Source organism: Ectopseudomonas toyotomiensis (assembly GCF_900115695.1).
In the GTDB taxonomy this organism is placed as follows: Bacteria; Pseudomonadota; Gammaproteobacteria; order Pseudomonadales; family Pseudomonadaceae; genus Aquipseudomonas; species Aquipseudomonas toyotomiensis.
Window position 1 is genome coordinate 1 of the sequence record NZ_FOXK01000012.1, and the last position, 187,232, is coordinate 187,232.

Here is a 187,232-nt window from a genome sequence, read left to right on the forward strand (position 1 = left end):
GATGTAGCCCATAAACGACAATGCCCCCATCGAATGATGGAGGCATTGTCTTCAGCTTGCTCTCCGACTGCTAGGTTTTCACACAGTCTGAATCGGCGGGCTTCTTTGTTTCAGGCTGAGCCTTAGAACCTGTTCACGATCTGCTGCGCGTCGGCGCTACTGCGTTAAAAACAAGCTCGGAATGCTCATTTACCACTTGTAAACTCCGCTTCCTCGCTTGTTTTTGCCTTGTATCGCTCTAGCTCGCTAGATCGTGAATAGGTTCTTAGTTGGCATAGACCGGGAACTTCGCGCACAGCGCCTTGACCTGCTCACGCACGCGGCCTTCGACTTCATCATTGCCGATGTTGGCCAGTACGTCGCAGATCCAGCCTGCCAGTTGACGGCACTCGTCTTCCTTGAAGCCGCGAGTGGTGACGGCAGGGGTGCCGATACGCAGGCCGGAGGTGACGAACGGCGAACGCGGATCGTTCGGTACGCTGTTCTTGTTGACGGTGATGAAGGCGCGGCCCAGGGCAGCGTCAGCATCCTTGCCGGTAATGTCCTGCTTGATCAGCGAGAGCAGGAACAGGTGGTTCTCGGTGCCGCCGGAGACCACGTCGTAACCGTTGTCGATGAACACCTGGGCCATGGTCTGGGCGTTCTTGATCACCTGCGCCTGGTAAGCCTTGAACTCAGGCTGCAGCGCTTCCTTGAAGCACACCGCCTTGGCGGCGATAACGTGCTCCAGCGGGCCGCCCTGGCCGCCCGGGAATACCGCGGAGTTGAATTTCTTCTCCAGCTCTTCGTTCTTGCGCGCCAGGATCAGGCCACCGCGCGGGCCGCGCAGGGTCTTGTGCGTGGTGGTGGTAACCACGTCGGCGAACGGCACCGGATTCGGGTACAGACCCGCAGCGACCAGACCGGCCACGTGGGCCATATCGACGAACAGGTAGGCACCGACCTTGTCGGCGATGGCGCGGAAGCGCGGGAAGTCCAGTACCTGCGAGTAGGCGCTGAAGCCGGCGATGATCATCTTCGGTTTATGTTCAACGGCCAGGCGCTCGACTTCGTCGTAGTCGATCAGGCCCTGGTCGTTGATGCCGTACTGCACGGCGTTGTAGATCTTGCCGGAGAAGCTGACGCTGGCGCCGTGGGTCAGGTGGCCGCCGTGGGCCAGGCTCATGCCCAGCACGGTGTCGCCGGCGTTGAGCAGGGCCATGTACACGGCGCTGTTGGCCTGGCTGCCGGAGTGCGGCTGGACGTTGGCGTAGTCGGCGCCGAACAGTTCCTTGGCGCGGTCGATGGCGAGTTGCTCGACCACGTCGACGTACTCACAACCACCGTAGTAACGCTTGCCCGGATAGCCTTCGGCGTACTTGTTGGTCAGCACGCTACCCTGGGCTTCCATCACCGCCGGGCTGGTGTAGTTTTCCGAGGCGATCAGCTCGATGTGCTCTTCCTGGCGCTGGGCTTCCTGCTCCATTGCGGCAAAGAGTTCGGCGTCATAACGAGCGAGGGTCAAATCACGGCTGAACATGGCGGTCCCCTGAAATCAGCTGGGCGGTAGAAAGAGGGGGCGGATTCTACCGCAAAGGTCGCATTCAGGCATATGAAGGTCGGTCATGAGCCTGACAAATGGCCTTCATGCTGAGTTGGACCTAGGGCTCGCTCGTCAATTGAGGATGAACAGCGCTGCGCCGCTGAACTGGGCAGTGAGCTGACGTGCAGGCATGGGCCTGCCCAGCAGGAAGCCCTGTACTTCGTCGCAGTCGTGTTCACGAAGGAAGTCCAGTTGGGCCTGGCTCTCCACACCCTCGGCGATCACCATCATGTTCAGGCTGTGCGCCATGGCGATGATGGCGCGGGCGATCTGTGCATCTTGCTCACCATCGGGTAGGCCGTCGACGAAGCTGCGGTCGATCTTCAAAACGTCGATGGGGAACTGCTTGAGGTAGTTCAGCGACGAGTAGCCGGTGCCGAAATCATCCACGGCAATGCACAGGCCCAAACGCTTGAGGTTGCCGAGGGTCTGCATCGCGCTGGCGACGTCACGCATCAGTATGCTTTCGGTCAGCTCCAGCTCCAGGCAGGCCGGGGCTACTCCGGTTCTGGCCAGAATGGCGGCGATGCGTGCGCTCAGATCGCCTTCGGCGAACTGCCGGGCCGACAGATTGACCGAAATCTTGGGGATGCGGATCTTTTCCTCGTGCCAGGCCTTGAGCTGCCGGCAGGCTTCCTCCAGCACCCATTCACCGACCTGCACCACCAGGCCGAGCTCCTCCAGCACCGGGATGAACTCATCCGGTGGCACCAGGCCGCGTGTCGGGTGACTCCAGCGCAACAGCGCCTCGACCCCGGTCAGGCGATTGCCGTCGCCGGAGAACTGCGGCTGATAATGCAGGACGAACTGGCCCTGCTCCTGAGCGTGGCGCAGATCGCTTTCCAGCTCCAGGCGCTCCAGGGCACTGGCGTTCATGTCGGCCTGGTAGAACTGGAAGTTGTTCTTGCCGCGTTCCTTGGCGTGATACATCGCGGTGTCGGCGTTCTTCATCAGTTGGCTCAGCTCGCTACCGTCCTGCGGGGCGAGGGCGATACCGATACTGGCGGTGACGAAGAATTCGCGGCCTTCGAGGACGAAAGGGCGCGCCAGGCTGGAGAGAATCTGCTCGGCGACATGAATGGCGCGATTCAATGCGCCCTCACGGGTGGCGCGCGGCTGCAGCAGCAGGGTGAATTCGTCGCCGCCCATGCGCGCCACGGTGTCGTCGCCGTCGACACAGGCCGACAGGCGCACGGCCACGTCCTTGAGCATGCGGTCGCCGGCGGCGTGGCCGAGCGAATCGTTGATCGGTTTGAAACGGTCGAGGTCGAGGAACATCAGCACCACCCATTCGTCATGTCGATCCGCATGCTGCAGGGCACTGTGCAGGCGATCCTGGAACAGAGTGCGGTTGGGCAGGTGGGTCAGGGCGTCGTAGTAGGCCAGACGATGGATGCGCTGTTCGCTGGCCTTGCGCTCGCTGATGTCGCTGAAGAAGCACACGTAGCTGACCAGGTCGCCTTCCTCGTCATGCACCGCGGTAATGCCGACCCAGGCCGGGAAATTCTCCCCACCCTTGCGCTTTAGCCACACTTCGCCTTCCCAACTGCCGCGCTGGTTGAGTTGGCCGAGGATGTACTGCAGGTGCGCCGCCTGCTGGCGGTCGGCGGTGAGCATGCCGGGGAGCTGGTCGAGCACCTGGCCGGCGGAATAACCACTGACGCGGCTGAAGGCCTTGTTGACCTGAACGATGTAACCGGCCGGGTCGGTCACCAGAATCGCCGCGGTGGAATGCTCGAATACCGTGGCGGCCATGCGCAGGTCTTTTTCCGCGCGGCGTTGCTGGCTGATGTCGCGGCCAACGCCGAGGATGCCTTCGAAGCGACCGTTCTCGTCCCACATCAGCACCAGGCGCAGTTCCACCGGTATCTTGTGGCCGTCGGCGCGCAGGCAGTCGAAGACGAACAGCTGATCCGGCAGCTCCTCGCGCAGACGCTCGAGGCGGTCACGCTCGCCGAGCGAATCGCGAATCCGCTCGAGCAGCAGGTACAGGCTGGCGAGCTGCTGCGGGTTGGCCGCCAGGCCTTGCAGGCCGTTGGCCGTCACCCATTCGGCGTTGTAGCCGAGCATGGCTTCCACCGACGGGCTGACGTAGTTCAGGGCCAGGCTGTCATCGGTGGAGACGATCACGTCGCTGATGCTTTCCGCCAGCAGGCGGTAGCGTTGCTCGCTGTCGCGCAACGACTGGTTGCGCTCGATCTGCTCGGTGATGTCCTTGGCCACGCCGATCAGCCGGCTGACGCGACCGCGCTCATCACGCGCCAGAGCCTGCTCACGGATGCTGAACCAGTGCCATTGGCCACTGCGGTGACGCCAGCGCAGCACCGATTCGAGCAGCAGGCCGTTGCCGACTACTTTCTGCAGGTTGCGAATGCGCCAGTAGTAGTCGCTGTCGTCCGGGTGCAGTACCTGCTCCCAGAAGTCTCCGGCCATCGCCTTGAGCTCGCTGACGCTATAGCCCAGCTGCAATCCGAGGCTGTGGTTGCTGAACAGCACCTGCCGGTTCTGCATGTCATGCACGTAGAGCAGGTCGGGGACCGAGCGAACCACTTCGGACCAGAAGCGCTCACGCTCGATCAGCGACAGTTCGATGCGCTTGCGGCTGGTGATGTCGCTGATGCTCAAGGTGACGGCCTGATAGTCCTGGAGCATTTCCGGCAGGCGCAGCACCAGCCAGACGTGACGCTGCAAGCCTTGCGCGGTGACCAGCTGGGTTTCCAGCTCCATCAGGTTGGGGCCCTCGAGCACGGCCACAGCCAGGCGGTAACACAGATCGTCGGGCTGTACCGGACCGTTGTCGATCAGTTGCTGCCAGGCCTGTTCGGTGGACTTCACCCCGAGCAGGTTGAGCGCCACCTGGTTGGCCTCGGTAATGCGCAGTTGCTCGACCAGCAGTTGCTGATGCTCGGCATCGGCTTGCAACCAGCGCTGCAGACCCGCCGCATCGCGCAACTTGTGCTGCAGCAACAGGCTGCGCAGGCCGGAAAGGTCGAGCACGCACAGGGCAACACCGGTGCCGTCGAAGATGTCCTGATAGCGCCTGCGGGTTTCCTGCAGTACGCGCATGGCCTGCTGCTCATCGGTCACATCGCGCAGCACCCAGACGTAACCGGCATGACGCCCGACTTCGCTGATATCGCTCCGGGTCACGGCGAACAGTCGCTCGCGCCCCTCGCTTTCGACTCTGATGAGCTCCGGTCCCAGATCGCTGCTCAGTTGTGGGCTGTTGAGCAGCAGCGGGTCGAGGTCGGGCAGCAGATCAAGCAGATGGAGTTCTCCGGCCACGTCGCTGGGAACCCCGAACAGCGCTTCGGCCTGCGGGTTCAGGTAGCGCACCTTGCCATCGGCCTGGGTCACCAGAATGCGTTCTTCGACGGCGCCGAGTGCACTGGCGGCCTGGCGCAGCGAGCGGCGTGTTTCGGTATTCAGGCGCTGCAGGCTGCGCTGCTCGCGTTGCAGGCCGTACAGGGCCAGCAGGGTAAGCAGGCTGCACAGCGCGAACAGCAGGAACTTGCCGGCCAGGGTCGGCATCAGCTCGTTGCCGGCGCGTTCTGCATCGAACAGGGCGCGCAGTTGCCAGTCGCTGCCGGGCAGGGTGATCAGTTCCAGGCTTTGTGCCTGTTCTGCCGCAGTAACCGGAGCGATGATGCCGCCAGTCTGTTGCAGGTCATCGGCACGCGCTATCACGCGGTGACTGAGCAGATCTTCGAGCAACCAGTTGTGCTCGCTCTGGTGCTGCTCGCGCAGCCAGCCGCGCAACGCACTGATGCGCATGCGCAATACTCGGTGACTGTCGTCAGGCTGACGCAGCAGCAGGTAGAGCGCGCCGCCGTCCAGTGCGCTGAAAGCGAAGTGATAGGGCGCCGCGCCGCTGCGTTGCTGCTGGCTGCGAATGAAGCTGAGGTCGCGCGACTCGCTGGCGCTGTCGGCCAGCAACTGCCCGTTGGCATCGAGCCAGGCCACGCTGTTGACGGTTGGGAAAATGCTGCGCAATGCCGTAACCAATTCGCTGCCGTCGCCAGCGCGCGCTGGGCTGCTTTGCAGCATTGCCTGGCCCGCCTGCGCCTTGAGGCGCATGTTCAGACTCAGGTGCTTGGCCAGTTGGGCGCTGTAACCCTGGCTCAGTTGCTTCTGACTATCGAGCAACTGGCGGTATTCCTGAGTCAGCTGCCAGGCCAGCAATCCCAGCATCGCCAGCACCAGCACCACCAGTGCACGGCGCAATGCTGCGCGCGACTCGCCCGGGGAGGAGGAAGGCAGGGATGAGGGAGTCGACACGTTCTGTGAACCTGCAGCCAGTGCTGGGCTATTTTAAGCGTTGAGACGCGCGGGCATGCCTGCGCTCGCGCGGGCCGGCTAGAATGCCTGCAAACGTGGCCAAGTGCCAGCTGCGCCGACGAACGTAGGTTTGCCCTGCCACGCACATTCCGGTAGTTTTGCGCCGCGCGCGTGAACTGTCCGCGCGGTACTTGGCGTTCGCTCCGGCAGCGGCTAAGGTCTCTGCAAACGCCCCGCTGCAGGCTTGGTGAAAACTGCCTGCAGCCGGTAATACGGCGGCCAGGCCGGCACGCAGCAGATGGTCAGACTGTCGGCGTTGCCGGTTTCGTCACTCGCAACGTTATCGCAGTGTCTGCAAGGCCCGCCATTCTCAGCCCCATTCTCACCAGTCAGGTTCTCCATGGCTCAGTACGTCTACAGCATGCATCGGGTCAGCAAGGTTGTCCCGCCGAAGCGTGAAATTCTCAAGGACATCTCCCTGTCATTCTTCCCTGGCGCCAAGATCGGCGTTCTGGGCCTCAACGGTGCCGGTAAGTCCACGCTGCTGCGCATCATGGCCGGCGTCGATACCGAGATCGACGGCGAAGCCCGTCCGATGCCGGGGATCAAGGTCGGCTACCTGCCGCAGGAGCCGCAGCTCGACCCGAGCAAGACGGTGCGCGACATCGTCGAAGAGGCAGTAGGCGAGATCAAGCAGGCCCAGGCCCGTCTTGACGAGGTCTACGCCGCATACGCCGAGCCGGACGCCGACTTTGACGCCCTGGCTGCCGAGCAGGCCAAGCTCGAGGCCATTCTGCAGGCTTCCGATGGCCACAACCTGGAGCGCCAGCTGGAAGTCGCCGCCGACGCCCTGCGTCTGCCGGCTTGGGACGCCAAGATCGAGCACCTGTCCGGTGGTGAGAAACGCCGTGTGGCGCTGTGTCGCCTGCTGCTGTCGGCACCTGACATGCTGCTGCTCGACGAGCCGACCAACCACCTGGACGCCGACTCGGTCGCCTGGCTGGAGCGCTTCCTGCACGATTTCCCCGGCACAGTGGTAGCGATTACTCACGACCGTTACTTCCTCGACAACGTCGCCGGCTGGATTCTCGAACTCGACCGCGGCCACGGTATTCCCTACGAGGGCAACTACTCCGGCTGGTTGGAATCGAAGGCCAACCGTCTGGCTCAGGAAGCCAAGGCCGAGGCGTCGCACGCCAAGGCGATGAAGGCCGAACTGGAGTGGGTACGCCAGGGCGCCAAGGCACGCCAGTCCAAGTCCAAGGCACGTCTGCAGCGCTTCGAGGAAATGCAGTCGCAGGAATTCCAGAAGCGCAGCGAGACTAACGAGATCTACATCCCGGCTGGCCCGCGTCTGGGCGACAAGGTCATCGATTTCCACAATGTATCGAAGTCCTTCGGCGACCGCGTGCTGATCGATGACCTGTCCTTCAGCATCCCCAAAGGCGCCATTGTCGGCGTGATCGGTGGTAACGGCGCTGGTAAGTCGACCCTGCTGCGCATGATCACCGGCAAGGAGCAGCCGGACTCCGGCACCATCGAGATCGGTGAAACCGTACAGATCGCCAGCGTCGAGCAGAGCCGCGAGATGCTCGAGGGCAACAAGACCGTGTGGGAGCAGATTTCCGACGGCTTCGACATGATCAAGGTGGGCAACTACGAGGTGCCGTCGCGCGGTTACGTCGGCCGCTTCAACTTCAAGGGCGCCGACCAGCAGAAGTTCGTCAAGGACCTTTCCGGTGGTGAGCGCGGTCGCCTGCACATGGCGCTGACCCTCAAGCAGGGCGGCAACGTGCTGCTGCTCGACGAACCGTCCAACGACCTCGACGTGGAAACCCTGCGTGCGCTGGAAGAGGCGCTGCTGGACTTCCCGGGCGCCGCCGTGGTGATTTCCCACGATCGCTGGTTCCTCGACCGTATCGCCACGCACATCCTCTCCTATGAGGACGACGGCAAGGTCAACTTCTTCGAAGGCAACTACACCGAGTTCGAAGCCGACCGTAAGAAACGCCTGGGCGATGCCGCCGCGCAGCCGCACCGTGTGCGTTACAAGAAGCTGGCGCAGTAAGTGTTCGCCAGATGAAAAAACGGAGCCTTCGGGCTCCGTTTTTCGTTGAGGCATGTGGGCTGCGTCAGCCAGCGGACTCCGTTTCGTAGGGTGCGCTGGAATATCGGTGCACACAACGCACTCTACCTGCTCAGAGTCTGGCCAGCAGACTCTCCAGTGCCTTGGCCTGATCCTCGGCCAGATCAATGATATGAAAGCCGGCCCAACAATGCTGGCCGTCGGCGCCGGGGCGGCTCCACAGGCAATCGGCGCCCAGGCGCACTTCCTGTACCGCATCGCTACCTGAGGTGCACACCAGGCGGCATTCCAGCACCGCGTCGGCGGTGTGGGGGGTGTCACTGAACAGCATGAAACCATCGGCAGACAGGTCGACTATCCGGCCCAGGCGCTGACCGCTGTTCAGGTCGAAGACCTCCAGCTGCATTTCGGTGCCATGGCGGCTGTGTTGACGACGCTCTTCCATGGAAATTCCTCAGCGGGGTTCGGCCGTGCGCCCGGTGAAGCGCTGCAGCACACGGTAAATGGCAGTCAGCGCGCGATCCACCAGGGGCGCCGCGCGTTCGGGTGTCACGATTCGGGCCAGGCCCTTTTCCATCTCGCTGGCCAGCAGGGTCAGCGGCTTGATCGCAACGCGCTGGCCACTGTGGTCGACGAACATGTAGTTGTGCGTAGTTGGGCTGAACCAGGAAAGCTTGAGCACGCGGCTCTTGCCGCCCTCGACGAACTCGAACCAGGTGCCGAACTCGACGCTGGCCAATTCCTTGGCCAGGGCTTGTGCGCGTGCCGAGAGCTTACTGCGCAAAGGTGCCTGGCGAGCCAGATCGGCATCCTCTCCGAGCATGGCGCCCAGGGGGCTTTCTGGCAGGGTAGGCTTGAGCTGGGCGGCCAACTGCGGCTGCTTGGCCTGGACTGCATGTTGGCAGGCCACCAGGTCTTGCAGCAGGCGGCGGATGCCGTCCTCATGGTAGCCGCCGAGCAATTCCAGGCCCTTGCGCAGGTCGCTGAGCATCGGCACGCGCTGTTCCTGCAGCTGCAGCACCTCGGCCTCGCCCAGCGGCGTGCCGCTCCAGGCCAGCTGTTCGGCCACTTCGCAGGAGCGCTTCCACTCCGCGCTCTGTTCGCCATGGCGCAGCAGGACGAACACCAGGACGTCGGCCCAGGTCAGTTCGAGGAAGTTGCGGATGATGGTTGGTAGGTCGCGCTTTCCGACGCATCGCTGAACCACCTCAAGCGCCTGCTCGCGAGCCCCCAGCAGACGATCACGCCCCTTGGCCGCCTCGACCGCGCGGCGCTCGCGCAGTTCGACCTTGTGGCGCAGGGTCTCGACATACTCGTTGAACTCATCGATCAGGCTGTCGAACAGTCCCAGATCACCGCTGAAACCGTGAATCACCCGTTCGACCACCCATTGCATCTTGGCCAGAAGGCTGCGTTCGTCACCTTCGCTGCCATAGAGCACGCCGGCCTGGGCCATGGTGTTGAGCAGGCGTCGCGCCGGATGGTGGTGCTGGGTGAACAGCGCCTTGTCCTGCAGCGCGATTTTCAGATAGGGCGTATGCAGGTGCGAAAGTGCGGTCTTGCAGGCGTCCGGCAGGTTCTCGTCATCGAGGATGAAGTCGAACAGCATGCCAACCAGGTCGATCACGTCGGCTTCCTGATCGGACACCTTGCTGTCGCCCGGCAGGCTGCTGTGCGATTCCAGTTGCTGCTGCAGGTCGGCCTTGAGGCCTTCAACGGCTTGCGGTTGGTGCAGGCGTTGGGCCAGTTCATGGGCCGACTGCTGTTGCATGCGATTGAGCGCGGCAAGCAGTTCGCTGGCGCTGTAGGTACGGCTGGCCTGGCGCGGTGAGAAGCTGACGATGCTCCGTGTGCCGCCCAGCAGCGGGGCGTCCGGGTGGCTCTGGCGGTGTTCGCCGAGCAGGCTGGACAGGCCGCTGAACAGCGCGCCCGGATCGCTCGGCGGCGGTGCGCTGAGATCCAGATCGAACAGCGCCGGCTCTACGGGCGCTGGCGTCGTACCCGGTCTGCCCGCTGTTTGTTGGGGCGCCGGGGCTTCTGGCGCAGGCGCGTCGGGGCGGCTGACGCTTTGATTGATCTGCGCGCTGTACTTGAGGTTGGGCAGCACGCCGGCATCGATCAGGCGCTGGTTGAGTGCGCCATAGAGTGAATCGAGGCTCTGCATCACATGGCGATCGAAGAGCATGTAGAGGATGGTCTTGATCTGCAGTGGGAAGGGGCAGGGCGCCAGCGCATCGCGAAACGCCTGGGCAATGGCCTGTGGACCGAAGGGGTTGCTGTCCTCGCCGAGCTTCTGGCCGTTGTTGAGCAGCGCCAGGCGCTGCTCCAGAGCGAATAGCGGCTGGGTGCAGCGTGCCTTGACCCGGCTGACCATATTGGTGACTTGCAGGGTTTCTTCGTAATCCTCGTTCTGCACCAGGGCCAACTGCTCGGGGTCCACTTCGGCCGGCGTCTGATCCTGCAGCTTGCCGTCGAGGAAGTCGGAAAAATTGTTGGCGATGGTCTGGTGGTAGCTGCGCTCGATCTGTGGACGCTGGCGGCGGATCTCGCGCATGTTGTCGAAGAACAACGTCTGTACCTTGTTGTTCTCGGCTTTCTCGGCGCATTCGAACAGGGTGTCATCGACTTGGCCGAATACACCGCTCAGATGCTCCGCCAGTCGATTCATCACCAGTTTGCGGCAGGCTTGTACCAGATCGCTGAAGCGCGGCTGTATACCGCGGCTGGCGAGGCTAACCACCTTGGGATGAATGGGGGGCTTGTCCTGGTTGCTCATGGACTGTCCTGGCTGGCGTCGTCGGCTGGCGCGTCCTGCGTCGTGCCGCAGTTCGATGAAACATATAGTAGTCCATGGCTTGCCTGCAAAGCATTGTCGTAAAAGCAGTTTGCAGGGGTTGACAGGGAAATTTTGCTACGTAAAATGGCGCGCCTCTGAAGCGGTAAAGCGAAAGCCAAAGCGCAGCAGAGCTGGAAGACCGAAGTTCCGCGATAGCTCAGTCGGTAGAGCAAATGACTGTTAATCATTGGGTCCCTGGTTCGAGTCCAGGTCGCGGAGCCAACTTCCTATCGGGGTATAGCGCAGTCCGGTAGCGCGCTTGCTTTGGGAGCAAGATGTCGGGAGTTCGAATCCCCCTACCCCGACCATATTTGGGTCGTTAGCTCAGTTGGTAGAGCAGTTGGCTTTTAACCAATTGGTCGTAGGTTCGAATCCTACACGACCCACCACTACTAACGAAAAAGCCCGCCTAGTGCGGGCTTTTTCGTTTCTGCGCCTTACGCGGTGCTTGGCCGTCTCGCATTTCAGGCACGGCTCGGTGCTGCGCCCGATGCGATCACTGAGCATCGGCCCGTAGGGTGGGCTTTAGCCCACCAGCGTTGGTCGACGTGGGCTGAGGCCCACCCTACAAGACTAGAATCGCGCTGCGTGCTTGTCTCCCCTCTCCCGCTTGCGGGAGAGGGGCTGGGGGAGAGGGGCAATGTGTTGCAGAGTCGCTTGATGCCCCTCTCCCATTCATGGGAGAGGGGCATCAGAAGGCCGCATGGCGGCCGCTATCAATGCAGCTTCAGGCGCGGCTCGGTGCTGCGCCCGATGCGATCGCTGAGCATCAGCAGCAGGGTGCGTGGTACGCCATACAGGGCCATCTGATGCATGCGATACAGCGACACGTAGAACACCCGTGCGAGCCAGCCTTCGAGCATGACGCTGCCGGTCAGGTTGCCCATCAGGTTACCGACCGCGGAGAAGCTCGACAGCGAAATCAGCGAGCCGTAATCGCGATAGCGGTATTCCGGCAGCGGCTGGGCGCTGATCTTCAAGCGTAGCGACTTGGCCAGCAGCGATGCCTGCTGATGCGCTGCCTGGGCGCGTGGCGGCACGTTGCGGCCCTCAGTGCCCGGCTGCGGACAGGCTGCGCAGTCGCCGAAGGCGAACACGTCGTCATCGAGCGTCGTTTGCAGGGTCGGACGAACCTGCAGCTGATTGATACGGTTGTTCTCCAGGCCGTCGAGATCCTTGAGAAAGCCGGGTGCGCGAATGCCGGCAGCCCAGACTTTCAGGCTGGCCGGGATGAAGTTGCCGTCGGCGGTTTTCAGGCCGTCGGCAGTCACTTCGCTGACGGCCGCACCGGTTAGTACGGTGACGCCGAGCTTCTCCAGGGTCTGATGCACCGGCCGCGCGATGCGCTCGGGCAGGGCTGGCAGTACACGCGGCCCGGCCTCGATCAGGGTGATACGCATGTCTTCGGGGCGAATGCGATTGAGGCCATAGGCAGCCAGCTGCTTGGCGGCGTGGTGCAGCTCTGCTGCCAGCTCAACCCCGGTGGCGCCGGCGCCGACGATGGCGATATCGATCTTCGAGCCGTCTTCGCTCTCGTTGGCATGTGCACGCAGGTAGTGGCTGAGCATGCGGCGATGGAATCGCTCGGCCTGCGCGCGGGTGTCGAGGAAAATGCAGTGCTCGGCGGCACCAGGCGTGCCGAAGTCATTGGTGGTGCTGCCGACGGCAATGACCAGGCTGTCGTAGGTGATGCGGCGTTCAGGCATCAGTACCTGGCCATCGTCATCCAGCGTCGGTGCCAGAGTGATGCTCTTGCTGGCACGGTCGAGGCCGGACATGCGCCCGAGCTGGAATTCGAAATGGTTCCACTTGGCCTGGGCCACGTAGTTCAGTTCGTCTTCCGAGGAGTTCAGCGAGCCGGCGGCCACTTCGTGCAGCAGGGGCTTCCAGATATGGGTGAGGTTGGTGTCGACCAGAATGATTCGGGCCGCGCCACTCTTGCCCAGTTTTCTACCCAGACGGGTGGCCAGCTCCAAACCGCCGGCGCCGCCGCCGACAATCACGATGCGATGGGACATGGATATTGCTCACAAGGCTTTGAAAAAGACGGTGTGAGTGCGAGAGGGCGAGCGCAAGGCAGCTCATAGCACCAGTCGACTCAGCAAGCGGCTCAGCAGGCCCAGGCCAATGGTCACGACCACGACCACCGCCAGCAGACGCCAAACGCGAAACGGCTGACGTTCAACCTGATGCTGCGGTGCGCTCAGGTATTGGTCGACTTTCTGTTGGTCTTCGGGGCTCAGGCGACTGGTCATGGGTGGGCCTCTGCTTGAATGCAGCTATTCTAGGCGTGCCCGCCAGCCTTGGCGAGCGTCGTTGTCCTGCGGGTCAGATATCGTTTCGAGGGGTTCCACGCTTACCGTGTCCTCCAGGCGGATGATGCCGCCCTCGATCACGCGAGCGGTAATGCCGCCATGGCCACGCATGGCCTGGAAGGTGCCACGACCGAGGCGTTCCTCCAGGCGGGCGCAGGGTTGACACCAGCCGGTGGTTTCCAGCAGCGCTTGGCCAATGCGAAAGCGCCGGCCCTTGAGGCTGAACAGATTGATGCCGGCGACCGCGATATTGCGGCGCAGCTCGCTGGGCGGCATGGGCGCATCTCGGCCGAGCAAGGCGGCAACGACAGCCAGGTGTTCCCACTGGATCAGCGTGACCTGCCGCGCATTGCGTGGCCCGGGGCGGCTGTGATCGCCGGTCAGGCCGGCTTCACGCCGCGCTTCCACGGCCTCGACTTCGAGCATCGCCTCGCGCGCCCTGGGGCGCACGCCTATCCAGCGCACCTGGCCGACTTGTGGCACGTCGGCGAGCAATTCCTGCAAGGGGCTCACAGGCCGATACCGATGTCGAACAGCAGGCTACGGCCGAGGTTCTGCCGCAGAAAATCCGGCGCGTCCGGGTGAGCGAACAGTACTCGGGCGAAGCGCGGGCCAACCAGCGACAGCGAGCGCCAGCCTTGGCGCAGGTATTCGGTAGGGGGCGGGAAGTGGCTGTTGCAGTCGAGCACGGCGCGCTTGAGGCTGACGAAGGCGACCAGGTCGAGTTCGCTGAGGTCGATGCCACGCTCGCGGTAGTTATGCGCCTTCTTGCGCAGGGTCGGCGCCAGCCTCGTCTGCATCTCGCTGGCTGGAATACGTTTGGGGCGCGCTTCGCGGCGTACCAGCTGGCTCAGGGAAAAGGCGCTGCGTCGCCGCTCCAGTTCGGCGCGCCACTCGTCATTGAGTCGCCGGCCTTCATCGAGTACGAAAAACACTTCGAAGTTGGCATCGCGAAACAGTACGTCCGGCGGCTCCTGGCCGCTGGGCGTGAAGTCATCGCTATGGTGACGCACGTTCAGCGCTTGCAGCAGGCGTTGACAGACCCAACGCTCACGCTCCCATTTTTTGGCGTTGGAGAGGAAGGCATTGGCTTGTTCGGCCTGGTGCGTAAGTAAGCGCAGATAGTCGGAATCGTCCATGTCTGAAGCTTAGCCGCAGCGCTCACCCGCATGCCAGTGCCTGCAACTCCAGCCGTTCCAGTGAGCGTGGAAATCCAGCTGGGCTTTTTGGGCTGTTGTCGATCAATGGCAGGGTAGTCGCCATTGCAGTTGCTCTGCCGGCAAAATCAAATCCGAGTGCCGGTGTAGACTGCTTGGCATGGCGATGAATGAGGGAGAGGGTGTGCGCGCATGATCGCTTCCAACTTGCTGGCGTTCTCCACCTTGCTGGGCGGCTGGCTGGTCTACGGGCTGGCGCTGCTCTGGGCGATAACACGAACGCCCTGGGTCGAACTGTTCAGTGACCTGCGCCGCCAGCATCTGCTGTTCGGCACCATGCTCGCGCTGTTTCTACTCTGGCTGGTGCGCCGCGATTTCGACTCTGGGCTTTCCTATCACTTCATCGGTATGACCGCCGTAACCCTGTTGCTTGATTGGCCACTTGCCGTCCTGGCTGGCCTGGCGGCGCAGCTTGGTCTGCTGGCTATCGGTCGCATGGACCTGGCCTCGCTCGGCATCAACGGCGTACTGCTGGTGCTGATTCCGGTGCTGGTCACCGAGCTGTGCGCAATCCGTGTCGAGCGCGCGCAGCCACGTAACCTGTTCGTCTACATCTTCTTCTGCGGTTTCTTTCCAGCGGCGTTGGCGACGTTGATGACGCTGCTCGGCGGCCTTGCCTTGTTGTGGATGGACGGGCTGTTCCCCATGCCGCCCTGGCTGGACGACTTTGCCGGCTATCTGTGGCTGGTGGCGTTCCCTGAGGCCTTTATCAACGGCACCATCGTCACCGCGTTGGTGGTGTTCTACCCGGACTGGCTGGAAACCTTCAACCGCAGCCGCTATCTGCAGGCGCCCTGGAAGGAGGGTGATCGCGGCGAGTGAATGGCTTTGTATTGGCCGATTGAATGGCGCGGCCGAGATTGATCTTCGTCAATGATCAGAGCGGGCCTGCCGCTATGCTGTGAAAAACGCCTGCGAGGGGCTTGAACATGAGTATTCACAGTTGGGCCAGAAGCGCCCTGCACGATGATTTGCGCGACGGCGAGGCCCAGGGTTTCGAGCGTCTGATGGTGTTGCGTGCGCTGCTGGCGGAAATCGTGCAGCAGAACAAGGCGCTGCGTGATACTCAGGAACTGGCCAGCGAACTGCAGTTTCTCGCCGACAACCTCGACGATGATCGCGATTACGCTTTCATGCGTCCCTGAGTGCCGTAGGGTGCGCCGTGCGCACCGCCTGCGCGGATGATGCTGATGGTGTTCCGTAGGCGCTACCGTAGGAGCGGCTTCAGCCGCGATTGCTCGTTAATGCGGCCTTGTCGGCAGGTCGCCGCTGAACATCTCGTCTTCCAGGTCATTGCCGGGAATCGCATGCTCTTCGGCGGCCCAGGCGCCCAGATCGATCAGCTTGCAGCGCTCGCAGCAGAAGGGGCGGTAGGTGTTTTCGGCTTTCCACTCGACGGGCGCGCTACAGGTTGGGCATTGAACGGTAATAGTCATGGCTGGCCTCCACGCAGGGTCAGATAGAAGTTGTGCAGGCGCTCGACCTCCGCGTCCAGCCAGGCCATATCACGATCATTGATTAGCACGTCGTGAGCATGGCGCAGGCGCTCTTCGCGGCTGGCCTGGGCCTGCATGATGGCGCGAACCTGTTCTTCCGAACTCTGGTCGCGCGCGATGGTGCGTTGCACCTGTAGCTCGGCAGGCGTGTCGACGACCAATATGCGTTGGGTCATCTGCCGCTGGCCGGACTCGACCAGTAGTGGCGACACCAGAATGGCATAGGGCGATTCTGCGCGCGCCAGCACCTGAACGATCTCCTGACCGATCAGCGGATGCAGCAGGCTTTCCAGCCAGCGACGTTGCTCGGGGGCGGCAAATATCAGTTTGCGCAGTGCGGCGCGGTCCAGCTCGCCATTGGCTTGCAATACGCCCGCGCCGAAATGCTCGACGATCCTGGCCAGCGCCGGGCGCCCCGGCTCCACCACCCAGCGCGCCGCATGATCGGCGTCCACCACGTGCACGCCGCGTTCGATAAAGCCTTGCGCCACCGCGCTCTTGCCGCTGCCAATGCCGCCAGTCAGGCCGAGTATCCAGGGTTTCATAACGCCAATGCGGTCTCGTTACTGCTCAAGGCCGCGATTGTAGGGGGGATTGCGTGATGATGCTAACCGCGTGTGCCGCGATCCGTCATCCCCGCGAAGGCGGGGGCCCAGCTTGTGGAGTCAGGATAGCTCTGGGCTCCCGCCTTCGCGGGAGTGACGAGTATTTCTGGGTTAGCTCAAAACCCAGCGAACTTCAGATAACTGCCGGTAATCACATCGCCCCAGAGCAAGGCGATCCACCCGGCAATCGCCAGATAAGGGCCGAAGGGAATCGGCGTGCCGGAATCACTGCCACGCATACGCAGCATAATGACCCCCAGCACCGCCCCAACCAGCGACGACAGCAGAATGGTCAGCGGCAGAATCTGCCAGCCACCCCAGGCGCCGAGCATGGCCAGCAGCTTGAAGTCACCATAACCCATGCCTTCCTTGCCGGTGATCAGCTTGAACAGCCAGTACACCGACCACAAGCTCAGGTAGCCGGCAATCGCCCCCCACAGAGCATCTTCCAGGCTGGTGAACAGCCCGAAGTAATTGACGATCAAGCCCAGCCACAGCAACGGCAGCACCAGCACGTCGGGCAGAATCTGGTGATCAGCATCGATCAGACTCATCACCAGCAGCCCCCAGGCCAGCACCAGCATTGCCCCGGCCTGCCAGGTGAAACCGAAATGCCAGGCGACGTAAGCGGAAAGCAGCCCGCAGGCCAGTTCAACGATGGGGTAACGCTTGCTGATCGGGGTCTTGCAGTTCGAGCACTTGCCGCGCAGGAACAGATAGCTGATGACCGGGATGTTCTCCCAGGGGCGAATCTCATGGCCGCATTGCGGGCAGGAGGAGTTGGGCAGGATCAGGTTGAAGGTCTGAGTGGATGGTGCCGGCGGTAGCTCCAATACCTCGCGCGCCTGGCTCTGCCAATCGCGCTGTAGCATCACGGGTAGGCGATAGATCACTACATTGAGGAAGCTGCCGATCAGCAGACCCAGTAGCAGAGCACACAAAACAAAGGCCAGCACATGGCTGGCCAGGAAGTCGATTACGAGCATTTAGACGACAGCACCCAGCTGGAAGATTGGCAGGTACATCGCAATGATCAGGCCGCCGACCAGAACGCCGAGAACAGACATGATCAGAGGCTCCATCAGGCTGGTAAGACCGTCGACCATATTGTCCACTTCGTCTTCATAAAATGTAGCGACCTTACCGAGCATTTCATCCAGCGCTCCTGATTCTTCTCCGATAGCAGTCATCTGCACCGCCATAGCCGGAAAGGTGCCTGTGGTGCGCATGGAAAAGTTCAATTGCATGCCGGTCGAGACGTCCGCTTTGATCTTGTTTGTCGCTGTCTTGAATACCACATTGCCTGTGGCTCCCGCCACCGAGTCCAGTGCATCGACTAGTGGCACACCTGCGGCAAAGGTAGTTGAAAGGGTTCGTGCAAAACGCGCAACTGCTGACTTGTAGAGGATATCGCCCACTATGGGGAGCTTGAGTACGCCGCGGTCAACCGAGTCGCGCAGTTTTTGTGAGCGTTTCATAGCTTCTTTAAAAGCAAAGGCGATAGCAAAGATTACTATCAGGAAAATGAACCACCATTCTTGGAGCACTTCGGAAATATTGATCACCATTTGAGTAAACGCTGGTAGCTCTGCACCAAAGCCTGCAAACACGTCTTGGAATTGTGGGACAACTTTGATCAAAAGAATCGCCGAAACGATGACTGCCACCACGATGACGGCAATTGGATAGTTCATCGCCTTCTTGATTTTGGCTTTCAGTGCCTCGGTTTTTTCTTTGTAGGTGGCGATACGATCCAGCAGGTTTTCCAGGGCACCGGCCTGCTCACCGGACTCCACCAAGTTGCAATACAGTTCATCGAAGTATTCAGGCTTCTTGCGCAGTGAGGTGGCGAAACTATTACCGGCAGCTACCTCCTGCTTCACGTCGTCGATCAGCTTGCGCATATTGGGGTTATCGAAGCCCTCGCCGATGATGTCGAAGGACTGCAGCAACGGTACCCCGGCCTTCATCATGGTGGCCATCTGCCGGGTAAACAGGGCGATGTCCATGGGTTTGATCTTCTTGCCCGTGCCAAAGGACAGCGAAGACTGCTTGCGCACCTTGGTCGGGTTGATGCCCTGCTTGCGCAGTTGTGCCTTGATCAAGGCGGGGTTTTGCCCATTGATCACGCCGGAGACGACCGCGCCGCGTCTGTCTTTGCCTTCCCATTTGAATGCGCTGGTTTTTAGAGCTTTTTCGGCCATGGTTAATCCTTGGTCACGCGGTTGACTTCCTCAAGGCTGGTAACCCCTTGCATGGCCTTGAGCAAAGCGGAGGTGCGTAGGTCATTAAAGCCGTCTTTACGCATCTGCGCGGCAATATCGATGGAGTTGCCTTCTTCCATGATAATCCGCTGCAGGTTGGGCGTGTTTTTAACCACTTCATAAATACCGACGCGGCCCTTGTAACCGCCCTTGCAGTTTTCGCAGCCAACCGGGCCATAGATCTTGAAGGTGCCGATCTTGTCTTCGGGGAAGCCTTCGGCCAAAAGGGTTTCACGCGGTACGTTGACTTCCTTCTTGCAGTTGTTGCACAGCTTGCGCGCCAGGCGCTGGGCGATAATCAGGTTAACCGAGGTGGCGATGTTGAAGGATGGCACGCCCATATTGCGCAGGCGGGTCAGGGTTTCCGCAGCGCTGTTGGTATGCAGGGTGGACATCACCATATGCCCGGTTTGCGCGGCCTTGACTGCAATGGAGGCTGTGTCCAGATCGCGGATCTCACCGACCATGATGATATCCGGGTCTTGACGCAGGAACGCGCGAAGCGCCTGGGTAAAGTCCATGCCCTGCTTGGGGTTGACGTTGACCTGGTTGATGCCCTCCAGGTTGATCTCCACCGGGTCTTCTGCGGTGGAGATATTCACATCAGGTGTATTGAGGATGTTCAAGCCGGTATAGAGCGATACGGTTTTGCCCGAGCCGGTAGGGCCGGTAACCAGAATCATGCCCTGGGGCTGCTTGAGGGCAGACATATACAGCTCTTTCTGCTCTTCCTCATAGCCCAGTGCGTCGATGCCCATTTGCGCGCTGGTAGGGTCGAGAATTCGCATCACGATCTTCTCGCCCCACAGAGTGGGTAGGGTGTTGACGCGAAAATCGATGGCCTTGGTCTTGGATATCTTCATCTTGATGCGGCCGTCCTGCGGCTTGCGCCGTTCGGAAATATCCAGTGCAGCCATGACCTTGAGGCGAGCGGAAATTCTTGGGGCGAGCTGAATGGGGGGGCGCGCCGCCTCATGCAGAATGCCGTCGGTACGAAAACGGACGCGATAGTTCTTTTCGTAAGGTTCGAAGTGCAAGTCTGATGAGCCGCCTTTGATGGCGTCCAGCAACATCTTGTTGACGAAACGCACTACCGGGGCATCATCGGCGTCAGCACCGCCATCACCGACAGGTTTGTCGTCATCGACTGCCTGTACATCCAGGCCCTCTAAGTCGACATCGGCCAGATCTTCCATGACGCTGTTGGCTGACTCGAAGAACTTTTCGATGGCATCGCCGAGTTTGTCGTCCTCGACCAATATGGCTTCGGTATTAAGTCCGGTGCTGAACTGTACGTCAGTAACGGCTTGGTGGTTGGAAGGGTCGGAGAGGCCCACGAACAGCTTGTTGCCACGACGCCACAGCGGTAGCACGCGGTGCTGACGTACCAGTTTCTCGCTGACAAGTTCTCTGGGCTGCCCCTCTTTATCGATCGCATTGAGGTCAAAGAAAGCCACGCCGAATTGTTCGGCGGCCAGTTCGGCCAGGGCGCGGCTCTTTACCAGCTTGTTCTGCACCAGGTAAGTAACCAGCGACAGCTTGTTGCGCTGGGCCTGTAGCTGCGCCTGTTGAGCTGCTTTTTCGTCCAGCAGCTCGGCCAGTACCATCTGCTTGGCCAGGCCGGAAAGGGATACGCTTTCGTTCATTGGGGGCTCCACACACAATGCCTGCCTTATAGCTTAGTTGCTGGCGCCTGCCAAACCACGCGTTGCCAGGTGACGAAAAAGGTCAGTTAGTGTCCGTCGGCGGTGTTGCAATGTGCGACGGCCTGGTCGAATAGCCCCATTTGGCATGCTTGCTGAAGTTGGCACGCCGGCTGCATTGTCGTGCTCAGGTCGCTGGACCTGTCCATTTCTAGGAGAGTTAACGAATGAAAGCTCAAATGCAGAAGGGTTTTACCCTGATCGAACTGATGATCGTGGTTGCGATCATCGGTATTCTGGCCGCCATCGCTCTGCCGGCTTACCAGGATTATGTGGCCAAATCCCAGGTAACTGCTGGTCTGGCTGATATTCGTGGTGGTGTGACTGCATATGAAGAAGGTATTCAGTCTGGCAGCACTGGCGGTACCCTGGATGCAGCTCGTATCGGTCTCCAAGACGCCACAGCCCGTTGCAGTGCAATCACTGTTGGCGACTGGACCGCAACAGGCGCCGAAATTGAATGTACTCTGACAGGCAACCCGAAAGTTCAAGGCCAAACTGTAACGCTTAACCGTAACGCCTCCGGCTCTTGGGTTTGCAATACCAGCACCGGTATTGAAGACAAGTACAAGCCAGTTGGTTGCAACTAATCGCTTCAGCGGTTAATCGGCTACAGGCAAACCCCGCTGCGGCGGGGTTTGTTTTGCCTGAGCTACTCCGTAGGAACCAGTCATAACAATCCTATACAGGTATCTGCGATGAAACACGCACGTGGTTTCACTCTGATCGAGCTGATGATTGTGGTGGCCATCATCGGTATTCTGGCGGCCATTGCCTTGCCGGCCTATCAAAATTACGTAGCCAAGTCCCAGTTGGCTGCTGGCCTGTCGGATATTGCCGGTGGCCGTACCTCTTACGAGTCGTTAGTGGTTACCGACAACATCGCCAGTTTTAACCTGAGCGACATTGGCTTGGCCGCCGATACGCCGCGCTGCGCCATCAGCATGACCTATAACAGCGCCGACGGCACCGGCGACATCACTTGCCAGGTCAAAGGCAATCCGGTGGTGAACAGCAAAACGATTCAGCTGGTGCGGTCCAGTTCCGGCGCTTGGACATGCCAGGTGGATGCAACTATCCCCGCGCTGTACCACCCCAGCGGCTGCGCTCATTAAATATGAGGCTATGTCTGTTGAGTGGTGCACCTTCTTAGCTGTCCGCTGCGGTGCGAAGCGATAGTGGCAATACTGTAATATAGACGTTGCCCACTCCACTGCCCACAAGGGCACGATGCCTACAAGTGCATCAACAGCTAACGCAGACAGAGCCAGAAATTAAGGATTACCCATGTTCACCCCTCGCCCTGTCCCCAGATTTTTTCTGCCGCTGGCGCTGTTTATCGTGGCGCTGGCTGCATTCTGGCCGGGGGTATACGGCGGTTTTCTGTTTGACGATTATCACAACATCGTCACCAACGCCTTTGTACAAATAAAGGAACTCAGCGCTACCAGTTTGTGGAAAGCCTCCAAAGGTTACTCCGATAACACGCGCCAGTTGGCCATGGTCAGCTTTGCACTGAATGCTTATTGGGCTGGCATTCACCCTTGGGCCTATAAAGTCACTGGCCTGTTGGTGCATGCTGTCAATGCGGTATTGGTGTATTGGCTGGCGCTGCGTCTGCTGGCTTTTAGCTCACGTATTCAAGCCGGGCACCGGCCAATGGCAGCGTTGGCGTTGGCGATGGTCTGGGCACTGCACCCGATTCAGGTGTCCTCGGCCTTGTATGTAGTGCAGCGTATGGAAACCCTGTGCTTCACCTTTTTGTTTATTGCCCTGTTGCTGTATTTGCGCATACGCAATCAACAAATCACTGGCGAGCCAGTCAATCAATGGCTTTGGTCGGGGCTGGTGCTCAGTTTTGTGCTGGCGGCTCTGTTCAAGGAGAGCGCGGTTTTACTGCCCTTGTTCTGTCTGGCGCTGGAAGCAACAGTGCTGGGCTTTGCCGGAAGTAGCGGCCAGCGCCGCTTCTGGCGTATCAGCTATGGTGCAGGCTCTGCTTTGGCGCTGTTGGCTTTTGTTTTTTGGGCAGTACCGCATTACTCCAGTCTGGAGCCCTACGGCGGGCGTGACTTTAATACTGTTGAGCGTCTGCTGACTCAAGGTCGCGTACTTTGGCTGTACATGCAGCAAATGCTGCTGCCACTGCCGAAAAGCATTTACTTCTACTACGACGATATGGCCGTGTCTCGTGGTTGGTTGCAACCGCTGACTACCCTGCCAGCTATTGTGGGCCTGGTATTGCTATTTGCTCTGGCTGTTTACTGGCGTAAGCGTTTTACGCTCGCAGCACTGGGCATTCTCTGGTTTTTTGCCGCGCACTTTATTACCAGCAACGTAATCGGGCTGGAAATGGTGTTTGAGCACCGCAACTACTTTGCTCTGCTGGGCATTTTGCTGTTGGTGGCTGAACTGGTTAGTCGCTTGCCGGTGCGTGATGGCCCAGCCATTAAATATGTGGGTGTGGCAGTGCTGGTGCTAGGTGTGGGTTTTTTGGGCGCAGTGCGTGCTGCCACCTGGGGCAATCCTATTTTGCTAGCCACCGATATGACCTCGAAAAACCCCAATTCGGCAAGGGCGGCAATGGATATGGGGGTAGCTTATTTTGAGCTATCTGATGGTGATGCAAATTCACCTTTCTACCACTTCGCGGCTCGACAATTTGAAAGGGCTTCGGCATTACAAGGTGCTAGCACCTTGCCGGATGTAAATCTGATCCTGATGAACGGCGCTGCCGGGTTTCCCGATGATCTTGTAGATATTGAGGCCGTCTGGCAGCGCTATTTGCAGCGTTTGCGGGCTCTCCACCTGAGTGTTGAAACCCGTGATTCGGTCTGGTCTTTGCTGCAGCAGCGGCTTAATGCGCGTGATATTGACGATGACAGGCTGCAACAGGCCATGGCAATTATTATTGAGCGCCAAGAGCAGCCGGACTACCGCCACGCCATGATGGCTGATTACTTGCTCATGCACCTGGGGCAGCAAGAGCAGGCCGAAGCGCATTACCGTTTGGCTATTAGCAAGGCGCGAGAAGGTGGCAACCAACAACTGATTGAACGCATCGCCGCTGAACTGGCTGCATCCGGCTATCCCAAACTGGCTAGCGAACTCACCGGACTAACCATGGCGCCCGAAAATATTTTTCTCAATAGATTGAAACCGGACAGCACGCTGTTGCAACAACTCAATCAGGGGGGCAACTGATGCAGGGTATATCCATCATCCTACCCGCCAAAAATGAATCCGCTGCCATCGGCGCAACCGTCAGCAGTATTCGCCAGCACTATCCGGATGCTGAATTGATCGTAGTCAATGATGGCTCCACTGATAACACTGCAGCGGTCGCCGAAGAGGCGGGAGCCAGAGTGATTCATCACCCTTACAGCAAAGGTAATGGCGCGGCGATCAAAAGTGGCGCTAGGGCGGCGCGGGGTGAGATTCTGGTGTTCATGGACGCCGACGGCCAGCATGATCCTGCGGACATTTCCCGGCTGCTTTCAAAGCTTGAGCAGGGGCATGATATGGTGGTGGGCGCCCGTCAGAAAGGTTCGCAAGCCAGTATGGGGCGCGGACTTGCCAATGGCTTGTATAACCGTCTGGCCAGTTGGATGACGGGGCATAGAGTGGAGGATCTAACCTCGGGTTTTCGCGCTGTCCGGGCGGATAAATTCCGCGAATTTCTCTATTTGTTACCTAACGGCTTCTCTTATCCCACCACCAGTACCATGGCGTTCTTCCGGGCCGGTTATTCCGTGGCTTATGTGCCGATTCATGCGGCCAAACGTATCGGTAAAAGCCACATCCGCCTGCTGCACGATGGTGCGCGCTTTTTATTGATCATCTTCAAGATTGGTACATTGTTTTCGCCTCTGAAGATATTTGCGCCGGTGGCCTTGATCATGTTTATGCTGGCTTCCGGTTGGTATGGCTATACGCTGTACAGTTTTGGCCGCTTCACCAACATGAGCACCTTGCTTTATAGCGGGGCGGTAATGGTGTTCTTGATGGGGCTGATTTCTGAGCAGATCACAGCGTTGATGTACAAGGATACGAAGTGATGTGGGCAGATGTCCGGCTTTAAGATGTCCTCGTGTTTTAATGGGGGGCGTATTTCCTTGGCGCCCCCTGCATATTCTTGTTCCTGATAGTAAATTAGAAGCGGCACATTTTCTGGTGAGACTTTTATGCGCTGTGCTTCGATTACTGTGACGTTCAACCCAGACCCCACTCTTATTATGAGTCAATTACGGGCACTGCCAGATGATTGGCTCCGTCTAGTGGTCGACAATGGCTCTTCAGATGAGGATTGGAAAATTATTGAGCTGGCGGTCGCCTGCCTTCCAGAGGTCGAGGTGTTGCGCCTTGGCACGAACCTGGGATTAGCGGCTGCGCAAAATCGAGGCATGGAGTACTTAGCTGCCCGAGGCGACTGCACTCATGTATTGCTGTTGGATCAGGATAGCGAGCCGCTACAAGGCTCCGCTAGCGCTTTGGCTGATGCCTACTCCGATCTGGTTGAAAGCGGGCATCCCGTAGGAGCCGTTGGGCCAACGCTACGCGACCCCGTATCAGGTGTGCAGCACGGCTTTCATCAGATTGTAGGTTGGCGTTGGGCGCGTGTTAATCCCATTCATGGGGGGCCAATACCTTGTGAATGCCTCAACGGGAGTGGCACTTTCATGGCCCTGAATCTTGCGTTGTCTTTAGGAGGTATGGACGAGGGTCTGTTTATCGACCATGTTGATACTGATTGGTCGTTCAGACTGCTTGCTTCCGGTCATCGGCTGTTCGGAGTGCCGCAAGCTTCTTTTCTGCACCGCATGGGGGACCGGACTACGCGGTTGTGGCTGTTCGGTTGGCGGGTTTGGCCGGTGCGCTCACCACAACGGCATCGTTACCTATTTCGAAATGCAGTGCTACTGCTCCAACGCTCTCACGTTCCGCCTATCTGGAAGGTGTGGGCGATAGTAAAGCTCGGTTTGACGATGGCGGTTTTTGCACTCGCCGGGCCGCAGCGTTTGGCGCAGGTAGGCAATATGATGGCCGGTGCTTGGGATGGTTTGCTCGGTCGGTCGGGGGCTCTGTGAGCCGGATGTTCAGGCTCGTTGCTCTTGCGAAAGATACGCTATCAGGCGGGGCGTGGATGGCCGTGCGAGTCGTAGCCTTGGCCTTGTGGGTATGGTTGCTAGTGCAGCAACTCCCTGCCGAAGACTTTGGTTGGCTCGCCTCGGTGCTTGCAGTGTCGGCAGTTTGCTCATTAGTAGCACCCTTCGGTATTCCCTACCTTTTCTTTGCTGATGCGCACTCGTCGAATAAGAATAGAGAGCGTTGGTGTGAGGCACTTGGCGCTCTAATCGTCATTGGCCCTGCGTTGGCTATCATTGGTGCTTTTTTCCTCGATTGGTGGCTGGAGGGAGTCGTCTCTCTACGGGTGGTAATTTTTTTTGTTGTTATCGAAGTGCTTATTGCTTCACTTGTCCAGTCGGCGGGGTTGTGGGGCCACTCAGTTGGCCGCATTGATATTGCCGCCGGCTTGCCAGCAGCGCTGACAATTTCACGATCGATAGCGGCGGGGCTATGCCTGACTCAGGTGGGCAGCGAAGATTCGATGCTAGAGGCCTATTTGCTCATCCATGTCGTGGTCGGGGCTTTGACGGCTTTAGTCATGCTCACCTGGGTTACTCGGGCTACTGCGTTGAGATGGCGGCCTACTTTTCCTGCCATGACTACATTCGTAGCGGCATGGCGGTACGCAGCAATGGGAGGCGCCGCTCTAGCTTCAAGTGAGCTCGATAAGCCCTTGGTGGTTCGTGTTATGGGGCTTCAGCAGGCGGGGCACTACGCAATGGCTTACCGCGTGTGTTCGGCATTGGCGATGCCTGCTACGGCATTAGCTGCCGCAATGCTGCCACGCTGGGTTGCAGCAGTCGCACAGAATGATGCAGCTCGGTTGAGGTACTCATTTATCGCAGTCTTGCTCGCTGTCGCTACGATGGGTTCGATGCTAATGGCGCTGCTTTATTTATGTTTGGCAGCATACCCTCCCGGAAGTTTCGGGCTCTATCCGGAAGCTTGGCCGTGGATGCAGGGTTTGGCGGGCTTGGTTGTGGTCTTAGGGCTTCGCCAAGTAACTGCTGCGGCATTAATTGCTGTCGGACTCCCTTTGGTAAGGGCCCTTTTAGATATGGCCAGTCTTGCGATTCTGGCAGCGGTAGCGTTTCTGGCGTACCCGGTACTGGGCATCGGAGGAGTGATGCTTGGCTGTATTCTTACTGAAGCCTGCGCTGCGATTGCCATGGCAGTATATTTTTTTCTCGCTCTGAACGAGTTGAGGTTAGTTGGAATCTCCAGTGATGAATGAGAGTCAAGCAAGTGGCGACAAAGGTTATGCCGAATGGAGCAAAGCAGATCTTGAGCAAGTCACGGTCTGTTTTGCGTGCGGTGGTGAGCGATTTGTGGTTCGCCATGAGGGGCTTGAGGACCTTTTGGGAGGAGTACCGGGGCGCTGGGGTTTCCTAGCCTGTGCAGCGTGTGGTTCGCTCCACTTGACCCCGCGACCTACTCTGGCAGCTATTGCTCGAGTCTATCCGGATGACTATGTGACCCATGAGAGTGGTGGGGATGCAAACTCGCGTGACAATGGCTCTTCATGGGTATGGCGATTGGCCAATGGTTATTTAAATGCGCGTTTTGGCACCAGGCGATATCCGGCGACTCGAACAGGCCGCTTGCTTGTCCCGCTGTTATGGCCGCTTTGTCAGCAGCTTGACTACTTCTTCCGCCATTTGCCGGCCAAGCCTGGTCGTGTGCTGGATGTCGGTTGCGGCAATGGTGCTTTCCTCCTGCGGGCCCGATCTGCTGGTTGGGTGGTGCAGGGTATTGAGCCTGATCCGGTAGCTGCAGCCGGCGCACGGCAAGAGGGGCTTGAAGTGGCGAACTGTGCGATCGAAGAGTTCCTACCGGAGGTGTTGTTCGATCAGATTACTCTTTCGCATGTTTTTGAGCATTTGCATGCGCCTGATGAAGCGCTGCGTCGCATGTATCTTTGGCTACGCCCTGGCGGTACGTTGTGGATGAGCCTGCCCAATCCCTCAGGGCTCGGCCACCGGGTGTTCGGGCGCAACTGGTTTTCTCTGGATCCGCCACGCCACTTGTTCTTACCACAGCCTCACCAGGTTGTTGCCATGCTCCAGGCTGCCGGCTATCAAGATATACGCTTGATGCGCCGTGGGAGAGGTGCGCGTAGCTCAATTCTGCCGTCAGTGGATTATGCACGCCGCCGTAATGGAGTCCATGTAATTTGGGGGGGGCTTCTTGCGCTTGCAATCGATGTGTTGGGCTCGTGGTTCCCAACTCTATCCGAAGAGACAGTTGTCATCGCCAGGCGGGGAAGTTAGTGCTGTGTGGACAGATGAGGATCTAGAGCGAGTTACGGTATGTCCTGTCTGTGGTGACGAGCGCTTGCTGAGTGCCTACACCGATTTGACGGATCTCGAAGAGGGTGTGCCGGGACTGTGGTCAATGGCGGGCTGTGTAGGCTGTGGCAGTTTGTTACTGGATCCGCGTCCAACTCCTGCGGCGCTACCCAAGGCGTATGGTTCTTACTATACGCACCAGCCTCCCATTGCGGAGAATGGTGTGCTTGAGGGGCGAGGCCTGCTCAAGAAGATTGCTCGTGCGTATATTGCACGCCGTTATGGTATCGGTATGCCAGGGCCTGCATGGATGGTACCGCTGGCTTTTTTTGCGTGGCCGCTTCGGCAGCAGCTTGATTATCACCTGCGTCATTTACCACCCGGAGGCGGACGTTTGCTGGATTTGGGTTGTGGAAGTGGTGGTTTTCTGAAGCGTGCTGGTGACGCTGGGTGGGACGCAGTGGGTGTCGAGCCAGATCCGGCAGCGGCAGGAGCCGCGCGTCAGTCTTCTCAGGTCGATGTGTATGAATCACTCGATGATGTATCAGGGTTATTCGACGTGATTACCATGGCTCACGTTGTGGAGCATGTTCATGACCCTCGGAGTTTACTTGCGGATTGTCATAGCCGGCTCCGCCCGGGGGGGCATCTGTGGCTTGCTACTCCGAATATTTCGGGTGTGGGGCACCGTTTATATGGTGACGCCTGGCAACCTCTCGAAACGCCAAGACATTTGGTAATGCCCTCTCCATTGGCACTCGCATCTCTCTTGCGTGACGTGGGGTTTGATGAGGTGCATTTCTTGAGGCGTGGCCGGGGCTCTGCCAAGCGACTGCGTGCAAGCAGTATGCGGGCTGCTGCTCTTGGCCGCCGCATTTGGACGGTCGAACCCTTGGCGTTGTTGGTCGACCTGGCTGCAAGCTTGTCACCTTACGCTGCAGAAGAGTTGGTGGTGGTTGCAACGCGGGGTGCACGATGAGCGTGCGGTTACAGGCGCTGGTGGTTGAGTACCGCTCCCCGAGTCGCACGGTCGCGTGTGTCAGAGCTTTACTCGAGCAGGGTGTTCCGGTCGTGCAAGTGGTCGACAACAGCGCGGACGATGGTGTCACCCATGCGCTGCTTGTACGAGCGTTCATTGATGATGAGAGGGTGCGGATTTTAGATGCTGGTGCCAACCTTGGTTTTGCAGCGGGAATTAATCTCGGACTTCGCCACCGGGTGTCTGATCGGGTGCTGCTGATAAATAATGATGCGGTACCGAATGCTGGGGCGATCTCTGCATTGGAGGTGGCGCTGGATACCACGCAGGATGTTTGCATTGCTTTCCCCTCACTCATGCATGCCGGGCGGCCACTGGGGCGAGTCCATTATCACCGCTGGTTTGCAGTACTGACGAGTCGCCGGTGGCTCGGATCTTTTGAAGTGCCACGGGGTTGTTGCATGCTTGTTGCGCTTGATCGCATACCTGTTACCCCGCTGTTTGATGAGCAATTTTTTATGTATGGGGAAGAAATTGCTTTAGGCTGGCACTTGTATAAGCGAGGGGCACGTATTTGCCATGTTGGTGCCGTCTGGGTGGAGCATGAGGGGTCGGCGACAGCTATGCACGGGTCACCGTTCTATGAGGAGCGTACGGCACTGGCTCATTTGCTACTGAGCAATGTGCTTGGGAAAGAATTGAGCGAGCAGCGGGCGTTGGCAATGGTGCGAGTTCCTGTGCTCGTGTTGCGTGCGCTGGCTCGGTCACTTCGGCAGCGTAGCCTTCTTCCGTTACATGCACTGGGACGGGCATGGAAGATCGCTCGAGGTGCCAGCAGTGGCTCACCGCCGCCAAGTTAGTCCTTCAATGGGGGCGGTTTGCTTGGTCATGCCCGATAAATACCCAGTGCATCTTTAAGGTTTTCTCCGAACTTTTTCCATGCAAACTTTGCCGCAAAGTCTCTGCATGAGTGAGGGGCGGGTATGTTTGTGTGCAGTACTTTTATGGTCTGTTCCGAAAGTGCTGTGTAGTTCTCGGAGGGTAGAAGTGTACCAGATAGATTTTCCGATACCGCATCCACTACCCCGCCGGTAGCAAACGCAACTGTCGGCAACCCATGCGCGGCAGCTTCGATGGCTACCATCCCAAAGCCTTCCGGGTCGTCGGGTATATGACGTATGGGAAACACATGCACATCGGCAGCCTCGTAAGCCGTGGCCAAGAGTACCTTGTCGGTGATGACGCCTAGAAACCGGATGTGATCGACTACACCGCAGTGCTCTGCCTGAGCCTGGATACTTTCGATAGTCTGGATGCTCGCACCTAGGGAGTTCTTCGGGGCTTCGCCAATAACGACCAGCACGGCATCAGGCTCAGCCTTTACGATGTTAGGCAAGGCTTGCTCTACAAATTCACGCAATCCCTTGCGGGTTGTCAGACGGCCTACGGATAGTAGGATCTTTTTGCCGGTTAGTCCGTGCTGTTCTTTAAACGCAGCGATGCTTTTTGCCGATTGCGATGCTTCTGGCAAGCTAACGCCGGGGTAAACAATGCTGATGTTGTTTTGGCTGACGCCAGCGGCGATAGCCAGGTTTTGTGTGGGTGTGCTGTTGACGATGATCTGATCCAGTTTCTTGAATGTAGGCCGCCAGAGCCAGCGATACAGATTGTGATTAACGGTGATGTCGAAACCGTGCAGATAGGCTGCCGAACGGGCACCGCACAATCGGCTCAACAGCCAGGCAATGGGGGCCGTGAGGCCGCTACCCGCCAAGATTACATCCGGCTTCCAGCGCAGCGTAATCCATAGTCCCTTAATAAAAGTAAGTAGCAGAAATAGTGGTAAGGGCTTGAGCGGCGCTTCGCTTAGGGTTGATGCCTCAGGTTTCAGCGCTGCAGCCCCAGAGGGGCCGATGATATGAACGTTGGCTTGTTTGCTTAGCTCCTCAGCCATGTGCCAGTTTAGGCGCTCCATTCCGCCGACCAAGGGGGGCAGATTGCGGGTGATTAGGAGGATGCGCGGCATCATTGGTTGGCCTTTTCGTAGTGCTGGATCTGCTCAAGGAAATACGGCGCGGCCGTGGCAACGAAGCTTGCAGTCAGATGCTGAGAGTCTCTGTATATCACCGTTCCGTCACGCATGGCTTGGCATTGCCCGCCTGGACAGACGAATTCGCTGGTTGGCAGCCAGTGTGTCTTGGGCTGGCTCTCGGCTACTTTCTTGAGTAGTTCAGCTACGTGTGTGTACTGCGCTGGACCGGCAGGATTCTGGCACTTGGCTTGATGGTTGATACCGTGCTGCATCAGGCATTTAGGGCCATTGACGCTCAGCGTCGGGTTGGCTTCCAGTAGGTAAATGGCTTTTGCACTACTTGCCAGTCTGTCGAGTATTCGGCGCGTACCCTCTTGCCATTGCTGATCAGTGAATGCATTGGAGGCTGTGCTGCCAAGGAACACGCGATCGATGGGCTGCTGCTGTAGCCAAGTGATAGCTTTCTCTCTCCATTCGGCACACTCGCTGTATTCTCTGCGGATGCGCTCATAGAAGTAGACTTCGTCTACCATCGGGCAGGACGATTTGGTTAGAACAATCAATCGCCAATGATTGGTATCCAGCATATCTGTCAACGCAGAGAACCACTGAGCTCCAATGCTGTCGCCAAGTAAAACGGCTGTCTTGGAGGCGTCTGTTTGCCCATAGATGCAGGGTCTGAGCTCGGCGTCTTGATACCAAGTATCACACCCATGTTGATAGATGATAGGAATGTCAGCCATAGCGCTTGTAAAGGCGTTACTGTCTTTTGCTAACTGTTTCTGCGTGTTGGTCTGCCAGCCAAGAAACTGTGAGTTGAGAAGAGTCATTACAAACAGCGCCATGATGATCTGCCACTTTGGTTGGGCGCGGGCTGTGGTACCGAAGCGAATAGGTTTTTCGATCAGTATATGGGTCAGTATTGCTGCAAGTAGCGTGATGAGTAGAACGAGCGCGGTGTTGCCTGCATGGCCTCTGATGGTGGCTAGTTGCTCACTGATAATGAGTGCAGGCCAGTGCCAGAGGTACCAGCTGTATGAGAGGCGCCCCAGTATTTGCATTGGCGGCAGGGCAAGAAAAGCACCAATTGCGGTTTGCTTGCTGGTTTTGCCGGCCCATAACAGCAGGCAGGTGGCTAGTGTTGGCAGTAGTGCCAAGGGGCCCGGATAGACTGCGTCTGGGCGAATTGCGAAGATCGCGGCCACTAACAAGAGTGTTCCGCTAGCTCCTATGGTGAGAGCCTTTGGCTCCGATATTTTTTGCTCGCAAGTAATTAACCAGACCAGTGCGCCAGCCGAAAATTGCCAGGCGCGGGTCGGCATCATGTAGAAGGCAAACTGCGGGTTCCAGGTCGAATAGGCTAGGCAGGCGATTAATGACACAACCGTGATAACGGAGAATAGTATGACTACCGCTGTGCGCCTATTCCGACCTCTATAAGTACGCGCTATGAACAGAATGAGCAGTGGCCAGAGGAGGTAGAACTGTTCCTCTACCCCTAATGACCAAGTATGCAGCATGGCGTTGCTGGTGCTTTCCTCGGCGAAATAGTCGACGTCAGAAAAAGTGAAATAGATATTGCTGAGCCAGACTGCGGCCATGGCTGAAGCAGTACCTTGTTCTCGATACTGGCTTTCATGTAACAAGTGGTTGGCTAGTAGGCTGCTTCCTATAAGCATCGTGGCCAGGGCGGGCAACAGGCGGCGGAGGCGATTGGCGTAGAAACGCCAAAGCGCAATGGTGTCCGTACCGTTCATTTCCCTGAACAGGATGCCGGTTATCAGGTAGCCGGAAATGACGAAAAATATGTCGACACCGATGAACCCGCCAGCGAAGCCCGGAATAGCAAAGTGCGCAGCGATGACCAGAAGAACTGCGATAGCGCGTAGGCCCTCGATGTCAGACCGGAAGTGTTGTGGCATATGGTGGTACTTGTTATTGGGTTGGCGGGTAGAGGTCACTACTCAACGTAGTCCGCTGTATCAAGGCAGGCATTCGCTATCGTCTGACTTAGGCTGGAACTACATTGCTCTGCTTTTGCAGGCGACCCCGCGTATCCACGATTAGGTGTGCTTGGTTCTGCAGCATGTCATAGTCGAAGTCGTCGTGATCCGTGGCGAGGATCAGGCAATCATAGCTAGCGATGTTTTGAGCTGTCAGAGCGACGGACTTTAGGTCGAAGTTATAGTCACGTTTCTTGGGGAAGGTCGGAATATGTGGATCGGTGTAGTCGACAATGGCGCCTTTATGCAGCAGCAGTTCCATGATTTCCACTGCAGGTGACTCGCGGCTGTCGTCGATATTTTTTTTGTATGCAAGGCCCAGCACCAGAATACGACTGCCTTTGACCGACTTGCCATGATCATTGAGGGCGTCGGCGGTTTTTTGCACGACCCAGTGCGGCATGTAATGGTTGATCTCGCCGGCCAGTTCGATGAAGCGGGTATTGATACCGTATTCCTTGGCCTTCCAGGTCAGGTAGAACGGATCGATTGGAATGCAGTGCCCACCCAGTCCTGGGCCTGGGCTGTAAGGCGTGAAGCCGAAAGGTTTGGTTGCTGCGGCGCGAATGACTTCGTGAATGTCTATGCCCATTTTGTCGGCGACAATCTTCATTTCGTTGACCAAGCCGATATTTACCGCGCGGTGGATGTTCTCCAGCAGTTTGGTCATTTCAGCTGTGCGTGTGCTGCTGACAGGCACTAGTGTGCGGATGGCATGCTGGTAGAGTGCCTGCCCCAGCTCGAGGCAGATTGGTGTCATGCCGCCGATTACCTTGGGGATGTCATGGGTGCCATAGTCTGGGTTGCCCGGATCTTCCCGCTCTGGGGAGAACACCAATGCGCAGTTTTGTCCCGGCGTGAATCCCTTCGCCTCCAATCGGGGGGCGAGTTCCTCATCTGTCGTTCCGGGCCAAGTGGTGCTTTCCAGGCTGAGCAATTGGCCTGCTCGAAAGTGTGGGAGTATCGTCTCTATGGTATTTATAACGAAGCTGAGATCGGGCTCGCGGTGTGCGTTGAGTGGTGTGGGAACGCAGATGATCAGTGCATCGACTTCACTGCTGCGGGAGAAATCGTTGGTAGCTTCCAGCCCTTGAGCTAAAGCATGCTTGATGTGCTGAGGCGTCAATCGCTCGATGTAGCTTTGCCCTGCATTGAGAGTGTCGACCTTGTAATCATCGATGTCGAAACCGATGACCTTGATGCCAACTTCGCAAAAGCGCAACGCGAGGGGAAGGCCGACATAGCCCAGACCGTAAATGCCGACAGTCGCGGTCCTTGAGGTAATTTTTTCTCGCAGAAGAGCTAGCGCTTCGTTCACGGTAGGGCTCGTGTTTAATGTGGGCTTCGTCGCTGCATGATGCCAGACCTTTCAGGCTGAGGCCGCGTGTTTAATCACGCTTGTGAAGTGCTGGCTCGGTATCTTGTTTTTTAAGAGGGTTGCTCTTGTTGAGGGCGGCTTGTCAGGCTTTGGTTGTCGCGTGATTGAGATATACTTCCAGGCGTAGAATACGGAGGCGGGCTATGGAGGTGGCTCTGGTCGAGCTACTGTGATCGCGCCTGGATGGTGTGCTGGCTGTCTATGCCTTTGGTAATCGTATCCAGAGCACGGCAGACGAGCGCAGCGATCTGGACTGGCGGTGCTGGTGCAAGGCTATGCTGACCCGCTGACGCTTTGGAATCTCGCCGGTGAAGCTGCCGATGTTGCAGGTTGTCCGGTCGATTTGCTGGATTTGCGCAGGGCCTCTACCGTGATGCAGCAGCAGGTGCTGACTAAAGGTGAGCGCTGGTGGGCTGTGCCAGGAGATGAGGCTGGTTTGTTCGAGTGCGCTGTGTTGAGCGAGAAGCTTGAACTGGATTGGGTCAGGGCGCCTCTGTTGCGTGATATCGAGCGAGAGGGGCGGGTGTATGGCCGATGATGTGTTGTTGAACAAGGCCGCAAGCATCGAGCGTTGCGTCAGGCGCGCGCGTGATTGGAGTATGAGCGCGACCCGGCGAGTTTTGCTGAGGACCTTTCCCGCCAAGATGCAGCCATTCTGAATATTCAGCGTGCTTGCGAGGCGGCTCTGGATATGGGGCAGCATTTGATCGGTGCGAGCGTCTCGGTATTCCACAGAGCGCACGTGATGTGTTTGCACTGCTCGCCGTAGGCGGCTGGGTCGACAATAGCCTGGCCGAAGCGCTGAAGCGAATGGTGGGCTATCGCAATATTGCCGTTCATGAGTACCAAGCGCTGCAGCTACCGATTACCGTGGCGGTTATTACCCGGCACCTAGATGAATTTCTCGATTATTCCAAGAACATTCTGTTGAAGGATGCTCAGCAAGATTAAAGGGCGGTTTGACCTGTAGGAACCCCGCCCCGGGGCGAATTGTTTGTAGTCCAGTGCGATTTTGGTGAGGCTGCGATTCGCCGCGAGGCGCGGCTCCTGCAGTGGGGCGGTGGCTTACAAGGCCAGCCGCATCGACAGATCCACCGCGTTCACATCCTTGGTCAGCGTCCCTAGCGAGATGTAGTCAACTCCGGTCTCTGCGATCACGCGTAACGTGCTGTCATTGATCCCGCCCGAGGCTTCCAGCTTGGCGCGGCCGGCGGTGAGTCTTACGGCTTCGCGCATGTCTTCCAGTGACAGTTCGTCGAGCATAACGATATCGGCTCCCGCCTCCAGCGCTTCGCGCAGTTCTTCCAGGCTTTCCACTTCCACCTCCACCGGCTTGCCCGGGGCGATCTGGTGGGCGGTGTTGATGGCCTGGGCGATGCCGCCGCAGGCGGCGATGTGGTTTTCCTTTATAAGGAAGGCATCGTACAGGCCGATGCGGTGGTTGTGGCAGCCACCGCAGGTCACTGCGTATTTCTGCGCCAGGCGCAGGCCCGGTAGGGTCTTGCGGGTATCCAGTAGCTTTACCTGGGTGCCTACTACCAGGTCTGCATAGTGGCGGCAGCGGGTGGCGACGGCAGACAGGGTCTGCAGGAAGTTCAGTGCGCTGCGCTCACCGCTGAGCAGGGCGCGGGCCGGGCCTTCGAGGCGGAACAGGGTCTGGTCGGCGCTGACCTTGTCACCATCCTGCACCTGCCAATGCACCGCGACGCGCGGGTCGAGCTGACGAAATACCGCATCGACCCACGCTGTGCCGCAAATTACCGCCTCTTCACGCGTGATCACGCGGGCGCTGGCCAGACGCTCGGCCGGAATCAGCTGGGCCGTGATGTCGCCGCTGCCAATGTCTTCGGCCAAGGCGCGGCGGACGTTGGCTTCGATTTCACTGCTGAGGTCGGCGAGGGTCAGGTTGGGCATGATCGGCTCCGCTGTAGACGAGCGGCGATTATAGAGGCAGGCAGGAGTAGGGCAATGGGCTGGAGTGTGCTCGCAGGCATCGAAGGGCAAAGGATTTCGCTGCGGCGCGCCGCGTTAGAAGAGGCATGTGCGGCCCGACCAGCGGGGCAGCGTCACAGGGCTGTCAGCGTTAGGCTGTAGAGATACGGCTGTCGCGTATTGGCTACCGTCCGGAGGTGGCGTGTAGCTATCTGTGATCTGGGTCATGTCTGTAGGAAAAATTGGCTTGGTATGGCGCGCAGCCTCCCTATAATGGCTTTACTTTTTTCATTATTGACGCCAGGCCTTTGACGTTACGGACGACGCTCGGTTGACGCTGTGCAGACCAGGAAGCTCGAGTTCGGGCAGTCTGCGGGAGACTAGAATGAAGACCGACGCGAATGTGGTGCACCTGAACAAGGCCACCGCAGAGCAATCGCCAACTTCGCCGGTAGGAAGACTGCCCGTGGCGCTGATTCAGGTGCGTGACAAAGCGGCGCAACAGCTCAAGCAGAACCTGCAGAGCCTGTTCGACAATGCTGACGATACCCTCTTCGAGATGGCGGATCGGGCGACCAGCAATGCCGAGCAGAATGCTTTCTTCGAAGCCATGCGCGACCTGCGTCTGAAGCGCAAGAACATCGAACGTGGTTTTCTGCAGAAAGTGTTCGAGTCCTTCGCCAATCTCAATCAGTACGAAATCGGCAAACCACAGCCCGCGCTGGATGCCGTGTCGTTCGATAGCCTGAGCCTGGTACAGAACGACGAGCTGGAAGAAACCGTGGCGCTGGACGCCATGGTAGCCAAGGTGATGAGCCGAGACGCTGTTGCGTTAGGTCATCTCACCACGCGCCTCAATGCGGTGATCAGCAAGAAGCTGGACGACAAGAGCAACCCGCTCGGCCCGACCCTGCTCAGTGAATACTTCCTCGACGCCTGCAGTAGCCTGGGTGTGGAGATCAAGGTCAAGCTGATCATCCTCAAGCTGTTCGAAAAGTACGTGCTCGGCAGCTGCGACATGCTGTATGCCGAGGCCAATCAGGCGCTGGTCAGCGCGGGCGTGTTGCCTGAGCTGAAGTCCGCACCGCCGCGCCGTCAGCAGCGCCCGGCAGCTTCCGCTTATGTCCAGTCGTCCGGCGAGGAAGGTATTCCCTTGCTCGAAGGCGCCGATCAGGGCGTGCAGGAAGTGTTCGGTGCGTTGCAGGATCTGCTCTCGCAAGTGCGCGGCACGGCGATGCCACGCCGGGCTCAGACAGCCGATGCAATGCCGATCACCAGCAGCGACCTGATGCGCCTGCTATCGCACATGCAGCAGCGTGCCCCGGCGCAGGTCAACGTCGAAGATTTCGATCTTCGCGACCAGCTCGAACGATTGCTCGAGCGCGCCAGCGCCAAGAGTGGCAAGGCGCGGGTGGTTGGCGAGGTTGATGAAGATGTGATCAATCTGGTGTCGATGCTGTTCGAGTTCATTCTCGATGACCGCACCCTGCCGGATTCGCTCAAGGCACTGATCGGCCGTCTGCAGATCCCGATGCTCAAGGTTGCAGTGCTGGACAAGACCTTCTTCAGTCGTGGCAGCCATCCGGCGCGCCGCTTGCTCAATGAAATCGCCTCTGCTGCGCTGGGTTGGGTCGATCAGGACGATGCGCAGCGTGACAGCCTTTATCAGAAGATCGAACAGGTGGTGCAGCGTCTGCTGAACGACTTCGTCGATGATCCGGCGATCTTCTCCGAACTGTTGGCCGAGTTCATGGCGTTCACTGGCGATGAGCGTCGTCGCAGTGAGTTGCTCGAACAGCGTACCCGCGATGCCGAGGAAGGCAGCGCCAAGGCCGAACTGGCCCGCCGTCAGGTCGAACATGCCCTGAACGAGAGGCTACTGGGCAAGACCCTGCCGGAAGTGGTGGTGCGGTTGCTGCAGGAAGCCTGGAGCAAGGTGCTGATGCTCACCTGTCTCAAGCATGGCGTGGAGTCGGACGAATGGCAGGCTGCGCTGCAGACCATGGATGACCTGGTCTGGAGTGTCGCCCCGCACGAAGATCCCGAGGCGCGTCTGCATTTGCTGGAGCTGGTGCCGGGCTTGCTCAAGGCGCTGCGCGAAGGCATGGCCAGTGCGGCGTTCGATCCGTTCTCTACCAGCGAATTCTTCAGCCAATTGGAAGTGCTGCATGTGCAGGCCTTCCAGCGCTTCAAACGCGCGGCCCCGGAAGCCGAGACGGTCGTTGCCGAGGATGCTGCACACACCGATCCGAGCGAAGCCGGCATCGAGCTGCCACTGCTGGAACTGCCGGCGGCCGAAGAGGTCGAGGACGCTCCGGCGATGGTCGAGGTGGTCGAAGAGATCATTCTGCTCGCGCCGGGCCAGACCCGTCCGCAGGAGCCAGACGTTGTGCTCCCGGACGACGACGAGGCGCTGCTGCAGGTGGACAGCCTGCGTGTGGGTAGCTGGGTGGAAATCCAGGAAGATGAAGAGCACAAGCTGCGCTGCAAGCTGGCGGCCATCATCAAACCCACCGGCAAGTACGTGTTCGTCAATCGCACCGGCATGAAGGTACTGGAGAAGACGCGTAACGCGCTGGCAGTGGAGTTCCGTCGCAACGCCGTGCGCCTGCTTGACGATGCGCTGCTGTTCGACCGCGCCCTGGAGTCGGTCATCGGCAATCTGCGCAAGCTCAAGCACAGCTGATCGTTGCCAGGGAGCACTTCGCTCCTGGCAACGGCCTGGTCTGTAGGTTCCCCGCCCCGGTTTAAATCCTCCGGCGTGCTCGATATCGATTCGCCGCGAGACGCGGCTGATACATGTCGTGATCCTCGATTTTTCCTCCTTTGCACATCCTGTTGCGGCCTCGCGCTTGGCCGCCGTAGCCACCTGCTCTAGAGTGGTGACACGTTCAGGAGTGCCACATGCAGCTCGACCCTTCCACTGGCTGGTTTCAGGGCATCCCTCACTGCCCATCGCCGAATTTCAACGCTCGCCCCGGTGGCGAAATCTCCCTGCTGGTTGTGCACAACATCAGCCTGCCGCCAGGGCAGTTCGGTACCGGCAAGGTGCAGGCGTTCTTTCAGAACCGCTTGCCCGTGCACGAGCACCCTTTCTTCGCCGAGATCGCGTCCCTGCAGGTTTCTGCGCATTTCTTCATCGAGCGTGATGGCGGGCTGACGCAGTTCGTCTCCTGCCTCGATCGTGCCTGGCATGCCGGGGTTTCCTGGTTCGAGGGGCGCGATAACTGCAATGATTTTTCGCTAGGAGTGGAGCTGGAAGGGACGGATGATCAGCCCTACACCGACGCTCAGTACGCCAGGTTGGTCGAGCTGGCGCGACAGTTGCTGGACGCCTACCCGGCGCTGTCGACGCAGCGTATCCGTGGCCACAGCGATATCGCGCCAGGGCGCAAGACCGACCCGGGGGCAGCGTTCGACTGGTCGCGTCTGCACGCCGAATTGAAGGAGAGGTAGCAATGAGTTTTCTGGTGATTCTGCTGGTGCTGTGGGTCGAGAAGTTTTCTGCCTGGCGTCTGCGCATCCAGCAGGACGGCCCCTGGTTGGCGCAACTGCAGCGCCTGCAACAAGGCGGCCTACAGCAGGCCCCGTGGCTGTGCCTGGCCATTCTGGTGCTGTTGCCGGTGTTGGCGCTGGGTCTGCTGTTGCTGATCCTCAAACCGCTGGCATATGGCTGGCTGGCATTTCCGGTGCATTTGCTGGTGCTGATCTACAGCCTGGGGCGTGGTGATCTGCTTGCGGCGTTGGGGCCGTTTCGCGACGCCTGGCGGCGCGGTGACGGTCAGGCGGCTTACCACGTCGCCGAGCGAGATCTGGCACTGCAGCCGGAAGAGGGGACCGAACTGCTGCAGCAGGTTCAGGGGCATCTGTTGTGGCAGGCCTATCAAAGCTTTTTCGCCGTTATCTTCTGGTATCTGCTGCTCGGCCCCATGGCGGCGCTCGCTTATCGCCTGTTGGCCTTGAGCGCCGAACATGCGCAGCAAGTCGCCCTGCGTGAGCGCGCCGTGCAACTGCGCCACGCCTTCGATTGGCTGCCGGCGCGGGTACTGGCTTCCAGTTTCGCGCTGGTCGGTAATTTCGTCGCCGTCAGTCGCGCCTTGCTGCATGAGTTGCTGAGCTGGGACATTTCTGCCGCGCAACTGGTGATCAAGGCCGGACGTGCGGCCGGTGAGATGCCGCCGCCGGTGATGGGCGAGGAGGGCGTCACTACCCTGGATCAGCTGTGGCAACTGCTGATTCGTGCTGCGGTGGTCTGGTACGCCGGTTACGCGGTCTGGGTGTTATTCATCTAGCAGTGCCCGTCGAGAGCCTGAGCCTCTCTGTTTCGTCGTGCTGGATTCGCTGGGCGTGCGTTTAACCTTAAGTTACAGAGACGCGTGTCGATAAGGGGTATAAGGAGGCGGTAGCCGACCCTGTTTGGTGATTTTCGTCACATTTATCTGCCTGTATTCGCCGCGTAGATTCACGCGCCACAGGTCGGGCTGCGCAGGACGCCGTTGTCAGCCCGTGAGAGGCTCTGCGGCCGTTCGAGCTATACCAATAACAATAATGGCAACTGGAGACGTCTAGTGAAGACCGTGTTGTATCCGGCCATCGCGCTGATGAATCGCCTCAGCTTCGGCATGAAGTTCAGCCTGATCAGCGTTTTATTCTTCCTGCCCATGCTCGTCACCAACTTCTATCTGGTGCGCGACTCCTATCGTCAGTTCGTCGGCACCCAGACTGCCCTGGAAAGCCTCGAACTACTCGGCAGCAGCCTGCAATTGCGCCGTGATCTTGAGAGCCTCAACGATCTGGTGCAGATCAACTCGATGATCGGTCAGTCCGGTCAGGCGGGGGATCTGGAGGGGCGTATAGATCAACTGCAGCAGTCGCTCAATGTCGGCCTGCAAGGGCTGCAGCCGGTGACCAGCGATACCGAGCAGGCTGCGGAGTTCGTCGCCAAGCGCGACGAACTGCTGGCCGAGCTGAAAAGTGCAGAGGCCGAGACCTCGTTGCAGAGCAAGACCGTCATCGTCGAGAAGCTGCTGGGCTCCTCCCAGGTTTTCATCAAGCTGGTGGCCGGCCAGGCAGGGTTGAGCCAGGACCCGCAACGCCAGGTGCGGCAGATCACCGAGCTGATCACTAACGTCACCCCGCAGATCACCGATGTGCTCAGCCAAGGCCGTGCCATCGGCGCTTATTCCCTGGGGCAGGGTTTTCTCAATTCTGCGGCCAGTACCAAGTTCGACGACCTGCTGCTGCAGTTGGAGAAGTTGCACGCCGAGTACGGCCTGAATCTGCAGGAGGCATTGGCCGGTAACGTCGCGGCGCAGAATGGGCTGGGCAGCCTGGCCGAAGCCAGTCGCCAGAGTCTGAAGGACAGCGGCGTACTGTTCGAGGATCAGGTGATCATCGCCGACAGCCTGGATACGCCCTGGGCGCAGTTCTACGATCAGGTCAGCCAGGAAATGGCCAAGACCTACGCCTTCAACGACGGCCTGCTGGCATTTCTCGATAGCCAGTTGAGCGAGCGGCTGACCGAGAACCGTGCGCAGATGGTGTTGCTGGTGGTGGCGTTGGTGGTGGTGTTCCTGTTGATCGTCTACCTCTACAGCGGCTTCTACGTTTCCACCCGCTCTACCCTGAAAAACCTGGGCAAGGTGATGGACAGGGTTGCCGCAGGCGATATGACGGCCAACTTCCAGGCACAGAGCCGAGACGAGCTGGGCGAGCTGGGGCAGGTGTTCAACCAGACCGTGGTGCGTATCCATGACCTGATCGAGCGCGTCGGGCATACGGTGGGCGAGGTCGGTGGCCAGGCGGATCGTGTCGAACTGGTTTCAGGCGAGAGCAACCAGGCGGTCGCTGGTCAGCGTGCACAGATCGAGCAGGTGGCCACGGCGATGAACCAGATGTCCGCCACTGCCCAGGAGGTGGCGCGTAGCGCTGCCGCAGCGGTAGGCAGTGCGCAGAGCGTGAATCAGGAAACGGTCAGTGGCCGCGCATTGGTCGAGCAGCAGGTTGGTGCGATCCAGCGTCTTGCCGGTGAAATCGACCAGTCAGTGGCGGTGATCAACCAGCTGGCCAGTGATAGTGCGGCGATCAGCCAGGTACTCGATGTGATCAAGGGTATCGCCGAGCAGACCAATCTGCTGGCGCTCAATGCTGCCATCGAGGCGGCGCGGGCTGGTGAACAGGGTCGCGGTTTCGCCGTGGTGGCTGACGAGGTGCGCAACCTGGCCAAGCGCACCCAGCAGTCCACCGAAGAGATCGAAGCGATGATCGCCAAGCTGCAGGGCGGTGTCGGGGCGGCGGTGAAGGCGATGAACGCCAGCCACCAGATGGCGGATGGCACGGTCAGCCAGTCGGCCAAAGTGCAGCAGGCCCTGGAGAACATCCTCGGCGCGGTGGGCATGATCCTCGACCAGAACCAGCAGATCGCCGCGGCGGCCGAGCAGCAGACGGCGGTGGCGCACGATATCGACCAGAACATCGTCGAGATCAACCACGCGGGTGAGCGCACCGCTGCCGGTGCCAGCCAGACCGAGCAGGCCAGCCGCGAGCTGAGCGAGCTGGTTACGCGTCTCAAGCAGTTGATCGGCGCGTTTCGGGTCTGATCGCCGCGTGGGAGGCGCTTTAGCAGCGATGCTTTTGTAGTCATCGCGGCTGAAGCCCCTCCCACAGCATTCCCGTGGCCGTTGCTCTGACCCTGTAGTAGCGGCTCCCCACCGCGAATATGGGCGGCTCGATCTGGAAACATTCACCCCGATGCGGGGCTCCTACGGACGGTCGTGTAGGGCGATTTGCCTGACCATCTGCGCGGTCTATGCCCAGCCGAACAACTCATCCGCATTACGGCTGCTGGCCGTAGCCAGCTCTTCGGCGGTAACGCCACGTAGCGCGGCCAGCTCGGCACAGATTTCCGCTAGGTACTCCGGGCTGTTGCGCTGGTTCGGGTGCATGGCCGGGGCCATGTCCGGCGAGTCGGTTTCCAGCACGATGGCCTCCAACGGCAGTTGCGCCACCACCTTGCGCAGACGATTGGCCTGCGGCCAGGTGGCGGCGCCGCCGAGACCGAGGCGAAAGCCCAGCTTGATGTACTCACGGGCTTCTTCATAGCTACCGGCGAAGGCGTGGATGATGCCGCCGCGTGCCAGGCGAAAACGCTTGAGTGTGGCAATGGTCGCGGCATGGGCACGGCGCACGTGCAGCAGCACCGGTAACTCGAACTCGGCGGCCAGTTGCAGCTGCGCTTCGAACAGCGCTTGCTGGCGCTGCCGATCCAGGTGTTCCAGGTAATAATCCAGACCGAACTCACCGACGGCGCACAGCTTGTGGTGCCCGGCCAGTTTGCCCAGCCAATCGCGCAGCTCAAGGAGATGCTGCGGGTGGTGGTCTTCCAGGTAGACCGGATGCAGACCGAAGGCTGCGTACAGGCCTTCATCCTCTTCGACCAGTTGCCACAATCGCTGCCAGTTGGCCTGGTAGACGCCAAGCACCACCATGCGCTGCACGCCCAGCGTATGGCTGCGCGCGAGTACTTCGTCGCGATCAGCGTCGAAGTCGGGGAAGTCCAGATGGGTGTGGGTGTCGATCAGGCGCATTGGTCTGCTCACCAGCGGGCGTTCAGAATCGGCTATTTTCCCCTTTCACGCCAGGACAAGGGAGCGTTGGCGAATCTTTTCAGTCGTATGGACATGGACGCGTTTCACTCGGGCAGTGAAATAAGGAGGTCGCTGGGTGCGCCATTTACGCAAGTTTGTAGGCGCATTGTTCGCCGTTTTCCTGCTGTTGCTGGCGGCGTTGATACTGTTTCTGGTGCTGTTCGATTGGAATAGGGCGCGGCCGCTGATCAATGAACAGGTTTCTGCGGCCCTGAATCGGCCGTTCGCCATCGAGGGCGATCTGCGCGTGGTCTGGCAGCGTGAAGCTGGCCAGCAGGGTTTGAGCGCCTGGCTACCCTGGCCGCATTTTGCTGCCGAGCAGTTGCGCCTGGGCAACCCGGACTGGGCGCAGGGCGATACCTTCGTCAGTCTCGACAGCGTGCGTTTACGCCTGTCGCCCCTGCCGCTGCTGTGGAAGACGGTGAGCATCCCCAGTATCGAACTCGGCGCGCCGGTCGCCGATCTGCAGCGCCTGGCCGATGGCCGGGCGAACTGGGTGTTCGATCTGGGCAAGGAGGCGGCGGACGACAGCAAGCAGCCCAGCCCCTGGACGCTGGATATCGGCACCATTGGCTTCGACAAGGGGCAGGTGAAGGTCGACGACAAGGTCAGCAACACCCGCCTGGAGGCAATTATCCAGCCGCTGGGCGAGCCGATCCCATTCGCCGATATCGTCGGCAAGAGCGCGGCCGAGCGCCTGACCGAGAGCAATGTCAGCGCCCAGGATTACGCTTTCGCCTGGCAGACCAAGGGCAGCTTCCGTGGCCAGCCGTTGACCGGCAACGGCAAGGTCGGTGGCCTGCTGGCGCTGCATGACGCGTCGCAGCCGTTCCCGTTGCAGGCCGATCTGCGCATTGGCGCGACCCGTATCGTGCTGGCTGGCAGCCTGACCGATCCGCAGAATCTGGGGGCTCTGGATCTGCGCTTGCGTCTGTCCGGCACCAGCCTCAGTCAGCTGTATCCGCTAACCGGCGTGACCTTGCCTGACACCCCGCCATACAGCACCGACGGTCGCTTGCAGGCCAGCCTGCACGATGCTGACGGGGCGATCTTTCGCTACCTCGGTTTCAATGGTCAGATCGGTGACAGCGATATCCATGGCGACCTGACGTTCGTGGCCCGCGAGCCACGGCCGAAACTGTCGGGGAGGCTGACCTCCAACCAACTGCTGTTCAGTGACCTGGCGCCGCTGATCGGCGCCGACTCCAGCGCGGACAAGCGCGAGCGTGGCGAACGGGACGTGCAGCCGGCGAACAAGGCGCTACCCGTTTCCGAGTTTCGCACCGACCGCTGGCGCGCGATGGACGCCGATGTGCGCTTTGTCGGCAAGCGCATCGTGCACAGTGAGCAGTTACCGATCACCGATCTCGACACCCATGTGGTGCTCAATGCCGGCATGCTGAGTCTGGAACCACTGCGTTTCGGCATGGCCGGCGGTGTGCTCGACTCGCAAATCCGGCTCAATGGTGCGACCACACCGCTGCAGGGGCAGATGCGTCTGCGCGCGCGTGACCTCAAGCTCAAGCAGCTGTTTCCCACCTTCGCGCCGATGCAGACCAGCCTCGGTGAGCTCAACGGCGATGCACGCATCAGCGGCCGTGGCAACTCGGTGGCCGCTTTGCTCGGCAGCGCCGATGGCGAGTTGAAGATGCTGATCAACGATGGCGCGGTGAGTCGCGGGCTGATGGAAATCGCCGGGCTGAACGTCGGCAACTACCTGGTCGGCAGGCTGTTCGGCGACGAGGATGTGAAGATCCACTGCGCGGCAGCGGATCTTGGCATCAAGCAGGGGCTGATGAGCACGCGGCTGTTCGTCATCGACACCGACAATGCGGTGATCAAGGTCGACGGCAGTGCCAACTTCGCCAACGAGCGGCTGAACTTCACCATCACGCCCGCGACCAAGGGCTTTCGTATCTTTTCCCTGCGCTCGCCGCTGTATGTGCGCGGGACGTTCAAGGAGCCGTCACCAGGCGTCCAGGCCACGCCGCTGGCGCTGCGTGGTGTTGGCCTGGTAGCGCTGGGCGTTGCGGTGGCGCCGGCGGCTGGGCTACTGGCGCTGGTGGCACCCAGCGCTGGCGACGAGCCGAGCCAGTGCGAGCCACTGCTGCAGAAGATTCAGGGTGGTTAGCAGGATGCATCAAAGCTAGATGTAGGGTGCGCCGCGCGCACCGGCCTGTTCCGACAGTCGGTGCGCATGGCGCATCCTACTCTCAGGTTCGGTCCTTGAAGCTGCGGCCGATGGCCTCGATGCCGGGCTGATAGTCGTTGTGTTCCACCGCCCGCAGTGTCCAGGCCAGCACGCGCTCGGCGATGCGTTCGTGCTGCTGGCTCATGGCATTGACCCGCAACGGTAGGAAATCCAGCAACTGGGTATCGCCGAAGGTGGCCAGGCGCACTGAAGGCCATTGCTCGCTGCTCTGTTCGCGTAGCGCATCGAACACCCCTTCGAGCAGCACGTAGGCGGTGGTCAGCAGCGCATCCGGCGAGCCGACTTCCTCCAGCAGCGTTTGCATCTGTCGGTAGCCGCAGGCGCGGCTGAACAACTCGCCGTGGTAGACGCTGACGCGCCCGTCGAAACCTTTCAGTGCCGAACGGAAGCCGCGTTCGCGCGCCTGGCTGATGACCAGCTCCGCACGGGCGCCGAGCAGGGCGACATGCTGGGGTTTGGGCGTCAGCAGGCTTTCGGTCAGGGTGCGCCCGGCCTGTTCGTCGTCGCTGACCACCGAGCGGATGTGGGTGGGCGACAGCGCGCGATCCACGGCCACCACCGGCAGGCCGGCGGCGACGATGGCCGGATACAGCGGATCGTCCGCTGACAGACAGCTGGCGACGATCAGCGCCTCGCAGCGGCGTGAGCGGAACAGCTCGAGCAGCTGCCGCTCGCTGTTCGGGTCATCGTCGGAGCTGGCGATCAGCAACTGATAGCCGGCGGCACGCGCCTTCTGTTCGAGCAGCTTGGCCAGGCGCGCATAACTGGGGTTTTCCAGGTCCGGCAGGATGAAACCCAGGCAGCGGCTTTGCCCGCGGCGCAGGCTGGCGGCCTGCAGGTCCGGGAGATAGCCATGCTCCTCGACCACGGTCAGCACCTTGGCCACGGTCGCAGGGCTGATGCGCCGACGTTCGGCCTGACCGTTGATCACGTAGCTGGCGGTGGTCACCGAGACCTGTGCCAGGCGGGCGATGTCGCTGAGTTTCACGGGCGCAGCACCATGCAGGGAAAGGATTTCGAGCGTGAAAACGCGGCGAGTCTACACCGACTCGACGACGACTGGGCTTCAAGGATTACCCATTATCGGATAAGGTGCCAGCGTTTGATGAAACGTTTCAGCAATGCGGTTCATCAGCTAGTCTTGAGGGTGTTTGGGGGCATAAGTGAGCGTCGAACCCGTGAACACCCTTCTCAATCAGAACAAGAATCCAAGCCGGAGGCACCCATGCTCGAACTCGATGCCAGCCAAATCCAGATGGGCCGGGCGGCGGCGAACAAGGGCGAAGCCCTGGCCATGCTCGGCGACGCGCTGGCCAGTGCCGGCCTGGCCACTGCGGCTTACCTCCAAGGCCTGCAGGCGCGCGAGGCCCAGGGGTCGACCTTTCTCGGCCAGGGCATCGCCATCCCCCATGGCACGCCGCAGACCCGCGATCAGGTGCTGCGCACCGGCGTCAGCCTGATCCAGTTCCCCGCGGGCGTGGACTGGGGCAACGGCCAGCAGGTCTACCTGGCCATCGCCATTGCCGCCCAATCCGATGAGCACCTGCATCTGTTGCAACTGCTGACCCGCGCTCTGGGCGAGGGCGATCTGAGCCAGGCGCTGCGCGAGGCCCGCGAGCCGGCGCAGATACTCGAGTTGCTGCAGGGCGCGCCGCAGGCACTGGCACTGGACGGCCAACTGGTGGCGCTGGCGCAGCCGGCCGAAGACTTCGACGAATTGCTCTGGCAAGGCGCGCGCCTGTTGCGTCAAGCCGGCTGTGCCCGCAGTGGCTTCGCCCTCGGGCTGGCCCGTGGCGAGCCGCTGCCGCTGGGCGATGGCCTGTGGTGGCTGCACAGCGAGGCCAGTGTCGAGCGGCCCGGCCTGGCTTTCATCACCCCGGCGCAGCCGCTGAGTTTTCGCGGTGAGGCGTTGCGCGGCCTGTTCTGCCTGGCCAGCCAGGGCGAGGCGCACCGTCAGGCGCTGGAACGCCTGTGCGATGTGCTGATCGGTGGTCGCGCGGCCGCCTTCAGTGAAGCCAGCGATAGCCGCCAGGTGATCGAGGCGCTGGGTGGCGAGGTAGCGCCGGACTGGCCCAGCCTCAGCGTGCCGCTGCTCAATGCCCATGGTCTGCATGCGCGCCCGGCCAAGGCACTGAGCGAACTGGCGCAGGGCTTCGCGGGCGACATACGCGTGCGCCTGCTTGGCGATACGGGCGCCGGGGTCTCGGCCAAGAGCCTCAGCCGCCTGCTGGCGCTGGGCGCACGGCGTGGTCAGATGCTCGAATTCAGCGCCGAACCGGCGATTGCCGACGTTGCGCTGCCGGCCATTCGCGCCGCGCTGGAGAGTGGCCTGGGCGAAACGGTCGAGCCGCTGAGCGAAGCGCTGCCCGAGGTCGCGGCGCAGCTGGAACCGGTCGAAGCGGTCGCCCCTATTGCCGGTAGCCGTCTGCAGGCTGTCGGTGCCTCACCCGGCATCGCCATCGGCCCGGCGCTGGTGCGCACGCCGTCGGTGTTTGATTTCTCTGAGCAAGGCCTGGGTGTCGAGCAGGAACGCGCGCGTCTGGATGCAGCCCTGGCCGCTGTCGCCGCGCAGATCCAGCGTCTGGTCGATGGCGCCGGTGTGGCGAGCATTCGGGAAATCTTCAGTGCCCACCTGGCCATGCTCGCCGATCCGGCGCTGCGCGAAGACGTCGATGCTCGTCTGGCCAAGGGCGTGAGCGCCGAAGCGGCCTGGCAGGTCGAGGTCGAGGCCGCGGCCAAGCGTCAGGAAGCGCTGCACGACCCACTGCTGGCCGAGCGCGCAGCGGACCTGCGTGATATTGGCAACCGTGTGCTGGCGCATCTGTGTGGCGTCGAGCTGCCCAGCGAACCGAACGAGCCGTACATCCTGGTGATGGCTGAAGTCGTGCCGTCGGACGTCGCTGGCCTCGACCGTCAGCGGGTGGCCGGCATCCTGACCGCACAGGGTGGCGCCACCGCGCATAGCGCGATCATTGCCCGGGCCTTGGGGATTCCCGCTGTGGTCGGTGCCGGTGATGGCGTGCTGGCGTTGGCGCAAGGCACGCCACTGCTGCTCGATGGCGACAGCGGCCTGCTGCGCATCGCCCCGGATACCGCTGAGCGCGACCAGGCGCTGCATGATCGTGAGACGGCGCAGCAGCGGCGCGAGCAGGCGCATGCCGCGCGCTTCAACGATGCGCAGACGCGCGACGGCGTGCGTGTGGAAGTGGCGGCCAATATCGGTGCCAGCGGCGAAACCGCCGACGCGGTGGAGCTGGGCGCGGAAGCGGTGGGCCTGCTGCGCACCGAACTGGTATTCATGGAGCATGCCCAGGCGCCGGATCACGCCGCGCAGGAGCGTGAGTATCGTCGTGTGCTCGATGCGCTGGCCGGACGCCCGCTGGTGGTGCGCACGCTGGATGTTGGCGGCGACAAACCCCTGCCGTACTGGCCGATGCCGGCCGAAGAAAATCCTTTCCTTGGCGTGCGTGGCATTCGCCTGAGCCTGCAACGTCCGGAGATTCTGGAAACCCAGCTGCGCGCCTTGCTCGCCTCGGCCGATGGCCGGCCGCTGCGGATCATGTTCCCCATGGTCGGTTCGGTGGAGGAGTGGCGTGCGGCGCGTGACATGGTGCAGCGGCTGCGCGAAGAGATCGAAGTACGCGACCTGCAGGTCGGCATCATGATCGAAGTGCCCTCGGCGGCGTTATTGGCGCCGGTGCTGGCGCGTGAGGTCGACTTCTTCAGTATCGGCACCAACGACCTGACCCAGTACTGCCTGGCCATCGACCGCGGCCATCCGCAGCTGTCGGCACAGGCCGATGGTCTGCATCCGGCCGTGCTGCGCCTGATCGAGATGACCGTGACCGCTGCCCATGCCCAGGGCAAGTGGGTCGGCATCTGCGGCGAGCTGGCCAGCGACCGTCTGGCCGTGCCGCTGTTGGTCGGCCTGGGCGTGGACGAGTTGAGCGTCACACCGCGCTCGATTGCCCTGGTCAAGGCGCGCGTGCGTGAGCTGGACAGCCGCCAGGCGCGAACCCTGGCTGACCGCGCCCTGACCCTCGACAGTGCCAGCGCCGTGCGCGCGCTGGTGGCGGAGATGCACTGATGGCCCGAATCCTGACCCTGACCCTGAATCCGGCGCTGGACCTGACCCTGCGTCTCGACCGTCTGCAGCCCGGCGCGATCAACCGCTGCCATGAGCTGCGCAGCCACGCCGCCGGCAAGGGCCTGAACGTCGCCCAGGTGCTGGCCGATCTTGGTCATACCTTGAGTGTCGGCGGCTTTCTCGGCCGCACCAATGCCGCACCGTTCGAGAGCCTGATGCACAAGCGCGGCTTTCACGACCTGTTCGTCCGCGTGCCGGGCGAGACGCGCAGCAATATCAAGCTGGCCGAAGCCGACGGCTGTATCACCGACCTCAACGGCCCCGGCCCGCAGGTCGAGACCGAGCACCTTCAACGTTTGCAGGATGAGCTGGAGCCGCTCTTGGCTGGGCATGACGCCGTGGTGGTGGCCGGCAGCCTGCCGCGTGGTGTGACGCCTGAGTGGTTCGCTGGCCTGCTGCGGCGGATCAAGGCCTGCGGCGTGCCGCTCGCGGTCGATAGCAGTGGTGCGGCCCTGCAGGCGGCCCTGGGCGTCGCGCCCTGGCTGATCAAACCCAACGAGGAAGAACTGGCCGAGGTCTGCGGCAGCGATCTGTCCGCCGCCGTGCAGGGCCTGCGCGTACAGGGCATCGAGCATGTGCTGCTGTCGCGCGGCGCGGCCGGTGTCGACTGGCATGGCCCGGACATCGCCCTGCGCGCCGTACCGCCGTGGGTCGAGGTGGCCAGCACGGTCGGTGCCGGCGACTCGCTGCTGGCGGCCAGCCTGCATGGTCTGCTCGAAGGCTGGCCCGCCGAACGCACCCTGCGCCTGGCCACGGCGGTGGCCGCGCAGGCGGTCACCCAGATCGGTTTCGGCATCCACGATCGCGAGCAGCTGGCCCGTCTCGAGGCGGCCGTACAACTGCACCCCATAGAAGAATAAGAGGCACTGACATGAACCTGCTGATCGTTACCGCCTGCCCCAATGGGCAGGTCACCAGCGTGCTCTGCTCGCGTCTGTTGCAGGCGGCAGCCGAGCGCCTGGGCTGGCAAACCCGTGTCGAGGTGCACGACGCCCGCGCCATCGGAGCGCCCTTGAGCGAGGCGGATATTGCCGTTGCCGATCTGGTGGTGGTGGTCAAGACTGGCGAGCTGGCGCTCGGTCGTTTTGTCGGCAAACCCCTGCTGCAGGCCACACCAGCCGAGGCGCTGGCCGACCCGCAACGCTTTCTGCGCGAAGCCCCCGAGCGGGCCCGGCCCTATGCCGAGGATGCCGCCGCGCCGAGCGGGCGCAAGCGGCTGGTGGCAGTCACTGCCTGTCCCACTGGCGTGGCGCACACCTTCATGGCCGCCGAGGCGCTGCAGCAGGCGGCCACGCGTATGGGCATCGAGTTGCAGGTGGAAACCCGCGGTTCGGTCGGCGCGCGTAACTTGCTCGACGATGCCGCCATCGCAGCGGCCGATGCCGTGCTGCTGGCCACCGATATCGAGGTGGACACCAGCCGTTTCGCTGGCAAGAAGGTCTACCGCTGCGGCACCGGGGTGGCCCTGAAACTGCCGCAACAGACGTTGGAGCGGGCCTTGAACGAGGCGCGAGCGCTGAGCGAAGCCACGCCAGCCGAGGGCAAGGCCGTCGCCAGTAGTGGCGAGAAAACCGGCCCCTACAAGCACCTGCTCACCGGCGTGTCCTACATGCTGCCGATGGTGGTGGCCGGCGGCCTGCTGATCGCCCTGTCGTTCATCTTCGGCATCGAGGCGTTCAAGGAAGAGGGCACCCTGGCTGCCGCGCTGATGAAGATTGGCGGCGATAGCGCCTTTCAACTGATGGTGCCGCTGCTGGCCGGCTATATCGCCTATTCCATCGCCGATCGTCCTGGCCTGGCGCCGGGGATGATCGGCGGGTTGTTGGCCAGTTCGCTGGGGGCCGGCTTCATCGGCGGCATCATCGCCGGTTTTCTCGCCGGCTATTCGGCCAAGGCCATCGCCCATTGGGTGCGTCTGCCAGCCAGCGTCGAGGCGCTCAAGCCGATTCTGATCATCCCGCTGGTGGCCAGCCTGTTCACCGGGCTGGTGATGATCTATCTGGTTGGCAGTCCGGTAGCAGGCATGCTCGCAGGGCTTACTGCTTTTCTCGATGGCATGGGCAGTACCAATGCAATCCTGCTCGGCATGCTGCTCGGCGGCATGATGTGCGTCGATCTCGGCGGGCCGATCAACAAGGCGGCCTATGCCTTCTCCGTCGGCCTGCTGGCCTCGAGCAGTTATGCGCCGATGGCCGCGACCATGGCGGCCGGCATGGTGCCACCCATCGGCATGGCCATCGCCACCGTGCTGGCGCGGCGCAAGTTCGCCCAGAGCGAGCGCCAGGCCGGCAAGGCAGCCGGGGTGCTGGGGCTGTGCTTCATCTCCGAAGGGGCGATTCCCTTCGCCGCCAAGGACCCGCTGCGGGTGATCCCGGCCAGCATTGCCGGTGGTGCGCTGACCGGCGCGCTGTCGATGTACTTCGGCTGCAAGCTGATGGCGCCGCACGGCGGTCTGTTCGTGCTGCTGATTCCCAACGCCATCAATCACGCGCTGCTGTACCTGCTCGCCATCGTCGCCGGCAGCCTGGTCACTGGCTTGCTCTATGCGCTGATCAAGCAGCCCGAGGCGCAGCCGCTGGCGGTTGGGGCGCAATAAGCGCAGGGTTCGTTGCCTCGGTTACACTGAGCTGAACAGCGCCGGGCAAGTCGGAGTCTGTTGAAGGGGGCGGTGCGCCGCTGCGCTGCGACGGCCCCCGGTTGGCTTCGTGGCGCAGTCGCCCTCACAAAGAAAGGACCTTCTGTAGATGACTCAAGCTCTCGCGCATCGCTGGCGCTTCTTCCGTGCCGGCGGCTTCGATCAGGTGCAACTGGAAACGCCCGCCGACCTCGCCGCCTTGCGTGGCCTGGATCAGAAACTCTGGGCCAGCCTGGCCTGCCCGGTGAACAACCTGGAGCTGGATCGGCGCATGCTGCAGTACATCGACCTGAACAATGACGGTCGTATTCGCGCGCCGGAAATTCTCGATGTGGTCGATTGGACGTTGGCGCGTCTGGCCGACCCTGCCGTGCTGTTCCATGACGGCCCGCTGCAGCTGTCCTCGCTCACCGAAGATGCTGTGGGCGCGCGCCTGCGTCTGGCCGCGCAACGCCTGTTGGGGGTGCTTGGGCGGCCCGATGCCGAGAGCCTGACGCCGGCCGATACCGCCGATCTGGCGAAGCTGTTCCCGCCGCACCAATCCAATGGTGATGGTCTGGTGCCGGCGACGCTGACCGATGATGCCGAACTCAAGGCCGCCATCGCCGATATCATCGCCTGCCTGGGCGCACAGACCGACCGCAGTGGTGAGCCGGCCATCGGTGCCGAGCAGATCACCGCCTTCTTCGATCAGGCGCGTCAGCTGCATGCCTGGCATGCGCGTGCCGCCGAGCAGGGGCTGGATGCTTTCGGCGAGGGTACGGTGGCCGCTGTGGAGGCGCTGAGCGCGGTGCGCGCCAAGATCGACGACTATTTCACGCGCGTGGCCATGGCCGAGTTCGACCCGCGTGCTGCCGCCCTGATGAATGCCAAGGAAGAAGAGCTGGTGCGTCTGGCCGCGCTGTCCCTAGCCGATGCCAGCGAGGTGGCCGACCTGCCGCTGGCGGTGGTGCAGCATGGCGATGAGCTGCCGCTGGACAAGGGGCTCAACCCGGCCTGGCAGCGTGCCATCGATGAGTTTCGCCAGCGTGTGGTGGTGCCGGTGTATGGCGAGCAGGACAGCCTGTCGCGCGAGCAGTGGCAGCACCTGGTTGCGCTGTGCAGCAACTACCTGGCCTGGCGCGCCGAGACGCCGAAAGTGGCGATTGCCGAAATGCTGGAGCGCGGACGTATTCTCGAACTGGTGGAGCAGGGCGCCGAGGCCCGTTTGCTGGCGCTGGTCGAAGAGGACAAGACCGTGGCCGAGGCGGCGGACGGGCTGGTCGAACTGGACAAGCTGATTCGCCTGCGTCATGGCCTGGTTACGCTGCTGCGCAACTTCGTGTCCTTCCAGGCGTTCTATTCGCGTCACGAGAAGGCCGTGTTCCAGGCCGGGGTTCTGTATATCGACGGCAAGAGCTGCGAGTTGGTGGTGGAGGTCGACAACGTCGAGGCTCACGCCAAGGTGGCGGCGGCCAGCGATTGCTTCCTGCTCTATTGCACGTGCACGCGTCGCGGCGAGCCGGTGCGGGGTAAGGAGGCGCTGAATATCGTGGTGGCGGTGACCGCTGGCAGCGAAGGTGATCTGCAGGCGGGCCGCCATGGCCTGTTCTACGACCGCGACGGCAACGACTGGGATGCCACCGTGGTCAAGGTGGTGCAGCACGCCATCAGCATTCGCGAGGCGTTCTGGTCGCCGTATCGACGCGTTTCCAAGCTGGTGTCCGATCAGGTGCAGAAGCTTGCCGCCAGTCGCGACGCCGACATGGTCAGCAAGACCGCAGCCAAGGTCGGCGAAACCGGTGCGGCTCCAGCCGCCACGCCTACCCCGGCCTTCGATATCGCCAAGTTCGCCGGTATCTTCGCGGCCATCGGCCTGGCGGTCGGTGCCCTGGGCACGGCACTGGCGGCGGTGGTCACGGGGATTCTGTCGCTGGTCTGGTGGCAGGTTCCGCTGCTGCTGCTCGGCGTGCTGCTGGCCATCTCCGGGCCGTCGATGCTGCTGGCCTGGTTCAAGCTGCGCCGGCGCAGCCTGGGGCCGATCCTCGATGGCAATGGCTGGGCGGTGAATGCCCAGGCGCGTATCAGCATTCCCTTCGGCACCGCGCTCACGCAGATGGCGGAACTACCCAAGGGCAGCGATCGCGCTTTGCGCGATCCCTATGCCAACAAACCGGTGGTGTGGCCCTGGATACTGGCGTTGCTGCTGGCGCTGGGCCTGGGTTACTACGCCTGGAGCAATGGCGTGTTCAGCCCGGCGCCGGAGGTGCCGGCCGAAGCGGCGGCGCCCGTTCAGGACGCCGGGTAGGGCGTACCGGGACGCCGGCCGCTCGGAAGCAGTACGCCGCTGGATGTGTGGGGTGCTGCAAAACAGCGGGCTGTTCGCTGCGCTCCTGAGTTTGTCCTACAGCTGTTCTTGGCTTCAGCCCGCCAATAGCTCCGCTACCCAGCGCGGCAGCTGTTCGGTGGCCGGGCCATAGCGTTTCTCGGCGAACAGCGAATGGCCCAGGCTCGGTTCCAAATTGATCTCCAAAGTATGCGCGCCGGCTCGGTGCGCCTGCTCGACGAACCCCGCCGCCGGGTAGACATGGCCCGAGGTGCCGATGCTGACGAACAGCTCGCATTGCTCCAGCGCGTCATAGATGCGCTCCATGTGATAGGGCATCTCGCCGAACCAGACGATATCCGGGCGCAGCGTACCGACCAGCCCGCAGCAGGCGCACGCCTGGCTGACCGGCATGTCATCCTGTAGCGGAAAGCGTTGCTGGCTGTTGCTGCAGAGCATCGACTGCAACTCACCGTGCATATGCAGCAAGCGTCTGGTGCCGGCGCGTTCGTGCAGGTTGTCGACGTTCTGCGTGACCAGCAGAAACTCGCCCTGCCAGGCGGCCTCCAGCTCGGCCAAGGCCAGATGCCCGGCATTCGGTGCGATGGCCGGATCGCGCAGCTGGGCGCGACGCATGTCGTAGAAACGCTGCACCAGCGCCGGATCGCGGGCGAAGCCTTCGGGTGTGGCCACCTCTTCGATGCGGTGGTCTTCCCAGAGTCCGTCAGCGGCGCGGAAGGTGCGGATGCCGCTCTCGGCGGAGATACCGGCACCGGTGAGAATGACGATATTGGGATGGGGCATGTTGGCTCCGAAGCAAGCGCGTTGCTGCAACTCTAAGCCAATTACCAGTCCGTAGGGTGTGCCGCGCGCACCAGCATCTTTGCTCAGGTGCGCATGGCGCACCCTACATGAGGATCAGAACCGTAGCCTGGATCTCGTCCGGGCTACGCGGTTGCCGACCCAGGAGCAAGACGACACATGCTGGTTCTTGGGTCATCCCCGTTCGCTCATTGCCGCCAACGCTACCGAGGCGGCGGCGGTGCGGGTTTCCACGCCGAGCTTCACGTAGACGTGTTCCAGGTGCTTGTTCACCGTGCGCGGGCTGAGGCCGAGGATGTCGCCGATATCGCGGTTGGTCTTGCCGCAGGCTACCCAGCGCAGTACCTGCACTTCGCGCTCGGTGAGCTGGAAGCGCGCCGATAGCCTGGCATAGGCGGGGGCATCGTCGAGGCTGAGGCTGACCGGCTTCGATGCAGCACGCGCGGCCTGGAGTATGCGCGCCGTGCGCAGGTGCGAGGCGACGCGGGCGAGCACTTCCTCGGGGTTGATCGGCTTGGTCACGTAGTCGATGCCGCCGGCCTCGAAGCCCTGTACCACGTGCTCGCTATCGGTCAGGGCGGTCATGAACAGCACGGGGATATCGGCGCTGCTCGGCTCAGCCTTGATTCGCCGGCAGGTCTCGAAACCATCCAGCCCCGGCATCATCGCGTCGAGCAGGATCAGGTCGGGCCTACGCCGCTGGATGCGGCCTAAAGCGCTTACACCGTCCAGCGCGACCAGCACCATGTAGCCGGCGTCGTCGAGGGCGTCGGAGAGCAGGGCGAGGTTGTCCGGTGTGTCGTCGACGATAAGGATGATGCCGCGCTCGGCCGACAGGCTGGCGGGCGAGCACGACTCAGGCTGGTGGAGCGGCGCATTCATGTTCGGCCTCCTTCAGTTGGCGGTTGAATTCATCGAGCTGGAAGTTCTTCACCAGCAGACGCAAGGCGGCAGTGAAGCCCGCGCAGGCCGGGTGGCGCTGGTCGATATCGTCCAGGCGTTGCTGGATGCCGCGTACGTAACCCAGAGCGCCCAGTTCGCGCAGCGCCTGCAGGTCGTCGCTGCCGGGTAACGTGATGGCTTCTGGCGGCGGCAACTGCCCCTGAGTGCGGCGCAGCCATGTCAGACCGAGCTGGTGCTGGATGCGTTCGAGCAACTGCGGGGTGTACACCGGTTTGGCCAGGTAGTCGTCGCAGTCAGCAGCGACGCTGCGTTCGCGGTCGTCGGTGAAGGCATTGGCGGAGATCACGATGATCGGCGCCTGGCAGCGTGTGTTACGGCGAATCAGGCGACTGGTTTCCCAGCCGTCCATTTGCGGCATGGACAGGTCCATCAGGATCAACGCCGGGCTGTGCAGCGCCACCTGGCGAATCGCCTCCTGGCCACTGGCGGCCTGGATCACCTCGAAGCCCAGCGGCTCGAGCATACCGGCGAGCACGCGGCGATGTTCGAGATGATCGTCCACCAGCAGAATCAGGCGGCGTTCCCCCTGGTAGCCAGTGATGTCGTGCTCGACGTGTACCACCGCCTGCGGCACCCGTACTTCGGAGAGGAACAGGCGAACCTGGAAGCGTGTGCCCTGCTCGGGTTCGCTGTGTACTGACAATTCGCCGCCCATCAGTGAGGTGAGCATGCGGGTGATGGTCAGGCCGAGGCCGACACCGTTGTCCTGGCGCATCAGGTCGCCGCGTTCGAAGGGCTGGAAGATGCGCTCGATCTGTTCCGGGGCGATGCCGATACCTGTGTCGATGATCTCGAAGGTGGCGGTCTCGCGCATATAGCCCACGCGCAGACGCACCTCGCCGCGCTCGGTAAAGCGCACGGCGTTGCCCAGCAGGTTGATCAGGATCTGTCGCACGCGTTTCTCGTCGCCACGCACCACTGCCGGCATGCGGCCGATGCATTCGAGGCGAAAGCGCAGGCCTTTCTCGGCGGCCTGAGGGGTGAACATGCGTTCGATCTGGTCGATGAACTCCGGGAAGGGAATTTCCGCCAGTTCCAGGTGCAGTTTGCCGGCTTCGATCTTGGCCACGTCGAGCAGGCCGTCGATCAGTGACAGCAGGTGCGAGCCGCTACGCAGGATGGTGGCCAGGGCGTCCTGGTGCCGGCTCGGCATGGCCGCGTCACGCTGCAGGATCTGGGTATAGCCAAGGATGCTGTTGAGCGGTGTGCGCAACTCGTGCGACAACCCGGTGACGTAGCGACTTTTCGCCGCGTTGGCGGACTCAGCCGCTTCCTTGGCCTGCTGCAGGGCTTCGTCGGTCTTGCGGTGAGCTTCGATCTCCTGCATCAGCAGCAGGGTTTGCCGATCCGACTCCTCCTGCGCCACGCGGCGACTTTCGCGGGTCAGTACCAGCCACCAGGCGAGCATGGCAGCGAACAACGAGAGGGTCAGAAAGGCCTTGAGGAAAGCCTGGAACAGGGTCTGGCGGACTGCCGGTTCCTGCGTCAGCAGGCTCAGCGATACCTGGCTGTAGATCAGCGCGAGTGCGCCGAACAGCATCAGCACCAGCAGGCTCAGCAGGCCCAGGTACTGCGCCAGGCGGCTGTGCAGACGCGGGATGGAAACGCGCGGGAACAGCCAGCCGATGAAGTCGTCGAGCTGATCGCTCAGGCGTGCTCTGGGTTTGCAGCGATCCTCGCAGCGTGCGTCGAGCGAGCAACACAGCGAACAGATCGGCGCACCGTAGGCGGGGCAGTGTGCGGTGTCCGGTTCTTCGAAACGGTTGTTGCACAGACCGCACTGCACCTGGCCGGCTTCGGTATGGGGATAGAGCAGGTGTGGCTGGCGTTCGCGGGCGATGTAGTAGCGCCCGCCAGTGAGCCAGGCCAGCAGCGGCGCCAGCAGGAATGCCGAGCCCAGCGCCACGGCTGGCGAGGCCGCCTGCGCCAGGGCGCCGAAAAGGCCGCCGTGGGCGAGCACCGAGAGCAGGGAGGCGATCAGCATGGCGCCGACACCCACCGGGTTGATGTCGTAGAGGTGCGCGCGCTTGAACTCGATGTATTTCGGCGACAGCCCCAGCGGCTTGTTGATCACCAGGTCGGCCACCAGCGCGCCGATCCAGGCAATGGCGATATTGGCGTAGAGGCCGAGCACTTCCTCGATCGCCTCGAACACGCCCAGCTCCATCAGTATCAGGGCGATGGCCACGTTGAACACCAGCCACACCACACGGCCAGGGTGGCTATGGGTGATGCGCGCGAAGAAATTCGACCAGGCCAGCGAGCCGGCATAGGCGTTGGTGACGTTGATTTTTACCTGACTGACGATGACGAACAGGACCATGGCCGCCAGCGCCCATTGCGGCGAAGCGAACACGTAGTTGAAGGCCACCAGGTACATCTGCGTCGGCTCGGCAGCGCGTTCCATGGGGATTTCATGCTGAAGGGCGAGAAAGGCGAGGAAGGCGCCGGCGAGCATCTTCAGCGCACCGGGGATGATCCAGCCGGGGCCGGCCAGCAGCAGCGCCGTCCACCAGCGCACGCGGTTGGCGCGGGTTTTCTCCGGCAGGAAGCGCAGGTAGTCGACCTGCTCGCCGATCTGCGTGATCAGGGCCAGGGCGACGGTGCAGGCGGCGCCGAAATGCAGCAGGTTGAAGCTGCCGGGTTCGCCCTCGCGGCCGGCGAAGCTGGTCCAGTCCGATAGCGCCTCGGGGTTCTTGGCGATGACGAAGACATAGGGCAGCACCAGCAGAAACAGCCACACGGGCTGCGTCCACATCTGCAGGCGATTGATCAGGGTGATGCCGTAGGCCACCAGCGGAATGATGATGATCGAGCAGATCACATAAGCCAGGGCCAACGGGATGTTGAAGTACAGCTCCAGGGCCAGCGCCATGATCGCCGCTTCGAGGGCGAAGAACAGAAAAGTGAAGCTGGCGTAGATCAGCGAGGTGATGGTCGAGCCGATGTAGCCGAAGCCGGCGCCACGGGTCAGCAGGTCCATGTCCAGGCCGGAGCGGGCGGCGTAGTAGCTGATTGGCAGGCCAGTGAGGAAGATCACCAGGCTGACCGCGAGGATCGCCCACAGGGTGTTGGTGAAGCCGTAAGACAGCGCCAGGGCGCCGCCGATGGCTTCCAGGGCGAGGAACGACACGGCGCCGAGCGCGGTGTTGGCGATGCGCAGCTCCGACCACTTGCGGAACGACCTGGGCGTGAAGCGCAGGGCGTAATCCTCCATGGTCTCGTCGGCGACCCAGGCGTTGTAGTCGCGGCGAATCTTGATGATGCGCTGGGTGCCGGTTGGTTGCACGGGCGAAGTCCTGATCGTGGGCGGATTGTAGGAGCGGCTTCAGCCGCGAAGCGTTTTCACAGCAGTAGCGCCATACCGCTCAGCCGCTCCCACAGGATGAGCATCAGCAACTTCCATGCCCCGGCTCAGCGAGGCCTCTGCCGCGCGCGCGGGCTTCTGTCTGCCTGGTTTTTCTGCGCCCAGCTTGCACCAGGCTGGAGCAGGCCGCTGTACGTCAGATGACGTATGCCCTTACGTCATGCTGCGTATACCCCGCTCGGTGGGGGCAAACGCATCCTAGCTGCGAAGCCGGCGTGGTTCGGCACGAATAACCAGCACAGGAGCACGACCATGGACTCTCAACCGATTCGACTTCTTCCCCGCCGGCTGGCGGTGGGGGCGGCAGCGCTCTCGCTGCTGGCCGCCAGCCTGTTCAGCCATGTGGCCAGCGCCGAGGTGAACACCACCGGCCTGGCGGTGACCGACAGCGAGGTCACGGTCGGCATTCTGCATTCGGCCACCGGCACCATGGCCATTTCCGAAACCGGTTCGATCCAGGCCGAACGTCTGGCTATCGAGCAGATCAACGCCAGTGGCGGTGTGCTCGGCCGGCAGATCAAGGTCATTCAGGAAGATGGGGCTTCCGACTGGCCGACCTTCGCCGAGAAGGCGCGCAAACTGCTAGTCGGTGACAAGGTCGCCACCGTATTCGGCTGCTGGACCTCGGCCTCGCGCAAGGCAGTGCTGCCGGTGTTCGAGAAGGAAAACGGCCTGCTCTACTACCCGACCTTCTACGAAGGCCTGGAGCAGTCGAAGAACGTCATCTACACCGGCCAGGAAGCTACCCAGCAAATCCTCGCGGGCCTGGACTGGGTGGCCAAGGAGAAGGGCGCCAAGACCTTCTACCTGCTCGGCTCTGACTACATCTGGCCGCGTACCTCGATGAAAATCGCGCGCAAGCACATCGAGAACGTGCTCGGCGGCAAGGTTGTCGGCGAAGAGTACTACCCGCTGGGCAACACCCAGTTCGGCTCGCTGATCAACAAGATCAAGCTGCGCAAGCCTGACGTGGTCTTCGCTGCCGTGGTCGGTGGCTCCAACGTCGCCTTCTACAAGCAGATGAAAGCCGCCGGCGTCACCGCCGACAAACAGACCCTGCTGACCCTGTCGGTCACCGAAGACGAGCTGCTGGGCATCGGCGGCGAGAACATGGCCGGCTTCTACGCCTCGATGAAGTACTTCCAGAGCCTGGACAACCCGAACAACAGCGCCTTCGTCGAAGCCTTCAAGGCCAAGTACGGCAAGGACGCAGTGATCGGTGACGTGACCCAGGCCGCCTACCTCGGCCCATGGCTGTGGAAAGCCGCCGTGGAGAAAGCCGGCAGCTTCGACATCGACAAGGTGGTCGCCGCTTCCCCGGGCATCGAGCTGGACACCGCGCCGGAAGGCTACGTCAAGGTGCACGACAACCATCACCTGTGGAGCAAGACCCGCATCGGTGAAGTGCAGAAAGACGGCCAGTTCAAGGTGGTGTTCGAGTCCGATCTGATCGAGCCGAACCCCTTCCCGGAAGGCTACCAGTAAGCAACACCCTCTCGTAGGAGCCGGCTTGCTGGCGATCAGTGAATCGCCGACAAGCCGGCTCCTACCGGCTTTTCTCTTTTCTTCTGGAGACCATCGACATGGAATGGCTATCGGAATTCGGCGCCATCGCAGCCATGCAGGGGTTCAACGGCTTGTCCGTGTTCTGCGTGCTGCTGCTGATGGCTCTGGGGCTGGCGATCATCTTCGGGCAGATGGGCGTGATCAACATGGCCCATGGCGAGTTTCTCACCATCGGCGCCTACACCACCTTCGTGGTGTCCTCGCTGACGTCCAGCTACGCACCGGCCTTCGGGCCTTACTACTTCTTTCTCGCGATCATCCTCTCGTTCTTCATCGCCGGCGCCATTGGCTGGCTGGTGGAATGGGCGATGATCAGCAAGCTCTACCAGCGTCCGCTGGACACCTTGTTGGCTACCTGGGGGCTGTCCCTGGTGATGCAGCAGGGCTTTCGTTCGATCTTCGGCGCGCGTGAAGTCAGCGCCACGCTGCCGGACTGGCTGATGGGTTCCTGGAACCCGACCGAGGCCATCGACATTCCGCGCAACGGCCTGTTCGTCATGGGCCTGACTCTGCTGCTCACCGCGCTGCTGTTTCTGATGATCTATCGCTCGCGCTGGGGCCTGCAGGTGCGCGCCACCATGCAGAATCGGGTGATGGCACGCTCCGTGGGTATCAACACCAAGCGCGTCGACCGTATGACCTTCGCCCTCGGCTGCGGCGTTGCCGGCGTGGCTGGCGCGGCCTTCACCACCATCGGTTCGACCGGGCCGACCGCAGGCTCCCTGTACATCGTCGATACCTTCCTGGTGGTGGTGTTCGGCGGTGCCTCCAGCCTGCTCGGCACCATCGCCTCGGCCTTCAGCATCGCCCAGGCGCAATCGCTGCTGGAGTTCTTCACCAGCGGTTCGATGGCCAAGGTGCTGACCCTGTCCGCCGTGGTGCTGATCCTGATGCTACGTCCGCAGGGGCTGTTCTCGGCCAAGGTGCGCAAATGAAAAGTAGGAGCCCGCTTGCGGGCGATTGCAAACCTGTTCATCGCCCGCAAGCGGGCTCCTACGGGATTGTTGAATTGAGGGCATGGGCATGAATCCGACACTCGACAAACTGCTCGGCGGCAAGCAAGGCGCCATCGGCCTGGCGCTGCTCGCCACGCTGATTCTGGTGGTGTTCCCACTGGCGCTGGATGCCTTCCGCCTGAACATGGTAGGCAAGTACCTGACCTACGCCTTCGTCGCCGTCGGCCTTGTGTTGTGCTGGGGCTATGGCGGCATCCTGAGCCTTGGCCAGGGCATCTTCTTTGGCCTGGGCGGTTACTGCATGGCGATGTTCCTCAAGCTCGAGGCGTCCGACCCGGAAAGCACCAAGATCCAGTCCACACCCGGCATCCCGGACTTCATGGACTGGAACCAGATCACCGAACTGCCGCTGTTCTGGGAACCCTTCCACAGCCTGAGCTTCACCCTGATCGCGGTGGTGGCGGTGCCGGTGTTGTTGGCCTTGGTGATCGGTATCGCGATGTTCAAGCGCCGCGTCGGTGACGTGTATTTCTCCATCGTCACCCAGGCCATTGCGCTGATCCTCACCGTGCTGATCATCGGCCAGCAGGGTTTGACCGGCGGGGTCAACGGCATTACCGACCTGCGCACGCTCAAAGGCTGGGACATCCGTAGCGACGAGGCCAAGCTGATCCTCTACTTCGTCAGTGCGGTGCTGCTGATCGGCTGCATTCTCATCGCCCGTTTCATCATCGCCTCCAAGCTCGGTCGCCTGCTGTTGGCGATGCGCGACAAGGAAGAGCGGGTGCGCTTCTCCGGTTACGACGTGGCCAGCTTCAAGATCTTCGTGTTCTGCGTCGGCGCAGCGTTCGCCGGTATCGGTGGGGCGATGTTCACCTTGCAGGTGGGCTTCATGTCGCCGAGCTTCGTCGGCATCGTGCCATCGATCGAAATGGTCATCTTCGCCGCGGTCGGCGGGCGCCTGTCGCTGCTCGGTGCGGTGTACGGCGCGCTACTGGTCAACTTCGGCAAGACCTATTTCTCCGAGAGCTTCCCCGAGCTGTGGCTGTACCTGATGGGCGGCCTGTTCATCGTCGTGGTCATGTATTTCCCCAATGGTCTGGCCGGCCTGTGGGACAGCCACGGTAAGCGCTGGCTGGCGCGATTGCGGCGCAAACCACAGGCGGTCGCTACGCCGGCTCCCGTGGTCGTTGCCAGCAGCAAGCGTCCCACCCCTGATCTGGAGACCACGCCATGAACAGCCCAGCAGGCTTTCAGGCCGCCAAGCCGGTACTGGCCATCGAGGGGCTGACCGTGTCCTTCGACGGCTTCAAGGCGGTCAACGACCTTAACCTCTACGTCGACCGCAACGAGGTGCATGTGGTGATCGGCCCCAACGGGGCCGGCAAGACCACGGTGCTCGACCTTATCTGCGGCAAGACCCGCGCCACCGCCGGCAGCATCGATTTCGACGGCCGTGAGCTGACCAGGATGCGCGAGTTCGACATCGTCCGTGCGGGCGTCGGGCGCAAGTTCCAGAACCCATCGATCTACGAAAACCTGACGGTGTTCGAGAACCTGGAGATGTCCTACCCGGCCGGGCGCAAGGTGTTCGGCGCGTTGTTCTTCAAGCGCACGCAAGAGGTGATCGAGCGGGTCGAACAGGTGGCGCAGGAAATCATGCTCGGCGATCACCTGCACCGTCAGGCCGACCTGCTTTCGCATGGGCAGAAACAGTGGCTGGAGATCGGTATGCTGCTGATGCAGGACCCGCAACTGCTGATGCTCGACGAGCCGGTGGCCGGCATGAGCGTGAGCGAGCGAGTGGCCACGGCCGATCTGCTCAACCGCATCAGCCAAGGCCGCTCGGTGCTGGTCATCGAGCACGACATGGAGTTCGTGAAAAGCATCGCCCACCGCGTCACCGTGCTGCACCAGGGCAAGGTGCTGGCCGAGGGCAGCATGGAGGCGGTGCAGAGTAATCCCAAGGTGATCGAGGTGTACCTGGGGCATTGATGGCCATGGCTACGCAACGGTGCGCGCGGCGCACCCTACACCCGGGTATCAGACCGTAGGGTGCGCGGTGCGCACCGTCTATGTTGGAGTGACAAACATGTTCCAGATCAGCAACCTCGCTTCCGGCTACGGCCAGAGCCAGATCCTCCACGAGCTCAACCTCGACGTGGCGAAGAAGGAAATCGTCGCGGTGATGGGCCGTAACGGCATGGGCAAGACCACCTTGTTCAAGAGCCTGATGGGCATCCTGCCGCAGTGGGGCGGGCAGATCCGCGTGGACGGCAAGGATGTGTCGAAACTGGAGACCCATCAGCGTGTGGAAAGCGGCGTCGCCTACGTGCCGCAGGGGCGGATGATCTTCCCCAGTATGACCGTGCTGGAAAACATCCAGACCGGTTTGCCGGCCTCCGCTGGCGGCAAGGTGCCGGACGATCTCTATGCATTGTTCCCGGTGCTGCTTGAGATGCGCCACCGCAAGGGCGGCAACCTCTCCGGTGGCCAGCAGCAACAGCTGGCCATCGCCCGCGCGCTGGCCACCAACCCCAAGGTGCTGCTGCTCGATGAGCCGACCGAGGGCATCCAGCCGTCGATCATCAAGGACATCGCCCGCAGCCTGAAGGAGATCCGCAACATGCGCGATCTGACCATCGTGGTGTCCGAGCAGGTGTTGTCGTTCACCATGGAAATCGCCGACCGCTTCCTGGTCATCGAGAAGGGCAAGTTCGTCGTTGAGGAAACCCGCGACAAGGTCGATGAGGCGAGCATCAGCCGTTATCTGTCGGTGTGATGGCCCGTTCTTGTAGCCCGGATGCAATCCGGGGCGGAGTTTCGGTCTGTCCCCGGAATTCATCCGGGCTACACAATTGACTCCCGCTTTACGGCCGGCGTGTTCTCCATGCGCCGGCCGCTTTTTCGTGTCCGCGAAAAAGGCCGTAGGCCCCGTGGAATCTGGTGTCTGGGCATACGTCATCCAACGTATTGGCCGATTTCACCGCGCGTTCGAGACTGGCTGCGTACCCCGGCACAGGCCGGCATTCCTCACAGGTCTTATGGAGCTCAGTCATGACCGATACCCTGATCAAGGTCGACCTCAACCAGGCTGCTACCGATAACGAACAGGTGCACAACCGCTGGCACCCGGACATTCCCATGGCCTGCTGGGTCAACCCGGGCGATGACTTCATCCTCGAGACCTATGACTGGACCGGCGGTGCGATCAAGAACGATGACGACGCCAGCGACGTGCGCGACGTCGACCTGTCTACCGTGCATTACCTGTCCGGCCCGGTGGGCGTGAAAGGCGCTCAGCCGGGCGACCTGCTGATCGTCGAACTGCTCGATATCGGCGCCAAGCAGGACATGCTCTGGGGCTTCAACGGCTTCTTCTCGAAGAACAATGGCGGTGGTTTTCTCACCGACCACTTCCCCTCTGCACAGAAGTCGATCTGGGACTTCGAGGGCATGTTCACCAAGAGCCGGCACATTCCCGGCGTACGTTTCGCCGGACTGATCCATCCGGGGCTGATCGGCTGCCTGCCGGATCACAAGATGCTCGCCGAGTGGAACAAGCGCGAGCAGGCGCTGATCGATACCAACCCGACCCGCGTACCGCCGCTGGCCAACCCGCCGTTCGCCAGCACCGCGCACATGGGCAAGATGAAGGGCGAGGCTCGCGACCTGGCGGCCGCGACAGGCGCGCGCACCGTGCCGCCGCGTGAGCACGGCGGCAACTGCGACATCAAGGACCTGTCGCGTGGCTCGAAGATCTTCTTTCCGGTCTATGTCGACGGCGCCGGCCTGTCGGTCGGCGACCTGCACTTCAGCCAGGGCGACGGCGAGATCACCTTCTGCGGCGCCATCGAGATGGCCGGCTGGGTGCACATGAAAGTCGAGCTGATCAAGGGCGGCATGGCCAAGTACGGCATCAAGAACCCGATCTTCAAGCCCAGCCCGATCGTGCCCACCTACAACAACTACCTGATCTTCGAAGGCATTTCGGTCGACGACGACGGCAAGCAGCACTACCTGGACGTCAACCTGGCCTACAAGCAGGCCTGCCTCAACGCCATCAACTACCTGACCAAGTTCGGCTACTCGCCGGCCCAGGGCTACTCGCTGCTTGGTTCGGCGCCGGTGCAGGGGCATATCAGCGGCGTGGTCGATATCCCCAACGCCTGCGCCACGCTGTGGCTGCCGACCGACATCTTCGAGTTCGACATCAACCCCAGCGCCAGCGGCCCGACCAAGTTCCTCGACGGCAGCATCGACCTGCCCATCGCCTACGACAAGTGATGCTCATGCGCACGGCCACCCTAGGGTGCGCCGTGCGCACCGAATTTATCGAGGTTTTGCCATGCCCATCTACGAATACGACTGCCCGAGTTGCGGCGACTTCAGCGTGCTGCGGCCGATGGCCGAACGTGACGCCGCCTGCGCCTGCCCGTACTGCGACGCGCCGAGCGAGCGGGTGATTCTCAGCGCACCGGGGTTGACCAGCATGGCCGGCAGCCAGCGCCGCGCCCATGAAACCAACGAGCGCAGCGCCCACGCGCCGCAGAGCCTGGAAGAGTACAAGGCCAACCGCAAGCACCCGGCCGGCTGCGGTTGCTGCGGCCCGAGCAAACCGGTCGAACGCACCAAGGCCAACCCCCACGGCCTCAAGGCCAGCCCATCGGCACGGCCGTGGATGATCAGTCACTGAGGCTGTTTATTGGGTCCCCGCCTGCGCGGGGATGACGTGGGTTTTCACCGTCATTCCCGCGAAGGCGGGAATCCAGTTCGCAGAACGTTCCTGTAGGCGCGGCTGGGCGGCATTGCGCTTCAGCTGCGATAGAAGGCCAAACAGAGAAAGCTTCGCGGCTGAAGCCGCTCCCACAAACAAGCAGTCAACCGGAGGACATACAGCCATGCGCCACGGCGATATTTCCAGCAGCCCTGACACCGTCGGCGTCGCCGTCGTCAATTACAAGATGCCGCGCTTGCATACCAAGGCCGAAGTGCTCGACAACGCGCGCAAGATCGCCGAGATGATCAAGGGCATGAAGCTCGGCCTGCCTGGCATGGACCTGGTGGTGTTCCCCGAGTACAGCACCATGGGCATCATGTACGACAAGGACGAGATGATGGCCACCGCCGCTACCATCCCCGGCGAGGAAACGGCGATCTTCTCCGCCGCCTGCCGCGAGGCCAAGACCTGGGGCATCTTCTCGCTCACCGGTGAGCGTCATGAAGAGCACCCGCACAAGGCGCCGTACAACACGCTCATCCTGATCAACGACCAGGGCGAGATCGTCCAGCGCTACCGCAAGTGCATTCCCTGGTGTCCCATCGAAGGCTGGTATCCGGGCGACCGTACCTATGTGTCCGAAGGCCCCAAGGGCATGAAGATCAGCCTGATCATCTGCGACGACGGTAACTACCCGGAAATCTGGCGCGACTGCGCGATGAAGGGCGCCGAGCTGATCGTGCGCTGCCAGGGCTACATGTACCCGGCCAAGGATCAGCAGGTGCTGATGGCCAAGACCATGGCCTGGGCCAACAACTGCTACGTAGCGGTGGCCAACGCCACTGGCTTCGACGGCGTGTACAGCTACTTCGGCCACTCGGCGCTGATCGGCTTCGACGGCCGCACCCTGGGCGAATGCGGTGAAGAGGAAATGGGCATCCAGTACGCTCAACTGTCGGTATCGCAGATTCGCGACGCGCGGGCCAATGACCAGTCGCAGAACCACCTGTTCAAGCTGCTCCATCGTGGCTACACCGGCGTTTACAACTCCGGCGACGGCGACAAGGGCGTGGCCGATTGTCCGTTCGAGTTCTACCGCACTTGGGTGCTGGATGCGCAGAAGGCCCAGGAGGACGTGGAGAAACTCACTCGCTCGAGCATCGGCGTGGCTGACTGCCCGGTGGGCGAGTTGCCGCATCCGGGCAAGGAGCGGGTGGTGTAGGGTGCGCCGTGCGCACCATGAGAACCATTGGTGCGCACGGCGCACCCTACGGGTAGCTGTCTCATGCCTTTTGCCAACGATATGATCGACAGCAACCGTGAGCGCCTGGAGCACCAAGGCGTTACCCGGCTGCAATCACGTTTCCTCTTCGAGCCCGCTGCCGTGATGGCCCTGCTACGTTCGCGTATCGTCGGCCAGGACGCGGTGTTGGCGCAGGTCGAGGCCATGCTCAAGGTGATCAAGGCCGATATCGGCGAGCGTGAGCGGCCGCTGGTGGTCAACCTGTTCATGGGCCCGACGGGCGTCGGCAAGACCGAGATCGTGCGCCTGCTGGCCCAGGCTATCCATGGTCGCGCCGACGCCTTGTGCCGCATCGACATGCACACCCTGGCCCAGGAACACTACGCCGCCGCGTTGACTGGCGCGCCGCCCGGTTACGTCGGAAGCAAGGAAGGCACCACGCTGTTCGATGCCGAAGCGATTGCCGGAAGTTTCGGCCGGCCCGGCATCGTGCTGTTCGACGAACTGGAGAAGGCCAGCCCGGAAGTGCTGCGCAGCCTGCTCGGCATTCTCGAACATGGCCGGCTGACCCTGACCGCCGGCAGCCGTACCCTGGATTTCCGCAACAGCCTGATCTTCATGACCAGCAACGTCGGCGCGCAGCAGGCGCAGCGCTACCGGGAGCGTTTCACGCGCGGTTGGCGGCGTTGGTTGGGGCTGGCACCGAAAGGCGAGGGTGCATTGCTGGAGCAGGTGCTGCACGAGCGTTTCGAGCCGGAATGGCTCAATCGCCTCGACCGCATTCTGGTCTTCGAGCGTGTCGACGAGCAGTGGTTGGATGCCTTGCTGAATATCGAACTGGACAAGCTCAACCAGCGCCTGGGGCGCCAGGGCCGCTCGCTACAGGTGGAGCAGAGCGCCCGCGCCTGGCTGTGCCGCGAGCATGACATTCGCTTCGGTGCTCGCGCGCTGGCGCGCCGTATACGTACCGAGCTGGAGCCGGCGATTGCTGAGCGGCTATTGGCGCAACCGGATCTGCTCCGCTTGTCCTGCACAGCTAAAGATGGCCACCTGTTGATCAATTAGCAGCCGGTTTCTCTACACTCTGTAGAGCGTTGGGTGGCGACACGTCCAGCATACGGCTTTGCAAGTGCAGCCTTACTCGCAGAATCGCTGAACTCTATCCCTCACTTCGCATCCACAGATCACGGCCCCGATCTCCGGGGGCAGCGTTTCGGGGAGCGAGCAATGACTGACAACAACAAGGCGCAGCTCCTGCGCATCAAGCTTACGGTTTGGGCGACAGTCGTTCTGGGCGCGCTGCTGGCGCTCGGTGGCGCTTATCTGCTGTGGCTGGGCGGTTCCTGGTACTACCTGCTGGCCGGCCTCGGCCTGCTGTTGGTGGGCGTGCTGATTCATCGCCGTCAGCGCGCGGCGCTGTGGCTGTATGCCCTGGTGTTGCTGGCGAGCCTGGCCTGGACAGTCTTCGAGGTGGGGTTCGATTGGTGGCAGATGGCGCCGCGCATCGACCTGTGGTGCGTGCTCGGCCTCTGGCTACTGTTGCCTTGGATCAACCGGTATATCGCGCCTGGGCAACCCTGGCGTGACGGTGCCAGCGTGATGCTGGGTATCGGCCTGCTGCTGGGAGCCGGCATGGCTGGTTATTCGTTGACGCAGGACTATCATCGCTTGCCCGGCCGCTTCGACGAGCCGCGTATGGCCGCTGCCGGTGTGACGACAGCCAGTCGTTCGGCCAGCGAATGGACTGCTTACGGCGGCTCGTCGCGTGGCGAGCGCTATGCCAGTGCCGAGCAGATCACCACGGCCAACGTCGGGCGGCTGAAGAAAGCCTGGGAGTTTCACACGGGGGATCTGCCCGGTGAGGGCGACCCCGGCGAAATTACCAATCAGGTAACGCCGCTCAAGGTCGGTGACAACCTGTTCATCTGCACGCCGCACAGCATCGCCATCGCGGTGGATGCCGACACCGGCGAGGAGCGCTGGCGCTTCGACCCGGCGATCAACCGTCAGGCCGAGTACTACCAGCACATGACCTGCCGTGGTCTGGCTTACCACGATGCGACAGCCTATCGCGGCCCACTGATTGCCGCCCGAGATGGCGCGGCGCCGGAGCCTTCAACAGCGGCGACGGCGCGCTGCACCCAGCGACTGTTCCTGCCGACCAACGATGCCACGCTGTACGCGCTCGATGTGCATGACGGCAAGCCGTGCGAGGACTTTGGCGAGGCCGGCATGGTCGACCTCAAGGTTGGCCTGGGCGATGACGCGCTGGGCATCTACCTGCCTACCTCGCCGCCGGTGGTCACCGAGAAACTGGTGATAGTCGGTGGTTCGGTGACCGACAACGGCTCGGTGGATTCGCCGGGTGGGGTGATCCGTGCCTACGACGTACGCACCGGCGCGCTGGTGTGGAACTTCGATCCTGGCCGTCCCGATGCCACCGAGCCGCTGTCGGCCGGTGAGACCTACGTGCGCAGCACGCCAAACTCCTGGACCATCGCCACGGCGGACGAGGCACTGGGCCTGGTGTACATCCCCATGGGCAATCAGACGCCTGACCAGTGGGGCGTGCAACGCAGCGCCGAGGCCGAACGTTTCACCGCGGCGCTGGTGGCGCTGGACCTGGAAACCGGCAAGGTGCGTTGGGAATTCCGCACCGTGCATCATGACCTCTGGGACCGCGACCTACCGTCTCAGCCCACCCTGGTGGATATCGAAGGCGCTGATGGGCCGGTGCCGGCGATTATCCAGCCGACCAAGCGCGGCGACCTCTATGTGCTTGACCGGCGCAGCGGTGAGCCCATCGTGCCGGTCAGCGAGCATCCAGTGCCGCAGGGGACGGTGGAGGGCGACTTCACCGCGCCGACTCAGCCGGCATCAAAACTCAGCTATGCCCCTGACGAGCCGCTGCGCGAACGCGACATGTGGGGCGGTACGCCATTCGATCAGTTGATCTGCCGCATCCAGTTCCATCGTCTGCGTTACGAGGGCGACTTCACTCCGCCATCGGAGCAGGGATCGTTGATCTACCCGGGCAACGTCGGTGTGTTCAACTGGCCATCGGTGGCGGTCGATCCGCAGCGGCAGATTCTCTTCGGCGCGCCTAATTACCTGGCGTTCGTCTCGCGTCTGGTCAAACGGGAGGAGGCGCAGGATGTTCGTTATGGCAGTGGCGAAACCGGTCTGCAACCCAATCGTGGCGCGCCTTACATGGTCAGCCTAAAGCCCTTTCTTTCGGTCCTCGGCCTGCCTTGCCAGGCGCCGCCATGGGGCACTGTCACGGCGGTGGGCCTGCGTAGCATGGACAAGGTCTGGCAGCGCAAGAATGGCACCAGCCGCGACAGTGCCCCCTTGGGCATTCCCCTGACCGTCGGCGTGCCGAACCTCGGCGGCCCGTTGGTCACTGCTGGTGGTCTGGGCTTTCTCAGCGGCACGCTGGACTACTACCTGCGCGCCTACGACATGCGCACCGGCGAGGAGTTGTGGAAGGACAGGCTGCCGGCCGGCGGCCAGGCCACGCCTATCAGCTACGTGTCGGAGAAGACCGGCAAGCAATATGTGGTGGTAATGGCCGGCGGGCACGGCTCGTTCGGTACGCGCCTGGGCGACTCGCTGGTGGCCTGGACGCTGGAGGAGGAGGATGAGTAGATAGCACAAGGCCCGCAGAGCGGGCCTTGTTCGATGTCAGTGATGCTCGCGCGTGGCGCGGAATGCGATCTCCGGCCAGCGCTCTTCCATCAGGCTGAGGTTGACGCGGGTCGGGGCCAGGTAGGTGAGGTGGCCGCCGCCGTCCACGGCGAGGTTCTCATAGGCCTTGTCCTTGAACTCCTTGAGCTTCTTCTCGTCGCTGCATTCGATCCAGCGCGCCGACCAGACGTTGATCGCCTCGTAGGCGCACTCCACCTTGTATTCCTCCTTCAGGCGGCTGGCGACCACGTCGAACTGCAGCACACCGACGGCGCCGAGCACGATGTCGTTGTTGCGCTCGGGGAAGAACACCTGGGTGGCGCCTTCCTCGGCCAGCTCCTGCAGGCCCTGGCGCAGCTGCTTGGATTTCAGCGGGTCTTTCAGGCGCACGCGGCGGAACAGTTCCGGGGCGAAGTGCGGGATGCCGGTGAAGCCCAGGTTCTCGCCTTCGGTGAAGGTGTCGCCGATCTGGATGGTGCCGTGGTTGTGCAGACCGATGATGTCGCCAGCGTAGGCTTCTTCCAGGTGCTCACGCTCGCTGGAGAAGAAGGTCAGGGCGTCGCCGACGCGCACGTCCTTGCCCAGGCGCGCGTGGCGCATCTTCATGCCCTGGGTGTACTTGCCCGAGCAGATGCGCATGAAGGCGATACGGTCGCGGTGTTTGGGGTCCATGTTCGCCTGGATCTTGAACACGAAGCCTGTGAACTTCTCCTCGGTCGGCTCCACAGTGCGCTCGTTGGCCGCACGTGGCAGTGGGCGCGGCGCCCAGTCGACCACGGCATCGAGTACATGGTCGACGCCGAAGTTGCCCAGTGCGGTGCCGAAGAACACCGGGGTCATCGTGCCCTTGAGGAAGGCTTCAGGTTCGAACGCATGGCAGGCGCCCTGCACCAGTTCCAGCTCGTCGACGAAGCGCTCGTACATGTCGCCGAGGTGGTTGCGGGCCTCGTCGGAATCCAGCTTCTCGATGATCTTGACTGCGGTGCGCTCGTGGCCGTGACCCGGGGTGTAGACGATGATGTAGTCGCCGGTCAGGTGGTAGACGCCCTTGAAGTCCTTGTAGCAGCCGATTGGCCAGGTGATCGGCGCGGCCTTGATGTTGAGCACCGCCTCGATCTCGTCGAGCAGCTCGATGGGATCGCGGATGTCGCGGTCGAGCTTGTTGATGAAGCTGACGATGGGCGTGTCGCGCAGGCGGCAGACGTCCATCAGGGCGATGGTGCGTGGCTCGACGCCCTTACCGCCATCGAGCACCATCAGTGCGCTGTCTACGGCGGTCAGGGTGCGGTAGGTATCCTCGGAGAAGTCTTCATGGCCGGGGGTGTCGAGCAGGTTGATCATGTGCTCGCGGTAGGGAAACTGCATCACCGAGGTGGTGATGGAGATACCGCGCTGCTTCTCCATCTCCATCCAGTCGGAAGTGGCATGACGGTCGGATTTACGCGACTTCACCGTGCCGGCAACCTCGATGGCCTTGCCCATAAGCAACAGCTTCTCGGTGATGGTGGTCTTACCGGCGTCCGGGTGGGAAATGATGGCGAAGGTACGGCGCTTGGCGACTTCGGCGGCCTGGGTGGTCATGAATATGTGCCTGGATGGAGTCGTTGAGGGTGCCATGGCACCCGTAAAACGCGGGATTATACCGATAACTGCGAGCTCTGGCGGAGAGCGGCTATCGGTTTTCAGATGGGTCGGTAGGTGATGCTGCCGGGCAGTGCCGCAGATGCGTAAATATCGCGTAAATGAATGGTTATGAAAATTATTCCCATATAGAGTGGCCGCCCGTCGCAGTGGGTCAGGGTAAGGGTGGCTCCGTCGTGTTCAAGAAAATCATCTTCCAGTTGCACTGGTTCTTCGGTATCAGCGCCGGCCTGGTGCTGGCCATCATGGGGATTACAGGCGCGCTCTACAGTTTCGAGGGCGAGATAACCCGGGCACTCAACGCCGAGCGCTGGCAGATTCATCCCAGCGCGCAGGGGCATCTCACGCCAGGCGAGCTGGCTGCGAAGATCGAGGCCGCTACCGCCGATCGCGTCACCGCACTGTGGGTCGATGGCCGCCATGACGGACCTGGCACCGCCTTTCTTTCTCCGCCACCGGGTGAGCGGCGTGGGCCGCGCATCGTGTTCGATCCCTACACCGGTGAAGTACTGGTCGAGCCCATGGGCCAGGACTTCTTCCAGTTGATGCTGATGTTGCACCGCTTTCTGTCGATGGGCGAAGTGGGCAAGCAGATCACCGCTGCCAGCACTCTGGCGCTGCTGTTCTTCTGTCTCTCCGGCCTCTATCTGCGTTGGCCGCGCAGGACGCTGAGCTGGCGCACCTGGCTGACCCTGGACTGGAAGAAGAAGGGACGTAGCTTCAATTGGGACCTGCACGCTGTAGCCGGCACCTGGGTGCTGCTGTTCTATCTCTGTGCCGGGCTCACCGGTCTGTACTGGTCCTATGACTGGTATCGCGAAGGGCTGACGCGCCTGCTCTCCGACACGCCACCCGAGCAGCGCGGCGAGCGTGGCCGCGGCGGTCGCCAGGCTCCCAGTGGCCCTGCACCGAAAGTCGACTACGACGCCGTATGGCAGAGCATCCAGCAGGCCGCCGGGCCCAAGCTGGTCGCCTGGAACCTGCGCCTGCCGCCAGTGGCGGGGCAGCCGGCGACGGTCTTCTACATACTCGATGGCGCCGAGCACGTGCGCGCTTTGAACCAGTTTCAGATCGACCCTAAAAGCGGCGAAGTCAGTCGCCACGAGCGCTACGCCGACAAGAGCTTCAAGGCGCAGTTGCTGACCAGTGTCTACGCGCTGCACGTTGGCGAGTACTTCGGTATGCCCGGGCGCATCCTGATGATGGTGGCCACGGCGGCTATGCCGCTGTTCTTCGTTACCGGCTGGCTGCTCTATCTGGATCGCCGGCGCAAGAAGCGCGCGGCGCTGGCTGCGCGCGGTGCGCTGAAAACGGATGATTCAGGCGAAGGCTGGTTGGTGGGTTTTGCCAGCCAGAGCGGCTTTGCCGAGCAACTGGCCTGGCAGAGCGCCGGGCAGTTGCAGGCTGCGGGTATCCCGGTGCGGGTCGAGCCGCTGTCGCGTCTCGATGCCGACAGCCTGCGGCAGACGCGCAAGGCACTGTTCGTGGTCAGCACCTTCGGTGACGGCGAGGCGCCGGACGCTGCGCAGGGTTTCGAGCGCAAGGTGCTGGGCGGCTCGCTGCCACTCGAACAACTGAGCTATGCCATGCTGGCCCTGGGCGACCGCCAGTACCAGCACTTCTGCGGCTTCGCTCGGCGTATCAACGACTGGCTGGGTTTGCAGGGCGCGCAGCGCCTGTTCGACAGCGTCGAGGTCGATGGCGTCGATCAGGCCGCGCTGCAGCGCTGGCAACAGCAGCTGAGCGAGCTGACCGGCGCTGCGCCGATTCGCTTCGAAGAGGCGCCCTGGCAAAGCTGGACGCTGGCCGAGCGGCGCCTGCTCAATCCTGGCAGCCAGGGCGCACCGGTGTTCTTCATCGGCCTGACGCCGCCTGCGCAGAGCACCTGGCAGGCCGGCGACATTCTGGAAATTCATCCACGGCATGCCTCTGCGCGCGTGCAGGCCTGGCTGCAGCACTCCGGCTGCGACGGCCTCGAGCCGGTGACGCTCGATGGTCAGGTGATGAGCCTGCGCGAAGCTCTCGCCGAACGCCAGTTACCGGAAAGCCTCGCGCACCTGGTCGGCCTGCATGCCCAGGCGCTGGTCGACGCCCTGGCGCCGCTGGGTACGCGGGAATACTCCATCGCCTCGGTGGCGGCCGATGGCATGCTGCAGTTGATCGTGCGTCAGGCCGTCCAGGCCGACGGCAGTCTTGGCCTCGGTTCCGGCTGGCTGACCGAGCATCTGCCTGCAGGCGGGCAACTGCTGGCGCGGGTGCGGCGCAACGGCGGCTTTCATCTGCCGGACGACGACCGCCCGCTGATCCTGATCGGCAACGGCACCGGCCTGGCCGGACTGCGCTCGCTGCTGCGCGCAAGGGCGCTGGCCGGGCAGGGGCGCAACTGGCTGCTGTTCGGCGAGCGCAACCGCGCTTGCGACTTCTTCTGTGGCGACGAGCTGCAGGCGGCGCATGCCGCAGGCGAGCTACAGCATCTGGATCTGGTGTTCTCCCGCGATCAGGCGGAGCAACGCTATGTTCAGGATCTGCTGCGTGAGCAGCGCGAGCGCCTGCGTGCCTGGCTGGGTGAAGGCGCAGCAATCTACGTCTGCGGCAGCCTTCAGGGCATGGCCGGCGGCGTCGATGCGGCGTTGCGCGACCTGCTCGGCGACGAGGTGGTGGACGATCTGATCGAGGAAGGCCGCTATCGCCGCGATGTCTATTGACCCCGAGCAAGCCGCGTCGCACGGGTATTAAGTTGCCGAAGTGATTTTTATATATGAGAATCATTCGCCTTAATCCTCTTGGGTAACCGCCATGACCGCCAGCCTGGCTCGCATCCTGATCGTCGAAGACGATCGCACCCTGGCCGTCCAGCTCGGCGAGCTGCTGCGCGGTCAGGGCTATGCCACCAGCGCCTGTCACCTCGGTGAGGCGGGCCTGGAGATGGCGCTGCGTGAGTCGCCCGATCTGCTGTTGCTCGACGTGATGCTGCCGGACGTCAACGGCTTTTCCGTGCTGCGCCGCCTGCGCGAGCAACAGCAGACGCCGGTGATCATGCTCACCGCCTGTGGCGCGGAGGAGGAGCGCATTCGCGGCCTGCGCCATGGTGCCGATGATTACCTGCCCAAGCCCTTCAACATCACCGAGCTGCAACTGCGCATCGACGCCGTGCTGCGCCGCACGCGTCCGCAGGAGAGTGCGCGCGGCGGCCAGGCGCAGCAGTTGCAGGTCGACGAACTGCACCTGGACCGCCACGCCCAGCAGGCGCGGGTCGCAGGCTGCGACCTGGCGCTGACGCCGTTGCAGTTCCGCCTGCTCTGGTTGCTGGTCAGTCATCGCGGTGAGGCGCTGAGCAAACCCTACCTGTACCGCATGGCGCTGGAGCGCGAGTACAGCCAGTACGACCGCAGCCTGGACATGCACGTCAGCCGCATCCGTCGCCGTCTGGCCGAGGCTGGCCTCGGCGCCGACCGCCTGCAGACCCTGCACGGTCGCGGTTACGCCTTCACATGAACCGGCGCCTGTTCTGGAAGCTGTGCCTGGTCATTGGCCTGGGCAGCGTGCTGCTGTTCTGGATCATCGCCCGCGTCGCCTGGCAGACCGAGGAGCGCATGAGCTTCATCGATGCCGAGCACCAGCGCACCCTGCGCCACTACGGCGAGCAGGCCGAGGCGATGTACCGCGCTGGCGATCATGAAGCCCTGGCGCGCTGGCTGACCACCCTGCAGCAGCAGGAACAGACCTGGGCGGCGGTGGTCGAGGCCGAGGTGCGGCCGTTGGCCGGCAGCGTGCTCAACGAGCGCTTCTACGAGGGTTTCGGCTTGGGCCGCGACGTGAGCTGGAAGATCCACCTGTACTTCCAGGAAAACCCCATCATGGATCTGCCGTTCGCCGACGGCAGAACCCATTTCCTGATCATTCTGCCGCAGCGCATGCGCCCCGGCCTCAATTGGCACTACGCCAAGCTGCTGCTGCAACTGGTGGTGCCGCTGGTGCTGATGCTGATCGTCTGCCTGGTGCTCTACCGCCATCTGATGCAGCCGCTCGGTCGTCTGGAGCAGGCCACCCGGCAGTTCAGCGATGGTCGCCTGGATGTGCGCGTGCGCTCGCTGCTGGGCTCGCGCAACGACGAGCTGGCGCGCCTGGCCGAAACCTTCGACGCCATGGCCGCGCGCACCGGGCAACTGATCATCGACCAGCGTCAGCGTCTCGCGGACATGTCCCACGAGCTGCGCACGCCGCTGACGCGCATCGAGATGGCGGTGAGCCTGGCCGAGCAGGATGGCGGCCAGCGCCAGTTGCTCGAACGTATCCGCGACGACTGCGCCGGCATGCGCCGTTTGGTCGAGGATGCCCTGACCCTGAGCTGGCTGGAGAACGAGCGACCCGAGCTGCGTGACGAGAACCTGGACCTGTCCGAACTGCTCGACAGCATCCTCGACGATGCGCGTTTCGAGTACCCGGATCGGCAGATTCTCTGCCAGATGCCCGACAGCGCGCCGCTGCATGGCAGCAGCAATCGGGCGCTGGGCCAGGCCATCGAGAACGTGGTGCGCAATGCGCTGGACCACACCCCGGCGCGCGGCCAGGTGCAGGTGAGCCTGAGCGAGGAGGGCGATGCCTGGTTGTTGCAAATTGCCGACCAGGGCCCGGGCGTCGCCGAGCAATGGCTGGAGCGCATCTTCCAGCCGTTCTTCCGTGGTGGCAGCGAGCGTGCCGGTTTCGGCCTTGGCTTGGCGCTGGCGCAGCGCCAGGTCAGTGCCACCGGCGGCAGCATTCGCGCGAGCAATCGCGCCGGCGGCGGCTTGCTGATGGAGATTCGCCTGCCACGCACGGCGATGTAACAGTTGTAAAAGTGATTCCCTGCTCAGGTGCTTGTGATGAGAATTCGCAAATGCGAAATATTCACATCTTTCCTGGGGAGGATCGATCATGCCGCACTGCCCTTATCGCCTGACTCTGCTCGGCGCCATTACCTTCGGTAGTCTGCTCGCCGCGCAGGCGCATGGCGCCGATGCCGCGCTGGAGTTGCAGGCGCAGGAGATCACCGCCGCTGCCATCGACCGCAACGAAAGCGTCGAGGCCGAGCAGCTGCAGCGCTACCAGGCCAGCGACCTGCAGGAAGTGTTCGAGTCCAATCCGGAGGTGTCGGTGGCCGGTGGCCCCGGCGTGGCGCAGAAGCTCTACCTGCGCGGCCTGGAAGACACCCTGCTGAACATCAGCATCGATGGCGCCAGCCAACCCGGGCAGACCTTCCACCACACCGGCCGCATCGGCATCGAGCCGGAGCTGCTCAAGCGCGCCGAAGTGCAGGCCGGCACTGGCGATGCCACTGCCGGGCCCGGTGCGCTGGGTGGCGCGATCCGCTTCGTCACCAAGGACCCGGACGACCTGCTGCGCGAAGGCGAGCAACTCGGTGCGCTGCTCAAGACCGGCTATTTCAGCAATGGCGAAGGCTACAAGAGCAGCGCCAGCGTGTTCGGTCGCTTCAATGAAAACTGGTCGGCGCTGGCCATGACCACCTACCAGGATCAGAACGACTTTGAGGACGGCAACAACGACGACGTGCTGGGGACGGCGGCACGGCAGAAGCTCGGCTTCGCCAAGCTGGTGGGCAAGCTGACGGACGAGCAGACCCTGCGCCTGAGCTACGAAAAGCGCATCGACGAGGGCGAGCGCAGTCAGCGCCCGCAGTGGATACCGAGCAGCTTCAACCGTCTGTATCCGCTGAGTACCGAACGTGAGACCTGGACGCTCAACTATGCCTGGCAGCCGGTGAACAACGATCTGCTGGATGTCGAGCTGACCACCTACCACGCCACCAACGAGCTGGAGCAGGACGGCCGCTTCGGTCTTTACTTCGGCGATACCCGCAGCACCGGCTTCGATCTGCGCAACACCAGTCGCCTCGGCGCGCACCAGCTGACCTATGGCGTCGACTACCGTGATGATCGCACCACCCTCGGTCCAGAAGGTGATCGCGAGCTGGATCACGAAGACGGCGAAGTGCTTGGCGTCTACCTGCAGGACCGCTACCAGATCACCTCGCGTCTGCAGCTCGACGCCGGCCTGCGTTACGACCGCTACAAGCTCGATGACCGCGACAAGCAGAACTTCACCGAGGAAGGCATCAGCCCCAACCTGGGGCTGCGCTACCAGTTGACACCCGAACTGGCCGTTTTCGCCGGCCAGGCGCGGGCACTGCGCGGCCCGCAGGTACGTGATGCCTTCAAGCTCGATGTGTCCGGCAACGACCCGGATCTGAAGGCGGAGAAGGCGCGTACCGACGAGGTCGGGTTCGACTACCGCGACGGTGGCTGGGAGCTGAGCGGCAAGGCCTACGTCACCCGGATCAAGGATGCCATCGCCGATCCCATCGGCCGGCCCAATCTGTATGAGAACGTCGGCGACCTGAAGAGCAAGGGTGTGCTGCTCAGCACCGCCTACCACTGGCAGCAGCTCAGCCTGGGCTTGAGCTACCACCGCAACGACGCGCGTCTGGATGGCGAGCGCCTCAACGTCTACGAATACAACGGTCTGGGCACCAGCCTCGGCGACACCTGGACCAGCTTCGCCGACTACCGCGCCAGCGATAACCTCACGCTCGGCTGGCAGGGCCGTTTCGTGCGCGGCATCGACACCCTGCATACCGGTGTCGGTGATGTGTCCAAGCCTGGCTATGGCGTGCATGACCTGTATGCCGAATGGCAGGCCGTGCCTGAGAGCCTGACGGTGACCCTGACGCTGAAGAACCTGCTGGACAAGCAGTATCTGGATCACGCCAGCAACGAGGACTTCGAGCACATTCCGGACTACGAAGGCATCCGTGGTTCCTACGAGCCAGGTCGTGAGCTGCGTCTGGGCCTGGCATGGCGAATCTGATGGTGCGGGTGATTACTGGCCTGCTGCTGGGGCTGGCGCTGCTGGCCCCGGTGCAGGCGCAGGTGTTGACCGATCTGGCCGGGCGTGAGGTGCGGGTGCCCGAGCGTGCCGAGCGCATCGTGTTGGGCGAGGGCCGTCTGCTGCCGGTGCTGGCCATTCTCGAAGGCGAGCAGTTGCTGGAGCGCCTGGTGGGCATGCCGGCCGATCTGGCGCTGGTCGATCCCGGCAGCGCGCGGCAATACCAGCAGGCCTTTCCCGCGCTGGCCAAGGTGCCGCGTATCGGCCAGGGCGCGGCCGATAGCTTCAGCCTGGAGCAGGTGCTGACCTTGCGCCCTGACCTGGCCATCTTCAGCCTTTCCGGGCATGGCCCGGACAGCAGCCAGGGGCGGCTGATCGAGCAATTGCAGCGCGCCGGAGTGGCGGTGCTGTTCGTCGACTTTCGCGAGCAGCCGCTGACGGGTACGCCGCGTAGCATGACCCTGCTCGGCCAGGCCCTGGGTCGCGAGGCGCGCGCCGAAGCCTTCAATGCGGCGCATGCCGAGGCGTTGGCTGCGGTGCGTGAGCGTTTGCCGCAAGGCGCCGCGCCCAAGGTGTTTCTGCATAGCCGCGCCGGCCTCGGCGAGGGTTGCTGCGAAAGCATGGCGCGTGGCATGTTCGCCGATCTGCTGGCCGAGGCCGGCGGCGACAATATCGCCCGCGAGCGCCTGCCCGGCCATGCCGGCACCCTCAGCCTGGAACTGCTGCTCAGCCAGCCGCCGGAGCTGTATATCGCCAGCGCTGTGGGCTCGGCCGACAGCCTGGCCGAGGGCGCGACCTATATCGCCCTGGGGCCGGGCGTGGCGGCGGATGCGGCGCAGGCCTCGCTCAGGCGCCTGCTTGGGCGTGGCGGTCTGCAGCATCTGAGCGCCGTGCGCGAGGGCAGGGCGCATGCCATCTGGCACGGCTTCTACAACAGCCCGTTCAACGTGGTGGCGGTGCAGGTATTCGCCAAGTGGCTGCATCCCGAAGCCTTTGCCGATCTCGATCCGCAGCGCACGCTGGAGCGCTTCTACGGTGAGTTCCAGCCAGTGGCGCTGGACGGCCAGTACTGGATCAGCCTGTGAGTGCGCAGCAGATGTTACGCCTCGGTTATCGGCGTGCCTTGCTGCGGCGCTGGGCCTGCCTGGGCGCGATGGCGGCGTTGCTGCTGGCCAGCTTTATCGCTGATCTGGCCACCGGCCCGGCTGGCCTGAGCTGGTGGGACGTGGCGCGTGGCCTGTTGCAGCCGCAGCATCTGGACGCCGCGCAGGCGGTGATCATCCTGGAAATCCGCGTGCCCTACGCGTTGATGGCATTGGTGGTGGGCGCCAGCCTGGGCCTGGCCGGCGCGGAGATGCAGACGGCACTGAACAATCCCCTGGCCAGCCCCTTTACCCTCGGCGTCGGCGCGGCGGCGACCCTCGGTGCAGCGTTGGTGATCCTGCTGCGGCCCAATCTGGCCGGGCTCGGCGCTGATCTGCTGTTGCCGCTGGCGGCCTTCGTCTGCGCCTTCATCTCTTGCCTGTTGCTGCTCCTGGTGGCGCGGGTGCTGGGGGAGGCGCTGCATACCCTGGTGCTGTTCGGTATCGCCCTGCTGTTCGGCCTCAATGCACTGGTCGGGCTGCTGCAGTTTCTCGCCGATGCCGATGCACTGCAGCAGATCGTGTTCTGGACGCTGGGCAGTCTGGCGCGTGCCGATCTGCAGCGGGTGGCGTTGGTGACGGTGGTGCTTGCCCTGTGCCTGACCCTGGCGCTGCGCCAGGCCTGGGCCATGACCAGCCTGCGCGGCGGTGAGGAGCAGGCGCGCAGCCTGGGCATTCGCGTCGGCCGCCTGCGCACCTTCGTGCTGCTACGGGTCAGCCTGCTCACCGGTGTGGCCACGGCCTTCGTCGGCGAGGTCGGCTTTATCGGTCTGGTCGGGCCGCATGTGGCGCGTCTGTTACTGGGCGAGGATCACCGCTTCTATTTGCCCGGCAGTGCGCTGGCTGGCGCCTTGCTGTTGTCGCTGGCGTCCCTTGCCAGCCGCGCGCTGCTGCCCGGGGTGATCCTGCCGGTGGGGCTGGTCACTGCGGTGGTCGGTGTGCCGCTGTTTATCGGCCTGATCCTGGCGCGGGGGCGCAGCCTATGAGCCTGCTGATCGAGGGGCTGGGGCTGAGCTATGGCGCGCGCAGCATCCTGCAGGACCTGACCCTGCCTGTCGTGGAAGCCGGCAGCCTGGTGGGCCTGCTCGGCCCGAACGGTGTCGGCAAGTCCTCGCTGTTGCGCGCTATTGCCGGTTTGCAGGCATGCCGAGGCGTGGCGCAGTTGGGGCCGTCGACACTGAGCGGTGTACCGCCCTGGCGCCAGCAGGCGCAGGTAGCCTACCTGCCGCAGCAATTGCCGCAGGCTGTGTCGCTGCTGGCCTATGAAAGTCTGCTGGCGGCGGCGCGGGCGCGTTGTCCACAACTTGCGTCGCACGAGCTGACTGCGCGGGTCGAAGCGATTCTGCAGCGCCTGGGCATCGAGCATCTGGCCCTGCTGCGCATGGATCGTCTGTCCGGCGGTCAGCGGCAACTGCTCGGCCTGGCGCAGGCGCTGGTCGGTGAACCGCAACTGTTGTTGCTCGACGAGCCCACCAGCGCGCTCGACCTGCACTGGCAACTGCGCGTGCTCGATTGCGTTGCCGAGCGCTGCCGTAACGAGCAGGCGATTGCCCTGGTGGCTTGTCATGATCTCAATCTGGCGCTGCGCTTCTGCACTCACCTGCTGTTGCTGGCGCCCGGCGGCGCTTACCGTTTCGGCGCACCCGCCGAGGTGCTGGACGCCGCCTGGCTGCGCCGCGCGTACGCCATTGAGGCGCGTATCGAACACTGCTCGCTCGGCCAGCCGTTGGTGCTGGCCGATAGCCCTCTGCTCAAGGAAGCCCCACCTCATGCCCAATAGCCATAGCCGTTTCCCCAGCAGCCAGGCGCCACGTCTGCTTGGCCGCCTGTGCAAGCACTTTTCGCACAAGATCGAGGCGCGCTGGAGCGAGCATGAGGGCCTGCTGCGTTTCTCCATCGGCGAGTGCGTGCTGCAGGCCGATGACCAGGCTTTGCATCTGGCCTGCACCGCGCCGAGCGCAGCCGAACTGGACGAGTTGCAGGAGGTGATCCGGCGCCATCTTCAGGGCTTCGCCCAGGTGGATGACTTGGTGCTGCAATGGCACTGAAACACGGCTGCGCCAAACTGGCTGAAAGCCCCGCCTGTTCAGCATTTCAGAACGTTTTGTGTGATATCCGGAACGAGATGAAATTAGGAAGAATTTCCGGTTGATCTGAGGGGCGCATGGTCTTAAAGTCCGCGCCCGAACGTCCATGCTGGAAACGATCCATCCGGCTCAAGTACTGACGACGAGAGGTTGCCGGCCGGCGAATGGTCGGTACCGGTGATGCTCGGCGACATGCCTTGGGAAGTAGGCGAACCAAAGTGGGGAAACTGTCAGACGTTCAGGCCAGCGCATGGCGCGGCCAGCCCCGACACGTAGCGGAACCTGTAAGCGGTTCTGCTGCCCGAATCAATGTGTTCCCGGTTTTGCCATTGGAGTCCCCAGCATGTCGATCAAGGTCGAAGACTACTACGCACCCGCCACTTTCCAGCGCATGAAGGCGTTCGCCGATCAGCACGAAACCCCGTTCGTGGTGATCGACCGTCAGATCATTGCCGATGCCTACGATCAACTGGGCAACTGCTTCCCGTTCGCCAAGATCTACTACGCGGTCAAGGCCAACCCGGCCACCGAGATCATCGAGCTGCTGCGCGACAAGGGCTCGAGCTTCGACATCGCCTCGATCTACGAGCTGGACAAGGTGATGGCCACCGGCGTTGGACCGGAGCGCATCAGCTACGGCAACACCATCAAGAAATCCCGCGATATCCGCTATTTCTTCGACAAGGGTGTGCGCCTGTTCGCCACCGACTCCGAAGCCGACCTGCGCAACATCGCCAAGGCCGCGCCGGGTTCGAAGATCTATGTACGCATTCTCACCGAAGGCTCGACCAGCGCCGACTGGCCGCTAAGCCGCAAGTTCGGCTGCCAGCCGGACATGGCCCTGGACCTGCTGATCCTGGCCAAGCAACTGGGCCTGGTGCCGTATGGCATTTCCTTCCATGTCGGCTCGCAGCAGCGCGACATTGACGTGTGGGACGCGGCCATCGCCAAGGTCAAGGTGATCTTCGAGCGCCTCAAGGAAGAAGACGGTATCACCCTGCAGATGATCAACATGGGCGGCGGCTTCCCGGCCAACTACATCCAGCGCACCAATGATCTGGAAACCTACGCCGAGGAAATCACCCGCTTCCTCAAGGAAGACTTCGGCGACGAGCTGCCGGAAATCATCCTCGAGCCAGGCCGTTCGCTGATCGCCAACGCCGGCGTACTGGTTTCGGAAGTGGTACTGGTTGCACGCAAGTCGCGTACCGCGGTCGAGCGCTGGGTCTATGCCGACGTCGGCAAGTTCAGCGGCCTGATCGAAACCATGGACGAAGCCATCAAGTTCCCGATCTGGACCGAGAAGAAGGGCGAGATGGAAGAAGTGGTGATCGCCGGGCCGACCTGCGACAGCGCCGACATTATGTACGAGAACTACAAGTACGGCCTGCCGCTGAACCTGGCCAGCGGCGACCGACTGTACTGGCTGTCCACCGGCGCCTACACCACCAGCTACAGCGCCGTGGAATTCAACGGCTTCCCGCCGCTGAAGTCCTACTACCTGTAAGGCGCTGCGAGCCTTAACCGTAGCCAGAGGCCATCCCGCGTAGGGTGCGCCGTGCGCACCGCCTTGTAGTGCTGGTGCGTGCGGCGCACCCTACAGGCGCTATGCCTGCCATGCTGCGTGATAGACGCCCACCTCGTGTGGGCGTTTTCATTTCTGCCCCGAGTCCCTCATTTGCGCTGAATCACCGACCTAGATCGCTCCATTTGGAACAGGGAAAAGGTCCTGACATTTTTGTTACAAAGAAGTTCATGTAAATCATTCGTAATGATTGATTAAGATTGAATCTCAAATACTATCGCGCGCAGTTTTCATCTGGAGTGACTCTCGTGAGCGATAAACACAACAAGCGTGCACCTTTCCCCCAGCGTCGTCTGCTGGCCTCGGCCGTCAGCCTGGCCCTGCTATCCGGTTTCGCCGTAGCCCAGGAGGCGGCTGTCGAACTGGACGACGTAACCGTTCAGGGGCAGCAGGACAAGGGCTTCAAGGTCGACAAGGCATCTTCGCCGAAACAAACCGCTGCACTGCTCGATACACCGCAGACGGTCAACGTCATTCCGGAAACCCTGTTCCGTCAGCAGAACGCTCGCACTCTGACCGATGTGCTGCGCAATACTCCCGGGATCAGCTTCGAGGCTGGCGAGAACGGTTTCGCTACCGGCACCAACAACTTTAGCCTGCGTGGTTTCAACACCAGCGGCAGCCTGTTCATCGACGGTGCGCGTGACAACGGCAGCTACACCCGCGACGTGTTCAACGTCGAGCAGGTCGAGGTGTTCAAGGGGCCGGCAGCCGACAATGGCCGCGGTGGCGCCGGTGGTTACGTCAATCAGGTGACCAAGACGCCGACCCTGGAAAGCTTCATCGCCGGTGGCGCCAGCTTCGGCTTTGATCAGTACGACTCTGAGCCGCGCCGCCGTGCCACGCTCGACACCAACCAGATCATCAACGACAGCAGCGCTTTCCGTCTCAACCTGTTGGTCGAAGACAGCGGCGTTGCGGGTCGTGAGCACGCCGAGAAGAACAGCTGGGGTATCGCCCCGTCGGTGGCCTTCGGTCTGGGTACCGACACTCGCGCCATCGTCGCTTACGAGCACGTCGAGATGAACGATCGCCCGGATCTGGGTGTGGCCGGCGTGACCCTGCGTGACCAGCTCAAGGGTGCCAACACCCCGCTCGATTCCTCGGTGTGGTCGGCCGATCGCGACAAGTACTTCGGTCTCAAGTCCGACTTCGACGACACCACCAGCGATGCGCTGATGTTCCGCCTCGAGCATGATCTTTCCGCTGGCGTCACCATCAGCAACCAGACGCGTCTGGCCCGCGTTGATCGCCAGGCGCGCTACACCCACGTACTGGATGACGACAACAACGCCAATGCTGCGCTGGTCAACGTACAGCGTCAGCAGTATGACCGCGTCAACACGTCGCTGAGCAACTTGACCAACCTGTCCACTCAGTTCGATACCGCCGGGCTGCGCCACAACCTGTCGGCTGGGCTCGAACTGAGTCGCGAGAAATCCGAGTCGCTGGGTTATCAATCGCAGACGCTGCCGGGGCTGGTCAACGTCTTCAACCCAGACTGGGAACGCAGTGTGCCGGCCGCTCTGGCCCCGCGTGATCGCACCAAGGTCGACGTCGATACCGCCGCGCTCTATGTCTACGACACCATCGAGATCAACCCACAGTGGCAGGTGACCGGTGGTCTGCGCCTGGAGCAGTACCAGGCGAGTATCAGCAACAAGCGTCTGGATGGCGCTGCTGCACCGGGTGATGACTTCGACGACACCGAGCTGAGCCTCGGCGGCAAGCTGGGCGTGGTGTACAAGCCCCTGCCCAACGGCAGCGTCTACGCGGCCTACGGTGTGTCCACCCAGCCGCCGGGTTCCTACCTGTCCAACTCGGATATCTCCCGTAGCGACCAGGGGTTGCCGGCGTTGATCAAGGGCGCCGATCCGGTGCGTGCGCACAACTATGAGATCGGTACCAAGTGGGACTTCTTCGACAGCCGCCTGTCCACCACTGCCGCGCTGTTCTACACGGTGAAGAAGAAGGTGGCGATCACCGGTCTTGACGTTGGTCAGACCGGACCTGCCACGCTCAAAGGCTATGGCGAGCAAGTGGTCAAAGGCCTGGAACTGGGCGCCAGTGGCAAGATCACCGACAACTGGGATGTCTTCGGCGGCATCGTGTTCATGGACAGCGAGCGCAAGCACAGCGCCTATCTGGATGACGTACGTCGTCGTGCCAACAGTGGCGACTACGGCAGTGAGCTGCGCACCGATGGTGACGAGCTGGCCTTCACGCCCAAGGTCTCCGGCAACCTGTGGACGACCTACCGCCTGCCCGTCGGCCTGACCCTGGGCCTGGGTGCCCAGCACGTTGGTTCGTCCTACCTGGGGCGTCCGGATGACGTCGAGCGTATTGTCGCCAATGGTCGCTACGGGCGTGTGCCGAGCTACACCACCTTCGCCGCGATGGCCAGCTATGAGGTCAATGCCAATGTGGATGTGCGCCTGAACATCGACAACCTCACCAATGAAGAATACGTCAGCTCAGCCAACTGGCAGGGCCGCCGTGCATTGCTGGGTGATCCGCGTACCTTCACCCTGAGCACCAACTTCCACTTCTAAGCACGCTTGAGTGTCAGACGCCCTGATTGCCACGCAGTCGGGGTGTTTTCATTTTGGTGGCGACAGCAGATCGGACTTCTTTCCGGGTGCTGCAGCCCTTTAGAATCATTCGCAACGGCGATTGGCCCTGGAGAACCCGTAACATGATGCTGAGCATTCCCGACGTGCTGAATGCCGAACAACTGCAGCAGTGCCGCGCCGCGCTGGAAGGCGGCAACTGGCAGGACGGCCGACTGACGGCTGGGCACCAGGCGGTAAACGTCAAGGCCAATCAACAGCTTGCTCAGGATGACCCGCTGACGCAGCAACTGGGCGATTTCATCCTGGCCTGCCTGGCCCAGCATCCGCGTTTCATGGCTGCCGCGTTGCCGCTGAAAGTGGTACCGCCGCGCTTCAACCGCTATGCCGGGGGTGGCACCTACGGCGACCATATCGACAATGCGGTATTCAGCGTGCCGGGCACGCCGCATCGCATTCGTGCCGACCTGTCGGCCACCCTGTTCTTCAGCGAACCGGACGAGTACGAAGGCGGTGAACTGGTGGTGCAGGACCAGCGCATCAAACTGCCGGCCGGCCATCTGGTTCTCTATTCCAGCGGCAGCCTGCATCGGGTCGAACCTGTGACCCGTGGTGCGCGTTTGGCCTCGTTCTTCTGGGTGCAGAGCCTGGTGCGCCAGAACGAGCAGCGCAGTGTGCTGCTGGAACTCGACGACAGCATCCAGGCGCTGCGCCAACAGGTGCCGGACAGCCCCGAACTGATACGGCTGACGGGCATCTACCACAACCTGCTGAGGCAATGGACGCAGACCTGAGCGCTCGATCCATCACCCTGCGTTGTCCTCCACGCACCGACCCGCCGAGAAACAGCATGCCATTGCCCAAGCTGCAGCAGATTCCGCCGACCATCGCCGCCGTCGTCGACTACGAGCCCTATGCCCGCGAACGCATGAGCGAACAGGCATGGGCCTACCTGGCCGGCGGCGCGGCGGATGAGCTGACCCTGGCGGACAACCGGACGGCGTTCGAGCGTCTGCGTCTGCGTAGCCGGGTGCTGCAGGACCTGAGCGGCGGCAATACGCGCCTGCGTCTGTTAGGCCAGGATTTCGCCCATCCGGTCTTTCTCGCGCCGGTGGCCTATCAGAAGCTGGCGCACCCGGAGGGGGAGCTGGCCAGCGTGCTCGCGGCTTCTGCGCTGGGCGCCGGCATGGTGGTCAGCACCCAGGCCAGCGTCGAGCTGGAGGCCATCGCGGTGCAGGCGCAGACACCGCTGTGGTTCCAGCTGTATATCCAGCCTGATCGCGAGTTCACTGCGGCCTTGATCCGCCGTGCACAAAGTGCCGGCTACCAGGCGCTGGTGCTGACGGTGGATGCCCCGGTCAACGGCGTGCGCAATCGCGAGCAGCGCGCCGGTTTCGCCCTGCCGGCGGGTGTCGAGGCGGTCAATTTGCGAGGGGTGCGACCCTTGCAGGCGCAGGTCGACCCGCAGAACAGCAGCCTGCTGTTGGGCGGCCCGTTGCTGGCAGCGGCACCGACCTGGGACGACCTCACCTGGCTGCGCGAGCAGACGCGTTTGCCCATTCTGCTCAAGGGCATCATGAGCGCCGTCGATGCCGAACAGGCGCTGGCGGCGGGCGTGGATGGCCTGATCGTCTCCAACCATGGCGGGCGTACGCTGGACGGCCTGCCGGCTACCATCGACGTGCTGCCCGAAATCGCCGTTGCTGTGCAGGACAGGGTGCCGCTATTGCTCGACGGAGGCATTCGCCGTGGCAGCGATATCCTCAAGGCGCTGGCGTTGGGAGCGGATGCCGTGCTGGTCGGCAGGCCCTACGTTTTTGGCTTGGCAGCGGCCGGCGCGGTCGGGGTAGCGCACGTGCTGCAGCTGCTGCGCGCGGAGCTGGAGGTGGCCATGGCCCTGACCGGTTGCGCCGACCTGGCCAGCATCGGGCCGGATGTAATCTGGCGCTCGGCCGCTCGCTAAGCGGCCTTTCCTCCTCTTCGGCGCGGTTGGCGGCAGAGGACTTGGCGCACAAACGAGCGTGCTGAAGATCTCAGAGAGCAATTTTATTGCTGATTATTTCATGCGGATGATATAGATTTGCATTTGTATGTAGGCGTTTGATCGCCCTGCGTTAGAAGCTACTCCTAGTCCGTATTTCCAGGGGATATAGCGGGTAGTTTTGTAAATAATTATCAATAGCTTAAGGTGTTCATTATCAAATGCGTGCCAATAACTGCCAACGCTTCTTACCTTCGAAACGTCTTCTGGCTACTGCCATTGGCCTGGCGGTCGCTTCGCTGACACTGCCAGTCTTGGGCGATGAGGCCGTGCAACTGGACAGCGTGACCGTCAAGGGTGAGAAGGGGAGCGGCTACAAGACCGAGAGCTCTGCATCGGCCAAGTACGTCAAACCGCTGCTCGATACGCCGCAGACCATCAATGTCGTGCCGGCCGAAGTGATCAAGGAGCAGCAGGCGCTGAGCTTGCGTCAGGTGCTGTCCAATGTCTCCGGTATCACCTTCAACGCCGGGGAGGGCGGTGGTGGTTCGGGTGACAGCATCAACATCCGCGGCTTCTCCGCCAACGCCAACATGCAGATCGACGGCCTGCGTGACAGCGCCCAGACTAGCCGGACCGACACCTTCAACATCGAGCAGGTCGAGGTCATCAAGGGCCCCAACTCCGTGTTCGGCGGCGCCGGCACTACCGGCGGCAGCATCAACATCATCAGCAAGCAGCCGCTGCAGCGTGATGTCACCGAGATCGGCGCCGGCCTCGGTACCGACAACTATCACCGCCTGACCTTGGACACCAACCAGACCTTGCAAGGCATCGGTGTTGGCAGTGCGGTGCGCCTGAACCTGATGGCGCATGAGAATGATGTGGCCGGCCGCGACCAGATCGACCGTGAGCGCTGGGGCATCGCGCCTTCGTTGGCGCTGGGCCTGAGCGAGGCGACCCGTCTGACCCTGAGCTATTTCCACCAAACCGATGACAACCTGCCCGATTACGGCGTGCCTGCGCTGGATGGCAAGAAGCTGGCCGGCATCAGCCGCGAGGACTATTTTGGCTGGAAGAACCTGGACAAGGAGCGCATCGAGCAGAACGCTTTCACCGTCAACCTCGAGCACGACCTCAACGATTCTCTGCGCCTGCAGAACCTGACCCGCTACAGCCGCGTTGATCGCGATACGGTGATCTCCGCGTCGCACGTGAACCTGACCGGTGTGCCAGCGGGTAACTACCGTCCGGCGGGTCCGCAGGCCTATGGCCGTGACGTGACCACCGAAATGTGGATAAACCAGACCAACCTACGCGCCAGCTTCGATACCGTCGGGCTGGCTCATGAGCTGGTCACTGGCATCGAGGTGTCGCGTGAGAACCTCGATCTGAAAACCTACAACCACGGCCTGGGTAACTCGGTTTATCCGGGCACAGGTTTCGACCTGTCCAACCCGCCCGGCCACTGGAATGGCCCGAGCAACAAGATCACCACCGGTTACACAGAAAACCGGCTGGATAACCGCGCGCTGTACGTCTTCGACAGCATCGCGCTGACCCCGCAATGGGACCTGAACTTGGGCCTGCGCTATGACTGGTTCGATGCCGAGAGCGAGGCCTTCTCTGCCGCTCACGTGCGTACCGGTCGCTTCACTTCGCGTGACGAAGAGCTCAGCAGCCGCGCCGGCCTGGTCTACAAACCGGCAGACAACGGTCGTGTCTACGTGGCCTGGGGCACGTCCTTCAACCCGACTGCGGAGAATGTCGCTTCCAGCGGCGGTGGCCTGAGTGCTGCGACCCAGAGCCTCAATCCAGAGAAGAACGAAACCTGGGAACTAGGCACCAAGTGGGAGTTGCTCGATGGTCGCCTGATGCTCGATGGCGCAGTGTTCCGTGTCGAGAAGACCGATGCGCGTGAGCAACTGGCGGATGGCAGTTACATCCTCGCCGGCGAGCAACGCGTGCAGGGTGTCGAACTGGGTGCGACCGGCAAGCTGAGCGAGCGTTGGAATGTGTATGCCAACTACACCTTCCTCGACAGCGAGACGATCAAGTCCACCATCGATCCGAACCGTGAAGGCCAGGCGCTGGGCAACACCCCACCGCACTCGTTCAACCTGTGGACCACCTACGAGGTCGCCCAGGGCTGGACGCTGGGTTACGGCGCCCGTTACGTTAGCGAGCGTAACGTTAGTGCCAGCACCCAGGCCAAGCTCGATTCTTACTGGCTACACAACGCGATGCTCGGCTACAAGGTCAACCGCAATGTCGACCTGCAGCTGAACATCAACAACCTGTTCGACAAGGACTATGTCGAACGTGTTCGTCAGAGCATCGGTACCACCGCTCGCTCTTCGGCCATCGAGTATGGCGACGCGCGCTCGGCGATCCTCTCGGCAACCTACAGCTTCTGAGTGAGGTGATGTGGCAGTCCGCTTGATTGTGGAAAGCCGCTGGAAAGCAAAACGCCAGCCCTGGGGCTGGCGTTCTGCGTTGAGCGGTTGTGGTCAGAATTCGATGACCGTCGACAGCCACAGGCGACGACCTTCTTCCATCATGCCAGTAGTGGACTGGGTGCTCTGGATGTAATCGGTGCCATAGGCTGTGCCATTGGCGGTGCCGTTATTTGCATAAGTGGTGTACGCCTTGCCTTTGACGAAGTCCTTGTCGAGCAAGTTATAAATAGCGGCGTTGATAGTCACATTTTTTGAGGCTTTGAACGAGCCACCCAGATGGAGCAGGGTGTAGGCCTTGGTGTTCTTGCCCAAGGTGTCATAGATCGACTGATTGGTGGAGTAACTTCCGTTGGTGTTGGCCAGGTTCTCGTACCTTGAGGTAAAGCGAGCACGTTCACCACGGTATTCACTCTTGAGCCAGAGGTTGAGGTGATCAGTGGTCTGCCAGGCGAGCTTGGCATTGGCCAGGTGTTCGGGAGTATTGGTCAGCGGTTCGCCTTTGTTGTCGCCGCTTTTCTGTTCGCTGTCGGTGTAGGTGTAATTACCCGAAAGTGTCCAGGCAGGCGCGAAGTTCCAGCTCGCTGCCAGTTCCAGGCCCTGGGTGACCGCCTCGTCGATATTTATCTGTTGCGAGCAGGTGCCAGCCGGGAGTCCGCCACTTGCAGCGTTACCACTGCACAGCGGATCGGCGATGGGATCGCCGGTAGCGATCTTGTCCTTGAATTTGTTGTGGAACAGCGTGGCGTTGGCATTGAAGCCGGACAGGCTGTCGAAGTAGACGCCAAATTCGGTGTTGGTGGTCGTCTCAGGCTTCAGGTTTGGGTTGCCGATGGTGACGACCTGTCCCTGGCTGGTGACACCGTTGATGCCGCCATGCAGGTCGTTCAGATCCGGAGTCTTGTACCCACGGCTGATGCCTCCTTTGAGTGTCCAGCTGTCAGTGGTATTCCACACCAGATAGGCGCGCGGGCTCACGTGGCCGCCGAAGGCTTCGTGGTCGTCATAACGAGCACCCAAGGTCAGGGCCAGATCGTCACGCAGGCGCCATTCATCTTCGGCGAAGAGTGCCCAGGTTTTTTGCTCGAACTCGTCCAGTGCGATGCCGTCCGTCATTTCGGCTTTCCACCACTGACCGCCGAGGGTGGCAATATGCGACTCACCTATTGGTGCTACGAGTTTGCTGTCGAAAACCAGGTTGGTTGTCTCCAGATCGCGATCATCACCAATCAGCGTGCCTGGGATGCCGGAGCTATTGCCGATAACGTTACCTGGAATGGTACGGCCGATGGTTTCGGTGCGGTTGTGCATCAGGCTGGAATCCAGAGTGCCGAAGTCCAGACGCGCGGTGTGGGTCAAGGCGATCTGCTCGCGTTCGAAACGTAACTCGTCGGCATAACCATTGGCGGTGGTGGCATTGGCAGTGCAGTCGCGGTTCAAGCCATCGAGACTGCCGAGCTGGCACTCATCGTTGTTGTACTTCTGGCGGCTGCGCTCAATGTCCAGACCGAAGTCGTGATTCTCGTGCGGCGTGAGAGCCAGGCGTGCGCCCAGATTGTTGGTGCCACCATCGACTGGGGATGGGCCGCGCTTGCTGACTTCCACGCCGTTACCGTAGCTCAGGTCGGATTCTTCGCGATTGAACAGGCTTCCCCGTACTTGCAAACCGAGCAGCTCGTCGATCAGCGGACCGCTGGCATAGACGCTGGTGCTGCGGGTATCGCCGAAATCGCGATATTCCTGATAGGTGTAGTCCTGGGTCAAAGAGCCCGTCCACTCTTTGCCAACCTTGCGGGTGATGATGTTGATCACCCCGCCCATGGCGTCGGATCCATACAAGGTCGACATCGGCCCACGAATCACCTCGATACGCTCAATGGCGGACATCGGCGGCATGAAACTGGTTGAGGTCTCATTGAAACCATTTGGGGTGACATTGCCGGCTGCATTCTGACGGCGGCCGTCGATCAGGATCAGGGTGTATTGGCTAGGCATGCCACGGATACTGATGTTCAGTCCGCCGGTCTTGCCAGTGCCCTGGCCGATATCGATGCCCTCAACGTCGCCCAATGCCTGTGCCAAGTTGTTGTAACGCTTCTGCTGCAACTCCTCGCGGCTGATCACGCTGATGCTGGCCGGGGCTTCGGTGATCTTCTGTTCGAAGCCGGAAGCACTGACTACCACATCGCCCAGGGCGATAGGCTCGTTGGCCTGGGCGCCGAAACTGGCGGCCAGAGCAATGGCGCTGGCCAAAGCGGTGCGGGAATTTAGGGCGGACATCGATCTACTCCTGGCAGTAATAGGGTGCAGGCGGAACGGTGGCAAACGGCCGGGATGATAGTGATTTGCATATAAGGTTCAATTGCGGATGATATCGATGGGCATGGCAACCGGCTGGAGAGGCCGCGGTGGTTGGGCTGCAGGCAGGTGTAAATTTTGTAAATGCGATTAATTCTCGAGTGTTGCTCGGGCTTTACGCAGGCTTTCCAGGCGCTCTAAGCTGCCGGCATGAACCCTATTCTTCTCAACTGCGACATGGGCGAGGGCTTCGGCGCCTGGCGCATGGGCGACGACGAGCTGGCCATGCCGCTGATCGATCAGGCCAACCTGGCGTGCGGCTTCCATGCGGGCGATCCGCTGATCATGGCGCGCAGCGTCGAGCTAGCGGTGGCGCATGGCGTGAGCATTGGCGCGCATCCTTCCTATCCGGATCTGCAGGGCTTTGGTCGGCGCCATCTGCAGTGCTCGCCGGAAGAGGTTCGCGCGCTGGTGCTGTATCAGGTGGGGGCGCTGGATGCCTTTTGCCGAGCGCGCGGCTGTCAGCTGGCTTACGTCAAGCCGCATGGCGCGCTTTACAACGATCTGGTTCGTGATGATGCGCTGCTCACCGCAGTACTCGATGCCTGTGCCAGCTACCGCAAGGGCTTGCCGCTGATGGTGCTGGCGCTGGCTGACAACGATCGGGAGTTGCGTCTGGCCGACGAGGCCGATGTGCCGCTGATGTTCGAGGCGTTCGCCGACCGCGCCTATCTGTCAGATGGGCAACTGGCGCCGCGCCGGCTCAGCGGCGCGGTGCACCATGATCCCGAGCGAATCCTGGACCAGGCGTTGGCCATTGCCAGCGGCGAGTCCTTTGCCGACATCGATGGCAAGCCGCTGCGTCTGCGGGCTGATAGCCTCTGCGTGCATGGCGACAACCCCGAGTCGCTGGCGGTGTTGCGCCGTTTGCGCGCTCGGCTGGATGCGCTTTGAGGGTCAGATTGGCTGCCAGTCCAGGGTCAGCTCCTCCTGCCAGGCGAAGCGCTCGAAGTGACTGCCGACCACGCCCTCCAGGCGTTGCAGGTCTTCGCTGCTGGCGCTTTCCACCTGTAGGCGCAAGCCCTGGTTCTCTGCCTTCAAGGTCGCCACACCGGCGCCGAATTCGATACGGCCCTGGTGCTCGTCGAAGCTGACTGGAATCTTGTGTGCGAAGTGCTTGCACAGACGACTGATATAGCGCGCCGGGGTATCGGTAGCGACGAAGGCACTGCTGCTGAATAGGGTCATGCAAAATCCTCTTGGGCTGTGTATTTCCGTGTGGCTGCCGTGTTGCGACAGCGCGGCGTGGTTCAGTACGCCAGGGTAAAGCGTTGGCGAATGTGCTGCGGCTGCTCGACTTCGTCCAGCAGTGCTACGGCCAGGTCGGCCACCGAAATGCTGCCCGGCTCATTACCGTTCATCAGCAACTCCTCCCGGCCCAGGCGGAACTTGCCGGTACGTGGGCCTGGTAAGAGCAGCGCGGCTGGTGAGAGAAAGGTCCACTCCAGATCCTGTTCGCCGCGCAGGATTTCCAGCGTCTGGCGCGCACCCTCGGCGCCTTCCTTGTACTCGGCAGGAAAGTCCGGTGTATCGATCAATTGCACGTTGGGGGCGACGTACAGACTGCCGGCACCACCGACCACCAGCAGACGTTTGACGCCTGCCTGCTTGCTCGCTGCGATGATCGAGCGGCTGCCGGCGATGAACTGCTCGCGAATCTCCGCCACGCCCCAGCCTGGGTTGAAGGCGCTGATTACCGCGTCGTGGCCGTGCAACTGCTGGGTCAGTGCTGCGCTGTCGTGAACGTCCGCCTCAACGACGGTGAGTTGCGGGTGTGCGTTCAGCTTTTTTGGCTGGCGTACTAGTGCGGTGACCTGATGACCGCGACTCAGTGCTTCTTGCAGCAGCGGCGCGCCGACATAACCAGTGGCACCGATCAGTGCGATTTTCATTGGGGTAATCTCCAATAGTGACGATGAACACATGATCGCTGCTGGATAAACCCCGGAAAAAGTGGCCTGATGCACATGGATAATTAAGTGGGGCTTCATAATGGAGCAGCTAAAGCGCATGGCGTTGTTCGCCACCGTGGTGCAGAAGGGCTCGATGGTCGCGGCTGCCGAAGCCATGGGCATGACGGCTTCGGCGGTCAGTCAGCAGATACGTCGACTGGAGGAGGCTACTGGCGTCACGCTGCTGCATCGCACCACCCGCAAGCTGACCCTTAGCGAGGCGGGTGCGCAGTTCTATGAAAGCTGCCGACAGATAGTCGAACTGGCCGAGCAAGCCGAGCAGCGCCTGGCAGAGCAGCGTGATGCGCCGGTAGGCGAGTTGCGTGTCGCTGCCCCGGTCGGGTTTTCCGGACCGCTGCTGAGCGAAGCGCTGGCGCCATTGCTCAGTGCTCATCCGGGGTTGAGCCTGAGCCTGTTCTTTCACGATGAACAGATCGACCTGATCGAGTCGCGCATCGATCTCGCCATCCGTGTCGGCCGCCAGGAGGACTCCAGCCTGGTGGCCCGTTATGTGACCGATTGGCGGATGATCCTGTGCGCCGCTCCGGCCTACCTGGCACGCGTCGGTTTGCCAATCGAACCGCCGCAATTGCTCAAGCTCGACTGGATCGGCCTACATCTGGAACGCAGCCAGCACCTGACCTTGCTTGGCCCCGGTGGAGTGCAGCAGCGCCTGCGGCTGGAGACACGCATCAGCTGCAACAACATCCTGGCCGCGCGTCAATTCACTCTGGCGGGTATGGGCGTGTCGCTGCAGCCAGAGCCGGAAGTCCGTGAACTGCTGGCTCGCGGCGAGCTGTTGCCGCTGCTGCCGGATTGGCAACTCGAGCCTATCGGCCTGCATATCGTCACGCCACGGCGCGATGCGCAACCGGCCAAAGTGCGCTATGCCATCGAGGCGCTCAGGCGTCATCTGTTCAGTGCATGATGATCAATAGTCGGCATACGCCTCTGGCTATGCGAGGATGGCGCCATAATCATTTTCTCCGTCAGAAAGGACCCGTGATCCACACCGATGAAGACGCCCAAACGTATTGAACCCCTGGTCGAGGATGGCCTGGTGGATGAGGTGCTGCGACCACTGATGAGTGGCAAGGAAGCAGCGGTCTATGTGGTGAGGTGTGGCGACGAGCTGCGCTGTGCCAAGGTCTACAAGGAAGCCAATAAACGTAGTTTTCGCCAGGCTTCCGAGTATCAGGAAGGCCGCAAGGTGCGTGGCAGCCGTCAGGCGCGGGCCATGGCCAAGGGCAGCAAGTATGGACGCAAGGAGCAGGAGCAGGCCTGGCAGAATGCCGAGGTCGCTGCGTTGTTTCGCCTGGCCAATGCCGGTGTGAGGGTTCCCAAGCCCTACGACTTTCTCGATGGCGTGCTGCTGATGGAACTGGTGGGCGACGGCGAGGGCGATGTTGCGCCGCGTCTCAATGATGTCGACCTGCACCCGGACGACGCCCGTGAATTTCACGCCTTCATGATCCAGGAGATCGTCAAGATGCTCTGCGCCGGCCTGGTGCACGGCGACTTGTCGGAATTCAACGTGCTGCTCGGCCCTGAGGGCCCGGTGATCATCGATCTGCCGCAAGCCGTGGACGCCGCCGCCAACAACCACGCCTTCAGCATGCTCGAGCGCGATGTGCGCAACATGGCCGAGTACTTCGGCCAGTTTGCCCCGGAGCTCAAGTACACCAAGTACGCCAAGGAAATGTGGGCGCTTTACGAGGCCGGTAAACTGCTGCCCGATACGCAGCTGAGCGGTGAGTTCGCCGAGCCCGAGGACGCTGCCGACATCGACGCGGTGATGCGAGAGATCAAGGCTGCCCTGGCCGAGGAAGCGAAAAAGCAGGCCCTGCTCAACGCCGAAGATGAACCCAAGGACGCCGAACCGATACCGCCCTGGATGCGCTGAGAGGGCTCCACTCCGTAGGGTGCGCCGCGCGCACCTGGCTTTGTGGGCCTCGCTGCGCCCGAAAATGACGCTCGCATTCCCCCGGATTGCATCCGGGCTACGAAACGCCCTCACTCCCATGCGAGCAGCCTGGTGCGCCACAGCTTATGCCCTGCTCGATGCCCTTCAGGATCGGGCAGTCTGGCCGGTTGTCGCCCTGGCAACTGTTCGCCAGATCCACTAGCGTGTCGCGCAGCGCACTCATTTCGGCAATCTTGCGCTCCAATTCGGCGATATGCACCTCGGCCAGCGCCTTCACATCGGCACTGGCGCGCTGCTTGTCCTGCCACAGCGCCAGCAGCTTGCCGACTTCTTCCAAAGAAAAGCCCAGATCCCGCGCCCGCTTGATAAAGGCCAGGCGGTGCAGATCACCCGCGTTGTACTGCCGGTAACCACTCTCCGATCGCCCGGCATGGGGCAGCAGGTCGATGGACTCGTAGTAGCGAATCATCTTGGCGCTGAGGCCAGTGTGTTTGGCGGCTTGGCCGATGTTCATGGATGCGGCCTTCTTGTCGGCAGAAACTCCGCGTGACTATGCCAGAGGGTTGAACCCGAGTGTTAGAAGCCGAGTTTGGGCGGGAAGAAGGAAAGTGGCGGATGGGTAGCCTTCCATTCTTTGGCAAAGGCTTTGGCTTCTTCGATTTGTTTGGCAGTCATTTGGCTGGCGATGTCTGGGAGTATGTCTTCGGCATATTCTTTCAAACCTCCTCCCCCATCTAGCTCTAATAGCATATAAATAAAGCCGTAACCTTTTACTAAGTCTAAAGGGTAGCCATAGTCTTTTGGTACATGGGCGAGGCCGGAGCCATACGCGTAGACAGCTTCTGCCGATCCAAGTGCAACTGCTTTTTTTGTCCAGTAAATTTCAATATCTTTTTTACCTTCTAAAAGATTTTGATATAGCATGATGCCTTTTATGCAGCCGCCTTCTGCGGATTTTTTGGCTAGCTCTTCGACTCTCTCTGAGCGCTTCCAAGGGGTAAAGAAAAAGCCTTTGCCTTGATCATAGAGTCTGGCCAAATCATATTGAGCAATAGGAAACCCAGCTTCGGCGGATTTCTCTATCCAGTCGAAATTGTTGGTCAAATAGTAAAGAGCATACATTGCTTCACTGTCGCCTTTTTCTGCGAGAGCTTGAGCGGTCTTTCTGCCGAGTAATAACCAATCCCCTGGAGTTCTATGGTCAGGTGGGCAGTTGCCCATTACAGAGCATAGGTCGCTGCCGGTGCCCGATAGACGATACATGGCGTAATAGTCCCCTTGCTCAGCAGCGGCCGCGTACCATTTATAGGCTTCTTCGGTCATGAACCGATTGTTAAGGCGTAGTGCTTCGCCTAAGTAATATTGCGCTTCTTTATCACCTGCCTGTGCTGCTATTTCCAAATACGGTTCGGCAGAGATGGCTTTGTATTGGTTGTATAGGACAATGCCTTGTTCTTTGGCGACTTGCTGCTCTGGCGTTAGCTGGTTTGCCAGTAGCGCGCAGCTAAATAGCAGCGTTGCCAGTAGTGCAATTGAGCGTCTTAGGGGCGTTTTAGTGTTAGAAGCCTAATTTGGGTGGGAAGAAGGAAAGCGGCGGATGAGTGGCCTTCCATTCTTCGGCAAAGACTTTGGCTTGTTCGATTTGTTCGGGTGTCATTTTTGAAGCGATTTTGGGGAGCTTGTACTCTACATTTTCTTGCATGCCGCCCCCTCCGTCCAAGTCTTTAAGCATATAGATAAAACCATATGCTTTGATTAGATCTAAAGGGAATCCATATTGCTCTGGCTCATGGGCTAAAAAGGCACCATAACCATAAATTGCCTCTGCTGACCCTAGGTTGACTGCTTTTTCTGTCCAGTATCGTATAGCGGTATCATCACCTTCCAAGAATTGTTGATATAGAAAAATTCCTGCTATAAAGTCGCCTTCTGCGGATTTTTTGGCCAGCTCCTCAACTTTCTCTGAACGCTTCCAGGGGGGGAAAAAAAATCCTTTACCTTGTTCGTAGAGTCGAGCCAAATCATATTGAGCAATGGGGAATCCTGCTTCGGCGGACTTCTCTAACCATTCGAAATTGTTGCTTAGATAGTAAAGAACATACATTGCTTCACTGTCGCCTTTTTCTGCGAGCGCTTGAGCGGTCTTTCTGCCGAGTAATAACCAATCCCCCGGAGTTCTATGGTCAGGTGGACAATTTCCCATCGCTGAGCATAGGTCGCTACCGGTGCCCGAGAGGCGGTACATGGCGTAATAATCCCCTTGTTCAGCAGCGGCCACGTACCATTTATAGGCTTCTTCGGTCATGAACCGATTGTTAAGGCGGAGCGCTTCGCCTAAGTAATATTGCGCTTCTTTATCACCTGCCTGTGCTGCTATTTTTAAATATGGTTCAGCAGAGATGGCTTTGTATTGGTTGTATAGGGCAATGCCTTTTTCCTTGGCCGCGTGTTGCTCCGGTGTGAGTGGGGCTGCCCAAGCTGAAAAGCAAAGCAGGGTTGTTAGTGCACTGGCAATGAGGTGTCTGAAAAACATTATATAGTTCCAATGGCTTATTCGTTGGGCCCTGTATATGTAGCACGGCCGCCTGGGACAAATGTATGTCCGTAGTAGTCGCTGCGCCGGCAGTAACTGTCTCTTAGTTGACCCAAGATTTTGACATGTTCTTTATAGCGAGCCCGCAAATCATCACCCATCGGCCCTTGAGGACCGATACGCATAACTCCTTCAGCCATAAATTTATCCATTCGCATCCGGTTGGTGCAGTAGGCCTGTCCTGTTTGCGGCTCTTTGGTACCAAAGCGATTCATTCGTGAGCAGGCTTCATCGAACTGACGTCGGGCATTGTCGAGGGTTCCCGTTTGCTGAGCATTGCGTACAAGCCAGCCCAAAATTCTCTCGATGGCCCGTTGCTGCAGGAGGTGGCATTCGGCCCCGTCATATCGCGTTACTCGCTCGTGCACGCCTTCCTGCGTTTCGACGAAATCGATGGCCTCAAACGCCTCCGGCCTGAACAGCAGCGTCATCAGCATCGGCCCCAGGGCTTCCGGAGTGGCATCGACAAACCACCGTTCCAGTTCGGCCTGGTCTTCGTAGCCCATGATCGCATGGGCGATTGGCCCGCCCTTGCCGCCACTGGTCAGGGCTTCGTAGAGATTCATAACAATGTCGGCGTTACGCAGGCTCAACATGTAGACCATGCCAACGTCGATGCCCACAGCGCCCAATACGTTGAGCTTGCTGATGAAGTCGAAGGCGGAACCTTCGACCCACTCCAGGTTGTGATACTGGTTTTCGCGCAGTTCGCGGCGCATCAGGTTGATCAGTTCGATGATGGCTTCGTAGCCCACGGCAAAAGCCAGAGTACCAGAGACGCCGGGGCCGGCGATTAGCGCGGCCTTGATGCGCAGGATCAGGCAGCCTTTGTCCAGGGAGAGGGTCACCTCTCCCTTGGCGCCGACTCCGATCGCTGCAGCCAGTTCGCCTTCAAGGCGGGCGAGGCTGAGCCAGCCGTCGTTGGGGGCTTGCCCGTCGGTATAAGCGGGCAGGGCACGTAGGTCCGCCAACTGCTTGGGAGGTGCCCAATTCAGGGCACCAGTGAGCTTGATCCCGACCTGGACGCCGGCGAACAGGTTGAAGCTGGCCGATGCTCCGTCCTCGATTTGGGCTTTGGCGCCTTGTCCCGTTACCACCTGCCCAGTGCGCGCATTGCCGGCTGCGCTGGTGCTATTGGCCTCACGTTCGGCCGGCTCTACGGGATCGAGGGTGGCGCCATAGCCGGTATTGCCAGGCGACAGCTCCAGTTCGGCGGCGAGCATCATGGCTACCCCGGTGTAGCCCCAGGCGCGGGCGCCCAGGTGCACCGAGAAGCGGCCCAGGTTCATCGTCGCCAGCTGTTGTTGGTAGTTGATATAGGTGGCCTGTACATCCGTGGCGGCGGAGCGTTCCGGCAGATCGATTTTCCCCAGTTCGATTTCTCCCCTGGCCAAGTCGACATTGAAATGCGCCCGAGCGCCGGCGGTTACCCCTTCGTGCAGGGCGAAGGACGGCCCGTCGACCGAGGCGCCGCCATGAATGCTCGGTTGCGGTGGCGTAAGGCAGCGCACCAGTTGCGCTTGGGGCGTGGGATCGAACAGGCGCAGCTGACGGACAGCATCGTCTTGAAACAGCACCTGGCGCAGGCGTTCGCCCCATTCCTGGCGAGTGCCGGCATCCTGCAGGGCGTCTACCCGGTAGCCTTTGCGCTGGCTGACATATTGGTAGAAGCGTTCGACATCGAACCAGCCTTCAGCGTCGAACCAAGGGCCTTCCTGGTCCTTGATTTCGATGCTGCCCATGCCCTTGAGCCAGTCACTGAAGTCGCTGGAGGCGTGATCTTCGCCTTGCTGGCCGCTGCTGTTACCGGCGAAGCTCGCGCTGCGCTTTGTTGCTGGTTTCAGCAGGCTTTTTAGCACCTTCAGGCTTAGGTGACGCAGCGGTTGGCCGGGCGTGTCGGGCAGGCTGACCTCGCGCAAGGGAAAACCGACCTTGACCAAGCGATCGACCGGCTTGGGCTCGAACTGTTCCGGCTCCCAGAGCAGGTGGCGGCGTGGCTGGGTGTTGGATACGACCCATTGCGCACGCCAGCGAATCTGCAGTTTTTGGTCTTCCAGCGCGCTCCAGGCCTGTTTTTCCGCTTTCAGCAATCCGGCGGGAGCCTGGAGGTTCTCGCCGCTTGCCCGAATCCAGCCTTGATATCGCTCCTCCATCTTTTGTTCCAGGCGACGCTGTGCATCGATGAGGCCAAGGTATTCCTTGAAGCTCTCGATGCCGCTGACCACACCGGAGTGCTCGTCGCTGATCAGGGCGAACTCGGGCAGGGCTAGGCCGTAGTCGGCAGCCTTGAGAATGGCATCAATGTACTGCGCATAATCGAAAGCGCTTTGCTGCTGCTCCTTCCACACCTGGTAGCTTCTGAACTGAGCTCTGCAGTTGACGGTGCAGTCGATGGCATCGTCATAGCGACGCTTGGCCTCCTGCATCAGTTCGGCGATCTCTTGCAAAGTATAGGTTGGTAGCTCACCTTGTTCGAGTAGCGCGTTGCGAGCCTCCAGGTAGGCCTGTACGGCATTGCGGGCCGCTACTGCCTGCGGGCTGAATAGCCGGCCATCCTGATAGTCATAGCCTTGGTGATGCGCTTCGGAGATAGCACTGTTGTAGAGCCCAAGCCATTGATTCAGAGTATCCAGGCGCTCCTTGTTTCTGTGAAAGGCCAGATTACGTGGGTCGGTGAGCAAATCCCGGCGCTCATTGATATAGCGGCCATTGGGGAAACGGTTCTCCGACTCGAAACGCTGCATCCAGGCCTGTTCTTCGCCTTCTAGAAAGAAGCTCAGGCGTGGCTCCAGAAAGTGTTCCAGCAGGCCGTTGGCATCGAGGCCCTTCTTACGATCCTCGGCGCTTTTGTCCGGGGAAATGTCCTGCTCTAAACGTTGTGCCGCCTCCTTGATGGCGTTGGCCGCCCGCTCCGGCAGTAGCCAGAAGGCTTTTTCTTCCGTGGCGTAGATGACATTGGCAAAGCGGGGCGAGCAGGCCGGAGTCTGCGTCTTGTCGAAGCAGTCCGCTTCGGCCGGTTCTATCACTGGCTCTGCCGGCAATTGCAAGATCTGCTGCGGACGCGTAGCTGCTTCGGCCGATGTCGAGTGGGGTGTCGGTTGGGTATCGCCACGTGGGGCGGAAGGCGTGATGGGGAACATGGGCTTCCATTCCAATTGCGCTAGAGATTCTGCGCCAATATTTGATCGACTTTGATGAAGGGGTCGGCCTTACCGCGCAGAATGGCCATGACAGGTTCCTGCTCCTCGAGCCGTGTCCGGCTGACCAGGTCAGCCAGTCTCACTAGCCAGCGTCCTTCGCTAATGCCGTGGTCCACCAGCAACTCCAGGTTATCGACGATCGCGGGTAGTTGTTGGCCGTGGGGAGCGTTGAACTTCGTGTAGTGCCTGTCGATCCAGTAAACCCAGCGCAGGGTACGCTGGGTCAGTTGGGTGGATGCTGTCAGGCTGTAATGCTTCTGTACGGTGTTTGGCGAATAGTCGAGCGGCGCATGCCAGCCGATCCAATGTTGCGGTCTAGCGCCAAGTGCATGCGGTGCCGGGCTATAAACCGCGGACCAAGGGGCAAATAGCTGTTCTGATGAGGTCAAGGCCATCGCCGCCCATATGTCGGGGCGGTAATAGTTGATCAGGCTCTGACCACCGGAACCATCGTTGACCGTCAGCAGCCAGCACGCATGAGCGATGGCCGCGTCGCGGTCTGCTGCGCAGAGCGCAATACCAGCGCACTGCTGCTGGCAAAGCAATTCCCCCAGCTGTTGCAGCGCACTGCCGGCCTCAGCACTGAACCACAGTGGGCCCTGATCGGCCAGGTGATGAAAATCAGTCCTTTGGAACAAGAGGATCTGTTCTGCAGGCTCATCGATGGCGAACACCTTGGCTTGGGCATCCGGCACGGTTTGTTGGTCAATGATGAAGTGCCATGTCGGTTGATCAGCCGGTAGTGTGGGTATGGATTGCTCCAGCTTGGCAATGAAGTTGTTCAGCCCTTCATGCATGGACAATCTCCCCGGCTACAGGCACCGTTGCTCTGTTTGCCGCACAGCGGGCCGAAAGATAAGACCGGCTGTGGTCTGGGCGGTGCCAAGAGGGAACCGAGACGGTCACGGTCTGCAGCATTGGGTAGCGTCGGCGCCAGAATCTTCAACCCCGACCCACTACCCGGCCCACCCCCCGAATTCATCTTGATCGTCGCCCCGCTCAGCGTGACGCCGCTGGGGTCGAGCTTGAGGAAGCTGCCGCCGCCTGCGGCGGTGAGCTCCATGCCCGCATCAATCACCACTTTGCTACCGGCGTTGTAGTGAATCTCGTTGCCAGCTTCGATAAACAGGCCGGTGCCGACCTTCACGTGCTGAGTGGTGCCTACGGTGAGGTGGTCGTTGGCGCGCACTTCCACCTTGCGGTCGAGGTCGGTGGTGCGATGTTCTTCGGCCTGAAGCTCGGTGTAGCTGTTGGCTTCGACCGTATCGTGGCGCTCGTTGCCGACGTGGATCTTCTGGTTGTGCTCGATGTTCTCGTCCCAGTCGCGCTGGGCGTGGATGTAGATCTGCTCGGCGCCCTTGTGGTCTTCGATGCGAAATTCGTTGTAGCCGCCACCGCCTGGGCTGCTCAGGGTCTTGAAGACGCTGCGGGTCTTGTTCGCCGGCAGGTCGTAGGGCACCACGTGCTCGGCGTGGTACAGGCAGCCGGTGATCAGCGGCTGGTCGGGGTCGCCTTCGAGGAAGTTGACCAGCACTTCCATGCCCACCCGGGGAATGGTGATGCCGCCGTAGGCCTTGCCAGCCCAGTTGGAGGCCACGCGCAGCCAGCAACTGGTGGTGTCGTTGCCCAGGCCTTCGCGGTCCCAGTGGAACTGCACCTTCACCCGGCCGTACTGGTCGCAGTGGATTTCCTCGCCAGCCGGGCCGGTGACCACGGCCGTCTGGCTACCCAGCACCTTGGGTTTGCGATGTTCGAGCGCTGGGCGGTAGGGGATGTCCCAGGGAGTGGCGCTGAAGCTGTTGCGGTAGCCCTGCTGGAACCCGTCGCCAGGTGTGGTGTTGCTGGTCACCGACTCTTCCAGCACCTGTGGCTGCTTGCCTTCGTGGATGACTTCATTGAGTAGCCAGAGGTCGTTCCACTGTGCACGCGGATGACCAGCGAGGGCGAGGAAGTGGCCGCTGATCAGGTAGGCGTCGCTCTGGCCTTCAGCCAGTTCGTAGTCGCTGCGCAGACGCTCCAGGCTACGTTTGGCCAGGTGCTTGCCGCGTGTGCGGTCGGTGAAGCGACCAGGGTAGTCGTAGACCTCCAGTGCCGGGCTGAACTCGCTGCGGTAGTCCGCCTCCATCTGCAGCTTGGGCTGCTCGAAGTCATAGTCGCGCCAGGTGGCGTGGGTGCTGCGGGTTTCCAGGCGCACACCAAAGGTGCGCACCACTTCGTGGTCAGCGGACAGGCCGCTGCCCTGCTGGTAGTTCAGCGGGGCGAGCTTGGGGAAGACGCTGGCGTCGTCGCCGAACACCAGGCGATGGCTGTCTTCGCTGTGTTGGAAGTGGAAGCTGATGCCTTCTTCCTCGCACAGGCGCTGGATGAAGTGCAGGTCGCTTTCATCGTATTGCACGCAGTAGTCGCGTTCGGGATAGATATAACCGAGCTGGAATTGATAGGCGTCGCTCTGGATACCATGGTCTTCGAGGACCTGGCTGATGATCTGTGGCACCGTCAGGTACTGGAAGATGCGCTGGTTGTAGCGGTGAGCCAGGTAGGCGAGTTGCGGCCGCAGGCTGATGCGGTAGTGGGTCAGGCGTTTGCCGGAGTCGCCTTGCGTGATGGCGTAGACCACGCCATGCACGCCTTTTCCGGAGGGGCCGAAGGCCAGGTAGGCGGTCTGATTGATCAGCGCGTCGAGGTCTAGACTGGCGTTCTGGCTGATCAGTTCGATATCGAAGCGGTAGGGCTTGTTAAGCGTTTCGCGCCCCTCGAAGCTCAAAACCTGCAGGTCATTTTCGACCGCGGCAATGGTGAGGGTGATATGCGCCTGGTTGGCATCCAGCATGCCGTGGCCTCCATCCGTGAGTTGGGCGAGGCCTGAAGGGTGCCGGACAGCGCGCCTTGGTTCAATGATGGCATTCCCATACTATGCGCCGGTTCAAGAAAATACCGGCTACGATCCCTTCGGTCTCCAGCGATTGAGCAGCAGCGCGTTGCTCACCACGCTGACGCTGGACAGCGCCATGGCGGCGCCAGCGAACATCGGGTTGAGCAGGCCGGCGGCGGCCAGCGGGATGCCGATTAGGTTGTAGATGAAGGCCCAGAACAGGTTCTGGCGGATCTTGGCGTAGGTGCGCCGGCTGATCTCCAGCGCGGCCGGCACCAGGCGCGGGTCGCCGCGCATCAGGGTGATGCCGGCCGCGTGCATGGCGGCATCGGTGCCGCCGCCCATGGCGATGCCGACATCCGCAGCGGCCAGCGCCGGTGCGTCGTTGATGCCGTCGCCGACCATGGCCACGGTACCGTGCTGGCGTAGTTCACCGATCAGCTGCGCCTTGTCCGCTGGTAGCACCTGGGCGTGTGGCTTATCGATGCCCAGAACGCCAGCCACTGCTGCAACGCTGCCCTGGTTATCGCCACTGATCAGGTGGCTGGTGATGCCCTGCTCGCGCAGCTCGGCGATGGCTTCGGCGGCGCCGTCCTTGAGTTGATCACCGAAGGCCAGCAGGCCAAGCAGGCGTGGCGTGCTGCCGGTTTCGATCAGCCAGGACAGCGTGCGGCCTTCGGCTTCCCAGGTGTGCGCGGATGCAGTCAGCGCGTCGGCCTGCAATTGGTTTTCCTCCAGCAGGCGGCTGCTACCCAGTTGCAGGGAGCGACCCTCGATTTCGCCGGCGATACCGCGCCCGGCCAGCGCGCGGCTGTCGCTCAGCGCCGGCAGCGTGATGTGCTGTTCGGTGCAGCGCTGCAGCACGGCCTTGGCCAGCGGGTGCTCGCTGCCCTGTTGCAGACCGCCGGCCAGGCGCAGCAGTTCGTCCTCGTCGGCTTCGCCCAGGCCGATGTGGACGATGCGCGGCTTGCCTTCGGTGAGGGTGCCGGTCTTGTCGAAGGCGATGTGCCGCACGGCGTGCGCCACTTCCAGTGCTTCGGCGTCCTTGATCAGGATGCCATGACGCGCGGCGACTCCAGTGCCGGCCATGATCGCGGTCGGCGTGGCCAGGCCCAGCGCGCAGGGGCAGGCGATGACAAGTACGGCGACGGCGTTGAGCAGGGCGTTTTCCAGTGATGCGCCGAACGCCAGCCAGCCCAGCAGCGTGGCCAGGGCGATCAGTAGCACCGCCGGGACGAATACCTGGCTGACCTTGTCCACCAGCTTCTGGATCGGCGCCTTGGCAGCCTGGGCGTCTTCGACCAGGCGGATGATCCGTGACAGCACGGTTTCGGCGCCGAGGGCAGTGGTTTCCACCAGCAGGCGACCTTCACCGTTGATGGCGCCAGCCGTGACCTTGTCGCCCGGCTGTTTGGCCACCGGCAGGCTTTCACCGCTGATCAGCGCTTCGTCGGCATGGCTGTTGCCTTCCAGCACCTGGCCGTCGACCGGGAAGCGTTCGCCGGGCTTGACCAGAATCCGGTCGCCCAGTGCCAGCGCGTCGATGCCGACACGTTCTTCACGACCCTCCACCAGGCGCACTGCGTGATCGGGGCGCAGTGCCTGCAACGCGCGGATGGCGCTGGCGGTCTGGCGCTTGGCGCGGCTTTCCAGGTACTTACCGAGCAGGATCAGGCTGATGATCACCGCCGAGGCCTCGAAATACAGGTGCGGCATCTGCCCGGCCGGGGTCACGGCCCACTGGTACAGGCTCAGGCCGTAACCGGCGCTGGTGCCGATGGCCACCAGTTGATCCATGTTGCCGGCACGGGCCTTCAGCGCCTGCCAGGCGGCGCGGTAAAAACGCGCGCCGAAAATGAATTGCACCGGCGTGGCGAGCAGGAATTGCACCCAGGCCGGCAGCATCCAGTGCAGGCCGAAGGGCTCGACCAGCATCGGCAGCACCAGCGGCAGAGTCAGGGCGATAGCGGCCAGCAGCGTCAGGCGTTCCCGCTGCAAACGGCGTTGTGCCCGATCCGCGGCCGGGCTGTTGCCCAGCAGGCTGGCCTTGTAACCGGCGGCGGTCACCGCCTTCAGCGCCTGTTGCGGATCGAAACCGGCGAATACCTGCAGGCGCGCCTTCTCATCGGCGAGATTGACGGCGACCTGGCTGATACCCGGCAGTTTGCCCAGCGCGCGTTCGATACGACCGACGCAGCTGGCGCAGGTCATGCCCTCGATGGCCAACTCCAGCGGCTGGCTGGGCACGCTGTAACCGGCTCCTTCGATGGCGCTGATCAGCAGGGGCAGGCTGGCTGCGGGGGCTTCGACGCGTGCCTGGTCGTTGGCCAAGTTGACGCTGGCGCTGCTTACCTGCGGCAGCTTGTTCAGCGCGCGCTCGACACGACCGGCGCAACTGGCGCAGGTCATGCCCTGGATGGGCAGGTCGAAAGTGGTCATGGTTTGGTTCCCTGTAACGTCGTGGCTACAGGATCAACCTTGCCCCCATGGCAAGGTCAAGTCTTCAGTTCAGCATCGGCGCGGCATGCAGTCGCAGGCCATCGCTGCCCATGGCGATGCGATAGCGGCGCACCTCGCCGGCCTGCAGTTCCAGCGACTGACCGGCGAGCTGGTTGATACCGTCCTGACAGGGACCGGTGCCGGTCAGGCCAAGGCGCAGTGAGACGCGGCCTGGCGGCAGGTTGAAGGACACCGACTGGCCCTGATGCAGGCGGGCGGCCATCTGGTCATGCAGATACAGGGCTACCTCGCAGGTGGTGGCCACCTCCAGGCGTTCGCGCGAGACGATCAGCACCGCGTAGCCTTCGCCCTGGCTGGTCGAGGGCAGCGGCGCCAGTGGTTCGGCCTGAGCCAGAGGCGCCAGCAGCAGGGCAAGGGCGGGGCAGAGCAGACGCATGGCAAGGTCCTCATGTAGGAAACGGCGCGGGTGACATGAAGCAAGGGCTTGACCTTGCCATCGTGGCAAGGTCGAGACTACGCCCATCGACCACTGATTCAAGGAGTCAGCAATGCAACAATTCAAGGTTAGCGGAATGTCATGCGGTCATTGCGTGCGGGCTGTCACCCAGGCGATCCAGGCGCTTGAGCAGACGGCCAGAGTCGAAGTCGATCTGGCCGCGGGCCTGGTGCGAGTGGAGGGCAACCTGGATGCCGCGCAGATACAGGCCGCCATTCGTGAAGAGGGTTACGAGATTGCCCCCGCGTAGAGCTCGGGCCTGCTAAGGCCATTGCCGCAGCAGGCCGCGAAAGCAACTGTCGATCATCGCCGGGGTATCGGTCTGGGCATCGAACAGATTGGGATCGCGCAGCCAGTCACTGAACAGGCCGACGAGTAGCGCATGCAAGGTGCGTGAGGCCAGGCGCGGGGTGATGCCCGGCTGCAGATACGGCTGCACGGTCGACAGGGCGAACTGCTGTTCGCACAGGTCGATGAACTGATTGACGAAGGTCTCATGACGCTCCTCGGCCTCGCGCAGTTCCTCGGTGAACTCGCAGCGGCGCAGCAGCACGGTGAGGATGCGCCGGCGCTGTTCGTCGAGCACCAGATTGGCCATGGCTTCTATGCACAGATCGCGCAGCAGCTGCAGCGATGACAGGCCATCGACCGCCGCCAGTTGCTGGGCCAGCGGCTCCAGCGGCAGGCGTACCTGATTGAGCATTTCGTGGAACAGGTGCGCCTTGTTCTGGAAGTGCCAATAAACCGCGCCGCGCGTAACCCCGGCATGTCTGGCGATATGCTCAAGGCTGGTATGGGCGACCCCACGCTCTAGGAACAACTGTTCCGCAGCAGCGAGGATGGCGCAGCGGGTCTTCTCCGCATCTTCTTTGGTTCTACGCATGGCGATCCGGTTAATTGGAACTAGGCTCAGATTGTGCCGAGTTTACCGATTTTGCCCCGCCTGCTGGTGGCGGGCTTGGTTGTCCTGCTTCTGTCCCGTGTCTAGCCAAGGAGAGGAATGCCTCATGCCCTTCGTTCGTCTGGTCGGTTTCTGCCTGCCCTTCAGCCTGGTCCTGCTGGCCGCGAGCATCGAGGCTGCCGATGCGCCACCAACAGCGGTGACGGTCGAGCAGATCAAGGCCGGCGAACTGCCCATCGTGCTGGAATATCCAGCGCGAACCACCGGGTACCGCGAGGTGCAGGTTCGGGCCCAGGTCGGCGGCATCCTGCAGGAGCGCACCTATCAGGAGGGTAGTCGGGTGCAGAAGGATCAGGTGCTGTTTCGCATCGATCCACGCCCTTACGAGGCTGCCCTGGCCCGTGCCAAGGGCGCGCTGGCGCAGGAACAGGCGCGTTTTCGCCAGACCGATCGCGACCTCAAACGCATCCGTGAACTGCAGAAGAAGGGCTTCGCCAGCGAGAGCGAACTGGACAATGCCATCTCCAATTTCGAGCAGAGCAAGGCCAATATCGAGGCGGCCCAGGCCGAGGTTCAGTCGCGCCAGATCGACCTCGACTACACCACGGTCAAGGCGCCGATCACCGGCATCACCAGCAAGGAAAGCGTCTCCGAAGGCAGCCTGATCGTCGCCGGCGACCCTAGTGCCAGCCTGCTGACGCAGATCACCCAGCTCGACCCGATCTTCGTCAACTTCGCCTACCCGGACGCTGAGGCCGAGCGCCTGCGCCGTGAATTGTCCGAAGGCAGCCTGGTGCCACCGAGCAGCGGCAAACTCAGTGTGGAGGTGTATTTCGGTGATGGCTCGGCCTATCCGACAGCGGGCGAAGTGGATTTCACCGACAGCCTGATCGACCGCGGTACCGGCACCGTCAGCGCCCGGGGCGTGGTGCCGAACCCCGAGCAGAAGCTGCTGCCCGGGCAGTTTGTGCGCGTGCAGGTCAAGGGCCTGACCCGTCCCAACGCCATCACCGTACCGGAGCGCTCCGTGGCTCAGGGGCCGCGCGGTACCTTCGTCTATGTGGTGGACGAGCAGAGTGTCGCGCGCATGCGCCAGGTCACCACGGGCGATACGGCTGGCGGCCGCTGGGTGATTCTGGCCGGTGTCAGCGATGGTGAGCGGGTGATAGTCGACGGTCTGGCCAAGGTACGACCGGACAGCCCGGTGCAGGTCGAGGAGGCGAAGGCAGCCACGCCAGCCAGCCCGGCGCAGGAGTAACGACCATGATCTCGCGCTTCTTCATCGACCGTCCGGTGTTCGCTACCGTCATCTCCATCGTCATCGTGCTCGCCGGCCTGGCTGCGATGCGCGCGTTGCCCATTGCTCAGTACCCGGAAATCCTGCCGCCGCAGGTGTCGGTGAGCGCCGCTTACCCTGGCGCCAGTTCGCAGGTCATCGCTGAAACCGTGGCGGCGCCGCTGGAGCAGGCGATCAACGGCGTCGAGGACATGATCTACCAGCTGTCCAACTCCTCCAGCAGCGGGGCGATGAGTCTTACGGTGTACTTCGCGGTCGGCACCGACCCGGACCAGGCCACCATCAACGTCAACAACAAGGTGCAGGCGGCATTGGCCAAGCTGCCCGAGGAAGTGCGCCGCCAGGGTGTGAAGGTGGAGAAGAAGTCGTCCGACATTCTTCAGGTGATCACACTCTATTCGCCGGATGATTCGCGCGACCCGATCTTCATCAGCAACTACGCGCTGATCAACGTCATTGACGAGCTCAAGCGCCTCAAGGGCGTTGGCGATGCCAGCCAGTTCGGTTCCAAGGACTATTCCATGCGCATCTGGCTGCGCCCGGACAAGCTGGCGCAGTACAACCTGACACCGACCGATGTGGTCAACGCCATTCGCGAGCAGAATTCGCAGTTCGCCGCCGGCAGCTTCGGCCAGCAACCGTTGAAGGAACCGCAGGACTTCACTTACACGGTCACCACGCAAGGGCGATTCACCGACCCGAAGGAGTTCGAGAGCGTCATCCTGCGTACCGACGATACCGGAGCCAGCCTGCTGCTCAAGGACGTGGCGCGGGTCGAGCTGGGTGCGCAGGACTACTCGCTGGTCACCACCCTCAATGGTCAGCAGAACGCCGCTTTCGGCATCTACCTGCAGCCCGGCGCCAACGCCCTGGACACCGCCGAGGCGGTCGAACGCACCATGCAGCGCTTGGCCAAGCGCTTCCCCGAGGGCATCGCCTACAAGATCCCCTATGACACCACCAAGTTCGTCCAGGTCTCGATCACAGAGGTGATCCACACCTTCTTCGAGGCGCTGGTGCTGGTGGTGCTGGTGGTGTTCATCTTCCTGCAGAACTGGCGCGCCACGCTGATTCCGGTGCTGGCCATTCCGGTGTCGCTGGTTGGCACTTTCGCCGGCATGTACATGCTGGGTTTCTCCATCAACCTGCTGACCCTGTTCGGCATGGTTCTGGCCATCGGCATCGTGGTGGACGATGCCATCGTGGTGATCGAGAACGTCGAGCGGGTGATGCGCACTCAGGGGCTGAATGCGCGCGAGGCCTCAATCAAGGCGATGGAGGAGGTCACCGGGCCGATCATCGCCATCGTCCTGGTGCTCTGCGCGGTGTTCGTGCCGGTAGGTTTTCTCGGCGGCCTGGCGGGGCAGATGTACAAGCAGTTCGCGATCACCATCGCGGTGTCTGTGGTGATTTCCGGCATCGTCGCCCTGACCCTTTCGCCCGCACTCTGCGCCTTGTTGCTCAAACCTGGCCACCATGAACCGGCTGCGCCATTTCGCGCCTTCAACCGCTTCTTCGACAGGGCCACCGAGGGCTATGGCGCGGGGGTGCGTTTCTTCCTCAAGCGTTCGCTGGTCGGCCTGCTGCTGTTCGGCGGCATGATCGCGCTGATCATGCTGCTGTTTTCACGGGTGCCCGGCTCGCTGGTGCCCGATGAGGATCAGGGCTATGTGATCAACGCCTATTACCTGCCGCCGGCCGCCTCGCTCAATCGCACCGAGGCGCTGAGTGGGGCGGTGAGTCAGCAGCTGATGGAGCATCCGGCAGTCGAAGACGTAGTGACCTTCGCCGGTTTCGATGTGCTCACCTTCGGCGTGCGCAGCAACGCCGGGGTGTCCTTCGTGCCGCTCAAGGACTGGAGCGAGCGCACCACGCCCGAGCTCGATGCGCGCAATCTGACGCGCGAGTTCATGGGTATGGGCGCCGCGCAGAAGGATGGCCTGGTGTTGTCGTTCAACCCACCGCCGATCACCGGCATGAGTACCACCGGTGGCTTCGAGTCTTTCATTCAGGATCGTTCCGGAGGCAGCGTCGAACAGCTCGGCGAGAAGGTCCACGCCTTCGTCGAGGCCGCCAGCAAGCGACCGGAGCTGGCCGGCATTCAGAGTACCTTCAGCGCCAACGTGCCGCAGTACTACATCGATCTGGATCGCACCAAGACGCGCGCACTGGGCGTCAGCGTCAGCGATGTGTTCACCGCGATGCAGGCCACCTTCGGCAGTTACTACGTCAACGATTTCACCCTTTACGGACGTACCTGGCAGGTCAGCCTGCAGTCGGAATCGGAGTTCCGCCGCAAGCCGGAAGATCTTGGCCAGGTCTACGTACGCTCCAGCAGTGGCGATCTGGTGCCGCTGTCGACCCTGTTGCGCGTGCGGCGCATCCTCGGGCCGGACTCCTATGACCGTTTCAACGTCTATCCCTCGGCCAAGGTCCTCGGTGGCCCGGCGCCGGGTTACAGCTCCGGGCAGGCACTGGCGGCGATGCAGGAAGTGGCCGATGAGGTGCTGGGCGAGGACTACAGCCTGGGCTGGATCGGCTCGGCCTACCAGGAACTGGCGACTCAGGGTTCGGGCACCCAGGCCTTCGTCTTCGGCCTGATTCTGGTCTTCCTGATTCTTGCCGCGCAGTACGAGCGCTGGACGCTGCCGTTGGCGGTGGTCACCGCCGTGCCGTTCGCGGTGTTCGGGGCGATTCTCGCAGTGTGGCTGCGCGGCATTCAGAACGACGTGTACTTCCAGGTCGGCCTGGTCACCCTGATCGGTCTGGCGGCGAAGAACGCCATCCTTATCGTCGAGTTCGCCGTGCTGCTGCGCGCCGAAGGCAAGGGCATCTTCGACTCGGCGCTGGAGGCGGCCAAGCTGCGTTTCCGCCCCATCGTGATGACTTCGCTGGCCTTCATCCTCGGTTGCGTGCCGCTGGCCATCAGCTCCGGTGCGGGTTCGGCCAGTCGCCACTCCATCGGCACCGGGGTGATCGGCGGCATGCTCGCGGCCACGCTGTTGGCCACCTTCCTCATCCCGATGTTCTACCTGCTGGTGGAGTCGGCGGCGCAGCGGGTGAGCCAGCGCGGCAAGGCCAGGGAAGAACAGCCGCCGCATTGATAAGCGCGAACCGTCGTTCGGCGATCCGCGCTTTCATCTGCGGCCTGGTCGGTGAGATGATTAGCCGGCTAACAATTTTGCGGATTATTCATGAACCTGCGAACCCTGCTGATCCTGGGCGCGCTGTGCGCCTTTGGCCCCTTGGCCATCGATTTCTACCTGCCAAGTTTCCCCACGCTGGCCCAGCAATTCGGCACCGACGTCGAACATATTCAACTGTCGCTGGCGGCCTATTTCGTCGGTATCGCCATTGGCCAGCTGTTCTACGGGCCGTTGGCGGATCGTTTCGGTCGCCGCGTGCCGCTGTTGGTCGGGGTGGCGTTGTTCACCGTGGCATCGCTGGCTTGTGCCCTGGCACCGAACCTGGAATGGCTGGTGACGGCACGCTTCGTCCAGGCCCTCGGCGGCTGCGCCGGGATGGTGATCACCCGTGCGGTGGTGCGCGACCTGTGCGATCCACTGGCTTCGGCCAAGGTGTTCTCGCAACTGGTGCTGGTGATGGGCCTGGCGCCGATTCTCGCGCCTCTGGGGGGCGGGCTGCTGCTGGGCACCCTGGGCTGGCCGTGGATCTTCCATAGCCTGGCGATTTTCTCCGGCCTGTGCCTGCTGGCCGTGCTGTTGTGGTTGCCGGAGACCCGTCCGCAGCATCTGCAACCGGCGCCGCTGAGCGGCGCCTTCGGCCAGTACCGCGCGCTGTTGGGCAATGCACCGTTCATGGGCTACAGCCTGGCCGGCGGTGTGGCGATGGCCGGCATGTTCGCCTATATCGCCGGCTCGCCCTTCGTGTTCATCGAGCTGTACGGCGTGCCGGCCGAGCATTATGGCTGGCTGTTCGGCAGCAACGCGGCAGGCTTCGTGATCATGGCGCAGGTCAATGCGCGTCTGGTGCTGCGCGGCGGCCCGGCGCTGTGGCTGCGGCGCATGGTGCTGGTGTACCTGACCAGCGGCCTGTGCCTGCTGGCGTTGGCGCTGTGGCAACCGGCGCAGCTGTGGCCGCTGCTGATTCCGTTGTTCATCTGCGTCGCCAGCCTCGGTTGCGTGCTGCCCAATGCCACGGCTTGCGCCATGGCCGGGCAGGGCCGGCATGCCGGCAGCGCTTCCGGGCTGCTGGGTAGCATGCAGTTCAGCGTGGCGGCCAGCGCTTCGGCGCTGGTAGCTTTCCTGCACGATGGCTCGGCCATGCCCATGGCGCTGGTGATCGCCCTGTGCGGCGCTGCTGCCTGCGGCTTTGCCTGGTGGAGCAAGCGCTTCGTGGTGTGAGCCGGCGGGTTACAGTCGCGCGACCTTGAAGGTGTCGCAACGCCCCGGCTGACCACTCTCGAAACCGGTGCTGAACCAGCGTACGCGCTGCTGCGAGGTGCCATGGGTGAAGGCGTCCGGCACTACCTGACCACGCGACTGCTTCTGCAGGCGGTCATCACCGATGGCGCTGGCCGCGTTGAGGGCTTCTTCCAGGTCGCCGGCCTCGAGCCAATCGTGGCGTCGCTGCGCATGATGGGCCCAGACTCCGGCCAGGCAGTCGGCCTGCAGTTCCTGGCGCACCAGCAGGCCGCCATCGCCTTCCACCCGCTCGCCGCGCTGGCGCGCCGCGTTGACTTTGGCCGATACGCCCAGCAGGGTCTGTACGTGATGGCCGACTTCATGGGCGATCACGTAGGCCTGGGCGAAGTCGCCGGCAGCGGAGAAGCGTTGCTCCATCTCGCGGAAAAACGCCATGTCCAGATACACGCGCTGATCACCGGGGCAGTAGAAGGGGCCAACCGCCGAACTGGCGAAACCGCAGGCGGAATTGACGCCGCCGGAGAACAGCACCAGTTGCGGATCGCGATACTGCTGGCCGGCCTGCTGGAACAGCTCGCGCCAGGTGTCTTCGGTGTCGCCGAGGATGGCGCGGACGAACTCGCTCTGCTCGTCATTCGCCGCTGGCGCGCTCTGCGTTTGGGTAACCTGCGGCTGGGTGGCCTGGCCGGCGATCTGGACGAGAATCTGCAGCGGGTCCTGGCCCATCAGCAGGCCGACAATGACGATCACCGCCACGCCGCCGAGGCTCAGGCCGCCGCCTAGGCGCCTGCCGGAACGGCCGCGCGCATCCACCACGTTGTCACTACGTCTACCGCGTTGCCAGCGCATGGCGGCACTCCCTGGTTGCTGATCGCTGCAGTGTAGCTGCCCCCGTGCCCAACTCAGTTGGCCGGGTAGTCACTGAGCAACTGATCCTGGCGCTCGCGATCCAGGCCGATGACCTGATAGGCATCGACACGGTCGCCATACTCCATACCGGGCGAGCCCACGGGCATGCCGGGTACGGCAGCGCCGATCAGATCCACGCGCTCACGCAGTTTGAGAATGTCGGCGGCCGGTACATGACCCTCGACGAACTTGCCGTCGATCACGCCGGTGTGACAGGAGGCCAGGCGCGGCGGCACGCCCAGTCGCTGCTTGAGCGCACTCATGTCGGCCTCGACATGGTCGTTGACGGTGAAGCCATTGTCCTGCAGATGGCTGATCCAGGCCTTGCAGCAGCCGCAGTTGGCATCGCGGTGCACATCGATGGTCAGTGGCTCGCTGGCGTGAGCCAGGCTGGTGAACAGGCAGAGGGCGAGCAGGGAACGACGCATGGCAAAGCTCCAGATAATCGAGCGCTCAGCATAGCGCCGGCATGACGACTGCCCAAGCCATTGCGACTATGCGTCGCGACCAGTGGCGGCCTATGCTGGCGGCAGCCACTCATTGCCTGGAACCCGCCCATGCTGTTCGCCCGAATCGTCCTGTCGATCCAGATCGCTGCCTTGCTCGTGTTGGGGCTGGCCTACTTCATACGGCCCGAGGAAATGGCCAGCTTCAGCGGCGCGTTGCTGATGGGCAATGCGGCGGTGACCGAAGTGCGTGCCTATTATGGCGGGCTGCAACTGGGCCTGGCGGCTTATCTGGCGATGGCGCTGCTGCGTATGGATTTGCTGCGCCCGGCGCTGCTTTTGCTGGTGCTGCTGTACAGCTCGCTGGCGCTGGCGCGCATTGCCGGGCTGTGGCTGGATGGCGGCGCACAGCAGACCTTCAACCTCTACGCGTTGCTGCTCGAAGTGGTGTCGGCCGGGCTGGCCTGGTGGGCGTTGCGCGGCTTGTCACGCTGAGCCGTTCGGCCACTAGGCAGCAGGCAAACCCGGATTGCATCAGGGCTACGAGGGGCGGTTCAGCGCCGCTCCAGCAGCACACCCGCTTCCATATGGTGGGTGTAGGGGAACTGGTCGAACAGCGCGCTGCGCGTCACCTTGTGGGTGTCGTTGAGCTGGGCGATGTTGGCGGCCAGGGTCTCCGGGTTGCAGGAGATATAGAGGATGCGCTCGAAACGGCGAGTCAGCTCGCAAGTGTCCGGGTCCATGCCGGCGCGCGGCGGGTCGACGAAGACGCTGCCGAACTCATAGCTCTTGAGGTCGATGCCGGCCAGGCGGCGGAATGGGCGCACCTCATTCAGCGCCTGGGTCAGCTCCTCGGCGGAAAGGCGCACCAGCTCGACATTGTTCACACCGTTGTCAGCCAGGTTGGCCAGGGCGGCGTTCACCGAGGTCTTGCTGATTTCGGTAGCCAGCACGCGGCGTACGCGGGTGGCCAGCGGCAGGGTGAAGTTGCCGTTGCCGCAGTACAGCTCCAGCAGGTCGTCGTCGCGTTCGCCGAGTACGTCATAGGCCCAACCCAGCATCTTCTCGCAGACCTTGCCGTTGGGCTGGGTGAAGGCGCCTTCCGGTTGGCGATAACGGAAGCTGCGCCCGGCTACGGTCAATTCTTCTTCCACATAGTCGCGACCGATCACCAGGCGCTGACCGCGGGAGCGGCCGACCAGGCTGACGTTCAGCTCGGCGGCCAGCTTTTCCGCCTCGGCTTGCCAGACGTCGTCCAGCGGGCGGTGGTAGGCCAGAGTGATCAGCGCATCACCGGCCAGGGTGGTGAGAAACTCTACCTGGAACAGTTTGAACGATAACGCTTCGCTGGCCTGCCAGGCAGCGCGCAGGCGCGGCATCAGCTCGTTGATGCGCAGGCTGGCGATGGGGAAGTCGTCGAGCAGGATCGGCGTGTGTTTGTCGCCCGGGGCGAACATCGCGTAGTGGCGCTGGCCGTCTTCACGCCACAGGCGAAACTCGGCGCGCATGCGGTAGTGCTCGCGCGGCGAGTCGAACACCGCAGGCTCCGGCGCGCCGAAGGGCGCCAGCAGTTCGACCAGAAGGGCCCTCTTCTCGGCGAGTTGGGCGTCGTAGGTGGCGGGGTCGAATGCGGGGCGGCTCATCGGTCACTCATGGGGCAGAAAAACGGGGCGCCATTGTAGCGGAGGCGATGCTGCCGTGCCCGGCTGGCGATAATTGGTGTGCGGGACGCGGAGACTCCGGGGAGGCGTTCCCACGCGTAGCGTGGCAACACTCATGACGAGCGCTGACGGCGGGCTGAAGCGGAACGCCGCCCGGCCCACCCTACGCAGATGGTCCGGGGTGCAGCGTAGGGCGTACTCGCGAAGCAGTACGCCGTTATCGGTTGATCAGGCGAAGTAGGCCAGTTTGACGATGAACAGGGCCGAGAGCACCCACATCGCCGGGTTCAGTTCGCGCCAGCGGCCGGCCAGTACCTTGACTGCGGTCCAGGCGATGAAGCCGAACGCGATGCCGTTGGCGATGGAGAAAGTCAGCGGCATGGCCAGCGCGGCGACCACTACCGGGGCGGCTACGGTCAGGTCGTCCCAGTCGATCTGCGCCAGGCTGCTCATCATCAGCACGGCGACGAACAGCAGCGCCGGCGCGGTGGCATAGGCCGGTACGGCGCCGGCCAGTGGAGCGAAGAACAGGGCCAGGAGGAACAGCGCGGCGACCACGCAGGCAGTCAGGCCGGTACGCCCGCCGGTACTGATGCCGGCAGCGGATTCGATGTAGCTGGTGGTGGTGCTGGTGCCCAGCGCGGCGCCGGCCATGGTCGCGGTGCTGTCGGCCAGCAGGGCGCGGCCCAGGCGCGGCATCTTGCCGTCCTTGTCCAGCAGGTCGGCCTTTTGCGCCACGCCGACCAGGGTGCCGGAGGTGTCGAACAGGTCGACGAAGAGGAAGGCGAAGATCACGCTGATCAGGCCGATATCCAGCGCGCCGGTAATATCCAGCTGCAGCAGGGTCGGCATCAGCGACGGTGGCATCGACACCACGCCCTGCAGCTCGGACAGGCCGAGGACAATGGACAGGCCGGTGACCAGCAGGATGCCGATCATCACCGCGCCGGTGACCCTGCGATAGGCCAGGGCGGCGATTACGAAGAAGCCCAGGCAGGCCAACAGCGCGCCGCCCTTGCTCATGTCGCCAAGGCCGACCAGGGTGGCCGGATGATCGACCACGATGCCGGCGTTCTTCAGTGCGATGATTGCCAGGAACAGGCCGATGCCGGCGGCGATACCGGCGCGTAGCGCCAGGGGGATGCTGTTGATGATCCACTCGCGGATCTTGAAGATCGACAACAGGAAGAAGATCGCGCCGGAGAGGAACACCGCGCCCAGAGCGGTCTGCCAGCTGTAGCCCATGGTCATCACCACGGTGTAGGTGAAGAAGGCGTTGAGGCCCATGCCGGGCGCCAGGGCTATCGGGTAGTTGGCCAGCAGGCCCATGATCAGCGAGCCGATGGCGCCAGCCAGGCAGGTGGCGACGAACACCGCGCCGTGGTCCATGCCGGTCTTGGCCAGCATTTCCGGGTTGACGAAGAGGATGTAGGCCATGGTCAGGAAGGTGGTGATCCCGGCCAGGACCTCGGTGCGCACCGTGGTGTTATGGGCTTTGAGTTGGAACAGTCTTTCCAGCATGGTGGCTCCCCGAGGCGCGAACGCGCCGAAATTGATCTGCACAAAGCAAAGCACATCCGTCCATGCAGGCCGGAAAATTGCTCGATCTGGCAAAAGCCGCGCATCATACCAGCAAGGTTTTGCCGGGTGAATTTACGGTCTGTCGTGTCTTTTTATGACCAGGTGGACAGTTTCATTTTCTGTCTGAAGGAGTGGTGAGATGAGCAAGCGAGCACTGATTGCAGTCGCCGATGGTGTCGAAGATCTCGAATGCGTGACGCTGATTGACGTGCTGCGCCGCGCTGATATCGAGGTACTGGTAGCGAGTATCGGAGAGCGCAGGATGATCACCTGCGCCCGCGGCACCCGACTGACCGCCGATGCCATGCTGGTGGACGTGCTGGCGCAGGACTTCGACCTGATCGTCCTGCCCGGTGGCATGCCGGGTGCGCAGCATCTGGCTGACTTCGAGCCGCTGGCCGAGCGCGTACGCAAGCAGGCCAAGGCGGGCGAGCTGTTCGCCGCGATCTGCGCTGCGCCCGCGTTGGCCTTGCAGAGCTACGGGGTGCTCAGGCAGCGGCGTATGACTTGTTACCCAGCGTTCAGTGATCGACTGAGCGGCTGCACCTTCGTCGATGAGGCGGTGGTGGTCGATGGTAATTGCATCACCAGCCAGGGCCCGGGAACGGCATTGGCGTTTGCCCTGACCCTGGTGGAGCAACTGGTCGGGCGCGGCACGCGCACCGATGTGGCCAAGGCGATGCTGGTATAGAAGCCCCAGGAGCACTGGTGCGCACGGCGCACCCTACGGCCGTTTGTGCGCATCGAAGGGTAGGGTGCGCCGCGCGCACCGCGAATCCGCGACACCCTACGACTGTTCCTGCTCCAACAAGCGCCGCTTGCGCTGCAGTCCCCAGCGGTAGCCGCTGAGGCTACCATCGCTGGCCACCACGCGATGACAGGGCAGCAGCAGGCCGATGGCATTGCTGGCGCAGGCACGGGCAATCGCCCGTGGGTGACTGTGCAGTTGTCCGGCCAGATCGGTGTAGCTGCGGGTCTCGCCACTGGGAATGTTCTGCAGCGCCTGCCAGACCCGTTGCTGAAAGGCCGTGCCGCGAATGTCCAGGGGCAGATGGGCGGCGCGCTCGGGTTCTTCGAGTTGCGCCAGCACTTGCTGCAGCCAGTTGCGCAGACCCTGTTCATCTTCTTCGAGCTGGGCGGCGGCGAAGCGCTGTTGCAGTTCGACGCGCAGCGTTTGCGGCTCATCGCCAAACAGCAGGGCGCAAACGCCCTTGTCGCTGGTGGCCAGCAGCACCTGGCCGAGCGGGCAGGGAGCAATGCTGTAACGCAGGCGCTCGCCAGCGCCGCGTTGGCGACGTTGCGCGGGGCTCATTGCCTGAGGCTGTTCATACAGCGCACGGGTCCCGGAATAGCCGGCAGCCAGGGCAGCATCGAGCACATTGTCTGCCTCTGGCAATTGAGCATCCAGGCGTTGGCGGCGCTGCGCCGCCGCCCAGGCATTGGGCGTCATCCCGGTGCGCGCCTTGAACGCCCGGGCCAGATGCGATGGCGACAGGCCGATGCGTGCCGCCAGCTGCGGCAGCGTCAGGCGTTGCTCGCCACTCAGAAGCGCACAGGCAGCTGTAACCAGCGCGTCGAGTTGCTGCGCTGGGCTTTGCCCCTGCGGTGAGCAGCGCTTGCACGGGCGAAAGCCGGCTGCCTCGGCACTGGCTGCATCGGCATGGAAGCTGACGTTGTCGCGCCGTGGTCGCCGCGCAGGACAGTTCGGCCGGCAGTAAATACCGGTGCTGCGTACGGTGAAAACGAAGCGCCCGTCGAACGCCTCATCACGTTCGCAAACGGCCTGCCAACAGCGTTCCTGGTCAAGCATGGAGCAGCCCTTGTGCTGACGATCTTGCTGACGATTGTCGACTGCGTTCACCGCTCTGCCAATCCGCATTGCACTTTCAAAGCCCTGTCGAGGTCATTTGTATGACGGCCTGAGCGCAACTGCGGCCCAGCGCCTTTAATGATGGATAGGCAAGTGCCAACGGAGATCGCCATGCGCGGGATGCTCGATAGACCGGAGCAGGAACTGATTCTGGTTGTGGACGATGCAGTCGACGCGCGCCAGCGCCTCGGCGCGCTGTTGGCCGACCGCTACCAGGTAAGGCTGGTTGGCAGCGAGGAGGCGCTGCACGCCGCCAGGTCGCGACCGCAGCCAGACCTGATTCTGCTGGGCTGGCAGGACGACTACGCGCTCTGTCGCGGGCTCAGGACCGATCCGCAGACCCGCCATATCCCGCTGATCCTGGTCACCGGCCGCAGCGATGCCGCCGACGAGCAGTTGGGCTTCGACCTCGGCGCTGCCGACTACATCACCAAACCGGTCAGTGCGCCCATCGTGCTCGCGCGTGTTCGAGCGCAGCTGCAGCTCAAGGCGGCCACCGATTACCTGCGTGACAAGAGCGAGTATCTGGAACTCGAGGTCAAGCGCCGTACGCGCGATATCCAGAACCTGCAGGATGTCACCATCGAGGCCATGGCCAGCGTTGCCGTCATGCGTGACAACCCGAGCAGTCGTCGCCTGGAGCGTATCGAGCGCTACATGACCTGCCTGACCGCAGCGTTAGCGCGGCAGCAGCCTGCCTTGTCGGAGTCTCTGAACGAGGAACGCATCGCCCAGTTGGGCAAGTCGGCCATGCTGCATGTGATCGACCGACTGACCCTGCCGGATCGTGTGCTGCTCAGCCACGGCGAGCCGGATGAAAATGACCTGCGTCTGCTGAGCGAGGGGGTGATCGCCGGCCGGGACGCGTTGGAGCGAGCCGAGCGCAAGCTGGGCAGCGTCACCAACTTTCTCTCCGATGCCAAGGATATCGTCTACGGCCAGCACGAGCGCTGGGACGGCAAAGGCTATCCACAGGGGCTGCTCGGCGAGCAGATTCCGCTTTCGGCGCGGCTGATGGCGCTGGTGGGGCACTTCGAAGAGCTGAGCTGTCGGCATCCCTATCTGCCGCCCATCAGCCCGGCGCAGGCGGTGGCGCAGATCAGCGCGGCCAGCGGCACGCGCTTCGACCCCATGGTGGTGCTGGCCTTCGTCGAAGCTACGACGGAGTTCCTGCATATCGCCGAAACCCTGGCCGACGACGCCGCCGCGGTCGGCGTGGAGTTGCAGCGGTTGGAGGATTCGTTGGCCGAAAGCATCGAGTTGACGCTGCCGCCGACGCCATGATGTGGCGTCGCTCAATCCATCGCTTGGGACCGGCGGCTGGCATTTGACCTGTAGGGTGTGCCGCGAGCCCCTACCGCGCGGCGCGCCATGGCCTGCTAGTCGACGATCCGCTCCACATGATGGCAGGCCACCTGCCGCGTATCGATCAGGCGCAGCTCAGGGCGTTCGCCGCGGCAGCGTTCGTCGGCATGCGGGCAGCGCTTGTGGAAGGCACAGCCGGATGGCGGGTTCAGCGGATTGGGCAACTCGCCACTGATCTTCATCCGTGGCTTGTCCGGATCGGGATGAATCGCCGGCGTTGCCGACAGCAGGGCGCGAGTGTAGGGGTGCAGCGGGCGGGCGTAGAGCGCCTCGGCCGCGCCCATCTCCACCGGGCGGCCTAGGTACATCACCAGCACGTCGTCGGCGACATGGCGCACCACCGCAAGGTTGTGCGAGATGAACACGTAGCCGGTCTGGTACTGCTCCTGCAGGTCCATGAACAGATTGAGCACCTGCGCCTGGATCGACACGTCCAGCGCCGAGGTCGGCTCGTCCGCCACCAGCACCTTGGGCTGCAGCATCATGGCGCGGGCCAGGGCGATGCGCTGGCGCTGACCACCGGAGAACATGTGCGGGTAGCGCTGGTAGTGCTCGGGGCGCAGCCCCACCTGCTGCATCATCGCCTGCACCTTCTCACGGCGCTCGGCACGCGACAGGTCGGTGTTGATCAGCAGCGGTTCGGCCAGCTGGTCACCGATCTTCTGCCGCGGGTTTAGCGAGGCGTAGGGGTTCTGGAACACCATCTGCACGTCGCGGCGCAGCTGTTTGCGCTCGGCATGGCTGGCGCCGGCCACCTCGCGTCCGGCGATTTGCAGGCTACCGGCGCTGGGCTCTTCGATCAGGGTCAGGGCGCGGGCCAGGGTGGACTTGCCGCAGCCGGACTCGCCAACCACCGCCAGGGTCTTGCCGGCCTCCAGGCTGAACGACACGCCGTTGAGCGCCTGCACCAACGCTGCCGGTTTGAACAGGCCGCGCGAGACGCTGTAGTGGCGGGTCAGCTCACGGGCTTGAAGTACGGTGCTCATCAGGCCACCTCCGCCGGGGGGACAAGAGGAAAGAAGCAGCGCGCGGCGCCTCGCTCGTGTGCGTCCAGGGTTGGACGCTCTTCGCGGCAACGCGGCTGCACATAGGGGCAGCGTGGTGACAGCAGGCAGCCCTGTGGGCGGTCATAACGGCCGGGCACGATACCGGGCAGGGTCGCCAGGCGGCTGGCACCGGCGCTGTGTTCGGGGATCGCCTTGAGCAAGGCTTCGGTGTATGGATGACTGGGCGCATCGAACAGAGCTGGCACCTGGCCCAGCTCCACCGCTTGCCCGGCGTACATCACGCAGACGCGCTGGGCGGTTTCAGCCACCACGGCCAGGTCGTGGGTGATCAGCACCAGGGCCATGCCCTGGTCGCGCTGCAGATCCAGCAGCAGCTCCATGATCTGCGCCTGGATGGTCACGTCCAGCGCAGTGGTGGGTTCGTCGGCGATCAGCAGCTTGGGTTCGGCGGCAATCGCCATGGCGATTGCCACGCGCTGGCTCATGCCGCCGGAGAGCTGATGAGGGTAGGCATCGAGCCGACTGGCAGCGCCAGGTATCTCGACCCTTTCCAGCAGCTCCAGGGCGCGAGCGCGCGCCGCTTTGCCTTTCAGACCGAGGTGCTGATGCAGCACTTCCTCGATCTGGAAGCCTACGGTGTAGCTGGGATTGAGCGCGGTCATCGGGTCCTGGAAGACCATGGACAGGTCCTTGCCGACGATACGCCGACGCTGCCGGCCCTTCAGACGCAGCATGTCGGTGCTGTCGAACTGCATGCAATCTGCCTGGACGATACCGGGCGCGTCGATCAGGCCCATCAGCGCCATCATGGTCACCGACTTGCCGGAGCCGGACTCGCCGACGATGGCCAGCACTTCACCTTTTTCCACACTCAGATCGAGCCCGTCGACCACCGGCACGGCGTCAGACGCGCCGAAACGCACGGAGAGGTTGCGGATATCCAGCAGGCTCATCGGGCGCCCTCCGTGCGTAGGGTGGGCGATGCTTTTCCCGTCCACGCTGCGCAGCTGTGGTGCGCCATGCGCACCGAGATCATCTTGTGCATATGGGCCTCCTCAGATGGCGTTCTTCAGTTTCGGGTCGAGGGCGTCGCGCAGGCCGTCACCCATCAGGTTGATCGCCAGTACGCTAAGCAGAATCGCCAGGCCAGGCAGGGTCACCACCCACCAGGCGCGTTCGATATAGTCGCGCGCCGAGGCCAGCATGGTGCCCCACTCGGGTGTCGGCGGTTGTACGCCGAGGCCGAGAAAACCCAGCGCGGCGGCGTCGAGAATCGCCGAGGAAAAGCTCAGGGTGGCCTGCACGATCAGCGGCGCCATGCAGTTGGGCAGCACGGTGAAGAACATCAGCCGGGGCAGGCTGGCGCCGGCCAGTTGCGCAGCGGTGACGTAGTCGCGGTTCAACTCGCCCATCACGGCCGCGCGGGTCAGGCGTACGTAGGAGGGCAGCGAGACGATGGCGATGGCGAAAATGGTGTTGATCAGCCCTGGGCCGAGGATGGCGACGATGGCCACGGCCAGCAGCAGCGAGGGCAGCGCCAGCATGATGTCCATCAGGCGCATGATGCCAGGGCCGAGCAGGCGCGGGAAAAAACCAGCGACCAGGCCCAGCAGGATGCCGGGAAGCAGCGACAGCACCACCGAAGCCAGGCCGATCAGCAGCGACAGGCGTGCACCGTGGATCAGGCGCGAGAGCAGGTCGCGGCCCAGCTCGTCAGTGCCGAGCAGGAAGCGCCACTGACCACCGTCCAGCCAGACCGGCGGGGTGAGCAGGAAATCGCGATACTGCTCGCTGGGATGGTGCGGCGCGACCCAGGGCGCGAACAGCGCGCAGAACACCATCAGCAGCATGAAGCCGAGGCCACAGACGGCACCCTTGTTATGGCTGAAGGCTTGCCAGAATTCTTTCAGCGGCGAGGGGTAGAGCAGGCTCTGGTCGAGGCTGGTGGCTGCAGTCATGGGCATACCCCCTGGGTAGGGTGCGCTGTGCGCACCGATGGTTGGTCGCCGCTATTGGGGCGCACGGCCTGGGCGGCCCCGCGCCCCCCTAGGGTCTGTCGATTCATCACGCCTTCCTCACTTCTGATGGCGAATACGTGGATTGGCCAGGCCATAGAGGATGTCCACGGTGAAGTTGACCAGGATCACCAGGCAGGCGATCAGCAGGATGCCGTTCTGCACCACCGGGTAGTCGCGGGCGCCGATGGCTTCGATCAGCCACTTGCCGATGCCCGGCCAGGAGAAGATGGTTTCGGTCAGCACTGCGCCGGCCAGCAGGGCGCCAACCTGCAGACCGAACACGGTCAGCACCGGGATCAAGGCATTGCGCAGGCCATGCACGAAGACCACCCGCGTCGGCGACAGGCCCTTGGCGCGCGCGGTGCGGATGTAGTCCTCGCGCAGCACTTCGAGCATGGCCGAGCGGGTCATCCGCGCGATCACCGCCAGCGGAATGGTGCCGAGCACGATGGCCGGCAGGATCAGGTGGCGCAGTGCGTCGACGAAGGCACCTTGCTCTTCGGAAAGCAGGGTGTCGATCAGCATGAAGCCGGTGACCGGCGGAATGTCGTAGAGCAGGTCGATACGCCCGGATACCGGCGTCCAGCCCAGGCCCACCGAGAAGAACATGATCAGCAGCAGGCCCCACCAGAAGATCGGCATCGAATAGCCGGTCAGCGAGATGCCCATCACCCCGTGGTCGAACAGCGAGCCGCGCTTGAGTGCAGCGATTACCCCGGCGATCACGCCGAGGGTGCCGGCGAACAGCAAGGCAGCCAGGGCCAGTTCGACAGTGGCGGGAAACAGGGTGAGAAACTCTTTCCACACGCTTTCACGCGAGCGCAGTGACTCGCCCAGGTTGCCGCTGGCGAGCTGGCCGATGTAGTCGAAATACTGCGCATACAGGGGCTTGTTCAGCCCCAGGCGTTCCATGGCCTGAGCGTGCATTTCCGGATCGACGCGGCGCTCGCCCATCATCACCTCCACCGGGTCACCGGGGATCAGGCGGATCAGCGCGAAGGTCAGCAGGGTGACGCCGAAGAAGGTGGGGATCAGCAAGCCCAGGCGGCGTGCAATGAAGCTCAGCATGGCGGTGGGTAACTCCTAATCAGAACGGTATCGAACAGCCTGGAAATCTGGCGATTCCTTCGAGCATGTTGCAGGTTAGCTGTTCGATCACGACGTGCCCCGGGCGTTTGCCCGGGGCGTCGTTCAACGGCGCTCGCGCAGCGGCGGTCGCGCAACGGGCTATCAGTTGTTGCTGACACCGATGAAGCTGTTGCGCCCGAAGGGGCTGATCTGGAAGCCTTCGACGCTGCTGCGCATCGGTTGGTAGACCGTGGAGTGAGCGATCGGCGTGATCGGCACTTCGCGCTTGAGAACGACCTGGGCCTGACGATACAGCTCGCTGCGTTGCTCCTGGTCGGTGACGCGCTTGGCGGCGACCACCAGCTTGTCGTATTCGCTGTCGCACCACTTGGAGAAGTTGTTGCCGTCTACCGAGGCGCAGCCGTACAGGGTGCCGAGCCAGTTGTCCGGGTCACCGTTGTCGCCGGTCCAGCCGATCAGCATGGCGTCGTGTTCACCGGCATGGGCGCGTTTGATGTATTCGCCCCACTCGTAGCTGACGATGCGCGCCTTGATACCCACCTTGGCCCAGTCGTTTTGCAGCATCTCGGCCATCAGCCGCGCATTGGGGTTGTAGGGCCGCTGCACAGGCATGGCCCACAGGGTGATTTCGGTCCCTTCCTTCACGCCAGCGGCCTTGAGCAGCTCCTTGGCTTTCTCCGGGTCGTAGGCGGCATCCTTGATCGACTCGTCGTAGGACCACTGGGTCGGTGGCATGCCGTTCACGGCCAGCTGGCCGGCACCCTGGTACACGGCGTCGATGATGGCCGCCTTGTTCACGGCCATGTCCAGCGCCTGACGCACTTCGCGCTTGTCGAACGGCGCACGGGTGACGTTGTAGGCGATGTAGCCGACGTTGTAGCCAGGCTCGGTCGGTACATTGAGATTCTTGTCGGCCTGCAGACTCTGCAGGTCGGCAGGGCGCGGGTTGAGGGTGACGTGGCATTCGCCGGCGCGCAGCTTCTGTGCACGCACCGAGGCGTCGGTGTTGATGGAGAAGATCAGGTTGTCGATCTTGACGTCATCGGGTTTCCAGTAGTCCTGGTTGCCCTTGAAGCGGATCACCGCGTCCTTCTGATAGCGGCTGAACACGAACGGGCCGGTGCCGATGGGCTTCTGGTTGATCTCGGCGGCCTTGCCGGCCTTGAGCAACTGGTCGGCGTATTCGGCCGAATGTATCGCGGCAAAGCTCATCGCCAGGTTCTGCACGAAGGCGGCGTCGACGGCATTGAGGGTGAAGACCACGGTCATGTCGTCGGTCTTCTCGATCTTGGCGATGTTCTTGTCCAGGCCCATATCGGTGAAGTAGGGAAACTCGCTGGGGTAGGCCTGGCGGAACGGGTGGTTGCGATCGAGCATGCGCTGATAGGTGAACAGCACATCGTCGGCGTTGAAGTCGCGAGTCGGCTTGAAGTAGTCGGTGGTGTGGAACTTGACCCCTTCGCGCAAGTGGAAGGTGTAGGTCAGGCCGTCTTCGCTGATGTCCCAGGAGCTGGCCAGCGATGGTTGTGCCTTGGTGCCGCCGCGCTCGAATTCGGCGAGGCGATTGAAGATGGTTTCCGAGGCCGCATCGAAGTCGGTACCGGTGGTGTACTGGCCGGGGTCGAAACCGCCCGGGCTGCCTTCGGAGCAATACACCAGGTTGCTGGCGTGGGCGAACGAAGCACTGGTGAGCAGTCCTGCGGTAAGCAGGGCCTTGCACAGGGGAGACATACGCATGCGAACCTCTTTTTTCTTTTTGTTCGCGCCTCGGTGCAGCGCGAGCTCGGTATGCGGTGAAGGCGGGTAGCCCACCGGGTCGGGCTCGAAATTAAGTCATTCTGAAATTGTGGTCAACAAAAATTAAGCAGCACTAACATTGCGCATATTCGCCCTGAATTGGGGCAAAAAATCACTCGCTGGCGGGGTGATCGCCGAAAAGCGCCATGGTGGTCATGGTCAGTACTTCGGCCGGGGTATCGGCGGTATTGGCCAGGCGATGCAGCTTGCCGGCATCGAAATGCACCGAGTCGCCGGGGCCGAGGGGGTAGTCGCGACCCTCGATGGTGTAGACGATCTGCCCGCTGAGCACGTAGGAGAATTCCACGCCCTCATGCGCGATCAGTTCAGACTGATAACCCACCGGAATGTTCATCTTCACCGCGTTGATCGAGTTGCCGGGAAATGAGCTGGACAGGCGCTCGTAGGCCAGCAACTGACCGCCTACGGTGTAGCGCACCCGTTCGTTGACGTGAGAATCCGGTTGCGCCTGGGTGGGCTGATCGAACAGCACGTTGAGCGGTACATCGAGTGACTTGGCGATGCTCGCCAGCGACGATAGCGATACGCCGGTCAGGTTGCGTTCTGCCTGGGACAGGAAGCTGGCGGTCAGGCCTGCGTCTGCCGCTACCTGATTGAGGGTCTTGCCGGCGGCCCGCCGGTAGCGGCGCAAGCGTTCGCCAATGCGATCTGCGGTCATGGAGGTGGCTCGCTGTTCGGGTCAGCGCAGTATACCCATGAGGCGCAGGGACTTCAGCCCGATGCCGGCGCGCTTTTTAAGTACAGCTGAAAAAATCTTTGACCCGAATTTAAGTTGCACTTAAATTTTGCCGCAGCAAATTGCCCGGTGACGATGGTCGTCGTGGGCGCCAGACGAGGATGCGCAGATGACACTGGGAGTGGGTGGCAGTACGCCGGAGCAGGCTTTGGCGCGCCTGCAGAACATGATGGCCGGCGCGCAGCCGATCACTGAGGCTGAATACCAGACGCGCATCGACCGCGCTCAGGCGTTGATGCGCGAGCAGGATATCGCCGCGCTGTTTCTGGCTGCCGGCAGCAACCTGCAGTACTTCACTGGTGTGCAGTGGCATCCCAGCGAACGTATGGTCGGGGCGATTCTGCCGGCCAGCGGTGCACTGGAGTATCTGGCGCCGGCGTTCGAGGAAGGCACGGTGCGCGATTTCCAGGTGGTGCCCGGCGTGATCAATACCTGGCAGGAGCACGAAAGCCCCTATGCGCTGCTTCTGGATTGCCTGAAGCGCCTGGGAATATTGCCCAATGATGGTGCGCAGCCGAAGGTAGGTCTCTGTTCTTCTTTGCCTTTTTTCATGTTTGAAGGCATTCGCCAACTGACCAGCGGTTATCGCTTCGTCGATGCTGGCGGCATCACCACGGCTTGTCGCCAATGCAAATCGTCAGCCGAAATCGCCCTGATGCAGCGCGCCAAGGACATGACCCTGGAAGTGCACAAGGCAGCTGCGAGCATCCTCCATGAAGGTATCAGCACCACCGAAGTTGCCGAGTTCATCCACCAGGCGCATCGCCGTGTCGGTGCGCCTGGCTCGACATTCTGCATCGTGCTGTTCGGCGCAGCCAGTGCCTTTCCGCATGGGGTCAAGCATGCGCAGCTGCTCAAGGACGGCGACATGGTGCTGATCGACACCGGCTGCAAGGTGCACAGTTACCTGTCGGATATCACCCGCAGCTACGTTTTCGGCACGCCCAGCGCGCGTCAGCGCGACTTCTGGAGCAAGGAGAAAGCCGCGCAGCAGGCGGCGTTCGAGGCAGCCATCCTGGGGGCGCCCTGTTCGTCGGTGGACGCCGCGGCCCGGCTTAGCCTGCAGGCCGTAGGGCTTGGGCCTGGCTACAGCTTGCCAGGCTTGCCGCATCGTACGGGTCACGGTATCGGCCTGGACATTCACGAGGGGCCTTACCTGGTTGGCGGCGATGACACTCCGCTGGCAGAGGGCATGTGCTTCAGCAACGAGCCGATGATCTGCGTGCCGGGCGAGTTTGGTATCCGTCTCGAAGACCACTTCTACATGACCGCCAACGGCCCGCGCTGGTTTACCCAGCCCAGCCATTCGGTGGACGACCCCTTCGGTCTGGGCGTTTAACCAGGCCTAGGTCGGCCCGTAAGCTTTTTTCATCGGGATCGAGCCATGGCCGTTCATGGCACGTTCACCCTGGAAAAGTTGTTCGAGCCCATCGGGCTGAGCACGAAGCCTTCGACGCCCTTGCGCAGCGCTGCGAACTGCTTGGGGTGGGCGAGGGCAATCCACGGCGTCTGCTCATGGAAGATCGCCAGCGCCTGGCGATACAGCACGGCGCGTTTGCTCTGCTCGGGCTCGCGGCGGGCCTGGGTGATCAGGGCATCGAAGGCCTTGTCGCACCAGCCCGCCTGGTTCTCGCCGCTTTCGGCCGCGGCGCAGGACAGATTGGGGGTGAGGAAGTTGTCCGGGTCGCCGTTGTCGCCGGCCCAACCCATGAACACCAGGTCGTGCTCGCCGTTCTTGGCCCGCTTGATCAGCTCACCCCACTCGAACACGCGAATGTCGCTGCGGATGCCGATGGCGGCGAGGTCGGCCTGCAGCATCTGCGCGCCGATGCCGGGGTTGGGGTTGGTTGGCCCACCACCGGGGCGGGTCCAGATCGACAGGGCGAAGCCATCGGCGTGACCGGCCTCGGCCAGCAGTTGGCGCGCTCGCTCGGGATCGTGCGGCCAGTCCTGCAGCGTTTCGTCGTGGCCCCACAGGGTGGCCGGGTAGGGCGCCACCGCCGGCGTGGCGTTGCCTTCGCCATATTGCGCACGGATATAGGCGGTCTTGTCGAACGCCAGGTTCAGCGCCTGGCGCACGCGTACGTCGTCCAGAGGAGGATGACGGGTGTTGATGCCGATATAGGCGGTCAGCAGCGAATCCAGCTCCAGCACCTGCAGTTGCGGGTCGGCCTTCAGAGCTGGGATGTCCACTGGGCGTGGGTAGAGGGCGATCTGGCAGTCGCCGGCCTTGAGGCGTTGCTGGCGCACGTTGGGCTCGGGGGTGATGGCCAGTATCAGGCGCTCGACCTTCGGCGCGCCGCCCCAGTAATCCGGGTTGCCGCGAAAGCGTACCTGGGCGTCCTTGGCGTAACGCTCGAAGATGAAAGGGCCGGTGCCGATGGGCACGTTGTTCAGCCGCTCCGGGGTACCTGCCGCGAGCAGATGGTTGGCGTATTCGGCCGAATAGATGGAGGCGAAGCCCATGGCCAGGTTGGCCAGGAAGGGCGCCTCCGGGTGTTTGAGGACGAAGCGCACGCGGTGTTCGTCGAGCTTTTCCACGCGCTCGATCAACTGCGCCAGGCCCATGGCCTCGGCATAGGGGAAACCGCGTAACGACAGCTTGTGCCTGGGGTGAACCGGATCGAGCTGGCGTTGGAAGCTCCACAGCACATCGTCGGCGTTGAATGCGCGGCTTGGCGTGAAATCCTTGTTAGCGTGGAATTTCACTCCCTTGCGCAAGGTGAAGGTGTAGCTCAGGCCGTCATCGGCTATTTCCCAGCTTTCTGCCAATGCCGGGACGATTTCGGTGCTGCCAGGGGCGAAGGCCACCAGGCGTTCGAACAGGGTTTCCGCCGTGGCATCGGCGGTGGTAGCTGCGGTGTATTGAACGATGTCGAACCCTTCCGGGCTGGCTTCACTACACACCACCAGGTTGGCCGCCTGGGCCTGAGCAGCGAGCAGCGCGGCAAACAGCAGGCCGCCGCGCAGTAGGGGCAAGGTAGGCATGGTGACTCCTGGTTGAACGTCCTGCAATCGGCGCCCCTTTCAGGGCGCCGATTGCAGCTTGTTACTTGCCGATACCTACACCATAGAACGAGTTGATGCCGAACGGGCTGATGCGGAAGTCCTGCACTTCCTTGCGCATCGGCTGGTACACGGTGGAGTGGGCCAGCGGCGTGATCGGCACCTCACGCTTGAGGATCACCTGCGCCTGCTTGTACAGCTCGGTGCGTTCGGCCACGTCGGTGGTGCGCTTGGCGGCCTTGACCAGTTTGTCGTAGTCCTCGAAGCACCATTTGGAGAAGTTGTTGCCGTCGACCGCGTCGCAGCCATAGAGGGTGCCGAGCCAGTTGTCCGGGTCACCGTTGTCACCGCTCCAGCCGATCAGCATGGCGTCGTGTTCTCCGGCCTTGGCGCGCTTGAGGTACTCGCCCCATTCGTAGCTGACGATGCGCGCCTTGATGCCGATCTTGGCCCAGTCGGCCTGCAGCATTTCAGCGATCTGCCTGGCGTTGGGGTTGTACGGACGCTGTACCGGCATGGCCCACAGGGTGATCTCGGTGCCTTCCTTGACGCCTGCAGCCTTGAGCAGCTCCTTGGCCTTTTCCGGGTCGAAGGCCGGGTCCTTGATGTCTTCGTTATACGACCACTGGGTCGGCGGCATGCCGTTGACCGCGAGCTGCCCGGCATTCTGGTAAACGGCATCGAGAATCGCCTGCTTGTTCACCGCCATGTCCAGCGCCTGGCGCACTTCCAGTTTGTCGAACGGCGGGTGGGTGACGTTATAGGCGATGTAGCCGACGTTGAAACCGGCCTGCTCGGGCATCTGCAACTTGGCGTCCTGCTGCAGCGAGGCGATGTCGGCCGGGCGCGGGAACAGGGTGACGTGGCATTCGCCGGCACGCAGTTTCTGCATGCGCACGGACGAGTCGGTGTTGATGGCGAAGATCAGGTTGTCGATCTTCACGTCATCGGGTTTCCAGTAGTCCTGGTTGCCTTTGTAGCGGATCACTGCGTCCTTCTGGTAGCGGCTGAACACGAAGGGGCCGGTGCCGATGGGTTTCTGATTGATGTCGGCGGCCTTGCCGGCCTTGAGCAACTGATCGGCGTACTCGGCGGACTGGATCGAGGCGAAGCTCATCGCCAGGTTCTGCACGAAGGCTGCGTCCACCTCGTTGAGGGTGAAACGCACGGTCAGGTCATCGAGCTTCTCCAGTTTGGCGATATTGCTGTCCATGCCCATGTCGGTGAAGTAGGGGAACTCGGTGGGGTACGCCTTGCGAAACGCATGGTCCTTGTCGAGCATGCGGCCGAAGGTGAACAGCACGTCGTCGGCGTTGAATTCGCGGCTGGGTTTGAAGTACTCGGTGGTGTGGAACTTCACCCCGGGGCGCAGCTTGAAGGTGTAGACCAGGCCATCCTCGGACACTTCCCAGCTTTGCGCCAGGCCGGGCTCGACCTTGGTGCCGCCCCGCTCGAACTGGGTCAGGCGGTTGAAGATGGTTTCCGCGGCGGCGTCGAAATCGGTGCCGGTGGTGTACAGGCCGGGGTCGAAGCCGGCGGGGCTGCCTTCGGAGCAGAACACCAGGTTGGCGGCGTTGGCGAGGGGAGCGCTGGCGATCAGCCCAGCGGTAAGTAAAGCCTGGAGAATGGCGTTCTTGCGCATCTTGACCTCATCGTTGTTGTGGTTGTGGTCCTTGAGGAGCCTCTTGTGGAGACCACCGCCGAAACTATGCAGGCCTTGTGCCCGAGGCAAGAGGGGCGCTGTGCAGGAAATGGTTAGCGCTACAGTGCTGTAATTTGCTGTCGCATTTATGAAAATGTTGCAGAGAAAAGATGGCGAAACGCCGTTATCTGGCGATAACGGCGCTGCTTTGTTGCGGAGCGTGATTCAGGGCATCTGCACTTCGATGACGCCGTCGGCGCTGACCGTGACCTGGCTGGTGCCGGCTTCGATTTGCGGTGTGGGGGCTGCGTCCATCATCGCCATGCCCTTGGCTTCGAAGTTGCGCATGGCCACTGGTGGCTGGAAACCACCGGTGTTGAGGTTCAGGCTGACCAGCTTGTAGCCCTTGCCGCCAAGCGCTTCGGTGGCCAGCTGCGCGCGTGCCCTGAAGGCATTCACGGCGTCCTTGAGCATGGCGTCCTCGCGGGTCTTGCGGGTGTCGGTGGCGATGCTGAAATCCATGCCGGCCATCTTCATCGATTGCAGCAATTCACCGGTCAATGCGGAAAGCCGGGCGAAGTCGGCGCTTTCCAGGCGCACCTCGGCGCGCTCGCGCCAGGCGGTGATCTTCTGGCCCTTGTCGTCATACACCGGGTAGCTGTGGCGGCTGCCGAGCTTGACCGAAACACCACGCACCTGGCGTACCTGCTCCAGCGTCTTGTTGAGGGTGGTGGTGATCTCGGCGGCCAGCTTGGCCGGGTCGGCGTGCTGCGCTTCGGTATAGAGGGTGACGTGCATCAGATCGTGTGCCACTTCCTGGTTGACCTCGGCGCGCAGGGCGATCTGGTTGTAGCGCGCCTCGGCGGCCAGCAGGCCGGTGCTGGCCAGACTGGCGGCGGTGAGGGCGAGGGCGGTGGCGATACGGGTCATGGTGCGCATGGTGCGGTTCCTTTTTCGATGGCCTTTTGGCCGTTTCCCGAGGTTAGACGAAGCCGAGTCGCGATCCGGGTCAACGCCGTTACAACTTTTTTCATCCAGGGCGTTGGTCAGGTGTGCGTCCGGTTGCCGCAGCGGCGGAAGGCCGCGCCAGGCTTGGTTATACTCGGCGCAACCAATGGAGTCGCCATGCTCGAACCCGTGCAGTTACTCTCCGCCAGTCGCCAGAATCTCTGGCGTCTGACCCTTATCCGTATTCTGGTGCTGGCCGCTCAGGCTGGCTCGGTCGGTCTCGCCTACAAGTCGGGCATGCTACCGCTACCCTGGTTGCAATTGTCGGTCACCCTCGGCGTTTCTCTGCTGCTGTGCCTGGGTACTGCCATGCGCTTGCGTGGCCCCTGGCCGGTGACCGAAGTCGAGTACGCCGTGCAGCTGGGCTGCGACCTGATCATTCACAGCGTGCTGCTGTATTACTCGGGCGGTTCGACCAACCCCTTCGTGTCCTATTATCTGGTGCCGCTGACCATCGCCGCGGCAACACTGCCGTGGATGTTCACCATCGTCCTGGCCGGCCTGGCGTTGGCCGGTTACACCCTGCTGTTGGTGTGGACCCATCCGCTCGAGCTGCCGGCAGCGCGTGAGAGCCTGTTGGTTTACGGCATGTGGCTGAGCTTTGCCCTGTCTGCTGCGCTGATCACCTTCTTCGTTGCGAAGATGGCCGAGGAGCTGCGCCGCCAGGACGAGCTGCGCGCCGAACGCCGCGAAGAAAGCCTGCGTGACCAGCAACTGCTGGCCGTGGCCACTCAGGCCGCTGGCGCCGCCCATGAGCTGGGTACGCCGCTGGGCACCATGAGCGTGCTGCTCAAGGAGCTGCGCCAGGAGTATCGCGACAAGCCGGCGCTGCAGGATGACCTGGCCCTGCTGCAGGAGCAGGTCAAACTGTGCAAGTACACCCTGCAGCAACTGGTGCGCGCCGCCGAGAATGATCGGCGTCAGGCAGTGGTGGAGCAATCCTGTGTCGAATGGCTGGAAACCACTCTGAATCGCTGGCATCTGATGCGTCCTGAGGCCAGCTACCGCTATCAGTGCCTCGGCCGCGGCACGCCGCCGCGCATCATGCCACCGGCCGATCTCACCCAGGCGCTGCTCAACCTGCTCAACAACGCTGCCGACGCCTGCCCGGACAAACTCGACATTCGCCTGGACTGGGACCACCAGTGGCTGCGCCTGAGCATCCGCGACCACGGCGCCGGCGTGCCGCTGGCCATCGCCGAGCAGCTTGGCCGGCCCTTCTTCACCACCAAGGGCAAGGGGTTCGGCCTGGGGCTGTTCCTCAGCCAGGCCAGCGTGACCCGTGCTGGTGGCACGGTTAAGTTGTATAACCATGAAGAAGGCGGCACCCTCACCGAATTGAAGTTGCCGCGAGCCTATGGCGTGGCCTGACAAGGAAAACCCAGCATGAGCGACGAATCCCTGTTCGAAGGCGAAGAGCAGCCCCATCTGCTGCTGGTCGATGACGATCCCACCTTTACCCGCGTGATGGCGCGTGCCATGAGCCGCCGCGGTCTGCGCGTATCTACCGCCTCCAGCGCCGAAGAAGGCCTGGCCCTGGCCAAGGACGACCTGCCGGATTACGCCGTGGTCGACCTGAAGATGGAGGGCGACTCCGGTCTGGTGCTGCTGCCCAAGCTGCTGGAGCTGGACGCCGAGATGCGTGTGGTGATCCTCACCGGCTATTCCAGCATCGCCACCGCGGTGGAGGCGATCAAGCGTGGCGCGGCCAACTACCTGTGCAAACCGGCCGATGCCGACGACGTGCTCACCGCGCTGCTTTCCGAGCATGCCGACCTCGACAGCCTGGTGCCGGAAAATCCGATGTCGGTGGACCGCCTGCAGTGGGAACACATCCAGCGCGTGCTGGCCGAGCATGAAGGCAACATCTCCGCCACCGCCCGTGCCCTGGGCATGCATCGCCGCACCCTGCAGCGCAAGTTGCAGAAACGCCCGGTTCGCCGCTGAGTTTGTGGGAGGGGCTTTAGCCGCGATGGGCAAAAGCCCTGTTCGCAGAACGGAGAACCAGCTTTGCCCGTAGCCGATAAATGCTTAGCCAGCTAACATAGGTCGTCAGACAACCTGCTGGTGTCGTCATGCTCGCCGTCGCTGCACAAACCCTCGCCATCACTGCGCCCGTGTTCGCCATGCTGTTTCTCGGTGTGGCGCTCAAACGCCTGCGCTGGATCGATGCACCCTTCATCGATACCGCTTCGAGCCTGGTGTTTCGCGGCACCATGCCGACCCTGCTGTTCCTCGGTGTGGTCAAGGCGGATCTGGATGCGGCCATGCAGCCGCAGTTGCTGAGCTACTTCTTTCTTGCCACCACCGCGTCGTTCTTCGTCGCCTGGGCCTGGGCGATCTGGCGGGTGCCATTCGAGGATCGTGGCATCTACACCCAGGGGGCCTTCCGCGGTAACAACGGTATCGTCGGCCTGGCACTGGCCACCAGCATGTACGGTGACTACGGCCTGTCGGTCGGCTCGTTGCTCGCCGCACTGGTGATCCTCTGCTACAACGCGCTCTCTGCGGTGGTTCTGGCCATCTACAGCCCGGGCGTGAAACCCGGTGCCAAGGCCATCGCGCGCAGCATCGTGACCAACCCGATGATCATTGGCGTGCTGCTGGCGGTACCGATTGCCTACTGGAAAATCCCGCTACCGCAGTGGTTCCTGACCTCGGCCGAGTACTTCGCGCAGATGACCCTGCCGCTGGCGCTGATCTGCATTGGCGGCACCCTGAGCCTGGCGTCGTTGCGCCGCAGCAGCGGCACGGCTATCGGTTCAGGCATGATGAAGATGGTCTGGCTGCCGCTGCTGAGCACCTTCGGCGCCTGGCTGTTGGGCTTTCGTGGGGCGGATCTGGCGATCCTGTTTCTCTATTTCGCCAGCCCGACGGCGGCCGCCAGCTTCGTCATGGCTCGTGCGGTGGGCGCCAACCATGAGCTGGCGGCAGCCATCATCGTCATCACCACCCTGGCGGCGGTGGTCACCACCAATATTGGCCTGCTATTGCTGCAGTGGGGCGGCTGGATCTAGCTCGTCCTTCAGGGGGCGGTTTGCCGGCGATTAACGGATCGCCGGTAAGCCAGCTCTTACGAGGCGTTGCTCTGGTACTCGTCGATCACTTCCTGTGCCGCGCGGAAGGCGTCGATGCTGGCCGGCACGCCGGCATACACCGCACAGTGCAGCAGGGTTTCGCGGATTTCTTCGACCGTACAGCCGTTGTTCAGCGCGCCGCGCACGTGGCCCTTGAGTTCCTGCGGGCATTTCAGTGCGGTCAACGCAGCCAGGGTGATCAGGCTGCGGGTCGCGCGCGGCAGGCCGCTGCGCGTCCACACGCCGCCCCAGGCATGCTCGTTGACGAAATCCTGCAGCGGCTGGGTGAACTCGGTGGCGTTGCCCAGGGCGCGGTCGACGAACGCGTCGCCCATCACCTCACGGCGCACCTGCACACCGCGATCATGGTTATCACTCATGCTCATACCTGCTCGCCGCGTTGTTTGTGCCAGGCACGCCCGGCGATGATCACCAGGGTGATGGCGGTAAGCGGCAGTGCGTAGCCGATCATCGCGTCACCGAAGGTCTGAGCCAGCGGTCGGCCCGTGCTGAACATCACCAGATACAGGGTGTAGGCCACGTAGTAGCCCACGAACAGCAAGCCTTCCCAACGGTTGATGCGGTAGCCGCTGAAGAAGATCGGCAGGCAGGCCACGGCCACCGCGATCATTACCGGGAAGTCGAAAGCCAGCGCATTGGCGGCCACTGGAATGGCTGCCGGCGACACCAGCGAGGCCAGGCCCAGCACGCAGAGCAGGTTGAAAATATTGCTGCCGACGATATTGCCCACGGCGATGTCGCGCTCGCCCTTGAACGCCGCGATGATCGAGGTGGCCAGCTCCGGCAGTGAGGTGCCGATGGCGATCACAGTCAGGCCGATCACCAGCTCGGACAGGCCCAGTGCGCGCGCCAGCTGCACGGCGCCTTCGACCAGGAAGTTGGAACCCACCACCAACAGCACCAGGCCCGCGATGATCAGGCCGAGGTTGATCGCCCAGGCATAGGGCTTGGGCGCCTCGTCGAGACCGAATTCCTTGGCGAATTCGTCATCGTCGCCGCCCTTGTCCTTGCGCGCGCTGTAGATCAGGAAACCGGTATAGGCCAGCACGCCGGCGAACAGCAAGGCACCATCGAAACGGCTCAGTTCCCCATCCCAGGCCAGGCCGAAGGTGACCAGGCTGGCGCCGATCATGATGGGCACGTCGAGGCGAATGAGCTGGCGTGAGACAACCAGCGGTGCGACCAGAGCGGTCACGCCCAGAATCAGCAGAACGTTGGCGATGTTGCTGCCGATCACGTTACCGATGGCCAGGTCGCCGCTGCCGTTGAAGGCCGATTGCACGCTGACCGCCGTTTCCGGCGCGCTGGTGCCGAAGGCCACCACGGTCAAGCCGATCACCAGGGGCGGAATGCCGAACTGTGCGGCCAGCTTGGCGGCGCCGCGTACCAATACCTCTGCGCCGGCAACCAGCAGCACCAGGCCGGCAATCAGGTAGACATAGGTCATCAGGGTCATTGCAGGGTAGCTCCGAAAAAAGTGCGGCTAGTGTAGCGACGGCATTATTGGCCGCCAGGGGCGGCGGAAAGATTTTGTTGCCAATTGTTCCTCAGTCCAGCGCCTCGACCCTGACCGGCACCACGCCTGCGCGCAGCATGTCAAGGCGCACGGCGGCGGCGCGGGAAACGTCGATGACGCGACCACGCACGAAGGGGCCGCGGTCGTTGATGCGCAGCACCACGCTGCGCTCGTTGTTCAGGTTGGTGACCCGTACCCGTGTGCCGAACGGCAGGGTGCGATGCGCGGCGGTCAGCGCGTTCTGATCGAAGCGTTCGCCGCTGGCGGTGCGCTGGCCGTGGTGGCGGTCACCGTAATAGGAGGCCTTGCCGGTTTCGCTGCTGCCTGAGCCGCCGCCGAAGGTGGAGCAGCCGCCCAGCAGGGCGAGTGCACCGAGCAGTGCCCATGTCTGTAGTCCGGATGCCATCCGGGGCAGTGAAGGTTCCCGGATTGCATCCGGGCTACGCATCGTCATGTTCGCGGTCTCCATGAAAAACGCCGGGCGAGCCCGGCGTCGTTGCAGCTAGCGTGAGCGAGCCGGCCTGGCTCAGCCTTCGAGCTTCTTCTTCAGCAGTTCGTTCACTTGTCCCGGGTTGGCCTTGCCCTTGGAGGCTTTCATGGCCTGGCCGACGAAGAAACCGAACATCTTGCCGCGTTTGGCTTCGTCGCTGGCGCGGTATTGCTCGACCTGCTCGGCGTTGGCGGCCAGCACTTCATCGAGCATGGCTTCGATGGCGCCGGAGTCGGTAACCTGCTTGAGGCCCTTGTTCTCGATGATCTCGTCGGCGCTGGCGCCTTCACCGGCGGCCAGGGCTTCGAAGACCATCTTGGCGATCTTGCCGCTGATGGTGTTGTCCTTGATGCGCAGGATCATGCCGCCCAGTTGCTCGGCAGACACTGGCGACTGCTCGATCTCCAGGCCTTCCTTGTTGAGCAGGCTGGACAGCTCACCCATCACCCAGTTGGCCGACAGCTTGGCATCGCCGCAGGTCTTCTCCACCGCCTCGAAGTAATCGGCCAGTTCGCGGCTGGCAGACAGTACGCTGGCGTCGTAGGTGGACAGGCCGAACTGGCTTTCGAAACGCTCGCGCTTCTGCGGAGGCAGTTCGGGCAAGCCGGCGCGCAGTTCGTCGAGGAAGCTACGTTCGATCACCACCGGCAGCAGGTCCGGGCAGGGGAAGTAACGGTAGTCGTTGGCTTCTTCCTTGCTGCGCATGGAGCGGGTCTGATCCTTGTTCGGATCGTACAGGCGGGTTTCCTGCACCACCTTGCCGCCGTCCTCGATCAGTTCGATCTGGCGCTGTACCTCGTGGTTGATGGCCTTCTCGATAAAGCGGAACGAGTTGACGTTCTTGATCTCGGCGCGGGTGCCGAACTCTGCCTGGCCTTTCGGGCGCACCGAGACGTTGCAGTCGCAGCGCAGCGAGCCTTCGGCCATATTGCCGTCGCAGATGCCCAGGTAACGCACGAGGGCGTGGATGGCCTTCACATAGGCCACGGCTTCCTTGGCCGAGCGGATGTCCGGCTCGGAAACGATCTCCAGCAACGGCGTGCCGGCACGGTTCAGGTCGATGCCACTCATGCCGTGGAAGTCTTCGTGCAGGCTCTTGCCAGCGTCCTCTTCCAGGTGCGCACGGGTGATGCCGATGCGCTTGACGGTGCCATCTTCCAGGGTGATGTCGAGGAAGCCCTTGCCGACGATGGGGTGATCCATCTGGCTGGTCTGATAGCCTTTGGGCAGGTCCGGGTAGAAGTAGTTCTTGCGCGCGAAGACGTTACGTTCGGCGATCTCGGCGTCGATGGCCAGGCCGAACTGGCAGGCCATGCGCACGGCTTCGGCGTTCAGCACCGGCAGGGTGCCGGGCATGCCGAGGTCGACCAGGCTGGCCTGGGTGTTGGGCTCGGCGCCAAAGGTAGTGGCGCTGGCCGAGAAAATCTTCGATTGGGTGCTGAGCTGAGCGTGGATCTCAAGCCCGATCACGGTTTCCCATTGCATGTCTTGATCCTTCCTCAGAAGCCGCTCGGTGCGTGTTTATGCCAGTCGCTGACCTGTTGGTACTGGTGCGCGACATTGAGCAGACGACCCTCCTGGAAATAGTTGCCGAGCAACTGCACGCCCACCGGCAGACCATCGACGAAGCCGGCTGGCATCGACAGGCCGGGGATGCCGGCCAGGTTGGCGGTGATGGTGTAGATGTCTTCCAGGTAGGCGGACACCGGGTCTGCGTTCTTCTCGCCGAGCTTCCAGGCCAGATTCGGCGTGGTCGGGCCGAGGATCACGTCGACGTCCTTGAAGGCGGCGACGAAGTCGTTCTTGATCAGCCGGCGAATCTGCTGGGCCTTGATGTAGTAGGCGTCGTAGTAGCCGGCGGACAGCGCATAGGTGCCGACCATGATGCGCCGTTTGACCTCAGCACCAAAGCCCTCGCCGCGCGAGCGCTTGTACAGGTCCTGCAGGTCTTTCGGGTTCTCGCAGCGATAGCCGAAACGCACGCCGTCGAAGCGCGACAGGTTGGAGCTGGCCTCGGCCGGTGCGATCACGTAGTAGGCGGGGATCGCGTGCTGCATGTTCGGCAGGCTAATGTCCTTGACGGTGGCGCCGAGCTTTTTCAGCTCTTCGACCACGGCCATCACCTTCTCACCGATGCGTGCATCGAGGCCGGCGCCGAAGTACTCCTTCGGCAGGCCGATGCGCAGGCCGGCCAGCGGCTGGGCGAGGGCGGCCAGGTAGTCATCCACCGGCTGATCGACACTGGTGCTGTCCTTGGTGTCAAAGCCGGCCATGGCTTGCAGCAGCAGCGCACAGTCTTCGGCGGTACGGGCCAGCGGGCCGCCCTGATCGAGGCTGGAGGCGTAGGCGATCATGCCCCAGCGCGAGACGCGGCCATAGGTCGGCTTGATGCCGGTGAGGTTGGTCAGCGCAGCCGGCTGACGGATCGAGCCGCCGGTGTCGGTGCCGGTGGCGGCCGGCAGCAGTCGTGCAGCGACCGCTGCGGCCGAACCACCCGAGGAGCCGCCCGGTACGCGGCTGGTGTCCCAGGGGTTCTTCACCGGGCCGTAGTGGCTGGACTCGTTGGCCGAGCCCATGGCGAATTCGTCCATGTTCAGCTTGCCCAGCGTGACGGTGCCGGCGGCCTTGAGTTTTTCCACCACGGTGGCGTCGTAGGGGGCCTTGAAGCCGGTAAGGATCTTCGAGCCACAGGACGTCAGCACGCCGTTGGTGCAGAACAGATCCTTGTGGGCGATCGGTGCGCCGAGCAGCGGGCTGTTTTCGCCGGCAGCGCGACGGGCGTCCGCGGCCTTGGCCTGTTCGATGGCCAGATCTGCGGTGACGGTGATGAAGCTGTTGAGCTGCGGGTCGAGCTGCGCGATGCGCGCCAGCAGGTTGCGGCTCAGCTCTTCGGCGGAGAATTGCTTGTCGGCGAGGCCACGGGCGATCTCGGCCAGGGTCAGTTGATGCATGTCGAGCCCTTTCCTTTATTCGATGACTTTCGGCACGAGGTACAGGCCGCTTTCCACAGCCGGGGCGATGGCCTGGTAGGCGTCGCGCTGGTTGCTCTCGGTGACCACGTCGGCACGCAGGCGCTGGGTCGCTTCCAGCGGGTGGGCCAGGGGTTCGATGCCCTGGGTGTCGACGGCCTGCATCTGGTCGATCAGACCGAGAATGCTGTTCAGGGTCTCGGTGGTTTGCGGAATATCGCCTTCGTTCAGACCCAGGCGGGCCAGGTGGGCGATTTTTTCCACCTCGGAGCGTTCAAGCGCCATCGGGGGTTCTCCAGTGGAAGTGTGACAGAGGGGGCATCGGTAAGCGGCTGCAGGGAACGGATGTCGCGAGCCGGCGGTCAAAGGCCGCGATGCGCAGCTACAAGGCCCGGAAAAACAGGCAATCTACCATATTGCCGCCTTGCTCAAAATCCCTGCCGTTGTTAGAGTTTGCCGCACTTTTTACCTGCGCGTTTTTCCGCGCCTGGCCTTCACCCACGCGTTGCCTAGGGTCCCTTCCTAATGTTCAAGAAACTGCGTGGCATGTTTTCCAGCGATCTGTCGATCGACCTGGGGACTGCCAATACCCTTATTTATGTGCGCGAGCGCGGTATCGTCCTGAATGAGCCGTCCGTGGTCGCGATCCGTACCCACGGCAACCAGAAGAGCGTCGTGGCCGTCGGCACCGAGGCCAAGCGCATGCTCGGCCGTACGCCTGGCAACATCTCCGCGATTCGCCCGATGAAGGACGGCGTGATCGCCGACTTCAGCGTCTGCGAGAAGATGCTGCAGTACTTCATCAACAAGGTTCACGAGAACAGCTTCCTGCAGCCGTCGCCGCGCGTGCTGATCTGTGTGCCGTGCAAGTCGACTCAGGTCGAGCGCCGCGCCATTCGTGAATCGGCCCTTGGTGCCGGTGCCCGGGAAGTGTTCCTGATCGAAGAGCCGATGGCCGCTGCCATCGGTGCCGGCCTGCCGGTCGAAGAGGCGCGCGGTTCGATGGTCGTCGACATCGGCGGTGGTACCACCGAGATCGCCCTGATTTCCCTGAACGGTGTGGTCTATGCCGAATCCGTCCGTGTCGGCGGCGACCGTTTCGACGAAGCCATCATCACCTACGTACGCCGCAACTACGGTTCGCTGATCGGTGAAGGTACCGCTGAGCGCATCAAGCAGGAAATCGGTACTGCTTACCCGGGCGGCGAGATCCGTGAAGTCGACGTACGCGGCCGCAACCTGGCTGAAGGCGTACCGCGCAGTTTCACCCTCAACTCCAACGAGGTGCTCGAAGCGCTGCAGGAATCCCTGGCGACCATCGTCCAGGCGGTCAAGAGCGCGCTGGAGCAATCGCCACCCGAGCTGGCTTCGGACATCGCCGAGCGCGGCCTGGTGCTGACCGGTGGTGGCGCGCTGCTGCGTGACCTGGACAAGCTGCTCTCCCAGGAAACCGGCCTGCCGGTAATCGTCGCCGAAGACCCGCTGACCTGCGTCGCTCGTGGCGGCGGCAAGGCCCTGGAAATGATGGACCGCCACGCCATGGACCTGCTCTCCACCGAGTAAGGGGTTCGCTAGTGGCTCGCTGTCGTGCCGCTTTCGGGCGGCACGCGCATATTCGAGCATTGCAGTACACTCGGCCCAACCTTCGCCTGACCGGTTTGCCTTTCGCATGAATTCGCGCGCTTTCCGCCCCTGTGGCGCACGAGGAGCAGGTCATTAAGCCGCTCTTCGCCAAAGGTCCCTCGCTGGGCATTCGTCTGCTGGTATTTGCCGTACTGTCGGCGGTGCTGATGGTGGTCGATGCCCGCTTCGAGACGCTCAAGCCGCTGCGCAGCCAGATGGGGCTGGTGCTCACGCCTTTCTATTGGCTGGCCGATGTGCCCGTACGCGTCTGGGATGGGGCAACTCAGCAGATTTCCTCGCGCAGCGAACTGATGGCCGAGAACGAGAAGCTCAAGGCTGAGGCCCTGCTGCTGCAGCGCCGGCTGCAGAAGCTGGCAGCGCTGACCGAGCAGAACGTGCGTCTGCGCGAACTGCTCAACTCCGCCGCGCTGGTGGACGAGGAGGTGCTGGTCGGTGAGCTGATCGGCGTTGATCCCAACCCCTATACCCACCGCATCCTGATCGACAAGGGCGAGAAGGATGGCGTGTTCCTCGGTCAGCCGGTGCTCGATGCGCGTGGTCTGATGGGCCAGGTGGTCGAGATCATGCCCTACACCTCGCGCGTGCTGTTGCTCACCGACAACACCCACAGCATCCCGGTACAGGTCAACCGCAACGGCCTGCGCGCCATTGCCGTCGGCACCGGCAACCCGGAGCGCCTGGAGCTGCGTCACGTCGCCGATACCGCCGATATCAAGGAGGGCGATCTGCTGGTCAGCTCCGGCATGGGCCAGCGCTTCCCGGCCGGCTACCCGGTGGCCACGGTCAAGGAAGTGATTCATGACTCCGGCCAGCCTTTCGCCATCGTCCGTGCCGTACCGACCGCTGCGCTCAATCGCAGCCGTTACCTGCTGCTGGTGTTCTCCGACCGGCGCACGCCCGAGCAGCGCGCCAACGATTCCGCCGAGGCCCAGGAAGCCGCCGACCGCGAAGCCGAGCAGGCGCGCAGTGGCGAGCCGGCTGCTGACGCCCCTGCACAGGAGACCAACTGATGGCTGGCGTACAGCCCCGTAACGGCTGGGCGATCTGGCTGAGCCTGGCGCTCGGTTTGTTGCTCAGTGTTTCGCCGTTGCCCGAATTCATGCAGATCGGTCGCCCGCTGTGGGTCGCCTTGATTCTCACCTATTGGGTACTGGCCTTGCCGCATCGCGTCGGCATGACCACCGCCTGGATTCTTGGCCTGGCGCAGGACGTACTGTTCGGCACCCTGCTCGGGCAGAACGCCTTGATTCTCACCCTGATCACCTTTCTGGTGCTGAGCTTGCACCAGCGCCTGCGCATGTTTCCCATGTGGCAGCAGAGCATGGTGCTGATGGTGGTGTTCGGTCTCGCCCAGCTGGTTCAGCTGTGGCTCAATGCCCTGACCGGTAGTCGTCCTCCAACCCTGGCCTTCGTCCTGCCGGCACTGGTCAGCGCTCTGCTGTGGCCCTGGATCTGCGCCATCCTGCGCGGTCTGCACCTGCGCCTCAACGTCAACTGAACGCGGCCTGCCGCACGGCTGGCCGCGGTTCGCCAAGGGAGATACCCGCATGGCCGAGCTGTTTCTGGCCTCTGCCTCGCCCCGTCGCCGTGAATTGCTGGCTCAGATCGCTGTGCCTTACGTCACGCAAATCGCTTCGATAGACGAAACCCCATTGCCAGATGAGCCGCCAGCAGCCTATGTAGAGCGTCTGGCGCGTGAGAAAGCGCGCGCCGGTCTGCTCGCCTTGGGCGGGCGTGACGATGCCGTGGTGTTGGGTGCCGACACCGCTGTGGTGCTCGATGGACGCATTCTCGGCAAACCGGCGGACTTCAATGAGTCGCGCGCCATGCTGCTGGCCCTGTCCGGGCGCAGCCATCAGGTGCTGACGGCCGTGGCGTTGGTCGGTGGTGGCCGCGAGGCGGCCCGAGTGGTCAGCAGCGACGTGAGCTTTCGTCCTATCAGCGAGGCGGAAATCGAGGCCTACTGGGCCAGCGGCGAACCATGTGACAAAGCGGGCAGTTATGGTATCCAGGGGTTGGCGGCCGTGTTCGTCAACCAATTGCAGGGCAGCTATTCGGCAGTGGTCGGTCTACCGCTGTGCGAAACTGCAGAGCTGCTTGGCGAATTCGGTATTGCCTGCTGGCAGTTGCCGACGCAAGGGCCGCACTAAACCCCAGGCGGTGGCAGCATAGGTAGTTTTTTGGACGTGCCCGAAAGCTTGAGTCCGCGGGGCGGTGCATTGGCCCGGCCGGCATGATCACCAGGATGGATGCATGAGCGAAGAGATTCTGATCAATATCACGCCGATGGAGTCGCGCGTGGCGGTGGTGGAAAATGGCGTGCTGCAGGAAGTGCACGTCGAGCGCACGCAAAAGCGCGGCATCGTCGGCAACATCTACAAAGGCAAGGTGGTGCGCGTGCTGCCCGGCATGCAGGCGGCCTTCGTCGATATTGGCCTGGAGCGTGCAGCCTTCATTCATGCTTCCGAGATTTCCACCCGCGAGGGCACTGCGGTGGAGCCGATCAGCGCCCTGGTGCACGAAGGGCAGAGCCTGGTGGTGCAGGTCACCAAGGACCCCATCGGCAGCAAGGGGGCGCGTCTGACCACTCAGTTGTCGATCCCTTCGCGTTATCTGGTGTACATGCCACGCACCAGTCATGTCGGTATTTCCCTGAAGATCGAAGACGAAGCAGAGCGCGAGCGCCTCAAGCAGGTGGTCGCCGATTGCGTCGCCGCCGAAGGCATCGAGGAGGCCGGCGGCTTCATCCTGCGTACCGCTGCCGAGGGCGCAGGTGCTGATGAAATTCTGATCGACATCCGTTATCTGCGCCGCCTCTGGGATCAGATCGGTGCGCAGATCCAGAACTGCAAGGCGCCCACGGTGATCTACGAGGATCTGTCCCTGGCGTTGCGCACCCTGCGTGATCTGGTCAGCCCGCGGACCGAGAAGATTCGCGTGGACTCGCGGGAAACCTTCCAGAAAATCACCCAGTTCGTCGCCGAATTGATGCCGGAGATCGCTGATCGTCTCGAGCACTATCCTGGCGAGCGGCCGATATTCGACCTGTACGGTGTCGAGGACGAAATCCAGCGCGCACTGGAGCGCAAGGTGCCGCTGAAGTCCGGCGGTTACCTGGTGGTCGATCCCGCCGAGGCGATGAGTACCATCGACGTCAACACCGGTGCCTTCGTTGGTCATCGCACACTCGAAGAAACCATCTTCAAGACCAATCTCGAGGCAGCCACGGCCATTGCCCGCCAGCTGCGTCTGCGCAACCTGGGCGGCATCATCATCATCGACTTCATCGACATGGAAGACGAAGAGCACCAGCGCCAGGTACTGCGCACCCTGGAGAAGCAGCTCGAGCGTGATCATGCCAAGACCAACATCATCGGCATCACCGAACTCGGCCTGGTGCAGATGACTCGCAAGCGCACGCGCGAAAGCCTCGAACAGATTCTCTGCGAGCCCTGCAGTGCCTGCCAGGGGCGCGGCAAGTTGAAGACGCCGGAGACCATCTGCTACGAGATCTTCCGCGAGATTCTGCGTGAGGCCCGCGCCTATCAGGCGGAAAGCTATCGGGTGCTGGCCAACCAGAAGGTGGTCGATCGTCTGCTGGATGAAGAATCGGGCAACGTCGCCGATCTGGAAGCCTTTATCGGACGTACCATCAAGTTCCAGGTGGAAACCATGTATTCCCAGGAACAGTACGACGTGGTGCTGCTCTGAGCACGGCGACTGTTGAGGTGAACGCCCTGGCGCGCCTGTTTGCGGCGTTGCTGCGCTGGGGCCTGGGTCTGTGCGCCGCTGTACTGGTGCTGGCTGCGCTGTACGTCAGCCTGGGCCGTGAGCTGGTGCCGCTGGTGGCTGAATATCGGCTCGAACTGGAAGATCGTGCCACGGCGCAGCTGGGTGTACCGGTGCGGATCGGTCGCCTCGAAGGTCGCTGGCAGGGCTTTGCCCCGGTGCTGGAGGCACATGACGTGCGCCTGGGTAGCGAAGAGGACGGCCTGAGCCTGGAGCGCGTACGACTGGTGCCGGATGTGGGTGGCAGCCTGCTGGCCCGCCAGCCGCGTATCGCTCACCTGCAGTTCGACGGTCTGCAGCTGAATGTGCAGCAGAACGCCGACGGCGGCTGGCAGCTGCAAGGGGTGCCACAGCGCAGCGGTCCCGAGCTGAATGTCGAACAGTTGCTGGAGCAGTTGCAGATCGTGCACCGCATCAGTCTGCTCGACAGTCGCGTGGTGCTGCAGCCGCTCGATCAGGAGCCGCTGCTGCTCAGCTACGTCAACCTGAGCCTGCGCTATGGCAGCAACAGTCAGCGCCTCGACGGCCGCCTGCTGTTGCCCGATGGTCAGCCTGTGGCGCTGCGACTGCGCACGCGCATGCAGCCCAGGACCTGGCGCGAGGCGCAGTCCGAGCTTTATCTGAGCCTGCCGCAGAGCGACTGGGCGACCTGGCTGCCGAAATCGCTGCTCGGTGACTGGCAGCTACAGCGTCTGCAGGCAGGCGGAGAGCTGTGGCTGGAGGGCCGTGGCCTGGCCTTGGACAAGGGCGCCTTGCGTCTGCATGCCCCCGAGCTGGTCGGCGGCCAGGCCAAGCATGAGGCAGTGACGCTCAAGGACCTGGCCTTCAATGCCTTCTTCTCTCAAGACAAGCAGGGCGTGCGGGCGCAGATCGACTCCCTGGCCCTGACCCATGGTGAGCAGCGCATCGGCGAGCTACACCTGAATCTGAAGCAGGGCGATGAAGGCGAAACCGACGAGCGCTGGGCGCTGAGCGCCGATCGCCTCGATCTGGCGGCCTGGGCGCCGCTGGTGCAGGCGCTTATGCCGATGCCCGACCAGGCCCGCGATGTTCTGGTCGCGCTGGCTCCGGTGGGCGCGGTCAACAACCTGCTGCTCGACTATTACCCGCAACGTGAAGGCGCCGAGCGCCTGCAGTTCGCTGCCAATCTGGACAGGGTGGGCATTCAGGCCTATCAGGGTGCGCCGGCTGCCGAGAATGTCAGTGGCAGTGCCTCGGGCAATATGTTCCAGGGTGAACTGCGCCTGAACAGCGAGAATTTCGCGCTGCATCTGGATCAACTGTTCCCCAAGCCCTGGCGCTATCGCCATGCCCAGGCGCGGTTGAGCTGGGACTGGAGTGAAACCGGCCTGACTTTGTACAGCCCCTACATGCGCGTCGACGGCGAGGAGGGACAGGTCGCCGGTGACATGCTGATTCGCCTGCTGCGCGACCCAGAGGCCGAGGACTACATGGACCTGCGTGTCGGCATGCGTGACGGCGACGCGTCCTACACCGAGAAGTACTTGCCGAGCCGCGCGCCGGGTATGAGCGCCGAGCTCGACCAATGGCTGAAGACTGCCATTCGTGCTGGCCATGTCGAAGAAGGCTACTTCCAGTATCAGGGCTCGCTGAACAAGGGGGCCTCGCTGGGGGCACGCAGCCTCAGCCTGTTCTTCAAGGTCAAGGATGCCGAGCTGGCCTTCCAGCCCGCTTGGCCGTCGCTGCGCGAGGGCGTGGGTGAGGTGCTGATCGAGGATGATGCAGTGCGCGTGCGTCTGCAGAGCGGGCGCTTGCAGGAAAGCACAGTCAGTAATGTCGTGGCCAATATTCCGCTGTTGCACGACGGCAAGCCGCCGCGCCTGCAGCTCGATGGTGAGGTGCAGAGCAGCCTGAGTGATGCCATCAAGCTGTTGCAAGAGGCACCACTGGGAACAGCGGAAATCTTCGACGGCTGGCAGGGCGAGGGGCCTCTGGCCGGGCGCCTGCAGTTGGATATTCCGTTACAGAAAGGACAGCCGCCCGGTGTGGTGGTGGACTTCGCCACCGAGGGTGCCAACCTCAAACTGGCCAATCCCGACCTGCAACTGAGCAAGGTGCAGGGGGCGTTTCGCTTCGACAGCGCTGCCGGGCTCAGCGCGCCGGACGTTCGCGCCGAGGTCTTCGGGCGCCAGGTGCGCGGCAATATCCGCGCCGAGGGCGCACGTGGGCAGGCGCGTACGTTGTTCGATCTACGTGGACAGGTTCAGGTCGATACCCTCAGCCAGTGGCTGGGTGGGCCGGCGAAACTACCGGCCAGCGGACTATTGCCTTATCGCCTGCGCCTGACCCTGGATGGCGATGACAGCAAGCTGCGCGTCGATTCCAACCTGCGCGGTGTGGCGATCGATCTGCCGGCGCCCTTCGGCAAGGCGGCGCAGCAGGAGCGTGATACCGATTGGCGCATGACCCTTGCCGGGCGCGAGCGTCGTTACTGGGCGAATTATGGCGAGCTGGTCAGCCTGAGTCTGGCCGCGCCCCCGGGGGCGCTGGCAGATGGCCGCGGTGAACTGGTGCTTGGTGGCGGCGCTGCCGGCTTGCCGCCCGGCCAGGGGCTGCGAGTGCGTGGGCGTCTGGACGAGCTGGACCTGGATGCCTGGAAGCAGCTGGGCACCGATCATCCGGTCAAGGTGGACGCTGACAGCCAGCGTCTGCTGCGTAGTGCGCGGCTGGATATCGGGCGTTTCCGCGGCTTTGGTCAGGAGGTCGAGCAGCTGACGCTTGGCCTGGAGCGAGAAGCTCAGGGCTGGGCCTTGCAGCTCGACAGTGAGCTGGCCGCCGGGCGTGTGTTGCTGGCTGATGCCGAGGGCGTGCCTATTCGCATCGATCTGCGGCACGTGCGGCTGCCGGCGCCGGATCCTGAGGCGGCGAAGGCCAGCGATGCGCCCGATCCCTTGACCGATTTCGACCCCAGTCAGATTCCGGCGCTGGATATCGCCATCGAGCGCGTGCAGCGCGGTGACAAGGTGCTGGGCGCCTGGTCGCTCAAGGTGCGCCCGGAGGAGCAGGGCGTGCGCTTCGAGGAGCTCGACCTCGACCTGCAGGGGCTGAAGATCGGCGGTAGCGCCGGTTGGCGTGGTACGCCGGGCAACACCAGCAGTTGGTACAAGGGACGTCTGCAGGGCAAGGATCTCAGCGATGTTCTCAAGGCTTGGGATTTCGCCCCCAGCGTCACCAGTGAAAGTTTCCGGGTGGACGCCGACGGCAATTGGCCCGGTTCGCCGGCCTGGTTCTCGCTCAAGCGCTTCTCCGGCAATCTCGACGCCTCGCTGCGCAAAGGTCAGTTCGTCGAAGTGCAGGGCTCGGCTCAGGCGCTGCGCGTGTTCGGCCTGCTCAACTTCAACTCCATTGGCCGCCGCCTGCGTCTGGATTTCTCCGACCTGCTGGGCAAGGGGCTGAGTTACGACCGGGTCAAGGGTAACCTGCAGGCGACCAATGGCCTGTTCATGACGCATGAGCCAATCACCCTGAGTGGGCCTTCGAGCAACCTGGAGCTCAATGGCAATCTCGACATGCGCAACGAGCGCATCGACGCCAAGCTGCTGGTGACCCTGCCGGTGACCAACAACCTGCCGCTGGCGGCGCTGATCGTCGGCGCCCCGGCGGTTGGTGGGGCGCTGTTCGTGGTGGATAAATTGCTCGGTGACAAGGTCGCGCGCTTTGCCAGTGTGCAGTACGACGTCAAGGGCCCGATGCAGGACCCGGAGATCAGCTTCGACAAGCCCTTCGAAAAACCGCAATGAGGTTGCGTCTTGGCGTAGGCTGTTACACCAAGCCGCAAAGAGTGTCGCCATGAATCTCGCTGTAATCCAGATGGTCAGCCAGGACGACGTGCAAACCAATCTGCGTCTGGCTCGCCGTATGCTGGAGCGTGCCGCACAGGGTGGTGCGCGCCTCGCCGTGCTGCCCGAGAATTTCGCTGCCATGGGCCGCCGCGACCTGGCTGCCATCGGTCGCGCCGAGGCCTTGGGCGAGGGACCGATCCTGCCCTGGTTGAAACGCGCTGCTCGTGACCTCAGTTTATGGATAGTGGCCGGCACCTTGCCGCTGCCTCCAGACGATGATGCTGACGGCAAACCGCACGCCTGCTCACTGCTGATCGACGATCAGGGCGAGCGTGTGGCCCGTTACGACAAGCTGCACCTGTTCGATGTTGACGTGGCCGACAACCGTGGCCGTTATCGCGAGTCCGATGATTTTGCCCATGGTCAGGGCGTCGTGGTGGCAGATACACCGGTGGGGCGCCTGGGCCTGACGGTCTGCTACGACCTGCGCTTCCCTGAGCTGTTCGGTGCACTGCGCGAAGCCGGCGCCGAGCTGATCAGCGTACCGGCAGCCTTCACCGCCGTGACCGGTGCCGCGCATTGGCAGGTCTTGACCCGTGCCCGCGCCATCGAAACCCAGTGCTATGTCCTGGCGGCCGGGCAGGGTGGTGAGCACCCCGGTCAGCGTCTGACGTTCGGTCACTCGGCGATCATCGACCCCTGGGGTCAGGTGCTGGTCGAGCAGGATCAGGGGGAGGGGGCCTTGCTGGCCCCCCGCGATGCCGCCGAGCAGGCGAACATTCGCCAACGCATGCCGGTGCAGCAGCACCGCCGATTCTTTTCATCGGACGTACCGCGTCCGATCGTTGTGGAGTGACCATGAATACGATGTTGCAATCCGTCAGCGAGCATCTGCTTGCGCCCGGTAACCTGACGTTCGACAGCCTCAGCAGCGTACTGGGCGAAGTCGCAGGTCCCGGCATCGATGCCGCCGACCTGTACTTTCAAAGCCAGGTTTCGGAAACCTGGGTATTGGAGGATGGCATCGTCAAGGAAGGCAGTTTCAACCTTGATCAGGGCGTCGGTGTGCGCGCCCAGTCCGGCGAGAAAACCGGTTTCGCGTACAGCAACGCCATCAGCCTCGATGCGCTGACGCAAGCTGCCCAGGCCGCACGTTCGATCTCGCGTGCCGGCCAGCAGGGCCGCGTGCAGGCTTTCGTCAGCCCGCAGGTGACCCAGTTGTATGCCGAGGGCAACCCGCTGGACGTGATGGGCCGCGCCGAGAAGGTCGAATTGCTGCAGCGTATCGATCGTGCCACGCGCGCGCTCGACCCGCGCATCAAGCAGGTCACCGTGAGCCTGGCCGGGGTCTGGGATCGCATTCTGGTGGCGGCCCACGACGGCAGCCTCAGCGCCGATATCCGCCCGCTGGTGCGCTTCAATGTCAGCGTCATCGTCGAGCAGAACGGCCGCCGCGAGCGCGGTGGCCATGGCGGCGGCGGGCGTACTGACTACCGCTATTTCCTCGATGAAGACCGCGCCATGGGCTACGCCCGCGAGGCGCTGCGCCAGGCGCTGGTCAACCTCGAAGCCATCGCCGCGCCTGCCGGTAGCATGCCGGTGGTGATGGGCGCCGGCTGGTCCGGCGTGCTATTGCACGAGGCGGTCGGCCACGGCCTGGAAGGCGACTTCAACCGCAAGGGCAGTTCGGCCTACAGCGGTCAGGTCGGGCAGAAGGTCGCTTCCAGCCTGTGCACCATCGTCGATGACGGCACCCTGGCCGGGCGGCGTGGTTCGCTCAGCGTCGATGACGAAGGCACGCCGACCCAGTGCACCACGCTGATCGAGAACGGCGTGCTCAAGGGCTACATGCAGGACAAGCTCAACGCCCGCCTGATGGGTGTGGCCGCCACCGGCAACGGTCGTCGTGAATCCTACGCGCACCTGCCGATGCCGCGCATGACCAATACCTACATGCTGGCGGGCGAGAGTGACCCGGAGGAAATCATCCGTTCGGTGAAGAAGGGTATCTACTGCGCCAACCTTGGCGGCGGCCAGGTGGACATCACCAGCGGCAAGTTCGTCTTTTCCACCAGTGAGGCCTACCTGATCGAGGACGGCAAGATCACTGCGCCGGTCAAAGGCGCCACCTTGATCGGCAATGGCCCGGAGGCCATGAGCCGAGTGTCCATGGTCGGCAATGACCTGGCCCTGGACAGCGGCGTCGGCACCTGCGGCAAAGACGGTCAGTCGGTGCCGGTGGGCGTCGGCCAGCCGACGCTGAAGATCGACGCGATCACCGTTGGCGGCACCGGTGCGTAAAGCGAAGCAGGTTCAGCGCAGGCCGCGCTGGATTTCGTCGAGCTCGCGGATGTACTTGAACACCTTGCGCGCGGCGGCTGGCGGCTTGTTGCGCGCGGCTTCGTGCTGAGCATGACGGACCAGGCCGCGCAGGTGCTGGACGTCAGCGTCCGGGTAGAGCTCGACGAAGCTTTCCAGCGCGCTGTCGCCTTCGGCGATCAGGCGGTCACGCCAGCGTTCGAGGGCATGGAAGCGTTCGTTGTACTCGCGGGTGGAGCTGTCCACCTGGTCGAGCATGGCGACGATCGCGTCGACATCCTGTTCACGCATCAGCTTGCCGATGAACTGGATGTGACGTTTGCGCGCGGCATTGGCGGTATGTTTCGGCGCTTCGGCGAGCGCGCGGCGTAGGGCATCGGTCAGCGGCATCTTGGCCAGCAGATCCGCCTTGAGCGTGGTCAGTCGCTCGCCAAGGTCCTGCAGGGCATGCAGTTCGCGTTTGACCTGGGATTTGCTCTTCTCCAGGGAGAAGTCGTCGTAGGAATCAGACATGGGGTGGGTCCAGAGGGAAACGCCGCCATGATAGCAGTAACCGTGACTGCCGGCCCGCGGGCGGGCAGTCGAGAGCAGGCCTTGGGTTTCGTACAAAGAGTGCCTGCGCCAAGAGAATCGGGAGTGGTTATGAGTGAAGTAGAACGCATCGGGCCGCAGGCCTTGCCTGTGCTGCAAGAGCAGGTCGAGGCCATTCTCGCCGAAGCCAGGCGCCAGGGTGCCAGTGCCTGTGAAGTGGCGGTATCGGCTGGTCAGGGGCTGTCCACCACGGTGCGCCAGGGCGAAGTGGAGACCGTCGAATTCAATCGCGACCAGGGTTTCGGCATCACCCTGTACGTGGGTCAGCGCAAGGGCTCGGCCAGCACCTCGGCCACCGGTAGCGAAGCCATTCGCGAGACCGTGGCGGCAGCCCTGGCGATTGCCAAACATACCAGCGAGGACGAGTGCGCTGGCCTGGCCGATGCCGCGCTGATGGCCCGTGAGCTGCCTGAGCTCGATCTCTATCACCCCTGGTCGATCACCCCGGAACAGGCGGTGGAGCAGGCGCTGGCCTGCGAAGCCGCGGCTTTCTCCGCTGACAAGCGGATCAAGAACGCCGATGGCACCAGCCTCAACACCCATCAAGGTTGCCGCGTATATGGCAACAGCCACGGCTTCGTCGGCGGTTACGCCAGCACCCGCCACAGCCTGAGTTGCGTGATGATCGCCGAAGGTGAAGGGCAGATGCAGCGCGACTACTGGTATGACGTCAATCGTCAGGGCGAACTGCTGGCTGATGCCAAGGGTATCGGCCAGCGCGCCGCCGAGCGTGCGGTCAGCCGTCTGGGGGCACGCCCAGTGCCGACCTGCGAAGTGCCGGTGCTGTTCGCCGCCGAGCTGGCAGGTGGGCTGTTCAGCCACCTGCTGGCGGCGATTTCGGGTGGCAACCTGTATCGCCAGTCCTCCTTCCTCGAAGGAGCCCTCGGCCAGCGCCTGTTTCCCGAGTGGTTGACCCTTGACGAGCGCCCGCACCTGCCACGTGCGCTCGGCAGTGCCACCTTCGATGGCGATGGCCTGGCCACCTACGCCAAGCCGTTCGTGGAAAAGGGCGAGTTGGTGTCCTACGTGCTCGGCACCTATTCCGGACGCAAACTGGGCCTGCCGAGCACCGCCAACTCCGGTGGCGTACACAACCTGTTCGTCACCCATGGCGATGAGGATCAGCAGGCGCTGATTCGTCGCATGGGCCGCGGTTTGCTGGTCACCGAGCTGATGGGCCAGGGGCTGAATCTGGTGACGGGCGATTACTCGCGTGGCGCGGCGGGCTTCTGGGTCGAGAACGGCGAGATCCAGTTCCCGGTGCAGGAGGTAACCATCGCCGGCAATCTGCGCGACATGTTCCGTCAGGTCGTTGCAGTCGGTCGTGATCTCGAGCGTCGCGGCAATATCTGCACGGGCTCGGTGCTGATCGAGAAGATGACTGTCGCCGGTAGCTGAGTGCCGCCATTCTCTGACAGTAAGTAACGCGCGGCCTTGCGGGCCGCGCGTATCCCGCAAGCTGCGGTCCGACTCAGGTGAGAGCGGACCAGCTTCCGAATGAAAGTCCACATATTCTGTGTATTGATTATTTCTCTCAAAAGAGAATAAATATCATTTCATTGATAGGTGGACACCCATGTTCTATCCCTTCTTCACGCCTTGCTTGAACTGCTGGCATTGGCAGGGCTTTCTCGTGCGCTGCGCTCTGCGCCCCGATGAACCCCGCCTGCTCGATTTCCACGAATGGCACGGGCGGCAACTGGTGGAGCGCGGCCTGCTGGATGCCTGGCGGGTCTCGCGCATCACGCTGGAGCTATTACTCGACACCGCCTCTGACCCGGCATTGCCCTGGCATTGGCGTGCCCTCTGCCTGGATCGTGCCTACCGGCCCCTGCGGGTCATGCAGCAACAGGCCAACGATCTTCCTCGTCAGCGCAGCCTGAACCTCCTGCTCAATCGTCTGGCGACCCTGCGCCTGCAACCCTCCCTCTCATTCCATGAATCGGCACAAGGACATTCCTATGAGTGACACCCGCGGTGACTTCCGTATCGAGCGCGACAGCATGGGCGAACTGCAGGTGCCGAGCACGGCGCTCTATGGTGCGCAGACCCAGCGCGCAGTCAACAACTTCCCGGTGTCCGGGCAGCGCATGCCGGCACCCTTCATCCGTGCGCTAATTCTGGCCAAGGCCGCTGCCGCGCGGGCCAACGTCGAGTTGCAGCAACTCGACCCAGCCATGGGCGATGCCATCGTTGCGGCCTGCCAGCAGCTGCTCGAAGGCGACTTCATGGCGCATTTCCCGGTGGACGTGTTCCAGACCGGCTCCGGCACCAGTTCCAACATGAACGCCAACGAGGTGATCGCCACCCTGGCCAGCCGCATTCTTGGTGACCAGGTCAGCGCCAACGATCATGTCAATTGCGGCCAGAGCAGCAATGACATCATCCCCACCACCATTCACGTCAGTGCCGCCATCGAGTTGCATGAACGCCTGCTGCCGGCGCTCGGTCATCTGCTCAAGGTGCTGTGCGACAAGTCGCTGGAGGTTCAGCCCTACATCAAGACCGGCCGCACCCACCTGATGGATGCCATGCCGGTGCGCATGAGCCAGGTGCTGGACGGTTGGGGGCAGCAGATCCAGGCCAATATCGAGCATCTGCGCGCGCTGCAGCCGAGCCTCCAAGCGCTGGCGCAGGGCGGCACCGCCGTGGGTACCGGAGTCAACGCCCATCCTCGCTTCGCTGAGCAGTTCTGCCGTGAGCTGGGCGGCCTGACCGGCGTGAACTTCACCACCGCGAGCAACTTCTTCGCGCTGATCGGCTCGCAGGACACTGCTGTGGCCGTCTCTGGGCAGCTCAAGACCACGGCTGTTTCGCTGATGAAGGTCGCCAACGACCTGCGCTGGATGAACTCGGGGCCACTGGCGGGGCTGGCGGAGATCGAACTGGAGGCCCTCCAGCCCGGCTCCTCGATAATGCCGGGCAAGGTCAATCCGGTGATCCCCGAGGCGGCGGCCATGGTCGCGGCGCAGGTGATTGGCAACGACGCGGCCATCGCCATCGCCGGACAGTCCGGCAACTTCGAACTGAACGTGATGCTGCCGCTGATCGCCGACAACCTGCTCTACAGCATGCAACTGCTGAGCAACGTCAGTCACCTGTTGGCCGACCGCGCCATCGCCAGCTTCAAGGTCAACCAGCCCAAGCTCAGGGAGGCGCTGGAGCGCAATCCGATCCTGGTCACGGCGCTGAATCCGCTGATCGGCTATCTCAAGGCCGCCGACATCGCCAAGCAGGCCTACCGCGAGGGCAGGCCGATCATCGAGGTGGCACTGGAGCACACCGATCTGTCGCGAGCGCAACTCGAGCAACTGCTTAATCCGGAAAAACTCACCGAAGGCGGCCTCTGAGCCGCTTTCTTTTCGGCGTCTGTTCACGCGCCAGGTTCGGCCATGCAGTCAGTGCACGTTATTGGCACGTGCAGGTCGAGGCGGCAGAGCGTGGAAAAGGCTCTCATCAGGAGGTCTGTCATGGAGCACTGGAAAACCACCATCGAAGCCGGTAACCGCTGTTTCTCCGAGGGCGACTGGGTACGGGCTCGCGAGCTCTACCTGCAGGCGCTGGCAGAGGCTCAGGTGATGTTCGGGCGCTGGCCTGATCACAACATGGCGGTGGCGGCCTTTGTGATTTCCCATCACAACCTGGCCGATCTGCACCTGGCGCTGGGGCAACCGGAGGAGGCCGCGGAAAACCTCTGCGCCAGCCACGAGCGCCTGCTCCAGACCCTGGCTGACAGCCAGCGGCCGCAGGCGCTGCGCGAGATCGCCCTGCATCACAGCCGCCGTACCTACGTGGAGCTGTTGCAGTTCATCAGCGAGCACGGCGCCTTCCCGCGCACCGATCGCTTGCTAGGAGCCACGCAGCGTCATGCCTGGCAAGGTCCCACCGTCAAACCTGCCGGTCATGGCCGCTACTATCACTGAAGGAGAACGCTCATGCCTCATCGCCTGCCGCCACTGCCTTACGCCTACGATGCCCTGGAGCCGCATATCGATGCGCAGACCATGGAAATCCATTACAGCAAGCACCATCAGACCTACATAAACAATCTGAACACGGCACTGGAGGGAACGTCCTATGCAGAAGTACCGGTGGAAGAGCTGCTGATCCGCCTGGACGAGATGCCGCCAAGCCTGCACGGGGCATTGATCAACCAGGGCGGGGGGCATGCCAACCACACGCTGTTCTGGACGGTCATGTCGCCTTCCGGAGGGGGCGAGCCTGCTGGCGAACTGGCGGCGGCGATCGATGCCGAGCTGGGTGGTTTCGCGGCGTTCAAGGAGGCCTTTACCAAGGCCGCGCTGAGCCGTTTCGGCAGCGGCTGGGCATGGCTGAGCGTAACGCCGCAGAGGACACTGGTAGTGGAAAGCAGCGCCAATCAGGACAGCCCGTTGATGCACGGCAACACGCCGATTCTGGGGCTGGACGTCTGGGAGCATGCCTACTACCTGCGCTACCAGAACCGCCGGCCGGAATACATCGGCGCCTTCTACAACGTCATCGACTGGGACGAAGTGGCGCACCGATACCGACAGGCCCTGAGCTGAACAGGCGGATAGCGAACACGATGCGAACCTTGCTCACTTCCTTACCCGGCCTCAATGGCCGGGCTTTGCGCTATCTGCTCGGCGGCGTGATTCTGCTGTGTGGCAGTCTGCTGCTGTTCATCCAGGTTGCCGTGCTGATCGACCAGACGGTTCAGCCACAATTGCTACGGGCGTTGCAGGGCGGCGTGCTGTGCGCCACCGGCACGGCGGTCGGCGCCTTGCCGGTGCTGTTCATGGGAGAGCTGTCCGGGCGCTGGCGAGACAGGCTGCTGGGCTTCGGTGGCGGTGTAATGCTGGCGGCGACGGTGTTCTCGCTGCTGGTACCGGCGCTCGAGGTTGCCGGTGATCAGGGTTTCACGTCCTGGGGGGCTGGGGCTCTGGCCAGCATTGGCCTGCTGCTGGGCGCCGCGGCCCTGCTGGGGTTGGGCCGCGTGCTGGCGCAACGGCAGAGCGTCGGCGCGGCCGAACTGCAACGGGGCGTTCTGGCGCCTGGCACACTGCTGTTCGTCATCGCCATCATGTTGCACAACGTACCCGAGGGCATGGCGGTTGGCGTGGCAGCGGGAGCGGGCTTGAGTGGCGCCGATGGCCTGGCGATCGGCATCGCCCTGCAGGACGTACCGGAGGGCCTGATCGTCGCCCTGGTGCTGGCCAGTGCCGGGATGGGACGTGGCAAGGCGGTACTGATCGGTGCGGCGTCAGGCCTGGTCGAACCGCTGTTCGCGGTACTCTGCGCCTGGCTGGTCGGCGTTTCGCACATGCTGTTGCCCTGGGGCCTGGCATTGGCTGCGGGGGCGATGCTGTTCGCGGTGATCCACGAAATCATTCCCGAAGCGCATGGCAATGGTCATGCAGGCGATGCCAGTCTGGCGCTGGTGCTGGGCTTTTGTCTAATGATGGTGCTGGATACGGCCTTGGCGTAGCGGGAGGCGTGCACACTGCCCTCCAAGACTTTCTACTCACCTTCGTCGAAGTAATTTTCGATCAGGCCGACCAGTGCAGCGAGCGCCTCGTGCTCCTGTTCGCCTTCGGTCAGCAGGTGCACATTGGTGCCCTTGCCGGCAGCCAGCATCATCACCGCCATGATGCTCTTGCCGTCTACCAGGCTTTCGGCACTGCGGCCGATGCGCACCTGGCAAGGGTAGGTGCTCGCTACACCGACGAACTTGGCTGCAGCACGGGCATGCAGACCAAGTTTGTTGATGATGGTGATTTCACGTGCTGGCATCGCGGCAGGATTCCTTAGCTGAGGTCGCGGTGACGCACCTGGACGTTCTTCAGCGAGTCTTTGAGTGCCTGGCTCAGGCGGTTGGCCAGGTACACCGAGCGGTGGTGACCACCGGTGCAGCCAATGGCGATGGTCACATAGGCGCGGTTGCTGGCGGCGAAGCGTGGCAGCCATTTTTCCAGGTAGGCGAGGATGTCCTGATACATCTCCTCGACCTCCGGTTGCGCGGCCAGGTAGTCGATCACCGGTTGATCCAGCCCGGAGTGGTCGCGCAGCTCCGGCTTCCAGTAGGGATTGGGCAGGCAGCGCGCATCGAACACCAGGTCGGCGTCCACCGGCATGCCACGTTTGAAACCGAAGGATTCGACGAGAAAGGCGGTACCGGTCTGCGTCTGGCCCAGCAGGCGTAGCTTGAGCGTGTCGCGCAGCTGGTAGAGATTCAGGCGGGTGGTGTCGATCTTCAGATCGGCCCGGTCGGTGATCGGTGCCAGCAGCTGGCTTTCGTAAGCAATGGCCTCGGCCAGCGAGCGGTTGTCGTTGGTCAGCGGGTGGCGTCTGCGGGTTTCGGAAAAGCGCTTGAGCAGGGTTTCGTCTTCGGCGTCGAGATACAGCACGTCGCAGCGGATGCTGCGCTTGCGCACTTCGTCGAGCAGTTCCGGGAAACGCTGGAGCTGGCTCAGCAGGTTGCGCGCATCGATGGAGACGGCCACCTGTGGCAGCAGCATGTCGCTATGCGGCAGGAAACGCTCGGCAAGATCCGGCAGCAGGCCGGCCGGCAGGTTGTCGATGCAGTAGAAGCCGTTGTCCTCAAGTACATCGAGGGCGGTGCTCTTGCCCGAGCCCGAGCGACCGCTGACGATGATCAGGCGCATGTTTATTGACCGTTCTGAATGTCCACGACGACCTGATAGAGATCTTCGCCGCTGTTGGCCTGGCGCAGACGTTCACGTACATCCTGGCGATCGAGCATGCTGGCGATCTGGCGCAGCAGTTCGAGGTGGGCATCGGTGGCCGCCTCCGGCACCAGAAGCACGAACAGCAGATCGACCGGCACGCCGTCGATGGCGTCGAAATCGACTGCCGTCTCCAGGTGCAGGACTGCACTGATCGGGGCACTGCAGCCAGCCAGGCGGCAGTGGGGAATGGCAATGCCGTTGCCGAAGCCGGTAGAGCCGAGCTTCTCGCGGGCGATGAGGCTTTCGAATATGTCCTGGGCATCCAGGTCGGGCAGATCGCGCGCAACCAGGTTGGCGATCTGTTCGAGCACGCGTTTCTTGCTGCCGCCCGGCACGTTCACCAGGGAACGGCCGGGGGTCAGGATATTTTCAAGTCGGATCATGGATAGGGAATGTTAGCGGGCCGTGGCGCCTTGCAGGCGTTCGAGCTGCTTTTCCTTGTGCTTGATGAGTTGACGGTCGAGTTTATCGGCCAACAGGTCGATGGCAGCGTACATATCCTGGTGTTCGGCGTTGGCGACGACTTCGCCGCCGGCGATGTGCAGGGTGGCTTCGATCTTCTGCTTGAGTTTTTCGACCTCCATGGTCACCTGTACGTTGGTGATCTTGTCGAAGTGGCGTTCCAGTCGGCCCAGTTTCTCGCCGATATAGTCACGCAGGGCGTCGGTCACATCCAGCTGATGTCCACTGATGTTGACTTGCATACCGCTTTCTCCTTGTTGCCTTGTGTAAGAGACGGGTCTGGTTCGACCCGCCGCCGGAACACGTTGGCCTGAAGGCCTGAGGCCTTCAGTCGATCTGGCCTACATCAGTCGCTTGCGCTCACTGGAGGGCGCTATGCCGAGGGACTCGCGATACTTGGCGACCGTCCGACGGGCGACTTGGATGCCTTGTGCCTCCAGTAAACCAGCGATCTTGCTGTCGCTCAACGGCTTTTTCGCGTTTTCTGCTGCAACCAGTTTTTTGATGATCGCGCGGATCGCGGTGGACGAGCATTCGCCGCCTTCGGAGGTGCTGACGTGGCTGGAGAAGAAATATTTCAGCTCGTAAATGCCACGTGGGGTGTGCATGAATTTCTGCGTGGTAACGCGTGAAATCGTTGACTCGTGCATACCCACCGCTTCGGCGATGTCGTGCAGCACCAGGGGCTTCATCGCCTCGTCGCCGTAGTCGAGGAAGCCACGCTGGTGTTCGACGATCTGCGTGGCCACCTTCATCAGCGTTTCGTTGCGGCTCTGCAGGCTCTTGATGAACCAGCGGGCCTCCTGCAACTGGTTACGCATGAAGGTGTTGTCGGCGCTGGAGTCGGCGCGTTTGACGAAGCCGGCATACTGCGGGTTGACCCGCAGGCGCGGCATGGCTTCCTGGTTCAGCTCCACCAGCCAGCGTTCGTTGTGCTTGCGCACGATGACGTCGGGTACGACGTATTCCGGCTCGCTGGATTCGATCTGCGAACCCGGACGCGGATTGAGGCGCTGGATCAGGTCGATGACCTGGCGCAGTTCGTCTTCCTTGAGCTTGGTGCGGCGCATCAACTGGGCGTAATCGCGGCTGCCGAGCAGTTCCAGGTAGTCGCCGACCACGCGCTGGGTTTCGTTCAGCCAGGGGGTGTTGGCGGGCAGCTGGCGCAGTTGCAGCAGCAGGCACTCGCGCAGGTCGCGGGCGCCGATACCGGCCGGTTCGAACTGCTGGATGCGGTGCAGCACCACTTCCACTTCATCCAGTTCGACATCCAGCTCGGGGTCGAAGGACTCAGTCACTTCCTCGAGCGTTTCTTCGAGGTAGCCGTCATTGTTGATGCAGTCGATCAGGGTCGCTGCGATCAAGCGATCCTTGTCCGACATGGGTGCCAGGTTCAGTTGCCAGAGCAGGTGGCTGTGCAGGCTCTCACCGCTGGAGGTGCGCGTGGTGAAATCCCACTCGTCATCATCGTTGCTGGGCAGGCTGCTGGCGCTGGTCTGGTAGATGTCTTCCCAGGCCGTGTCGACTGGCAACTCGTTGGGAATGCGCTCGCCCCAATCGCCTTCTTCCAGGTTGTCCACCGTGGGGGCGGTTTCCTGGTAACTCTCTTCCTTGCTCGGGGTCGGAGTGGCGCTTTCGGCGCCATCAGCCATTGGATCACTGTTGTCGAAGTCGTCGCCGTCTTCCTGGCGCTCGAGCATGGGATTGGATTCCAGTGCCTCCTGGATTTCCTGTTGCAGGTCCAGAGTAGACAGTTGGAGGAGGCGGATAGCCTGTTGCAGCTGCGGGGTCATCGTCAGCTGCTGGCCCATCTTGAGGACTAGCGATGGTTTCATTGCAGACCTTAATTTACTGGCGAGTTACGCCTTCCACATCAGGGCGCCGAAGCGCCGCCAGGAAGCAAATTATATGCCTGAATTTCTGGGCTTTGCCTAGAGGCTGCCATATTTCTGTAGTGAAACAGCGGGCAGCCTACAGGCGGAATTCGTGGCCCAGATATACCTCTTTCACCGTCTGGTTGGCGAGGATGGTCTCGGCGTTACCTTCGGCGATCAGCTGTCCATCGTTGACGATGTAAGCGGTCTCGCAGATGTCCAGGGTTTCGCGCACGTTGTGATCGGTGATCAGGATGCCGATGCCCTTGGTCTTGAGGTGATGGATGATCTGTTTGATATCGCCCACCGAGATCGGGTCCACCCCGGCAAAGGGTTCGTCGAGCAGGATGAACTTGGGGTTGGTGGCCAGGGCCCGGGCAATCTCCACGCGACGTCGTTCACCGCCAGACAGGCTCATGCCGAGGCTGTCGGCGATATGGTGGATGTGGAACTCCTGCAGCAGGCTTTCCAGTTCCGCCTGGCGCCCGGCGCGGTCCAGGTCCTTGCGCGTTTCGAGGATGGCCATGATGTTGTCGGTTACCGACAGCTTGCGGAAGATCGAGGCTTCCTGCGGCAGATAGCCGATGCCGGCGCGCGCGCGGCCGTGCATGGGCTGATGGCTGACGTCGAGGTCGTCGATCAGCACGCGGCCCTGGTCGGCGCGTACCAGGCCGACGATCATGTAGAAGCAGGTGGTCTTGCCTGCGCCGTTGGGGCCGAGCAGGCCAACAATCTGACCGCTTTCGATGCTCAGGCTGACGTCACGCACGACCTGGCGGCTTTTGTAGCTTTTCGCCAGGTGTTGGGCTTTGAGAATGGCCATTACTGCTGCTGATCCGCGGGTTTGTTCTTCGGTTGGATGACCATGTCGATACGCGGGCGTGGCGTGCTGACGTTGCCGCCTGTTGCGCGGCCGGCGTTGACGATCTGGCGACGGGTGTCGTAGACGATCTTCTCGCCTTCGAAGGTATTGCCTTCCTGAATCACTTTGGCCTGGTCGATCAGTACGATGCGCTCATTGCTGGCGAAGTACTGGATGGTCCTGCCGTAGGCCTTGACGATGTCCTTGTCCACGGCAGGCTTCTGCTCGTAATAAGCCAGGTTGCCCACCGAAGTGAAGACATCGATATCGCCGCTGGCGGTCTGGGTGATGGTGACGGTGTCACCCGTGATCTTCAGGGTGCCCTGAGTGATGATCACGTCGCCGCGGTAGACGGCTACACCTTGCCGGTCATCCAGTTCGGCGCTGTCGGCCTGGATGCGGATCGGTTGATCACGATCCGATGGCAGTGCCCAGGCAGCCGCGCTTCCCAATGCGGCGCCGAGGCTGAGAATCAGGGGGAGGGTATTAACGAACCTCATGCTGGCCTCTTACGTTGGACTGCAGGAGCATCCTGCCGTCATTCAAGTACGCTTTCATTCCTTGTGCCGTGGTCACCCCGTTGGCCGCGACGATTCTAACGGCTTGCTCGGTCTGCGCATATTCCTTGTCAGGAATAACGGTCATACGACTGCTGGTGATAACGGTGGGGCGGTTCTTGGCGTCGGTGCGGGCGATGCGCACGTCGTCGATCAGTTCTACCTCGACGCCGCCAGGCGAGACTTCGGCGCGCTGGCTGGTGACTTCCCAGGGCAGTTCGGTGCCGCGATAGAGCTCCAGCTTGGGGGCGTCGATCAGGGTGATGTCGGTGCTTTTGATGTGCTCGAGCTTGTCCGCGGTCATGCGGTAGTGCAGTTTGCCGTCATCCTGGAACTGCACGGTGCGCGCGCCGACCGCATAGAAGTCAACGACGTTGTCGTCGCTGGCCCGCTGGGCTTGGCGTGCGCTGTCCGGGGCAAGGTTCCAGTAACCGAGTGCGGCCACGACGACTGCAATCAGAGCAAAGATCAGGGTGTTGAGGATTTTACGCGGCATGCTGTTCTCTACAGGTAGGCGGCCTGGGCCGCATCCAGTGTGCCCTGGGCACGCATGATCAGTTCGCAGAATTCCCGTGCCGCACCGTCGCCGCCGCGTGCCTGGGTTACGCCATGGGCGTGCTGGCGGACGAAGCTGTCGGCGCTGGCCACGGCCATGCCCAATCCGACCCGGCGAATGACCGGAAGGTCCGGCAAGTCGTCGCCAAGATAAGCGACCTGTTCATAGCTTAGGCCGAGTTCGGCAAGCAGGCCGTCGAGTACCACGAGTTTGTCCTCGCGGCCCTGGAACAGGTGCTGGATGCCCAGGTTGTTGGCGCGGCGCTCGACCACCGGGGTTTTGCGCCCGCTGATGATGGCGGTGCGCACGCCCGAGTTGATCAGCATCTTGATGCCGTGGCCGTCGAGGGTGTTGAAGGTCTTGAACTCGCTGCCGTCTTCGAGGAAGTACAGGCGGCCGTCGGTAAGCACGCCGTCGACGTCGAAGATCGCCAGTTTGATGGCGCGGGCGCGTTGCAGCAGGTCGTTCATCACATCACTCCGGCGCGCAGCAGGTCATGCATGTTGAGGGCGCCGACCGGGTTGTCCAGGTCGTCGACCACCACCAGCGCATTGATCTTGTGGTCTTCCATGATCTTCAGGGCCTCGGCCGCGAGCATCTCGGCACGAGCGGTCTTGCCGTGCGGAGTCATGACCTCGTCGATCATGGCCTGGCGCACGTCGATGCCCTTGTCCAGGGTGCGGCGCAGGTCGCCGTCGGTGAAGATGCCGGCGAGGCGGCCGTCTTCTTCCAGTACAACGGTCATGCCCAGGCCTTTCTGGGTCATTTCCAGCAGAGCGTCGCGCAGGCTGGTGCCGCGGCGCACGCGTGGCAGGGCATCGCCTGCGTGCATGACGTTCTCTACCTTGAGCAGCAGGCGTCGGCCAAGGGCGCCGCCCGGATGGGAGAAGGCGAAGTCTTCGGCGGTGAAGCCGCGCGCTTCCAGCAAGGCGATGGCCAATGCGTCACCCAGTACCAGACTGGCGGTGGTCGAGGAGGTCGGCGCCAGGTTCAGTGGGCAGGCTTCCTGCGAGACGCGAGCATCGAGATTGACCTCGGCGGCCTTGGCCAGTGGGGAATCCGGGTTGCCTGTCATGCTGATCAGACGGATACCGAGGCGTTTGATCAGCGGCAGCAGGGTGACGATCTCTGCGGTCGAGCCCGAGTTCGAGAGCGCCAGGACGATGTCGTCCTTGGTGATCATGCCCATGTCGCCATGGCTGGCTTCTGCCGGGTGGACGAAGAAAGAGGTGGTGCCAGTGCTGGCCAGGGTCGCAGCAATCTTGTTGCCGATATGCCCAGACTTGCCCATGCCGACCACGACTACACGTCCCTTGCAGCTGAGAATCAGCTCGCAGGCCTTGATGAAATTGGCATCGATGCGGGGCAACAGCTCCTGGACCGCTTCAAGTTCGAGGCGGATGGTACGCTGCGCGGAATCAATCAGGTCGCGGGTCTGGTTCATGCTGGGCAGGGCTGTCGGGCGAAAAAAGACGAGGATTATAACGGGAAAAGCTTGTCGTGCTCACCTTTGCCGTATGCAGGGCAGTGCCGAAGCTGTCGCAAGTCTGAACGCTGCGCCGTGGTGCTATTGGGCGACATGTTCGGCAAATGCTATAGTTCGCGGCCATTTTGGCCCCCTCTGGCTGGCGCGTGTCCTCGCTTCTGGAGGCGGCGTCTGCCAGGAAGGCCTGATTTTCAAGGAGTTCAGATGAGCGCCGAGCACGAGTACGCGATCGAGTTGCAGGGCGTGAGCTTTCAGCGCGGCGCGCGGTCGATTTTCGACAAGGTCGATATCCGCATACCGCGCGGCAAGGTGACCGGCATCATGGGGCCCTCCGGCTGCGGCAAGACCACGCTGCTACGCCTGATCGCTGCCGAGCTGCGTCCTTCGGCCGGTGATGTTCGTGTGGCGGGCGTCAGCCTGCCGAAGCTGTCGCGCGACGAGCTGTTCGACATGCGCAAGCAGATGGGCGTGCTGTTTCAAAGCGGTGCACTGTTCACCGACCTCGATGTATTCGAGAACGTGGCCTTTCCACTGCGTGTGCATACCCAGCTGCCGGAAGAAATGATCCGCGACATCGTCCTGATGAAGTTGCAGGCCGTTGGCCTGCGCGGAGCGCTGGAACTGATGCCGGACGAGTTGTCTGGGGGCATGAAGCGCCGTGTCGCGCTGGCCCGAGCCATTGCGCTCGATCCGCAGATTCTGCTGTACGACGAGCCTTTCGTCGGTCAGGACCCCATCGCCATGGGCGTCCTGGTGCGCCTGATCCGCCTGCTCAACGATGCGCTGGGTATCACCAGTGTGGTGGTTTCTCACGATCTTGCAGAAACCGCCAGCATCGCCGACTACATCTATGTCGTCGGTGATGCACAGGTGCTGGGGCAGGGCACACCGGCCGAATTGATGGAGTCGGATAACCCGCGCATTCGCCAGTTCATGAAGGGCATTCCGGATGGTCCGGTGCCGTTTCATTTTCCAGCGCCGGACTACCGCGAAGATCTGTTGGGGAGAGGTTGATGCGCAGAATTTCACCGCTCGAACGGCTGCGCCTGTTCGGTCGTGCGGGTATCGATGTGGTCGCGACCCTGGGGCGCTCTGTCCTGTTTCTGGTCAGTGCTCTGTTCGGCCGCAGCCGCGCCGGCAAACCTTTGCAACTGTTGATCAAGCAACTGTTCGCGGTTGGGGTGATGTCGCTGGCGATCATCGTCGTGTCCGGCATTTTCATCGGCATGGTGCTGGCCTTGCAGGGCTACAACATCCTGGTCAGCTATGGCTCCGAGCAGGCTGTGGGGCAGATGGTCGCCCTGACCCTGCTGCGTGAACTGGGCCCGGTGGTCACCGCGCTGCTGTTCGCCGGTCGCGCCGGTTCCGCGTTGACCGCCGAAATCGGCAACATGAAGTCCACCGAGCAGCTTTCCAGTCTGGAGATGATCGGCGTCGACCCACTCAAGTACATCGTCGCGCCGCGGCTGTGGGCCGGTTTCATCTCCATGCCGCTGCTGGCGATGATCTTCTGTGTGGTCGGCATCTGGGGGGCGGCGATGGTCGCCGTGGATTGGCTGGGCGTCTACGAGGGCTCGTTCTGGGCCAACATGCAGAACAGTGTTTCTTTTTATGACGACGTGCTCAATGGCGTGATCAAGAGCATCGTCTTCGCCTTCGTGGTGACCTGGATCGCCGTGTTCCAGGGCTACGACTGTGAACCCACTTCCGAAGGCATCAGCCGTGCGACCACGCGCACCGTGGTGTACGCCTCGCTGGCCGTGCTTGGCCTGGATTTCATTCTGACCGCTTTGATGTTTGGAGATTTCTGATGCAAAACCGCACGCTGGAGATTGGTGTCGGCCTGTTCCTCATGGCCGGTGTGCTGGCCCTGCTGCTGCTGGCCCTGCGCGTCAGCGGCCTGAGCGTCGGTAGCGCTGGCGATACCTACAAGGTCTACGCCTACTTCGACAACATCGCCGGGCTGACCGTGCGCGCCAAGGTCACCATGGCCGGCGTGAGCATCGGCAAGGTCACTGCGATCGATCTGGATCGTGACAGTTACATGGGGCGGGTGACCCTGGAACTCGATGGCAACGTCAATAACCTGCCCGAGGATTCCACCGCGTCGATCCTGACCGCGGGGCTGCTCGGTGAGAAATACATCGGCATCAGCGTTGGTGGTGACGAGGAGGTGCTCAAGGACGGCAGCACCATCCACGACACGCAGTCCTCGCTGGTGCTGGAAGACCTGATTGGCAAATTCCTGCTCAATTCGGTCAATAAAGATGAAGCCAATTGATGAGGGCTCCTGACATGTTCAAAACCGTGCGTAATTCCCTGCTGGTGTTGCTGGCTGCCATGCCGCTGCTGGCCGTCGCTGCACCAAGCGCCCATGACGTGGTGCAGCAGACCACCGAAACTCTGCTGGCGGACCTCAAGGCCAACAAGGAGCATTACCGCAGCAATCCCAATGCCTTTTATGACTCGCTAAACGAAATTCTCGGTCCGGTGGTGGATGTCGAGGGCATCGCCCGTGGCGTGATGACTGTGCGCTATTCGCGCCAGGCTTCGCCTGAGCAGATGAGCCGTTTTGAGGAGAATTTCAAGCGTAGCCTGATGCAGTTCTATGGCAACGCCCTGCTCGAGTACAACAACCAGGACATTCGCGTGTTGCCAGCCAGCGGCAGTGGCGAGGGCGAGCGCACCTCGGTCGGCATGGAAATTCGCGATGGCAAGGGCGTGGTCTACCCGCTGTCTTACACCATGGTGTCGATGGATGGTGGCTGGAAGTTGCGTAATGTGGTGATCAACGGCATCAACGTCGGCAAGCTGTTCCGCGATCAGTTCGCCCAGTCGATGCAGACCAATCGCAACGATCTGGACAAGGTCATCGACACCTGGGCTGACACTGTGGCCAGGGCGCGTCAGGCTCGGGGCGAATCGTGAGTCAGGCGAGCATCAGCGAGCGCGCTGCTGGGCAATTGCAGCTCAGCGGTGTGCTCGATTACAGCACCGGGCCGCTGCTGCGTGAGCAGGGCGCGCGCCTGATCGCGGCCAGCAGCGCTAAAAGTCTGGCACTCGATTGCAGCGCGGTGGAAAAGTCCAGCAGCGTCGGCCTGGCGCTGCTGCTGGCGTTCATGCGCGATGCGCGCAAGGCCGGGCGTGAGCTGACGATCAGCGCGCTGCCCGACGACATGCGCGAGATCGCCCAGGTCAGCGGCTTGCTGGAGTTGCTGCCGCTGCAAGCGTGAACCGTTTCCCGTCGTTCCGTCAGCGCCGGTGCTGGCGGGGTTCGCAGGCGGGAGGCTTTTTTGTATGATGGCCGACCCGCGGGCGCTGGTAGCCCGAATGCGTCAGTCGAGGTCGAGCATGCAGGCTGCAGAAGTAAAAAGCCTCCTAGAGGAAAAACTCCCGAATACCCAGGTGGAAGTCGAAGGCGAAGGCTGCAACTTCCAGCTCAACCTGATCAGCGACGAACTGGCCGCCCTCAGCCCGGTCAAGCGTCAGCAGCAGATCTATGCCCACCTCAATGCCTGGATCGCTGATGGCAGCATCCACGCCGTGACCATGAAATTCTTCAGCCAGGCCGATTGGGCCGCGCGTTCCTGAGCCTGCGGGCGACGAGATTCCTATGGATAAACTGATCATTACCGGCGGCGCTCGCCTCGATGGCGAAATCCGCATTTCCGGTGCGAAGAACTCTGCTCTGCCGATTCTGGCGGCCACCCTGCTGGGCGACGCCCCCGTCACCATCTGCAACCTGCCGCACCTGCACGACATCACCACCATGATCGAGCTGTTCGGTCGCATGGGCATCGAGCCGGTGATCGACGAGAAGCTGGCGGTGGAAGTCGACGCCCGTGCGATCAAGACGCTGGTCGCGCCTTACGAGCTGGTAAAAACCATGCGCGCCTCGATTCTGGTGCTCGGCCCCATGGTCGCGCGCTTCGGTGAGGCGGAAGTAGCGCTACCGGGCGGTTGCGCCATCGGTTCGCGTCCGGTCGATCTGCACATCCGTGGCCTCGAGGCCATGGGCGCGATCATCGATGTCGAAGGCGGCTACATCAAGGCCAAGGCGCCGGAAGGCGGCCTGCGTGGCGCACACTTCTTCTTCGATGTGGTCAGCGTGACCGGCACCGAGAACATCATGATGGCCGCGACCCTGGCCAAGGGCCGCAGCGTGCTGGAAAACGCCGCGCGTGAGCCTGAGGTGGTCGACCTAGCCAACTGCCTGATCGCCATGGGCGCGAAGATCCAGGGCGCCGGCACTGACACCATCATCATCGACGGCGTCGAGCGCCTGCATGGCGCGCGCTTCAACGTCATGCCCGACCGTATCGAGACTGGTACCTACTTGGTCGCCGCAGCCGTTACCGGTGGTCGGGTCAAGGTCAAGGACGCCGACCCTTCGACCCTGGAGGCCGTGCTGGCCAAGCTGCAGGAAGCGGGTGCTGAAATCACCACCGGTCCGGACTGGATCGAGCTGGACATGAAGGGCAAGCGCCCCAAGGCCGTCAACCTGCGTACCGCTCCATACCCGGCGTTCCCCACTGACATGCAGGCGCAGTTCATCGCCCTGAACGCGGTGGCCGAAGGCACCGGCACCATCATCGAAACCGTGTTCGAAAACCGCTTCATGCACGTCTACGAGATGCTGCGCATGGGCGCCAGCATCCTCGTCGAAGGCAACACGGCCGTGGTTACCGGTGTCGACAAGCTCAAGGGCGCGCCAGTGATGGCCACCGATCTGCGTGCATCGGCGAGCCTGGTGCTGGCCGCGCTGGTGGCCGAGGGCGATACGCTGATCGACCGTATCTACCACATCGACCGTGGGTACGAGTGCATCGAAGAGAAGCTGCAGCTGCTCGGCGCCAAGATCCGCCGCGTGCCGGGTTGATGGCGATCTGCTGCGCGTCGGTCCTGCTGCGTTAAAAACAGGCTCGGAATGCTCATTTACAACTTGTAAACTCCGCTTCCTCGCCTGTTTTTGCCTTGCATGACTCTAGCTCGCGAGATCGCAGATAGTGTGGCCACCCCTCTCGGGAGGCCGCTTCCGCTCAAGGAAACCGTTCCATGCTGACCATCGCCCTGTCCAAAGGCCGCATTCTCGATGACACCCTGCCGTTGCTGGCGGCGGCGGGTATCGAGCCGACCGAGAACCCGGACAAGAGCCGCAAGCTGATCATCCCGACTACTCAGGATGACGTGCGCCTGCTGATCGTGCGTGCTACCGACGTGCCGACCTATGTCGAGCATGGCGCGGCCGACGTCGGTGTCGCCGGCAAGGACGTACTGATGGAATACGGCGGCCAGGGCATCTACGAGCCACTGGATCTGCAGATCGCCAAGTGCAAACTGATGACGGCTGGCAAAGTCGGTGCGCCGGAGCCGAAAGGGCGCCTGCGCGTGGCCACCAAGTTCGTCAACGTCGCCAAGCGCTACTATGCCGAGCAGGGTCGTCAGGTCGACATCATCAAGTTGTACGGTTCGATGGAACTGGCGCCGCTGGTGGGCCTGGCTGACAAGATCATCGATGTGGTCGACACCGGCAACACCCTGCGTGCCAACGGCCTGGAACCGCAGGAGCTGATCGCCACCATCAGCTCGCGCCTGATCGTCAACAAGGCCTCGATGAAGATGCAGCACGCGCGCATCCAGTTCTTGATCGATACCCTGCGTGGCGCCATCGAGGCGCGACACCAAGGCTGACTCCTCACCGCGACTTCTGGTCGCGGCAGCCTATCCGTGTCATAGCCATTTTTCTCAGGTGCCCGCACGGTGGGCTTGCTACTCTAGCGGCGCCTGAGATTTGCTATTACACGAGGCTTTGCCATGACCGCTCCCATTGCTGTTCGCCGACTCAACGCCGCTGACCAGGATTTTGCCCGACACCTGGATCATCTGCTGAGCTGGGAGAGTGTGTCCGACGATGGCGTCAACCAGCGCGTGCTGGAAATCATCCAGGCCGTGCGTGAGCGCGGCGATGCCGCCCTGGTCGAGTACACCCAGCGCTTCGATGGCCTGGAGGTCGCCGCCATGGCCGACCTGATCCTGCCGCGTGAGCGTCTGGAACTGGCCCTGACCCGTATCAGCGCCGAGCAGCGTCAGGCTCTCGAAGTGGCCGCCGAGCGCGTGCGCAGCTACCACGAGCAGCAGAAGCAGGATTCCTGGCGCTACACCGAAGCCGACGGCACGGTGCTGGGGCAGAAGGTCACCCCGCTGGATCGCGCCGGCCTCTACGTGCCTGGCGGCAAGGCTTCCTATCCGTCTTCGGTGTTGATGAACGCCATTCCGGCCAAGGTCGCCGGCGTGCCTGAAGTGGTAATGGTGGTGCCGACCCCGCGCGGTGAGATCAACGAGATCGTCCTGGCAGCTGCCGCCATCGCCGGCGTCGACCGCGTGTTCACCATTGGTGGCGCCCAGGCAGTTGCCGCGCTGGCCTATGGCACCGAGAGCGTACCGCCGGTGGACAAGATTGTCGGCCCCGGCAACATCTATGTGGCCACCGCCAAGCGTCACGTGTTCGGCAAGGTGGGCATCGACATGATCGCCGGTCCGTCGGAAATCCTCGTGGTATGCGATGGTCAGACTGACCCGGACTGGATCGCCATGGACCTGTTCTCTCAGGCCGAGCACGACGAAGACGCGCAGTCGATCCTGGTCAGCCCGGATGCCGCCTTCCTCGACCGCGTCGCTGAAAGCATCGGCAAGCTGCTGCCGACCATGGAGCGCGCCGAGATCATCCGCACCTCGCTGGAGGGGCGCGGCGCCTTGATCCAGGTGGCGGACATGGCGCAGGCCATCGCGGTGGCCAACCGCATCGCGCCGGAGCACCTGGAGCTGTCGGTCGCCGATCCGGAAGCCTGGCTGCCCGAGATCCGCCATGCCGGTGCGATCTTCATGGGCCGCTACACAGCAGAAGCCTTGGGCGACTATGTGGCCGGCCCGAATCACGTGCTGCCCACTTCCGGCACCGCGCGTTTTTCCTCGCCGCTGGGGGTGTATGACTTCCAGAAGCGCTCGTCGATCATCTTCTGCTCGCCGGATGGCGCATCGGAGCTGGGCAAGAGTGCCTCGGTGCTGGCCCGCGGCGAGTCGCTGACCGCACACGCGCGCAGCGCCGAGTACCGCATCAAGTGATGTAGGGCGCGTCACGCGCGCCCATTGATTATCCGCGGTGCGCACAGCGCACCCTACGCATTTCGAGGAGAGAAGGGCAGATGAGCAAATTCTGGAGCCCCTTCGTCAAAGACCTGGTGCCCTATGTGCCAGGTGAGCAGCCCAAGCTGAGCAAGCTGGTCAAGCTCAATACCAACGAGAACCCTTATGGTCCGTCGCCCAAGGCCATTGCGGCGATGCAGGCTGAAGTCAACGACAACCTGCGTTTGTACCCGGACCCCAACAGCGACCGCCTGAAGCAGGCAGTGGCTGACTACTATGGCGTGCAGACCAACCAGGTGTTCGTCGGCAACGGCTCTGACGAGGTGCTGGCGCACGCGTTCCATGGCCTGTTCCAGCATGACGCGCCGCTGTTGTTTCCTGATATCAGCTACAGCTTCTATCCGGTTTATTGCGGCCTGTACGGTATCGAGTACCAGCAGGTGGCGCTGGACGAGCAGTTCCAGATTCGCGTCGAGGACTATGCCCGGCCCAATGGCGGCATCATCTTCCCCAACCCCAATGCGCCGACCGGCTGCCTGCTGCCGCTCGAGGCCATCGAGCGTCTGCTGCGAGCAAGCCCGGACAATGTGGTGCTGGTAGACGAGGCGTATATCGACTTCGGCGGTCAGACGGCCATCGCCCTGGTCGACAAGTATCCGAACCTGCTGGTCACCCAGACCCTGTCCAAGTCGCGCTCTCTGGCGGGCTTGCGCGTGGGCCTCGCGGTCGGTCATCCGGACCTGATCGAGGCGCTGGAGCGGATCAAAAACAGCTTCAACTCCTATCCGCTCGATCGCATGGCCATCGCGGGTGCTGCGGCGGCGTTCGAGGACCGCGCTTATTTCGAGAAAACTTGCCAGCAGGTGATCGAGAGCCGTGAGGCGGTGGTCGCCGGTCTACAGGGGCTGGGCTTCGAGGTGCTGCCTTCGGCGGCGAACTTCGTCTTTGCTCGTCACCCGGGCAAGGACGCCGCGACTCTGGCAGCCGGGCTGCGCGAGCAAGGGGTGATCGTGCGCCACTTCAAGCAGCAGCGCATCGCTCAGTTCCTGCGTATCACCATCGGTACCCCGGAGCAGAACCAGGCCCTGCTGGACGCCCTGCAAGGCCTTTGATCCAGGCGGTTCTGAACAGAGCCGGTGGCGCGTCAGCGTCACCGGCTTTTTTCATGGCGCAGAGGGGGATTACTCGTGGTGCGGCTGGCCAAGGAAGGTCAGTGAGGTGAACAGGCCGCGGCTCTCGATATTCGGGTCGTTCTCCACCGGTACGTAGACCGAGGCGCTGATGATGTTCAGCGCCTCGTTGCGCACCGTTACCTGGGCGCGGCCCTCGGCATCGGTTACCGCGCTGACCTGATGCGGTGCGCCGCGATAGTCGCCGACCAGCTCGACGCCTGCCATCGGCTTGCCGTCCACCAGCACGCGCACCGGCAGCGGCTTGCCGGGGCCGACCTTGAGCGGATCGACTTGCGGAACGATGACCAGTTTCAGCGGCTCGAGGTCGGGCAGCTTGGCGCCCTCGCTGTAGATCGCCAGGCTGTACTTGTAGGTGTGCAGCGACTGGGTCGAGTTCGTCACCTGGCTGCGGCCCTGGTTGATCCATTGGCCTTCCGGGGTCTTCGACCAGGCGCCATTGTCCAGGGCCACGCCGAGCACCGCGGGTTTCTTCAAAGGTTGCAGGCGGGCATGGTCAGAAAGGCGTTCGACCGTCACCGGAATCATTCGACCTGCCGCGTCATAGGCCCAGGCGCCACTGATCTTCTCCGCCTTGAAGGCATCGTCCTCGGCGCCGTGGCCGTAGACGACTTCGATATTGCCGCGGCGCTCTTCGGTCCAGAGACCGTGGGCGAGAGCGCTGCTGCTGGCGAACAGGCCGGCGAGAAGCAGGTAGGCAGGAATACGCATGTGAATCTCCGATTCAAAGGTTGAGGGTCAGGCTGACGATGAGATTGCGAGGGTCGCCGGGCATTACCCAGACGTTGTTGAACGAGCGTTCGTAGTACTTGCGGTTGAACAGGTTGTTGAGGTTCAGGCCCAGGTTCAGGTCCTTGGTGGCTTGCCAGCGCGCCAGCAGATCGACCGTGGTGTAGGCCGGCAGCTCGAAGTTGCTGCCGGTCTGCCCGGAACGGTCGCCGACGTAGTTGACTGCGGCGCCGAGTTCCGAGCCCTGCAGCGAGCCACCCTGGAACTGGTAGACGCTCATCAAACTGGCGCTGTTGCGGGCGATGCCGAGCAGATCGCTACCCTCGGGGATGCTGTTGTCCTTGGTTACCTCGGCGTCGATGTAGGCGTAGGCGCCGATCACCCGTAGGGCATCGGTGAGCTGGCCGCTGACCTGCAGGTCCACGCCCTGGCTGCGCGCCTTGCCGGCGGCGATGCTGTCGCCCGGATTGTTCGGGTCGGCGGTCAGCACGTTTTCCTTGTCGATATGGAACAGCGCCACAGTGGCGCCGAGGCGGCTATCGAGCAGGTTGAGCTTGAGGCCGGTTTCGTAGCCGAGGCCCTTCTCCGGTTTGAACACCTGCCCCTGGGCGCCGATGGCATTGGGTTTGAACGACATCGAGGCATTGGCGAACACGCCGACCTCTGGCGTCAGCTGATAGAGCACGCCCGCGCGCGGGGTGGCGACATCCTTGCTTTGCTCGTTGCTGACGCGGCTACTGCGGTTCAGTGCGGTCTGCTCGAAACGCTCCAGGCGCACGCCGAGCAGGCCATTCCAGTGGTCATTGAAGCTGATCTGATCCTGCAGGTTGAGGGCGTAGCTTTCGGTGTGCTCGTGGAAGTCGTTGGGATTGACGATGGGGGGCTTGGGCTGACCATAGATCGGGTTATAGATGTCCTGGCCATAGCCCAGCCCGGTGACGCTTTGCGGATACTTCTGGCTGTTGCGGTAGTTCTCGTACTCCAGGCCCAGCAGCGTGTGGTGCTGCCAGCCGGCCAGCTCGAACTGCCCATGCAGCTCGGCCTGGGTGATGCTGTCGTTCCATTCGAAGCTGCGCTCACGATAGAAGCGCGTGACCTGATCGCCAATCAGGCGCGAAGGCTCGGAGCTGTTGCCATCCAGCGTGCCCTGGCTGTAATGGCTGGCCAGGCGCAGTTTCCAGGCGTCGTTCAGGTAGTGCTCGAGGCTGACCTGCAGCAGTTGGTTGTCGTTGCGGATCTTGCCGTCGTTGGGTTCGCCGAGAAAGGTCGAGCGCTTGACCGCGCCCATCTTGCCATCCACCGCGGGAATGCCACGGTCGAACACCGAGTCGGTGCGCGAGAACTCGCTGTCGATCATCAGCAGGGTGTCGGGCGACAGCTGCCAGCTGAAGGTCGGGTTGATGATCTGTCGCTGGTTGCCGACGTGGTCGCGAAAACTGCCGTTGTCTTCGACTGCCAGGTTGACCCGCGAAAGCAGGGTGCCGTCCTCGTTCAGCGGCGTATTGACGTCGAGGCTGCTGCGGTAGCGATCCCAGCGTCCGGCGCTGGCCTTGAACTGGGTGAAGGGTTCCAGTTGCGGGCGCTTGGTGACGATATTGACCAGCCCGCCTGGGTCGCCGCGGCCGTAGAGGGCTGCCGCCGGCCCCTTGAGCACTTCCAGGCGCTCGATGGCCGATGCGTCCGGCGAGCTGTAGCTGCCGCGGTTGATGGCAAAACCATTGCGGTACAGCTCGCCGGTGGTGAACCCGCGCACGCTGTAGTTGAGGAAGGTCAGGCCGCCGAAGTTGTTCTGCCGCGAGACGCCGCCAGCGAAATCCAGGGCGCGGTCGATACGGCTGCTGCCGAGATCGTCCAGCACTTGGGCGGGGACCACGCTGATGGCCTGGGGAATTTCGCTGATCGGCGTGTCGGTGCGGGTGGCGCTGGATGAGCGTTTGGCGCGGTAGCCCTGTACCGGGCCATCGGCTTGTTCACTGGGGGCGCTGATGATGCTGTCAGCCAGTTGGGCCGGAGATTCGGCGGCAAGAGCGCAGGGTGTTAACAGGCTGCCGGCAAGCAAGGCGGTAGTGACGCGCAAAGGGAAAGTCTCCGGATGATTGGTATTAATGTAATAACATTACAATAACCTCAGTCGAGAAAAGTTCCTACTTGAAATTGCTCGCCGATCAGTTGCCGTTAACGGGAGGGCGAATACCGATCTCGGCGGTCAGCTGCAGCGGTTTGCCGTTGCGCAACACGTCGATGCGGATCTTGTCGCCTGGTTTGGTGCGCGCGACCTGATTCATCGAACGGCGCCCGTCGCTGGCCGGTTCGCCATCGATGCTGAGAATCAGGTCGCCAGGCTGCAGGCCGGCTTTCTGCGCCGGGCCGTCGCGATAGACACCGGCGACAACGATGCCGGGGCGGCCATCGAGGCCGAAGGACTCGGCCAGCTCTGGCGTCAGTGGTTGCACCTCGACACCGAGGTAGCCGCGAATCACCTGGCCGTGCTCGATGATCGCCTGCATCACTTCCATGGCCAGTTTCACCGGGATGGCGAAGCCGATGCCCTGCGAGCCGCCGGACTTGGAAAAGATCGCCGTGTTGATGCCCACCAGGTTGCCGTGCGCATCGACCAGCGCGCCGCCAGAGTTGCCCGGGTTGATCGCCGCATCGGTCTGGATGAAGTCTTCGTAGGTGTTGAGGCCCAGTTGGTTGCGCCCGGTGGCGCTGATGATACCCATGGTCACGGTCTGGCCGACGCCGAAAGGGTTGCCGATGGCCAGGGTCACATCACCGATGCGAATGCTGTCGGAGCGCCCCAGGGTGATCGCCGGGAGATTGGGCAGGTCGATCTTCAATACGGCCAGGTCGGTTTCCGGGTCGCTGCCGATCACCCGTGCCAGGGTTTCGCGGCCGTCCTTGAGGGCGACGACGATCTGGTCGGCGCCGCTGACCACGTGATTGTTGGTCAGCAGATAACCTTCACGGCTCAGCAGTACGGCCGAGCCGAGGCTCGACTCCATGCGCTGCTGGCGTGGCAGGTTGTCGCCGAAGAAACGGCGGAAGGTCGGGTCTTCGAACAGCGGATGAGCCGGTTTGCTCACCAGTTTGGTGGTGTACAGGTTGGCCACTGCTGGCGATGCGGTATCGACTGCCTCGGAGTAGGACACCGGGCCTTCCTGCAGGCGGCTGTAGAGCGGAGCCTGTACCAGTTGCACTTCCTGGCGTGGCAAGCCGACCCATTCCGGGTAGCGCTGGATCAGCAGCAGTGCGAACAACACACCGACCAGCAGGGGCCAACCGAGAAAACGCAGTGCCTGGGGCATCGAGACAATCCTGAGGGTTGCGGGGGCCAAATTCGGCCCTTAAGGTGGCGCATTATAGTGAGGTGCTCGCCAATTAGGCAGCGGCCCGCAACAGCTTGTGAGGAATCTTCATGGCCATTGCCCTGTCCACGCTAGTGGAAGAAGCTGACGCCTTTCTTAACGCGTCGCGTATCAATGATTACTGCCCCAATGGCCTTCAGGTCGAGGGTCGTCCGCAGGTCAGCCGCATCGTCAGCGGCGTCACCGCGAGTCAGGCGCTGATCGAGGCGGCCATCGAGGCCGAGGCTGATGTGCTGCTGGTGCATCATGGCTATTTCTGGAAGGGCGAGAACCCCTGTGTCACCGGCATGAAACAGCGTCGCCTGAAAGCGCTGCTGGCCAACGACATCAGCCTGCTGGCCTATCACCTGCCGCTGGATGTGCACCCCGAGGTGGGCAACAACGTGCAGCTCGCACGGCAGTTGGGCATTGTCGTCGAGGGCCTGCTCGAACCGGAGAATCCGCGCACCGTTGGCCTCGTTGGCTCGCTGGAGGAGCCGATGAGCGCGGCCGACTTCGCCCGGCACGTGCAGCAAGCGCTGGGGCGTGAGCCGCTGCTGGTCGAGGGCGACGGGCTGATCCGTCGCGTCGGCTGGTGCACGGGTGGCGGGCAGGGCTATATCGACCAGGCGATTGCTGCCGGTGTCGACCTTTACCTGACCGGCGAAGCCTCCGAGCAGACTTTCCATAGCGCGCGTGAGAATGGCGTGAGCTTCATCGCTGCTGGCCATCATGCCACCGAGCGCTACGGCGTGCAGGCGCTGGGGGATTATCTGGCACGGCGTTTCGCCCTCGAACACCTGTTCATCGACTGCCCCAACCCGATCTGAATCGCCCGTACGGGCAGGCATAACGCTAGATCGTTTCGGTCTAACTGGCGTCCTGAGTATAAGCAGACGCTGTGGTAGAGTGCGCGCTCGTCCACGGCCCGCCGGCCCCATAACAGCAAACCGTGAGTAGCCATGCTCGACAAATTGACCCATCTGAAGCAGCTAGAGGCGGAAAGCATCCACATCATTCGTGAAGTGGCCGCCGAATTCGACAACCCGGTGATGCTCTATTCCATCGGCAAGGATTCAGCCGTGATGCTGCACCTGGCCCGCAAGGCGTTCTTCCCTGGCAAGTTGCCGTTCCCGGTACTGCACGTCGACACGCGCTGGAAATTCCAGGAGATGTATCGCTTTCGCGAAAAGATGGTCAGTGAATATGGCCTGGAACTGCTGACCCACATCAACCCCGATGGTGTGGCGCAGGACATGAACCCCTTCACCTACGGCAGTGCCAAGCACACCGACGTGATGAAGACCGAAGGCCTCAAGCAGGCGTTGGACAAGTACGGCTTCGACGCCGCCTTCGGTGGTGCGCGCCGCGACGAAGAGAAGTCGCGCGCCAAGGAGCGCGTGTATTCCTTCCGCGACAGCAAGCACCGCTGGGACCCGAAGAATCAGCGCCCCGAGCTGTGGAACGTGTACAACGGCAAGGTCAAGAAGGGCGAGTCGATCCGCGTCTTCCCGCTGTCGAACTGGACCGAGCTTGATATCTGGCAATACATCTACCTGGAGCAGATTCCAATCGTGCCGCTGTACTTCGCCGCCGAGCGCGAAGTGATCGAGAAGAACGGCACGCTGATCATGATCGATGACGAGCGCATCCTCGAGCACCTGTCCGATGAAGAGAAGGCGCGTATCACCAAGAAGATGGTGCGTTTCCGTACCCTCGGCTGCTACCCGCTGACCGGTGCGGTGGAGTCCACGGCGCTGACCCTGCCTGAAATCATCCAGGAGATGCTCCTGACCCGTACTTCCGAGCGCCAGGGCCGCGTGATCGATCACGATGCCGCCGGGTCGATGGAAGAAAAGAAACGTCAGGGCTATTTCTGAGGATCGCGCACCATGAGTCACCAATCCGATTTGATCGGCCAGGACATTCTCGCTTACCTGGCCCAGCACGAGCGCAAGGAACTGCTGCGCTTTCTTACCTGCGGCAACGTCGACGACGGCAAGAGCACGCTGATCGGCCGCCTGCTGCATGACTCCAAGATGATCTACGAAGATCATCTGGAAGCCATCACCAAGGATTCGAAGAAAGTCGGCACCACCGGCGATGACATCGACCTGGCACTGCTGGTCGACGGCCTGCAGGCCGAGCGCGAGCAGGGCATCACCATCGATGTGGCCTACCGCTATTTCTCCACCGCCAAGCGCAAGTTCATCATCGCCGACACCCCCGGCCACGAGCAGTACACGCGCAACATGGCCACCGGCGCTTCGACCTGCGACCTGGCGATCATCCTGATCGACGCCCGCTACGGCGTGCAGACCCAGACCAAGCGCCACAGCTTCATTGCCTCCCTGTTGGGCATCAAGCACATCGTCGTGGCCGTCAACAAGATGGATCTGAAGGACTTCGATCAGGGCGTGTTCGAGCAGATCAAGGCCGACTACCTGGCCTTCGCCGGGAAGATCAACCTGCGCCCGACCACCCTCGAGTTCGTGCCCATGTCGGCGCTCAAGGGCGACAACGTGGTCAACAAGTCCGAGCGCTCGCCCTGGTACACCGGCCAGTCGCTGATGGAGATTCTCGAGACCGTCGAAGTCGCTGGCGACCGCAACTTCGATGACCTGCGCTTCCCGGTGCAGTACGTCAACCGTCCGAACCTGAACTTCCGCGGTTTCGCCGGCACCCTGGCCAGCGGCGTCGTGCGCAAGGGCGACGAGGTCATGGCGCTGCCTTCGGGCAAGACCAGCAAGGTCAAGTCCATCGTCACCTTCGAGGGCGAACTGGAACATGCCGGGCCGGGCCAGGCCATCACCCTGACCCTGGAAGACGAGATCGACGTGTCGCGCGGCGACATGCTGGTGCATGCCGACAACCGTCCGCAGGTCACCGACAGCTTCGAGGCCATGCTGGTATGGATGGGCGAAGAGCCGATGTTGCCGGGCAAGAAGTACGACATCAAACGTGCGACCAGCTACGTGCCGGGCTCGATCCCGAGCATCGTGCATCGCGTCGACGTGAATACCCTGGAGCAGGGCGCGGCCAGCGAACTGAGGCTCAACGAGATCGGCCGGGTCAAGGTGGCGCTGGATGCATCGATCGCCTTGGACGGCTACGAGTACAACCGCACCACCGGTGCCTTCATCGTCGTCGACCGCCTGACCAATGGCACCGTCGGCGCCGGCATGATCATTGCCGACCCGGTCGCCCATGGCGGCGGTCAGCACGGCCGCCTGGCCCATGTATCGACCGAGGAGCGTGCTTCGCGCTTCGGTCAGCAGCCGGCCACCGTGCTGTTCAGCGGCCTGTCTGGCGCGGGCAAGAGCACCCTGGCCTACGCCGTGGAGCGCAAGCTGTTCGACATGGGCCGCGCCGTGTACGTGCTCGATGGCCAGAACCTGCGCCATGACCTGAACAAGGGCCTGCCGCAGGACCGCGCCGGCCGCGCCGAGAACTGGCGCCGCGCCGCCCATGTGGCGCGTCAGTTCAACGAGGCTGGCATGATCGCCCTGGCCGCCTTTGTCGCTCCGGATGCCGAAGGTCGCGAGCAGGCCAAGGCGCTGATCGGTGCCGAACGCATGGTTACCGTCTACGTCCAGGCCTCGCCGCAGATCTGCCGCGAGCGTGACCCGCAGGGGCTGTACGCCGCTGGTGGTGACAATATCCCCGGCGAAGGCTTCCCCTACGACGTGCCGCTGGATGCCGATCTGGTGATCGACACCCAGGCGCAGTCGGTCGAAGAGGGCGTCAAGGCAGTGCTGGATCTGCTGCGCAGCCGCGGCTCGATCTGACGTTCTTGCGCTGAACGAGAAGCCCTGCAGTGATGCGGGGCTTTTTCATTCCTGGCCACGCGCGGAGCCGGCGATCTTTACCTAATAAAAAGGTTCTTCGCATTTTCGCGAGGAGGATACGCTTGACACCGGGCTGGCAATTACGTGTGAGCTTTCGATGACTTGGCACTCTCCATTCACACGCCGCCTGGCCTGATGGGTTTCGCCCCTTACGGGCGAGTCACTTTCTCTTGCTTGCCCAAGAGAAAGTAACCAAAGAGAAGGGCACCCCGACATCCGGCCCCGGCTGCACCGGGGTTCCCTCGCTCCATCACCACTCCAGGAGCACGCTGCGAAGAGCCATCCTTGGCCCATCGCAGCTCTCGCGACATCCATGTCGCTCAACCCCTTACGCGGCGATTCCACTCGGCCTCCTGAAGGGGACTTGGGCGTCGCCTGCGTGATCGCTGCCTAAAAGCAAAAACAAAAACAGACACCGTCGAGCTTGAGCCCGAGGAAATCTTGCAAGCTCGCGACCTGGTCCCCTTCAGGAGGCCGAGAGGAGGTGTTGCGTAGGGGAGCGAGCCGCATGGATGCGGCGAGAGGCTTAATGGGCCAGGGATGGCCCATGTAAGCCGGCCCCCGGAGCGGCACCGGAACGAGGGAAGTTTCGCGCAGCGAAACCCGGATGTCGGGGGGCCCTTCTTTGGCACACCTTTCTTGGGCAAGCAAGAAAGGTGTGGCGCCCGTAAGGGGCGCAACCCAAACGTTCAGGCGACGCGGTAATGGATAGTGCTAAGTCAGTAAGTAATACGCACACAAATTTGCCAGTCCGGTGTGTCAACCCGCACTGCCTCCAAACTATGCGAAGAACCATAAAAAAGCCCCGCAATCCAGAGCGTGTGAAAACGCACTGACGCCAGAAAAATCCAACGCCCCGACTGGTTCGGGGCGTTGGTGTTTTTGAAGCATGGAAATGGAAAG

At 62.4% G+C, this 187,232-nt stretch carries 155 protein-coding genes, 3 tRNA genes and 2 pseudogenes; 90 read left to right on the forward strand and 70 right to left on the reverse strand.

Going from position 1 to position 187,232, the window contains the following annotated elements:
- Positions 1–265 precede the first annotated feature (265 nt).
- Complete coding sequence (gene glyA, locus BM186_RS21620) at positions 266–1,519, reverse strand: serine hydroxymethyltransferase (protein ID WP_021487979.1); 1,254 nt, start codon at positions 1,517–1,519, stop codon at positions 266–268.
- Positions 1,520–1,654: 135 nt separating this feature from the next.
- Positions 1,655–5,860 carry an EAL domain-containing protein gene (locus tag BM186_RS21625; protein ID WP_394327912.1) on the reverse strand — a complete coding sequence of 1,402 codons (4,206 nt, stop codon included), beginning with the start codon at positions 5,858–5,860 and terminating at the stop codon, positions 1,655–1,657.
- Between the two features lie 400 nt (positions 5,861–6,260).
- Here BM186_RS21625 and ettA point away from each other — a divergent pair, with 400 nt between their 5' ends.
- A complete protein-coding gene (ettA, locus tag BM186_RS21630) occupies positions 6,261–7,928 on the forward strand; it encodes an energy-dependent translational throttle protein EttA (RefSeq protein ID WP_017678815.1) in 1,668 nt (555 codons plus the stop codon).
- Positions 7,929–8,058: 130 nt separating this feature from the next.
- On the opposite strand, the gene BM186_RS21635 is transcribed toward ettA, so the two are convergent.
- Together BM186_RS21635 and BM186_RS21640 are read right to left on the reverse strand one after the other, a co-directional pair.
- Positions 8,059–8,391, reverse strand: coding sequence for a PilZ domain-containing protein (locus BM186_RS21635; RefSeq protein ID WP_017678816.1), 333 nt, complete (start codon positions 8,389–8,391; stop codon positions 8,059–8,061).
- 9 nt (positions 8,392–8,400) lie between these two features.
- Positions 8,401–10,722, reverse strand: coding sequence for a DUF1631 domain-containing protein (locus tag BM186_RS21640; RefSeq protein WP_074918282.1), 2,322 nt, complete (start codon positions 10,720–10,722; stop codon positions 8,401–8,403).
- Between the two features lie 206 nt (positions 10,723–10,928).
- Between BM186_RS21640 and BM186_RS21645 the strand changes: the two genes are divergently transcribed.
- From BM186_RS21645 to BM186_RS21655, 3 genes are all read left to right on the forward strand, one after another.
- Positions 10,929–11,004, forward strand: a tRNA-Asn gene (locus BM186_RS21645).
- Positions 11,005–11,013: 9 nt separating this feature from the next.
- Positions 11,014–11,090, forward strand: a tRNA-Pro gene (locus BM186_RS21650).
- A 5-nt stretch (positions 11,091–11,095) separates the two neighbouring features.
- A tRNA-Lys gene (locus BM186_RS21655) sits at positions 11,096–11,171 on the forward strand.
- 327 nt (positions 11,172–11,498) lie between these two features.
- Here the strand turns inward: BM186_RS21655 and BM186_RS21660 are convergent.
- The 4 genes from BM186_RS21660 to BM186_RS21675 form a co-directional block, all read right to left on the reverse strand.
- Positions 11,499–12,800 carry an NAD(P)/FAD-dependent oxidoreductase gene (locus BM186_RS21660; RefSeq protein WP_074918284.1) on the reverse strand — a complete coding sequence of 434 codons (1,302 nt, stop codon included), beginning with the start codon at positions 12,798–12,800 and terminating at the stop codon, positions 11,499–11,501.
- A 63-nt stretch (positions 12,801–12,863) separates the two neighbouring features.
- Complete coding sequence (locus BM186_RS21665; protein ID WP_021487984.1) at positions 12,864–13,037, reverse strand: DUF3094 family protein; 174 nt, start codon at positions 13,035–13,037, stop codon at positions 12,864–12,866.
- Between the two features lie 24 nt (positions 13,038–13,061).
- A complete protein-coding gene (locus BM186_RS21670) occupies positions 13,062–13,610 on the reverse strand; it encodes an MOSC domain-containing protein (RefSeq protein WP_074918286.1) in 549 nt (182 codons plus the stop codon).
- Positions 13,607–14,236, reverse strand: coding sequence for a DUF1780 domain-containing protein (locus BM186_RS21675; protein WP_074918288.1), 630 nt, complete (start codon positions 14,234–14,236; stop codon positions 13,607–13,609). The genes BM186_RS21670 and BM186_RS21675 overlap by 4 nt, the downstream gene beginning before the upstream one ends.
- 210 nt (positions 14,237–14,446) lie before the next feature.
- Between BM186_RS21675 and BM186_RS21680 the strand changes: the two genes are divergently transcribed.
- Both BM186_RS21680 and BM186_RS21685 read left to right on the forward strand, forming a co-directional pair.
- Entirely contained in the window at positions 14,447–15,136 is a 690-nt protein-coding gene (locus BM186_RS21680; protein ID WP_074918290.1) for an energy-coupling factor ABC transporter permease, read from the forward strand.
- Positions 15,137–15,243: 107 nt separating this feature from the next.
- The gene (locus BM186_RS21685) at positions 15,244–15,459 is read left to right on the forward strand and encodes a hypothetical protein (RefSeq protein WP_074918292.1); all 216 of its coding nucleotides are present in this window, start codon (positions 15,244–15,246) and stop codon (positions 15,457–15,459) included.
- A 96-nt stretch (positions 15,460–15,555) separates the two neighbouring features.
- Here BM186_RS21685 and yacG read toward each other — a convergent pair whose 3' ends face one another.
- The 5 genes from yacG to pilB all read right to left on the reverse strand — a co-directional run bounded on the left by yacG (position 15,556) and on the right by pilB (position 20,325).
- Positions 15,556–15,750 (reverse strand): DNA gyrase inhibitor YacG, encoded by a 195-nt coding sequence (yacG, locus tag BM186_RS21690; protein WP_004425006.1) that lies wholly within the window; start codon positions 15,748–15,750, stop codon positions 15,556–15,558.
- Entirely contained in the window at positions 15,747–16,355 is a 609-nt protein-coding gene (gene coaE, locus BM186_RS21695) for a dephospho-CoA kinase (protein WP_021487990.1), read from the reverse strand. Before coaE ends, yacG begins: the two co-directional genes overlap by 4 nt.
- A gap of 176 nt (positions 16,356–16,531) precedes the next feature.
- Positions 16,532–17,401 (reverse strand): prepilin peptidase, encoded by an 870-nt coding sequence (locus BM186_RS21700; RefSeq protein ID WP_139228031.1) that lies wholly within the window; start codon positions 17,399–17,401, stop codon positions 16,532–16,534.
- Positions 17,402–18,619, reverse strand: a complete 1,218-nt coding sequence (locus BM186_RS21705; RefSeq protein ID WP_074918294.1) for a type II secretion system F family protein — start codon at positions 18,617–18,619, stop codon at positions 17,402–17,404.
- Positions 18,620–18,621: 2 nt separating this feature from the next.
- Entirely contained in the window at positions 18,622–20,325 is a 1,704-nt protein-coding gene (pilB, locus tag BM186_RS21710; protein WP_074918296.1) for a type IV-A pilus assembly ATPase PilB, read from the reverse strand.
- Positions 20,326–20,549: 224 nt separating this feature from the next.
- Here pilB and BM186_RS27010 point away from each other — a divergent pair, with 224 nt between their 5' ends.
- The 9 genes from BM186_RS27010 (at position 20,550) to BM186_RS21755 (ending at position 29,633) form a co-directional block, all read left to right on the forward strand.
- Entirely contained in the window at positions 20,550–20,972 is a 423-nt protein-coding gene (locus tag BM186_RS27010; RefSeq protein ID WP_074918298.1) for a pilin, read from the forward strand.
- 108 nt (positions 20,973–21,080) lie between these two features.
- Positions 21,081–21,497 carry a pilin gene (locus BM186_RS21720; protein ID WP_074918300.1) on the forward strand — a complete coding sequence of 139 codons (417 nt, stop codon included), beginning with the start codon at positions 21,081–21,083 and terminating at the stop codon, positions 21,495–21,497.
- A gap of 172 nt (positions 21,498–21,669) precedes the next feature.
- On the forward strand, positions 21,670–23,583 hold the full coding sequence (locus BM186_RS21725) for an ArnT family glycosyltransferase (protein WP_074918302.1): 1,914 nt from the start codon (positions 21,670–21,672) through the stop codon (positions 23,581–23,583).
- Positions 23,583–24,437 (forward strand): glycosyltransferase family 2 protein, encoded by an 855-nt coding sequence (locus tag BM186_RS21730; RefSeq protein WP_074918303.1) that lies wholly within the window; start codon positions 23,583–23,585, stop codon positions 24,435–24,437. The genes BM186_RS21725 and BM186_RS21730 overlap by 1 nt, the downstream gene beginning before the upstream one ends.
- A 126-nt stretch (positions 24,438–24,563) precedes the next feature.
- Positions 24,564–25,466: a glycosyltransferase family 2 protein gene (locus BM186_RS21735; protein WP_074918305.1), complete on the forward strand. Its 903-nt coding sequence runs from the start codon at positions 24,564–24,566 to the stop codon at positions 25,464–25,466.
- Positions 25,467–25,522: 56 nt separating this feature from the next.
- Positions 25,523–26,740, forward strand: coding sequence for a polysaccharide biosynthesis protein (locus tag BM186_RS21740; RefSeq protein WP_074918307.1), 1,218 nt, complete (start codon positions 25,523–25,525; stop codon positions 26,738–26,740).
- Positions 26,733–27,776: a class I SAM-dependent methyltransferase gene (locus BM186_RS26150; protein WP_083431636.1), complete on the forward strand. Its 1,044-nt coding sequence runs from the start codon at positions 26,733–26,735 to the stop codon at positions 27,774–27,776. Before BM186_RS21740 ends, BM186_RS26150 begins: the two co-directional genes overlap by 8 nt.
- Positions 27,777–27,840: 64 nt before the next feature.
- The gene (locus BM186_RS26155; RefSeq protein ID WP_158234281.1) at positions 27,841–28,773 is read left to right on the forward strand and encodes a class I SAM-dependent methyltransferase; all 933 of its coding nucleotides are present in this window, start codon (positions 27,841–27,843) and stop codon (positions 28,771–28,773) included.
- Positions 28,770–29,633: a glycosyltransferase gene (locus tag BM186_RS21755; RefSeq protein ID WP_074918314.1), complete on the forward strand. Its 864-nt coding sequence runs from the start codon at positions 28,770–28,772 to the stop codon at positions 29,631–29,633. Before BM186_RS26155 ends, BM186_RS21755 begins: the two co-directional genes overlap by 4 nt.
- A gap of 26 nt (positions 29,634–29,659) precedes the next feature.
- Here BM186_RS21755 and BM186_RS21760 read toward each other — a convergent pair whose 3' ends face one another.
- The 3 genes from BM186_RS21760 to BM186_RS21770 form a co-directional block, all read right to left on the reverse strand.
- Positions 29,660–30,802, reverse strand: a complete 1,143-nt coding sequence (locus tag BM186_RS21760; RefSeq protein ID WP_074918316.1) for a glycosyltransferase family 4 protein — start codon at positions 30,800–30,802, stop codon at positions 29,660–29,662.
- Positions 30,799–32,727, reverse strand: coding sequence for an acyltransferase family protein (locus BM186_RS21765; protein ID WP_074918318.1), 1,929 nt, complete (start codon positions 32,725–32,727; stop codon positions 30,799–30,801). Before BM186_RS21765 ends, BM186_RS21760 begins: the two co-directional genes overlap by 4 nt.
- 88 nt (positions 32,728–32,815) lie before the next feature.
- The gene (locus BM186_RS21770) at positions 32,816–34,126 is read right to left on the reverse strand and encodes a nucleotide sugar dehydrogenase (RefSeq protein ID WP_074918325.1); all 1,311 of its coding nucleotides are present in this window, start codon (positions 34,124–34,126) and stop codon (positions 32,816–32,818) included.
- Positions 34,127–34,365: 239 nt separating this feature from the next.
- Between BM186_RS21770 and mntA the strand changes: the two are divergent.
- Both mntA and hepT read left to right on the forward strand, forming a co-directional pair.
- Positions 34,366–34,724, forward strand: a pseudogene (gene mntA / locus BM186_RS21775) (type VII toxin-antitoxin system MntA family adenylyltransferase antitoxin).
- Positions 34,714–35,137 (forward strand): annotated as a pseudogene (gene hepT / locus BM186_RS21780) (type VII toxin-antitoxin system HepT family RNase toxin). Before mntA ends, hepT begins: the two co-directional pseudogenes overlap by 11 nt.
- 114 nt (positions 35,138–35,251) lie before the next feature.
- Here hepT and nadC read toward each other — a convergent pair.
- A complete protein-coding gene (gene nadC, locus BM186_RS21785; RefSeq protein WP_074918327.1) occupies positions 35,252–36,100 on the reverse strand; it encodes a carboxylating nicotinate-nucleotide diphosphorylase in 849 nt (282 codons plus the stop codon).
- Positions 36,101–36,503: 403 nt separating this feature from the next.
- Between nadC and BM186_RS21790 the strand changes: the two genes are divergently transcribed.
- The 4 genes from BM186_RS21790 (at position 36,504) to BM186_RS21805 (ending at position 42,717) form a co-directional block, all read left to right on the forward strand.
- Positions 36,504–38,804: a DUF1631 domain-containing protein gene (locus BM186_RS21790; protein WP_074918329.1), complete on the forward strand. Its 2,301-nt coding sequence runs from the start codon at positions 36,504–36,506 to the stop codon at positions 38,802–38,804.
- Positions 38,805–39,022: 218 nt separating this feature from the next.
- The gene (gene ampD, locus BM186_RS21795) at positions 39,023–39,574 is read left to right on the forward strand and encodes a 1,6-anhydro-N-acetylmuramyl-L-alanine amidase AmpD (protein WP_074918331.1); all 552 of its coding nucleotides are present in this window, start codon (positions 39,023–39,025) and stop codon (positions 39,572–39,574) included.
- 2 nt (positions 39,575–39,576) lie between these two features.
- The gene (ampE, locus tag BM186_RS21800; protein ID WP_074918333.1) at positions 39,577–40,410 is read left to right on the forward strand and encodes a regulatory signaling modulator protein AmpE; all 834 of its coding nucleotides are present in this window, start codon (positions 39,577–39,579) and stop codon (positions 40,408–40,410) included.
- 276 nt (positions 40,411–40,686) lie between these two features.
- Positions 40,687–42,717, forward strand: a complete 2,031-nt coding sequence (locus tag BM186_RS21805) for a methyl-accepting chemotaxis protein (protein ID WP_074918335.1) — start codon at positions 40,687–40,689, stop codon at positions 42,715–42,717.
- 207 nt (positions 42,718–42,924) lie between these two features.
- Here BM186_RS21805 and BM186_RS21810 read toward each other — a convergent pair whose 3' ends face one another.
- Complete coding sequence (locus BM186_RS21810) at positions 42,925–43,704, reverse strand: TatD family hydrolase (protein ID WP_074918337.1); 780 nt, start codon at positions 43,702–43,704, stop codon at positions 42,925–42,927.
- 136 nt (positions 43,705–43,840) lie between these two features.
- Here BM186_RS21810 and BM186_RS21815 point away from each other — a divergent pair, with 136 nt between their 5' ends.
- The gene (locus BM186_RS21815) at positions 43,841–45,895 is read left to right on the forward strand and encodes an AsmA family protein (protein ID WP_074918339.1); all 2,055 of its coding nucleotides are present in this window, start codon (positions 43,841–43,843) and stop codon (positions 45,893–45,895) included.
- Positions 45,896–45,977: 82 nt separating this feature from the next.
- On the opposite strand, the gene cra is transcribed toward BM186_RS21815, so the two are convergent.
- Complete coding sequence (gene cra / locus BM186_RS21820; RefSeq protein ID WP_074918341.1) at positions 45,978–46,964, reverse strand: catabolite repressor/activator; 987 nt, start codon at positions 46,962–46,964, stop codon at positions 45,978–45,980.
- 237 nt (positions 46,965–47,201) lie between these two features.
- Between cra and ptsP the strand changes: the two genes are divergently transcribed.
- The 4 genes from ptsP (at position 47,202) to BM186_RS21840 (ending at position 55,045) form a co-directional block, all read left to right on the forward strand.
- Entirely contained in the window at positions 47,202–50,063 is a 2,862-nt protein-coding gene (ptsP, locus tag BM186_RS21825; protein ID WP_074918343.1) for a phosphoenolpyruvate--protein phosphotransferase, read from the forward strand.
- A complete protein-coding gene (gene pfkB, locus BM186_RS21830; RefSeq protein WP_074918345.1) occupies positions 50,063–50,983 on the forward strand; it encodes a 1-phosphofructokinase in 921 nt (306 codons plus the stop codon). The genes ptsP and pfkB overlap by 1 nt, the downstream gene beginning before the upstream one ends.
- Before the next feature lie 11 nt (positions 50,984–50,994).
- Positions 50,995–52,719 (forward strand): fructose-specific PTS transporter subunit EIIC, encoded by a 1,725-nt coding sequence (locus tag BM186_RS21835; protein ID WP_074918346.1) that lies wholly within the window; start codon positions 50,995–50,997, stop codon positions 52,717–52,719.
- A 148-nt stretch (positions 52,720–52,867) separates the two neighbouring features.
- Entirely contained in the window at positions 52,868–55,045 is a 2,178-nt protein-coding gene (locus tag BM186_RS21840; RefSeq protein WP_074918349.1) for a hypothetical protein, read from the forward strand.
- A 114-nt stretch (positions 55,046–55,159) separates the two neighbouring features.
- Here BM186_RS21840 and cobB read toward each other — a convergent pair whose 3' ends face one another.
- The 3 genes from cobB to BM186_RS21855 form a co-directional block, all read right to left on the reverse strand.
- Complete coding sequence (cobB, locus tag BM186_RS21845; protein WP_074918350.1) at positions 55,160–55,867, reverse strand: Sir2 family NAD+-dependent deacetylase; 708 nt, start codon at positions 55,865–55,867, stop codon at positions 55,160–55,162.
- A gap of 192 nt (positions 55,868–56,059) precedes the next feature.
- A complete protein-coding gene (locus BM186_RS21850) occupies positions 56,060–56,767 on the reverse strand; it encodes a response regulator (RefSeq protein WP_074918352.1) in 708 nt (235 codons plus the stop codon).
- Complete coding sequence (locus BM186_RS21855) at positions 56,742–60,137, reverse strand: ATP-binding protein (RefSeq protein ID WP_074918354.1); 3,396 nt, start codon at positions 60,135–60,137, stop codon at positions 56,742–56,744. The genes BM186_RS21850 and BM186_RS21855 overlap by 26 nt, the downstream gene beginning before the upstream one ends.
- 330 nt (positions 60,138–60,467) lie before the next feature.
- Here BM186_RS21855 and urtA point away from each other — a divergent pair, with 330 nt between their 5' ends.
- The 10 genes from urtA to BM186_RS21905 all read left to right on the forward strand — a co-directional run bounded on the left by urtA (position 60,468) and on the right by BM186_RS21905 (position 72,348).
- Complete coding sequence (gene urtA, locus BM186_RS21860; RefSeq protein ID WP_021488011.1) at positions 60,468–61,700, forward strand: urea ABC transporter substrate-binding protein; 1,233 nt, start codon at positions 60,468–60,470, stop codon at positions 61,698–61,700.
- A 98-nt stretch (positions 61,701–61,798) separates the two neighbouring features.
- A complete protein-coding gene (urtB, locus tag BM186_RS21865; RefSeq protein WP_017678851.1) occupies positions 61,799–62,716 on the forward strand; it encodes an urea ABC transporter permease subunit UrtB in 918 nt (305 codons plus the stop codon).
- An 88-nt stretch (positions 62,717–62,804) separates the two neighbouring features.
- On the forward strand, positions 62,805–63,974 hold the full coding sequence (urtC, locus tag BM186_RS21870; protein ID WP_074918356.1) for an urea ABC transporter permease subunit UrtC: 1,170 nt from the start codon (positions 62,805–62,807) through the stop codon (positions 63,972–63,974).
- A complete protein-coding gene (gene urtD, locus BM186_RS21875) occupies positions 63,971–64,732 on the forward strand; it encodes an urea ABC transporter ATP-binding protein UrtD (RefSeq protein ID WP_074918358.1) in 762 nt (253 codons plus the stop codon). The genes urtC and urtD overlap by 4 nt, the downstream gene beginning before the upstream one ends.
- 97 nt (positions 64,733–64,829) lie before the next feature.
- A complete protein-coding gene (urtE, locus tag BM186_RS21880; RefSeq protein ID WP_074918361.1) occupies positions 64,830–65,519 on the forward strand; it encodes an urea ABC transporter ATP-binding subunit UrtE in 690 nt (229 codons plus the stop codon).
- 275 nt (positions 65,520–65,794) lie between these two features.
- A complete protein-coding gene (gene fmdA, locus BM186_RS21885; protein WP_074918363.1) occupies positions 65,795–67,024 on the forward strand; it encodes a formamidase in 1,230 nt (409 codons plus the stop codon).
- Positions 67,025–67,085: 61 nt separating this feature from the next.
- Positions 67,086–67,433: an FmdB family zinc ribbon protein gene (locus BM186_RS21890; RefSeq protein ID WP_074918364.1), complete on the forward strand. Its 348-nt coding sequence runs from the start codon at positions 67,086–67,088 to the stop codon at positions 67,431–67,433.
- 205 nt (positions 67,434–67,638) lie between these two features.
- The gene (locus BM186_RS21895; protein ID WP_074918366.1) at positions 67,639–68,679 is read left to right on the forward strand and encodes an aliphatic amidase; all 1,041 of its coding nucleotides are present in this window, start codon (positions 67,639–67,641) and stop codon (positions 68,677–68,679) included.
- Positions 68,680–68,742: 63 nt separating this feature from the next.
- The gene (locus tag BM186_RS21900) at positions 68,743–69,765 is read left to right on the forward strand and encodes an AAA family ATPase (protein ID WP_083431638.1); all 1,023 of its coding nucleotides are present in this window, start codon (positions 68,743–68,745) and stop codon (positions 69,763–69,765) included.
- A gap of 162 nt (positions 69,766–69,927) precedes the next feature.
- Entirely contained in the window at positions 69,928–72,348 is a 2,421-nt protein-coding gene (locus BM186_RS21905) for a membrane-bound PQQ-dependent dehydrogenase, glucose/quinate/shikimate family (protein ID WP_074918367.1), read from the forward strand.
- 36 nt (positions 72,349–72,384) lie between these two features.
- Here the strand turns inward: BM186_RS21905 and BM186_RS21910 are convergent, their stop codons facing one another.
- Positions 72,385–73,968 (reverse strand): peptide chain release factor 3, encoded by a 1,584-nt coding sequence (locus tag BM186_RS21910; protein WP_074918370.1) that lies wholly within the window; start codon positions 73,966–73,968, stop codon positions 72,385–72,387.
- A 236-nt stretch (positions 73,969–74,204) separates the two neighbouring features.
- Between BM186_RS21910 and BM186_RS21915 the strand changes: the two genes are divergently transcribed.
- From BM186_RS21915 to BM186_RS21975, 13 genes are all read left to right on the forward strand, one after another.
- Positions 74,205–76,733 (forward strand): PepSY domain-containing protein, encoded by a 2,529-nt coding sequence (locus BM186_RS21915; RefSeq protein WP_193832071.1) that lies wholly within the window; start codon positions 74,205–74,207, stop codon positions 76,731–76,733.
- A 91-nt stretch (positions 76,734–76,824) separates the two neighbouring features.
- Entirely contained in the window at positions 76,825–77,523 is a 699-nt protein-coding gene (locus BM186_RS21920) for a response regulator transcription factor (RefSeq protein WP_074918373.1), read from the forward strand.
- Positions 77,520–78,854, forward strand: a complete 1,335-nt coding sequence (locus BM186_RS21925; RefSeq protein ID WP_074918375.1) for a sensor histidine kinase — start codon at positions 77,520–77,522, stop codon at positions 78,852–78,854. The genes BM186_RS21920 and BM186_RS21925 overlap by 4 nt, the downstream gene beginning before the upstream one ends.
- Positions 78,855–78,942: 88 nt before the next feature.
- A complete protein-coding gene (locus BM186_RS21930) occupies positions 78,943–80,892 on the forward strand; it encodes a TonB-dependent receptor domain-containing protein (protein WP_074918376.1) in 1,950 nt (649 codons plus the stop codon).
- On the forward strand, positions 80,880–81,995 hold the full coding sequence (locus BM186_RS21935; RefSeq protein WP_074918378.1) for an ABC transporter substrate-binding protein: 1,116 nt from the start codon (positions 80,880–80,882) through the stop codon (positions 81,993–81,995). The genes BM186_RS21930 and BM186_RS21935 overlap by 13 nt, the downstream gene beginning before the upstream one ends.
- A gap of 11 nt (positions 81,996–82,006) precedes the next feature.
- Entirely contained in the window at positions 82,007–83,038 is a 1,032-nt protein-coding gene (locus BM186_RS21940; RefSeq protein WP_074918503.1) for a FecCD family ABC transporter permease, read from the forward strand.
- The gene (locus BM186_RS21945) at positions 83,035–83,832 is read left to right on the forward strand and encodes an ABC transporter ATP-binding protein (RefSeq protein WP_074918380.1); all 798 of its coding nucleotides are present in this window, start codon (positions 83,035–83,037) and stop codon (positions 83,830–83,832) included. The genes BM186_RS21940 and BM186_RS21945 overlap by 4 nt, the downstream gene beginning before the upstream one ends.
- Positions 83,822–84,100, forward strand: a complete 279-nt coding sequence (locus BM186_RS21950) for a DUF2218 domain-containing protein (protein ID WP_074918382.1) — start codon at positions 83,822–83,824, stop codon at positions 84,098–84,100. Before BM186_RS21945 ends, BM186_RS21950 begins: the two co-directional genes overlap by 11 nt.
- A 382-nt stretch (positions 84,101–84,482) precedes the next feature.
- Complete coding sequence (locus BM186_RS21955; protein ID WP_017678861.1) at positions 84,483–85,646, forward strand: type III PLP-dependent enzyme; 1,164 nt, start codon at positions 84,483–84,485, stop codon at positions 85,644–85,646.
- A gap of 326 nt (positions 85,647–85,972) precedes the next feature.
- Entirely contained in the window at positions 85,973–88,276 is a 2,304-nt protein-coding gene (locus tag BM186_RS21960; protein ID WP_074918384.1) for a TonB-dependent receptor, read from the forward strand.
- Positions 88,277–88,419: 143 nt separating this feature from the next.
- Positions 88,420–89,088 (forward strand): Fe2+-dependent dioxygenase, encoded by a 669-nt coding sequence (locus BM186_RS21965; protein ID WP_074918386.1) that lies wholly within the window; start codon positions 88,420–88,422, stop codon positions 89,086–89,088.
- A gap of 56 nt (positions 89,089–89,144) precedes the next feature.
- On the forward strand, positions 89,145–90,257 hold the full coding sequence (locus BM186_RS21970) for an alpha-hydroxy acid oxidase (protein WP_074918388.1): 1,113 nt from the start codon (positions 89,145–89,147) through the stop codon (positions 90,255–90,257).
- Positions 90,258–90,496: 239 nt separating this feature from the next.
- A complete protein-coding gene (locus BM186_RS21975; RefSeq protein WP_074918390.1) occupies positions 90,497–92,692 on the forward strand; it encodes a TonB-dependent receptor in 2,196 nt (731 codons plus the stop codon).
- 93 nt (positions 92,693–92,785) lie between these two features.
- Here BM186_RS21975 and BM186_RS21980 read toward each other — a convergent pair whose 3' ends face one another.
- Positions 92,786–95,011: a TonB-dependent receptor domain-containing protein gene (locus BM186_RS21980; protein WP_074918392.1), complete on the reverse strand. Its 2,226-nt coding sequence runs from the start codon at positions 95,009–95,011 to the stop codon at positions 92,786–92,788.
- 228 nt (positions 95,012–95,239) lie between these two features.
- Between BM186_RS21980 and BM186_RS21985 the strand changes: the two genes are divergently transcribed.
- Positions 95,240–95,983, forward strand: coding sequence for a 5-oxoprolinase subunit PxpA (locus BM186_RS21985; RefSeq protein ID WP_026088764.1), 744 nt, complete (start codon positions 95,240–95,242; stop codon positions 95,981–95,983).
- 3 nt (positions 95,984–95,986) lie between these two features.
- Here the strand turns inward: BM186_RS21985 and BM186_RS21990 are convergent, their stop codons facing one another.
- Together BM186_RS21990 and BM186_RS21995 are read right to left on the reverse strand one after the other, a co-directional pair.
- Positions 95,987–96,277, reverse strand: coding sequence for a DUF2218 domain-containing protein (locus tag BM186_RS21990; protein ID WP_074918395.1), 291 nt, complete (start codon positions 96,275–96,277; stop codon positions 95,987–95,989).
- Positions 96,278–96,339: 62 nt separating this feature from the next.
- A complete protein-coding gene (locus BM186_RS21995; RefSeq protein WP_074918397.1) occupies positions 96,340–96,981 on the reverse strand; it encodes an NAD(P)-dependent oxidoreductase in 642 nt (213 codons plus the stop codon).
- 100 nt (positions 96,982–97,081) lie between these two features.
- Between BM186_RS21995 and BM186_RS22000 the strand changes: the two genes are divergently transcribed.
- Both BM186_RS22000 and BM186_RS22005 read left to right on the forward strand, forming a co-directional pair.
- A complete protein-coding gene (locus BM186_RS22000; protein WP_074918399.1) occupies positions 97,082–97,969 on the forward strand; it encodes a LysR family transcriptional regulator in 888 nt (295 codons plus the stop codon).
- A gap of 87 nt (positions 97,970–98,056) precedes the next feature.
- On the forward strand, positions 98,057–98,944 hold the full coding sequence (locus tag BM186_RS22005; RefSeq protein WP_021488028.1) for a PA4780 family RIO1-like protein kinase: 888 nt from the start codon (positions 98,057–98,059) through the stop codon (positions 98,942–98,944).
- Between the two features lie 97 nt (positions 98,945–99,041).
- Here BM186_RS22005 and cueR read toward each other — a convergent pair whose 3' ends face one another.
- The 8 genes from cueR to BM186_RS22045 form a co-directional block, all read right to left on the reverse strand.
- A complete protein-coding gene (cueR, locus tag BM186_RS22010) occupies positions 99,042–99,479 on the reverse strand; it encodes a Cu(I)-responsive transcriptional regulator (RefSeq protein ID WP_074918401.1) in 438 nt (145 codons plus the stop codon).
- 62 nt (positions 99,480–99,541) lie between these two features.
- Positions 99,542–100,288 (reverse strand): tetratricopeptide repeat protein, encoded by a 747-nt coding sequence (locus BM186_RS22015; protein WP_338153442.1) that lies wholly within the window; start codon positions 100,286–100,288, stop codon positions 99,542–99,544.
- A gap of 235 nt (positions 100,289–100,523) precedes the next feature.
- Positions 100,524–101,498 (reverse strand): tetratricopeptide repeat protein, encoded by a 975-nt coding sequence (locus tag BM186_RS22020; protein WP_074918406.1) that lies wholly within the window; start codon positions 101,496–101,498, stop codon positions 100,524–100,526.
- Positions 101,499–101,515: 17 nt separating this feature from the next.
- Positions 101,516–104,698: a hypothetical protein gene (locus tag BM186_RS22025; protein ID WP_074918408.1), complete on the reverse strand. Its 3,183-nt coding sequence runs from the start codon at positions 104,696–104,698 to the stop codon at positions 101,516–101,518.
- 20 nt (positions 104,699–104,718) lie between these two features.
- Positions 104,719–105,555 (reverse strand): DUF4123 domain-containing protein, encoded by an 837-nt coding sequence (locus BM186_RS22030; RefSeq protein ID WP_074918410.1) that lies wholly within the window; start codon positions 105,553–105,555, stop codon positions 104,719–104,721.
- Positions 105,540–107,588 (reverse strand): type VI secretion system Vgr family protein, encoded by a 2,049-nt coding sequence (locus tag BM186_RS22035; protein WP_074918412.1) that lies wholly within the window; start codon positions 107,586–107,588, stop codon positions 105,540–105,542. The genes BM186_RS22030 and BM186_RS22035 overlap by 16 nt, the downstream gene beginning before the upstream one ends.
- A 108-nt stretch (positions 107,589–107,696) precedes the next feature.
- Positions 107,697–110,069, reverse strand: coding sequence for a heavy metal translocating P-type ATPase (locus BM186_RS22040; protein WP_074918414.1), 2,373 nt, complete (start codon positions 110,067–110,069; stop codon positions 107,697–107,699).
- Positions 110,070–110,133: 64 nt separating this feature from the next.
- Entirely contained in the window at positions 110,134–110,526 is a 393-nt protein-coding gene (locus BM186_RS22045; protein WP_074918416.1) for a hypothetical protein, read from the reverse strand.
- A 112-nt stretch (positions 110,527–110,638) separates the two neighbouring features.
- On the opposite strand from BM186_RS22045, the gene BM186_RS22050 reads away from it, so the two are divergent.
- Entirely contained in the window at positions 110,639–110,836 is a 198-nt protein-coding gene (locus BM186_RS22050) for a heavy-metal-associated domain-containing protein (RefSeq protein ID WP_074918418.1), read from the forward strand.
- A gap of 12 nt (positions 110,837–110,848) precedes the next feature.
- On the opposite strand, the gene BM186_RS22055 is transcribed toward BM186_RS22050, so the two are convergent.
- Positions 110,849–111,469: a TetR family transcriptional regulator gene (locus tag BM186_RS22055; protein ID WP_072423103.1), complete on the reverse strand. Its 621-nt coding sequence runs from the start codon at positions 111,467–111,469 to the stop codon at positions 110,849–110,851.
- 124 nt (positions 111,470–111,593) lie between these two features.
- On the opposite strand from BM186_RS22055, the gene BM186_RS22060 reads away from it, so the two are divergent.
- The 3 genes from BM186_RS22060 (at position 111,594) to BM186_RS22070 (ending at position 117,148) form a co-directional block, all read left to right on the forward strand.
- Positions 111,594–112,745, forward strand: a complete 1,152-nt coding sequence (locus BM186_RS22060; protein WP_074918420.1) for an efflux RND transporter periplasmic adaptor subunit — start codon at positions 111,594–111,596, stop codon at positions 112,743–112,745.
- Positions 112,746–112,750: 5 nt separating this feature from the next.
- On the forward strand, positions 112,751–115,888 hold the full coding sequence (locus BM186_RS22065) for an efflux RND transporter permease subunit (RefSeq protein WP_074918422.1): 3,138 nt from the start codon (positions 112,751–112,753) through the stop codon (positions 115,886–115,888).
- Positions 115,889–115,978: 90 nt separating this feature from the next.
- Positions 115,979–117,148, forward strand: coding sequence for a multidrug effflux MFS transporter (locus tag BM186_RS22070; RefSeq protein WP_072423100.1), 1,170 nt, complete (start codon positions 115,979–115,981; stop codon positions 117,146–117,148).
- A 9-nt stretch (positions 117,149–117,157) separates the two neighbouring features.
- Here the strand turns inward: BM186_RS22070 and ypfJ are convergent, their stop codons facing one another.
- The gene (gene ypfJ / locus BM186_RS22075) at positions 117,158–118,018 is read right to left on the reverse strand and encodes a KPN_02809 family neutral zinc metallopeptidase (protein WP_074918424.1); all 861 of its coding nucleotides are present in this window, start codon (positions 118,016–118,018) and stop codon (positions 117,158–117,160) included.
- 53 nt (positions 118,019–118,071) lie between these two features.
- Positions 118,072–118,506: a DUF411 domain-containing protein gene (locus tag BM186_RS22080; RefSeq protein ID WP_074918426.1), complete on the reverse strand. Its 435-nt coding sequence runs from the start codon at positions 118,504–118,506 to the stop codon at positions 118,072–118,074.
- Positions 118,507–118,635: 129 nt separating this feature from the next.
- On the opposite strand from BM186_RS22080, the gene BM186_RS22085 reads away from it, so the two are divergent.
- Positions 118,636–119,019, forward strand: a complete 384-nt coding sequence (locus tag BM186_RS22085; RefSeq protein ID WP_045734105.1) for a DUF4345 family protein — start codon at positions 118,636–118,638, stop codon at positions 119,017–119,019.
- Positions 119,020–119,078: 59 nt separating this feature from the next.
- Here BM186_RS22085 and trmA read toward each other — a convergent pair whose 3' ends face one another.
- Together trmA and BM186_RS22095 are read right to left on the reverse strand one after the other, a co-directional pair.
- Positions 119,079–120,167 carry a tRNA (uridine(54)-C5)-methyltransferase TrmA gene (gene trmA / locus BM186_RS22090; RefSeq protein WP_072423098.1) on the reverse strand — a complete coding sequence of 363 codons (1,089 nt, stop codon included), beginning with the start codon at positions 120,165–120,167 and terminating at the stop codon, positions 119,079–119,081.
- Positions 120,168–120,413: 246 nt separating this feature from the next.
- Positions 120,414–121,706 carry an NCS2 family permease gene (locus BM186_RS22095; RefSeq protein ID WP_074918428.1) on the reverse strand — a complete coding sequence of 431 codons (1,293 nt, stop codon included), beginning with the start codon at positions 121,704–121,706 and terminating at the stop codon, positions 120,414–120,416.
- A gap of 199 nt (positions 121,707–121,905) precedes the next feature.
- On the opposite strand from BM186_RS22095, the gene BM186_RS22100 reads away from it, so the two are divergent.
- Positions 121,906–122,457, forward strand: a complete 552-nt coding sequence (locus BM186_RS22100; protein WP_074918430.1) for a DJ-1 family glyoxalase III — start codon at positions 121,906–121,908, stop codon at positions 122,455–122,457.
- A 96-nt stretch (positions 122,458–122,553) separates the two neighbouring features.
- Here the strand turns inward: BM186_RS22100 and ada are convergent, their stop codons facing one another.
- A complete protein-coding gene (gene ada, locus BM186_RS22105) occupies positions 122,554–123,576 on the reverse strand; it encodes a bifunctional DNA-binding transcriptional regulator/O6-methylguanine-DNA methyltransferase Ada (protein WP_074918505.1) in 1,023 nt (340 codons plus the stop codon).
- Between the two features lie 171 nt (positions 123,577–123,747).
- Between ada and BM186_RS22110 the strand changes: the two genes are divergently transcribed.
- Positions 123,748–124,920 carry an HD domain-containing phosphohydrolase gene (locus BM186_RS22110; RefSeq protein ID WP_074918442.1) on the forward strand — a complete coding sequence of 391 codons (1,173 nt, stop codon included), beginning with the start codon at positions 123,748–123,750 and terminating at the stop codon, positions 124,918–124,920.
- Positions 124,921–125,015: 95 nt separating this feature from the next.
- On the opposite strand, the gene BM186_RS22115 is transcribed toward BM186_RS22110, so the two are convergent.
- The 6 genes from BM186_RS22115 to BM186_RS22140 all read right to left on the reverse strand — a co-directional run bounded on the left by BM186_RS22115 (position 125,016) and on the right by BM186_RS22140 (position 131,591).
- Complete coding sequence (locus tag BM186_RS22115; RefSeq protein ID WP_072423094.1) at positions 125,016–125,987, reverse strand: peptide ABC transporter ATP-binding protein; 972 nt, start codon at positions 125,985–125,987, stop codon at positions 125,016–125,018.
- The gene (locus tag BM186_RS22120) at positions 125,987–126,961 is read right to left on the reverse strand and encodes an ABC transporter ATP-binding protein (protein ID WP_074918444.1); all 975 of its coding nucleotides are present in this window, start codon (positions 126,959–126,961) and stop codon (positions 125,987–125,989) included. Before BM186_RS22120 ends, BM186_RS22115 begins: the two co-directional genes overlap by 1 nt.
- Positions 126,962–127,063: 102 nt before the next feature.
- A complete protein-coding gene (locus tag BM186_RS22125) occupies positions 127,064–127,966 on the reverse strand; it encodes an ABC transporter permease subunit (RefSeq protein WP_074918446.1) in 903 nt (300 codons plus the stop codon).
- A gap of 117 nt (positions 127,967–128,083) precedes the next feature.
- Positions 128,084–129,094, reverse strand: a complete 1,011-nt coding sequence (locus BM186_RS22130) for an ABC transporter permease subunit (protein ID WP_055984019.1) — start codon at positions 129,092–129,094, stop codon at positions 128,084–128,086.
- A 162-nt stretch (positions 129,095–129,256) separates the two neighbouring features.
- On the reverse strand, positions 129,257–130,846 hold the full coding sequence (locus tag BM186_RS22135; protein ID WP_394327914.1) for an ABC transporter substrate-binding protein: 1,590 nt from the start codon (positions 130,844–130,846) through the stop codon (positions 129,257–129,259).
- A 178-nt stretch (positions 130,847–131,024) separates the two neighbouring features.
- A complete protein-coding gene (locus tag BM186_RS22140; protein ID WP_059390487.1) occupies positions 131,025–131,591 on the reverse strand; it encodes a cupin domain-containing protein in 567 nt (188 codons plus the stop codon).
- Positions 131,592–131,778: 187 nt separating this feature from the next.
- Between BM186_RS22140 and BM186_RS22145 the strand changes: the two genes are divergently transcribed.
- Positions 131,779–133,008, forward strand: coding sequence for a M24 family metallopeptidase (locus tag BM186_RS22145; protein ID WP_074918450.1), 1,230 nt, complete (start codon positions 131,779–131,781; stop codon positions 133,006–133,008).
- A 53-nt stretch (positions 133,009–133,061) separates the two neighbouring features.
- Here the strand turns inward: BM186_RS22145 and BM186_RS22150 are convergent, their stop codons facing one another.
- The 3 genes from BM186_RS22150 to BM186_RS22160 form a co-directional block, all read right to left on the reverse strand.
- On the reverse strand, positions 133,062–134,657 hold the full coding sequence (locus tag BM186_RS22150) for an ABC transporter substrate-binding protein (RefSeq protein ID WP_074918453.1): 1,596 nt from the start codon (positions 134,655–134,657) through the stop codon (positions 133,062–133,064).
- A 61-nt stretch (positions 134,658–134,718) separates the two neighbouring features.
- Entirely contained in the window at positions 134,719–136,317 is a 1,599-nt protein-coding gene (locus tag BM186_RS22155; protein ID WP_074918454.1) for an ABC transporter substrate-binding protein, read from the reverse strand.
- 225 nt (positions 136,318–136,542) lie between these two features.
- Complete coding sequence (locus BM186_RS22160) at positions 136,543–137,256, reverse strand: SIMPL domain-containing protein (RefSeq protein WP_072423087.1); 714 nt, start codon at positions 137,254–137,256, stop codon at positions 136,543–136,545.
- A 186-nt stretch (positions 137,257–137,442) separates the two neighbouring features.
- Here BM186_RS22160 and BM186_RS22165 point away from each other — a divergent pair, with 186 nt between their 5' ends.
- The 3 genes from BM186_RS22165 to BM186_RS22175 all read left to right on the forward strand — a co-directional run bounded on the left by BM186_RS22165 (position 137,443) and on the right by BM186_RS22175 (position 140,342).
- Entirely contained in the window at positions 137,443–138,696 is a 1,254-nt protein-coding gene (locus tag BM186_RS22165; protein ID WP_017678902.1) for an ATP-binding protein, read from the forward strand.
- A 15-nt stretch (positions 138,697–138,711) separates the two neighbouring features.
- The gene (locus BM186_RS22170; RefSeq protein WP_004424835.1) at positions 138,712–139,272 is read left to right on the forward strand and encodes a response regulator transcription factor; all 561 of its coding nucleotides are present in this window, start codon (positions 138,712–138,714) and stop codon (positions 139,270–139,272) included.
- A 128-nt stretch (positions 139,273–139,400) separates the two neighbouring features.
- Positions 139,401–140,342, forward strand: a complete 942-nt coding sequence (locus BM186_RS22175; RefSeq protein WP_074918456.1) for an AEC family transporter — start codon at positions 139,401–139,403, stop codon at positions 140,340–140,342.
- A gap of 56 nt (positions 140,343–140,398) precedes the next feature.
- Here BM186_RS22175 and BM186_RS22180 read toward each other — a convergent pair whose 3' ends face one another.
- From BM186_RS22180 to gatC, 6 genes are all read right to left on the reverse strand, one after another.
- Positions 140,399–140,782, reverse strand: a complete 384-nt coding sequence (locus BM186_RS22180) for a carboxymuconolactone decarboxylase family protein (RefSeq protein WP_072423085.1) — start codon at positions 140,780–140,782, stop codon at positions 140,399–140,401.
- Positions 140,783–140,784: 2 nt separating this feature from the next.
- Positions 140,785–141,879 carry a calcium/sodium antiporter gene (locus BM186_RS22185; RefSeq protein WP_072423084.1) on the reverse strand — a complete coding sequence of 365 codons (1,095 nt, stop codon included), beginning with the start codon at positions 141,877–141,879 and terminating at the stop codon, positions 140,785–140,787.
- 91 nt (positions 141,880–141,970) lie between these two features.
- Positions 141,971–142,345 carry a septal ring lytic transglycosylase RlpA family protein gene (locus tag BM186_RS22190; RefSeq protein WP_394327915.1) on the reverse strand — a complete coding sequence of 125 codons (375 nt, stop codon included), beginning with the start codon at positions 142,343–142,345 and terminating at the stop codon, positions 141,971–141,973.
- A gap of 120 nt (positions 142,346–142,465) precedes the next feature.
- Positions 142,466–143,914 carry an Asp-tRNA(Asn)/Glu-tRNA(Gln) amidotransferase subunit GatB gene (gene gatB / locus BM186_RS22195; RefSeq protein WP_021488052.1) on the reverse strand — a complete coding sequence of 483 codons (1,449 nt, stop codon included), beginning with the start codon at positions 143,912–143,914 and terminating at the stop codon, positions 142,466–142,468.
- 14 nt (positions 143,915–143,928) lie between these two features.
- Positions 143,929–145,380 carry an Asp-tRNA(Asn)/Glu-tRNA(Gln) amidotransferase subunit GatA gene (gene gatA, locus BM186_RS22200; RefSeq protein ID WP_074918458.1) on the reverse strand — a complete coding sequence of 484 codons (1,452 nt, stop codon included), beginning with the start codon at positions 145,378–145,380 and terminating at the stop codon, positions 143,929–143,931.
- Positions 145,381–145,395: 15 nt separating this feature from the next.
- Positions 145,396–145,683, reverse strand: a complete 288-nt coding sequence (gene gatC / locus BM186_RS22205; RefSeq protein WP_021488054.1) for an Asp-tRNA(Asn)/Glu-tRNA(Gln) amidotransferase subunit GatC — start codon at positions 145,681–145,683, stop codon at positions 145,396–145,398.
- Between the two features lie 240 nt (positions 145,684–145,923).
- On the opposite strand from gatC, the gene mreB reads away from it, so the two are divergent.
- The 8 genes from mreB to tldD all read left to right on the forward strand — a co-directional run bounded on the left by mreB (position 145,924) and on the right by tldD (position 156,935).
- Positions 145,924–146,961 (forward strand): rod shape-determining protein MreB, encoded by a 1,038-nt coding sequence (mreB, locus tag BM186_RS22210; protein WP_013714086.1) that lies wholly within the window; start codon positions 145,924–145,926, stop codon positions 146,959–146,961.
- 131 nt (positions 146,962–147,092) lie between these two features.
- A complete protein-coding gene (gene mreC / locus BM186_RS22215) occupies positions 147,093–148,052 on the forward strand; it encodes a rod shape-determining protein MreC (RefSeq protein ID WP_074918460.1) in 960 nt (319 codons plus the stop codon).
- A complete protein-coding gene (gene mreD / locus BM186_RS22220) occupies positions 148,052–148,540 on the forward strand; it encodes a rod shape-determining protein MreD (protein ID WP_074918462.1) in 489 nt (162 codons plus the stop codon). The genes mreC and mreD overlap by 1 nt, the downstream gene beginning before the upstream one ends.
- Positions 148,541–148,589: 49 nt before the next feature.
- Positions 148,590–149,192, forward strand: coding sequence for a Maf family protein (locus tag BM186_RS22225; RefSeq protein WP_074918464.1), 603 nt, complete (start codon positions 148,590–148,592; stop codon positions 149,190–149,192).
- Between the two features lie 103 nt (positions 149,193–149,295).
- Entirely contained in the window at positions 149,296–150,753 is a 1,458-nt protein-coding gene (gene rng / locus BM186_RS22230; RefSeq protein WP_021488057.1) for a ribonuclease G, read from the forward strand.
- A gap of 17 nt (positions 150,754–150,770) precedes the next feature.
- A complete protein-coding gene (locus BM186_RS22235; RefSeq protein ID WP_074918466.1) occupies positions 150,771–154,592 on the forward strand; it encodes a YhdP family protein in 3,822 nt (1,273 codons plus the stop codon).
- Between the two features lie 49 nt (positions 154,593–154,641).
- Positions 154,642–155,490, forward strand: coding sequence for a carbon-nitrogen hydrolase family protein (locus BM186_RS22240; RefSeq protein WP_072423078.1), 849 nt, complete (start codon positions 154,642–154,644; stop codon positions 155,488–155,490).
- 2 nt (positions 155,491–155,492) lie between these two features.
- Positions 155,493–156,935 carry a metalloprotease TldD gene (gene tldD / locus BM186_RS22245; RefSeq protein WP_021488060.1) on the forward strand — a complete coding sequence of 481 codons (1,443 nt, stop codon included), beginning with the start codon at positions 155,493–155,495 and terminating at the stop codon, positions 156,933–156,935.
- Positions 156,936–156,947: 12 nt separating this feature from the next.
- On the opposite strand, the gene yjgA is transcribed toward tldD, so the two are convergent.
- Complete coding sequence (gene yjgA, locus BM186_RS22250; RefSeq protein WP_072423077.1) at positions 156,948–157,466, reverse strand: ribosome biogenesis factor YjgA; 519 nt, start codon at positions 157,464–157,466, stop codon at positions 156,948–156,950.
- Positions 157,467–157,595: 129 nt separating this feature from the next.
- On the opposite strand from yjgA, the gene pmbA reads away from it, so the two are divergent.
- The 6 genes from pmbA to BM186_RS22280 all read left to right on the forward strand — a co-directional run bounded on the left by pmbA (position 157,596) and on the right by BM186_RS22280 (position 163,014).
- Positions 157,596–158,942 carry a metalloprotease PmbA gene (gene pmbA / locus BM186_RS22255; protein WP_072423076.1) on the forward strand — a complete coding sequence of 449 codons (1,347 nt, stop codon included), beginning with the start codon at positions 157,596–157,598 and terminating at the stop codon, positions 158,940–158,942.
- A 178-nt stretch (positions 158,943–159,120) separates the two neighbouring features.
- Positions 159,121–159,513, forward strand: coding sequence for a hypothetical protein (locus tag BM186_RS22260; protein WP_072423075.1), 393 nt, complete (start codon positions 159,121–159,123; stop codon positions 159,511–159,513).
- A complete protein-coding gene (locus BM186_RS22265; RefSeq protein ID WP_074918468.1) occupies positions 159,506–160,894 on the forward strand; it encodes a class II fumarate hydratase in 1,389 nt (462 codons plus the stop codon). Before BM186_RS22260 ends, BM186_RS22265 begins: the two co-directional genes overlap by 8 nt.
- Positions 160,895–161,014: 120 nt before the next feature.
- Positions 161,015–161,467, forward strand: coding sequence for a tetratricopeptide repeat protein (locus tag BM186_RS22270; protein ID WP_074918470.1), 453 nt, complete (start codon positions 161,015–161,017; stop codon positions 161,465–161,467).
- A 12-nt stretch (positions 161,468–161,479) separates the two neighbouring features.
- Positions 161,480–162,091: a superoxide dismutase gene (locus tag BM186_RS22275; protein ID WP_074918472.1), complete on the forward strand. Its 612-nt coding sequence runs from the start codon at positions 161,480–161,482 to the stop codon at positions 162,089–162,091.
- A gap of 20 nt (positions 162,092–162,111) precedes the next feature.
- Complete coding sequence (locus tag BM186_RS22280) at positions 162,112–163,014, forward strand: ZIP family metal transporter (protein WP_074918474.1); 903 nt, start codon at positions 162,112–162,114, stop codon at positions 163,012–163,014.
- Positions 163,015–163,046: 32 nt separating this feature from the next.
- Here BM186_RS22280 and BM186_RS22285 read toward each other — a convergent pair whose 3' ends face one another.
- The 10 genes from BM186_RS22285 to BM186_RS22330 form a co-directional block, all read right to left on the reverse strand.
- Entirely contained in the window at positions 163,047–163,319 is a 273-nt protein-coding gene (locus BM186_RS22285) for an HPr family phosphocarrier protein (protein ID WP_072423072.1), read from the reverse strand.
- Positions 163,320–163,333: 14 nt separating this feature from the next.
- The gene (gene rapZ / locus BM186_RS22290) at positions 163,334–164,191 is read right to left on the reverse strand and encodes an RNase adapter RapZ (RefSeq protein ID WP_074918476.1); all 858 of its coding nucleotides are present in this window, start codon (positions 164,189–164,191) and stop codon (positions 163,334–163,336) included.
- 2 nt (positions 164,192–164,193) lie between these two features.
- On the reverse strand, positions 164,194–164,658 hold the full coding sequence (gene ptsN / locus BM186_RS22295; protein ID WP_021488068.1) for a PTS IIA-like nitrogen regulatory protein PtsN: 465 nt from the start codon (positions 164,656–164,658) through the stop codon (positions 164,194–164,196).
- A gap of 12 nt (positions 164,659–164,670) precedes the next feature.
- A complete protein-coding gene (gene hpf, locus BM186_RS22300) occupies positions 164,671–164,979 on the reverse strand; it encodes a ribosome hibernation-promoting factor, HPF/YfiA family (protein ID WP_003459233.1) in 309 nt (102 codons plus the stop codon).
- Between the two features lie 99 nt (positions 164,980–165,078).
- Positions 165,079–166,572, reverse strand: a complete 1,494-nt coding sequence (locus BM186_RS22305) for an RNA polymerase factor sigma-54 (protein ID WP_072423070.1) — start codon at positions 166,570–166,572, stop codon at positions 165,079–165,081.
- Positions 166,573–166,708: 136 nt separating this feature from the next.
- Positions 166,709–167,434: an LPS export ABC transporter ATP-binding protein gene (lptB, locus tag BM186_RS22310; RefSeq protein ID WP_072423069.1), complete on the reverse strand. Its 726-nt coding sequence runs from the start codon at positions 167,432–167,434 to the stop codon at positions 166,709–166,711.
- Positions 167,434–167,973 carry a lipopolysaccharide transport periplasmic protein LptA gene (lptA, locus tag BM186_RS22315; protein WP_059390501.1) on the reverse strand — a complete coding sequence of 180 codons (540 nt, stop codon included), beginning with the start codon at positions 167,971–167,973 and terminating at the stop codon, positions 167,434–167,436. Before lptA ends, lptB begins: the two co-directional genes overlap by 1 nt.
- A complete protein-coding gene (lptC, locus tag BM186_RS22320) occupies positions 167,960–168,526 on the reverse strand; it encodes an LPS export ABC transporter periplasmic protein LptC (protein WP_074918478.1) in 567 nt (188 codons plus the stop codon). The genes lptA and lptC overlap by 14 nt, the downstream gene beginning before the upstream one ends.
- 8 nt (positions 168,527–168,534) lie before the next feature.
- A complete protein-coding gene (locus tag BM186_RS22325; RefSeq protein WP_021488072.1) occupies positions 168,535–169,056 on the reverse strand; it encodes a KdsC family phosphatase in 522 nt (173 codons plus the stop codon).
- Positions 169,056–170,030 (reverse strand): KpsF/GutQ family sugar-phosphate isomerase, encoded by a 975-nt coding sequence (locus BM186_RS22330; protein WP_074918480.1) that lies wholly within the window; start codon positions 170,028–170,030, stop codon positions 169,056–169,058. The genes BM186_RS22325 and BM186_RS22330 overlap by 1 nt, the downstream gene beginning before the upstream one ends.
- A 246-nt stretch (positions 170,031–170,276) precedes the next feature.
- Between BM186_RS22330 and BM186_RS22335 the strand changes: the two genes are divergently transcribed.
- From BM186_RS22335 to hisC, 10 genes are all read left to right on the forward strand, one after another.
- A complete protein-coding gene (locus BM186_RS22335; protein ID WP_021488074.1) occupies positions 170,277–171,086 on the forward strand; it encodes an ATP-binding cassette domain-containing protein in 810 nt (269 codons plus the stop codon).
- Positions 171,086–171,883, forward strand: coding sequence for a lipid asymmetry maintenance ABC transporter permease subunit MlaE (gene mlaE / locus BM186_RS22340; RefSeq protein WP_017678926.1), 798 nt, complete (start codon positions 171,086–171,088; stop codon positions 171,881–171,883). The genes BM186_RS22335 and mlaE overlap by 1 nt, the downstream gene beginning before the upstream one ends.
- Complete coding sequence (gene mlaD, locus BM186_RS22345) at positions 171,883–172,353, forward strand: outer membrane lipid asymmetry maintenance protein MlaD (protein ID WP_013714108.1); 471 nt, start codon at positions 171,883–171,885, stop codon at positions 172,351–172,353. Before mlaE ends, mlaD begins: the two co-directional genes overlap by 1 nt.
- Positions 172,354–172,367: 14 nt before the next feature.
- Entirely contained in the window at positions 172,368–173,000 is a 633-nt protein-coding gene (locus BM186_RS22350; RefSeq protein ID WP_074918482.1) for an MlaC/ttg2D family ABC transporter substrate-binding protein, read from the forward strand.
- Complete coding sequence (locus tag BM186_RS22355; protein ID WP_074918484.1) at positions 172,997–173,305, forward strand: STAS domain-containing protein; 309 nt, start codon at positions 172,997–172,999, stop codon at positions 173,303–173,305. Before BM186_RS22350 ends, BM186_RS22355 begins: the two co-directional genes overlap by 4 nt.
- A 118-nt stretch (positions 173,306–173,423) precedes the next feature.
- On the forward strand, positions 173,424–173,663 hold the full coding sequence (locus tag BM186_RS22360; RefSeq protein WP_003459267.1) for a BolA family protein: 240 nt from the start codon (positions 173,424–173,426) through the stop codon (positions 173,661–173,663).
- A 22-nt stretch (positions 173,664–173,685) separates the two neighbouring features.
- Positions 173,686–174,951: a UDP-N-acetylglucosamine 1-carboxyvinyltransferase gene (murA, locus tag BM186_RS22365; RefSeq protein ID WP_021488078.1), complete on the forward strand. Its 1,266-nt coding sequence runs from the start codon at positions 173,686–173,688 to the stop codon at positions 174,949–174,951.
- Between the two features lie 176 nt (positions 174,952–175,127).
- Complete coding sequence (hisG, locus tag BM186_RS22370) at positions 175,128–175,763, forward strand: ATP phosphoribosyltransferase (protein WP_074918486.1); 636 nt, start codon at positions 175,128–175,130, stop codon at positions 175,761–175,763.
- A 123-nt stretch (positions 175,764–175,886) separates the two neighbouring features.
- The gene (gene hisD, locus BM186_RS22375; protein WP_074918488.1) at positions 175,887–177,194 is read left to right on the forward strand and encodes a histidinol dehydrogenase; all 1,308 of its coding nucleotides are present in this window, start codon (positions 175,887–175,889) and stop codon (positions 177,192–177,194) included.
- Between the two features lie 80 nt (positions 177,195–177,274).
- Positions 177,275–178,327, forward strand: coding sequence for a histidinol-phosphate transaminase (gene hisC, locus BM186_RS22380; RefSeq protein ID WP_074918490.1), 1,053 nt, complete (start codon positions 177,275–177,277; stop codon positions 178,325–178,327).
- 69 nt (positions 178,328–178,396) lie between these two features.
- Here the strand turns inward: hisC and BM186_RS22385 are convergent, their stop codons facing one another.
- From BM186_RS22385 to algW, 3 genes are all read right to left on the reverse strand, one after another.
- Positions 178,397–179,116: a DUF4198 domain-containing protein gene (locus BM186_RS22385; protein WP_072423062.1), complete on the reverse strand. Its 720-nt coding sequence runs from the start codon at positions 179,114–179,116 to the stop codon at positions 178,397–178,399.
- Between the two features lie 13 nt (positions 179,117–179,129).
- The gene (locus BM186_RS22390) at positions 179,130–181,211 is read right to left on the reverse strand and encodes a TonB-dependent siderophore receptor (RefSeq protein ID WP_074918492.1); all 2,082 of its coding nucleotides are present in this window, start codon (positions 181,209–181,211) and stop codon (positions 179,130–179,132) included.
- Positions 181,212–181,299: 88 nt separating this feature from the next.
- Complete coding sequence (gene algW / locus BM186_RS22395) at positions 181,300–182,442, reverse strand: Do family serine endopeptidase AlgW (protein WP_017678937.1); 1,143 nt, start codon at positions 182,440–182,442, stop codon at positions 181,300–181,302.
- Positions 182,443–182,552: 110 nt separating this feature from the next.
- On the opposite strand from algW, the gene BM186_RS22400 reads away from it, so the two are divergent.
- The 3 genes from BM186_RS22400 to cysN all read left to right on the forward strand — a co-directional run bounded on the left by BM186_RS22400 (position 182,553) and on the right by cysN (position 186,269).
- Complete coding sequence (locus tag BM186_RS22400) at positions 182,553–183,311, forward strand: Nif3-like dinuclear metal center hexameric protein (protein ID WP_074918494.1); 759 nt, start codon at positions 182,553–182,555, stop codon at positions 183,309–183,311.
- A gap of 132 nt (positions 183,312–183,443) precedes the next feature.
- On the forward strand, positions 183,444–184,361 hold the full coding sequence (gene cysD / locus BM186_RS22405) for a sulfate adenylyltransferase subunit CysD (protein WP_017678939.1): 918 nt from the start codon (positions 183,444–183,446) through the stop codon (positions 184,359–184,361).
- 12 nt (positions 184,362–184,373) lie between these two features.
- Positions 184,374–186,269: a sulfate adenylyltransferase subunit CysN gene (gene cysN, locus BM186_RS22410; protein WP_074918496.1), complete on the forward strand. Its 1,896-nt coding sequence runs from the start codon at positions 184,374–184,376 to the stop codon at positions 186,267–186,269.
- A gap of 779 nt (positions 186,270–187,048) precedes the next feature.
- Here the strand turns inward: cysN and BM186_RS26775 are convergent.
- On the reverse strand, positions 187,049–187,232 hold a 184-nt coding region (locus BM186_RS26775; RefSeq protein ID WP_208606735.1), incomplete at its 5' end, for a hypothetical protein.

Coding starts and splice junctions, on each gene's coding strand:
- glyA (WP_021487979.1), bottom strand. CDS start 1,519: ATGTTCAGCCGTGATTTGACCCTCGCTCGTTATGACGCCGAACTCTTT.
- ettA (WP_017678815.1), top strand. CDS start 6,261: ATGGCTCAGTACGTCTACAGCATGCATCGGGTCAGCAAGGTTGTCCCG.
- BM186_RS21635 (WP_017678816.1), bottom strand. CDS start 8,391: ATGGAAGAGCGTCGTCAACACAGCCGCCATGGCACCGAAATGCAGCTG.
- BM186_RS21640 (WP_074918282.1), bottom strand. CDS start 10,722: ATGAGCAACCAGGACAAGCCCCCCATTCATCCCAAGGTGGTTAGCCTC.
- BM186_RS21660 (WP_074918284.1), bottom strand. CDS start 12,800: ATGTCCCATCGCATCGTGATTGTCGGCGGCGGCGCCGGCGGTTTGGAG.
- BM186_RS21665 (WP_021487984.1), bottom strand. CDS start 13,037: ATGACCAGTCGCCTGAGCCCCGAAGACCAACAGAAAGTCGACCAATAC.
- BM186_RS21675 (WP_074918288.1), bottom strand. CDS start 14,236: ATGGACGATTCCGACTATCTGCGCTTACTTACGCACCAGGCCGAACAA.
- BM186_RS21680 (WP_074918290.1), top strand. CDS start 14,447: ATGATCGCTTCCAACTTGCTGGCGTTCTCCACCTTGCTGGGCGGCTGG.
- BM186_RS21685 (WP_074918292.1), top strand. CDS start 15,244: ATGAGTATTCACAGTTGGGCCAGAAGCGCCCTGCACGATGATTTGCGC.
- yacG (WP_004425006.1), bottom strand. CDS start 15,750: ATGACTATTACCGTTCAATGCCCAACCTGTAGCGCGCCCGTCGAGTGG.
- coaE (WP_021487990.1), bottom strand. CDS start 16,355: ATGAAACCCTGGATACTCGGCCTGACTGGCGGCATTGGCAGCGGCAAG.
- BM186_RS21700 (WP_139228031.1), bottom strand. CDS start 17,401: ATGCTCGTAATCGACTTCCTGGCCAGCCATGTGCTGGCCTTTGTTTTG.
- BM186_RS21705 (WP_074918294.1), bottom strand. CDS start 18,619: ATGGCCGAAAAAGCTCTAAAAACCAGCGCATTCAAATGGGAAGGCAAA.
- pilB (WP_074918296.1), bottom strand. CDS start 20,325: ATGAACGAAAGCGTATCCCTTTCCGGCCTGGCCAAGCAGATGGTACTG.
- BM186_RS27010 (WP_074918298.1), top strand. CDS start 20,550: ATGAAAGCTCAAATGCAGAAGGGTTTTACCCTGATCGAACTGATGATC.
- BM186_RS21720 (WP_074918300.1), top strand. CDS start 21,081: ATGAAACACGCACGTGGTTTCACTCTGATCGAGCTGATGATTGTGGTG.
- BM186_RS21725 (WP_074918302.1), top strand. CDS start 21,670: ATGTTCACCCCTCGCCCTGTCCCCAGATTTTTTCTGCCGCTGGCGCTG.
- BM186_RS21730 (WP_074918303.1), top strand. CDS start 23,583: ATGCAGGGTATATCCATCATCCTACCCGCCAAAAATGAATCCGCTGCC.
- BM186_RS21735 (WP_074918305.1), top strand. CDS start 24,564: ATGCGCTGTGCTTCGATTACTGTGACGTTCAACCCAGACCCCACTCTT.
- BM186_RS21740 (WP_074918307.1), top strand. CDS start 25,523: ATGGCCGTGCGAGTCGTAGCCTTGGCCTTGTGGGTATGGTTGCTAGTG.
- BM186_RS26150 (WP_083431636.1), top strand. CDS start 26,733: ATGAATGAGAGTCAAGCAAGTGGCGACAAAGGTTATGCCGAATGGAGC.
- BM186_RS21755 (WP_074918314.1), top strand. CDS start 28,770: ATGAGCGTGCGGTTACAGGCGCTGGTGGTTGAGTACCGCTCCCCGAGT.
- BM186_RS21760 (WP_074918316.1), bottom strand. CDS start 30,802: ATGATGCCGCGCATCCTCCTAATCACCCGCAATCTGCCCCCCTTGGTC.
- BM186_RS21765 (WP_074918318.1), bottom strand. CDS start 32,727: ATGCCACAACACTTCCGGTCTGACATCGAGGGCCTACGCGCTATCGCA.
- nadC (WP_074918327.1), bottom strand. CDS start 36,100: ATGCCCAACCTGACCCTCGCCGACCTCAGCAGTGAAATCGAAGCCAAC.
- BM186_RS21790 (WP_074918329.1), top strand. CDS start 36,504: ATGAAGACCGACGCGAATGTGGTGCACCTGAACAAGGCCACCGCAGAG.
- ampD (WP_074918331.1), top strand. CDS start 39,023: ATGCAGCTCGACCCTTCCACTGGCTGGTTTCAGGGCATCCCTCACTGC.
- ampE (WP_074918333.1), top strand. CDS start 39,577: ATGAGTTTTCTGGTGATTCTGCTGGTGCTGTGGGTCGAGAAGTTTTCT.
- BM186_RS21810 (WP_074918337.1), bottom strand. CDS start 43,704: ATGCGCCTGATCGACACCCACACCCATCTGGACTTCCCCGACTTCGAC.
- ptsP (WP_074918343.1), top strand. CDS start 47,202: ATGCTCGAACTCGATGCCAGCCAAATCCAGATGGGCCGGGCGGCGGCG.
- pfkB (WP_074918345.1), top strand. CDS start 50,063: ATGGCCCGAATCCTGACCCTGACCCTGAATCCGGCGCTGGACCTGACC.
- BM186_RS21835 (WP_074918346.1), top strand. CDS start 50,995: ATGAACCTGCTGATCGTTACCGCCTGCCCCAATGGGCAGGTCACCAGC.
- BM186_RS21840 (WP_074918349.1), top strand. CDS start 52,868: ATGACTCAAGCTCTCGCGCATCGCTGGCGCTTCTTCCGTGCCGGCGGC.
- cobB (WP_074918350.1), bottom strand. CDS start 55,867: ATGCCCCATCCCAATATCGTCATTCTCACCGGTGCCGGTATCTCCGCC.
- BM186_RS21850 (WP_074918352.1), bottom strand. CDS start 56,767: ATGAATGCGCCGCTCCACCAGCCTGAGTCGTGCTCGCCCGCCAGCCTG.
- urtA (WP_021488011.1), top strand. CDS start 60,468: ATGGACTCTCAACCGATTCGACTTCTTCCCCGCCGGCTGGCGGTGGGG.
- urtB (WP_017678851.1), top strand. CDS start 61,799: ATGGAATGGCTATCGGAATTCGGCGCCATCGCAGCCATGCAGGGGTTC.
- urtC (WP_074918356.1), top strand. CDS start 62,805: ATGAATCCGACACTCGACAAACTGCTCGGCGGCAAGCAAGGCGCCATC.
- urtD (WP_074918358.1), top strand. CDS start 63,971: ATGAACAGCCCAGCAGGCTTTCAGGCCGCCAAGCCGGTACTGGCCATC.
- urtE (WP_074918361.1), top strand. CDS start 64,830: ATGTTCCAGATCAGCAACCTCGCTTCCGGCTACGGCCAGAGCCAGATC.
- fmdA (WP_074918363.1), top strand. CDS start 65,795: ATGACCGATACCCTGATCAAGGTCGACCTCAACCAGGCTGCTACCGAT.
- BM186_RS21890 (WP_074918364.1), top strand. CDS start 67,086: ATGCCCATCTACGAATACGACTGCCCGAGTTGCGGCGACTTCAGCGTG.
- BM186_RS21895 (WP_074918366.1), top strand. CDS start 67,639: ATGCGCCACGGCGATATTTCCAGCAGCCCTGACACCGTCGGCGTCGCC.
- BM186_RS21900 (WP_083431638.1), top strand. CDS start 68,743: ATGCCTTTTGCCAACGATATGATCGACAGCAACCGTGAGCGCCTGGAG.
- BM186_RS21905 (WP_074918367.1), top strand. CDS start 69,928: ATGACTGACAACAACAAGGCGCAGCTCCTGCGCATCAAGCTTACGGTT.
- BM186_RS21910 (WP_074918370.1), bottom strand. CDS start 73,968: ATGACCACCCAGGCCGCCGAAGTCGCCAAGCGCCGTACCTTCGCCATC.
- BM186_RS21920 (WP_074918373.1), top strand. CDS start 76,825: ATGACCGCCAGCCTGGCTCGCATCCTGATCGTCGAAGACGATCGCACC.
- BM186_RS21925 (WP_074918375.1), top strand. CDS start 77,520: ATGAACCGGCGCCTGTTCTGGAAGCTGTGCCTGGTCATTGGCCTGGGC.
- BM186_RS21930 (WP_074918376.1), top strand. CDS start 78,943: ATGCCGCACTGCCCTTATCGCCTGACTCTGCTCGGCGCCATTACCTTC.
- BM186_RS21935 (WP_074918378.1), top strand. CDS start 80,880: ATGGCGAATCTGATGGTGCGGGTGATTACTGGCCTGCTGCTGGGGCTG.
- BM186_RS21940 (WP_074918503.1), top strand. CDS start 82,007: ATGTTACGCCTCGGTTATCGGCGTGCCTTGCTGCGGCGCTGGGCCTGC.
- BM186_RS21945 (WP_074918380.1), top strand. CDS start 83,035: ATGAGCCTGCTGATCGAGGGGCTGGGGCTGAGCTATGGCGCGCGCAGC.
- BM186_RS21950 (WP_074918382.1), top strand. CDS start 83,822: ATGCCCAATAGCCATAGCCGTTTCCCCAGCAGCCAGGCGCCACGTCTG.
- BM186_RS21955 (WP_017678861.1), top strand. CDS start 84,483: ATGTCGATCAAGGTCGAAGACTACTACGCACCCGCCACTTTCCAGCGC.
- BM186_RS21965 (WP_074918386.1), top strand. CDS start 88,420: ATGATGCTGAGCATTCCCGACGTGCTGAATGCCGAACAACTGCAGCAG.
- BM186_RS21970 (WP_074918388.1), top strand. CDS start 89,145: ATGCCATTGCCCAAGCTGCAGCAGATTCCGCCGACCATCGCCGCCGTC.
- BM186_RS21975 (WP_074918390.1), top strand. CDS start 90,497: ATGCGTGCCAATAACTGCCAACGCTTCTTACCTTCGAAACGTCTTCTG.
- BM186_RS21980 (WP_074918392.1), bottom strand. CDS start 95,011: ATGTCCGCCCTAAATTCCCGCACCGCTTTGGCCAGCGCCATTGCTCTG.
- BM186_RS21985 (WP_026088764.1), top strand. CDS start 95,240: ATGAACCCTATTCTTCTCAACTGCGACATGGGCGAGGGCTTCGGCGCC.
- BM186_RS21990 (WP_074918395.1), bottom strand. CDS start 96,277: ATGACCCTATTCAGCAGCAGTGCCTTCGTCGCTACCGATACCCCGGCG.
- BM186_RS21995 (WP_074918397.1), bottom strand. CDS start 96,981: ATGAAAATCGCACTGATCGGTGCCACTGGTTATGTCGGCGCGCCGCTG.
- BM186_RS22000 (WP_074918399.1), top strand. CDS start 97,082: ATGGAGCAGCTAAAGCGCATGGCGTTGTTCGCCACCGTGGTGCAGAAG.
- BM186_RS22005 (WP_021488028.1), top strand. CDS start 98,057: ATGAAGACGCCCAAACGTATTGAACCCCTGGTCGAGGATGGCCTGGTG.
- cueR (WP_074918401.1), bottom strand. CDS start 99,479: ATGAACATCGGCCAAGCCGCCAAACACACTGGCCTCAGCGCCAAGATG.
- BM186_RS22015 (WP_338153442.1), bottom strand. CDS start 100,288: ATGACCGAAGAAGCCTATAAATGGTACGCGGCCGCTGCTGAGCAAGGG.
- BM186_RS22020 (WP_074918406.1), bottom strand. CDS start 101,498: ATGTTTTTCAGACACCTCATTGCCAGTGCACTAACAACCCTGCTTTGC.
- BM186_RS22025 (WP_074918408.1), bottom strand. CDS start 104,698: ATGTTCCCCATCACGCCTTCCGCCCCACGTGGCGATACCCAACCGACA.
- BM186_RS22030 (WP_074918410.1), bottom strand. CDS start 105,555: ATGCATGAAGGGCTGAACAACTTCATTGCCAAGCTGGAGCAATCCATA.
- BM186_RS22035 (WP_074918412.1), bottom strand. CDS start 107,588: ATGCTGGATGCCAACCAGGCGCATATCACCCTCACCATTGCCGCGGTC.
- BM186_RS22040 (WP_074918414.1), bottom strand. CDS start 110,069: ATGACCACTTTCGACCTGCCCATCCAGGGCATGACCTGCGCCAGTTGC.
- BM186_RS22045 (WP_074918416.1), bottom strand. CDS start 110,526: ATGCGTCTGCTCTGCCCCGCCCTTGCCCTGCTGCTGGCGCCTCTGGCT.
- BM186_RS22050 (WP_074918418.1), top strand. CDS start 110,639: ATGCAACAATTCAAGGTTAGCGGAATGTCATGCGGTCATTGCGTGCGG.
- BM186_RS22055 (WP_072423103.1), bottom strand. CDS start 111,469: ATGCGTAGAACCAAAGAAGATGCGGAGAAGACCCGCTGCGCCATCCTC.
- BM186_RS22060 (WP_074918420.1), top strand. CDS start 111,594: ATGCCCTTCGTTCGTCTGGTCGGTTTCTGCCTGCCCTTCAGCCTGGTC.
- BM186_RS22065 (WP_074918422.1), top strand. CDS start 112,751: ATGATCTCGCGCTTCTTCATCGACCGTCCGGTGTTCGCTACCGTCATC.
- BM186_RS22070 (WP_072423100.1), top strand. CDS start 115,979: ATGAACCTGCGAACCCTGCTGATCCTGGGCGCGCTGTGCGCCTTTGGC.
- ypfJ (WP_074918424.1), bottom strand. CDS start 118,018: ATGCGCTGGCAACGCGGTAGACGTAGTGACAACGTGGTGGATGCGCGC.
- BM186_RS22080 (WP_074918426.1), bottom strand. CDS start 118,506: ATGCGTCGTTCCCTGCTCGCCCTCTGCCTGTTCACCAGCCTGGCTCAC.
- BM186_RS22085 (WP_045734105.1), top strand. CDS start 118,636: ATGCTGTTCGCCCGAATCGTCCTGTCGATCCAGATCGCTGCCTTGCTC.
- trmA (WP_072423098.1), bottom strand. CDS start 120,167: ATGAGCCGCCCCGCATTCGACCCCGCCACCTACGACGCCCAACTCGCC.
- BM186_RS22095 (WP_074918428.1), bottom strand. CDS start 121,706: ATGCTGGAAAGACTGTTCCAACTCAAAGCCCATAACACCACGGTGCGC.
- BM186_RS22100 (WP_074918430.1), top strand. CDS start 121,906: ATGAGCAAGCGAGCACTGATTGCAGTCGCCGATGGTGTCGAAGATCTC.
- ada (WP_074918505.1), bottom strand. CDS start 123,576: ATGCTTGACCAGGAACGCTGTTGGCAGGCCGTTTGCGAACGTGATGAG.
- BM186_RS22110 (WP_074918442.1), top strand. CDS start 123,748: ATGCGCGGGATGCTCGATAGACCGGAGCAGGAACTGATTCTGGTTGTG.
- BM186_RS22115 (WP_072423094.1), bottom strand. CDS start 125,987: ATGAGCACCGTACTTCAAGCCCGTGAGCTGACCCGCCACTACAGCGTC.
- BM186_RS22120 (WP_074918444.1), bottom strand. CDS start 126,961: ATGAGCCTGCTGGATATCCGCAACCTCTCCGTGCGTTTCGGCGCGTCT.
- BM186_RS22125 (WP_074918446.1), bottom strand. CDS start 127,966: ATGACTGCAGCCACCAGCCTCGACCAGAGCCTGCTCTACCCCTCGCCG.
- BM186_RS22130 (WP_055984019.1), bottom strand. CDS start 129,094: ATGCTGAGCTTCATTGCACGCCGCCTGGGCTTGCTGATCCCCACCTTC.
- BM186_RS22135 (WP_394327914.1), bottom strand. CDS start 130,846: ATGTCTCCCCTGTGCAAGGCCCTGCTTACCGCAGGACTGCTCACCAGT.
- BM186_RS22140 (WP_059390487.1), bottom strand. CDS start 131,591: ATGACCGCAGATCGCATTGGCGAACGCTTGCGCCGCTACCGGCGGGCC.
- BM186_RS22145 (WP_074918450.1), top strand. CDS start 131,779: ATGACACTGGGAGTGGGTGGCAGTACGCCGGAGCAGGCTTTGGCGCGC.
- BM186_RS22150 (WP_074918453.1), bottom strand. CDS start 134,657: ATGCCTACCTTGCCCCTACTGCGCGGCGGCCTGCTGTTTGCCGCGCTG.
- BM186_RS22155 (WP_074918454.1), bottom strand. CDS start 136,317: ATGCGCAAGAACGCCATTCTCCAGGCTTTACTTACCGCTGGGCTGATC.
- BM186_RS22160 (WP_072423087.1), bottom strand. CDS start 137,256: ATGCGCACCATGACCCGTATCGCCACCGCCCTCGCCCTCACCGCCGCC.
- BM186_RS22165 (WP_017678902.1), top strand. CDS start 137,443: ATGCTCGAACCCGTGCAGTTACTCTCCGCCAGTCGCCAGAATCTCTGG.
- BM186_RS22170 (WP_004424835.1), top strand. CDS start 138,712: ATGAGCGACGAATCCCTGTTCGAAGGCGAAGAGCAGCCCCATCTGCTG.
- BM186_RS22175 (WP_074918456.1), top strand. CDS start 139,401: ATGCTCGCCGTCGCTGCACAAACCCTCGCCATCACTGCGCCCGTGTTC.
- BM186_RS22180 (WP_072423085.1), bottom strand. CDS start 140,782: ATGAGTGATAACCATGATCGCGGTGTGCAGGTGCGCCGTGAGGTGATG.
- BM186_RS22185 (WP_072423084.1), bottom strand. CDS start 141,879: ATGACCCTGATGACCTATGTCTACCTGATTGCCGGCCTGGTGCTGCTG.
- BM186_RS22190 (WP_394327915.1), bottom strand. CDS start 142,345: ATGGCATCCGGACTACAGACATGGGCACTGCTCGGTGCACTCGCCCTG.
- gatB (WP_021488052.1), bottom strand. CDS start 143,914: ATGCAATGGGAAACCGTGATCGGGCTTGAGATCCACGCTCAGCTCAGC.
- gatA (WP_074918458.1), bottom strand. CDS start 145,380: ATGCATCAACTGACCCTGGCCGAGATCGCCCGTGGCCTCGCCGACAAG.
- gatC (WP_021488054.1), bottom strand. CDS start 145,683: ATGGCGCTTGAACGCTCCGAGGTGGAAAAAATCGCCCACCTGGCCCGC.
- mreB (WP_013714086.1), top strand. CDS start 145,924: ATGTTCAAGAAACTGCGTGGCATGTTTTCCAGCGATCTGTCGATCGAC.
- mreD (WP_074918462.1), top strand. CDS start 148,052: ATGGCTGGCGTACAGCCCCGTAACGGCTGGGCGATCTGGCTGAGCCTG.
- BM186_RS22225 (WP_074918464.1), top strand. CDS start 148,590: ATGGCCGAGCTGTTTCTGGCCTCTGCCTCGCCCCGTCGCCGTGAATTG.
- rng (WP_021488057.1), top strand. CDS start 149,296: ATGAGCGAAGAGATTCTGATCAATATCACGCCGATGGAGTCGCGCGTG.
- BM186_RS22240 (WP_072423078.1), top strand. CDS start 154,642: ATGAATCTCGCTGTAATCCAGATGGTCAGCCAGGACGACGTGCAAACC.
- tldD (WP_021488060.1), top strand. CDS start 155,493: ATGAATACGATGTTGCAATCCGTCAGCGAGCATCTGCTTGCGCCCGGT.
- yjgA (WP_072423077.1), bottom strand. CDS start 157,466: ATGTCTGATTCCTACGACGACTTCTCCCTGGAGAAGAGCAAATCCCAG.
- pmbA (WP_072423076.1), top strand. CDS start 157,596: ATGAGTGAAGTAGAACGCATCGGGCCGCAGGCCTTGCCTGTGCTGCAA.
- BM186_RS22260 (WP_072423075.1), top strand. CDS start 159,121: ATGTTCTATCCCTTCTTCACGCCTTGCTTGAACTGCTGGCATTGGCAG.
- BM186_RS22265 (WP_074918468.1), top strand. CDS start 159,506: ATGAGTGACACCCGCGGTGACTTCCGTATCGAGCGCGACAGCATGGGC.
- BM186_RS22270 (WP_074918470.1), top strand. CDS start 161,015: ATGGAGCACTGGAAAACCACCATCGAAGCCGGTAACCGCTGTTTCTCC.
- BM186_RS22275 (WP_074918472.1), top strand. CDS start 161,480: ATGCCTCATCGCCTGCCGCCACTGCCTTACGCCTACGATGCCCTGGAG.
- BM186_RS22280 (WP_074918474.1), top strand. CDS start 162,112: ATGCGAACCTTGCTCACTTCCTTACCCGGCCTCAATGGCCGGGCTTTG.
- BM186_RS22285 (WP_072423072.1), bottom strand. CDS start 163,319: ATGCCAGCACGTGAAATCACCATCATCAACAAACTTGGTCTGCATGCC.
- rapZ (WP_074918476.1), bottom strand. CDS start 164,191: ATGCGCCTGATCATCGTCAGCGGTCGCTCGGGCTCGGGCAAGAGCACC.
- ptsN (WP_021488068.1), bottom strand. CDS start 164,658: ATGATCCGACTTGAAAATATCCTGACCCCCGGCCGTTCCCTGGTGAAC.
- hpf (WP_003459233.1), bottom strand. CDS start 164,979: ATGCAAGTCAACATCAGTGGACATCAGCTGGATGTGACCGACGCCCTG.
- BM186_RS22305 (WP_072423070.1), bottom strand. CDS start 166,572: ATGAAACCATCGCTAGTCCTCAAGATGGGCCAGCAGCTGACGATGACC.
- lptB (WP_072423069.1), bottom strand. CDS start 167,434: ATGGCCATTCTCAAAGCCCAACACCTGGCGAAAAGCTACAAAAGCCGC.
- lptA (WP_059390501.1), bottom strand. CDS start 167,973: ATGAGGTTCGTTAATACCCTCCCCCTGATTCTCAGCCTCGGCGCCGCA.
- lptC (WP_074918478.1), bottom strand. CDS start 168,526: ATGCCGCGTAAAATCCTCAACACCCTGATCTTTGCTCTGATTGCAGTC.
- BM186_RS22325 (WP_021488072.1), bottom strand. CDS start 169,056: ATGAACGACCTGCTGCAACGCGCCCGCGCCATCAAACTGGCGATCTTC.
- BM186_RS22330 (WP_074918480.1), bottom strand. CDS start 170,030: ATGAACCAGACCCGCGACCTGATTGATTCCGCGCAGCGTACCATCCGC.
- BM186_RS22335 (WP_021488074.1), top strand. CDS start 170,277: ATGAGCGCCGAGCACGAGTACGCGATCGAGTTGCAGGGCGTGAGCTTT.
- mlaE (WP_017678926.1), top strand. CDS start 171,086: ATGCGCAGAATTTCACCGCTCGAACGGCTGCGCCTGTTCGGTCGTGCG.
- mlaD (WP_013714108.1), top strand. CDS start 171,883: ATGCAAAACCGCACGCTGGAGATTGGTGTCGGCCTGTTCCTCATGGCC.
- BM186_RS22350 (WP_074918482.1), top strand. CDS start 172,368: ATGTTCAAAACCGTGCGTAATTCCCTGCTGGTGTTGCTGGCTGCCATG.
- BM186_RS22360 (WP_003459267.1), top strand. CDS start 173,424: ATGCAGGCTGCAGAAGTAAAAAGCCTCCTAGAGGAAAAACTCCCGAAT.
- murA (WP_021488078.1), top strand. CDS start 173,686: ATGGATAAACTGATCATTACCGGCGGCGCTCGCCTCGATGGCGAAATC.
- hisG (WP_074918486.1), top strand. CDS start 175,128: ATGCTGACCATCGCCCTGTCCAAAGGCCGCATTCTCGATGACACCCTG.
- hisD (WP_074918488.1), top strand. CDS start 175,887: ATGACCGCTCCCATTGCTGTTCGCCGACTCAACGCCGCTGACCAGGAT.
- hisC (WP_074918490.1), top strand. CDS start 177,275: ATGAGCAAATTCTGGAGCCCCTTCGTCAAAGACCTGGTGCCCTATGTG.
- BM186_RS22385 (WP_072423062.1), bottom strand. CDS start 179,116: ATGCGTATTCCTGCCTACCTGCTTCTCGCCGGCCTGTTCGCCAGCAGC.
- algW (WP_017678937.1), bottom strand. CDS start 182,442: ATGCCCCAGGCACTGCGTTTTCTCGGTTGGCCCCTGCTGGTCGGTGTG.
- BM186_RS22400 (WP_074918494.1), top strand. CDS start 182,553: ATGGCCATTGCCCTGTCCACGCTAGTGGAAGAAGCTGACGCCTTTCTT.
- cysD (WP_017678939.1), top strand. CDS start 183,444: ATGCTCGACAAATTGACCCATCTGAAGCAGCTAGAGGCGGAAAGCATC.
- cysN (WP_074918496.1), top strand. CDS start 184,374: ATGAGTCACCAATCCGATTTGATCGGCCAGGACATTCTCGCTTACCTG.